This window comes from Lactobacillus sp. wkB8 (genome assembly GCF_000761135.1).
GTDB classification, from domain to species: Bacteria; Bacillota; Bacilli; order Lactobacillales; family Lactobacillaceae; genus Lactobacillus; species Lactobacillus helsingborgensis.
The window spans coordinates 1,544,899-1,775,584 of sequence record NZ_CP009531.1; the positions used below are offsets into that span (position 1 = coordinate 1,544,899).

At 36.4% G+C, this 230,686-nt stretch carries 195 protein-coding genes, 2 tRNA genes, 1 pseudogene and 1 riboswitch (2 of these 199 running past the window's edge); of the genes and pseudogenes, 63 read left to right on the top strand and 135 right to left on the bottom strand.

Annotated features, from left to right (window positions below; genetic code table 11):
- Nucleotides 1-8,059: the 3' portion of an SLAP domain-containing protein gene (locus LACWKB8_RS07285; RefSeq protein WP_166484952.1), read on the top strand. It extends 2,831 nt beyond the left edge of the window; 8,059 of the gene's 10,890 nt are visible here — the last part of the coding sequence; its start codon lies off the left edge, out of view; its stop codon occupies nucleotides 8,057-8,059.
- 159 nt (nucleotides 8,060-8,218) lie between these two features.
- Here the strand turns inward: LACWKB8_RS07285 and glmU are convergent, their stop codons facing one another.
- The 11 genes from glmU to trpS all read right to left on the bottom strand — a co-directional run bounded on the left by glmU (nucleotide 8,219) and on the right by trpS (nucleotide 20,341).
- Entirely contained in the window at nucleotides 8,219-9,604 is a 1,386-nt protein-coding gene (glmU, locus tag LACWKB8_RS07290; RefSeq protein ID WP_038524007.1) for a bifunctional UDP-N-acetylglucosamine diphosphorylase/glucosamine-1-phosphate N-acetyltransferase GlmU, read from the bottom strand.
- Between the two features lie 61 nt (nucleotides 9,605-9,665).
- Nucleotides 9,666-10,496, bottom strand: a complete 831-nt coding sequence (purR, locus tag LACWKB8_RS07295) for a pur operon repressor (RefSeq protein WP_038524010.1) — start codon at nucleotides 10,494-10,496, stop codon at nucleotides 9,666-9,668.
- 130 nt (nucleotides 10,497-10,626) lie between these two features.
- Complete coding sequence (locus tag LACWKB8_RS07300) at nucleotides 10,627-10,860, bottom strand: Veg family protein (RefSeq protein ID WP_038524013.1); 234 nt, start codon at nucleotides 10,858-10,860, stop codon at nucleotides 10,627-10,629.
- 84 nt (nucleotides 10,861-10,944) lie between these two features.
- Entirely contained in the window at nucleotides 10,945-11,838 is an 894-nt protein-coding gene (gene rsmA, locus LACWKB8_RS07305) for a 16S rRNA (adenine(1518)-N(6)/adenine(1519)-N(6))-dimethyltransferase RsmA (protein WP_038524016.1), read from the bottom strand.
- Nucleotides 11,828-12,397, bottom strand: a complete 570-nt coding sequence (rnmV, locus tag LACWKB8_RS07310) for a ribonuclease M5 (RefSeq protein WP_038524019.1) — start codon at nucleotides 12,395-12,397, stop codon at nucleotides 11,828-11,830. Before rnmV ends, rsmA begins: the two co-directional genes overlap by 11 nt.
- Complete coding sequence (locus LACWKB8_RS07315) at nucleotides 12,384-13,151, bottom strand: TatD family hydrolase (RefSeq protein WP_038524022.1); 768 nt, start codon at nucleotides 13,149-13,151, stop codon at nucleotides 12,384-12,386. The genes rnmV and LACWKB8_RS07315 overlap by 14 nt, the downstream gene beginning before the upstream one ends.
- Complete coding sequence (metG, locus tag LACWKB8_RS07320) at nucleotides 13,151-15,127, bottom strand: methionine--tRNA ligase (RefSeq protein ID WP_038524024.1); 1,977 nt, start codon at nucleotides 15,125-15,127, stop codon at nucleotides 13,151-13,153. Before metG ends, LACWKB8_RS07315 begins: the two co-directional genes overlap by 1 nt.
- A gap of 116 nt (nucleotides 15,128-15,243) precedes the next feature.
- Entirely contained in the window at nucleotides 15,244-17,934 is a 2,691-nt protein-coding gene (mgtA, locus tag LACWKB8_RS07325) for a magnesium-translocating P-type ATPase (protein WP_038524027.1), read from the bottom strand.
- 92 nt (nucleotides 17,935-18,026) lie between these two features.
- Nucleotides 18,027-18,192: riboswitch (M-box (ykoK) riboswitch) on the bottom strand.
- 58 nt (nucleotides 18,193-18,250) lie between these two features.
- Complete coding sequence (locus tag LACWKB8_RS07330; protein WP_038524030.1) at nucleotides 18,251-18,850, bottom strand: hypothetical protein; 600 nt, start codon at nucleotides 18,848-18,850, stop codon at nucleotides 18,251-18,253.
- A complete protein-coding gene (locus LACWKB8_RS07335) occupies nucleotides 18,837-19,316 on the bottom strand; it encodes a deaminase (protein WP_038524032.1) in 480 nt (159 codons plus the stop codon). The genes LACWKB8_RS07330 and LACWKB8_RS07335 overlap by 14 nt, the downstream gene beginning before the upstream one ends.
- 5 nt (nucleotides 19,317-19,321) lie before the next feature.
- Entirely contained in the window at nucleotides 19,322-20,341 is a 1,020-nt protein-coding gene (gene trpS / locus LACWKB8_RS07340; RefSeq protein ID WP_038525044.1) for a tryptophan--tRNA ligase, read from the bottom strand.
- Nucleotides 20,342-20,437: 96 nt separating this feature from the next.
- Between trpS and LACWKB8_RS07345 the strand changes: the two genes are divergently transcribed.
- From LACWKB8_RS07345 to LACWKB8_RS07360, 4 genes are all read left to right on the top strand, one after another.
- Nucleotides 20,438-21,043, top strand: coding sequence for an SOS response-associated peptidase family protein (locus LACWKB8_RS07345; RefSeq protein ID WP_038524035.1), 606 nt, complete (start codon nucleotides 20,438-20,440; stop codon nucleotides 21,041-21,043).
- A gap of 185 nt (nucleotides 21,044-21,228) precedes the next feature.
- A tRNA-Gly gene (locus LACWKB8_RS07350) sits at nucleotides 21,229-21,299 on the top strand.
- 233 nt (nucleotides 21,300-21,532) lie between these two features.
- Nucleotides 21,533-23,608, top strand: a complete 2,076-nt coding sequence (locus tag LACWKB8_RS07355) for a BspA family leucine-rich repeat surface protein (RefSeq protein ID WP_038524038.1) — start codon at nucleotides 21,533-21,535, stop codon at nucleotides 23,606-23,608.
- Nucleotides 23,609-23,830: 222 nt separating this feature from the next.
- Nucleotides 23,831-26,689: a MucBP domain-containing protein gene (locus LACWKB8_RS07360; RefSeq protein WP_038524041.1), complete on the top strand. Its 2,859-nt coding sequence runs from the start codon at nucleotides 23,831-23,833 to the stop codon at nucleotides 26,687-26,689.
- 61 nt (nucleotides 26,690-26,750) lie between these two features.
- On the opposite strand, the gene LACWKB8_RS07365 is transcribed toward LACWKB8_RS07360, so the two are convergent.
- The 4 genes from LACWKB8_RS07365 to greA all read right to left on the bottom strand — a co-directional run bounded on the left by LACWKB8_RS07365 (nucleotide 26,751) and on the right by greA (nucleotide 29,703).
- Entirely contained in the window at nucleotides 26,751-27,413 is a 663-nt protein-coding gene (locus LACWKB8_RS07365; protein ID WP_038524044.1) for a CPBP family intramembrane glutamic endopeptidase, read from the bottom strand.
- An 87-nt stretch (nucleotides 27,414-27,500) separates the two neighbouring features.
- Nucleotides 27,501-27,857 carry a hypothetical protein gene (locus LACWKB8_RS07370; RefSeq protein ID WP_038524047.1) on the bottom strand — a complete coding sequence of 119 codons (357 nt, stop codon included), beginning with the start codon at nucleotides 27,855-27,857 and terminating at the stop codon, nucleotides 27,501-27,503.
- Nucleotides 27,850-29,163: a Y-family DNA polymerase gene (locus LACWKB8_RS07375; protein ID WP_038524050.1), complete on the bottom strand. Its 1,314-nt coding sequence runs from the start codon at nucleotides 29,161-29,163 to the stop codon at nucleotides 27,850-27,852. Before LACWKB8_RS07375 ends, LACWKB8_RS07370 begins: the two co-directional genes overlap by 8 nt.
- 78 nt (nucleotides 29,164-29,241) lie before the next feature.
- Nucleotides 29,242-29,703, bottom strand: coding sequence for a transcription elongation factor GreA (greA, locus tag LACWKB8_RS07380; protein WP_038524052.1), 462 nt, complete (start codon nucleotides 29,701-29,703; stop codon nucleotides 29,242-29,244).
- 208 nt (nucleotides 29,704-29,911) lie between these two features.
- Between greA and LACWKB8_RS07385 the strand changes: the two genes are divergently transcribed.
- The 3 genes from LACWKB8_RS07385 to LACWKB8_RS07390 all read left to right on the top strand — a co-directional run bounded on the left by LACWKB8_RS07385 (nucleotide 29,912) and on the right by LACWKB8_RS07390 (nucleotide 32,293).
- Complete coding sequence (locus LACWKB8_RS07385; protein ID WP_038524055.1) at nucleotides 29,912-30,334, top strand: Hsp20/alpha crystallin family protein; 423 nt, start codon at nucleotides 29,912-29,914, stop codon at nucleotides 30,332-30,334.
- 451 nt (nucleotides 30,335-30,785) lie between these two features.
- On the top strand, nucleotides 30,786-30,884 hold the full coding sequence (locus LACWKB8_RS09175) for an SHOCT domain-containing protein (protein ID WP_082229357.1): 99 nt from the start codon (nucleotides 30,786-30,788) through the stop codon (nucleotides 30,882-30,884).
- 92 nt (nucleotides 30,885-30,976) lie between these two features.
- Nucleotides 30,977-32,293: a C1 family peptidase gene (locus LACWKB8_RS07390; protein ID WP_038524058.1), complete on the top strand. Its 1,317-nt coding sequence runs from the start codon at nucleotides 30,977-30,979 to the stop codon at nucleotides 32,291-32,293.
- A gap of 68 nt (nucleotides 32,294-32,361) precedes the next feature.
- Here LACWKB8_RS07390 and LACWKB8_RS07395 read toward each other — a convergent pair whose 3' ends face one another.
- The 7 genes from LACWKB8_RS07395 to LACWKB8_RS07425 all read right to left on the bottom strand — a co-directional run bounded on the left by LACWKB8_RS07395 (nucleotide 32,362) and on the right by LACWKB8_RS07425 (nucleotide 40,172).
- A complete protein-coding gene (locus LACWKB8_RS07395; protein ID WP_038524061.1) occupies nucleotides 32,362-33,300 on the bottom strand; it encodes a nucleoside hydrolase in 939 nt (312 codons plus the stop codon).
- Nucleotides 33,301-33,308: 8 nt separating this feature from the next.
- Nucleotides 33,309-34,265 carry an ABC transporter permease gene (locus tag LACWKB8_RS07400; protein WP_038524064.1) on the bottom strand — a complete coding sequence of 319 codons (957 nt, stop codon included), beginning with the start codon at nucleotides 34,263-34,265 and terminating at the stop codon, nucleotides 33,309-33,311.
- Nucleotides 34,265-35,410: an ABC transporter permease gene (locus LACWKB8_RS07405; protein WP_052059678.1), complete on the bottom strand. Its 1,146-nt coding sequence runs from the start codon at nucleotides 35,408-35,410 to the stop codon at nucleotides 34,265-34,267. Before LACWKB8_RS07405 ends, LACWKB8_RS07400 begins: the two co-directional genes overlap by 1 nt.
- Nucleotides 35,403-36,938 carry an ABC transporter ATP-binding protein gene (locus LACWKB8_RS07410; protein WP_038524067.1) on the bottom strand — a complete coding sequence of 512 codons (1,536 nt, stop codon included), beginning with the start codon at nucleotides 36,936-36,938 and terminating at the stop codon, nucleotides 35,403-35,405. The genes LACWKB8_RS07405 and LACWKB8_RS07410 overlap by 8 nt, the downstream gene beginning before the upstream one ends.
- 74 nt (nucleotides 36,939-37,012) lie before the next feature.
- Nucleotides 37,013-38,083 carry a BMP family protein gene (locus tag LACWKB8_RS07415; protein WP_038524069.1) on the bottom strand — a complete coding sequence of 357 codons (1,071 nt, stop codon included), beginning with the start codon at nucleotides 38,081-38,083 and terminating at the stop codon, nucleotides 37,013-37,015.
- 118 nt (nucleotides 38,084-38,201) lie between these two features.
- Entirely contained in the window at nucleotides 38,202-39,293 is a 1,092-nt protein-coding gene (locus LACWKB8_RS07420; protein ID WP_038524072.1) for a BMP family protein, read from the bottom strand.
- A 198-nt stretch (nucleotides 39,294-39,491) separates the two neighbouring features.
- A complete protein-coding gene (locus tag LACWKB8_RS07425; RefSeq protein WP_038524075.1) occupies nucleotides 39,492-40,172 on the bottom strand; it encodes a TIR domain-containing protein in 681 nt (226 codons plus the stop codon).
- A 184-nt stretch (nucleotides 40,173-40,356) separates the two neighbouring features.
- Here LACWKB8_RS07425 and LACWKB8_RS07430 point away from each other — a divergent pair, with 184 nt between their 5' ends.
- Nucleotides 40,357-40,890, top strand: a complete 534-nt coding sequence (locus LACWKB8_RS07430) for a methylated-DNA--[protein]-cysteine S-methyltransferase (RefSeq protein WP_038524078.1) — start codon at nucleotides 40,357-40,359, stop codon at nucleotides 40,888-40,890.
- A gap of 34 nt (nucleotides 40,891-40,924) precedes the next feature.
- Here LACWKB8_RS07430 and LACWKB8_RS07435 read toward each other — a convergent pair whose 3' ends face one another.
- The 12 genes from LACWKB8_RS07435 to LACWKB8_RS07490 form a co-directional block, all read right to left on the bottom strand.
- Complete coding sequence (locus LACWKB8_RS07435) at nucleotides 40,925-41,578, bottom strand: HD domain-containing protein (protein ID WP_038524081.1); 654 nt, start codon at nucleotides 41,576-41,578, stop codon at nucleotides 40,925-40,927.
- 335 nt (nucleotides 41,579-41,913) lie between these two features.
- Nucleotides 41,914-42,759: a hypothetical protein gene (locus LACWKB8_RS07440; RefSeq protein ID WP_038524084.1), complete on the bottom strand. Its 846-nt coding sequence runs from the start codon at nucleotides 42,757-42,759 to the stop codon at nucleotides 41,914-41,916.
- Nucleotides 42,760-43,061: 302 nt separating this feature from the next.
- Nucleotides 43,062-43,134, bottom strand: a tRNA-Thr gene (locus LACWKB8_RS07445).
- 63 nt (nucleotides 43,135-43,197) lie between these two features.
- Nucleotides 43,198-43,536, bottom strand: a complete 339-nt coding sequence (locus LACWKB8_RS07450) for a heavy metal-binding domain-containing protein (RefSeq protein WP_038524086.1) — start codon at nucleotides 43,534-43,536, stop codon at nucleotides 43,198-43,200.
- A 72-nt stretch (nucleotides 43,537-43,608) separates the two neighbouring features.
- On the bottom strand, nucleotides 43,609-43,998 hold the full coding sequence (locus tag LACWKB8_RS07455; RefSeq protein WP_038524089.1) for an NUDIX domain-containing protein: 390 nt from the start codon (nucleotides 43,996-43,998) through the stop codon (nucleotides 43,609-43,611).
- A 99-nt stretch (nucleotides 43,999-44,097) separates the two neighbouring features.
- Complete coding sequence (tyrS, locus tag LACWKB8_RS07460; RefSeq protein WP_038524092.1) at nucleotides 44,098-45,363, bottom strand: tyrosine--tRNA ligase; 1,266 nt, start codon at nucleotides 45,361-45,363, stop codon at nucleotides 44,098-44,100.
- Nucleotides 45,364-45,630: 267 nt separating this feature from the next.
- Entirely contained in the window at nucleotides 45,631-48,603 is a 2,973-nt protein-coding gene (locus LACWKB8_RS07465; protein ID WP_038524095.1) for an LTA synthase family protein, read from the bottom strand.
- 35 nt (nucleotides 48,604-48,638) lie between these two features.
- A complete protein-coding gene (locus tag LACWKB8_RS07470) occupies nucleotides 48,639-49,259 on the bottom strand; it encodes a glycerol-3-phosphate acyltransferase (protein ID WP_166484968.1) in 621 nt (206 codons plus the stop codon).
- Nucleotides 49,259-50,380, bottom strand: coding sequence for an LCP family protein (locus LACWKB8_RS07475; protein ID WP_038524101.1), 1,122 nt, complete (start codon nucleotides 50,378-50,380; stop codon nucleotides 49,259-49,261). Before LACWKB8_RS07475 ends, LACWKB8_RS07470 begins: the two co-directional genes overlap by 1 nt.
- A 101-nt stretch (nucleotides 50,381-50,481) precedes the next feature.
- Complete coding sequence (locus LACWKB8_RS07480) at nucleotides 50,482-51,048, bottom strand: hypothetical protein (protein ID WP_038524104.1); 567 nt, start codon at nucleotides 51,046-51,048, stop codon at nucleotides 50,482-50,484.
- A gap of 336 nt (nucleotides 51,049-51,384) precedes the next feature.
- Nucleotides 51,385-51,672, bottom strand: a complete 288-nt coding sequence (locus LACWKB8_RS07485; RefSeq protein ID WP_038524108.1) for a type II toxin-antitoxin system HicB family antitoxin — start codon at nucleotides 51,670-51,672, stop codon at nucleotides 51,385-51,387.
- 133 nt (nucleotides 51,673-51,805) lie between these two features.
- Nucleotides 51,806-53,242: an MFS transporter gene (locus LACWKB8_RS07490; RefSeq protein ID WP_038524111.1), complete on the bottom strand. Its 1,437-nt coding sequence runs from the start codon at nucleotides 53,240-53,242 to the stop codon at nucleotides 51,806-51,808.
- A 467-nt stretch (nucleotides 53,243-53,709) separates the two neighbouring features.
- On the opposite strand from LACWKB8_RS07490, the gene LACWKB8_RS07495 reads away from it, so the two are divergent.
- The 4 genes from LACWKB8_RS07495 (at nucleotide 53,710) to hflX (ending at nucleotide 59,267) form a co-directional block, all read left to right on the top strand.
- Nucleotides 53,710-55,059 (top strand): cytosine permease, encoded by a 1,350-nt coding sequence (locus LACWKB8_RS07495; RefSeq protein ID WP_038524113.1) that lies wholly within the window; start codon nucleotides 53,710-53,712, stop codon nucleotides 55,057-55,059.
- A gap of 3 nt (nucleotides 55,060-55,062) precedes the next feature.
- On the top strand, nucleotides 55,063-56,163 hold the full coding sequence (locus tag LACWKB8_RS07500) for a DUF917 domain-containing protein (RefSeq protein WP_038524116.1): 1,101 nt from the start codon (nucleotides 55,063-55,065) through the stop codon (nucleotides 56,161-56,163).
- Between the two features lie 15 nt (nucleotides 56,164-56,178).
- Nucleotides 56,179-57,747 (top strand): hydantoinase/oxoprolinase family protein, encoded by a 1,569-nt coding sequence (locus LACWKB8_RS07505; RefSeq protein WP_038524119.1) that lies wholly within the window; start codon nucleotides 56,179-56,181, stop codon nucleotides 57,745-57,747.
- A 239-nt stretch (nucleotides 57,748-57,986) separates the two neighbouring features.
- Nucleotides 57,987-59,267, top strand: coding sequence for a GTPase HflX (gene hflX / locus LACWKB8_RS07510; protein ID WP_038524122.1), 1,281 nt, complete (start codon nucleotides 57,987-57,989; stop codon nucleotides 59,265-59,267).
- 78 nt (nucleotides 59,268-59,345) lie between these two features.
- Here hflX and LACWKB8_RS07515 read toward each other — a convergent pair whose 3' ends face one another.
- The 4 genes from LACWKB8_RS07515 to LACWKB8_RS07530 form a co-directional block, all read right to left on the bottom strand.
- On the bottom strand, nucleotides 59,346-60,266 hold the full coding sequence (locus tag LACWKB8_RS07515) for a C40 family peptidase (protein WP_038524125.1): 921 nt from the start codon (nucleotides 60,264-60,266) through the stop codon (nucleotides 59,346-59,348).
- 153 nt (nucleotides 60,267-60,419) lie between these two features.
- Nucleotides 60,420-61,142: a C40 family peptidase gene (locus tag LACWKB8_RS07520; RefSeq protein ID WP_038524127.1), complete on the bottom strand. Its 723-nt coding sequence runs from the start codon at nucleotides 61,140-61,142 to the stop codon at nucleotides 60,420-60,422.
- A 231-nt stretch (nucleotides 61,143-61,373) separates the two neighbouring features.
- A complete protein-coding gene (locus LACWKB8_RS07525) occupies nucleotides 61,374-61,865 on the bottom strand; it encodes a C40 family peptidase (protein ID WP_038524130.1) in 492 nt (163 codons plus the stop codon).
- A gap of 192 nt (nucleotides 61,866-62,057) precedes the next feature.
- The gene (locus LACWKB8_RS07530; protein ID WP_038524133.1) at nucleotides 62,058-62,603 is read right to left on the bottom strand and encodes a guanylate kinase; all 546 of its coding nucleotides are present in this window, start codon (nucleotides 62,601-62,603) and stop codon (nucleotides 62,058-62,060) included.
- Between the two features lie 94 nt (nucleotides 62,604-62,697).
- Here LACWKB8_RS07530 and LACWKB8_RS07535 point away from each other — a divergent pair, with 94 nt between their 5' ends.
- Both LACWKB8_RS07535 and LACWKB8_RS07540 read left to right on the top strand, forming a co-directional pair.
- Nucleotides 62,698-63,012 carry a hypothetical protein gene (locus LACWKB8_RS07535; protein ID WP_038524137.1) on the top strand — a complete coding sequence of 105 codons (315 nt, stop codon included), beginning with the start codon at nucleotides 62,698-62,700 and terminating at the stop codon, nucleotides 63,010-63,012.
- A 107-nt stretch (nucleotides 63,013-63,119) separates the two neighbouring features.
- Nucleotides 63,120-64,625, top strand: a complete 1,506-nt coding sequence (locus tag LACWKB8_RS07540) for an O-antigen ligase family protein (RefSeq protein WP_038524139.1) — start codon at nucleotides 63,120-63,122, stop codon at nucleotides 64,623-64,625.
- A gap of 99 nt (nucleotides 64,626-64,724) precedes the next feature.
- Here the strand turns inward: LACWKB8_RS07540 and LACWKB8_RS07545 are convergent, their stop codons facing one another.
- Nucleotides 64,725-65,345, bottom strand: coding sequence for an LVIS_2131 family protein (locus tag LACWKB8_RS07545; RefSeq protein WP_038524142.1), 621 nt, complete (start codon nucleotides 65,343-65,345; stop codon nucleotides 64,725-64,727).
- A 130-nt stretch (nucleotides 65,346-65,475) separates the two neighbouring features.
- The gene (locus tag LACWKB8_RS07550) at nucleotides 65,476-66,042 is read right to left on the bottom strand and encodes a hypothetical protein (protein WP_038524145.1); all 567 of its coding nucleotides are present in this window, start codon (nucleotides 66,040-66,042) and stop codon (nucleotides 65,476-65,478) included.
- Nucleotides 66,043-66,402: 360 nt separating this feature from the next.
- Here LACWKB8_RS07550 and LACWKB8_RS07555 point away from each other — a divergent pair, with 360 nt between their 5' ends.
- Both LACWKB8_RS07555 and LACWKB8_RS07560 read left to right on the top strand, forming a co-directional pair.
- On the top strand, nucleotides 66,403-67,980 hold the full coding sequence (locus tag LACWKB8_RS07555) for a multicopper oxidase family protein (RefSeq protein ID WP_038524148.1): 1,578 nt from the start codon (nucleotides 66,403-66,405) through the stop codon (nucleotides 67,978-67,980).
- Nucleotides 67,981-68,079: 99 nt separating this feature from the next.
- Complete coding sequence (locus tag LACWKB8_RS07560) at nucleotides 68,080-68,790, top strand: C39 family peptidase (protein WP_038524150.1); 711 nt, start codon at nucleotides 68,080-68,082, stop codon at nucleotides 68,788-68,790.
- 173 nt (nucleotides 68,791-68,963) lie between these two features.
- Here LACWKB8_RS07560 and LACWKB8_RS07565 read toward each other — a convergent pair whose 3' ends face one another.
- From LACWKB8_RS07565 to LACWKB8_RS07585, 5 genes are all read right to left on the bottom strand, one after another.
- Nucleotides 68,964-69,440, bottom strand: a complete 477-nt coding sequence (locus LACWKB8_RS07565; RefSeq protein ID WP_038524153.1) for a threonine/serine exporter family protein — start codon at nucleotides 69,438-69,440, stop codon at nucleotides 68,964-68,966.
- Between the two features lie 2 nt (nucleotides 69,441-69,442).
- Nucleotides 69,443-70,222, bottom strand: coding sequence for a threonine/serine exporter family protein (locus LACWKB8_RS07570; protein WP_038524156.1), 780 nt, complete (start codon nucleotides 70,220-70,222; stop codon nucleotides 69,443-69,445).
- Nucleotides 70,223-70,231: 9 nt separating this feature from the next.
- A complete protein-coding gene (locus LACWKB8_RS07575; RefSeq protein ID WP_038524159.1) occupies nucleotides 70,232-71,779 on the bottom strand; it encodes an ABC-F family ATP-binding cassette domain-containing protein in 1,548 nt (515 codons plus the stop codon).
- 106 nt (nucleotides 71,780-71,885) lie between these two features.
- Nucleotides 71,886-72,245 (bottom strand): hypothetical protein, encoded by a 360-nt coding sequence (locus LACWKB8_RS07580; protein ID WP_038524162.1) that lies wholly within the window; start codon nucleotides 72,243-72,245, stop codon nucleotides 71,886-71,888.
- A 32-nt stretch (nucleotides 72,246-72,277) separates the two neighbouring features.
- The gene (locus LACWKB8_RS07585) at nucleotides 72,278-73,456 is read right to left on the bottom strand and encodes an LCP family protein (protein ID WP_038524165.1); all 1,179 of its coding nucleotides are present in this window, start codon (nucleotides 73,454-73,456) and stop codon (nucleotides 72,278-72,280) included.
- 149 nt (nucleotides 73,457-73,605) lie between these two features.
- Here LACWKB8_RS07585 and pepF point away from each other — a divergent pair, with 149 nt between their 5' ends.
- Nucleotides 73,606-75,411, top strand: a complete 1,806-nt coding sequence (gene pepF, locus LACWKB8_RS07590) for an oligoendopeptidase F (protein ID WP_038524168.1) — start codon at nucleotides 73,606-73,608, stop codon at nucleotides 75,409-75,411.
- A gap of 108 nt (nucleotides 75,412-75,519) precedes the next feature.
- Here the strand turns inward: pepF and LACWKB8_RS07595 are convergent, their stop codons facing one another.
- From LACWKB8_RS07595 to LACWKB8_RS07665, 15 genes are all read right to left on the bottom strand, one after another.
- On the bottom strand, nucleotides 75,520-76,662 hold the full coding sequence (locus LACWKB8_RS07595) for an ArgE/DapE family deacylase (protein WP_038524171.1): 1,143 nt from the start codon (nucleotides 76,660-76,662) through the stop codon (nucleotides 75,520-75,522).
- A gap of 13 nt (nucleotides 76,663-76,675) precedes the next feature.
- Nucleotides 76,676-77,425 carry an amino acid ABC transporter ATP-binding protein gene (locus LACWKB8_RS07600; RefSeq protein WP_038524174.1) on the bottom strand — a complete coding sequence of 250 codons (750 nt, stop codon included), beginning with the start codon at nucleotides 77,423-77,425 and terminating at the stop codon, nucleotides 76,676-76,678.
- Complete coding sequence (locus LACWKB8_RS07605) at nucleotides 77,418-78,908, bottom strand: ABC transporter substrate-binding protein/permease (protein WP_038524177.1); 1,491 nt, start codon at nucleotides 78,906-78,908, stop codon at nucleotides 77,418-77,420. The genes LACWKB8_RS07600 and LACWKB8_RS07605 overlap by 8 nt, the downstream gene beginning before the upstream one ends.
- A 161-nt stretch (nucleotides 78,909-79,069) precedes the next feature.
- Nucleotides 79,070-80,299, bottom strand: coding sequence for a lactate oxidase (locus LACWKB8_RS07610; RefSeq protein WP_038524180.1), 1,230 nt, complete (start codon nucleotides 80,297-80,299; stop codon nucleotides 79,070-79,072).
- A 167-nt stretch (nucleotides 80,300-80,466) separates the two neighbouring features.
- Nucleotides 80,467-81,264, bottom strand: coding sequence for a metal ABC transporter permease (locus LACWKB8_RS07615; protein ID WP_038524182.1), 798 nt, complete (start codon nucleotides 81,262-81,264; stop codon nucleotides 80,467-80,469).
- On the bottom strand, nucleotides 81,264-81,884 hold the full coding sequence (locus tag LACWKB8_RS07620) for a metal ABC transporter ATP-binding protein (protein WP_038525048.1): 621 nt from the start codon (nucleotides 81,882-81,884) through the stop codon (nucleotides 81,264-81,266). Before LACWKB8_RS07620 ends, LACWKB8_RS07615 begins: the two co-directional genes overlap by 1 nt.
- A 58-nt stretch (nucleotides 81,885-81,942) precedes the next feature.
- Nucleotides 81,943-83,085 (bottom strand): SLAP domain-containing protein, encoded by a 1,143-nt coding sequence (locus LACWKB8_RS07625; protein ID WP_038524185.1) that lies wholly within the window; start codon nucleotides 83,083-83,085, stop codon nucleotides 81,943-81,945.
- Nucleotides 83,086-83,105: 20 nt separating this feature from the next.
- The gene (locus tag LACWKB8_RS07630) at nucleotides 83,106-83,993 is read right to left on the bottom strand and encodes a metal ABC transporter solute-binding protein, Zn/Mn family (protein ID WP_038524188.1); all 888 of its coding nucleotides are present in this window, start codon (nucleotides 83,991-83,993) and stop codon (nucleotides 83,106-83,108) included.
- Between the two features lie 298 nt (nucleotides 83,994-84,291).
- The gene (locus tag LACWKB8_RS07635; RefSeq protein WP_038524191.1) at nucleotides 84,292-85,017 is read right to left on the bottom strand and encodes an LrgB family protein; all 726 of its coding nucleotides are present in this window, start codon (nucleotides 85,015-85,017) and stop codon (nucleotides 84,292-84,294) included.
- The gene (locus LACWKB8_RS07640; protein ID WP_038525050.1) at nucleotides 85,017-85,451 is read right to left on the bottom strand and encodes a CidA/LrgA family protein; all 435 of its coding nucleotides are present in this window, start codon (nucleotides 85,449-85,451) and stop codon (nucleotides 85,017-85,019) included. Before LACWKB8_RS07640 ends, LACWKB8_RS07635 begins: the two co-directional genes overlap by 1 nt.
- Nucleotides 85,452-85,600: 149 nt before the next feature.
- The gene (locus LACWKB8_RS07645) at nucleotides 85,601-86,338 is read right to left on the bottom strand and encodes a LytTR family transcriptional regulator DNA-binding domain-containing protein (RefSeq protein WP_038524193.1); all 738 of its coding nucleotides are present in this window, start codon (nucleotides 86,336-86,338) and stop codon (nucleotides 85,601-85,603) included.
- A gap of 11 nt (nucleotides 86,339-86,349) precedes the next feature.
- Nucleotides 86,350-88,050, bottom strand: coding sequence for a LytS/YhcK type 5TM receptor domain-containing protein (locus LACWKB8_RS07650; RefSeq protein WP_052059713.1), 1,701 nt, complete (start codon nucleotides 88,048-88,050; stop codon nucleotides 86,350-86,352).
- Between the two features lie 280 nt (nucleotides 88,051-88,330).
- Nucleotides 88,331-90,301 carry a fructose-specific PTS transporter subunit EIIC gene (locus LACWKB8_RS07655; RefSeq protein WP_038524199.1) on the bottom strand — a complete coding sequence of 657 codons (1,971 nt, stop codon included), beginning with the start codon at nucleotides 90,299-90,301 and terminating at the stop codon, nucleotides 88,331-88,333.
- 17 nt (nucleotides 90,302-90,318) lie between these two features.
- Nucleotides 90,319-91,233 carry a 1-phosphofructokinase gene (gene pfkB, locus LACWKB8_RS07660; RefSeq protein ID WP_038524201.1) on the bottom strand — a complete coding sequence of 305 codons (915 nt, stop codon included), beginning with the start codon at nucleotides 91,231-91,233 and terminating at the stop codon, nucleotides 90,319-90,321.
- Nucleotides 91,233-91,988, bottom strand: a complete 756-nt coding sequence (locus LACWKB8_RS07665; RefSeq protein WP_038524204.1) for a DeoR/GlpR family DNA-binding transcription regulator — start codon at nucleotides 91,986-91,988, stop codon at nucleotides 91,233-91,235. The genes pfkB and LACWKB8_RS07665 overlap by 1 nt, the downstream gene beginning before the upstream one ends.
- Before the next feature lie 281 nt (nucleotides 91,989-92,269).
- Here LACWKB8_RS07665 and LACWKB8_RS07670 point away from each other — a divergent pair, with 281 nt between their 5' ends.
- Nucleotides 92,270-93,625, top strand: a complete 1,356-nt coding sequence (locus tag LACWKB8_RS07670) for a threonine/serine exporter ThrE family protein (protein WP_038524207.1) — start codon at nucleotides 92,270-92,272, stop codon at nucleotides 93,623-93,625.
- Nucleotides 93,626-93,814: 189 nt separating this feature from the next.
- Entirely contained in the window at nucleotides 93,815-94,834 is a 1,020-nt protein-coding gene (gene add, locus LACWKB8_RS07675; protein ID WP_038524210.1) for an adenosine deaminase, read from the top strand.
- A gap of 94 nt (nucleotides 94,835-94,928) precedes the next feature.
- Here add and LACWKB8_RS07680 read toward each other — a convergent pair whose 3' ends face one another.
- The 6 genes from LACWKB8_RS07680 to LACWKB8_RS07705 form a co-directional block, all read right to left on the bottom strand.
- Entirely contained in the window at nucleotides 94,929-96,374 is a 1,446-nt protein-coding gene (locus LACWKB8_RS07680; protein ID WP_038524213.1) for an FAD-dependent oxidoreductase, read from the bottom strand.
- Between the two features lie 55 nt (nucleotides 96,375-96,429).
- Nucleotides 96,430-98,295, bottom strand: coding sequence for an FAD-dependent oxidoreductase (locus tag LACWKB8_RS07685; RefSeq protein WP_038524216.1), 1,866 nt, complete (start codon nucleotides 98,293-98,295; stop codon nucleotides 96,430-96,432).
- Between the two features lie 30 nt (nucleotides 98,296-98,325).
- Complete coding sequence (locus LACWKB8_RS07690; protein ID WP_038524219.1) at nucleotides 98,326-99,552, bottom strand: nitrate/nitrite transporter; 1,227 nt, start codon at nucleotides 99,550-99,552, stop codon at nucleotides 98,326-98,328.
- Between the two features lie 29 nt (nucleotides 99,553-99,581).
- Nucleotides 99,582-101,066, bottom strand: a complete 1,485-nt coding sequence (locus LACWKB8_RS07695; protein ID WP_038524222.1) for an FAD-dependent oxidoreductase — start codon at nucleotides 101,064-101,066, stop codon at nucleotides 99,582-99,584.
- A 202-nt stretch (nucleotides 101,067-101,268) separates the two neighbouring features.
- Nucleotides 101,269-102,180: a LysR family transcriptional regulator gene (locus LACWKB8_RS07700; RefSeq protein WP_038524225.1), complete on the bottom strand. Its 912-nt coding sequence runs from the start codon at nucleotides 102,178-102,180 to the stop codon at nucleotides 101,269-101,271.
- 149 nt (nucleotides 102,181-102,329) lie between these two features.
- Nucleotides 102,330-104,135 (bottom strand): FAD-binding protein, encoded by a 1,806-nt coding sequence (locus LACWKB8_RS07705; protein ID WP_038524229.1) that lies wholly within the window; start codon nucleotides 104,133-104,135, stop codon nucleotides 102,330-102,332.
- A gap of 204 nt (nucleotides 104,136-104,339) precedes the next feature.
- On the opposite strand from LACWKB8_RS07705, the gene LACWKB8_RS07710 reads away from it, so the two are divergent.
- From LACWKB8_RS07710 to lepA, 5 genes are all read left to right on the top strand, one after another.
- A complete protein-coding gene (locus LACWKB8_RS07710) occupies nucleotides 104,340-104,753 on the top strand; it encodes a cupin domain-containing protein (RefSeq protein ID WP_038524231.1) in 414 nt (137 codons plus the stop codon).
- A 2-nt stretch (nucleotides 104,754-104,755) separates the two neighbouring features.
- Entirely contained in the window at nucleotides 104,756-105,073 is a 318-nt protein-coding gene (locus LACWKB8_RS07715; RefSeq protein ID WP_038524234.1) for a carboxymuconolactone decarboxylase family protein, read from the top strand.
- Between the two features lie 140 nt (nucleotides 105,074-105,213).
- Nucleotides 105,214-106,182, top strand: a complete 969-nt coding sequence (locus LACWKB8_RS07720; protein WP_038524237.1) for an asparaginase — start codon at nucleotides 105,214-105,216, stop codon at nucleotides 106,180-106,182.
- A 109-nt stretch (nucleotides 106,183-106,291) separates the two neighbouring features.
- Nucleotides 106,292-106,954, top strand: a complete 663-nt coding sequence (locus LACWKB8_RS07725; RefSeq protein WP_038524239.1) for a TetR/AcrR family transcriptional regulator — start codon at nucleotides 106,292-106,294, stop codon at nucleotides 106,952-106,954.
- Nucleotide 106,955: 1 nt separating this feature from the next.
- Entirely contained in the window at nucleotides 106,956-108,770 is a 1,815-nt protein-coding gene (gene lepA / locus LACWKB8_RS07730; protein WP_038524242.1) for a translation elongation factor 4, read from the top strand.
- A gap of 189 nt (nucleotides 108,771-108,959) precedes the next feature.
- On the opposite strand, the gene LACWKB8_RS07735 is transcribed toward lepA, so the two are convergent.
- A complete protein-coding gene (locus LACWKB8_RS07735; protein WP_038524245.1) occupies nucleotides 108,960-109,652 on the bottom strand; it encodes a 2,3-diphosphoglycerate-dependent phosphoglycerate mutase in 693 nt (230 codons plus the stop codon).
- A gap of 158 nt (nucleotides 109,653-109,810) precedes the next feature.
- On the opposite strand from LACWKB8_RS07735, the gene LACWKB8_RS07740 reads away from it, so the two are divergent.
- A complete protein-coding gene (locus LACWKB8_RS07740) occupies nucleotides 109,811-110,608 on the top strand; it encodes a DUF6612 family protein (protein ID WP_038524248.1) in 798 nt (265 codons plus the stop codon).
- A gap of 101 nt (nucleotides 110,609-110,709) precedes the next feature.
- Here LACWKB8_RS07740 and LACWKB8_RS09035 read toward each other — a convergent pair whose 3' ends face one another.
- Entirely contained in the window at nucleotides 110,710-113,658 is a 2,949-nt protein-coding gene (locus tag LACWKB8_RS09035) for a MucBP domain-containing protein (protein ID WP_052059679.1), read from the bottom strand.
- Between the two features lie 500 nt (nucleotides 113,659-114,158).
- On the opposite strand from LACWKB8_RS09035, the gene LACWKB8_RS07750 reads away from it, so the two are divergent.
- The 3 genes from LACWKB8_RS07750 to LACWKB8_RS07760 all read left to right on the top strand — a co-directional run bounded on the left by LACWKB8_RS07750 (nucleotide 114,159) and on the right by LACWKB8_RS07760 (nucleotide 116,910).
- Nucleotides 114,159-114,929: a hypothetical protein gene (locus LACWKB8_RS07750; protein ID WP_038524251.1), complete on the top strand. Its 771-nt coding sequence runs from the start codon at nucleotides 114,159-114,161 to the stop codon at nucleotides 114,927-114,929.
- Nucleotides 114,930-115,017: 88 nt separating this feature from the next.
- Nucleotides 115,018-115,797: a hypothetical protein gene (locus LACWKB8_RS07755; protein ID WP_038524254.1), complete on the top strand. Its 780-nt coding sequence runs from the start codon at nucleotides 115,018-115,020 to the stop codon at nucleotides 115,795-115,797.
- 141 nt (nucleotides 115,798-115,938) lie between these two features.
- Nucleotides 115,939-116,910, top strand: coding sequence for a Gfo/Idh/MocA family protein (locus LACWKB8_RS07760; RefSeq protein ID WP_038524257.1), 972 nt, complete (start codon nucleotides 115,939-115,941; stop codon nucleotides 116,908-116,910).
- 196 nt (nucleotides 116,911-117,106) lie between these two features.
- Here the strand turns inward: LACWKB8_RS07760 and LACWKB8_RS07765 are convergent, their stop codons facing one another.
- From LACWKB8_RS07765 to LACWKB8_RS07805, 9 genes are all read right to left on the bottom strand, one after another.
- Nucleotides 117,107-117,895 carry an SLAP domain-containing protein gene (locus tag LACWKB8_RS07765; RefSeq protein ID WP_038524260.1) on the bottom strand — a complete coding sequence of 263 codons (789 nt, stop codon included), beginning with the start codon at nucleotides 117,893-117,895 and terminating at the stop codon, nucleotides 117,107-117,109.
- A 296-nt stretch (nucleotides 117,896-118,191) separates the two neighbouring features.
- Nucleotides 118,192-120,021: a cation:proton antiporter family protein gene (locus LACWKB8_RS07770; protein WP_038524263.1), complete on the bottom strand. Its 1,830-nt coding sequence runs from the start codon at nucleotides 120,019-120,021 to the stop codon at nucleotides 118,192-118,194.
- 155 nt (nucleotides 120,022-120,176) lie between these two features.
- Nucleotides 120,177-121,328: an SLAP domain-containing protein gene (locus LACWKB8_RS07775; RefSeq protein WP_038524265.1), complete on the bottom strand. Its 1,152-nt coding sequence runs from the start codon at nucleotides 121,326-121,328 to the stop codon at nucleotides 120,177-120,179.
- Nucleotides 121,329-121,373: 45 nt separating this feature from the next.
- Nucleotides 121,374-122,591, bottom strand: coding sequence for an SLAP domain-containing protein (locus LACWKB8_RS07780; RefSeq protein WP_038524268.1), 1,218 nt, complete (start codon nucleotides 122,589-122,591; stop codon nucleotides 121,374-121,376).
- A gap of 121 nt (nucleotides 122,592-122,712) precedes the next feature.
- Nucleotides 122,713-123,204 carry a sigma-70 family RNA polymerase sigma factor gene (locus LACWKB8_RS07785; RefSeq protein WP_038524271.1) on the bottom strand — a complete coding sequence of 164 codons (492 nt, stop codon included), beginning with the start codon at nucleotides 123,202-123,204 and terminating at the stop codon, nucleotides 122,713-122,715.
- 235 nt (nucleotides 123,205-123,439) lie between these two features.
- Nucleotides 123,440-124,279 (bottom strand): hypothetical protein, encoded by an 840-nt coding sequence (locus LACWKB8_RS07790; protein ID WP_038524274.1) that lies wholly within the window; start codon nucleotides 124,277-124,279, stop codon nucleotides 123,440-123,442.
- A gap of 136 nt (nucleotides 124,280-124,415) precedes the next feature.
- The gene (locus LACWKB8_RS07795) at nucleotides 124,416-126,221 is read right to left on the bottom strand and encodes an SLAP domain-containing protein (protein ID WP_038524276.1); all 1,806 of its coding nucleotides are present in this window, start codon (nucleotides 126,219-126,221) and stop codon (nucleotides 124,416-124,418) included.
- 530 nt (nucleotides 126,222-126,751) lie between these two features.
- Nucleotides 126,752-127,000, bottom strand: a complete 249-nt coding sequence (locus LACWKB8_RS07800; protein WP_038524279.1) for a DUF2922 domain-containing protein — start codon at nucleotides 126,998-127,000, stop codon at nucleotides 126,752-126,754.
- Between the two features lie 39 nt (nucleotides 127,001-127,039).
- Complete coding sequence (locus LACWKB8_RS07805) at nucleotides 127,040-127,261, bottom strand: hypothetical protein (RefSeq protein ID WP_038524282.1); 222 nt, start codon at nucleotides 127,259-127,261, stop codon at nucleotides 127,040-127,042.
- A 207-nt stretch (nucleotides 127,262-127,468) separates the two neighbouring features.
- Between LACWKB8_RS07805 and LACWKB8_RS07810 the strand changes: the two genes are divergently transcribed.
- The 5 genes from LACWKB8_RS07810 (at nucleotide 127,469) to LACWKB8_RS07830 (ending at nucleotide 132,225) form a co-directional block, all read left to right on the top strand.
- Nucleotides 127,469-128,332 carry a hypothetical protein gene (locus LACWKB8_RS07810; protein ID WP_038524285.1) on the top strand — a complete coding sequence of 288 codons (864 nt, stop codon included), beginning with the start codon at nucleotides 127,469-127,471 and terminating at the stop codon, nucleotides 128,330-128,332.
- Between the two features lie 239 nt (nucleotides 128,333-128,571).
- Entirely contained in the window at nucleotides 128,572-129,015 is a 444-nt protein-coding gene (locus tag LACWKB8_RS07815) for a hypothetical protein (protein ID WP_038524288.1), read from the top strand.
- Between the two features lie 120 nt (nucleotides 129,016-129,135).
- Entirely contained in the window at nucleotides 129,136-131,166 is a 2,031-nt protein-coding gene (locus LACWKB8_RS07820; protein ID WP_038524291.1) for a KUP/HAK/KT family potassium transporter, read from the top strand.
- A 287-nt stretch (nucleotides 131,167-131,453) separates the two neighbouring features.
- On the top strand, nucleotides 131,454-132,032 hold the full coding sequence (locus tag LACWKB8_RS07825; RefSeq protein WP_038524293.1) for a DUF3990 domain-containing protein: 579 nt from the start codon (nucleotides 131,454-131,456) through the stop codon (nucleotides 132,030-132,032).
- A complete protein-coding gene (locus LACWKB8_RS07830) occupies nucleotides 132,025-132,225 on the top strand; it encodes a hypothetical protein (RefSeq protein WP_038524296.1) in 201 nt (66 codons plus the stop codon). The genes LACWKB8_RS07825 and LACWKB8_RS07830 overlap by 8 nt, the downstream gene beginning before the upstream one ends.
- An 82-nt stretch (nucleotides 132,226-132,307) precedes the next feature.
- Here LACWKB8_RS07830 and LACWKB8_RS07835 read toward each other — a convergent pair whose 3' ends face one another.
- The 3 genes from LACWKB8_RS07835 to LACWKB8_RS07845 form a co-directional block, all read right to left on the bottom strand.
- Nucleotides 132,308-134,257, bottom strand: a complete 1,950-nt coding sequence (locus LACWKB8_RS07835; RefSeq protein ID WP_038524299.1) for a M13 family metallopeptidase — start codon at nucleotides 134,255-134,257, stop codon at nucleotides 132,308-132,310.
- 93 nt (nucleotides 134,258-134,350) lie between these two features.
- Nucleotides 134,351-135,571 (bottom strand): MFS transporter, encoded by a 1,221-nt coding sequence (locus LACWKB8_RS07840; protein WP_038524302.1) that lies wholly within the window; start codon nucleotides 135,569-135,571, stop codon nucleotides 134,351-134,353.
- 245 nt (nucleotides 135,572-135,816) lie between these two features.
- Nucleotides 135,817-137,286 carry an FAD-dependent oxidoreductase gene (locus LACWKB8_RS07845; protein WP_038524305.1) on the bottom strand — a complete coding sequence of 490 codons (1,470 nt, stop codon included), beginning with the start codon at nucleotides 137,284-137,286 and terminating at the stop codon, nucleotides 135,817-135,819.
- Between the two features lie 115 nt (nucleotides 137,287-137,401).
- Here LACWKB8_RS07845 and LACWKB8_RS07850 point away from each other — a divergent pair, with 115 nt between their 5' ends.
- The gene (locus LACWKB8_RS07850) at nucleotides 137,402-138,238 is read left to right on the top strand and encodes a LysR family transcriptional regulator (RefSeq protein ID WP_038524308.1); all 837 of its coding nucleotides are present in this window, start codon (nucleotides 137,402-137,404) and stop codon (nucleotides 138,236-138,238) included.
- A gap of 49 nt (nucleotides 138,239-138,287) precedes the next feature.
- Here the strand turns inward: LACWKB8_RS07850 and LACWKB8_RS07855 are convergent, their stop codons facing one another.
- The 4 genes from LACWKB8_RS07855 to LACWKB8_RS07870 all read right to left on the bottom strand — a co-directional run bounded on the left by LACWKB8_RS07855 (nucleotide 138,288) and on the right by LACWKB8_RS07870 (nucleotide 143,566).
- Nucleotides 138,288-139,553 carry a carboxylate--amine ligase gene (locus LACWKB8_RS07855; RefSeq protein ID WP_038524311.1) on the bottom strand — a complete coding sequence of 422 codons (1,266 nt, stop codon included), beginning with the start codon at nucleotides 139,551-139,553 and terminating at the stop codon, nucleotides 138,288-138,290.
- Nucleotides 139,554-139,572: 19 nt separating this feature from the next.
- Nucleotides 139,573-141,522: an asparagine synthase (glutamine-hydrolyzing) gene (asnB, locus tag LACWKB8_RS07860; RefSeq protein WP_038524314.1), complete on the bottom strand. Its 1,950-nt coding sequence runs from the start codon at nucleotides 141,520-141,522 to the stop codon at nucleotides 139,573-139,575.
- Between the two features lie 107 nt (nucleotides 141,523-141,629).
- Nucleotides 141,630-143,027, bottom strand: a complete 1,398-nt coding sequence (locus LACWKB8_RS07865) for a metallophosphoesterase (protein WP_038525052.1) — start codon at nucleotides 143,025-143,027, stop codon at nucleotides 141,630-141,632.
- A gap of 53 nt (nucleotides 143,028-143,080) precedes the next feature.
- Nucleotides 143,081-143,566 carry a hypothetical protein gene (locus LACWKB8_RS07870; protein ID WP_038524317.1) on the bottom strand — a complete coding sequence of 162 codons (486 nt, stop codon included), beginning with the start codon at nucleotides 143,564-143,566 and terminating at the stop codon, nucleotides 143,081-143,083.
- Nucleotides 143,567-143,770: 204 nt separating this feature from the next.
- Here LACWKB8_RS07870 and LACWKB8_RS07875 point away from each other — a divergent pair, with 204 nt between their 5' ends.
- On the top strand, nucleotides 143,771-144,337 hold the full coding sequence (locus tag LACWKB8_RS07875) for a DNA-3-methyladenine glycosylase I (RefSeq protein WP_038524320.1): 567 nt from the start codon (nucleotides 143,771-143,773) through the stop codon (nucleotides 144,335-144,337).
- Between the two features lie 55 nt (nucleotides 144,338-144,392).
- Here the strand turns inward: LACWKB8_RS07875 and LACWKB8_RS07880 are convergent, their stop codons facing one another.
- From LACWKB8_RS07880 to LACWKB8_RS07955, 16 genes are all read right to left on the bottom strand, one after another.
- Nucleotides 144,393-145,070, bottom strand: coding sequence for a fructose-6-phosphate aldolase (locus LACWKB8_RS07880; protein ID WP_038524323.1), 678 nt, complete (start codon nucleotides 145,068-145,070; stop codon nucleotides 144,393-144,395).
- A 35-nt stretch (nucleotides 145,071-145,105) separates the two neighbouring features.
- Nucleotides 145,106-145,720, bottom strand: coding sequence for an SIS domain-containing protein (locus LACWKB8_RS07885; protein WP_052059680.1), 615 nt, complete (start codon nucleotides 145,718-145,720; stop codon nucleotides 145,106-145,108).
- Between the two features lie 2 nt (nucleotides 145,721-145,722).
- Entirely contained in the window at nucleotides 145,723-146,010 is a 288-nt protein-coding gene (locus LACWKB8_RS07890) for a PTS sugar transporter subunit IIB (protein WP_038524326.1), read from the bottom strand.
- A gap of 23 nt (nucleotides 146,011-146,033) precedes the next feature.
- The gene (locus LACWKB8_RS07895; RefSeq protein WP_038524330.1) at nucleotides 146,034-147,365 is read right to left on the bottom strand and encodes a PTS galactitol transporter subunit IIC; all 1,332 of its coding nucleotides are present in this window, start codon (nucleotides 147,363-147,365) and stop codon (nucleotides 146,034-146,036) included.
- Nucleotides 147,366-147,399: 34 nt separating this feature from the next.
- The gene (locus LACWKB8_RS07900; protein WP_038524333.1) at nucleotides 147,400-147,918 is read right to left on the bottom strand and encodes a YjbQ family protein; all 519 of its coding nucleotides are present in this window, start codon (nucleotides 147,916-147,918) and stop codon (nucleotides 147,400-147,402) included.
- Between the two features lies 1 nt (nucleotide 147,919).
- Nucleotides 147,920-148,606: a triose-phosphate isomerase gene (locus LACWKB8_RS07905; RefSeq protein ID WP_038524335.1), complete on the bottom strand. Its 687-nt coding sequence runs from the start codon at nucleotides 148,604-148,606 to the stop codon at nucleotides 147,920-147,922.
- A gap of 15 nt (nucleotides 148,607-148,621) precedes the next feature.
- On the bottom strand, nucleotides 148,622-149,449 hold the full coding sequence (locus tag LACWKB8_RS07910) for a class II fructose-bisphosphate aldolase (RefSeq protein ID WP_038524338.1): 828 nt from the start codon (nucleotides 149,447-149,449) through the stop codon (nucleotides 148,622-148,624).
- 18 nt (nucleotides 149,450-149,467) lie between these two features.
- The gene (locus LACWKB8_RS07915) at nucleotides 149,468-149,926 is read right to left on the bottom strand and encodes a PTS sugar transporter subunit IIA (RefSeq protein WP_038524341.1); all 459 of its coding nucleotides are present in this window, start codon (nucleotides 149,924-149,926) and stop codon (nucleotides 149,468-149,470) included.
- Between the two features lie 15 nt (nucleotides 149,927-149,941).
- A complete protein-coding gene (locus LACWKB8_RS07920) occupies nucleotides 149,942-150,361 on the bottom strand; it encodes a PTS sugar transporter subunit IIA (protein WP_038524344.1) in 420 nt (139 codons plus the stop codon).
- The gene (locus tag LACWKB8_RS07925) at nucleotides 150,345-151,805 is read right to left on the bottom strand and encodes a PRD domain-containing protein (RefSeq protein ID WP_038524347.1); all 1,461 of its coding nucleotides are present in this window, start codon (nucleotides 151,803-151,805) and stop codon (nucleotides 150,345-150,347) included. The genes LACWKB8_RS07920 and LACWKB8_RS07925 overlap by 17 nt, the downstream gene beginning before the upstream one ends.
- Before the next feature lie 213 nt (nucleotides 151,806-152,018).
- Nucleotides 152,019-152,831, bottom strand: a complete 813-nt coding sequence (gene phnE / locus LACWKB8_RS07930; protein ID WP_038524350.1) for a phosphonate ABC transporter, permease protein PhnE — start codon at nucleotides 152,829-152,831, stop codon at nucleotides 152,019-152,021.
- Complete coding sequence (gene phnE / locus LACWKB8_RS07935) at nucleotides 152,831-153,634, bottom strand: phosphonate ABC transporter, permease protein PhnE (protein ID WP_038524352.1); 804 nt, start codon at nucleotides 153,632-153,634, stop codon at nucleotides 152,831-152,833. The genes phnE (LACWKB8_RS07930) and phnE (LACWKB8_RS07935) overlap by 1 nt, the downstream gene beginning before the upstream one ends.
- The gene (gene phnC / locus LACWKB8_RS07940; RefSeq protein WP_038524355.1) at nucleotides 153,627-154,400 is read right to left on the bottom strand and encodes a phosphonate ABC transporter ATP-binding protein; all 774 of its coding nucleotides are present in this window, start codon (nucleotides 154,398-154,400) and stop codon (nucleotides 153,627-153,629) included. Before phnC ends, phnE (LACWKB8_RS07935) begins: the two co-directional genes overlap by 8 nt.
- A gap of 21 nt (nucleotides 154,401-154,421) precedes the next feature.
- The gene (phnD, locus tag LACWKB8_RS07945) at nucleotides 154,422-155,348 is read right to left on the bottom strand and encodes a phosphate/phosphite/phosphonate ABC transporter substrate-binding protein (RefSeq protein WP_038524358.1); all 927 of its coding nucleotides are present in this window, start codon (nucleotides 155,346-155,348) and stop codon (nucleotides 154,422-154,424) included.
- A 336-nt stretch (nucleotides 155,349-155,684) separates the two neighbouring features.
- Nucleotides 155,685-156,611 (bottom strand): phosphate/phosphite/phosphonate ABC transporter substrate-binding protein, encoded by a 927-nt coding sequence (locus LACWKB8_RS07950; RefSeq protein WP_038524361.1) that lies wholly within the window; start codon nucleotides 156,609-156,611, stop codon nucleotides 155,685-155,687.
- 508 nt (nucleotides 156,612-157,119) lie between these two features.
- Nucleotides 157,120-157,611, bottom strand: coding sequence for a universal stress protein (locus tag LACWKB8_RS07955; protein WP_038524364.1), 492 nt, complete (start codon nucleotides 157,609-157,611; stop codon nucleotides 157,120-157,122).
- Between the two features lie 142 nt (nucleotides 157,612-157,753).
- On the opposite strand from LACWKB8_RS07955, the gene LACWKB8_RS07960 reads away from it, so the two are divergent.
- Both LACWKB8_RS07960 and LACWKB8_RS07965 read left to right on the top strand, forming a co-directional pair.
- Nucleotides 157,754-158,554, top strand: coding sequence for a tyrosine-protein phosphatase (locus LACWKB8_RS07960; protein ID WP_038524367.1), 801 nt, complete (start codon nucleotides 157,754-157,756; stop codon nucleotides 158,552-158,554).
- Between the two features lie 24 nt (nucleotides 158,555-158,578).
- Nucleotides 158,579-159,055 carry a nucleoside 2-deoxyribosyltransferase gene (locus LACWKB8_RS07965; protein ID WP_038524370.1) on the top strand — a complete coding sequence of 159 codons (477 nt, stop codon included), beginning with the start codon at nucleotides 158,579-158,581 and terminating at the stop codon, nucleotides 159,053-159,055.
- 363 nt (nucleotides 159,056-159,418) lie between these two features.
- Here LACWKB8_RS07965 and LACWKB8_RS09180 read toward each other — a convergent pair whose 3' ends face one another.
- Both LACWKB8_RS09180 and LACWKB8_RS07970 read right to left on the bottom strand, forming a co-directional pair.
- A complete protein-coding gene (locus LACWKB8_RS09180; RefSeq protein WP_081945322.1) occupies nucleotides 159,419-159,511 on the bottom strand; it encodes a putative holin-like toxin in 93 nt (30 codons plus the stop codon).
- A 365-nt stretch (nucleotides 159,512-159,876) separates the two neighbouring features.
- Nucleotides 159,877-160,542 (bottom strand): type 1 glutamine amidotransferase, encoded by a 666-nt coding sequence (locus tag LACWKB8_RS07970; RefSeq protein WP_038524373.1) that lies wholly within the window; start codon nucleotides 160,540-160,542, stop codon nucleotides 159,877-159,879.
- A 144-nt stretch (nucleotides 160,543-160,686) separates the two neighbouring features.
- On the opposite strand from LACWKB8_RS07970, the gene LACWKB8_RS07975 reads away from it, so the two are divergent.
- Nucleotides 160,687-162,297: an ABC transporter ATP-binding protein gene (locus tag LACWKB8_RS07975; protein WP_038524376.1), complete on the top strand. Its 1,611-nt coding sequence runs from the start codon at nucleotides 160,687-160,689 to the stop codon at nucleotides 162,295-162,297.
- 2 nt (nucleotides 162,298-162,299) lie between these two features.
- Here LACWKB8_RS07975 and LACWKB8_RS07980 read toward each other — a convergent pair whose 3' ends face one another.
- Nucleotides 162,300-163,688: a DHA2 family efflux MFS transporter permease subunit gene (locus tag LACWKB8_RS07980; RefSeq protein ID WP_038524378.1), complete on the bottom strand. Its 1,389-nt coding sequence runs from the start codon at nucleotides 163,686-163,688 to the stop codon at nucleotides 162,300-162,302.
- 310 nt (nucleotides 163,689-163,998) lie between these two features.
- On the bottom strand, nucleotides 163,999-164,262 hold the full coding sequence (locus LACWKB8_RS07985) for a hypothetical protein (RefSeq protein WP_038524381.1): 264 nt from the start codon (nucleotides 164,260-164,262) through the stop codon (nucleotides 163,999-164,001).
- 150 nt (nucleotides 164,263-164,412) lie between these two features.
- On the opposite strand from LACWKB8_RS07985, the gene LACWKB8_RS09040 reads away from it, so the two are divergent.
- Entirely contained in the window at nucleotides 164,413-165,288 is an 876-nt protein-coding gene (locus tag LACWKB8_RS09040; protein WP_166484953.1) for a helix-turn-helix domain-containing protein, read from the top strand.
- Between the two features lie 119 nt (nucleotides 165,289-165,407).
- Here the strand turns inward: LACWKB8_RS09040 and dltX are convergent, their stop codons facing one another.
- Entirely contained in the window at nucleotides 165,408-165,554 is a 147-nt protein-coding gene (gene dltX, locus LACWKB8_RS07995; RefSeq protein WP_038524384.1) for a teichoic acid D-Ala incorporation-associated protein DltX, read from the bottom strand.
- A 232-nt stretch (nucleotides 165,555-165,786) separates the two neighbouring features.
- Between dltX and LACWKB8_RS08000 the strand changes: the two genes are divergently transcribed.
- Together LACWKB8_RS08000 and LACWKB8_RS08005 are read left to right on the top strand one after the other, a co-directional pair.
- Complete coding sequence (locus LACWKB8_RS08000) at nucleotides 165,787-166,638, top strand: GIN domain-containing protein (protein ID WP_038524387.1); 852 nt, start codon at nucleotides 165,787-165,789, stop codon at nucleotides 166,636-166,638.
- A 349-nt stretch (nucleotides 166,639-166,987) separates the two neighbouring features.
- On the top strand, nucleotides 166,988-167,299 hold the full coding sequence (locus tag LACWKB8_RS08005; protein ID WP_038524389.1) for a MazG nucleotide pyrophosphohydrolase domain-containing protein: 312 nt from the start codon (nucleotides 166,988-166,990) through the stop codon (nucleotides 167,297-167,299).
- An 822-nt stretch (nucleotides 167,300-168,121) separates the two neighbouring features.
- Here the strand turns inward: LACWKB8_RS08005 and LACWKB8_RS09045 are convergent.
- Nucleotides 168,122-170,389 carry a BspA family leucine-rich repeat surface protein gene (locus tag LACWKB8_RS09045; RefSeq protein ID WP_052059682.1) on the bottom strand — a complete coding sequence of 756 codons (2,268 nt, stop codon included), beginning with the start codon at nucleotides 170,387-170,389 and terminating at the stop codon, nucleotides 168,122-168,124.
- Nucleotides 170,390-170,691: 302 nt separating this feature from the next.
- On the opposite strand from LACWKB8_RS09045, the gene LACWKB8_RS08015 reads away from it, so the two are divergent.
- On the top strand, nucleotides 170,692-172,044 hold the full coding sequence (locus LACWKB8_RS08015) for an FAD-dependent oxidoreductase (RefSeq protein ID WP_038524392.1): 1,353 nt from the start codon (nucleotides 170,692-170,694) through the stop codon (nucleotides 172,042-172,044).
- 940 nt (nucleotides 172,045-172,984) lie between these two features.
- Nucleotides 172,985-174,445 carry an SLAP domain-containing protein gene (locus tag LACWKB8_RS08020; protein ID WP_038524395.1) on the top strand — a complete coding sequence of 487 codons (1,461 nt, stop codon included), beginning with the start codon at nucleotides 172,985-172,987 and terminating at the stop codon, nucleotides 174,443-174,445.
- Between the two features lie 57 nt (nucleotides 174,446-174,502).
- Here LACWKB8_RS08020 and LACWKB8_RS09185 read toward each other — a convergent pair.
- The 3 genes and pseudogenes from LACWKB8_RS09185 to LACWKB8_RS09410 all read right to left on the bottom strand — a co-directional run.
- Nucleotides 174,503-174,644: pseudogene (locus tag LACWKB8_RS09185) on the bottom strand (IS3 family transposase); the annotation flags it as partial.
- A gap of 158 nt (nucleotides 174,645-174,802) precedes the next feature.
- A complete protein-coding gene (locus tag LACWKB8_RS08025) occupies nucleotides 174,803-176,386 on the bottom strand; it encodes an ABC transporter ATP-binding protein (RefSeq protein ID WP_038524397.1) in 1,584 nt (527 codons plus the stop codon).
- Between the two features lie 515 nt (nucleotides 176,387-176,901).
- Entirely contained in the window at nucleotides 176,902-176,991 is a 90-nt protein-coding gene (locus LACWKB8_RS09410; protein WP_082229360.1) for a putative holin-like toxin, read from the bottom strand.
- 597 nt (nucleotides 176,992-177,588) lie between these two features.
- Between LACWKB8_RS09410 and lepB the strand changes: the two genes are divergently transcribed.
- Nucleotides 177,589-178,245 carry a signal peptidase I gene (lepB, locus tag LACWKB8_RS08030; protein ID WP_038524400.1) on the top strand — a complete coding sequence of 219 codons (657 nt, stop codon included), beginning with the start codon at nucleotides 177,589-177,591 and terminating at the stop codon, nucleotides 178,243-178,245.
- Between the two features lie 48 nt (nucleotides 178,246-178,293).
- Here lepB and LACWKB8_RS08035 read toward each other — a convergent pair whose 3' ends face one another.
- The 8 genes from LACWKB8_RS08035 to LACWKB8_RS08070 form a co-directional block, all read right to left on the bottom strand.
- Nucleotides 178,294-179,079: a membrane protein gene (locus tag LACWKB8_RS08035; RefSeq protein ID WP_038524403.1), complete on the bottom strand. Its 786-nt coding sequence runs from the start codon at nucleotides 179,077-179,079 to the stop codon at nucleotides 178,294-178,296.
- Nucleotides 179,080-179,089: 10 nt separating this feature from the next.
- On the bottom strand, nucleotides 179,090-179,614 hold the full coding sequence (locus tag LACWKB8_RS08040) for a hypothetical protein (RefSeq protein ID WP_038524406.1): 525 nt from the start codon (nucleotides 179,612-179,614) through the stop codon (nucleotides 179,090-179,092).
- Nucleotides 179,604-180,239 (bottom strand): ATP-binding cassette domain-containing protein, encoded by a 636-nt coding sequence (locus tag LACWKB8_RS08045; RefSeq protein WP_038524409.1) that lies wholly within the window; start codon nucleotides 180,237-180,239, stop codon nucleotides 179,604-179,606. The genes LACWKB8_RS08040 and LACWKB8_RS08045 overlap by 11 nt, the downstream gene beginning before the upstream one ends.
- A 10-nt stretch (nucleotides 180,240-180,249) precedes the next feature.
- Complete coding sequence (locus tag LACWKB8_RS08050; RefSeq protein ID WP_038524412.1) at nucleotides 180,250-180,954, bottom strand: hypothetical protein; 705 nt, start codon at nucleotides 180,952-180,954, stop codon at nucleotides 180,250-180,252.
- A gap of 160 nt (nucleotides 180,955-181,114) precedes the next feature.
- On the bottom strand, nucleotides 181,115-181,729 hold the full coding sequence (locus tag LACWKB8_RS08055; RefSeq protein ID WP_166484954.1) for a rhodopsin: 615 nt from the start codon (nucleotides 181,727-181,729) through the stop codon (nucleotides 181,115-181,117).
- Between the two features lie 462 nt (nucleotides 181,730-182,191).
- Nucleotides 182,192-183,778 (bottom strand): ABC transporter ATP-binding protein, encoded by a 1,587-nt coding sequence (locus LACWKB8_RS08060; RefSeq protein ID WP_038525058.1) that lies wholly within the window; start codon nucleotides 183,776-183,778, stop codon nucleotides 182,192-182,194.
- A gap of 819 nt (nucleotides 183,779-184,597) precedes the next feature.
- A complete protein-coding gene (locus LACWKB8_RS08065) occupies nucleotides 184,598-185,089 on the bottom strand; it encodes a hypothetical protein (protein WP_038524415.1) in 492 nt (163 codons plus the stop codon).
- Between the two features lie 298 nt (nucleotides 185,090-185,387).
- Complete coding sequence (locus LACWKB8_RS08070) at nucleotides 185,388-186,482, bottom strand: SLAP domain-containing protein (protein ID WP_038524418.1); 1,095 nt, start codon at nucleotides 186,480-186,482, stop codon at nucleotides 185,388-185,390.
- A 254-nt stretch (nucleotides 186,483-186,736) separates the two neighbouring features.
- Here LACWKB8_RS08070 and LACWKB8_RS08075 point away from each other — a divergent pair, with 254 nt between their 5' ends.
- Nucleotides 186,737-187,174 carry a GNAT family N-acetyltransferase gene (locus LACWKB8_RS08075; RefSeq protein WP_038524421.1) on the top strand — a complete coding sequence of 146 codons (438 nt, stop codon included), beginning with the start codon at nucleotides 186,737-186,739 and terminating at the stop codon, nucleotides 187,172-187,174.
- A gap of 100 nt (nucleotides 187,175-187,274) precedes the next feature.
- Here LACWKB8_RS08075 and LACWKB8_RS08080 read toward each other — a convergent pair whose 3' ends face one another.
- The 3 genes from LACWKB8_RS08080 to nagA form a co-directional block, all read right to left on the bottom strand.
- On the bottom strand, nucleotides 187,275-188,240 hold the full coding sequence (locus LACWKB8_RS08080; protein WP_038524424.1) for an AEC family transporter: 966 nt from the start codon (nucleotides 188,238-188,240) through the stop codon (nucleotides 187,275-187,277).
- A 6-nt stretch (nucleotides 188,241-188,246) separates the two neighbouring features.
- The gene (locus LACWKB8_RS08085) at nucleotides 188,247-189,890 is read right to left on the bottom strand and encodes a malolactic enzyme (protein ID WP_038524427.1); all 1,644 of its coding nucleotides are present in this window, start codon (nucleotides 189,888-189,890) and stop codon (nucleotides 188,247-188,249) included.
- Between the two features lie 213 nt (nucleotides 189,891-190,103).
- Nucleotides 190,104-191,258: an N-acetylglucosamine-6-phosphate deacetylase gene (nagA, locus tag LACWKB8_RS08090; RefSeq protein ID WP_038524430.1), complete on the bottom strand. Its 1,155-nt coding sequence runs from the start codon at nucleotides 191,256-191,258 to the stop codon at nucleotides 190,104-190,106.
- Between the two features lie 156 nt (nucleotides 191,259-191,414).
- Here nagA and LACWKB8_RS08095 point away from each other — a divergent pair, with 156 nt between their 5' ends.
- From LACWKB8_RS08095 to LACWKB8_RS08105, 3 genes are all read left to right on the top strand, one after another.
- Nucleotides 191,415-194,405 (top strand): TIM-barrel domain-containing protein, encoded by a 2,991-nt coding sequence (locus LACWKB8_RS08095; protein WP_038524433.1) that lies wholly within the window; start codon nucleotides 191,415-191,417, stop codon nucleotides 194,403-194,405.
- Nucleotides 194,406-194,510: 105 nt separating this feature from the next.
- The gene (locus tag LACWKB8_RS08100; protein ID WP_038524436.1) at nucleotides 194,511-195,035 is read left to right on the top strand and encodes a helix-turn-helix domain-containing protein; all 525 of its coding nucleotides are present in this window, start codon (nucleotides 194,511-194,513) and stop codon (nucleotides 195,033-195,035) included.
- Nucleotides 195,032-195,913: an IS3 family transposase gene (locus tag LACWKB8_RS08105; RefSeq protein ID WP_038524439.1), complete on the top strand. Its 882-nt coding sequence runs from the start codon at nucleotides 195,032-195,034 to the stop codon at nucleotides 195,911-195,913. The genes LACWKB8_RS08100 and LACWKB8_RS08105 overlap by 4 nt, the downstream gene beginning before the upstream one ends.
- A gap of 395 nt (nucleotides 195,914-196,308) precedes the next feature.
- Here LACWKB8_RS08105 and LACWKB8_RS08110 read toward each other — a convergent pair whose 3' ends face one another.
- The 8 genes from LACWKB8_RS08110 to LACWKB8_RS08140 all read right to left on the bottom strand — a co-directional run bounded on the left by LACWKB8_RS08110 (nucleotide 196,309) and on the right by LACWKB8_RS08140 (nucleotide 203,497).
- Complete coding sequence (locus tag LACWKB8_RS08110) at nucleotides 196,309-197,919, bottom strand: ABC transporter ATP-binding protein (RefSeq protein ID WP_082229362.1); 1,611 nt, start codon at nucleotides 197,917-197,919, stop codon at nucleotides 196,309-196,311.
- A 37-nt stretch (nucleotides 197,920-197,956) separates the two neighbouring features.
- Complete coding sequence (locus LACWKB8_RS08115; RefSeq protein ID WP_034981289.1) at nucleotides 197,957-198,862, bottom strand: hypothetical protein; 906 nt, start codon at nucleotides 198,860-198,862, stop codon at nucleotides 197,957-197,959.
- The gene (locus LACWKB8_RS09050; RefSeq protein WP_052059686.1) at nucleotides 198,859-199,902 is read right to left on the bottom strand and encodes a ThiF family adenylyltransferase; all 1,044 of its coding nucleotides are present in this window, start codon (nucleotides 199,900-199,902) and stop codon (nucleotides 198,859-198,861) included. Before LACWKB8_RS09050 ends, LACWKB8_RS08115 begins: the two co-directional genes overlap by 4 nt.
- Nucleotides 199,862-200,596: a beta-ketoacyl synthase N-terminal-like domain-containing protein gene (locus LACWKB8_RS08125; protein ID WP_052059687.1), complete on the bottom strand. Its 735-nt coding sequence runs from the start codon at nucleotides 200,594-200,596 to the stop codon at nucleotides 199,862-199,864. Before LACWKB8_RS08125 ends, LACWKB8_RS09050 begins: the two co-directional genes overlap by 41 nt.
- Complete coding sequence (locus LACWKB8_RS08130; RefSeq protein ID WP_038524445.1) at nucleotides 200,597-201,190, bottom strand: NAD(P)H-dependent oxidoreductase; 594 nt, start codon at nucleotides 201,188-201,190, stop codon at nucleotides 200,597-200,599.
- Nucleotides 201,190-202,287, bottom strand: coding sequence for an aminotransferase class I/II-fold pyridoxal phosphate-dependent enzyme (locus tag LACWKB8_RS08135; RefSeq protein ID WP_052059688.1), 1,098 nt, complete (start codon nucleotides 202,285-202,287; stop codon nucleotides 201,190-201,192). Before LACWKB8_RS08135 ends, LACWKB8_RS08130 begins: the two co-directional genes overlap by 1 nt.
- Nucleotides 202,269-202,652 (bottom strand): acyl carrier protein, encoded by a 384-nt coding sequence (locus tag LACWKB8_RS09055; RefSeq protein ID WP_052059689.1) that lies wholly within the window; start codon nucleotides 202,650-202,652, stop codon nucleotides 202,269-202,271. The genes LACWKB8_RS08135 and LACWKB8_RS09055 overlap by 19 nt, the downstream gene beginning before the upstream one ends.
- Before the next feature lie 638 nt (nucleotides 202,653-203,290).
- A complete protein-coding gene (locus tag LACWKB8_RS08140; protein WP_038524448.1) occupies nucleotides 203,291-203,497 on the bottom strand; it encodes a hypothetical protein in 207 nt (68 codons plus the stop codon).
- 100 nt (nucleotides 203,498-203,597) lie between these two features.
- On the opposite strand from LACWKB8_RS08140, the gene LACWKB8_RS08145 reads away from it, so the two are divergent.
- Together LACWKB8_RS08145 and LACWKB8_RS08150 are read left to right on the top strand one after the other, a co-directional pair.
- Nucleotides 203,598-204,284 carry an IS3 family transposase gene (locus LACWKB8_RS08145; RefSeq protein WP_122052583.1) on the top strand — a complete coding sequence of 229 codons (687 nt, stop codon included), beginning with the start codon at nucleotides 203,598-203,600 and terminating at the stop codon, nucleotides 204,282-204,284.
- Nucleotides 204,285-204,434: 150 nt separating this feature from the next.
- The gene (locus tag LACWKB8_RS08150; RefSeq protein WP_038524450.1) at nucleotides 204,435-205,688 is read left to right on the top strand and encodes a Fic family protein; all 1,254 of its coding nucleotides are present in this window, start codon (nucleotides 204,435-204,437) and stop codon (nucleotides 205,686-205,688) included.
- A gap of 317 nt (nucleotides 205,689-206,005) precedes the next feature.
- Here the strand turns inward: LACWKB8_RS08150 and LACWKB8_RS08155 are convergent, their stop codons facing one another.
- Nucleotides 206,006-206,935 (bottom strand): hypothetical protein, encoded by a 930-nt coding sequence (locus LACWKB8_RS08155; RefSeq protein ID WP_038524453.1) that lies wholly within the window; start codon nucleotides 206,933-206,935, stop codon nucleotides 206,006-206,008.
- 149 nt (nucleotides 206,936-207,084) lie between these two features.
- Here LACWKB8_RS08155 and LACWKB8_RS08160 point away from each other — a divergent pair, with 149 nt between their 5' ends.
- From LACWKB8_RS08160 to LACWKB8_RS08170, 3 genes are all read left to right on the top strand, one after another.
- On the top strand, nucleotides 207,085-208,323 hold the full coding sequence (locus LACWKB8_RS08160) for an MFS transporter (RefSeq protein WP_038524456.1): 1,239 nt from the start codon (nucleotides 207,085-207,087) through the stop codon (nucleotides 208,321-208,323).
- Nucleotides 208,324-208,480: 157 nt separating this feature from the next.
- On the top strand, nucleotides 208,481-208,732 hold the full coding sequence (locus LACWKB8_RS08165) for a hypothetical protein (protein ID WP_052059690.1): 252 nt from the start codon (nucleotides 208,481-208,483) through the stop codon (nucleotides 208,730-208,732).
- On the top strand, nucleotides 208,726-209,058 hold the full coding sequence (locus LACWKB8_RS08170) for a type II toxin-antitoxin system PemK/MazF family toxin (protein WP_038524459.1): 333 nt from the start codon (nucleotides 208,726-208,728) through the stop codon (nucleotides 209,056-209,058). Before LACWKB8_RS08165 ends, LACWKB8_RS08170 begins: the two co-directional genes overlap by 7 nt.
- A gap of 409 nt (nucleotides 209,059-209,467) precedes the next feature.
- On the opposite strand, the gene LACWKB8_RS08175 is transcribed toward LACWKB8_RS08170, so the two are convergent.
- Nucleotides 209,468-210,724 carry an MFS transporter gene (locus tag LACWKB8_RS08175; RefSeq protein WP_038524462.1) on the bottom strand — a complete coding sequence of 419 codons (1,257 nt, stop codon included), beginning with the start codon at nucleotides 210,722-210,724 and terminating at the stop codon, nucleotides 209,468-209,470.
- Between the two features lie 104 nt (nucleotides 210,725-210,828).
- Here LACWKB8_RS08175 and LACWKB8_RS08180 point away from each other — a divergent pair, with 104 nt between their 5' ends.
- Nucleotides 210,829-211,677, top strand: coding sequence for a helix-turn-helix domain-containing protein (locus tag LACWKB8_RS08180; protein WP_038524465.1), 849 nt, complete (start codon nucleotides 210,829-210,831; stop codon nucleotides 211,675-211,677).
- A 63-nt stretch (nucleotides 211,678-211,740) separates the two neighbouring features.
- Here the strand turns inward: LACWKB8_RS08180 and LACWKB8_RS09060 are convergent, their stop codons facing one another.
- Together LACWKB8_RS09060 and LACWKB8_RS08185 are read right to left on the bottom strand one after the other, a co-directional pair.
- Nucleotides 211,741-212,364, bottom strand: coding sequence for a substrate-binding domain-containing protein (locus LACWKB8_RS09060; RefSeq protein WP_371211460.1), 624 nt, complete (start codon nucleotides 212,362-212,364; stop codon nucleotides 211,741-211,743).
- Between the two features lie 30 nt (nucleotides 212,365-212,394).
- A complete protein-coding gene (locus tag LACWKB8_RS08185) occupies nucleotides 212,395-212,643 on the bottom strand; it encodes a LysR family transcriptional regulator (protein WP_052059692.1) in 249 nt (82 codons plus the stop codon).
- A gap of 105 nt (nucleotides 212,644-212,748) precedes the next feature.
- On the opposite strand from LACWKB8_RS08185, the gene LACWKB8_RS08190 reads away from it, so the two are divergent.
- Together LACWKB8_RS08190 and LACWKB8_RS08195 are read left to right on the top strand one after the other, a co-directional pair.
- Nucleotides 212,749-213,990 (top strand): MFS transporter, encoded by a 1,242-nt coding sequence (locus tag LACWKB8_RS08190; RefSeq protein WP_038524468.1) that lies wholly within the window; start codon nucleotides 212,749-212,751, stop codon nucleotides 213,988-213,990.
- Between the two features lie 4 nt (nucleotides 213,991-213,994).
- Complete coding sequence (locus LACWKB8_RS08195) at nucleotides 213,995-215,434, top strand: FAD-dependent oxidoreductase (RefSeq protein WP_038524471.1); 1,440 nt, start codon at nucleotides 213,995-213,997, stop codon at nucleotides 215,432-215,434.
- Between the two features lie 111 nt (nucleotides 215,435-215,545).
- Here LACWKB8_RS08195 and LACWKB8_RS08200 read toward each other — a convergent pair whose 3' ends face one another.
- From LACWKB8_RS08200 to LACWKB8_RS08210, 3 genes are all read right to left on the bottom strand, one after another.
- Nucleotides 215,546-216,991 (bottom strand): glycoside hydrolase family 1 protein, encoded by a 1,446-nt coding sequence (locus tag LACWKB8_RS08200; protein ID WP_038524474.1) that lies wholly within the window; start codon nucleotides 216,989-216,991, stop codon nucleotides 215,546-215,548.
- Between the two features lie 14 nt (nucleotides 216,992-217,005).
- Nucleotides 217,006-218,967 (bottom strand): beta-glucoside-specific PTS transporter subunit IIABC, encoded by a 1,962-nt coding sequence (locus LACWKB8_RS08205; protein ID WP_038524476.1) that lies wholly within the window; start codon nucleotides 218,965-218,967, stop codon nucleotides 217,006-217,008.
- Between the two features lie 144 nt (nucleotides 218,968-219,111).
- A complete protein-coding gene (locus LACWKB8_RS08210) occupies nucleotides 219,112-219,981 on the bottom strand; it encodes a PRD domain-containing protein (RefSeq protein ID WP_038524479.1) in 870 nt (289 codons plus the stop codon).
- Nucleotides 219,982-220,236: 255 nt separating this feature from the next.
- Between LACWKB8_RS08210 and LACWKB8_RS08215 the strand changes: the two genes are divergently transcribed.
- The 6 genes from LACWKB8_RS08215 to LACWKB8_RS08240 all read left to right on the top strand — a co-directional run.
- Nucleotides 220,237-221,190 carry a class A sortase gene (locus LACWKB8_RS08215; protein WP_038524481.1) on the top strand — a complete coding sequence of 318 codons (954 nt, stop codon included), beginning with the start codon at nucleotides 220,237-220,239 and terminating at the stop codon, nucleotides 221,188-221,190.
- A 247-nt stretch (nucleotides 221,191-221,437) separates the two neighbouring features.
- Entirely contained in the window at nucleotides 221,438-223,306 is a 1,869-nt protein-coding gene (locus LACWKB8_RS08220; RefSeq protein ID WP_038524484.1) for a MucBP domain-containing protein, read from the top strand.
- A 156-nt stretch (nucleotides 223,307-223,462) separates the two neighbouring features.
- The gene (locus LACWKB8_RS08225; protein ID WP_038524487.1) at nucleotides 223,463-224,560 is read left to right on the top strand and encodes a leucine-rich repeat domain-containing protein; all 1,098 of its coding nucleotides are present in this window, start codon (nucleotides 223,463-223,465) and stop codon (nucleotides 224,558-224,560) included.
- Nucleotides 224,561-224,926: 366 nt separating this feature from the next.
- The gene (locus LACWKB8_RS08230; RefSeq protein ID WP_038524490.1) at nucleotides 224,927-227,425 is read left to right on the top strand and encodes a BspA family leucine-rich repeat surface protein; all 2,499 of its coding nucleotides are present in this window, start codon (nucleotides 224,927-224,929) and stop codon (nucleotides 227,423-227,425) included.
- A gap of 143 nt (nucleotides 227,426-227,568) precedes the next feature.
- The gene (locus LACWKB8_RS09065; protein ID WP_052059693.1) at nucleotides 227,569-228,801 is read left to right on the top strand and encodes a BspA family leucine-rich repeat surface protein; all 1,233 of its coding nucleotides are present in this window, start codon (nucleotides 227,569-227,571) and stop codon (nucleotides 228,799-228,801) included.
- A gap of 154 nt (nucleotides 228,802-228,955) precedes the next feature.
- Nucleotides 228,956-230,686 carry the 5' portion of a MucBP domain-containing protein gene (locus LACWKB8_RS08240; protein ID WP_038524493.1) on the top strand. 1,410 nt of this gene lie beyond the right edge of the window, so 1,731 of the gene's 3,141 nt are visible here — the first part of the coding sequence; the start codon lies at nucleotides 228,956-228,958; its stop codon lies off the right edge, out of view.

Below are 230,686 nucleotides of genomic sequence, written 5' to 3' on the forward strand. Positions count from 1 at the left end.
ACAAACGGCTAAAGGTCAAGCAGAGTATGAAAATGCCAAAAAGGATGCAAAAGATAAGTTAGATAGCCAGGCTAAAGAGCAAATTTCTAAGTTTCCTTCACAGTCAGAAAAAATAAATGCTGCAAAAGATAAGGCAATAAGCAATGTTGATGCTCCCGAAACAAACGCCACCAACCTCGATCAGGTGGTTAGTGACGGGATTGATGCCATCAACCAAATTGGTAAAGATTATCGTGAAAATGCCAGAACAGATATCAAACAAGCAATTTCAAACGTGGAAAATGCTATTGCTGAAGCTGCTAAAGATGACAACGTCCAATCGCCCGTTGACGAATTGATTACTGGCTTAAAAGATAGGCTAAAGCGACCAAAAGAAATCGTTGCTACCGAAGGTGATCTTGATCAAGACGATAATGAAAAAGTCATCGATAACCATCAAAAAGAAGCAACAGAAGCAATTCAAGGTATTCAGGATACTATTGCTGCCGTCAAAGCTTTAGAAGATGCTGCTAAAGAACAAATTACGCAACATGCAGATGATAAAGAAGACATTCAAGATGCCCTAAATCAGGCGATTAAAGATATTATTAGCAGCAATAATCCGAAAGAAGACGTTAATAAGGGTCTTGATCATATTAAGGGTACCCATACCGGTAAGCAAAAAGACCAGGCGGCAAAAGATATTAATGAAGCAGCTGCCCAAGCTAAAGAGCGGATTAAAAACTCTGGTTTATCTGAGGATGAACAAAAACAATATCTTGATGAAATAGACCAAGTGATTGTCGATACGACAACTACAACTGGTGATACCAGTAAATCTATTTACGGCACTGATGATGACGAAATTATCAATAAGAGAAAAGCTGCTGCTGAAAGTTTAATCAATAAAGCTGCTGCTAAATCAGAAATTGTTGGTTATACCAGAGGCTATGAAAATGTCCTCGGCAAAGTAGACAATGCCGAGACAGCTATGGCGGATGCATTAAGTGCAATTGATAAAATTGAAGATAATGCTGCCAGTAGCCAAAATATTACCCAAATACTAAAATCGACAAAGGATAATATTTTAAACGCTTTTAAAGAAGATGCTAAAGCACAAGTTAATGCAGATGCAGATACTGCTAAGACCAACTTAGGAGTAACTAAAGAAACTAATATTGATGACGCAGTCACCAATGCCGGTAACACGATTGACAGTCACAATTCTGCCACTGATATTAAACAAGACATTATTAACGGTAAAAAGAATGTTTTAGACGCTTATAAGACGGATGCTAAAGCGCAAGTTAAACAAGACGCAGATGAAGCAAAAAGTAATTTAGGGGTTGACCAAGAAACTAATATTGATAACGCGGTCACTAATGCTGCCAACACGATTGATAGCCATGATTCACTTACCGATATTAAACAAGACATCATTGATGGTAAAAAGAATGTTTTAGACGCCTATAAAACTGCTGCTAAAAACCAACTAGAAGCAATCAAAAAAGATGTTATAGCTAAAATTCAAAATAACCCTAACTTAACGGCTAAAAATAAAGATGAAGCTGTAAATAAAGCCAATGATTTGCTTACTGGAGATCAGGGATATTACGACCGCATTGATAACGGAGAAACTCCAGCAGACATTGACAAAGCTACCAAAGAAGGTACTGCTGCATTAAACGATTTGCTTAACGAACAGAACATCAAGGGCCAACGCAATCAAGCTATTACGGATATTCAAACTGCTAGAGACAAAGCAATTGCTGAAATTAAGGGCAATAAGAACCTGAGTGACGCGGATAGTACTAAGTATCAAAATCTAATTAACGCTGCAGCAGATAAAGGGATTGCCAATGTTTCTCAGGACGAAGATGAAAATGCAATTGAAACAGATCGAGACAATGCTATTAAAAATATTACAGACTATCAGAATAATGCCGCGAATGCTGCTACGAATAATTTAGATCAACAACGTCAAACTGCAATTACAGAAATTGAAAATGCAGCTCAAGCAGCTAAAGACAAAATTGATGGCTTTGCTGACTCCGATTTAAGCCCAGAAGATAAACAACATTTTAAAGAACTGATTGCTAAAGACTTAGCTAATGCCAAACCCGAAATTAATGCAGCTAAAGACACTGATGGTATTAATTCTGCCAAGCAAGCTGCTAAAGATAGTATCAACAAGGACTTGGCAGCTGCTCAATTGGCGGTCGCTAAATCTCAAGCAAATAGAGCTTTGCAAGCCGAGAGAGAAAAGGACTTAGCCACTATTAATCAGGCTTTTGAAGATAATAAAATCAATAGCGAGCAAAAAGACGCCTTAACAAGTAAGATTAATGGCTTCTACGAAACAGCAACTAACAAGGTTTATAGTGACTTTACCAATGATCAAGTAGTTAAAGATAGAGATGACGGCGTTGCTGCTATGGCTAGTGTTGCTGGCAGTATTGCAAGCGAAGAAGCAAAATTCTTAGAGCAACAAAAAGATGACGCATTAACTAACCAAGATACTGGACTAAACGTTTTAGCTGAAAAAATTCGTGCGGATATCGAACAAAATCCTAACCTTTCCGGTCAAGAAAAGAATAACTATTATGGAGAAATTGCTACAGCATTAACGACAGCAAAAACTAATATTCAAAATGCCACTACTAAAGAAGAAATTGCTGCAGCAGCTAATGCTAGTCGCGAGGCCTTAAATAAAATTCGCAATAAAGTAGCCCTACAGTCAACTAGAAATGCTGCCCTGAAAGAATTATTGAGTGTTTACAACGATGTAAACGATAAAATTTCAGGTTTACAAAATGTCAATAGTAGTACAAAAGACGGGCTAATTAAGCAGTTAAACGATGATTACAATGATGCAGTTAACAAAGTTAAGAATGCTCCTATTGATCAAGTTGATACTGAAAAGCAAACAGGCAACGATAACATGCGTAAGGTAATCCGGGATGCTCAAAGCCTTGATACCAATATTAATAACGCCAAGAACGAAATTGATAAAATTGCTACACAAGCAATTGACAACATTAATCAGTCTTCAATGTCTGATGCTGATAAGAGCATGACTATCTCAAAAATAAATGACGAACGGGATAAGGCTAAGCAAAATATAGAGTTGCAAAAGACTAATGATGCAGTTGATCAAGCTAAAAGCGACGGCAAAAATGCTATTGACCAAGTAGTAGCAGATGCTACTGCTGCGGATTTGGCAGAGGCCAAAAATAACAGCAAAAAAACTATAGAAGACGCAGCTCGTGAAGCAATTAATAGGTTGAATTCCTCCTATAATTCGCTGAGCGAAGAAGAACAGGCTGACGCTAAACCCCGATATGATCAGGCAATCACAGCTATTAATCAGGCTGCTGCTGATGCCATCAGCAAATTACAAAACGTCAAAAGCAAAAATGACGTCAATAAAATAACTACCGATACTATTACTGCCATTAATAAAGCTGAAGCAAGTGGCAACTTGGCAATTACCAAAGCGCAAGCTAGAAAAGCTATTAAAGATGCCGCAAACGAAGTCAAGAATAGCCTGAAAGATAAGGCAGATCAAGATAGCGTTGATTCAATTATTGATACTGCTAATTCAGCCATTGATGCGGCCGAAGAAAGTAATTCAGTCTTGGACATTAAAGATACTGCTATTAAGCAAATAAAAGCTATTAAGTCTACTGCAGATGATAAATATGCTCAGGAAATTAAACAGGCTAAAGCCGCTGCCATTAAAAAGCTTACTGAAGAACTCAACGGTCAAACTAATAATCCTGATGTCCTGGGAATCTTATCTCAAATTGACCAAATTGCAGGTTTAAGCGACGAAGAAAAGGACAAATATAAGAGTCAGGCAACGGATGCTAAAAATTTAGCTGTTAACCAAGTTAATGGTCAACAAACTGAAACCGATATAGATTCTGCTAAGAATACTGGAATTATTAACATTGATAAAGCTTTAAGTGCTGCCCAATTACAAGCTGCTAAGAATAATGCCAATAAATATTTAGAAGATATTGCCGAAACAGCTAAGAATGATATCAATAGTATTGACCAGTCAGCCTTAAGTGATGATGAAAAAGCCAAATTGATTGAACAAATCAATTCAAATAAAGAAACGGCTATCCAAAATATTAATCAAGCGCAAACTCCGGCTGAAGTTGAAAAAGCTAAAGCAGCAGGCGAAGGTGCAATTAATGGTATGGTGCAAAATGCCAAGAATAATGCTGCTTTACTGGAAGAACAAAATGTCGCATACAATAAACTAGTTGAACAAGCGCAGAAATTAAACCAACGATTAAACGATGACTTGTTGCAAAATAAACTTGATCAAAGTCAGGTTGACGAATTAAGCAATGCTATTAGCGCAGCTTTAAGCACTGCTAAAACCAAGATTTCTGCTGCAACTGCTCAAGATAAAATCAATGATGCCAGAAGTAAAAGTGAGACTACTCTTAACAACATTGGCAGTGATATTGATAAAGAAGAAGCCTTAACTAAAGCTCTAAACGATCTACAAACTGCTGCCACTAGCGCTAAAGCTAAAGCTGATAAAACTGAAGACAGAGCTGTCGCTGACAAAATGAAAGCCCAAATAGACCAAGAGCAAAAGAAAGCTGCTGCTAATATTATTGCCGCTAGAAATAATAAGCAAAACACTATTACGCAAATTCAAACAGCTGCAAGTGAAGGCATTACCACAATTAGCAAATTAGGTGATGACTTTGATAATAAAAATCAAATAGTTAAGAGCCTGAAAGAATATGCTGCAAGTGCCAAAACTGATGTTGATGGTTTAGACTTAGCCGGTAATGATGTCGCTAGCGGATATAATGATATTGAAAGAGTTTTAAATAACTTTATTAGTTTAATTTATGCCGGTACAAGTGATAAGCTGTCGCAGTTAGAACAAGATGCCAAAACAAATATTGATCAGGCCAAGTTGCCTAGTCAACTGACTGCGGAAAAAAATAATCTGATTAACAAGTTTAAGGAATACCTTAAAAATAAAGGGGAAATTGCCAGTGTGGCAACTAATCTAGAGCAAGAGCAAATTGAAGAACTGCAAAAGCAACTTGATGAAGCCGTCAATAGAACCATAGATAAGATTGCGGGTGTTAAACTTGAGAATACTTACGAAAATGCACTAGCACAAGCTCAAAATGCCCAACAAGGTAAAGCTCAACAGGATGAAATTCCTAATTTCGGTAAAAAAGAAATTGACCGTATTTTCCAAGTTGCGCAAGAAAAAGCCGAAATAGTCAAAGCTAAACAAGAAGCAATCTCTCAGGTCGAACAAGCTCAAAAAGAAGCAAATGATGCAATAGAAAAATCAGGTTTGTCACCAGAGGATCAGCAAAAGCAGAAAGACCAAATAAAAACTATTGTTGAGCAAGCAAAAACTGACATTAATTCTGTTCAACAATCTGAAACAGAGGCTAAGGACCAAATAAATGGCAAACGAGATCAAGCAGTTGACAAGTTCAATGCTATTAAAGATCAAGCTGCCCTAGCTGGTCAAAAGACAAAAGCTGAAGATATTCTAAAGGATAAACAGACTAAGGCCCATAATATAATTGATCAATCTCAGTTAACTGCTGAGCAGAAGAAGGCAGCTAAAGCTGCAATTGATGAAGCTTATCAACAGAGTTTCCAGAATATAGAAAAGGCTACAGCAATTAGCGACATCCCAGATGAAGCAAACATTGGTCAAAATATTGATCGTTTGTTAACAAAACCTGAAACTGGCACGGAACCAGAATGGTTTAATGATGAACAAAAAAATGCTCTTGCAGGTGCTGATGGAGTAATTGGCATTAACGACGCCTACACTACACTAAAAGACAGATTAAAAGAAAAACTGGCTCAAGAAGTGCTAGATCGTATTGATGAACAAATAAAAGCTATTGACGAAGCTAAAAATATCCAGACTGCCAGTGCCGCTTATGATGAGGCAATGACTATCATCAACAAGGAAAATGCTAAAGCTGACATTGACGAAGAAGCTGATAAGGTTACTAAAGAAATTGACGGTAATGATAAATTATCAACTGAATCAAAAGACAGGCTAAAAGAGCAAATTAAAGATGATAGCCAAAAGGCCAAGGACAAAATTGATGCAGTTACTGCTCCTAAAGGTGATACATCAGGCAAAAAGGACCAGATTGATAAAATCACCGAAACCGCCAAAGATGATATTAACAGTGCCGGTAATGCTGCCAAAAATGAATCCATTAGTTTACTTAAAGTAGAGGCAAATAACGATTTGGCTGATAAACACCAAAAAGCAGTTGCTGAACTAAAAGACAAGTTTGGTGAAAATGCCGATACCACCAGCGTTGATCAAGCATACCAGGAGCATTCACGTGTCAATGGAGATTCACCTGCAGATATTGCAGCTGATAAGATTGCAGCTGAAAAAGAAATAGCTAAAGGTTCAGTAATTGACACTGCTACTAACGCTAAAAAGCAAGTTGATAAATTAAAACATCAGGATGGTAACGATTATACTGATACTGAAAAACAGGCAATAAAAGACCGCATTGACCAAGAAGCAGCTAAAGCCAACTCGGATCAAACGGGTACTATTGCTCAAGCTCAGGATTCTACTGGAATAGAAACTGCCAGAAAGGATGCAGTTGACAAGATAAGCAGTATTATTGTAAGTGATAGTAAAGAACTTGAAGATGTTTTAAACAACAATAGCAAAGTGCAAGAAGAAAGACTGAAAGCCGCCTATGATTCCGCTGTTAAGGGTCTTACAGACAGGTTTAAGGATAAAGCCAACACCACTAGTGTTGATCAAGCATACGAAAATGCTAAAGATGCGCTCAATGATCCTGCCAACGCGGATAAACTCGCTGCAACAGAATTAGCTGGTGAAAAGGCAATTGCTGCTGGGGCCCTTGCGGAGGCACAAAAAGCAGCTACAAGTGAAATTCAGACCACTGGCAAATACACTGAGCAAGAAAAGAAAGCTATTATTAACCAAATTAATACTGATCTGAATACTGCAAATAATGCGCTTAATCAGCCTGAGGTTAATGACAGTCAGACAATTACTAAACTGCGTGATGATGCTATTAACCAAATTTATCTTGATGCTACAGATTCTGCTACCATTGACCATATTCTTCATGATAATAGTCAGCACGAAAATAATCATAGCTCTACTACTCAATCTGTCCCTGCCCCAGTTGACAATAAACCTGTTGATAATACTGGCAAGGAAGAAAAAGAAAAACCAGAACTTGATTTAAGCCATAGCGAAGAATTGGCTTTAATGCACAATGCCTACCTATATGACGAAAAAGGTCAACGAGCCAATAAGGTTGTCCTTGGTGCCGGTTCAATCATTACTTCGTATGGTATAAAAGAAATTAACGGGAAACACTATTACATTCTGGTTGATCGAGGCAATAGGAACCAAGTCTACTATGTTGCTATTGGCAATGTAGTTTCAACCAGTCGAAAATTAAAACATAATGCTTATGTTTACAATAAACATGGCAAACGAATTAAGAAAGCGGGTGTATTAAGAAAAGGCAATAATATTAATACGTATGGCAGCGCAGTAACCATTCGAGGCAAGAAGTACTTCATTATTGCTCAAAACCGTTTTGTTAAGGCTGCAAATATTGTGATTCAAAAAACTGCAGTTACAGCTATTACAGCAGCTCTGGTCAATGAACCTGTGACTGAAAAGCAGCAACCGGTGGTCGAAAAGACTATTATGCATAATTCATATCTGTATGATCAAAACGGCAAACGTGCTAATAAACTGATTATTCTTGCAGGCTCAACTGTTAATACGGTTAATTTCCAAATGATTAATAATAAAGGCTACTACATGTTAGACGATGACTTATTCATTGCCGCTGCAAATATTGACGCTAAGAAACTTAAGCTGAAGCATAATGCTTACATTTACAGTCAACACGGTATTCGGATAAGTAAAAAAGTTTTGCATAAACATAAAGTTGTCAAAACATACGGCAGCGCAGTCAGAATCAACAATAAGAAATATTATATTATTGCTAAAAACAAATATGTTGAGCAAGCTAACTTTAAATAGTTAACTTAGTTTAAATAAAATAGCCCTTGAGTTATTGAAACTCTAGGGCTATTTATTTTCTTAACAAAATTAAAAAGAGTTGGCAGATTTCATTAGCGTGATTAATTTTTCAGATTAACACATTTATTCCAACTCTTTTTATTTAAAATTATAGCTAACCTATTTCCATTCAGGATCGTTTGCAAGCGGCAATTTATGCCAGTAATCTGGTTTATTTACCTGCCGGCCACGTGCAATTGCCATATCATATTTAGCTACGTTTTTAGTAATCGTTGAATCCGCGGCAACAAAAGCATGATCAGCGATATTAACCGGAGCAACCAAAGTAGCACCCGAACCAATAAAGGCGCGATCACCTACAGTGGTGTGTTCTTTTTTAACGCCATCATAATTAGCAAAAATAGTGCCGCAACCAACATTAACGTCACGACCTAAAGTTGCATCCCCAACATAAGTTAAATGGCCAACTTTAGAATTCTCACCAATTTCAGCATTTTTAATTTCTACAAAATTGCCGATATGTACGCCCTTGCGAATAATTGCTTTAGGCCTCAAATGGGAATTTGGACCAATATCGGAAAAATCAGCCATTTCTGCTTCTTCAATAGTAGATGAGGTGACAGTAACATGATTGCCTATTTTCGAATCAACTATGCGTGAGCCGGAAGCGATTATAGATCCTGAACCAATCTCTGTATTGCCCTTAATAACCACATTTCCTTCAATTTGAGTATCACAACCAATTTTAACATCTGCATCAATATAAGCTGTGGCAGGATCAATAAAGGTAACTCCATTTGCCATGTGCTTTTCGTTAATTCGTTTTTGCATCAGCTGATTAGCTTGAGCTAAAGCAGAGCGATCATTGACACCAATGCTCTCGGTATAGTCACGCATTTTGTAAGCACCAATTCTTTGTCCTTGGCGGCGTAAAATTTCCAAAACATCAGTTAAATAATATTCACCTTGGGCATTATGGTTATTGACCTGTTTTAGGGCTTTGAAAAGCTGTTTATTGTCAAAGCAAAAAACACCAGTATTAATTTCGTTGATTTTTAATTCATCGAATGTCCCGTCTTTTTGCTCTACAATTCTTAAGACATTATCCTGTTCATCCCGGATAATACGGCCATAGCCATAAGGATCAGGAGCCTGAGCAGTTAATACTGTAGCTGCATTGCCCTTACTTTGGTGATAGTCAAATAATTTTTGAAAAGTTTGGCTTGTAAATAATGGCGTATCACCAGTTATTACTAATGTCGCACCATCTTGATCTGCCAGTTTATCTGCAGCGGTTAAGACAGCATCTCCTGTTCCTAACTGTTTTTTTTGCAAAGCAAATTCAGACTTGCCCGCAAGAACTTTTTTTACTTCTTCTGCACCATTACCAACAATTGTAACTATTTTATCCGGTTTAATTGCCTTAGCTGCATCTACCACATATTCGACCATAGCCTTGCCGCACACTTGGTGTAAAACCTTATATAGTTTTGACTTCATGCGTGTTCCCTTGCCAGCCGCCAGAACAACTACGAATTTTTTCATTAACTTCAGCCTCTTTTATATTCTTGAATAATAATTATCATTTAGTATATCATTTCTTAAACTAAAAGCGGTCAAAATCCGTGTGTGCAACTAATGAACCAGGTTCTGCCATAATAACTTTTTTCTTGTCATCTACTCGTTTAATTTTAACTAAAGAAAGGTGCCCTTCAATTAATTTAACATCATCAAAATCTGCTTCGCATAATACACAAACTCCAGCAATGTTACTATTGAATTCTTTGACTAATTGTTGCATACCAGTCAAGGTACCACCTGCCATCATAAAGTCATCTACTAGCAGAACATTGGAATTTTCTTTTAATACCCTAGTCGGTAATTCCATTTTGGAAACACGATCAAGCGAAGAAGAAATATAATTTACAGATACGGTTGCCCCCTCAGTCACTTTTGAACGCTTGCGCGCAATTATAAAAGGAACATTTAAGTAACGTGCAACTGCTTGAGCTAGTGCAATTCCTTTAGTTTCGATAGTCATCACAATATCAATATTTGAATAAGCATAACGTGTTGCAATTAATTTGCCAATCTTATCCAAGTCTTCCGGATTACCTAAAATATCTGAAAGGTAAACGAACCCTCCAGCCAAAATACGATCTGGGTCTTCAATCCGTGTTGCCAATTCATTTAGATAGTTTTGAGCGTGCTTTTTACCCCAAAAAGGAATATAACGCACACCTCCAGCCGCTCCTGCTACAGTTTCTAATATGCCATCTTGATTATTTGCTAATGTATGTTTTAAAATTGCAAGATCCTCTGAAATTGATGATTTTGCTGCACCATACCTTTTTGCAAAAAATGGCAGCGGAATTAAGTCATGTGGTCGTTCCATTAAATATTTAGTCATATCTACTAATCTCTCTGAACGTTTCATAGAATCTCCTTTCTATTGTTTGTCTTTTGCCAGTTACTACTATACACTCAACCGCAAAAAAAGGCACTAACATTTTACCAAATGTTAATGCCAAAAGATATAAATTTTAGACGGTCAGCTTTTTAGCTGATTAATCGAACTTTAAAGTAATGTTTTTGGTTAACAAATCCGTGTAACTGTATGAAACATGTTTAAAATTATTTGAATCTTGATCTAGGTCAACCACAAAAACTGCGGGAAAAGTCTCCTTTAAAACTCCTCGTCTTTTGGTAACCTTCTTACGTCCTGCTCTTGCAACTACAGTTAACGAATCACCTAAATGTGAATCCAGCTTACTCTTAATGGTCATAATAGATGTTGGCAATGAAAACAACTCCTTTGAGTTGTATTTTACCACTTTATTATTATTTTTTCAATTCTTTTTAAAAACAACCCCAGAATATTTTCGTCATTTTTTAACCGGCACATTGCGGGCAATTTCCACAAACTGCTTCAGTGTCAACTGTTCTGGTCGAACCCGCTCATCAACTCCTAAAGAGCTAATTAGGCGCAACCGTTTTGTACTGTCAGGCAGAAGTGTTTTTAAATTATTATTTAATGTCTTGCGTCTTTGTGCAAAACACATTTTAACCACCCAGTTAAAATGTGCGGGATTATCAATTTTTATTTTACTTTCTTCTGGCAGAGGCTTTAATACCACTACACTTGAATCAACCTTAGGTCTAGGAATAAAGGAGCTGCTTTTAACCGTCAAAAATGACTTTACGCTCATTTCCGCTTGAACCGCAATTGTCAACGGACCATAGTCTTTTGTTCCAGCATGTGCGCTCAAGCGTTCTGCTACTTCTTTTTGCATCATTAAAGTTAAGTTTGAAAATTGCAACGAAGAATTATTAAGGAAGAAAATGATGGGTGTCGTAATGTAATACGGTAAATTTGCGACTACTTTAATAGGCTTAGCAAGGTCAAAAAATCCCGCTAAATCTTCTGTAAAGTCAGCTTTTAAAATGTCTTTCATTTTTAATTTAAAAAGCTGGTCAAGAGGCTGCCCGTTGACTTTAGCGGGTAATTCGTTATGCAAAATCTCTTTTAGATTCTCATCCACTTCATAGGCAAAAACTTTGGCCCCTGCAATTAGTAGTTGCTCAGTTAAAGAACCAATTCCTGGTCCTATTTCAATTACCTGATCACCAGGTTGAATTGCTGCTGCTTTTACTATGCCTTGCAGTGCAGCCAAATCTACTAAAAAATTTTGACCCAAATTCTTTTTAGCACGCATGAAATAGCGGTTAATAATTGCCTGCGTTCTAATTGGAGAGCCAATAGGAATTTCATTGCTCATTTTTAGCCTCCTCAACTGCTTGTTCTAATGTAGAAAGCGAAATACCGAACGTTTGTAATCGTTGGTAAAACTGCTTAGCATTGCCGTAACCAATTCGCAGTTTAATCCCCACTCGCTCACGCAATTTACGAGAATTAGCTCCACTAGTTAAACCAAGTTTTTGATATTTTTCTTTTGTCAAATCACTACTTGGCTGCTTGTTTTCGTGCAAATCCGATAAGGCTTTGGCAAGAGCTTCTTTAGAGGCATGTTCAACGCCTAAAGAGTTGCCCTTCTTCTGAGGCTCCCCTTCTTTGCGAGAAATAAATGCTTGTTTGGCAATTGGCACTGCGGCAGTCACCAATCGTCTTATCCGTTCACCATTTAAATCAGGATCAGTCAAAACAATTATTTCTCTTTTGGTTGCTAATTCCCGTAATTGCGTTAGTACTGTTTCTGGCACATCCGACCCGTTTGTCTCAATTGTTTCAATTCCCGGAAAAAATTGCTTAAGACGGATGGTATCATCTTTTCCTTCAACTACAACCACGGCGTTAAAATGTTTTTTAGTTAAGACCATAGACCCTCATCGTATTTTCGTATGTTGCCTGCGCAACTTCATTTAGTGAAATTCCCTTTAATTCTGCTATTGCTTTTGCCACGTAATAGACATTTCCCGGTTCATTTTGCTTGCCGCGATAGGGCTTTGGTGTTAAATATGGCGCATCAGTTTCAACCAGCAAACGATCTAAAGGAGTTTTACGCGCTGCTTCATGAACTTCTACTGCCTTCGTAAACGATACAACTCCAGAATATGAAAAGTAGACATTTAGAGCTAAAAATTTATTCAACCAGGAAACGTCCCCATTGAAACTGTGTAAAACGGCACCATATTCTAAGTTGCTGTTTTTTAAAATAGCATAACAGTCTCCAAAAGCATCTCTGGTATGAATATCTACCGGCTTTTTTAGTTCATGAGCCACTTCAACCTGTCTGGCAAAAACTTCTTTTTGAATAGCTCGAGGTGACTCGTCCCAGTAGTAATCTAAACCTACTTCACCCAGAGCCACTACACCGGGCATTTGCAGCTGTTCAATTAAAAGATCTTCTGCTTTTTGATCATAATTTTTAGCCACATCAGGGCAGTAGCCGACCATAGCATAGACCTGGTCAAAGCGCTGACTTAAATCAATTGCTCTGAGATTAAAATCAGGATCTTGTCCTGCACAAATTACCTTGGTCACACCAAGCTTTTGAGCACGATCTAAATAAAATTCTTCTTTGCCACGAAATGGTTCATCCTGTAAATGAGTATGGTTATCAATTAATTCCATTAACTTAGTTGGGCCCCAATTTCATGTTCGTCACCAACCAAAGCCAATTTTACTTCACCGTGTTTTTCACTAGAAAGCAGCATACCTTGGCTTAGATGACCTAACATTTTACGCGGCTTAAGATTAGTGACAGCCAGAACCTTTCTGCCCAGCAGCTCACTAGCATTCGGATAATATTGTCTGATACCACTTAAAATCTGTCTTTCATCGCCGTTGCCAAAATCAAGCTGGAACTGTAGCAACTTTTTAGAGCCTTGAACTGGTTCAACAGATAAGATCTTACCAACTTGGATCTTAACTTTATCAAAATCAGAAATGCTGATTTCTTTATCCTCACCTTGTTCACTGCGGCTTTGTTTCTTAGGCTTTGCCTTAGCCATTTCATCCTTAATGTATTTAATTTCTTCTTCTGGTTTTACTCGTGGGAAGATTGGTTTTGGATCAGCAACCACTTTTGTGTTCCATGCACAAGCGCCAAACTCAAGCTTTTTCAGTTCGTCATTATGCCAATCAAGTCCTAACTGACGGTACATTTCAACCGGTGTTCTCGTCATTATCGGAGCAATTAATAGGGCAATAATACGCAGACTTTCTGCCAAGTTTGACATTACCCGCGCTAATTCGGCAGTCTTGCCCTCTTTATTTAGTATCCACGGTGTTGTTTCATCAATATATTTATTTGCGCGGTTAATAAACTTCCAGATATCTTCAATCGCCTGGGTAAAGTGCAGGGTATCCATTTCTTTCTTGTAATTGGCAATCACTGTTTGGGCAGTCTGCATCAAGTCTTTACCAAAATCATCCTGATCTTGTGCTACAGGTTTTACTAAGCCATCTTGATATTGGTTAATCATTGAAACGGTTCTATTAAGTAAATTACCCAAGTCATTCGCCAAGTCATAATTTACTCGTTCTACAAAATCTTCTGGTGTAAAGACACCATCGGAGCCAAATGGTAAGGCACGCATTAAGTAATAGCGCAAAGCGTCAACACCATAGCGGCTGATTATTGATTCAGGGTAGACCGCGTTACCCTTGGACTTAGACATTTTACCGTCTTTCATTAATACCCAGCCGTGACCAATAACATGCTTAGGTAATGGTAGTCCCAAAGCCATCAACATAATAGGCCAATAAATAGTGTGGAAACGAACAATTTCCTTACCGACTAAATGAATATCAGCAGGCCAATACTTTTTAAATAAAGAGTCGTCATCTGATCCATAACCAAGCGCTGTAATATAGTTAGATAATGCGTCTATCCAAACATAAACAACGTGTTTAGGATCGCTAGGAACTGGAATACCCCAAGAAACTGTTGTTCTAGTAACAGACAAGTCTTCCAAACCAGGTTTAATAAAGTTATTAACCATTTCTTTCTCACGGGTGTGGGGCAAGATAAAGTCAGGGTGTTCTTGATAATATTGGTAAAGCCGGTCAGCGTACTTACTCATTTTGAAAAAGTATGATGGTTCTTTAACTAGTTGGACGTCGTGACCTGATGGTGCCTTACCGCCGATCACATTGCCATCATCATCTTTATAAACCTCAGCCAGTTGAGATTCAGTAAAATATTCCTCATCTTCTACTGAATACCAACCGGTATATTCGCCAAGATAGATATCACCTTGTTTTAAAAGTTGTTCGAATATTTTTTGTACGCCTTTGACGTGTTCTTGATCAGTGGTACGAATAAATTTGTCATAAGAAATGTCAAGGCTTTTCCACAGCTTTTTATAAATAACTACCATTTTATCTACAAATTCTTGCGGTTTAACTCCCTGCTTTTCAGCTTTCTGTTCAATTTTTAATCCGTGCTCATCAGTACCAGTTAAAAAGAAGGTATCGTAACCTTGGCTGCGCTTGTAGCGTGCCATCACATCAGCTGCGATTGTGGTATACGCATTACCGATAGTTAATCGGCCGGATGGATAGTAGATTGGTGTTGTGATATAAAAAGTTTTTTTATCAGCCATATTCATTTTCTCCTTAATTTTCGCTTAATTATACTATATTATACTACATCACTAAAAAAGGGAATTCCTCTCGGAGTCCTCTTTTTTGTAGTTATTTAGCAATCAAATTCAATTTTCTAAATTAAAAATCTTTCGCCCTTGAGGTAGAAATGCTTAACCAGCGTTGTCAATAAAATATACATTACGAGTATAGCAAAGACTACCCACATAAATGAGATTGGCATTTTGCCAAAGCCCAACTTTTGTGCCAAAAATGAAAATGGGATTAAGCTACCAATAACACCTGCGCCAAATGTCGCCAGCGTGACTCCCGGTGCAGCGTGTTGCTTAATAAACGGCAGACGCGGATCACGTAAAGCATGAATGACCATTTCTTGTGTCCACAGTGATTCAATAAACCAACCTGTGTGAAATAGAGCTACGAAAGCAACCTTTTGTGTTTCACTGATTGCATTGTAATTTCCACCTACAAGTTGCGGACAAATTACAAAGAAAAGCAAAGCAAAGGTTAAGATATCAAATACCGATGATGTCGGACCAAAATAAAACATAAATTTAGGTAATTTTTTAGTAGACCATGTTCTTGGCTCTTTCAAAAACCTATCAGACATATCGTCAAACGGTAGTGCCAAGCAGCTGGTTCCGTAAAGCAGGTCTAAGACTAAGAGCTGCAAAGGCAGCATCGGTAAAAACGGCAAGAAGGACGAAGCCACCATGATTGATAGGATATTACCAAAATTAGATGACAGGGTAATTTTAATATACTTCATGGTATTACCAAATACCTTACGGCCAATTCTTACGCCTTCTTCTAGTACATTCAAATCTTTATGAAGCAGAATAATATCAGCAGATTCTTTGGCAATATCGACAGCCGTGTCAACAGAAATTGAAACATCGGCTGCTTTCATCGCCGGAGCATCATTAATGCCATCTCCCATATAGCCTACAGTATGACCATTTTGCTTTAGCAAATTAATAATTTTAGTTTTATCTTCTGGCGATAATTTAACAAAAATATTGCATTCTTCAACCATTTTTGCTAGTTCTTCAGGCTTTTTACCTTCAAGGTCTGCGCCTGAATAGACTGTGTCAACATTTAGTCCGACTTGTAAGCCAACAGTTCTAGTAACAGCTTCGTTGTCTCCAGTTAAAATTTTAACGTTGATGCCATCATATTTAAGCCGTGCCAAAGCATCCTTCGCACTCTCTTTTGGCGGATCAAGAAAAGCAAGATAACCGCATAAGATCAGATCATTTTCATCTTTGACTGAAAATTCACCAACAGGAGCAGGGTTGCGCTTGTAACCCAGCATAATAACGCGCAAGCCGTCATCATTCATATCGTTGACTTTAGCCATTACCCTCTGTTTACGCTCAGGAGTCAGCGGTAAAATTTGTCCGTCAACTTCCAGTTTAGTAGCAACGGCCATCATTTCCTCTGAAGCACCCTTAGTTACCAACAAGTGTTTTCCGTGCTGCTCATCGGAATTTTCTACCACTACGCTCATTCGTCTTCTAGAAAAATCAAAGGGAATCTCGTCAATCTTATTGTAATCACGTTGGATCTCGCTGATGTCCAGTTCATCCCCCGCAGCCTCAATAATAGCTTTATCTATCAAGTTCTTCATCCCTGTTTGATAGTAAGAGTTAAGGTAGCCTAATTCCAAAATGCGCGGGTTTTCTTGTAAATTCAAATCATAATGACGCTCTAGAACTACTTTGTCTTGTGTTAACGTACCAGTTTTATCAGTACACAAGATGTCGGCAGACCCAAAATTTTGAATGGAATTCATCTTTTTAACAATGGTGCCCTTTTTCGACATCTCAATCGAACCTTTAACCAGATTAGTTGTTACAATCACAGGCAGCATTTCCGGCGTAAGTCCCACAGCAGTAGCAATTGAGAATATTAGCGCATTTATCCAATCGCCTTTAGTTATCCCGTTAATAATAAAAACTAAGGGAGCAATAATCGCGGTCATGATGATCAATAATTTCGAAACATTTTTGATACCGATATCAAATGTCGTATTTTTCACATCATTATGTGAAATATCATGGGCCAATTTACCAAACATTGTTCTTTCGCCGGTGGCAAAAACAATTCCGAGCCCAGAACCTGAAACGATAGTCGTCCCTTCGTATAAAATGTTGGGATAATCTAAATAATCTCTATCAGACCCTAACTTGGGTTTTCTGGTAGCAATTTTTTCTACCGGATTAGACTCACCATTTAAGGAACTTGACGAGCAGAAAAGGTCCTTACTCGTCAAAAGCCTCATGTCAGCCGGCACCATATCACCAGCGGCTAGGCGAATTACATCACCTACAACTACTTTACTGGTGTCAATTTCTTGATCTTTGCCATCACGAATAATATCCGTAGTTACAGAAACCATCTTAAGTAAAGAATCTACTGCATTTGACGATCTGACGTTTTGGACAAAACTGGTAATACCCGAAATAAGCACCATTGTCACCATAATAGCAACAGTAGTTAAATCCTTTTCTCCCGCTGGTACAAAAATATAATCAGTAAACAAAGAAAGAGTAGCTAAAACAAGTAACACTAAAGTGAAAGGAGTAATAAAAGCCTCCGCTAAAAAGCGTAACTTAGAATTATGTTTACTGGTGGCGATAGTATTTGAGCCATATTCTGCCCTATTTTTTTCAGCCTGCTCGCTAGACAAGCCGTTACTGCTTGCATGCAGCCGTGCTAAAGTTTCTGACCTGCTTTCTTTGGCAATTGCCTTGACTAGTGCCAGATCTTTGTTAGCAGCTGTACCATTTGGTTTTCTCAGCATTTCCCCCACTCCTTTTCCTCACAAAACAAAATCAAACAAACTAAAAAAGGACCGCCCATGCTAACCGCTTGGCGACCCTTTTTCAACAGGTATTATTGTACTCATCGTTCAGTTTTAACACTACGTGACGTAAGCCTTGCTGCTAGCCATCTGGTTTTCGCCTTATATCGACGATAACTATTTGACCCGTTGGCATCTCTGGATGTTTCCGGGCGATAGCATTTGTTCACGTAGGAGTCTCACCTAACAGTTTATTTTGTTCTTATTCAATTTGCATTGTGAGTTTAATACATTAATCAGTAGAAAGTCAACTATTTTACCTTTTTCGGTAAAGATTATTTTTAAAGAAATAAATTAAACCTCCAACTACTAGGCCTAGAGCTAATGCAATCGGCAATGCCACCTTGTGCGGATGGGTAAGCTGGGCTCTTTCATTGCTGGACAAATCATACTTGTCTAATGAATACTGGTAACGTTGGTCAATTGTAGTTGCACAAGCCCTAAAAACGAAACGCAAACCTTCATTAAATTCTTTTTTATTAGTACTGCGCAACTTGTCGGATTGAGAACGAATTATATTTCCTCTAACATCAGCACTAAAAGCGCTGTGTAAGTCTTTACTGGAATAAATCTGCACATTGCGTTTTTTATTTTTGGTTCCTACTACAATAAAAACGGTGCGTTTATACTTATTCAATTTAGCAGGCGTTAAATGATCGACACGATTTACCGTTTTAACTATTATTTGTGGCTGTTCACTGGTCTGAAAATAACGATCATTTTTTGCTAAAATTAACTTGCTGGTTTCACGTTCAAGCAAATTGCTATTATCTTTAATGTTGGGACTAGTAAAACCAGTCATTGTTAGAAAAACACCAATTAATGCTGTAAAAAAAGCTAGTTTAGTTTTCAGCATCTTCCAGCTTATGTGCCAATTGCTCCACATATTCGCGATCGATGTTAATTTGTTCATAAGGAACCCCACAGTCTTTAAAAAGTTTGATTGCAAGCGGATTGTCATTATAATCAAAATAATAATTGATTTTTTTAATTCCAGCTTGCACTAATGCCTTAGCACAATTATAACAGGGAAAGTGTGTGACATAAATTTCTGTGTCATCTGTTGAAACACCGTTACGCGCACATTGAATAAGTGAGTTCATTTCAGAATGAATGGTGCGCACGCAATGCCCGTCAACTAATTGATGACCCACATCATCACAATGCGGCTGACCCGTAACAGAACCATTATAACCGGTTCCGATTATGCGATTCTTTTTCACTAAAACACTGCCGACTAAAGCCCGATCACAAGTTGACCTTTGGGCAATTACCAAAGCCTGCATCATAAAGTACTGTTTCCAAGGAATTCGCTTACGCATTTTAGTTACCTCTTAAAATAATTCAAACCGATGGCGTCCCGCACCTCTTGTAAGGTTTGGTTGGCCACCTCGTTTGCCTTTTTAGAGCCCTCAATCAACATATCATAGACAACAGATGTATCCTGTTCATACTGAGCACGACGCTCACGTATCGGTGCCAATTCTTTTTCCAACACCGTATTTAAGTAACGCTTAATTTTGACGTCACCCAAACCGCCTTTTTGGTAATCTTCCTTTAATTGCGCTACCTTATCCTTGTCAGGATCAAAAATATCAAGGTAGGTAAAGACAGTATTGCCTTCCACTTTGCCTGGATCTTCAACATGAATGTGCTGCGGATCAGTATACATTGACATTACTTTTTGTTCAACGGTCTTGGCATCGTCAGAAAGATAAATAGCATTATTTAAGGATTTGGACATTTTGGCATTACCATCTAAGCCGGGTAAGCGTCCTTCGCCCTTTTCAGGGAAGTAGCCTTTAGGTTCTACTAAAACATTGCGGTTATAAACACGGTTAAAAGTTCGCACAATTTCACGTGCTTGTTCTAGCATTGGCTCCTGGTCGTCTCCAACTGGTACCAAAGTTGCTTTAAAGGCTGTGATATCGGCTGCTTGTGACACTGGATAATTTAAGAAACCAACGGGAATGGAATCATTAAAACCCTTTTGCTTGATCTCAGCCTTGACAGTCGGATTACGCTCTAAACGGCTCACTGTAACTAAGTCCATATAATAGGCTGTCAGTTCAAACAAAGCTGGTATTTGTGATTGAATAAAAACTGTAGAAATTTCAGGATCTATACCTACTGCCAAGTAGTCCAGTGCTACTTGGATTAAACTTTTGCGAATTTTTTCAGGATTACGCGCGTTATCAGTTAAAGCCTGCGTGTCGGCAATCATGATAAATGGGTGATATTCACCTGAGTTCTGCAATTTAACCCTATTTTTTAACGAGCCAATATAGTGTCCCACATGCAATTTTCCTGTTGGTCGGTCACCTGTAAGGATAACTTTCTTTTTCATCATAATTTACCTTCCTTAAATAATTAAAATCTTTTTAATGTAATAATTATATTAATTCTACCAAAAATCATGCAATGATTAAATACGGAGGAAAAAATGTGCAATCAATTTCAACTGCCAAATTTAGCAGAAATTAAAAAATACTTAGTAAATGACTTAAATTTGCCTTTAGTAGAACCGGCAAGCAATTTGCCTCAAAACCAGAACATTTTTCCTAAAGGTCTTGCTCCCGTTTTGGTTTATGCTGATAGCCAGTTGCAGCTACTGCCCAAATCATGGGGTTATCCTAGTCCGTATGATCAAAACAAAGTCATATTTAATGCGCGAATTGAACGCTTTTTTGAAGAAAAACGGTCAATGTGGGATTCTTCTTTTGCCAAATCTCGTTGTATTATTGTTGCCAGCCAATTTTTTGAATCAGGACATAATACTTATTCTGCCGAAAATGGTCATACATACCATGAACGCTTCAGTTTCAAGAATACAAAGGGTGCATTAACACTAATTGCCGGAATTTATCAAAAGGATCATTTTTCAATGGTTACTACTCAGCCAAATAAGACTTACGCTGAAATTCATAACCGGATGCCTTTAGTTCTCCAGGCTGCTGAACTGCGCCAATGGCTATTTCAGAACTTTTCATCCTTAGTTGATCGCAGCCAGCTAAGTCTTGATTCTGTTAAGTTACCACCTAAAAAATAACAACAATATCTCCAAATTAATTCAAACAGCTTCTCGCTCCTATTTATTATTACGCAAAGTTAGATTGGAATTCTTAAAAAATGACATTACTTTAGGACATTTTTCTTCTCTTAGCAGCTTACTTGTAAAATTTTAAAAACAAAACTTGGTTTCGAAAACGAAACATGGTAAACTGTTTGAGTAATGCGGGTATAGTTTAATGGTAAAATGTTAGCTTCCCAAGCTGAAGATGCGGGTTCGATTCACGCTATCCGCTTAAATAAAAAGCAATGGCTTTACTAGCCATTGCTTTTTTTGTTTATCAAATTATTAATGTAAGGCTATTATATTTATTTTATTCATATAATATTTAAATATACTATAAATATATATTAATTTATTTTGATATAATTATCAATCATTTAGTGTTAATATAAATTTAGGTATTATTTTTAAAATTAATGTCAGTTTGGTTCTGGTTTTAATTTTGTAAGGTCAAAAGGTATAATAATGAATTCAAAATTTAATTTACACGGCAGAGAAAAATTAATATTAACTAGTGTCGCTACAGCAGCTCTAGGTTTAATTGCTATGAATCCTGCTGTCATTAAAGCTGATACTGCAGTAGCTAAACCCTTGACTACAAAAAGAGAAGTAATTAATAAGCATAAAAGTAAGCACAAAGAGTTTTATCAAAATACTAACAGCTTAAAAAACAAGGATACAGGCACTAATACTAATAGTTATGTTGCTAATAATACAGAAGTTGACCCATTAGCAAGCAGTGCTACCATTAGCACCAATTCTAATTCTACTCTTAATGCTGCAAATCAACTTCAGCCATCAAATGTTCAAAGCATAAAAGATGCACAAAATTCCTCAGCAGGAACTATATCAGTGAAGGAAGATGACCCTGAATCAATAATGATTGGTGATTGGGACGGATTAAAAGTAACGCTTGATATTGATGCACGTGTATGCACTATTTCAGGTGGTACAATTACTGATCCTGATCAACTTATTCCCTATATTCCCAATACATTCGGACTCGCTGAAACATTAAAGTTTGATGGTCCGTTGAAAATTATTGGTAAAGCAAACGGGATATTTTCTGGGCTTGCTTACACGACTAAAATTGAAGGTTTAGAAAATATTGATACATCTCAAGTTACCAATATGAGTCAAATGTTTAGTGGATGTGAGAAGTTAAAACAACTTGATTTAAGCAGTTTTGACACCAGAAACGTTAGGAATATGTACGCAATGTTTCAAAATTGTAAAAGTCTTACCAGCTTATCCCTTAAAAACTTTGATACGACCTCAGTGAATGAAATGACTAACATGTTTAATAATTGTACCAACCTATCCAGTTTAGATCTTAGCAGCTTTAATACTTCCCAAGTCAAGAGTATGTTTAGCATGTTTGGCTATTGTACTAGTCTTTCCAGTCTAGATCTTAAAAATTTTGATACTGCTAAAGTGCTTGAAATGACAGCTATGTTTAGCAATTGTACTAACTTAAAGTCTTTGGATATCAGCAATTTCAATACGCTTTCTGCAAAGAAAAGTTACATGCTAGCCGGAGCGTCTAATTTGAATACTTTAATTTTAGGACCAAATTGTTCTCTTAAAAATACTGCACTAGATAGACCTGGTTTTTGGCTAAATGTTGGTAGTGGCACTATGGAACATCCTGAAGGCAGCAAACACTGGACATCCAAAGAATTAATGTCCAAATATACAGGTGAACAAGATCATGATACTTATGTTAGAACAAATTCTGCAGTCATAGAGCACTTTCTGGATGAATCAGGAAAAAACATTGCTCCGGATAATGCTTTAACTGGAAACAGTGGTGAACAATATTCCAGTAATTCCAAAGACATTAATGGCTATATTTTAAAAACTAGTCCGACAAACACCAAAGGAACTTTTTCTGACCAAATTCAAGAGGTTACTTATGTTTATGCTAAGAAACCGAAACAAACAGGTTCCCACCATATTGGAGAAGGTGTCGTTACAGTTCATTACCAAGATGAAAATGGCCAGCAGCTTGCTCCTGATCGTGTTCTAAACGGTAATGTCGGAGATGGTTATCTTACACAAGAAGTAAAATTGACTGGCTATAATTTGACTCAAAGACCAAATAATGCCACTGGTTTTTATACTGACAGGCCGCAAAGTGTCACCTATATTTATTCGCAAAACGTCACAAACCGGACTGCAGTGAAGAAAACAGTTCTTCATAATTCCTACCTGTACGACCAAAATGGCAGTCGTAAAACTGGCAAATACTTTATAGGTAAGACTATTTGGACTTATGGCACTAAAGTTATTCAGGGTAAGAAGTATTACGATTTAGGCCAGAACAACTATGTTAAAGCTACTAACGTCTCAGGTGTTAAGCGCAAGCTCAGGCGCAACAGCTATGTTTACAGTAAAGCAGCTAAAAAGCTGCAGCGCCGGCAGCGAAAAGCCTTAAAGAAAGGGCAAAAAGTTAGAACTTATGGCGCAGCCGTTAAGATCCGGCAGAAGTTATATTATATTGTGGGAAAAAATCAATACATCAAAAAGAGTAACTTTTAATAAACATTACAAGTAAAACGAGTCTGGGAAGAATCATCTCTTCCCAGACTCATTTTCATTGTCTAATTATTAATTTTTAAGGATAGCAATTACTTTTAACCATATACTATTGTTGTATAAAGTATCAATATAAACTGTTGTTTTTACTTTTAAAATGTTATTATTAGTATATCTTAATGTTTTGTTTCTTTAATTTGTGAAAGGTATAATTATGGTTCGACAATGAATTCTAAATCCAACTGCCACCATGGAGGCAAATTAATACTTACTAGTGTAGCTGCTGCTACTTTGGGCTTAATTATTATGTCTCCTGATGTGGCTAAAGCTGACACTTTAGTCAAGTCTGCTGTTACTAAAAAGCGAGTGACTAAAAGCAGATCTTTTCCGGAAAGTATTGATAGTAATCAGACTTCGGTTTCAACTGATAGTCCTGCTGCTAATAGCAATCCTGCAAGTACTACTTCTAAAGGTGCGGATAGTAATGTAACTCATACGCCAACTTCACCTAACAGTGAAACTAAAGACTCTAATGATCCGCCAACTGCGAGTGATAAAGCTAAAGGAATTACACCGCGGTCGGTTTTGACAGCTTCTTGGGGCGGACTTGATGTAACTTTGGATACTGCTACTGGTATAGCAACTATACCAGGCGGTACAATTAAAGATCCTCAATACTTTTATCAACTTTTTTACGATAAACAAGTGTATAAATCTATTAAAAAAATCAAGATTACAGGGCCATTGAAGCTCATTGGCGATGCCTCTTGGATGTTTATGTGGCTTAGTGACCTAACTGAAATTGAGGGCTTAAATCAAGTTGATACTTCTGAAGTCACTAATATGCACTCGATGTTTTATTTGTGTCAAAGTTTAGAGCATCTTGATCTGAGTAGCTTTAACACCAAGAAAGTAACTGATATGCACTCGATGTTTGCCCCTTGTTACAAGTTATCGAGCATAGACTTACACAGTTTTGATACCTCTAGTGTTACTAATATGAGCTTTATGTTTTCCAGTTGTCAAAGTTTAACCAGTCTAGACTTGCGCAATTTTGATACTGCTAAAGTTACTGATATGACAAATATGTTTTTTGATTGTCAAAACTTAAAAACTCTAAATATCAGTAGTTTCCAAATGGCGCAGGTAACTAGTAAAAGTGGAATGTTAAAAAAGCTAACTAATTTGTCAACCTTAGTTCTGGGTCCTAAGAACTATTTACAGGGAACTGACCCTGATGCATCCGGCGTTTGGTTGAACGTAGGCAATGGCACAGTAGATAAACCCCAGGGAAATAAGAGCTGGACTTCTAATCAATTAATGAATAACTATTCCGGGAGCAGAGACCAGGATACGTATGTCAGGTTAAGCGGTGCAGTTACAGTCCACTACCTCGATGAAGCTGGAAAAAAACTGGCAGAAGACAAAATTTTAAATGGAAAAATCGGTGACTCCTATAGCAGCGAACCCCAAGATATTGCTGGCTATGTGTTAAAAACCACTCCTGCAAATGCTAAGGGAACATTTACAGATAAGGTCCAGGAAGTCACTTATGTTTACACTAACCAGGTTAAAGTGCTGGTCCATTACGTTGACCAGGACGGCAAGCCGATTGCCGCTGATGAAACTCTAAGTGGCAAGATAGGCGATGACTATCCTGCAAAGGAAATTGCTGGCTACGTAATCCAAACAAAACCAAGCGGCAAGTTTTCTGGCACGGAAACAGAGGTAACTTATGTTTACACTAACCAGGTTAAAGTGCTGGCGCACTATGTTGACCAGGACGGTAAGCTGATTGCCGCTGATGAAACTCTAAGCGGCAAGATAGGCGATAATTATCCAGATAAAACGATTGCCGGCTATATAATCCAAACAAAACCAGCTGGCAAGTTTTCTAGTACCGAAACCGAAGTTACCTATGTTTACACCAACCAAGTTAAGGTGCTGGCCCACTACGTTGACCAAGATGGCAAGCCGATTGCCACTGATGAAACTTTAACTGGCAAGATAGGTAATGACTATCCAGATAAAACGATTGCCGGCTACGTAATTCAAACTAAACCGGCTGGCAAGTTTTCAGCGACAGTAACCGAAGTCACTTATGTTTACACCAATCAGGTTAAAGTGCTGGCGCACTACGTTGACCAGGACGGTAAGTCGGTTGCCGAAGATGAAACTTTGAATGGCAAGATTGGTGATGACTATCCAGATAAAACAATTGCTGGCTACATAATTCAAACAAAGCCAAGTGGCAAGTTTTCTAGCTCTGAAACCGAAGTCACTTATGTTTACACTAATCAGGTTAAAGTGCTGGCTCACTATATTGACCAGGACGGCAAAACAATTGCCAATGATGAAACATTGAATGGCAAAATTGGCGATGACTACCCTGAAAAGAGAATTGATGGCTACGTAATTCAAACTAAACCAAGTGGTAAATTCTCCGGCACAGAAACAGAAGTAACATTTGTTTATGCTAAGAAACCGAAACAAACAGGCTCCCACTATATTGGAGAAGGGGTCGTTACAGTTCATTACCAAGATGAAAATGGCCAGCAACTTGCTCCTGATCAGGTTCTAAACGGTAATGTCGGAGATGGTTATCTTACGCAAGAAGTAAAATTGACTGGCTATAATTTGACTCAAAGACCAAATAATGCCACTGGTTTTTATACTGACAGGCCGCAAAGTGTCACCTATATTTATTCGCAAAATGTCACAAACCGGACTGCAGTAAGGAGAACAGTTTTTCATAATTCCTACCTATACGACCAAAATGGTAGTCGTAAAACTGGCAAATATTTTACGGGTAAGACTATTTGGACTTATGGCGCTAAAGTTATTCAGGGCAAGAAATATTACGATTTAGGCCAGAATAACTATGTTAAAGCTACTAACGTCTCAGGTGTTAAGCGCAAGCTCAGGCGCAACAGCTATGTTTACAGTAAAACGGCTAAAAAACTGCAAAGTAAGGCCTTAAAGAAGGGGCAAAAAGTTAGAACTTATGGCGCAGCCGTTAAGATCCGGCAGAAGTTGTATTATATTGTAGGAAAAAATCAATACATCAAAAAGAGTAACTTTTAATAAACATTACAAGTAAAAAGAGCCAGGAAATTTTTCCTGACTCTTTTTTAATTTCATTTTTTTAAGTCATAATCATTAGGAGAACACCATTTAATACTGCTAAATAAATTGGCATCCATAAAGTTTGCGTATAAAGGTATGACCAAGCAAAAAGGGCTCCAAAAATCACATTAATAAGTAGTAAAGGTAATGAATGTTGCCAATTAAGAAGACTGAATAAGATACCTGAAGTTAGTATCCCTAAAATTGCAGTTGAAACAGTGTTGCTTCTAAAAGCATAGTTAAATAAAAAACCAGTAATTAAAAATTCCTGCAGTATCGGCAAAACTACACCAATGGCCACTACTAAAAACCAGTAAGTCGCTACTGCTTCATGGTGTAAATAGACAATTTGAAAATTATATAGTTTAAGTCTGCCATAAGATTGGAGCCATGAAACACTAATTCGTAATGCAGTTACCACAACAGTCAGGCCAATAATTAAGCCAAAGTTGCTAAGCCAGGAACCCGCAAAACTACGGTCAAAAAAACGTTGTTCCCTATTAAAGCGATAAATAAAAAACAATGAAACCATTAATGAGATAGTTGCAAATAAGATTAGATCCCAAATATGAATTGGTGAATTAGCAGTAACTAGCTTAATCACTCCGGCAACCATTAAATAACTAATAAAATAAATAAGATAGCGTATTAAGTTGCCTTGCCTTGATGCTGGTGTATTCACAAAAATTACCTCTATAATATTATGTACTCTACAAGTTCCATATTATAGCAAAAAAAGTAGCCTATATAAAATATCAAGGCAGATTTATTAATCCACACTAATATTATTTATATCCTCCAAAGCAATTTTTTGACCAGCAACAATAATGCCGTCTTCACCATAACCACTGACAAAGCCAACAATATCTGCCGGCAACTGATTATCGTCATTCATAACCTTAAGCTGCAGATGGACCATGCGGTGATTACCGTACGCCTTGAGCAGCTGCAAGCTTATATCTTCTATACTCATAGTATCTTTAGCAGGATGCTTTACGCTGCGCTCTTGCTTATCTTTATTAATTGCCATAGTATGATCGCTTAAAAAGAAGCCTTGCCACTTTTTCATTTTACGATCTTGGTAGTTTTTAAAAAAATCTTGGACAATTTTATCAAAATCATTCATAAGCATTTCCACCATTATGTCCGCCAACCAGACTGCTGCGCCTTATCGCAGTTGCTCCTTTAGACAGACTTGAGGCTTTGACTAAACTGGTAAAACCATATTTTTTCCTGATTTTGTCAACAGTTACATTTATTGTGTGCTTTTTAATTTGCTGCGTCGCGGGAACAAAAAAAGTTAATTGCTGACAATTATCTGGTGCCAAGCGGCTGCAATTAACCCCTAAAGCACGTACTGTTTCACCACGCCAGTTTTTACGAAAAAGTGCCAGTATTTCTTCAACCAACAAATCATTATCATTAGTGGGACAAATTTTTTGCTGCACGTTAAAGCCTTTGCGACTGCCATCTTGTTCATACTTAGAAAAGCCAACAAATAAGCTAATACAGCCAGCTTGTAAACGGTGAGCGCGTATTCTGGCACCAACCTGTTCGCCTATTTCACGCAAGACTATTTCAATTTCTCGTTGATCTGTATAATCACGGTTTAAGATCTGAGAATTGCCGTAATTCTTCATTATGGGAAAATATTTTTCGCTAATAATGCTGCGGTCAACACCCCAGCTAATCGCAAATAGCTGCTCACCGATTACACCAAATTCTTTTTTCAAAATCGCTGGATCAGTATGTGCCAGTTCATACATATTATTAATATGTAGATGATGCAAACGCCGAGCTATTCTTTTGCCAATTCCCCAAACTTCTTCCAAATCTTTGATTTGCCAAATAGTATCCGGCACATCAATATAATGCCAATAATCAATCATTGAGCAGCGATGCTTAGCAGAAATATCCATTGCCAGTTTAGCTAGCAGGGGATTTTCTCCAATCCCGCAAGTAGTATACAGCCCAATTTTTGATTTGATTTCTACTTGCATTTTACGTGCAACCAGGTACGGATCATCCCCAAACAAGCGCCACGACTTAGTCATATCAATCATACTCTCATCAATAGAATAGACATGAATATCTTCATCAGCAGCATACTTTTGAAAAATTTCCAATACCTGCATACTGCGCTTGATGTATAAATTCATATGTGGCTCTACCAGAATCAAATCCGGTGCTTCTTTTTTAGTGGGCAAATCCCGCACCCTCATCACGTTAGTCAACCCATACTTTTTCTTCGCTAAAGGTGAGGCCGCCATGATTAGCCCCGAGCCATATTTTGTATGTGGCTGATGCGAAACAACCGCTAATACAGCCTTCATCGGGTTTAGTCCTAATTGCAGGGCCTCACAGCTAGCAAAGAACGACTTGTTATCAATCATAAAAATTAAACGGTGCGGCTCATACCGATAATCATACATTGCTTTCACTTCCTATTGCAAACTCGTGTTCGCTAAAATAAATTATACAAACACAAGTTCGAATAATCAAGCGAAAAATTATTCGATTTTTTCAATAGTAACTTGATATTCCCCAGCCGGTGCAGCAACACTGACGGTTTTACCAACTTCTTTTTTCATGATTGCCTGCCCTAACGGTGAATCAAACGCAACTTTTCCAGCAGCTATATCAGCTTCCATACGACCGACAACTTGATATGTTTCAGTTTCTGGATCATCAGCAAACTTCAGTGTGACTGTCTTGCCCAAATCTACTTTACCATCAGCCTTTTTTTCAATGATTTCGGCATATTTCAATTGCTTTTCCAGATAACGCAGGCGACTTTGAAGGTGGCCTAAATCACGTTTTGCTTCCGTATACTCAGTATTTTCCGATAAGTCGCCTAGTGAGCGTGCTTCCTGCAAAATTTTAATTCTTCGAGGTCGGTCCTTTTTCAAATCAGCAATTTCATCTTTAATTTTTTGATAGCCCTGCGGCGTCATTTTTTGATAATAAACCAAAATATTTTCTCCTATATTTTTACTGCTAAAATTATCCACATGTTGAAAGCACTGTAATATTAGCATTTTCATTTAATTTTTAGCACTCAAAAAATAAGAGTGCTAATTATTTCCATTTTCAAAATCTGCATACTATAATAATAAGTGTAAGGAAGAAATGAAAGTCTTCTGATACAAATATATAAATTTTGAAAGGAAGTTTTTTACTATGGCAAATGATATGATGAATCGGCACAATGATTTATTCGATGCGATGAACGATTGGTTTGATCTTCCAAGAAAATTTTTTGACGATAACGAAGTAGCAAAATTAATGCAATCAGATGTTGTTGAAAACGACAAAGAATATGTAATCAAAGTTGACATGCCGGGAATGGATAAAGACAAGATCCACCTTAATTATAATAATGGTATTTTGAGTGTCTCGGGCTCAAGAAAGTCCTTCAAGGATATGTCTAAGGACAACAGCATAATTCACCGTGAAAGAAGTGAAGGTCACATTTCACGCAGCTTCAGATTGCCAAATGTGGTTGCAAGTGACATTCACGCCAAATACGATAACGGTGTATTGACTATTACCCTACCAAAGCAACAAGCTGGTGAAAGTGATAACTCAATTCAAATTGACTAATTGTCTTCAAATCATCAAAATATATTAACTCATTGATATAAGAAAAAGTCTATTTAAATTCATCTGAACTGTTTTTAAAATAAAACTTTTCAGAAACAATAAAATAAGCCAACCAGATTAAGTTCTGGTTGGCTTATTTTGTTTCCAACTGCTTTAAATAGTTTTAATCTAAGAATATCAATAATAATTTTAACATAGTTATTCTTGCAGTTCGGTTATTACTAATACGCAGTCTACTAAAGCAGAGACCACCTCACCTTTTAAACTTTTTCATTCTCAAGATTATTAACTGTTAAATTCAAATAACCAATGGCGCAACAAATATTTTTCTTAACGATTTAGATAAAACTGCTGCACCAATTTTAGCAGATGCTATTAAAAGCATGTCGCAGAATTACCAACAAAGTATTCAAAGTGCTCCAGTACAAAATACAACAGAAATACTCAAGATATGATTGCAGAGTTAAAGCAATTAAAAGAGTTAGTTGATGAAGGAATATTAACTGAAGAAGAATTTTCGGCTAAGAAGAAACAAGTTTTAGGATTATAAAGTCAAAGTGGGTTCAGCTATTGAACTCGCTTTTCTTTTAGCTTAAAATATAAAGTAATTTAAAAATAGATTAAAAAAGGAGAATATATTTTATGGCTCATAAACTAACTGTCCAAGAACTGGAAAAGTTTGCGGAAAACTTTAATAAAAATCCGCAAAATCAAGTTGTTGCTCGAGCTGCTCAAAAAAGTGGTGTTTTAACAGCTGCTTACAATGATTGCGTTCAAAGTGAATTGACCCGTGTATTTTCAACCGAACTTGACACAGAAAATGTTACTAATCAACGCCAATCAGGTCGTTGCTGGGAATTTGCTACTTTAAACATCTTACGCCACAATTTTGGCAAAAAATATCACTGCAAGAACTTTACCTTCTCTCAAAGTTATAACTTTTTCTGGGATAAAATTGAGCGTGCAAATATTTTTTATGACAATATTTTAGCTACTGCCGATGAACCACTTGATTCACGCACTGTTAAAGCTCATTTAGATGGTGCCGGTGAAGATGGTGGTCAATTCCACATGGGAGCCGCTTTGATTGAAAAATATGGCGTTGTGCCTTCTTATGCTATGCCTGAAAGCTTTAACGCCAATAATACTATGGGCTTTGCCAAGGCTTTGGGTGATAAGCTCAAAAAAGATGCGCTAGTCCTACGTAAATTAAAGCAAGACGGTAAAGACGATGAAGTCGAGAAAGCCCGTAAACAATTCCTAAGCGAAGTTTACCAAATGACGGCAATTTCAGTCGGTGAACCACCTAAGAAATTTGATTTGGAATACCGTGATGATGACAAGAAATATCATTTGGACAAAGATTTAACCCCTCTAGAATTTTTGCATAAATACATGGACGATGTTGACTTCAATGATTACGTTGTATTGTCTAATGCACCAGATCATGAATATGATAAGTTATATGGTCTGCCATTTGAAGACAACGTTGAAGGCTCTTATCGTATTAAATTCTTGAATGTGCCGATGGAATACTTGGAAACTGCAGCTGTTAACCAATTAAAAGATGGTGAGGCTGTTTGGTTTGGTAATGATGTTGGTGAACAAAGCGATCGTAAAAAGGGGTATCTTGACAGTGATCTCTACCAATTAAGCGACCTCTTTGGCGTAGACCTTAAGATGTCTAAGGCTGACCGCTTAAGAACTGGTGCCGGTGCCTCAACTCATGCTATGACTTTAGTCGGCGTGGATGAAGACGGCGGTCACGTTCGCCAATGGAAAGTTGAAAACTCTTGGGGTGAAAAGAACGGTGACAAAGGTTTCTTCGTCATGAACAACGACTGGTTTAAAGATTATGTTTACGAAGTTGTTGTCCACAAGAAGTACCTAACTCCAGAACAAGTAGCTATTGCCGAAGGTCCAATTACAGACTTACCAGCTTGGGACTCACTTGCTTAAGCTAAGCTATAACTAATAAAAAGACGAAATTCAAACACGAATTTCGTCTTTTTTGTTACAAATATTAATTACTTACTTCGTAGTAATAATTCATCAAATTTCTTAAAGAATAGCTTTTTATCAGCTTTAGTAACCAAAGTGATTTCCCGACCATTAGGATCATCTTCCATACGGCCAGCAGCTAATCCTTCCGTAATTACTTTTATTTGGTGCTTTTTACTTTCTAAAATCACTTCAGGATAAAGGACACTGATTATAGTTAAAACGTCCCAGAAGTATAATTGGACGCTCTTAGTTGGAGGATTGACTAAAAGGCAATAGCCTTGCGCAACTAAATCAGCAGCTGGATATTCACGTAAGCTGGCCCAATGCATTCTTATCTCATCTGTTAGTGGCAGTTCTTCACTGCTTTCAAGACCTACAATTTGTATTGGAATATTAGATTGCAATACTCTTTCAAGTGCAAATGGATCCCAAAAGGTATTCCAGTCTTGTGTACCATCAGCGTTAACTTGAATAACATTACCATGTCCATCAAGCGCTCCACCCATCCAATACAGTTTTTCAATGTTATCTGCAATTTTAGGATTGGTTTCTAAAGCACGCGCCAAATCTGTTAATGGGCCAGTCATAACTAAAGTTACAGGTTGACCTGCCGCCATAATTTTTTCGACCATATCTAAATGGGCAGGTTTTTCTGCCATTTTAGTAATCATTTTGCCAGATTGATTTAATAATGGTAAAAAATCAAATGAATAAGCAGCTTTACGCCATTCTTCTGGAAATTGGTTTACAGCCCGTGAATTTGACTTGGCAATTTCTATTTGGTCACCGCGTAAGTTAAATCTGTCCGTCATTTTACGGCATACTTCAACAGCAGGATCAACATAACCGTCAGCATCAATTGCACTGACCCCAATTAATTTAATGTCTGGAGCCAATAAAAGTAACAAATATGACACTAAATCATCAATATTACCGTCATGATTAAAATATATTTCTTTCATTTTTCTACCTATTTCGACTTAATATAATTTTGACCATCCGCTGCTGGAGCAACGGATTTTCCAAAGAACAGGACTAAAACTAAAATGGTAATTACGTATGGGGCAATTTGCATATAAACAGCAGGGATGTGGCTAAAGAATGGTAATTGATTGCCAATAATGCTGATACTTTGAGCAAAACCAAAGAATAGTGACGCTAGCATTGCACCTAATGGATTCCACTTACCAAAAATCATAGCGGCTAGCGCCATAAAACCTTGCCCCACGATAGTAGAAACTGAAAAGTTGCCTGAAATTGCTTCTGCAAATACTGCACCGCCTATTCCACCTAAAAAGCCGGATATTAACACGCCGGCATAGCGCATTCCATAAACATTGATTCCTAAAGTATCAGCGGCTTGCGGATTTTCACCACAAGAGCGCAGGCGTAACCCAAAGCGGGTTTTATATAAAATCCACCATAACAAAATTGACACAATTATTGCCAACCACGCAGGCGCTGAAGTATTTTGAAAGAAGATTGGACCAATGACAGGGATATTAGCCAAGCCAGGAAAGCTAAAGTAACCGAAACTTTGAGTAATATTTTCAGTTTGCCCCTTATCATAAATTGCTTTGATTAAAAACACTCCTAGTGGTGGTGCCATGAGGTTAAGCACGGTTCCGCTGATAATGTGATCAGCATGAAAATTAATGGTAGCAACCGCGTGCAGCAATGAAAAGAGCAAACCTACAATACCGCCGACAAAAAGACCAAGCCAAGGAGTTGCCTTACCAAAAGTAGAAGCAAAAGTCAGGTTAAACACAATAGCAGAAAAAGCACCCATTGTCATTATTCCTTCAAGACCAATGTTGGTAATCCCCGAGTTTTCGCTATAAACTCCGCCTAAAGCTGTAAAGATCAGTGGTGCTGAATACACAAAAGTTGATGACACAATTAGCGCTAAAATTGAAACTAAATTCATTAATTTTGTCCTCCTTGAGCCTTAGTGGAACTCACCACCACATTTTCCGACTTTTTTTCTGTGCCCTCAGTTTGTTCTTGAATTGCTTTAGCCTTTTTGGTTTTAAATAAGAGACCAATGACATACTGAATTGCAACGAAGAAAATAATAGCAGCAATTACTATTGAAACAATCTCATAAGGAATACCGGCAATGGTCTGCATCCCTAAGCCACCAATTTTTAAAATAGAAAATAGTAATGATGCTAGAAGAATACCAATAGCCGTGCCCCCACCAAGAAGAGCTACAGACAAACCGTCCCAACCAATATCCAGACTAGTTGTTTGGGTAAAGTAGTTTTGATAAGTACCAAGACCTTGCACAACACCACCTAGACCGGCAAAGCCGCCAGATAGTAACATAGACAGCATAATATTCTTTTTAGCAGACATACCAGCATAGCGACTGGCTGCAGCGTTCGTACCAACCGAACGAATTTCAAAACCAGTAGTAGTTTTCCTCATTAAATACCAGTATAAAAAGACGGCAACCAGAGCAATAAAAATTCCCGCATTAATCCGCGAATCACCAAACATTGAACTGAGCCAATCAATTTTTAAGCTGCCATTAGCAGCAATTGTTTTTGTAGTATCAGTGTCAACCCTTAATTGACCCGGCATAACTTGCTGCATTAAGTACTGGCAAGAATACAGCACAATATAGTTGATCATTATTGTTGTAATTACTTCGTTGGTACCAAACTGAGCGCGCAACCAGCCGGCTACACCGGCAACAAGCGCACCGGCAAGAATACCAGTAAGCACAGCTAGCGGAAGCAAAATCACTTTAGGCATGTGCGGGTTGGCAAGAACTACCCAAATGGATGATAGCCAACCAGCTTGAGCCTGACCGGGTAAACCAATATTGAAAAAACCGGCAGTTGAAGCAATAGCAAAGCCGATAGCGGTAAAAATCAGTGGCGTAGCTTCACGAATGGTTTCACCGATACCGTTCATGTTACCTAATGCACTAGAAAACATTGAAGCATAAGCTTGAAACGGATTATAGCTCCAAATCAGCATGATGACAGCACCAACAATAAAGCCTGCCAAAATGGAAACAATTGGGACTAGGATTTTCTTAGTTTTTAGTGTTACTTTAAGCAAGTGCGCTGCCTTCTTTCTTAACGCCAGTCATTAATAAACCTAACTCCTCATCACTGGTGTTTTCTGGCCTGACTTCGCCAGAAATACTGCCATCGTGAAGTACAATAATGCGATCGGACAACTGCATAATCTCATCAAGTTCATACGATATTAACAAAATTGCTTTACCCTGAGCTCGTTCATTTAGAAGCTGATTATGAATATATTCAATAGCACCAACATCAAGTCCGCGTGTCGGTTGAAAAGCAATAATTAAATTGCTGTTGCGGCTTAGTTCACGGGCAATGATCACTTTTTGTTGATTACCACCGGATAAATCACTGACGGGCACCCTTTCACTTGTAGTTCTAATATCAAATTGCTTAATTAATTTTTGAGCATGTTCATGAATGACATCATAATGCATGACATTGTGGCGTGAAAATGGTTCTTGATAGTAAGTTTGTAAAGCCAAGTTATCAGAAACAGAAAAAGGTAAAATTAAGCCATATTTTTGCCTGTCAGCAGGAATATATGACACGCCCTTTTCAGTAATTTGACGCACTTTACGGTTGGTCATATCTTCACCGTCGATGATAATTTTGCCAGAATGAACATGCTGCAAGCCCGTTAGCACCCTCGCCAGTTCATCTTGACCATTGCCATCAATACCGGCAACTCCCAAAATCTCACCAGCATGTAATTCAAAGGACATCCCTTTAATTACAGCAACGTTTTGCTTGTTTTTAACTTGTAAATTTTCAACTTGTAACATTGTTTTACCAACTTTTTCAGTTGGTTTATTAAGCTCCATGTTAACGTGGCGACCAACCATCAATTCTGCCAAGCGGTTATTATCAACGTTAGCGACATCAAAAGTCCCTACGCTGCGACCAGCCCGAATAACAGTCACACGGTCAGCTGAACGCTCAATTTCTTCCAATTTATGAGTAATTAAAATAATCGATTTACCCTCTTTAGCTAGCTCATGCAAAATTTGAATAAATTCAGTAATTTCCTGTGGAGTTAAAACCGCAGTGGGTTCATCAAAAATCATAATATCGGCACCGCGATACAGAACCTTAAGTATTTCCACTCTCTGTTGCTGTGCCACAGTAATCTCACTTATTTTTTTCTGAGGATCAACATTTAAGTTATAACGTTCAGATAAAGCTTTAATCTGCTGTTGTGCCTTTTTTAAGTCTAATTTGGGGCCCTTAGTTGTTTCGTGACCCAAAATAATATTTTCTAATACGGTAAAGGATCCCATCAACATAAAATGTTGGTGAACCATGCCTATACCCAAATCTTTTGCGACAGTTGGATTTTTAATGTTAACTTTTTGTCCGCGAACCAAAATGGAACCGGAAGTTGGGGTCATTAAGCCAGATAAAATACTCATTAAAGTTGACTTACCTGCACCATTTTCCCCTAATAAAGCCAAAATCTCACCCTTTTTCAAAGTCAGATTAATATCGTTATTGGCTTTAAAACCATTGAAATCCTTAACAATATGGCGCATTTCTATTACGTTCGTCATATTTTCCATTTTATGTTAATTTCCTTTTTTGTAAAAAACTCTTTGCATAAGAATACACAAAGAGTTTTAATCAATAATTTACTTTATTTCTGCGCTACTTTTATTTTCCCTGAAACTACTTGCTGCTTGGCTTTTTCTACTGCAAGCCAAGCTTTTGATGTAAGATTACCCTTCATAATCGAAACACCGTTGTCCTTTAATGAATAGACAAGATGTTTCCCTCCGGGGAATTTGCCATCAGCAGCATCATCAGCTAAAGATTTGGTCACTACGTTTAAACCCTTTAGAACAGAAGTTAAAGTAAAGTTAGCCTTTTTACCATCCTTGGATTTATAGTTGCCTAAGTTTGTCTGGTCTACGTCAGCTCCAATTACCCAAACTTTCTTACTTTCAGGTTTAGTTTGATTAAGTGCTTTAGCTTCTTGGAAAACACCGTTACCCGCATTTCCGGCAGCTTGGAATATTACATCACATTTGTCGGCATACATTGATTGCGCGATCGACTTTGCCTTATCAGTTGAAGTAAAGTTACCGATATATTGGATGCTGACAGTTATTTTTTTATGTTGAGCTTTAGCAGCATCTTTTACGCCTTGTTTGAAACCTGCTTCAAAAGTATCAATGACAGCTGATTTTGCTCCACCAATGAAACCAACTTTATTAGTTTTGGTTGAATAAGCAGCAGCTACACCACCTAGATAAGATGATTCATTGCTCTTGAAAGTAACAGATGCTACATTTTTTTGACCAGGTACTACATCGTCAACGATTACAAAATTTTTCTTAGGATTTTTCTTAGCAGCAGCCTTAACTGAATCTTTTAACATATAACCGATACCAAAAATAGTTTGGTAACCAGATTTGGCAGCTTGATTAAAGTTAGGCGTGTAGTCAGCTGCACTGCTTGATTGAAAATACTGATAGCCTTTGCCTTGCTTAAGGTTATGTTCCTTACCGTAATCCTTGAATCCAGCCCAAGCATTTTGGTTAAAAGATTGATCGTTAATACCATTACTATCTGTAATTAAAGCGATGCTATCCTTCTTATTTTGATTGCCTGTTCCCTGTTTTTTTCCCGAACAAGCATTCAAAAGCAAAGTGAACGAAGCCACCATTATTCCTAATGACAAAAATTTCGTAAATTTCTTACCCATGATATTACCCTCCACAAAATACGAACTTTTCAATACTAATGTTATAATAAAATACGTATTAATTCAAGATATATTTTTTTGTGGTTGATCATAGGTAAAAATGTTGGCATATTGCGAACTATTTATTTGGATGAAGCGGGACTTTGATATTACCCTTAATAATTTCAGTGCGTGCCTGACGCGAATATTGCCATGCTTTTTCACTAATTTGTCCGCGTTTGATCGAAACACCATTAGTTTTCAAACCGTAAACTAACTGTTGACCACCAGGGAATTTTCCGTTATATGCACGATTAGAAATGTCCCGTGTTGCTACATTTACACCAGTGATGACTGAAGTCAAAACAAAGTTATCTTTTTTACCGTCTTTAGCCTTGTAGTTACCTAAATGAGATTGGTCAGAATCAACCCCGATAGCCCAAACCTTTTTGGCAGCTGTTCTCGTCTGGTTAATTGACTTAGCCTCTTGAAACAGACCATTACCAGCTAAACCAGAAGCATGGAAGATAATATCCGCCTTTTTAGCATACATCGACTGCGCAATTGCCTTTTCTTTATCGGCACTCCTGAAATCACCTACATATTGATTTAACAGCGTAATCTTTTTATGCAATTTTTTAGCTTGGTCATGAACGCCTTTAGTAAAACCGGCATCAAACAAGTCAATAATGTTGCCGTGAGCGCCACCAATGAAACCAATGACGTTTGTCTTTGTTTCCGTTGCCGCAACTACACCTGCCAAATATGAAGCTTGCTCACTCTTGAAATTAGCTGAGGCCACATTTTTTTGCCCCTTAATTACTTCATCAACAATGACGTAGTTCTTTTTCGGATTCTTTTTAGCCGCTGCTTTAACAGCATCTTTTAAACTATAGCCAATGCCAAATATTGTCTGGTAACCGGCTTTACTTGCCTGATCAAAATTGGGCTCAAAATCTGCTGCGCTACCAGATTGAAAGTACTGATAACCATTACGCCCGCGATTAAGATGATGATCTTTGCCATATTCCTTAAAGCCTTCCCAAGCGGACTGATTAAAAGAATTATCGTTAACACCTGCGGTATCAGTAATTAAAGCAATTGAGTGCTTGGCACTACTACTTGAATTATTGCTGCCACCTTGTTTTTTTCCTGCACATGCTGTCAGCGCCAGACCAGCTGCAACTGCCGCTAGACTAATGGAAAAGATTTTTTTGATTTTTGACTTCATATTTTGACCTCCTGTAAATATCAACAGTAATAACATACCATATTTAGTGGTTATGTCAAAGATAGGCTACAATATGGAGTATTGATCTATCAACGTTCTCATTTTTCATGAAAATGAATGTAAACTACATGTTATTCTTTTTTGTATACAACAAAGAAAAGATCCAAAATTTTCGTATAGAAATGTTTTAATCCATTATTAATCTAATTTTTCTGAGAGATTATAATCTGCAATGCTATTTCTGATAGCAATTGCTTTTTTAAAATAATAATCCATATTTTTAATAAATTTATTCCACTCGACCACAGTTATATAGCTACTATTTCCGTGATAGACTTTTTTACCGGATACAAAGTCGACCATTGGTTCTTTGAGATTAAACATATTCCGAGCAATGATTTTGAAAGTCCGATTAACTGATATGTTGCGTACTAGGTGTTGCTGGTTATTTTGGTCAATATATTTCCAATAGTTAACAAAGTAATTATATTTACCGGAAACATTAGGTAGTACAACTGCGATAATGGCGTTAGGCAGAGTCCTTTTAGCTATTTTTGTCCGCGTTTTTAGTGACTGAGCAATCTCCCACGGTATCCACTGGGTTTTTTCTGCCTGCGCAAGATCAACCATATTGGGAGAAATCAAAACCAACGTAATTGACGAATCCCAAATCTTTTTTGCTAAACATTTTCTGATAGCTTCATCTGTGAGTCCACTATAATCTTCATTGGCAATTTCCGCTTTATTTACGTCATCCCCGCTGAAACTAATTTTTTTCAAATAATCAACATAATCTCTGGGGGTCTGATTTTTACCGCCTTCTAGTTTGGCAACATCATGATCCTGATATTTATAAGATACAAAAATTTTATAACCCAATTTTTATTTTTCCTTTTAAATTAATCATACAGACAATAATCGTTTAAACCTAAAATTATTATATAGTAATTGAGCGCAACTATCAGTACAATATGATATAGCTAATTTACGAAAATCGACTTTTGGTATATAACCATATTTAACAAGCGATCTCTTATATACTTAACAAAATACAGGATTAAGAATGACACTATATAAAACTCTTTATCCATCTCAATTAGGCAGCATTACGCTATTAAGCAACGAGCATAATTTATTAGGATTATGGTTTAACAGTCAAAAATATTTTGGCGCCAACTACCACTTAACCAGCGTTAAAAGTTCTGTTAATAAACCAATTAAACTAGCTTTAAATTGGCTTTCTGCATATTTTGCCGGTCAAAATCCTGACCCACAGACTGTTCCTATTAAGCCCAATGTGTCAGTGTTTTCCCAGCAAGTACTTAAAGAATTACAAAAAGTGCCTTACGGTGAACTGGTTACTTATAAAGAATTATCCGAGCGCGTGCAAAAAGGACAAAAAGATAAAGTAAATAAGGCACGAGCTATCGGTGCTGCGATCAAACATAACCCCATTAGTTTAATTATCCCCTGTCATCGGGTAATCGGCAGCAATGGCTCTTTAACCGGTTACGCTGGCGGTTTAGACCGTAAAAGAGCGCTGCTAAAAATGGAAAATCCTCAAATTAAATTTTCTCAGCAATTGGATTTTTTATAAAAACGCAAAAAAGCTGCATGAGGCTACACGCAGTTTAAACATTCCATTCAGCCATAAATTCTGTCACATAATTACGCATAAATTCTGTTCTTTTTTGTGCTTCTTTTTTTCCACTAGCAGTATTCATTAAGTCAGCCAAATGAAATAATTTTTCGTAGAAATGGTTAATTGTTGTTTCTGTGTGTTCACGGTACTGATCGTGACTTACAAGCTTCTGTGGTTTAATTTTCGGATCATAGATCACATTGCCATGAGCGCCGCCGTAAGTAAAAGCACGAGCAATACCAATTGCACCCAAACTCTCAATGCGGTCAGCATCTTGCACGTATTCTCCAGATACTGGTAACTGATAATGGTGTTCGATATTAGCGGAAAACGACATATGTTGCATAGTAAATAAAATATCTTTAGTTTCTAACGAGGTAAAGCCTACTTGGGGAAGCAATTCTTTAATATCAGCTAAAACTTGGTCAGGGTTCGCACAAATTTTTTCGTCAATAGTGTCATGCAAATATCCTGCAGCTTGAATAATAGCGACCATGCGGCTATCTGTATGTGCATCGGGATTGTCCTGCAAATACATCTTGCTGGCCAAATGTGCTACCCGTTGACCATGATAAAAATCATGACCGGTTTTTTCATCTTGCAGCTGCTTTTTGACAAATTCAGTAACTTTAGTTAAATCCAAATTAATTTCCTTCCCAATCAGTAAATTATTTTTATTAAAACTAGCAATAAAGAAGTTTATATTACAATTTTCTTATGCTCACTGCTTTTAAAAATATCTCACTAGTTTGAACTTTTTAGAATGCCACCATATTAATTCCTGCTTTAGAGTTGATTTAAAGCAACTATTTTTATTTTTTTTGACTACAAAAAAGATAGACCTAAAGTATAGTAATCAATAGTACTTGCTTAATAGTCTATCCCTTTTTGTTAATTTGACCAAACTTTCTTTCATATTGGTCAAAAATGTTTATAAGCATATAGCAGCTAATATAGGCGTAAATTCACTAAAATTAACTACATATCTAACTTTTTATGAGCCGGTTTAAATTTATGGCTCTTAGTAATTGTGCCCATGTGATCATATTTAACTGTTGCCCGTTTAAATTGACTCAAATCTTCGGTCTTAATATAACTCACAACTAATTCACCATTTGGCACGTAGTTGTATAGCGGATAATAATTTTCGTAGGTATCAGTGCCGTCAACTCTAAATTTTATTGGCGTAAGCCCAATCCAGAAGCCCTTATACTTACCACGTGTCTGCCCATCTTCCTTGAGGGTAACAGTAAAGGTGGCATCTTCTTTATTACTATAAATGACATTTTCTTCGGTAAATGCGCGACCATATTCATTATCTAATTCTGTGTAACCATTCCAGGCGTTTGCCAAAGAACCAAGATAATCATGGACTGTAGCATGACCTTTTTTAAACTTGTAGCCATAAGGCACATGACAATACTCTGCTGGAATCATGTACTTTGTTTTTCCATCTCTGTTTTCAATATTGCTAATGAAATAACGTTTACCAGCAATTGTTCCGGCACCTACAAAAATATCCCAGTCATCAACTCCTGGGTCAGACTTAGTTCCTGTCCTTTTATGTGATTTAAGATAGCGATATGCTTCAACATTATCGCCAGGAACAAAGCTTGCATACCACTTTCTTGCTTTAATATAATGAGCACCAGGTTTTTTAGAGAGCTTCTGTAACTTGTTAAAATCCTTTGTCGTTGCAACTGGTAAAGGCGGTAGCGGCTTGGCAGCAACTGGATGAGAATTCAAGCCAACTAGCGCAGCAGAGCCTACGAACAGCATCACTCCCACAATTAACAGTTTCTTGATTGATTTGATCTTCTTCATAGCAGATAAACTTCCTTACTTTAAGATATAACTTAATTTTTCCTATATTAGATTACATACCTAACACTATTAGTTATATAATTAACTAGCAATTTAAGCAATATAAAAAAGCAATTAATCATATTTATTTGCACTTTGTCTAACGTATTGTTCATCAAAAACATTGCTGGCTTTAATTCTACTAAAATTTTTTACAACTTAGTGAAGGATCTAAATAGTTTTGGATAAAGTAATTTTATTAATAAAAAATAACCTTCACTTATCTAAATCATAATTTGATAAATTAAGGTTATTAAAAATTAAGCCACTTCCCAGATTTGAACTGAGGACCTCCTCCTTACCACGGCGGTGCTCTACCTCCTGAGCTAAAGTGGCAAAATCAAACTCAACAAAAAAGTATTCACTCTCGTGAAGCGAATACTTCAAATAATACTATATCTAGTCATTATCTGCAATAAATCTCACAGCTGTACCATAAGCAACAACGGATTGCATGTCGCCGCCAATCGAGCCTGAGTCAAAACGCATCATTACGATTGCGTCTGCACCTACATCTGCAGCACTTTGCCGTAGCCTTTCCAATGCCTGACTGCGTGAATCTTCAAGCATTTTGGTATAACTCCGAATTTCACCACCAACCATTGACTTGAGACCTGCGCCAAAATCTTTAATTAAATTTTTAGACTGCGTAGTTAAACCAAATACCTCACCAATAATTTCATATTTTTTACCTGGTATATTTTCGGTAGTTGTTACTAAAATATCACTTCGAGCCATTTTTTACTCTCCTATCAAGATAATTTAAAGTGCTTTAATATCAGAAAAGTATGAAGTCTTAGCACTTTTTCGTCAAATTGCCGTTATTATTTTACCGGCAATTTCAGGTGGCATTAAATTAATTTGAGTTAAATCAGCACTTGCCACCCATTCTGGCTGATAAACGTTAGACTTACTTGAGCGTTCCTTTTCTTCACCGCTGATTGCAGGTGCGACTATGTACGGTATTTCAGTGTAAAAGAATTCTTCTTTTGCTTCACTTGTAAAAAAATGCGTTAGAGCAGCTGGCTTTAATTGAAGATCCAATTCCTCTCCTATTTCCCTGATTGCAGTAGTCACTGGAGTTTCATTTTCTTCTGCGCCACCACCTGGAACTACCCAGTAATCACGCTCATTTTTAAACCTATGAATCAATAAAAATGCTTTATGTTCTGGATTATAAAGTATTACCCGTGCACGCATTTTACCCTCCTAAATTAAAAAATGATGTGTTTCTTATTATACTCCTTTAATTGGAATCAAAAAAGGGCAGTTGCGAAAATAGCAACTGCCTCTTTTAGACTAATCTTTAATTGTAACTAAAGTGTATTTTCTTTTACCTTTTCTAATAATGACATATTTACCATCAAATGCCTTAGAAGGATCAACTTCAAAATCTACTGACTGCTCACGGTCTCCGTTCACATAAATTGCTCCATTAGTCACATCTTCACGAGCTTGACGCTTGGAAGATTCGATCTGGGTATCAACTAAAAAGTCCACAATATTTTGGCTCTGAGATGATGTCTCAGCCGTTGGCGCACTCTTTAGCCCTTCCTCAATTTGCTTGACCGACAAATTCTTAATATCACCGGAAAACAGTGCGTCGGTAATCATTTCTGCCTCTTTTAAGCCTTCTTCACCGTGAACAAATTTTGTTACTTCTCTGGCGAGTGTCTTTTGCGCTGTTCGTTTCCATGGTTCTGCTTTGACTTGCTCTGCCAGATCGTCTATTTCTTCATGGCTAAGGAAAGTAAAGTATTTCAAATATTTAACTACATCCCGATCATCTTGATTGATCCAGAATTGATAAAATTCATAAGGGCTGGTTTTTTCAGGATCAAGCCAAACAGCTCCACCAGCAGATTTACCAAACTTGGTGCCGTCAGCTTTCAACATTAATGGAATGGTTAAGCCAAATGCCTGTCTGTCTGAACCCATCAACTTGTGAATTAAGTCGATTCCTGCTGTAATATTGCCCCATTGGTCACTGCCACCAATTTGCATTTGAACACCATAGTTTTTATTCAATTGGTAAAAATCAATAGCCTGTAAAATTTGGTAAGAAAATTCGGTAAAGGAAATACCATTTTCCAGTCGGCTGGCAACTACATCCTTATTAATCATATTGTTCACTTGGAAGTGTTTACCATATTCACGTAAAAATTCGATTAGACTTAATTTATCAAGCCATTCTGCATTATTAACGATTTCAAAGTTTTCAGTACCAAACAATTTTTCCATTTGCTTGGTAAGAGCTACTTCGTTTTCATGCAATTTTTCAGCACTAAGAAGTACCCGCTCCGATTTGCGTCCTGAAGGATCACCAATTGTTCCTGTACCACCACCAATAACAATCACAGGGTGGTAACCTGCAAGTTGGAACCTTTTCAAAATCATGAAGGGAATAAGGTGACCAATATGAAGGGAATCACCTGTAGGATCGGTACCACAATATAGTGCCAAGTTATCATGTTCTTGCAAATATTTAGTTAGTCCAGCTTCATCAGTCTGCTGGTTAATAGCTCCACGCCACTTTAAATCTTCTAAAATATCAAAGTTTGCCATCTTTTTCCTCCAACAAAAAAGTCCCTAGATTCAATTGATGAATCTAGGGACGACTAGTTATTTTTAGCCGTGGTACCACCCACATTTACACTATTACTAAGTGCCTTAATTGTGGTCTATACGGGAACCACCCTACTCGTATTTCGCCATGCACGACCTGCCTAGCTCTCACCAACCGCTAGTTCTCTGAACACTGAATCGTGATACTACTTAAATTTGTTATAAACGATAATACTCATTTTTTCTTAATAAGTCAATATCGTTTTATTACTTGTAAAAGCCTTTAATCTTTAAGCCGTAAGCTTTGCCTGCAGTCATATCATATTGAATAGCCTCATAATCAGCTAAAATTTCTTGCTGCTTTTTAGTCAGATATTTTGGTTCAATTACCTGACCCTTGCGACCAATTAGTTCGAAGCCTTTATCACCTTTAAAGTTAATGGTAATTGCTGGCAGTCTCTTATGTACCTCAGTCAAAAGTGCTTGGTAAGGCGTCACTTTAGAATCAGTCTGTTCAAGCATCATAGCGATAAAGTCGCTGGAACTGACAAAATTATTTGCCTTACGCGGCAGTCTCTTTTTAGCACCATGTTGACGCGCATATTTGTTGGAATAGATAAAGTAGCGCGTTGAGTGCATTTGTACCGGATATTTAGCAGTATAACTTTGTGAAAGGATACTTGGATAGTGATCACCGTAAAAGACTAAAGTAATTGGTTTCTTAATTTGATCAATTTGCTGGATAAACTGCTTAACTGCCTTGTCAGTGTACTGCGTTCCCTTAACGTAAGTAGCCATTTGATCACGAACTGCTGGAGATTTGAATAACTCTCCTGAAATCTTGCCCATGTATTCGTTATTTGGATACCAATTGTTATATGGCATGTGATTTTGAATTGAAATCAGGTTGATAAACTGTCCGCCATCGCGGGAATTAATTTCTTTTAGACCGTTAGCATAGGTAGTAAAGTCAGAGTTATAACCACTCTTACCCAATTTCTTTTGGTCAATAACCTTATATTTTGAACCAACATAGATAAACTTATCAAATTTAAATCTATGATAATCTTCTTGCCTTGAGTAATACGTACCAATAAATGGGTGGACAGCAGATTTATAATCGAAATTCATCCCTATTGTTGGGTAGAAATCATAGTTCGGCACAATTTGAACATAAGGGGTCAAAGTAGACTTGAACATGCCCATATTCAAACCGGTTAGAGTCTCCCATTCCATGTTGGCAGTACCACCACCGTAACCGGCACTCAGCATATTGCCGTATGTGGAACGTGACTTCATCGACTCGATAAACTTAACTGGATTTGGTACGTCACGGTCAAACCTGATTGTTGGGAAAGTATTTGGATCAACAAAACTTTCACTCAAGTTAAAGACAATGGTTTGGTCCTTAAGATCGTTTTTACGTTTCTTATTAATCTTAGCCGCTACTTTTTCGTATTTGGTGTTGAGCTGCTTAATACTTGTTTCCGAATAACCCTCAGGCTGATCCATAATTTGCAAGTCAATATAATTCAAGAAATTAAGGACAGGCCCATTTACTTGAATATCTCGTTCAGGGTTACGGAATCTTTGTTTATTATCAAAACCACGGTTGATGTGATAAATAACTCCACCATCATGATTGAAGCGTAATGGCGTTACAAACAATAGTAAGCTGAGCAATGCCCAAATTCCACGTCTCTTCCAAGAGCCGCGCTTTTTAATAGGAACCTTGCATTCCAAGAAAATATCAAGGGCAATTACAACAACTATAGCTACTAAAATCACAATGACAGTAGTCTTGCCAATCATTGGAATTAGGGTTTTCCAGTTGACAATTTCACTAATTTCAGTCGGGTAAATAGGTTCTCCCCGAAGCAGCAACTTAATCTTATTTGCGACAGCCCAACCAATGGCAATCAAACTTACTAAAATGTTTGAAGTCCAGTAACGAGTTGTTACAAAGTAAAATACGGAAAACAACGCATCAAGAAAGATAGTTGTCAAAATCATGGCAAAGAATTTAGTGCCGAGAAGGTAAACTATCGCATTAATTGTTGAAGCTGTACTTATTTGAATTCGTAAATTATCTGATTCAATTAGAAAAGAGCCGAAACTTAAGATATAGAACCAAGCCCAAGTAAGTAAGTTGACCCGATTGGTAATAACAAACTTGGTAAAAATTGACCAGATTTTTTCACAAATTTTGGCTAAATTAGGTTCATTATCTAAATAATTAATGATCTTAGCAAATGGCGTAATTTGGAATAAATAGCGTTTTAACACCATATACCAGAGGACAACAATTACCAACATAACCACTATCATGATCAATTTATTAATAGTAGACGAGTCAGTAAAGCGGAATGCGTTCATAAATCTCGGAGAAATTGGCGCATCCATAATCATAATTACTGGAATAAAGTAGCGGGCTTGCGTTTTAGTAAAAGTTAAAATTACCTTTTTAAATAATAAAAACGCTGCCACAATCAGCAAGAACATAAAAGGCGAAGAAGGATTGTTGAGAAATTCTCGGTTCCAGTCGCCACCGCCATTACCTGAAATAATCTGCGACCAATAAACCGCATCAAATCCTGAAACGCCAATAACCACAATGAAGAAGGAGAGAAAGCCACTGATTAAAGATAGCGTTAATATCTTCTTACTAATGTGGATATGAGCTAAAAACATCCCCCAAGCAAAGAACAAAACAAGATATAGGCCGTAAAGTGAGTACTGGAAAGATAGATTACCAGCACTTAGGGCAAAGCCTAATAATGTCAATAAACTTAGTACCAGCAGGTTTTGTTTAATATTTAATTTATGCAGTAAATCAAAAAGATACGGTTGGATTAACAAACAAAAAAACAAACCGGAAAATAAAACTGAGGTACTGGTAATGATCGGGAATAACATGCCCCAAACGCGCCACATATTGAAGCGTGTAGGAACTATAAAGAAGAAAAAGATGTAATAAACAATCAAAGTTGCACTGGCTAACAGCCAATATTTGAAACTTTCACTAACACTTTCTTTTTTCTTGCTGTAAATAGCCCCAAAGACCATGGGTACCAACATTAACGTCGCATTATGCAACATATTAGGCATAAAACGGACAAATGAATAGTGTGCCCTAGCAGCAATACCTTTCAAACTGAACATTTGCACGAGCATGAATAGAGTTGCTACTAATATGCAAATTATCTGAATAGCTTTTAAAGATTTTTTGTTTTTACTCATATTTCTAGTTATATTCCTCACTAAAAATGTTGCTATTAATTATCGCGTTTAATACCCAATTTCTTTTTAATTGTGTATAAGACATCAACTTTTTTGCCGTTGCCAGTAAAAAAGTCACGTAGATCAGATCTAAATTTGAAAATCATGATCGACGTCATCAGCAATAATACTAATCCGGCTTCTTTGATCTTTATTAGTTCGTATAAACTGAACAATATTATAAAAATTATCGGAGGAACCGTCAAATTTTGTAATGTTATTAAAAGGAACAAGGCAACTAATAATGTAATTGCAGCTGCTCTTGTGTCATAAATGGCAGCTACTAAAACAGCTACTGTCACGCCCTTGCCGCCCTTAAAATGCTCCCAAAAAGGAAAGCAATGGCCCAGCATTAAGCCTAAGCCGGCGTACACAAGAGCAATTTTGCTTGAAAAAATATGATGCACAATTAAAAGGCAAATAAGTGTTTTTAGTAAATCACCTAGACAAGTGATTATGCCCCATTTTTTTCCAAACACAGCTCCCACATTTGCCGTTCCGGGATTGCCAGAACCTACTTTGGTAGGATCTTGGTTCAAAGCAAAACGACAAACTAGTACTGCAGCCAATAAGCAGCCAAACGCATAACCAATTATGATCGACCACAAACGCATTATTAATAGTCACCTTCTTCCTGAGAATTTTGGTTTTGATAATCATCATAAATCTGGTAATCTTGACTATCAGGATTTTTAAAATCAAAGCCCGCAATTTTATTACGCTTATTTTGATAAGTTTCATTATTGTTTACTGTGGTCAAAGGTAACCCTAATTCAGCACGTAAATAGTCAGAAACGCGTTGCAGCTCTTTAGTAGATTGTACTTGGTAAGAAGCACCATCTATCGTAGCATTGTGACCATGAAGGTAATCATTTTTGACGTTCTTAGTTGCATCTTGATAATTAAATACAATCTGTCTTAGTGCATCAAACGGCAAGTTGGTTTTAACGCTGCCAGAGATTGATTCTAGAACTGAATCTAGTTTAGTAAGAGTGTTCAGCGATACTGCTTTTTTAATAATAGTTGTAATTACCTGACGCTGACGTTTTTGGCGCCCATAATCGCCTTCTGGATCGTCATAGCGCATGCGCGCATAAGCTAAAGCGCCACCACCACCCATATGAGTCAACTGGTTTTTCTTAAAAATATAGCCACCATATTCAAAGCTAAGAGTTGGCCTGATATTGATACCACCAACATAACGGATCAGGCGCATAATACCTTTCATATTAACTAGAGCGTAATATTTAATAGGTACATTTACCAACTTTGAAACACTTGCCATTGACATTGCAGCTCCGCCTATAGGATAGGCTGCATTTATTTTTTTTACTTGAAATTCATCTGCGCCCACCATTTCTGCCATTGTATCACGCGGTACAGACATCAATGTATAACGCTTTTTTTGCGGATTAACTACTGCAATAATAATTGTGTCAGTGTTGCCATTTTTTTCTTTGCGGTCAAGAGCGCCTGTATCTGTGCCCATCAGCAATACCGCAAATTTTTTCTTACCGTCAAACTCACCATTTTTAACTTGAACACGATTACTGCTGTCATAGGCATCATCGACAGCATTTTTTGTTCGAAAATAAATATACGCTGAATATACACCAATCGCCGTAATTAAAAGAGCTGTGATACTTAACACCCAGGCTAGAATACGTCTCTTTTTATGGTAATCTCTCTCATGTAATTCAACCCGACTTTTACTCGGATGATTATCGTTGTGATCCATAACTTTTTATTACCCAAAATTTAATTACAATGAGTACATTATAGCAAAAAAAACAAGCCGCTGTCGGTTTGTTACACATCTTATTAAAAATATTACAATGTTTAACTCAAAGTTAAGGTTAACACTAAATTCTCATCGCTATCACTAGTGAGAATTGAATTGCTGCGTACTGCAGTCACTTCGCTATTCTCTTTAGTAATAATAAAATCCGTTGAAGACAAGGCCAATTTAGACTTATTTTTAACCACTTCAACTTCATTTGCATTAGCTTTAACAGACCAATCTTCAAAAAGAGGTACTGTAAATTTTACTGAAAATGGCATATCCTTATGTGAATTATTTTTCAAATAAAATTTAATATCTACCTTGTTCCCATCAATAGCATAAGTTAAAATCACTTCAAAATGAAAGGGAAATTTTTTATAACTGGCAGCATCGTCTATTAAGGCCAAACTTACACGTGAATCTCCCTTATCAACAATAGTCCACGGCAATAATTCAGCCCAATTTTCTTTTTGGTCCGCTCCTTCAAAGCTGACGTTCAAAGCTTTTTGCTTCTCAGCATCTTTAAAAAAATCATTTTGATCGTTCTGCGGAATCAGGCTAACTAGCTTTGCGCCCTTTTCAGAAACGGCAATCCGCAAAACTGAACTCTCAATTATTTGCATATTTTACTCCCAAACTTTTTCTTCTTCAAAAATAGCACTCAATTAATGCTGCTGTCAATTTGAGTTAAAATCTAAGGCGGTATAATTATGATAAATAAATATTTTATGGAGGAAGATTATACTGCCGCTGCCTTAAGAATGGTATATAAAAGGCACTTTTTTATGTACTTTTCATTTTAAGCTTATTTGAAAGCACTTTTTAATAAAAGAAGCTAAAATTATTAGCAAAATCAATTTAGATATATTATAATTAATTTGTTCCCGAAAATTATAAAAGTTTTTGGAACAAGTTAATAAAAAGGGCATCCCAAGGAATTGGGATGCTTTTTTTGTCTATTATATTTCGTAATTAATACGATCACGCGAGGCTTCAGTTAAGTCTGCAGAAACTGGTGCAACAAAGGAACCATCATCTGGTAATTCAATATCACTAATCTTGCTGACTTTAGGCAAAACCTGTTTGTTGTACAAGCGGCTGGCAAGGGTGTCAGCAGCCATCTTCATTGATTCACGTAAGCCTTGTCCTTCTGTTATTCCTCCTTTAACATCAGGAAATTTAATCACATATATATCATTTTCCAGTGGCTTAAAAATAGCCGGATACGTCACAACTTTATGGTTCATCCTAAACCTCCTCATTTGCACTTTCTTCTATCATAATATACCCAAAATAGCCAAAAGAAGAAATAATTATAAAAAAATTATTCTTTTGCACAAAAAAGCGCTGAAAATTGTTCTTTTCAACGTTTTTTATATTTTATTTATTATTCTTTTTAAATAGTCTCCAACCACTTAGAATGACCGTAATAAAGCAAATAATTATTGAAATATTAAAGACTACGTGCATACCATAAATGAAAATCTCTGGCTGCTTAGGCAAGTAAGTCGTGACCCGACTGCCTTTTGCCATACTCATTGCAGCAAATAATACCGTAGTAGCACTAGATATTCCGATAACCATACCTAAATTACGTGACAAGGAATTGATACTGCCGGCAACTCCTAAATCTTTCTGCTCAACTGACCCCATTACCAACGAGTTATTTGGTGAACTGAATATTCCACTACCTAGCCCCATAATTGCAATACTTATTATAAAGAGCCAGATGGAAGATTTTAAGTTGCACAGCATGTAACCAATTTGACTGATTAATAGCAATACTAATCCGATAAAGGTAATCAATTTGGGCCCAATTTTATCAGAAAGAGAGCCTGCTATTGGAGCCGCAAACAATTGTACTACAGGTAAAATCATTAAAATATAGCCTGTTTGACTCGGAGACAAGTGCCGAGCATTTTCTAAGTAAAAAGGTGTAACCACATTAAAGAAAAAGTTCGTAATAAAAATTAATAACGCACAAAGCAGGCTAACAGAAAAATCAGGATTTTTAAACAACTTAAATTGTAATAAAGGGTTGACTGCATGATTTTCGACATACACAAACCAGACAAAACTAACTAGTCCCACTAACAGCATTATAATTACGGGCAATGCGCCAAAACCCAGTTGCTGTCCTAAAAAGATGCCGCCAAACAGTGTAATCATGCCTAAAGCAAAACTGAAAGAACCAGTTTTATCCAGCGCGGTTTTGGTAAATGTAATGTCTTTGGGTAAAAAGATTGCACCAATAACTGCGGCAACCAATCCTACCGGAACATTTAGCCAGAAAATATAAGACCAAGACAAGCGGCTCAATATCAATCCTCCTAGACCAGGACCTGCAATTGAACCCAGCGCTACAAAGGAGCCAATAGTTCCCAAAGCCCTGCCTCTTTCAGTACTTGGAAAAATTTCAGTAATAATTCCGTTGTTGGTTGCCATAGTCATGGCAGCTCCAAATGCTTGAATAGCCCTTGCTAACAGCAAAAATAGCAAATTAATTCTGAAGCCTGATAATAAAGAGCCGGCAATAAAGAAAATTGCTCCTAGGCGAAAGATCTTAATCTTACCATATATGTCACCTAGCTTCCCAAAAAACAGGATAAAACTGCAAACCACAATTAAATATAAGGAAACAACCCATTCTGACTGACTCATTGGGATGTGCAGATCACTACTAATTACGGGTAAAGCAATATTCACAATTGTGCCGTCTAAAGTTGACATAAATGTAAAAAGTCCAACGGCAACTAGTATCCACCACCGATTTTTTTGTACCTTGATATCTGTTTGATAACTAATTTTTTGTGTCATTTATTTATCTCCATTTCAATTTAGTTAGGTACCTTAATAGTTTGAATTATACTCTTTTTTTCTCAGCTGCCAAGTAAAAAACAACTGCATATATTATGCAGTTGTTTTTGCAAGATAAAGAATGTCTCAACTTACAATCAGAATAAAGTTGGGACTAGATTTTGTAATATCTTATTTGGCTAAATAAATAGCTCAAATAAAATAATATTAGTTGAATTTTGTTCAAACACAGTCTCAAATTTTATTAATAGATTTTTAAAAAAGATTATTTGTGCAATTATTATTTTTTACTACAAATTAGCACTAAAAACATTTGAAAACTAAGCAAAAATTAGCATTGACTTTAATTAACTACTAATCTATACTCAAAAACATTAGATATTAATTAGCAAATAATAATTATTCTAATAATACGGTGACTATATTGTTCATCATAAACTTATTGTTATTTTAGAAAGAGGAAGTCTATGGCGGAAAAAAATCATAATTCCACAGTTGAAGATACATATGATGACTACTCTACACAACGTTTCCCTAAAGACAAACGTGATCCGATGTGGAAAGTGTTAATGGTACAAATTGGAGGATTTGTCGCCTTAAGTCAATTTATGCTTGGCGCAGAGCTGGGTTACGGAATGACATTTCATGACGCTGTTCTATCCACTATTTTGGGGAGTGTCATTTTGCAGTTCATTTCATTTGGTTTAGGCTTAGCCGGTCAAAGAGAGGGCCTGCCTACCAGTCTTTTGTCAAAATGGGCCGGATTTGGCACAGTTGGCTCAGCTATCGTTGGTTTAACCTTTGCAATTAGTTTAATTGGCTGGTTTGGCATTCAGAACTCTGTATTTGCTCAAGGCGTGGTACAGATAATGAACACAATTACTCACAGTAATATTAATTACCAGCTGGTTGCTACTATTACCGGGTTGCTAGTTACCTTTTCTGTTATTTTCGGCTTTAAGGGGCTAAGTTGGACAACCAACATTTCAATTCCAGCTTTTATCATTGTAATGGGCTTTGCCACTTACAATATGCTTAAAGGCAACAGCCTCAGTCATTTAGTAACTATGGCTGCTCCTGGTGCCGCAATGGGCATGGGTGCTGGGATCACAATGGTTACAGGTAATTTTATCGTTGGCGCCATCATCATGCCTGACATAACCAGACGTACTAAAAACGGTCGCGATGTTTTTTGGGTTTGTGTAATCGGTACGATTGTGGGTGAATTAGGCGTCAATGTCATTGGCGTGTTAATGGCTCACGCGATTGGCTCAAAAGAAATTATGCCTATTATTTACCAATTAACAGGAGCTTTGGGAATTGCTTTAATTGTGTTGTCATCAGTTAAAGTTAATGACATGAATCTTTATTCTGCCAGCTTAAATGTCGTTAACTTTTTTAGGCAAGTTTTTAAAGTGAGTTTGAACAGATCTGTCATGACTGTTATTACCGGTATATTAGGAACAATTCTTTCAGTTATTGGCTTAATTGATAAATTTCAAGGATTTTTGACTGTACTAGGCGTTGTTTTCCCACCAATAGCAGCCATTATGTTTGTTGACTACTGGCTTTTAAAAACCGACCGCAAAAATTTAGACGAAAGTCGGGCTAAAGGAGAGTTGCCCCAAACTTCTGCTAAGTTACCTGTAATGACTGTTATCGCTTGGATAATAGGAATTTTAGTCGGTCAATTCGTTACATGGGGGGTTCAATCTTTAAATGTTCTTATTAGTTCAGGGCTGGTCTACTACTTAGGTAGTCTTTTAGTTAGAAAAGTTGATCAGCGAATAGTTAAAAATAAAGGGATAGAGGAATAAATTTTGAGTAAAGAAATAGGAATTAAGGATGTAAAACAAATTGCTATTGGAGCTTCTTTGCTGGGCTCAGGTGGTGGAGGCAATCCGTTTATTGGCGAATTGATGGCAATTTCAGCCATTAAAAAACACGGTCCAGTGACTTTGCTTGCACCAGACGAATTTCCGGATGACGAATTATTTGTTTCAGCCTCAAATATTGGGGCTCCAGCAGTTTCAATGGAAAAATTTCCTAATGGAAATGAGTTCGTGAATGCTTTTAAAATTTTTGAGCAATATTATGGCAAAAAAATTTATGGTACCTTCCCGATTGAAGCAGGTGGTATCAATTCGATGATGCCAATCGTTGCAGCCGCCAATATGGACTTGCCGATTGCAGATGCTGACGGAATGGGACGGGCTTTCCCAGAATTACAGATGTCAACTTTTGTTTTAGCAGGACATTCAGTAACTCCTATGGTTTTGTCAGATGAGCGGGGTAATACCTCACTAATTAATACTCCCGATGCATTCTGGGCTGAGCGTATCGGTCGTAACTTCACAGTGCAAGTGGGTGCTACATCTTCAAGCGCCAGTGATTCATTAACTGGTAAACAAATACGTGAAGCTGGGGTTTTGAACATCGTTGATTTGAGTCAAAAAATTGGGCAGTTAATTCAACATGCCAATGATTACGACTCCGTTGACAGTGCGTTAAGTGAATTATTGCGTTTAACTCATGGGTATAAACTGATGACAGCTAAAATCACGGATATTTCACATGTCACTAAGGGTGGATTTAACTTTGGTGAAATTACTTTGGGCGGTCTTAATGAAAATGAGGGGCAAACTGGTAAAATTTCTTTCCAAAACGAAAATATTATTATGCAGCTTGACGGCAAAATTTTGGCAACCGTTCCCGATTTAATCACTATGGTTGATATTGACACTTTGCTTCCTATTACAAATGAAGAAGTCCGTTATGGTAAACGGATTATGGTTCTGGGCTTGCCAGCCAATGAAAAATGGCGCACCGAAGCCGGCATAAAACTCGTAGGACCGCGGTATTTCAAATACGATGTTGATTATGTTCCAATTGAAAAACGTTACGCAGAATACAATAATTAATAGGAGGAAAATTAGGTGTATAAATTAGGAATTGATGTCGGTGGTACAAATACTGATGCTGTAATATTAGATGATAAATTAAATGTACTTGTTTCAGCTAAGACCCATACTACTAAAGATATTGAAACTGGTATTAAAAACGCTATTCATAAAGTTGTCAACGGCAAAAATATTGATGTTCAGCAAATAAAACAGGCAATGCTGGGGACAACTCAAGCCACTAATGCAATTGTTGAACGTAAAAATCTCGGTAAAGTAGGTATTCTGCGAATTGGCTATCCCGCAACCGCGTCCGTTTTGCCTTATACAGAATGGCCTGAAGATATTACGCAAATTCTGTCAAACAAATATGCTTTAATACATGGCGGTTATGAGTTTAACGGCGATCCAATTGTGCCCTTTTCAGAAGAAGAAGTGCGTACTAAGCTTAATGAATGGCAAGGTCAAATAGATGGATTAGCCGTAGTTGGAGTTTTCTCATCAATTAATGATGATCAGGAAAAACGTGTCAGTGCAATAGCTCACGAAATCTTAGGCTCTGACTTTCCCGTTTCTATCTCATCTTCAATTGGCTCCATCGGCTTGATCGGACGAGAAAATGCTACTATTTTAAATGCTGCTTTAAACAAAGTTATCAAAAACGTTACCCACGGTTTTTCACACGCATTGGCAGATGAAAAAATTACTAATGCTACTGTTTATTTATGTCAAAATGATGGTACGTTGATGTCATTAGAATATGCTGCTAAGTATCCTATTTTAACAATCGGTAGCGGCCCAACGAACAGTATTCGCGGTGCAGCTTATTTGTCTAAAATTAAAAATGCTTTAACAGTTGATATTGGCGGGACTACTTCTGATATTGGCGTGTTAACAAACGGCTTTCCACGTGAATCTTCAAAGGCTGTAACTGTAGGTGGCGTTCGTACTAACTTTAGAATGCCTGACGTATTATCTGTTGGACTTGGTGGTGGTACAATTGTGCGGGTCAGTGATGATGGTTCAGTTACTGTCGGTCCTGATAGCGTAGGTTATGCTATTACCGAAAAGGCCCTCGTTTTTGGCGGAGACACGTTAACAACAACTGATATTGCTGTTCGTCTTGGACTATGTCAAATTGGTGATCCTAAGTTAGTAGAGTCAATCGATGAAGATACTGCACAAAAAGCAATGAGGAAGATCGCTGCTATCTTAGAAGATGGTATTGATCAGATGAAAACAAGTGCCGAAGATGTGGAAGTAGTTTTAGTTGGCGGAGGGGCAATTATTGCACCTGAAACTCTCAAAGGAGTTAAACACATTACAAAAAGTGATTTTGGCGGTGTTGCGAATGCTATTGGTGCTACAATTGCCAGCATTGGTGGTGAATATGAGAAAGTTTACCAATATGCTCATGTTAAGCGCTCAGATGCATTATCTGATGTAGAAAAGCAGGCAGGGCAGCAAGCAATAATGGCTGGTGCAAAAGCCGATACTATTAAAGTAGTTGAAGTGACAGAGGTGCCACTTGCCTACGCTCCAGGAGAAACAACTAGAGTTAAAGCTAAAGTCATAGGTGAAATTGATAATGAAAAAGAAGCTTAAACTTTATTCATAAAATTTTTTTATTTTAAGCTGAATGGTTTTTAAAAACTACTCAGCTTTCTTTTTAACCTATTTTTGTTATTTGTCTATCTTCAATCCCCACTAGAAAGTTTGGTTAAGCAGCTATTTTGTATTAAAATTAAACTAATAAATTAGCGAAAGAAGAATGAACTATGTGGATTTTTGAATTTTAAAATAAATTTTCCCGTAACTATCTATTAATATAGAAAGAGAATTAAATGATTGAAAACACTCCACGTAAAGCTAAAGCATTTATTGCCGGGGTTAACTTAAACGATTCTAATTTTGATTATTATATGACTGAACTTGCCAATTTGACTGAAGCTGCCAATATGGAAGTAGTGGGACAGGCACGACAAAATGCAGAGCATGTAGTAGCTGGAACGTATTTTGGTCTAGGTAAAATTAATGAAATTAAAGATATGGCACGCGGCTTAAAGGCAAAGGTACTTATCCTTAATGATGAATTGACGCCAGTTCAAATTCGCAATTTAGAAAAATTGACCAAACTACGTGTAATTGACCGCACCGAACTAATTTTAGAAATATTTTCAAAGCGAGCTCGCACTAAACAAGCAAAATTACAAGTGCAGCTGGCGCGGTTGCAATATGAACTGCCTCGGTTGCATCCGTCTGAAAACAATTTAGACCAGCAAAGAGGAAACGGCGGTTCCACTGGCGGTGGTTTTGCCAACCGTGGTGCGGGTGAATCAAAACTAGAGTTAAACCGAAGAACTATCGGTAAACAAATTGCCATCATCAAGAATGAATTAAAAGAAATCTCGCAGCAGGAAGAAATAAAAGCCAAAAGACGTAATCAAAATAATATTCCCAAAGTCGCTTTGGTTGGTTATACGAATGCTGGTAAATCAACCACGATGAATGGGCTTTTACAAGAGTTTTCTAAACATAGCGACAAGCAGGTTTTTGTTAAAAATATGCTATTTGCTACATTAGATACTAATGTCAGGCGCATAGAGTTAGATAACAATTTTAGCTTTATTCTCTCTGATACAGTAGGGTTTATTTCAAAGCTGCCTCATAACTTAGTTGAGTCTTTTAAGGCTACTTTGCAAGAAGTAAGGGATGCCGATTTACTGATAAATGTTGTAGATGCATCTGATCCAAATATGATTCAAATGATCCGCACTACACAAAATGTTCTGAATGAAATTGGCATCAAAAACACCCCTATGATTACTGCTTACAATAAAGCCGATAAGTCAGAAAGAAATTATCCGCAAATTGAGGGCAGTAATATTCTATATTCCGCAACTGATCCTAAGTCGATTACTACTTTAGCCAATCTAATTACTAAAAGAATATTCGTTAATTACAAAAGAACCAGATTGCTATTGCCACTGTCAGATGGTAAAACACTATCTTATCTACATGAAAATGCACAAATAATCAGTGAGAATTTTCAAAACGACGGCATTCATGTGACTGTTCGTTTAGCTCCAGAACAACAAAATAGATTTTCAAATTATATTGTCTAAACAAAAAACTTCTTACACACTGTAAGAAGCTTTTTTATTTTAACGATACGTACTGCCAAAGTTATGGCATCTTCTCTTCTAAGCAATTACCCTTTTAGCAACACAAGGATAAAAGTAAGAGCTTATTGTTTGCAAAACCACACCCTGCTCCGGTGTCGCAGCACAGACATATTGATTATTGCCGACATAAATACCAACATGGTAAGGCGCGTCGGCTGACCCCCAATATAGCAAATCACCAGGCTGCAATTGATCCATAGCCACCGTTACGCCTACTTTGACCTGATCAGTTGTCACCCGCGGCAATTTAACGCCTCCGACTTGGTTATAAACATACTGCACTAAACCTGAACAATCAAAATTGTCCGGCCCATTGCCGCCCCAAACATAGCCTTTGCCGACTTGGCTTTCTGCCAAGTTGACTACCGCTTGCGCCCTTTTAGAAACATTAGGAGAAACATTTTTATCGCTCACATGAGTAATGGTTGGAGCTGCAGTAGTTTTGTTACTTTTCTTTTTTACAACATTACTAAGCTGAGGTACTACTACTTTTTGTTTTTGTACTTTTTGCTTTGGTACCTTCTTCACTACCTTCTTAGCTTTAATCTTAAGCTTAGATTTTTTAATTTTCTTTTTGGTAGCAGCTTTTTTTACTTGTTCTTGAGCAGTTTTCGTATTAGATTGTTCTTCTAAATCTTTGGTATAGCGCGCTTCAATCCACTCACTATCACCAATCATGTACCATAATTTGCCTTTACGATCCACCGCCGTTTTAGCAACATTCCACTTACTTTTATTTTTAGCGCGAAAGTTAATTAACTGTCCACCCTCATAATTAGTCCAAATTTTGACGCTCTTACTTGGTAAGCAATTTATTTCTATTCTTTTAACTGGAGTTTTTAGCGTAGCAGCATCCACAATTTTCTGTGGTGAAGCCACACCAATTCCGGTGAGTGTCAATGCTGCTGCAAGACCCATTTTCCAAAAATTACGCTTCATCAAATTAATTCTCCTTCAGGTAGTATAATGTGATCAAAAATTAGTATTCAATTTTATTTTAACCGCTTCAGATATTTAATCAAGTTACACTAATCAAACTGCAATAAAAAAACACTTAGAAATTTTCTAAGTGTTTTTTCTTAAATCGTATTCTTAGTCAAGAACACGCTTAGCAACTGATGGATAGAAGTATGAACTCAAATTTTCTCTAACAACTCCTTGAGTTGGTGTTGCTGCATGGACATATTGGTTATTACCAACATAAATTCCCACGTGATAAGGGGCGGTCGATGAACCCCAGAATAAGAGGTCTCCCGGCTTCAAATTCTGCAATGAAACTTTTTTACCTTCCTTAACTTGAGAATAAGTAGTGCGACTCAAATTCATACCAGCAGCTTTACTATAAACATATTGAGCTAGACCTGAACAATCGAATCCTTGTGGACCATTGCCACCCCAAGCGTAAGCTTTACCCACTTCAGCGTTAGCCAAGTCAACAACTTTTTCAGCTTGTTTGACGGATTTTTTCTGAGGAGAAACTGCCTTGATTTTGGTGCCAGGTTTAACTGTATAACGCGCTTGAATCCATTGATTTTCGCCAATTTTATACCAAGTATTGCCTTTTTGGTCAATAGCGCTGCTCAAAACGGCAACAGTTTTCCCGTGTTTAATCCGCTCGCCAGTAAAGTTAGGATTTTCATAATTATCCCATATATTAATGCCATAACCAGGGACATAATTGATTTTTACTTTTTTCGTAGCCGCTTTAACAGTCGCAGCTGTTGCATTAGAATTAGCTAAGTTGGCAACGCCAAACCCAGTAACTGCTAAAGCTGCTGCAGTAGTAAATTTTACCCAATTACTTTTTACTTTCAAAATCAATATCCTCCCGTCATCACATTAAATGTTTAAGACAATTCAATTCTACTTCTATGTTACAAAATCAATTTTACTCGTAGATTATTACAAGAAGGTTACAATAATAATACTAGTAAGTAAAAAAGCCCTTCCATCTATTTAATATGATAAAGGACCTTATTTAAAATGTTCTTGTTATTTATAGAAGTAAATATGAATTATTGGTCAAACGGAAAAATTATTAAATTTCTACTCTAGAATTCTTTTAGCAGCCGATGGATAAAAGTAAGCACTTAGTGATTGCTTCAAAACACCTTGACTTGGTGTTGCCGCATGAACAAATTGATTATCGCCAACATAAATTCCGACATGATACGGAGAAACAGAAGAACCCCAGAAAAGTAAATCGCCCTTCTTTAACTTTTTAAGTGAAACTTTTTTGCCTTGAGTTACTTGCGAATAAGTGGTTCTTGGTAAAACTTTATTACCAGCCTTTTTGTAAACATATTGCACCAGACCAGAGCAATCAAATGAATATGGGCCGGTAGCACCATACACATAACCTTTGCCAACTTGCTTTTTGGCAAGTGTGGCCACAGCTGTCCTTTTTTTAGTTACTGCACAGGCACTGACGTCTTTAGCTGTAGTAGCAGTCACTACAGTAGCACCAGCAGCACTTGTAAAAAATAAAACTATAGCAGTTATAAGCTTGATTAAGCTCTTTTTGTGTCCGTGTTTCAAAATTAGGCTCTTTTCTAGACAAATTTCTCCGTACTGAGCAAGCCGTACATAAATTTACTTACTCTTTTTATTCGACATTTTCTATCTTAAACATTTAATGTTACACATTCGTGTCAAACGAGCTACAAAATGTTAAGAATTATATTTTGAAACACAAATATTTTTTACAAAGTGTAATTAAATTCTCCTTAGCTATTTTTTCAAGCTATGAACTATTGCTGCAAGTTCCTTTTTGGTTTCATTCCAATCATCATTAACCAGTATGTGCGCGCTTCCTTTTAAAGAATCAGGTAAGGTATTTAGTTCACTGCCACTTAAACGTTCTTTAATTTTATTCGGATCGTCGCCCCGCTTAAGCAAACGCTCTGCCAATATTCTTTGGGAACTGGTTGTAATGTATAAGAAGAAAACTTGTTCTCTAATTGCAGCTAAATATGATGCTGCTCCTTTAATATCAACTATAAGCGACACTATATCGTGATGTTCCCAGGCATTGGTCAATGCTTCTTGACTTGAACCATATTGATAAGAACCATATTGGACATGTTCAAAAAAATGTAACTGACTAAAACTCTCCTCGCTTTCAAAATGATATGACTTATTGGGAATTTCACCCGGTCTAATTGGTCTAGTAGTATGTGTCAGTACACGCGGAATAGCAAACTTTTGCGCTAAATATTCTGAAACAGTCGTTTTACCAGCGCCACTAGGACCGGCAATTAAAATTAATTTTTGCAAAACCCGAGCTTCCTTTACTTGAAAACAATTCACTTTTATAATAATATCTTTCTATTATAATGAAACATGGTTGAGAGAGGAAGTAAATAATATTATGAAAAAAGCAGACGTAAAAGCAGATGACATTCTCAGCGCCAAGTCTGAAGAAGAACTAACAAAGCCTTTTTTAGGTAAAGTCGAAAAAATTTACGAAAATTCTGCTCTCCTATCAATTATTGATTTTGATCCTACTGACAAAACTGCAGTTAGCGACCTTAATCATAAAATAGTAGTCAACTTCAAGAATTTAAAGAGTGTTCCTAAAAAGAAAATCAAGGAAATTCAAGCTTTAGCTAAAAGTGATGTTAAGGTAGAAAAAATTGCAAAATCTGATCAAGATGCTGCAGATGATGCCACTAAAAAGGATTAGCAACAAATTTTAATTAAGAAACAGTGAATATGGTTCACTGCTCTTTTTTTTTGTCTTATTTTTGCCTAAAATTAAATCATGAAAATATTTATGATATGGAGACAAAAGTGAAAGAAAAAGCAAGAACCGTTTTATTCTGGTTTATTCTAATCCAGCCATTTTTAGACTTATATTGGTTTTACCATGGAACTTTAGCCAATATTTTACCCTTTACTCTACCAACAATTATTCGTATTCTAGCCGTTTTTACATTAGTTTGTCTTTACTTTAGTGCTAAAAATTCTTGGCAAAGATTATCACGCCAAAAATGGTTGCTGATTTATATAGTGCTATTAATTCTATACTCGGCTTTGCATTTAGTACATGTGCAACACTTTAACAGTGTTAGTCCCAATGGTTATGGTTACACACCAACTGGTGAAATCTTTTACCTCATCAGAATGGTGCTACCATTAACAGTTCTTTATTTAACTAATGAATTAGGCTTTAAAGAAAAGCAGCTGCAACATGTTATCGAAGGCATTTCTGGACTTTTTTCCGGGACTATCGTCTTATCTAATTTATTCATAATTTCGCTTAAATCGTATGAAACTGGCACCATTAGCGCCAATATTTTTGAATGGTTTTTTAATCCCAATATTGGTTATTCCCATATGGCATCTAAGGGCTTCTTTAATTTTACCAATATGATTTCAGCAGTACTATTTATGTTGCTGCCGCTGATGCTTTATTACCTTTTTACTTCATTTAATTGGCTTACTGTCCTACTCAATATTGTACAGGCATTAGCAATGATTGAGATTGGTACCAAAGTAGCAGCGATTGGTTTAATTGGCGGAATAATCGTCAGCGTAATTGTTTTTGCCATCCATAAGTTTTTAATCAAGGACGTTAAAAACGGGGGCAAAGCTTTTCTGGTTGCCGTTATAATTGAAGCAGGCTCTTTAGTTATTTTGCCTTTTGGACCAGCAATTCAAAGATATAACTATGAAATTTACTTAGCAAAGCAATCTGATCATGACCTGACAGATAAAAAGCAGGAATTAGCTGCTGGTTTAAAAAAATATCCTACAGGAGAAAAAAGAGCGAAATTTCTACGCTGCTTTATTAAGCAAAATTATCAAGAATATGCACTTAATCCAAAATTTGTTTTAAAAAGCTATCCTTATCAATATGACCCTGAATTTTGGCTAAAAATTATTCGTGAACCCGGTCAATCCCGTATGGAAAACCGCCACATTGAAAAAGCCATGCTTAATCAGGTTGTGAAGACAAACAATAATCCTTTAGACAAGTTTTTTGGTATTTCCTATATAAGAGAAAACAATATTTTTAATTTAGAACGTGATTTTGCTGCACAAATATATTCGTTAGGCTGGTTGGGTATGCTGCTATTTGTCGGTCCTTACCTTGCGGTATTGCTATATAGTGCATATAGGTGGCTCAAATATAAAACTGCACGCACATACCTGGTAAGTTCTTTAACAGTTTCCAGCGGTTTTATCTTATTAGCTGCATTTTCATCTGGCAACGTAGTCGACTTTTTAACTGCCAGCTTTATTTTGGCATTTATCGAAGGCAATCTATTAGTACAAGTCAATAAAAAAGAATAACAAAAAAGCGTAAATGAAACTGGATTGCTGCACAATCGTTTGCTTAAACCAATAATTGTGCAAACATTCCCAAATTCCCAGCTATTTCATTTACGTTTTTTATTTTTCCTTAATAAAAGAAGCATCAGGTATCCTGATTAAGTAGTACCTTGTGGCATTGTGACCAGCATGCATCCCTATTCCATTTTGCCAAACTTTTTTATAAGTAGCCGTATAAATCGCAACATAAGCGCGCTGATATTTACGATCCATTTTAGTTAATTGCTTTTTGTCATAAGGAATTCTGGCAGCATTTAAATCTAGTGGGCTTTTGCCGTAAGCCACAGTGGCAAAGTCACTAGATACTTTGATTTTTTTGCCTGGTCGATAATATGTAAAGGTCTGTGTGCTAATTTTTTTCTTTTTAGAATTGATTGTTACATAACTTGAATTACCTTCACCAGTATTCATGACGATTGGCTGGTATGTGATATTCGAGGTAATCTTACTAGTATCATCAAGATCGGGGTTATCTAACATGGTTTTACCGAACAGCCAAACAATACCTACTAATAGAATTGCCACTTCTATTAAATCAATTAAAAAATTAGGCCAGCTAAACTGTCTGTGCTTTTTGATAATCATGGTAATACGGCGCTTGCGAATATTTTGTACAACGAAAACCAGGTACAAAATAATAACTACCCATAACAAAACCCCAAGTAGATTCCAGCTAATCATGACGGACCCCCTACACTTTTCTCCATTATATTGTAAAAAGCATTTTTTGAATAGTTGAGTTCTTATATAGTTTAACAAATTAAAGATATTGTAACCATCACGGCTATACTAACTAGAGCAAATTATCCTTTTAGTTAGTACTTTTAGTTTTAGCTGCCGTTTTGGTTTTATTTGAACTCGTTTTAGTCGTTGCTCTTTTTTTAGTTGCTGTTTTCTTTTTAGCGGCTGGTGCCGGCTTTTGGTATTCACGAACCTGTTTAATTTTTTCCTGCATAGCTGCTGTCAACTCAGCAATTACAGTATCTTCTTTTTGCTTAATTTCAGCTTCTGTTGCAATTTGATCAATTCTAAAACCTGACGCATTTAAATATTCTGATTGAGTTTCAAAATAGACGTTAACAGGGTATTCTTTCTGCTCTTCAAAAAAGTTGGCAATCTTTTTATAGTTTGCATAGGGCAAATTAATAATATTGCTTTCTAATGCAAAAGTAAGCGGCCTTTGCCCCGTCACTTCAACAGCTATATGACTTAAAGAGTTATGTTTAAGAGCGGCCGCAGTTTCTTTAACTAATTTTGCTGCCAATTCATGCACTTTAGCTTTAGACTTACTAATATCAGCATATTTTACAGTTTCTAAGTCTTCAATATAATCTTTTTGTTCTATCTTTGTAGTTAAATCTGTTAAGTTAATTTTCAAATTAAAAACCCTTATCTAAATTTATTAATTTTTATCAGTCTTATATACGATACTCAAATTTGCGTTTAAAAACAATTTATTTTATTTCTTTTAAAAATATTTTTTAAAAAACATTTTTACTAGTGAAATTTGCTTTAAAATACTAAAAACTCGTTTTTAATACTAAAAGCCTACTTCTTTCGCGCTCTTTTTACTATTATTAAATAACATTTTGTCCTTCACAAACTTAAAAAAGCTCTTTTTTATATTAATACTTTAAAAACATGGCTTTATCTACTTTACAAGCGTTTTCACATAGAGTAAATTTAACATGTAACTAAAAATTTTTCACTAAATTTTTTAACTGAAAGGTAGACGAATATGTCAGATAAAGTTTACACAGATTATTTCTATAATTCCGAAGATTTTGATAAAAATCACGAAATGGGATACAAGGATCTTCACATTCCTGAAGGTGTTGAAGCTCAACCTTTAATTGTTCCACCAGTATTAGAGCCTGATAAACAAGAAAACAATGATGTTTGGTTCACAATTGATTCTCAGGAAGGTGACTTCCAATTTTTGCCAGGTAAAAAGACTCATACTTGGGGCTACAACTTCCCAGTTCTTGGTAAAACTATGGTTTTGACCAGAGGACAACACGTTCACGTAACTTTGAAGAACAGCTTGCCAGAATTAACTACATACCACTGGCATGGTATGGAACTTCAAGGTCCTGGTAATGATGGTGCTTGCCACTCACCAGTTTATCCAGGTGAAGAAAAGCACATTGACTTTACTGTTAAGCAACCGGCAGCCTTAACATGGCTTCACGCCCACCCATGTCCATCAACAGCTATGCAAGTTTGGATGGGGCTAGCAATGGGTGTCGTTATTACCGACGCCAACGAAGCTAAGTTACCAATTCCTAAGACATACGGCAAGGACGAGTTCCCAATTATTTTGCAAGACCGTATTTTCCACGAAGATAACCAATTTGACTACAAAGCTGATTACAATGCAATGGGTATCTTTGGCGACACTCCAATCATCAATGGTGTTGTCCGTCCATACGTTGATGTCACTACTCAAAAAGTACGTTTGCTCTTCTTAGGTGGTTCTAACCGTCGTGAATGGCGTCTGCACTTTAGCGATGACTTAGTAATGACCCAAATCGCCGGCGATGACTCATTCTTGGAGCACCCAGTTAAATTAACTAAAGTCTTAATTGGACCAGGTGAGCGTCAACAAGTAGTTGTTGATTTCAGTAATTACAAAGAAGGAGATGTTGTCAACCTTTACACTGACGACTTCAAGTTGGTTGAGTTTAGAATTCACAGCTATGAAAAAGATGACAGCGTAATTCCTGACACATTGTTCAAACCATACGATCCAGTTGTTAACCCTAACTCACCAATTCCTCATGTTACTATGGATAACCACAACATGATTAACGGTAAGTTGTTCTCAATGGAGAGAATTGATATGAAGCAGGAATTGATGAATGCTGAATACTGGGATGTAACTAACACTAACGATAAAGTTAATGGCATGTTGCACCCATTCCACACTCACGGTGCCCACTTCCTGGTTGTATCACGTAACGGTAAAGAACCATATCCAAACGAAAGAGGCGTTTACAAGGACACTATTGAAGTAGCTCCTCAAGAAACAGTTCGCATAAAGGTTTACTTCCAAAACACTGGTGTCTTCATGTACCACTGCCACATTATCGAGCACGAAGATGCCGGTATGATGGCGCAAATTCAAATTGTTGATCCAAAAGAACCAGACAAGAAATATCATTTGATGGACATGGAAACTTTGACTAAGGCATTTGCTGAAGAAAGGGGAGTACCTGAAGACGAAGTCTTCTGCCCAGGAATGGACGTTGAAGGTATGGCAGTTAAAGGTGAAGATCATAGTCTTGATGCTTTATCAAGCGCAACTCACCATTAATCCCTACTTTTACTCAATAAAAAATAAGATTTAGCAAAGTCGCTCATTAATTTGAGCGATTTTTTGCTTTTATCAATCAACCTATGTTTAAATAGCTTTATGAAAAAGAACAGATTTTCCTTTAAAGCTATTTTGATTTTATTCTTTGGGGTCTTCTTACTCGGATTAGTTTTTGCCTTCTGTAACTCGTCTGGTTTTAAAGACCGCTATGATTGGTTAACACTAAAGTCTACTCAAAAATTAGACGTGCCATTAGAAAATCAATATCCTGACCTGCCTAATGGCTGTGAAGTAACCTCTTTATCAATGCTTTTGCGTTACTATGGTATTAAAGTTAATAAACTTGACCTCTCAGAAAATATTAAACATGTGTCTTCATACACTGATAATGGCAAGTACCGGGGTAACCCCCATGTGGGCTTTGTTGGTTATATGAGTCAGGCAAATGCCGGCTGGTGTGTTTATAACGAACCGTTAGAACAAGTTGGACTTAAATATACAAACCGCATTAGAAATTTCACTAACCATGACTTTATCCAAGTAATAAAATTAGTTTCTGATGGTCATCCAGTTCTAATCATTACAACGACCAATTTTAACCATGTAGGTGACATGCAAACTTGGCAAACAGCTCAAGGAGAAGTTCACGTCACTCCTTCTTCACATGCTTGTGTCATCACGGGCTTTGATAAAAAAACACGTATTGTTTACGTAAATGATCCTTTTGGTCATAAAAATAAAGCAATTCCGTGGAAAAATTTGGAAAGAAGCTTTAACCAACAAGGAAAGCAAGCCTTATATTTAGAGTAAAAAAGAGCAGATTCAATTAAGAATCTGCTCTTTTTAAATCGAGGCCCATTAATAAATAATAGGTGACTACTTCTGTTCACATCAGGTTGGTCAACCACCAGCACTTCCCGTGCCTGCCACTTAAGACGGGTGTCCTCATACAAATACGCATCTCGCGTTTTTGTCGACTCGCATTAATTATTATACTTATTTGATTTGTTTTTGTAAAATTTTTTTATCCTAAAAAAGATTTCAACACACATGTTGGATAAAAGCATACCCAAAGCTATTGAGCCGGTTACTATTATTACACGTAAAACCGCGTCATTAGCGCCTCTAAGATTGCCTGAAGTCAATTCACGTACTGCTTGATAAGCCGGAACTCCCGGTACAAGAGGAACAATCGCGGGAATATAAAAAACTGTGGCCGGGCATTTTTTCATTCGCGCAAAAACTATACCCAAAATGCCAATAGCAAATGAACCTAGAAGATTTGACAAAAGACGACCCATCGAAGCACGCATCGCCAGCCAGTAGATTATCCAACTGGTGACACCACTGATACCGGCAAGATTAATTACGCGCCGGGGTACATTGATTGTCAAAGCAAATCCCGCGGAAGCCAAATAGGCAAATGCAATATTAATTAATAATTCAATTCCAAATGACATTTTTATGCTCCCAAAAATTTTAAAACAATACCGACGCCGCCACCTAGTGCAAATGCAGTTAAAAGGGCTTCACAAATCTTGACCATCCCCGAAAGAATATCACCTTTAAATAAATCCCGTAGTGCATTCGTTAAGGCTAAGCCGGGAACTAGCGGCATTAGCGCTCCCGTTAAAATATGGTCGATGATCATTTGCGGAAAGATATGGACTAACCCTGCCGCTAACACTGTCATAATTACCGCTGCCACCAATTCAGACAAGAATTTAACATTTGTAAATCGTTTAAAATAATAAAAAGAAATAAAACCGGTTGCACCAACTATTGCGGCCGCCGGAAAGTCAATCCAGTCATAATTATTCATAAACATAACCATAAGAGTAGCACTCAAAATTGCTGCCCCAATAGTTTGCAACCAGACAGGAAAAGTAGGAAAACCACCACTGGCAATATTATTAACTTCGCGCTTAACTTCCTGCAAGGTAATTTTTTGTTCAGCAAATGCCCGTGATAAAGAATTAATCCGATCAACCAGCTCAAGATTGATATTGCGTTCATGAACTAATAGAGTTTGACAATAATTGCCGTGATCTAAGCTCATAAAAACACCGGTAGGTACGACAAACACACGTGGGTCAGGCTCACCCGCGCTCTTAGCAATTCGCATCATTGTATCTTCGACCCGGTACATTTCACTGCCGCCCTCAATCATTAATTCTCCAGCGGTTAGGCAGGTATCAAGCAAATCTTGATAAAAGGTCTCACCTCGTTTAGTAGCATTCATCTTATTACCTCAAATTTTATTCATAGTTTCAATATCAATAGTTTTATCAATCCAATTGCCCTGGAAAAAGTCGCGTTCATGGCTAACGATAATAACTCCTCCTGGGAATTTGACAATCGCTTGTCGCAAGGCATCTTTAGCATCACGGTCCAAATGATTGGTGGGCTCATCTAAAAATAATAAATTAGCAGGTTCAAACTGCATTTTAGCTAATTTTACCTTTTCCTGCTCTCCTCCAGATAATTTTTTTAAGGGACTCATAGCTTGCTGGGCGCTAACTCCCAACCTTGCTAAAGCACCTCTTAATTCCTTAGGCTTGATGCGGTTAAAATTTTCCTGTAAATATTGCAGCGGCGTCATATTATTGTTAGGCCAGGTCAAATCCTGTTTAAAATAAGCAATTTTAGCAGTTTCAGATAATTTAAATGTACCAAATATCGGATCAATTTGATCAAGTAGAGTTTTTAACAAAGTCGTCTTACCAATACCGTTAAAACCAGTAATAGCAACTTTTTCATTGCCGCCCACTGAAAAGTTAAACGCCTCTTTGACAAGAGCATGATCATAACCGATTACTAGATCCTGCGTCTGCAAAAGTAAATTAGCAGCTGTTGCAACATAAGGAAACGTAAAGTGGGGCTTATGGTTTCCTTTAGGCGGGGTTAACACTTCCATTTTAGCAAGCTGTCTTGCACGCGATTTTGCACTTTTAGAACGGGTACCTGCCTTATTTTTACGGATATATGCCTCGGTTTTAGCAATTTTGCGCTGCTGGTTGCTATAGGCTTTCATGTATGTCTCACGGTTAGCCTCTTTTTGGCGCATTGCTTGCTTAAGCGAGCCAGTATAACGAGTGATTGTCCCCAGATCGATATCAATAATACAATTCGCAATCCTACCTAAAAAATCATAATCATGACTTACAACAATAAAAGCACCAGTGAAGTCATTGAGATAATCAACTAGCCAATCTATATGAGAAACATCCAGATAATTGGTAGGTTCGTCTAAAAGTAAAACCTCCGGCTTTTGCAATAATAACTTAGCCAGAATGATTTTCGACCTTTGACCACCAGAAAGCTCACTGACATCATGGTCATATCCTAGTTCTGCTAACCCCAATCCAGAAGCAACACGCTCTATTTCAGTGTCTATGCCGTAAAAATCACTTTCTTCCAAAAAAGTCTGTACTTTGCCTGCCTTTTCAAGCAAAGAATCATCACCAGTTACCGCATATTTTTCATATAAAGCATTAAGCTCTTTCTCTTTATGATAAAGTTGTGCAAAAGCTGTGCGTAAAAATTGGCGGATAGTTACACCCTGCTTTAATTTAGCATATTGATCAAGATAGCCAACCGTTACCTTATTTTGCCATTTTACCTGTCCTTCGTCAGGAAGTATTTCGCCAGTTAAAATTTTAATCAAGGTAGATTTACCAACACCGTTTTGACCAGTAACTCCCATGTGATCTTCTTTATTGAGAACAAAACTGCTGTTTTCGTATAATGTCTTGTCTTCAAAGCCCTGTCCCAAATTTTTAACTGTGAGTAAACTCATCCTACATCTCCCTTGGTTTATTTAAAATATCTCACTTGTATTAGAGCTAACCTACCATTGCCCTATATGCGCGCAAATTAAAAAAGATGGGCGATTTACCCATCTTTTACTTTCTTTCTTGTTCATATTTCTGCAGAGCATCCAATATTTTAGGCCAATAACGCTTAGGCAAAATTAATTGCAGTTTATTATTGTAAATTGGAAAGTCGCTTGCTTTCATTCCAGTAATATTAGCTAAATCTTCATTAGTTAAATGAAATTCACGTGTAATCCGTTTGATTTCAGCAGAAGCATGTCCCCGAAACCAGGAAAGAATAAAGAAAAATAAGGCAAATACGCTTGCAACCAAAATTGAGATTGACAGATTCCAGTGCAACGTGCGTAAGCAAATGAATATTACGGCAATAAACGCAATAAGTGCTGATATTGTCCCATAAGCAATTAAAAACGTCGATTGCTTACGCATGTTTATTTTCCTCCTTCTTTAAGAAATAACTATTAACCAGTAGTATTATTGCCACCAGTATTTCCCGTAGAATTGTTATTTGTTTCATCAGTTACTACTGAATGATAAATTTGATAATTCGTAAACGGATTAGGGTCCTTCCATTTAATATGGTTATTTTGCTCGTTTAGCTTGTTGAGCTTCGTTTCATCATTATCCAATACTTTCTTTTCTAAGTCAAGATTGGCACGTATCTTGTCAGATGCCTTTTGTAATTGCTGAGTAGAGGCAACTTGAATGGAAGAACCATTGATCCAGGCATCGTGACCTTGAATATAACCGCTAGCAATGTTTTCAGAGCAGCCACGGTAAGTGAGCGCTAGAGCCAACATGTCATTGAAAGTCAGGTTTGTTTTGACATACTTAGAAAAAATATTAACTAGTTTACGGTAATTAGCAATTGAGTCAACAGAAATTGCCTTATGAACGACCGCTGTAATGACTTGCCTCTGGCGCATTTGTCTACCATAATCACCTCGAGGATCATCATGACGCATTCTGACATAAGCAACTGCGTGACGCCCGTTTAAATGTTGTTTTCCTTTATGAAAATCGCACCAATCATAAGAAAAACTAAATGGTACTTTAACGTCGACTCCCCCAACCGCATTAACCAAGCTCTTTAACGCCTTCATATTAACTTCAACATAATAATGAATTGGTACGCCAATTAAAGCAGAAACTGTTCTCATAGAAGCAGAGCTGCCGCCAACGCCATAAGCTGAATTAACCCGAAACATGTTGTACTTATTTCCCGGATCACCTAAAATGTTAGCAAGGGTATCACGAGGAATAGAAGTCATTGTCGCTTTATTCTTACTAGGATTGGCAGTAGCTAAAATAATAGTGTCCGAATTGCCTTTATCGTGGCGCCCCTCTAGTCCCTGATCGACACCAAGAATCAAAACGGAAATCGGCTGCTTGTTGGCAATTCTAGCAGAAGTGGCATAGTTGCCACCATTACCATCTATTGCGCTATGTAAAGCAAAATACATATGAGCTACCCAAGCTAAACCAAAGCTGACACATAGAACCAATAAAATACCAACTATTCGGGCACAAACACTACCTTTAAAAACCTTAGACGGTGCTGCTAAAGCAAGATTACGATGAAGATTCAGAGAAGAACGCTTTTTATGATAGTCCTCTCTGCGTTTTGAGTTTGAATTCATTACTCTATTTAATCCCTTTCGTAGTTTTCCATGTTATATTTTTATCACTTTCAAACTTGAATTAAAATAATATCACTTATAATTAATAATATCTTATTTTTTATTCTTTAGTATAATTTACTTAAATAGATCAAAAAAGGAGAATTTATATGACAATTCCTAAAAGAAAAGACGTCCCTGAAAATCTTAAATGGGACTTAACCAGAATATTCAAATCTGATGAAGACTGGGAAGATGAATATACACGTGTTAAAAAAGAAATACCAGCTTTAAGCACTATCAAAGATAATTTTACTACTTCGGGAACCTCTTTATATGACGGGATTACGCAAATATTTGCAGTTACTCGCCACTTGGAAAAAGTTTATACTTATGCCAGTTTGTCCAGTGATGTCGATACCAAAGATGCCCACTATTTAGGTTTAGTTTCTCAAGTACAAGGACTAGGTAATCAATTTGATGCCGCTACCGCTTTTATGGCTCCTGCAATTTTAAGCCTTTCCCCTGAGAAATTAGCCGCCTTTAAACGCGAAGAACCAAGACTAGCTGATTACAATCATTTATTGGATCAGATTACCAGAATGCGACCATATACTTTATCTGCTCAAGAAGAAAAATTAGTTGCCGATGCTGGAGATGCAATGTCTGCTTCTGAAAACACCTATAATGTGCTGACTAATTCGGATATGGAATTTGGTTATACGCAAAATGATGACGGCGAAATGGTGCAATTATCGGAAGGACTATATTCCCTACTAATCCAATCGCAAAACAGAACTATCCGCAAGGAAGCTTTTGACGCCATGTATGCCACATATGGTCAATACCAAAACTCATTGGCGGCCACTCTTTCTGGAGTAGTCAAGAAGCATAACTATTATGCGCGCGTTCATCATTATAAATCAGCCCGCGATTGCGCGATTAACGAAAACAATGTACCGGCAGCTGTTTACGATACCTTAATTGCAGAGGTAAACAAGCATATAGACTTACTACATGAATATGTGGCTCTGCGTAAACAAATTTTAGGTTTAAAAGACCTGCAAATGTGGGACATCTATGTGCCCCTGACAGGCAAACCATCTTTAAGCTATACATTTGACTCAGCCAAAGCGGAAGCGCAAAAAGCGTTGCAACCACTTGGAGCAGATTATTTAAAACAGGTAGACTATATTTTCAATAATCGGGTAATTGATGTCGTTGAATCAAAAAATAAAGTTACAGGGGCTTATTCTGGTGGCTGCTATGATACGGACGCTTACGAACTCCTTAACTGGGAGGATAATATTGATTCTCTGTATACTTTAGTACACGAAACGGGACATTCAGTTCACAGTATGTATACGAGACAAAATCAGCCTTACGTTTATGGTAATTATCCTATATTTGTTGCCGAAATTGCTTCAACTACTAACGAAAACATCTTAACCGAATACTTTTTAGCCCATGTAAAAGATCCTAAAACACGTGCCTTTGTTCTTAATTACTACTTGGACTCATTTAAAGGGACTTTATTCAGACAAGCTCAATTCGCCGAATTTGAACAAAAAATTCACGAAATGGATGCTCAGGGTGAGCCTTTAACTGCTGACCGGCTAAATAAATGCTATGGTGAACTTAACCAGCGCTACTATGGCGATTGCGTTGAACCGGGCGGAGAAATTGCCAAAGAGTGGACCAGAATCCCCCACTTTTACTACAATTTCTACGTCTACCAGTATGCTACAGGTTTTGCTGCAGCTACAGCTCTGGCTAATAACGTTGTTCATGGCACCGAAGAACAAACAACAGCTTACATTAACTTTTTAAAATCTGGTTCAAGTGACTATCCGGTTGAAATCATGAAAAAAGCAGGCGTTGACATGACTCAACCTGAATATTTGGAAGAAGCATTTGCCACTTTTGCCAAACGCTTAGCTGAATTTAAGGAAATTGTTCAAAATAATTTCAGTTAATACTTGCAACTTTTAACAACAAATAATATAACAAGTATGTAAAATTATAATTTCTTACATCAAAAAACCCACTTCTGACTCATTCAAGAAGCGGGTTTTATTTTTTATTTATATATTTGAATTCCAGAATCCCCATGCCAATTCTTGATAAAGACGGCACCCATCTAAATACGCTGCTATTTCAACAAATTCATTTGGTTCATGGTCCGTTGTTCCTGCTGCAGGTCCTAGAATAATAATAGGAAAATCTCCTGCTTGAATATATTCCGAAGCATCTGTCGCACCGGTTCCAGCTGTAAACTGGCTCGGCCGCCCGATTTTCTGCTCCACCACTTGCCGTGCCAGTTTAGCTAATTTACTTCCAGATTGGTCAGGAAGTGGCACTTCAGGAAAGCTGTAGCGGATATTAAGCTGCGCTCCTTGTTCATTGAGATCAGCAACAATACGTTCAAGTTCAGCGTAAATTTGCTGGTTAGGATATAAAGGTGTCGTTCTAATATTGCCTGATAACCAAGCTCTGTCAGGCACTGAATTAATTTGACTGCCACCATGAATTTGACTAATTACGTGTGTTAAAGATCCTAAAACGGGATCTTGCTTTTGGTGACTAGACATTAATTGCTGAGCCTCTTGAACAAAAGAAATAAGAGGCATAATGGCATTTTTACCCTTTTCAGGAGTTGAAGAATGAACGCACTCTCCTTGAGAGTAGACATAATAATCAATCACTCCCTTATGTGTAACGCGAACATCAAAGTTCGAGGGCTCGCCAATTACCAATCCGTCTAAATCAGAGGCGTAACCTTCCTTAACTAGTTGGGCTGCGCCATATTCTCCGGTTTCTTCACCTACAGAAGCTAACAGTCTAATACGTCCCGGCAAATCCTTACCACTTTCAAGTAAGTCCAGCATTGCTACTACCATCGCTGCCAGACCAGATTTCATATCACTTGCGCCTCGACCATAAATTTTGTCATCTTTAATAGTGGGTGTAAACGGCGGTGTTTGCCAGTTAGACAATTCTCCTGCAGAAACCACATCTTCATGTCCAGAAAAGCCCAGAAGCGGACCATGATCACCAATCGTAATAACCAGATTATCTCTACCAGCAGAATAAGGCACTCTAACAATCTGAACAGAATACTGTTCAAACAATGAAGTCAGATAGTCAGCAACCAAACTCTCATGGTCATTAGCTGAATTTATCGCCATTAAGTCCGTCAGAATTTTAAGTGCACGCACTTTTTCCATATCTATCTCCTTTTTATGCTTCTAGCACTCTTGCTAAAAAGTCCTGAGCGCGCTGAGTCTGTGGCTGAGTAAAAAATTGTTGGGGAGCAGCTTTTTCTTGAATATACCCATCCGCCATAAACCATACTTCATCTGCCACATTTTTAGCAAAACCCATTTCGTGAGTTACTACTACCATAGTCATCCCTTTTTGCGCCAAATCCTGCATGACTTTAAGTACTTCTCCTACCATTTCTGGATCAAGAGCAGATGTCGGCTCATCAAAAAGCATCACTTCTGGATCCATTGCTAGGGCACGTGCTATAGCAACACGCTGCTGCTGACCTCCTGACAGACTAGCTGGAAAAGCGTCGGCTTTATCTTCCAAGCCTACTTGCCGCAAAAGCTCAAGTCCCTTAGCTTCAGCATCTTTACTGGACATACCTTTTACTTTCATTGGTGCTAGCTTGATATTTTCAATAATACTCATATGCGGGAACAAGTTAAACTGCTGAAACACCATCCCCATTTTTTCACGTAATTGATCAAGTTGGTCTTCACTCAGTGCGGTCAATTCCTTATTTTCAAAAATGACTTTGCCGGATGACGGTTGATCTAACAAGTTCAAGCAGCGCAAAAAAGTACTTTTCCCAGCACCAGATGGACCAATTAAGCAGATAACCTGTCCCTCATTGACCTCTGCATTAATATCTTTGAGGACTTTATTATTGCCAAAGTTTTTTTGCAAATGTTCAACTTTTATTACCGGTGATTTATCAGTCATGATTCATTTTCCTTTCAAATACTTTCATTAAGCTGGACAGGCCAAAAGTAATGATGAAATATAAAATCATTGTAATTACCAATGGCATAACCCCGCGGTATGTATCGGCTTGAACTATCCGTGATTGATAAATTAAATCTTTAACACCAATTACCGAAACTATGGAGCTTTCCTTAATCAACGACACAAACTCATTTCCCAGAGCTGGCCAAATATTTTTCATTGCCTGGGGCATTATGACATAGCGCATAGTGGCAGTGCGAGAAAGTCCGAGAGAACGAGAAGCTTCTGTTTGACCAACAGCGATGGAGCTAATTCCCGAACGAATAACTTCTGCCACATAGGCAGCTGAATTAAGGGAAACCGCAATAATACCAGACAGTAAGGCTGGAATATTGATGATTAAGCCTAGTCCAAAATAAATAAATAATAGTTGTACCATCAAAGGCGTCCCGCGGACAAATTCAACGTATGCAGTGGCAACAGACCGTGCTATTTGGTTACGACCTAGGCGCATAAATGCCAATATTGCCCCTAGTAAAAAGCCGAAAAATACTGAAATAGCAGAAATAAACAAGGTATACCCTACACCAGCAATAAAGAAATCTTTATATGCCCACATGGAGTTAGAAGCCTTGGCCTCTTTTTTGCTTTTGCCTCCAGCTAAATACTTACCTGCCTTAGGTAAATATTTTTGGTTAATTAAATCTTTTTGCTTAATTTCAGCAATTGATTTATTAGCTTGTCTAACTAAACTCTTAGCTCCTTTATGAAAAGCAATTGAGGAGCCGGCAGAATTAACCTTAAAGCCAGACGGAATGACCATAATCCCCGAAGTATTTTTGGCAAAAGCTTCTGCCGTAGCCTTATCCACGGCGACCGCATCGAACTTGTGCGTTTTTAAACCAAGGACTAAATCATTATCTTTATCCATGGTTTTCAACTTGGATTTCTTAGCCTGCTGCTTAATTAAAGTAGCTTGCATACTGCCAGTTTGGGCACCTATAGCCTTACCAGCAAAAGATTTATAATCGTGATATTTATCCTGATCTTCAGTCCTGATCAACAGGTTTTGACCACTTTTATAATATGCACGGCTAAAATCTACACTTTGTGCTCTTTTTGGCGTTGCGTCCATTCCTGAAATAACCATGTCTATTTTACCAGTTTCAAGAGCGACTAATAGAGAGTCAAAATCCATTGTCCGTACGACAAGTTTCACACCCATATCGCGGGCAACCTTTTTGCCGACTTCAATATCCATGCCCACAACTTTAGATTTGCCATTAACGTTTTTGACAAATTCGTAAGGAGGAAAATCGGGACTTGTTCCCATCACCAATTCACCCTTGCGCTTGACATTTCGCAGATAATTATCAGTTCTTGCTTCCTGCTTGTCAGCTGCATTTGTTTTTTGAGGCACTAAAGTTAACATTAAAACTGTCACAAGCAGTGCTTCAATCAATCTCCACGCTTTCTTCATATTTTTCCTCCACATTTGTTTTTATGATAGCAATTATAAAGATATAAAAATAAAATTACAAATATTACTTAATGGTTATACTTTTTTAAGCAATAAAAAACCACTCCATATTCTAGTTTTAAAAGCTAAAATATGTAGAGTGGTTTTATTATTTATTTTAATTAAGCTTGTGAAGCACCAGTGACAACATCTGAACCATTTTCTTTTAATTGATTTTCAGCAGTTACTGGGTAAGGCTTAACTCTTGAAGGATCAGTATTTGACTTCAAGTTGTCAGCAGTGTAATTGATATGAGTAATCTTAGCGTGCTTGACATCTTCAATTGTCTTGCAGCCGGTTAATTGCATATCAATTAATAATTCTTGATTGAGTTGTTCAATAACTGATTGAACACCTTTAGCACCACCTAATGCTAAACCATAGAGATATGGACGACCAATACCGACCATATCGGCACCAAGAGCTAATGCCTTAAAGACATGAGAACCACGACGAACACCGGAATCAAAGACGATTGGTACACGGTGGTTAACAGCTTTAGCAATTTCAGGCAACATATCAATTGTTGCAGGACCACAGTCAACTTCACGGCCACCATGGTTAGTTACATAGATACCATCAGCACCGGCACCCATAGCCAAGTAGGCATCTTCAGCACAAACAACACCTTTAACAAATACTGGCAAACCAGACATTTCCTTAATGCGTTTAATGTCCTCTGGACCGATCTTTTGTGCAGAAGAAGCATACATTTGAGCAACAGTTTGACCTTCACCCTTTGCTCCTTGATAACGAGTAAAGAAGTCTAGTGGAACAGGGTAAGCAAACTTAGTTCTAAGGTTAGCTTCACGAAAGCCTGATACCAAAGCGTCTACAGTAAGGAAAATTCCCTTGTAGCCAGCTTTTTTAACTGCATCAAAAACCATCTTGTTAAAGCCCCAGTCTTTACTAAGGTAAAGCTGGAAGAAACGTGGAGCATCTGGTGCAGCAGCTGCTATATCCTCAACGCTCTTGTTAGCGTATGTACTAGATGAGAATAATGCACCTGCTGCAGCAGCACCCTTCTGAGTGGCAATCTCCGCATCCTTGTGAGCGATGCCGTGACAAGCAATTGGTGAAATCATCACTGGTGTTTTTAACTTCATACCCATAAACTCAGTATCAAGTTGTGGGTGATCCATATTAGTCAAAGCACGTGGGACAATTTGAAAATGATTAAAGGCAGAGATGTTATTACGCCATGTCCATTCATTTTCAGAACCAGAAGCAATGTAATAATATGCCCCTTCCGGCATGACCTTCTTTGCACGTTCCTCGAGTTCATCGAGATTAATCATATCGATTGCTTCATCACGATCGCTTTGGGGAAAACCGTTATAATATGATGTCATTTTAAAAACTCCTTTTTCTATAATATTTCCACTTCCTATTATACATGTAAATGCTTACAAAAGTTAGTGAAATTTAAAAAGAAATGTTCAAATAACGGCGTTATAACTGTATAATTTTTCACAAGATAGTGAAAAGCAAACTTTTAAATGAAAATTACTTAGATACCCTATAGTTTATGCTTGATAATATGTGTGAAATAGGTAACAAGGTATACTGCAACCTCGAAAACCGCTATAAAAAATGTAACGGGTAAATTAGTAATATAGCCTAAATATAGTCCCAGCCATACGCCAATCAACGCAAAAAAGACGGACCAAGCGATCATTGCTGGAATGGTTTTGCCAAGATAATTGGCAGTTGCCGGCGGTAGAGTTAACAAAATAAAAACTAACAGTGAGCCAACAATTTGGGCACCAATTGAAACAGACATTGCCAAAGCAATTAAAAAAATTACACTGATGAAATTAGTTTTTACCCCGTGCGCAAGAGCACCAATATGGTCAAAAGAATCAAAGTTTAATTGCCGCTGAATGCTAAAAATTAAGAGCAGCACAATAATTGATAAAATTACCAGTTGCATTACACCCTGATGATCTACTCCAATGATGCTGCCAAACAAAATATTGGTGGCGTAATTACTATTTGCGCCAGAAACTGCTAGAAAAAGCACACCTAAACCAGTAAATAATGCAGAAATTGCACTAATTGATGATTCTTTTTGCTCACTGTGAAGGGACAGCTCGCCAACACCAATTGAACCAAGCAAAGTAAATAAAAGCATTCCCCATAAAGGTCCAATTCCCAACCAAACGGCAAATGCTGCTCCGGCAAAACCAATTTCTGACAGCGTATGTGCCAGAAAACTAAAATTACGTGCAACAACATAGACACCGACAGTACCACAAGTTATTGCAATAAACGTACTTGCCAAAAAGGCATTTCTCATAAATCCGTATGCAAACATTATTCGTATGCCTCCTTAAATTGAGACATTTCACCTTGCTCAATTTGACCGTGATTTAAATACAAATAATTTTGCATATACTTACGCGCTAATGAAACATCATGAGTGACAAACAAAACAGTAATTTTATGTTTGCCATTTAAATGCTTGATTAATTTCATTAACTCATCCTTAGCCATAGGATCAAGACTTGCGGTGGCTTCATCCAAAATAATAACATTAGGATTATCAAGTAGAGCCTGGGCTAGATATGCACGCTGCTTTTGCCCGCCAGATGCTTCACCCATACGTGTATTCCTAATTTGATATAAATTAGTTTCCTCTAACTGCTTTTTAATTGCCTTTTTTGTAGCACTATTTTTGACAACCGGAGCATTCAAACCGATAAAAGCTTCAATTGATAACGGATATTCTGCGTCAATATTGCGAAATTGCGGCACATATCCTAAACGAACCGCATCAGCAAATTTAAATGTACCCGCACTTGGTGTGAGCATATTCATCAGAATATTGATTAAAGTTGTTTTCCCTGTTCCGTTAGGCCCTAAAAGCGCGGTCATTGAACCCTTTTTTAACTTAAAATTCAAGTCTTTAAAAACAGTATACTTGTCAAATCTCATAGTGAGATTTGTTACTTCTAAAACATCTGACAATTTATATTCCTTTATTCCTTACTTTTTACTTAAAATTGCCCACTTTGATAAATTGATTAACATCAATTGGGTAATACTTACGACCCTTAATTTTTACTCGTCCACCATAGGTGCGGACATAATTACCACGATATAATTTACCCGTGCCAATTCGTTGACCAGTACCATCATAAATAAACGCATTGTGACTCAAGCGCTGCAATTTGCCTTCTACGTTGCTGGCAACTACATATTGGTTAATGCCGATCTGCAGATATTTTCTCTTTTTAATGGTCTGATTGCCGTAAATAGTTAATTTGGTCCCTGCTTTTTTAGTTGGTAGTTTAGTTGCCACGCCATTTTCATCATATACCAATGCATTATGGATCAGAATTTTTGTACCAGTCGGATTTGGTAGAATATTTGAAACTGGCTTTTTAGCAGGCTTATTGGTTTCAACAGGCTTAGTAACCACTGGATCAGAAGCAGCAATACCAGTATCAGTAGTTGAAGACCCTTGACCATAATAGTATTTAACCAGATCGAAGAAATCATCCATTGAATAACCCCATTTAGCAAAATAGCCATCAGGGTCGGTATGATCTGTTCCTCCTAAGAATGTAGACACAGCATGGTGCGACCATATTGTTCCTTGACCATCATGAACAGCATTATCAGGGACTAAATTGTACTTGTGTAAAATTTGCGCAACATAAATGGCATCATTATTGACCCCTTTAGCAAAATCTGCCAGATTATTTTCTTCACATAATTCGACTTGAACAAAGCGGTTGTTTGCTACAGGACCAGCACCCCAAACACCATAGTCTGGACTAGTCATTTGAATAACGCCTGTTTTATCTACAAAGGCATGAACGTAAGCATAAATATTCATCCACTCTCTATTAAAGTAGATAGCTTCGTTATGCGCTGTAGCATTAGGCGTAGCAGTTTCATGAATAACTACGCCCTCAGGCTTACCATTACGATAATTAATAGGGTTGGCGGAAGAAAAATCATTATATTGCACGCCTTCTTGAGCCAGCATTTGGTCCAAATATGTCACGCCACCATAGGAATTTTGTTTTGCAGTATCATTGATTGTACTTGCTTGGACCACTAATGACTCTGGAGCTGCTACAGTTGCGATGCTTGCACCTAATGCCAAAGCAGCAATTAACTTTTTCATTTTGCTTCCCCCTTATAACTTTATTTTTGAGCGACCTTAATCAAATCTTGGTAGCTATCTTTCATCCAATCAAGATAATTAGTATTATCTGGGATGGTTTCTCTTACCTTTAAAATACGAATATTATTCTTTTCTGCTAATTTAATAAAATTATTAACCGTAGAACTTGAGGTCTGTTCATTAACTACAAAAAATGCAATTTGTTGTTTTTTAAGACCCTCAGACATTTTCTGAACAGCTGCTGGACTAGGATCAGTGTTATTTTGAATTGCCTTTTCGAAATCTTTATTTGCGACTTTAATATTGACGGAAGCCAAAGCATAATCAAACACGGGCTCACTAACGTAAACAGGCTTTTTAACGTGATGGTTTAATTTAGCAGAAGACCTTTGCACGCGGGCTATCTCAGCTAAATACTTCTTACCATTCCTACGGTAATAACGTGCATGTTTAGGATCCTTTTGACTGAGCCTCTTAACTAAGTAATTAACATACTTTGTAGGCATAGTCAAATCAAACCAAATATGAGGATTAGCGCCCTTTTCAAGACCCATCAAATCTTCGCCTACTCTAATTGGCTTTTTGTCAACTGAAGAAGCAAGTTTATCCATCCAGCCGTCATAGCCTAAACCATTTTCTACAACGATATCTGCATTAGATAATCTTTTGGCATCATTAGTTGTAGGCTCAAAGTCATGTGGGTCAGCTGCTGACTTTTTGATAATAGCCTCTGCTTTACCATATTTACCGACTATGTTTTGCGCAATATCAGAATAAACATTCGTCGTAGTCATAATTGAGATTTTGTTGCTTTTATGTGGTTTTGGTGAACATGCACTTAACGTTAAAAGAACTAAGCCTAATAAGGTTGTTACAGCAAATAATTTTTTCAATTTAACAAATTTCATTATTGTTGTCATTCCTTTTCATTTTAAAGTGTAGTTTCTTTGTATGACAGCACCCTCATCAATTGAGGTACAGCCGAAAGTTACTTACAATTAATAACCATTATACACTAAAAACAGATTGCTTTGAAAGCGACACCTTAAATACTTATATTACAGTTTTATTAATGAGATAAATAAAAAGACTATTTTGTTACTATGATTAATTCAAATTAAAGTCGAGATAATCTAAAAAGCGTGCGAATAATTCGCACGCTTTAGAGTAAGTAAACAGAATATCATAAAACTATTAATTATTAACTTATAACCCAATTACATGGGCAAAAACAGGAACTAACAAATTATCAACTAAAGCTGTTGCCACAACTGCTACAGCAGCAGTTGCTCCTTGAATGGAACCCATTTCCAAGGCAAAAGCTGAACCAATAGTGTGTCCAGCAGCACCAAGTCCCAGACCAGTTCCCAGTGGATCACTATTTAAATTAAACCACTTAACCAGCTGTTTACCTAAAGCGTAGATAACTACGGCATTAAGTATACATGCCATGGCAGTAACCGATGCGTTACCACCAATAGCTTTTGTCAGAGGCATTGCGACTGCAGTAGTAGCTGACTGGCTAAGCATTGATTTGATACCCACGGCGTCTAGACCAACTGCTTTAGCAACAAGTGTTATCAAGACCATTGAGAAAAGTGTACCGAAAACCAAACCTAGAAGAATAACCAACCAATTCTTCTTTACAACATCGTTACGCTTATACAATGGCACTGCGAAAGCAATTGTAGCTGGTGTGATAAACCAGAAAATGATGTCACCACCAGGTTTATAGGCTTTAGCATAAACGGTAGCCGTTGTTACGTCAAAGCACTTAGCTAAGATAATTAGAATTGCTATTCCTAAGACCATAGCCACAAATAATGGTTGAAAAAGGAAAAAACCTTTAGATTTTTTAAATAGCCATTGACCAATTAAAAATACAATCAGCGATAAAAATACGCCAAATAATGGATTAGTAATATATTGCATTACTTAACATCTCCTACTTTTTTATGATCGACTACATGCAATTGGCTATTAGTAACTTTGCTAATAACCCAACTAAAGAATCTTGTAGTGTAGGCAGTAACAACTAATAAAATTATTGTAGATGCAATTACTACTATGATTAGTTGTAATCCCTGCGTTTGCATAATCTTCAAATTTGCAGCTAATGAAATTCCAGATGGAACAAACATAAAACCAATCAGTGAGATTAATGCACTACCAAAAGAATCAACCCATTCAACTTTAATAACATGAAAGGTTAATAAAACATATAGCAAAACTAACCCAATTACTGGAGTTGGGACGGGAAAAGACTTTGGCATTAAGTCAGAAATTATTTGTGCTACAAACAAAATTGCAGCATAGATAAACATCTGAACTAAAATTGGAGCTGATTTTGTTTTTTCTTTCTTCATAAAATCAATTTCCTTTCTCATTTAAGCTTTCTTGCTTTCACATAATACGATACTGGTAAAAGTGATTTTTGTAAGCGATTTACTGGTGAATTGCAAAAAATGGCTGGTGAACTGCATTTAGGCATATTCACCAGCCATTTTAAATATTTTTACATTCCTAAGCGTTCGTTTAACTCTTTGCGGTATGACCGCCCCACTTGTATTTTGGCATCATTTACCATGATTAGCAACAAAGTATGATTAAACCAAGGCTGAATTTCCTTAATATCTTCAATATTGACGATCGCATTCCTATGAACTTGCATGAAACATGAATCTGTTAAACGCTCTTTTAGCCAAGCCAAAGTTTTTCGCGTTTCATATTTTTGCTTATTTGTTTCAATAGTCAAAATGCCATTGTTAACTGTTGCTGCCACTATTTCCAGCTTTTTAACAATCACATTACGATCTTCAAGTTCGATACTTAAAACATCGCTTTTCTTTTGTTCACGCTTCTTTAAGTTATTATCTTCAGTATTTAAAATCTTTACTGCCTTGGTTAACGCTTGATCAATCCGCTCTTGTTCAAAAGGCTTTAACACATAATCAAGCGCGCCAACATCAAACGCTTTAACAGCATAATCATCGTATGCCGTGGCAAAAACAATCATCGGAGAATAACTCAATTGTTTCAGCTCATCAGCTAATTCAAAACCATTTTCTTCATTAAGTGAGATATCTAAAAACAATAAATCAACCTTATACTTAAGTAAAATTCCTTGTGCTTCTTTGACATCCTCAGCTTGATAAAGTTTTATCTTCTGTTTTTTTAAAACAGGACTTTTTTTAATTAGATATGACAATTCAGTCCGCGCTAATGGTTCATCGTCAACCACTAAAATTTTCATTTACGTTTCCCCTAACTTTCAAAATTACTTTTTTCCGCTTGGTTTAATGGAATTTCAGTTATAAAAGTAGTTCCTTTGTCACTAGTTTGAATATGCAACTGGCTATTTGTACCATATAAGCCTATCAGTCGTTTATTCAAATTATACAGTGCCGTTCCGCTACCCGTTGTTTCGCTAATCGGCTTTTGACCGAGTCTTTTTAAAATAGCCGGCTTAATGCCCACGCCATTGTCACTAACTAAAATCCGTAAATAGTCCTCTTTTTTACTTAGTTTAATATTGATCTTATTACCGGTTTTTCTACCCTTAAAAGCATGTTTGATGGCATTTTCCACAAAAATTTGTAAGCAAAAAGAAGGCAGCAGAGTATCATCTGGAACATCAATTTCGTAGTTTATTTTAAATTTATGCGGAAAGCGCAATTCTTCAATCTCAGTATACGCACTAACATAGCGTTTTTCTTGTTCGACGGTAATCTCTTTTGCCTGACCATTTTTCAAACTCAATCTAAAAAATGTACTCAATTCCATCAAGGCTCTATGGGCCTCATCGACATTTACCCTCATCAACGCACCAATCGTATTAATAGCATTAAAGAAGAAGTGGGGATTAATTTGAACTTGCAGTGCCCGAATTTCAGCCTCGTTGACTAAACTTGTTTGCTGCTCCGCAATACCAATTGCGAGTTGACCTGAAAAAATCATGGCTAACCCGCGAACCAAGTTTTCTTCAACAACAGTCATTTCCTGTTCAGCACAAAAATATAATTTTAAAGCACCAATCGTTTTTTCATTCACTTGCAAAGGGCAAACAATTGCAGATGACAGCGGGCAGCCTTCATGAGGGCAGCCAATTTCTTTTTTAGAGTGTGCCAATTTTTCCTTACCGGTGGCGATCACAGTTTTAGACAAATCAGTTATGACCGGTTCCCCAGCAATATGGTGATCTTGTCCTGCACCCACATGAGCCAAGACGTTAACACGATCAGTTAACCCTACAGCATTGAAATTTGTGTATTTCTTAATGATTCTGCAGACATGGTCTGCAGAATTAAAGTCAAGCCCGTGGCGAAAGTAAGGCAAAGTTTTATTTGCTAATTCCAAAACATCTTTAGTTTGCACAGCGCGCAATTGTCGTTCGTTAGAAAGATAGGTTTTTAAAATTTCGATAAATAAAGATGAGCCAATCGTATTGAGCAAAATCATGGGAATAAAAATCAACTTGATTAAGCCAAAACCATGAAATGCAAAAATAAAGGCCATTTGTATTAGTTCTGCTAAGAAAGATAAAACTGCTACCCAAAAAGTTGAGGGGTATAGATTATTTTTCTTAACTTTATCACCTAAAACGCCGATTAAATAGCCAATTAAAACTGAACTGACAATATAAAAATAATCGGAAAAGCCACCGAAAATTACCCGGTGCAATCCGCCCACTAAACCAACTAAAAGTCCTACATACGGACCAGCAGTTAAACTGGCCGTAGTAATCACCAGCATACGCGTATTAGCAATTGAATCAGATTGAGGCAATTCTGTCAGAATAAGGGGGGTGACTATTTCTTTTGAACTCGATATCTCCACGCCTGTTAAATTAGCAATCACCACAAATAATGAAAAAATGATAAACAGCCAAATTTGTGATTTAAGAGTCCGTTTTTCAATTAAATCTCTGAAAAAGCGCATATTAACAAGGAGAAACGCCAAAATCATAATTATACCCAGGCGTTCTGACAATAATACGAATAAATTAAACACGTTATTCTCCAATTCTAAACTAAGTTGGAATGCACCACTTATACCATATAAGTATCGCAAATTTTTCAACATAAGCAATAGAAATCGTATTCAACTGCGCAAAATAATATTTTAAATGGTAAAAATAGGCTTTCAAATTCACGAACTGAAAAAATCTAAGTAAAAAAATAATATTAATAAAAAAGCACCGAGCTGGCGAACAGCTTAGTGCAATTTTTAAAAATAGTTGAATTGATTATTTATTCTCTTGTTGATCGATCGGCTTTTTCCACAGACCTAAAATTACGCCTGCAACAATGGAGCCGATAATTGTAGCAACAAAGTAAAGTAAAATGTGGTTAGCAAGTGGAGAAACCCATAGTCCACCGTGAGGTGCGGGAACACCAATGCGCCATAAGCCGACTAGAGCACCACCGACAGCCGAACCAATAATACATGAAGGAATAACGTGACCAGCATCTGCTGCAGCAAACGGAATAGCCCCTTCAGTAATGAATGAAAAGCCTAAAATCCAGTTAGTTAAACCGGCGCGGCGCTCATCCATAGTGTACTTGTTCTTAAAGAAAGTTGTGCCAATCGCGGTCGCAAATGGCGGTACCATACCACCTACCATTACAGCTGCCATCATCACAGCGGCAACAGTTGAGTGCGGGTCATTGGCAAAGGCGCCTGAAGCAAAGACATAAGCAGCCTTGTTGAAAGGTCCACCCATATCAATTGACATCATGGCAGCTAAAATAGTAGTCAAAACTACTAAGTTGCCTGTACCCATTTGGTTCAAGAAATTAGTAATTGCAAAGTTAATAGCACTAAAGATTGGGTTAACAATGTAATACATGATCAGGGCAATGAAGAACAGGCTCAAGATTGGATAAATGAGCATTGGCTTCATCCCTTCAAGTGATTTTGGCAACTTGGCAAACAATTTCTTTAAGCCGACTACTAAGTAACCAGCAATAAATCCAGAAGCCAGACCACCTAAGAACCCTGCAGGTGATTTTGCATTAGTTACTACATTGGCAACATAAGCACCACCGTAGGCACCACTATATACTGTGGCCATAAATCCACCGACAAAACCGGGCATTAAAGCAGGCAAGTCACCGATTGATTCAGCGATGTAACCTGACAAAATTGGCACCATGAACGCAAAAGCCATGTTACCGGCATTGTTCAAGAAAATAAATGCAGGAGATTTTGGTCCACCAGCATAGTTTTCTACAATAAAGGAAATTGCCATTAAGATACCGCCGCCGATAACAAAAGGCAACATGTGAGAAACGCCGTTCATAAGGTTCTTGTAAATTGAACCCCATACGCCCTCTTTAGAGTTGTTACTATCGTCACTGCTCTTTTCACCGTTTGAATGGTAAACGCTGGCTTTAGAATCCAAAATGTTGTCAATCAATTCATCAGGCTTGTTGATACCGTCAACAACTGGACGAGAAATTAGCGGCTTGCCATCAAAACGAGGCATATCAACCTTCTTGTCCGACGCAATAACAACACCTTGGGCACGGCTAATCTCATCGGCGGTCAATTTATCCTTGACACCTTCTGAACCATTGGTTTCAATGCGCACATCAACGCCACGCTTTTTACCGGCTTTAATCAAAGCTTCTTGAGCCATGTAAGTGTGGGCAATGCCGTTAATACATGCAGTAACGCCGACAATTAAAGGTTTTTCTTCCTTCTTACTGTCACTCGTACTTGCAGCTTGTTCCTTCTCAGCTTGTTTAGCGGCATCTTTTTGTTTTTCAGCGTCTTCAAAAAGCTGGATTACTTCTTCAGGGGTTTGCGCTTTCTTAAGAGCGTTAACCAGATCAGGATCAATTAATAACCCGGACAATTTAGCTAAAGCCTCAAGGTGAGTATTATCAGCACCGTCTGGCGCCGTAATCATAAAGAATAAATGAACCGGTTGACCATCAAGTGAATTGTAGTCAATTCCCTTTTTGCTTTTAGCAAAAAGTACACGTGCCTTATTGATAGTCTTGTTTCTGGCATGTGGCATCGCAATGCCTTCGCCAATTCCAGTAGTAGATTCATTTTCGCGAGCCCAAATTGACTTGATGAATTCATCTTCGTCATTGACGATACCGGTTTTGACTTCCAAGTCTGCCATTTCCTTAACAGCATCTTCCTTATTAGTCGCTTTAAGCGACATAATCATGGATTCAGGAGCCAAAATATCTTTAATTTTCATTTTAAATTCTCCTCAAATTACGAAATTTCTTCAACATTAATTTGCGGCAAAACCGCATCAATCTGACTTTTAACTGCAATATCCTTAGTAAAGGCTGTGGCAGCACCACAGGCCATACCAATACGGAAGCTTTGAGCTGGGTCCTTTGTTTTTACATAAGTACCAACAAAACCAGCTATCATTGAGTCACCAGCTCCAACCGAATTAACTGCAGTTCCAACAGCTGCTTTAGCATGATAAAAATGTTTTGGCGTAATCAGATAGCCACCTTTACCAGCCATGGAGACCATAACATTTTGTGCACCCATGTCAAGCAATTTGCGTGCGCACTCAAGCATCTCTTTATCTGAAGCAAAAGTGGTATTAAACAGATCGGCCAGTTCGTGATGATTGGGTTTAATTACCAGCGGTTTATAGCTCAAAGTATCAAGCAAAGCTTGACCAGTGGTGTCAATTACAAAGTCTGCTCCAGCTTCTTTAATAGTAGGCAAAAGTTCTTTATAAAAATCAACTGGCAAACTAGGAGCTAATGAACCACTTAAAACAACAATATCGCCTTTTTGTAAATCGCTAAGACGAGCTTTAAAAGCAGTTATTTCTTGAGCAGTAATATTCGGCCCAGCGGCATTAATTTCAGATTCTTCTTCAGCGTGAACTTTCACATTGACACGGGTCACATCAGAAATGGTCACAAAATCATTAACGATGTGTCGCTGATTAAGTTGACGTACCAGCTCTTTACCGGTAAAACCACCGACAAAGCCCCAGGCTGTATTGTCAATATCCAGCTGATTGAGAATTTGGGAAACATTAATTCCTTTACCACCAGCTAGAAATGAGCAGTTATCTGCGCGATTAACTTCACCACGGTTAACCTGCTTTAATTGAATTACGTAATCCAAAGCTGGATTAACTGTAACCGTATAAATCATTAGCAAATCTCCTTCAAATTAATTTTGGCTGGCAGTAGTTCTTTGTCTTTTGTGCTCAATGCGGTAGTAACGATGGTAACATCCCCAGCTTGGGCAAAAGTCGCGAAACTGCGCTCACCAATTTTAGAAGTATCGGTCAAAATGTATGCCTGATCAGCCCGTGCAATTTCAATTTTTTTAATAGCTGCTTCTTCAGTATCAGGCGTGGTCAAATTGCCATTAGAGTCAAGTCCGTTAGTCCCAACAAAACTGGCGGAAAAATTCATTTCCTGCAGTTGCTTTAGGGCTGTTTGACCCACTACAGCGTGCGTATTTTCCTTAATACGTCCACCTAAAAGAATAGCCTCAATCCCGTGATTAAGGGCACATAGTGCTGTTTCTAAACCATTAGTGACAATCGTTACTCCCGGAATTAGAGCAACAAAAGGAACCATTTCATAAGTTGTCGTACCTGCGTCAATAAAAATGTAATCATCTTTATGGACAAAGTTTTTAGCAGCATACTGAGCGATTGCCTTTTTATCACTATGGTTCATAGAAAAACGAATGTGTTGCGATACATCATGGGTAAAGCTTTTAACTGACTGCGCGCCACCATGCACTCTTTTGACCAAACCTTTTTGTGCCATTTGATTAAGGTCCCTTCTGATTGTTGACTCCGAAGTCGAAGTCATTGAGCAGAGATCACTAACTCGGCATAGTCCATGCTGGTTAACGTAGTCTTCAATTACTTTTTGTCTTTCTGGCGTTAGCATACATTTCACCTCCAGACAGTATTTTATGCGGTTTAATAATTAAAAGCAATCATTTTCAATCATAATTTGTCATTTTCTGGCAAAATCATTCATTAATAGCGAAAAAGAAAGATGATCGCGAATAAACTTTAATAATTTCAACGATAATTTACCTAAGAAAACATGAATAACAGTCAATCTGCTTACCTTAGCCTTTTGTCCCAATTAAGCCTGCAAAATTGTTTCAACCATGTGTATGGTAAAATTAAAATATTATAAAAAGAAAGGTGATAAATTCAATTATGAAAGACAGCCAGTCTCCAGCATCATATCCGAAGATATCTAATAAACACCACATGAGAATTCATTGGAAAGAGTTTTTCAAAAGTCCAGATGATACTTTAGTCAAAGATATCACCTTAGTAGAAAAAGGATCTTTAGTCGGCAGAATTGGCATAATGCTACTTCAATGTGGTACTGGGGCTTGGCGCGTACGTGATTCTATGAATACCATTGCCCGTGCACTTAAAATCACTTGTTCAGCAGACATTGGCCTAGTAAATATTAGTTATACCTGTTTCGACGTTGACAACAAGTCTTACTCACAAACTCTTTCCTTACCTGCTACGGAAGTTAATATGAACAAGCTCAATGAAATGGAAGATTTTGTCAGAAAGTTTGAAACTGAAAATGATTATTGGACAATTGGTGCAGTTCACCACAAGTTGAATCAAATTGAGCGCCATACTCAAAATTATCCTTTAATCATTTCTGCCTTGAGTGCCGGCTTAGCCTGCGCCAGTTTTATTTTTCTGCTTGGTGGAGGAATACCGGAGATGTTATGTACATTCTTTGGCGCGCTCATTGGTAACTATTTGCAGCAATTATTAGGACAGAAAAAAATTACTCTAGTAGCCAAAATAACTGTTGGTGTGGCTATTTCCTGCGCGGTCTACTTCATCTGCTTTAAAGTAGGGACAATACTTTTTGGTTGGGGAAATAATCATGCGTATGGCTATATTGGATCAATGCTTTATGTCATTCCCGGATTTCCCTTTATTACTTCTGGTCTTGATATGTCAAAACTTGATATGCGATCCGGTCTGGAAAGACTGGCCTACGCAATATTAGTTGTTATGATTGCATCAATGGTTGGTTGGGGTATGGCTACTATGCTCAACTTATCTCCGGGTACAATGCCCAAAATTGCTCTTAGTCCAGTGCTATTGACAATTTTAAGAATGATCGCCAGTTTCTGTGGTGTTTTTGGCTTTTCAATCTTGTTTAATGCTAAAGTATCAATGGCGACAGTAGCAGCAATTATTGGAGCGTTGGCAAATACATTACGCCTTAGCCTAGTTGAATTTAATCACGTTCCGGCCGCCTTAGCAGCATTTATCGGAGCATTGTTAGCAGGACTAATTGCCAGTTTTGTCCGTGATAAAGTTGGTTTCCCTCGCATTGCAATCACCGTGCCTGCAATCGTAATAATGGTTCCCGGTTTATACATGTATCGTGCTGTCTTTAATTTTGGCATTACTAACATTAATGTTGGTGCTTATTGGATTATGGATGCTTTAATGATTATTACTGCCCTGCCAATCGGTTTACTAACCGCTCGGATTTTAACAGATGCAAAATGGCGGCATGCAGATTAAGTTTATTCAAGGATGATTCTTTTTACCTAACTATATTTTTAGTTAGGTATTTTATTTGCGCTCATTTATTCTAGGAACGTATATTTTAATTTTCTTGAATTTGTTCGTATTTTACTATATTTTTATGATAAAAATTATGCTAAACTAAGATAATAGTTTAAAAACAAGAACATTATTAAGGAGGATTATATGAGTTCAGTCGTTACACCAGAATTTACCCGTGGCCTGCCTAAAGCCGAATTGCACTTGCATATTGAAGGCACTTTAGAGCCAGAACTGAAACTAAAATTAGCTAAACGCAATCATGTTGATATAGGTCAAACGACCATTGCCGATGTCCAAAAAACATATAATTATCATGACTTAGCATCATTTTTAGCCGTGTATTATCCAGCAATGAATGTTTTACAAACTGAAGAAGACTTTTACGACTTGGCTTGGGGCTACTTAACTAAGGCAGCTGCCAATAATGTACGGCACGTTGAACTCTTTTTTGATCCCCAAGCCCATACTAGCCGTGGCATCCCCTTTGAAGTCGTTCTAAATGGGCTTTATCAAGCTACGGTTGATGCCCGCGCTTTAAATGTCGACGCTCATCTGATCATGTGCTTTTTACGTGATTTTTCAAAGGAATCAGCTAGAAAAACACTGCAGGAAGGTTTGAAATACCGGGATAAAATTATTGGCATTGGACTTGATTCTGATGAACATAATAATCCTCCGCTAAAATTTGCCCGGCAATTTGAAGATGCAGCTGCTGCTGGACTTCATATCACTACCCACTGTGATATTGATCAAAAAGATTCAATCGAACATATCCGTCAAGCTCTAGAAATTATGGAAGTTGAACGTCTTGATCACGGTACCAACATTGTGGAAGATCCAGATTTGGTAAAATTAGCAGCCAAAAGACAGATAGGCTTAACATCTTGCCCTCTGTCTAATAGCTTTGTGTCACCAGAAATGAAAGGTCAAGAAGTAATTGATCTATTAAATGCGGGTGTCAAAGTATCAATTAACTCGGATGATCCTGCCTATTTTAAGGGTTATATTAGTGACAATTACTATGCTCTAGCACAAAAATATGATCTTGCCCAAGACCAAATAGTGCAGCTTGCTAAGAATTCTTTTGAAACTTCTTGGATAAGCCAACGCCAAAAACAATTATATTTAGATGAAATTGATCGTTTTGTAAAAGCAAAAGCATAATTTAAAATACACACAAAAAGGCTCACTCATATTATATGAGTGAGCTTTTTCGCTGGTATAATGTTTTATTTTTGAAATTATTTTTTTGACTATTTTACTTATGGGCTGCAATTGCTTTAATTGCGTTACGTCCTGAAAAGATACAATATCCTGCATGCGTGCCAGGAATATTAACGCCATAGGTATCACCATACAAAACGGCTGAACCATCGCCACCAATAGCATACAAGCCCTTAATTGGTCTACCTTTAGTATCCAATACTTCATTATTAGTGTTAACTCGCAGGCCGTCACCGGTAGTGTAGGCACCAACGCCCAATTCAATTGCATAAAATGGACCCTTGCCATCAACTGGCAGCATGTATTTAGCTGGCTTATGGAAATCAGTATCTTCACCATTGGCAGCCATTTCATTATAGTGTTTGACATACGCAACTAAGTTAGGGGTATCAATTTCTTGAGCAAGTTCTTCTAAAGTTGCTGCCTTGTGCAAGTATTCGCGACCATCTTTTTCAGCTTGCTCAATGTCGGCACGTAAAGTTGGATATCTGTCTTCTGGAACAAACGGTTTCATCGACCTTGGATATGACTTGTCAGTAAAGTCATCCAAAATCTTTTGACTAAAGATACAGAAAACCCGGTCCTGACGGTTCATTGAATTGCCTTCATTTGCCCAGTTAACTACAGCTGCGCTTTCATCGACAAAACGTTCACCGAGTTCATTGACCCACATTTGTGGTTGATCACAAACTGAACTCCAGATAGCTGTACCCCAGAGCTTGAATGAAGGGACAGTCTTATCTTTCAATTGACCGCCAAACATCATGGCCATTCCCGTAAAGTACTTTTTAGCACCTAACTTCCAGGCTAATCTCAAGCCATCTCCGGTATTTTTACCAGAGTTAACTGGAATAATGTTATCAGGATTTTGGTGTGGCGTACTTTCTAATAATTTTTGATCATTTAAGTATCCACCTGTTGCCAAAACAACGTTTTTAGCGTTAACCACTTTCGTCACTTTTTCAATGACATTAGTTAACGTAACATCATAAGTGCCGTCTGCATTTTTCTTTAAGTCAGTCACTCTCGTTAATGTAGCAATGGTTATGCCCTTCTTTTTAGCATACGGTTCTAAGCCATTATGAATGGCATCATGACCCTTGCCCTTAAACAAGTGCCAAGTTCTGGCACCAGAACCTAAATTAGCAACCATTCCGATTTCGGCGCCGTGGCCCTCGAGCCATGAAACATTTTTACCGGCATTCGCAATATACTTTTGCCACATTTTGCCGTCAGCCTTGTAATGCGAATAAGTTAATTCCTCTTTAAGTAATTCTTCCTTATCAAGAGTAGCATTATCCTTCTTTTGCAATTCAGAGTCAGCGGCAAACACACCTTCTACATAATTCCCGGTTCCGCCAGTTGTCTTGCCTTTTTCAACCAGCAAAGCCTTTAAGTCATTATCAGCAGCTTCATCTGCAGCGGCAAAGCCGGAAAGACCTGCTCCTACAATGACTACATCATATTTTTCTTGTGTCATACTCTACCTCAAATTAAAGTTATGCTGTAATTTTTCTTCATAGTCTTGAACGTATCTATTTTCCAGCTTTGGCAGTTTCAGCCGCATCAATTCCAGCCAGTCTACCTGAAATATAAGCAAAGCCTAAAGTACCACCTTCAAAATCGACGTATGCTTTGCCATACATGCCAGAAGCATCTGCACCTGCTACGTACAGGTTAGGCACAGGTTCACCATTTGGTGCTAATGCGTGCATTTTTTCATCAATTGTTGCTCCACCAAGAGTACCAAGGTTGCGGGCAATAAACTTAACTGCATAAAACGGACCGTGCTCTACAGGTATCATTCTCTTGGTATCTGAGAAGAAGAGATCATCTTCACCTTTCTTCTTAGCGTTATTGTATTGGTCAACTGATTTTTGCAGATTAGATTTGTCTACGCCCATTTTTTCAGCTAGTTCAGCAATTGTATCTGCAATAAATACCACATTGGTTGATGCAAGCTTATTCAAAAGCGCAGTAAAATCTGTCTTTTCGTGTTCATGCTTAATGTTTTCATCAGTATCAGTTGGGAAATTAAATTCCATGTAAAATTCACGGTGGTTCTTCCACTTGCCATAGTGATCTTCGATTGCGGCAGTTCCGCCTTCTTTGATCTTATCCAGCATTGCCTGATCTAAGATGACAAATTCTGTTTGTTGCGGTTGTTCTGATAATTCAGCACCGTGAACGGCAAAATCTAGGGCGTGCGTTTCACTAGCATAACGTTGACCGCGATTATTTACGCGCAAGTTAGGGAAGTTGGCCAAAGCGTTAACCGGCATCCAATTTGGACCGACAAGCTTAGCCATATCACCCACATCTTTGTTGCTGAAAGTTTGCCAGAAGTAGTGGGTTGAACCGTTGATATGGTGAGCAGTACCGGCATCCCAGGCCATGTTCAAACCGTCACCAGTGTTTTGTAAAACCTGTCCTTGTGTGCTGACATCTCCCAAATATTTTTTACGCATTTCAGGGTTGCCGCCAAAACCACCGGTAGCAATAACGACTTTTTTAGCATTAACATGTAGTGATTTATCATCACTTTCGGCAATTAAGCCGGTAACTTTGCCTGCGTCATCTTGCAGTAGTTTTTTACCAGCAAAACCGAAGTACATCTTGCCGCCGATTGACTTGAATTTTTCAATCAATTTAGTTACTGCCTTAGTACCGCCTTCTTGATAACCATGAAGTGTAGCCGGCATGCCAATGTGATCGTAACTGCCGCCAGTACCAGCGTCAACTAATTTCATAATAGCGCCGTTTTCATTTAGCCAGTCAACTGTCTTACCTGCCTCATCAATAATGCGACGAACAAGAATTGAATTCATGTATCCTTGAGAAGCATCCATGTATTCGTCATAAAGCCATTTCTTAGAAACAACCGCATTTTGATCTTTTTGTTGTTGACTATCACTGGCAAACATACCACCAGCAAAAGTACTTGCACCTAGGGGTGAAATGGTTTTTTCAAATAAAGCCACCTCTGCACCATATTGACGGGCAGCTAAAGCCGCTGCTACACCGGCACCACCAGCGCCAATTACAGCAACATCAACGTTGATTGTTTCTTCTTTCTTGCCAGCGGCTTGTCCACCGTTTTCTTTCAGAGCATTGAAATCAACTCCAGCTTTATTCAGAGCTTCCTTGACTCCTTCGATAATACCGCGTGAAGTTTCAGATGCACCAGAAACCACATCAACATCAACCGATTGTTGGTCAATAATCTTTTGCGCCATTTTCTTAAATGCGTTATCAGCTAAGCTTTCTGGCGCATATTTATCCAGTGGTTTAACGTTAACGATTTTATCAGTGTCAACCTCAACTTCAAGGTTAATCCGGCTCTCTTTACCTTGACCTGAGCCGGTATATTTACCTGGATTTGCAGTTATCTTTTTTGCCATATTTCATAATTCCTTTCAAAGTTAAATCAATTATTTACCACGACGAGCATTTTTAGCAGCATTAGCATCAGGTAAAATGCCAATGAAAATAGTTGTTAACATTAAAACAATGCCTTGAATAATAAACGTTAACATAAAGTCACGTCCTGCAATCATTGAGATAATAACTGGTACACAGTATGAGAATAATAATGACACTGTACCAATTAAACCACCTGCTGAACCGGCATATTTTGGCCCAATTTCTGGGAAAGTAATTGGCATTGCTTGCATTAACGGACCAGTCATTGCACCGAATAATCCACCAAGTACTAAAGAAATGGTTAGTGGCAAGCCAAGTGGAATAAACCAAGTAAGTGCAATCAGGAGCCCAGCAATCAGAGTTACTACAATCATAATTGGCTTAGCTTTTTTAGCTTTACCAATTATAGCTGGACCAAATAATGAACCACAAAGACTACCAATAGTAGCTATAGCCGCAACACTGTTACCTTGAATAACTGTCATTCCCCTTGCTGCAAGGGCAGTAGGCATAATATTGGAGAAAGCTTCGCTTGCGCCCATACCTACACCTACACTGACAGCTACAATCCAAGTCATCTTGCTATGAGCAGCCTTTTTAAAGAAATCAAGTGATGATTCGGATTTGCCCTGTTTTATTTGAGCTTGTGGAATTTGTTCGTCCTGAGGGGCGTCTTTTATAAACACCATCCAGCAAACTGCTAAAACAAGAAGTAAAATTGATGAAAATGTGTAAGCTGCTTTGACTGATGGGAATAATGGGCTAGTAATACGAGTTAAAATAATCCCTATACTAGCTGATGCAAAGAAAACGCCCATTGCCAAGTTAGTATCTTGCTTAAACCAAGCACCAAAAATTTTTAATGTGTTTGCATTTAAAAGTGCCATATATACTCCGAACAACAGTAACATAATCATTAATGTTACAAAGTTAGTTGCTATTAAGCGGCCAAAGGCACCAATTAAAGAAACTATTAATCCGAAAGTAACGATTTTTTTAGCACCAAATTTATCTGCAAGTGAACCTGCAGGTATACTAAGAAAGACGGCGATCAGCATTGGTGCCATACCTAAACTTTGTAATTGTGCTGGTGAAATATGCAAAGCTGGCATAATTTGAACAGCCAAGGCTGAAACCTGAAATTGAATGTAGTTGCTCGTTGCATCAAGCAACGCCACAATTGCTAAAATTACCCACCTATAACTTGAAAGTTTAGGTAACTGTTTTTGATCCATAATTTTATAAAGCTCCTTTTAAATAAAAACTAATTTTCAGCAGCGTTTTGTCCCGCCAAACGACCAAATGTTTGAGCGTGACTGCAAGTAAGACCTGGAATACGGTCTGGGTAACTACCCCAGAAGAAGCCACCACTGGCGTTACCAGCCGCATACAAATGAGGAATTGGCTGACCCTTTTTGTCAATGACTTCCATCTTAGGATTAATGCGTAACCCATCAAGCGTTGCCAGAAGTCGTCCACCCATAATGACACCGTAATATGGTGGCTTATCAACTGGGAACAATCTAAATTTTTCTTTACCAAAATCAGTATCGACGCCTTTGGCGCACATTTCGTTATAGCGTTTAACACTGTTAACTAAATTATCTTTTGGCAAATTCAGTTTTTCAGCTAATTCTTCAATGGTATCTGCTTTTTGCACCATACCATCATCAATTCTGCGTTGAATTTCAGCCTTGTTTTGTTCGGTATTGTAAATACCAGGCCAGCCTAAACGAGAGCAGCCTTGAGTCTTAAATTGTGCCAGGTGATCCATAGTATCTTCTGACCAAATCTGTGCTTCCAAATAGCCAGGCTGTTTAGCCATAGCGTTAATATCAAATTGATAAGGTACACTCTCGTTACCAAAACGTTCACCATTTAAGTTAACTTTAAGCATTGGGTATGCACCCATCCAGAAATAACCGGGGCCCTTAAAGTCAATTTGATAATGTTCTTCAGCATTGGTGCCAACCGGAACAGCACCACGGTCAAAAATGATTTCAGCTGGTTCTTCATCACGGGCAGCCCCCACTTTAAGTCCTGCCAGAATACCGGAACCATCATCACGAGGACCATCTGAATAAACATTCTTCTTGTAGCCAAGTGGATCCCATTTCTTCATTAATTCAACGTTGCCGCCATAGCCACCGGTACAAATAATGACACCCTTGTTAGCTTTGTATTCTGTTTTTTCACCGCTAGCACGATCACTAGCAATGATGCCGGTCACTGCACCACTATCATCTGTGACAAGTTCTTCAAGTTTAGTATTGTATTTCAGGGTAACTCCTAATTCTTTGACTTTATCAATTACCCAGTCACCGTAATGAGCCCAGCCATTATCAGGTGTAGCAATTGCAAGTTCAGTATTAAAAGCGGTATTAACAACCGTTTCATAGTGAGCATCCTTTTGTGGTTTTAAAATACCACCATTTGGTTTCAAGATATTGTCTTCCAGCCAGTTAGCTGTTTCATCTGCGTGGTTTGCCCAAGTCCAAAGCAGACGCTCATCGACATTATCTTGGAAAAATAAGGTCAAAAAGTTCATTAATTTAGCTTTATCAACCTTTATTCCAGCCCTTCTTTGAGCATTACTATCAAGAGCCGCAAAAAAGGAGCGATAAAGAAATTGTGAGCTGCCCTGCTTATCAATTAACAAGACTTTAGCTCCCTTTTCTGCCGCTGCACATGCTGCCATACCACCGGAGTTGCTGGCACCAGCGATAATTACATCATACGTATTTTCCATTTTTATCCCTCACTTTTAAATAAATCCTTTAACCGTTTTCATAATACTATGAATCTAGTGAATTTATGCACCATATTTAGAATTAAGAATTACTAAATGGAATGCAGAACATGTCAATTAAAAATGCAAAAAGAAAAATGCTTGTAAAATCAACGTTTTTACGTCAACTACAAACATTTTAAAAACAGCTTCTATTTGTGCATTACTTATTTTTATCTTCAGATAAATATTCGTTTATTGCCTTTTTCAATGTACTTGCTACTTTTTCAAGTACAGAATCGTTAGTAAAGCTCTCCATGTATGCAATTCCATAAGGTGAAATATCATGATAATCAATGGGAACATATTTAATTCCTTCTGACTGATAATCCGCAATGAAGTTGGGTAAAATACCATAGCCCCAACCACCTCTAACATATATATCCATAGCTAAAAAATCTTGTACGAACTTAATATGATCCATACCTAATTTATTTATTAAGGCAGTTTGAAAATTTAATTGCACATTTAAAGAACTGTTAGGATCAAGTAAAAACACATCCCGGTCAACTAAATCAGTGATGGAGATTTTAGACTTTTTAGCTAAAGGAGAACCTTTGGGACAAGCTACAACGACTTTACCCTGAATCATTGGCTCGAAGTGAATATCCTCAACAACATCAACATCTTCTCGCGCAATCGCACATAAATCAACGTGATGGTTAAGAAGTTCACCAATAGAATTATTAAGCACAAAAACAAACTGAATGTTTAAGTTACTTCCAGATTCACGCAACTTTCGCAAAAAAATTGGTAAAATCTTTTGTTCAAAAGGTGTATCACAGACTCCTATTCGCAAAAGAGTTTCAGGATCATTTTTTTTACTTTGCAAGTACGCTACTGTGTAATCCATATCGTCCACTACGTTACGAGCAACACGGTAAAAATACTTACCAGCACTTGTCAAGGAAATACGGTGATGTGCACGGTTAATTAAAGTGACACCAATAGTATTCTCGAGATCCTTAATGTTTTTAGAAACTGCAGACTGGGAGAAATTCAAGCGCTCAGCTGCAATAGTAAAACTGGAATTATCTATAGCCTTGATAAAACAGCGTAATTGAGTAAAATTCATTTTATTACCTCACCAAAAGTAGTAATTGTTACTATGTATATTATACTAAAAAACAGTTAATATAAAAATAGCATTTAAATCCTATATTTTTGTTTTGGCGTATACAAAAGAGCCATTTAACTAAAATGACCCTTTTTATTAACAATAATCTACTTAGCAATTTTACTTAAGGCATCTCTAACAGCGTCTTTGAGACCACGAGACGAGCTTGAAGCACCACTGACTGCATCAACGTCAACGGTATTTGCCTGTACCATTTTTGCAGGCAAAGCCTTGATAGCTTTCAAACCATAATCGTCTGATTCAGCTTGTTTCAAAACTTCAATATTCTTTAAATTCTTTTGCTCATCAACGGTTACCCGCACAACTATTTCATCGCCCATACCTTTAGTAGATTTACCAATGTACTGGTTTTTCCCTGCTTCATAAGTTTCATGCTTAAGGTCGGAGGTTAAATGCTTTTCATGCATAGTAGCACCACTTGCTGCATCGGTTGTTTCATCAACTTTGGGCTTAGCCGCATTTTCTCCGGCAATCTTGCCCCAAATCAAACATTCTGCCAAGTTATTGCCGCCTTGATATTGGTTAGCACAGATACCGCCAAGTTCACCAGCAGAATAAAGGTTAGGGATGGCTTTTCCTCTGGTATCCAAAATTTCTGCATTCTTATTTCTTCTTGGACCACCTTGAGTGTTAAGCATCGTTTGTTCCAGTTTGACGGCATAAATCGTGTTACCGGTAAATGCGCGCAAAGTTGCCGGATTCCTTCTAAATTCAGGATCATCTTGTTTTTGACATGCTTTATTGAAACGATTAAGAGTATCAGACAAAACTACCGGTTCAACCCCAATTTTTGCAGCTAATTCTGAAACAGAATCAGCCCGAATGACATTTTCTGTGTATGGCTTGTAATCACCAATAATTTTATCGTTATCCAACTCCTGCTTTTTGCTTTCGTCAAAAATTAAGTACGGGTGCTCTTGGTTTAGTGGCACTTTCCACTGACCATGGTTCTTGATGTGACCATGACGATTTTCTTCTGCCTCGTTGAAGTATCTGGTACCATCATCTCCTATTACAAAGACACTGCCGCTAGAAACAGCTTTATTTTGTGCTCCCAGCATTAACCGACCACGCTGTCCTTTCTCCACTGCAAAAGCCATACCATGAAGCAACCCCAAAGACTCAAAGTTGTGCAAATGCCAAAAGTCGGCGCCAACTTCCTGCGCCATTCTCAAACCGTCACCCTTGTTATAAAGAGTACCTAAAGGAGCCAATCTTTTTGCTCCGATAAAGTCTTCAATCATTCTTTGGTTGTTTTCAAAACCACCAGTCGTCATGACGACACCATTTTTAGCTTGAACCTTTAATAGTTTGCCGTCGCGTTTAATGACCACACCGTAGATCTTTTTGCTTTCCGGATCCTGAATTAGTTCTACAGCAGGTGTGCCATATAAAACATCAATTTGGTCTTGCCGCTTAACTACCTGCTCTTTCAAAATTTGCCATAAAGAAGCGTCAAACCAATGTTTAGTAACAGTGGTGAAATCATAAGATTCCGAACCTTCAAACTCAGGAAATTCCCTAAAAGCATAACTTTTATCTGGTGCATATTCTTTAGCACTATTTGGTTTGACACCTAAGTACTGGGAAACATATTGCGGAGTATTAACCATCCCTTGAACATAGGTATCAATCATATCTTCATCAAGTTCCATTGGGGCGGTTAACGCCTGATAATACTTTTTCAATTCATTAAAGTCATTTCCAGTACCAATTAATTGAGCGGAATAACGAGTATTACCGCCTTCATGTCCTTCTGGAGCAGAATCTACCAGCAGGACCTTAGCGTTATTATCTGCCGCAAACCGGGCGGCAGTGGCACCAGCACCACCAAATCCTAATACAACAACATCATAATTAGCATCCCATGCAAAATTTTTATGATAAATCATGATAATCTCCTTAATATAAATCGCTTTCATTTAATAAGTTGATTTTATCACATTGTTTTCCTATAAAATACGGCAGTCAAAAAACAATTCCTAATTATTAATAAAATGCATATATTGCTATTTTTAAACGGTAAAGCACTTGACTTAAACTGCACATTAAGGATTAAAGTAACAATAACAAATTATAAAAAAGGAGTGTAAAAAATGAACGACCATCAAAGTGATGTGCAAAATGGCATTTTTAACTTGGGTGACAAAAATACCGCTTATCAAAAATATTTTATTGGTCAGAGTTATCTGCAAAGCCTTGTCAGCGATCCCTCTATTAACGTGAGTGTCTCAAACGTTAGTTTTGAACCGGGGTGTCGCAACAATTGGCACCAGCATATTGGCGGCTTTCAGATTTTGTTAGCAACAGCTGGTACGGGCTGGTATCAAGAAGAAGGCAAAGCACCACGTAAATTGCGCCCTGGTGATGTAGTGGTAGTTCATGACAGTGTTAAACATTGGCATGGCGCAACCAAAGACAGCTGGTTTGCCCACATTGCCATTACTGCTGGAACTCCCAAGTGGCTTGAACCAGTGACAGATGAAGAATATCAGAAATTGGAGGATTAAAAATGAAGAAACAAACTGCCGGCAGAGATAATTTAGGTGATTTTGCTCCTAAATTTGCGGAATTAAATGACGATATTTTATTTGGTGAAGTTTGGTCAAGAGAAGACAAACTATCTGCACGTGACCGTAGTTTAATCACTTGCGCTGCCTTAATGGCACAAGGGGCTTTTCCCCAGCTCAAGTCACATATTGTTATCGGCAAGAAAAACGGCATTACTAAAGATGAAATGGTTGAATTAATTACCCACCTTGCTTTTTATTGCGGTTGGCCCAAAGCATGGTCTGCGTTTGGTTTAGCACAAGAAGTCTTTACGGATTAAAGTTTTTAAGTTAAGACAGCTGGTCTTTTTAACCAGCTGTTTTTTTGTTCCAAAATCAAAAGCCTTTAACGGTATCTGCACCCTGCAAATTATGCTAACCTTTAGAAGAACAATCAAATAAAAAACAGGAGTAAACTAATATGAGTAAAAAAATTTTAATTTTACACACAGGTGGCACCATCTCAATGTCAGAGGACGAAACAGGGAAAATTAAGCCTAACAGCCAAAACCCTCTGACTGATCTATCTTTAAACGTTAACGATGATGTCCAATTAGTTACTGAGGAAATTTTCAATCTACCTTCACCACACATCACTCCGGCGCGTATGTTGCAGATATCTTTACGGATACGCCAAGCTGAAGCAGAAGGCTTTTTCGGTGCTGTTGTTACACACGGCACTGATACTTTAGAAGAAACAGCGTTATTTTTAGATTTAACAATCTCCAGCAAAATGCCTGTGGTAGTTACGGGAGCTATGCGTTCTTCAAACGAAATTGGCAGTGACGGCCTGTACAATTTCAAAACTGCAATAATGGTTGCCAGTTCAGATGCTTCTATTGGTAAAGGTGTAGTGGTCGTCATGAACGATGAGATTCATCCTGCTCGCTATGTAACCAAGACCCATACTACAAATGTCGCTACATTTAGGACAGCTACATTTGGTCCGATCGGAATTGTTTCAGAAGGACACGTTAATTATGTCCAAACTATTAATCCACAGCAGCATTTGCCAATTGACCATGTAGTTTCAAATGTCTATTTGGTTAAAGCATACGCCGGCATGGGACCAGAAATTTTTCAAGCTTTAAATAAACCGACTACTAATGGAATTGTGATTGAAGCTTTAGGAGCCGGCAACATGCCCCCGCAAACACTGCCGGAATTACAAAAACTGCTTGATAACAATATCCCCCTAGTCCTAGTTTCACGCTGTTTTAATGGTATCGCAGAACCAGTTTATGATTATCAAGGCGGCGGCGTTAGTTTAGCTAAAATGGGCATCATTTTCTGCCGCGGTCTAAATGGGCAAAAAGCCAGAATTAAGCTTTTAGTAGGTCTAAGTGCTGGCTTTAAAGGACAACAATTAAAGAAATATATTAATAATTAAATTATATATAAAACTACCTTCTCTTTGGTGGTTTTTTTCTTGCAAAAATTTGCAATTATTTGTAAAATGACCGTTGGTCATTGTTGAATAAAAAGAGTATAAAATAATTATGTATGTCTTATCTCCCCAAGAAAAAGAAGCTAAAAAACAACTGATTGCGGCGGCTGCCAGCAAATTATTTCAAAAAAATGATTTTAACAAAATATCCATGGCCCGCATTGCGCGTGAATCCGGTGTAGCCAAAGGAACGCTGTTTAATTATTTCAAAACTAAAGAAAGCATCTTTATGTACCTGCTGCTTTCTGGATACCAAGACTATCTAAAAGACGTTCTGCTTCGTTTTCAAGCAGCCGAAAATATTACTACTTGGTCGGCATTTTCTTCTTTTTTACTAGAGCAAAATCATTTGTTAATTAGTAAAAGACCTGATCTCTTACGTCTTAACGCTTTGCGTGGTCCAATTTTAGAAACAGCCGCAGATAAAGAACAAACTTTGCTCGGTCGCAAAAAATTATATCAGGTAAATCATCAATTAGGGCAAGCCATTGCTAAGCGTATTACCATCTTAGACGATAAACAGGCCAGTCACCTTTTCATTATTCAAAGTGCCATTATTAGCGGCTTAATGAATATGATGAACTTAGATGAATTTCACCACGATCAATTGCCCGTCGACTTTAAGGGTTTTCAAATCGACCTCGAACAAGAAGCCAATCAATTAATGCTATTTTATTTACAAGGATTAGCACAAAAATTGGAAGGAGCTAAATAGAATGAAACTTGCTAATATTAGAAATTTTGCCATAATTGCCCATATTGATCACGGTAAGTCAACTTTAGCCGACAGAATTATGGAACAAACTGATACTGTCAGCAAAAGACAATTAAGCGACCAACTGCTCGACAGCATGGAAGTAGAACAAGCGCACGGAGTAACGGTTAAATCAAGATCAGTGCGTAACTTTTATCAAGCAGATAACGGTCAGGAATACGAATACAATTTAATTGATACTCCGGGACACGTTGATTTTTCTTACGAAGTTTCTAAAAGTCTGGCTGCCAGCGATGGTGCTATTTTATTAGTTGATGCAACCCAAGGCGTGCAAGCACAAACGGTAGCTAATTTACGTTTAGCTTTAAAGCATAATCTGACTATCATTCCGGCTATTAATAAGATTGATAATGCAGCTGCCGATGTAGCGACAACAGAAGCGCAAATACGTGCGCTGCGCCCCGAATTTGCTGATGTGGATATTTTAAAAATCTCTGCTAAAACCGGCGAAAATGTTCACCAAGTCTTAGAAGCAATTTACCAAAAAATCCCGGCTCCTCAAGGAAATCCAGATGCACCTCTTAAAGCGTTAATCTTTGATTCGCAGTATGATTCTTATCAGGGAATTATTGCAGATGTCAGACTAATTGACGGTCAGTTAAAAAACCAACAAAAACTCCAGTTAATGCAAGGCGGCAGTATATTTAACGCACAAGCAATAGGAATTTTCACACCAAACATGCAGCCAGTGAAAGCTCTGAACGCTGGAGAAGTTGGTTACGTAGTAACAGGAATTAAGGACGTCGCCAGCGTCCAGGTGGGCGATACCCTAACTGCTGCAGACAATCCGACTAAAAATGCAATTCCGCACTTCAAACCCGCACAATCAATGGTTTATGCTGGTCTTTATCCTAAAGGAAAAACCAGCTATGAGGCGTTAAAGCAGGCTATTAGTAAGTTGGCACTTAATGATTCAGCTTTTCATTACACGCCAGAGCAATCCGAAGCCCTTGATGCCGGTTTTCGTTGCGGCTTTTTAGGCATTTTTCACTTGCAAATTATTCAAGAACGTTTGCGTGATGAATACCACGTGGAAGTGCTGACAACTGCTCCCAACGCGACCTACCATGTTTATCCCAAGCAACCTGAGCCAAAGCAAGAATATGTCACAATTACCAATCCAGCTAAATTCCCTGATTTTTCCGAAATTGACTATGTCACAGAATCTTACGTTAAAGCGGTAATTACTACGCCCAATGACTATTTGGGAGCAGTCATGAAATTATGTGACCAGCATTTTGGGGAAATGGTTAATTTAGATAATCAACAAGATTTAGTCACATTAACATATAAACTGCCGGTTTCCGAAATTGCCTATGACTTTTTCAATAGTTTAAAATCAATTACTCATGGTTTTGCGACTCTTGATACTGAATTTCTGGATTATGAACTTGTGGATGTAGTCAAAATTCAAATTCAAATTAACTACGCCGCTGTTGATGCTCTAGATATTATTGTGCCCCGCCAAAAAGCAGATTTGATCGCGCACAAATTAGTTAAAAAACTGAAATATACTGTGCCGCGGCGCCTGTATCCGATGCCTGTGCAAGCAATGGTGGAAAACAAGTCAATTGCAAGAGTCGACGTGCCGCCTTTGCGCAAGAATGCGGCAGTTAATGGCGAAAAACGGAGTATTTCAAAGAAACAACAGCTTTTACGCAGACAAAGTCTAAATAAGAGACAGGCTGTTAAAAGTGATATCAAGTTGCCCCAAAGTGTCTTTGATGCTATTTTAAATATTAACGAACCAGATTAAAAACTAAAGCAAACTAAAAGCGTGAAAAACGAAATTTTTCACGCTTTTAATAATTTAAATTTTAATTACGAGAATATACTGAACAAGATGGTCGGCAACTTGACGCTTTAATCACAAGTAACAAATGAGTCGCAGATACTAAAAAATTCCTAACCATGATGGTTAGGAATTTTATTTTTAGATTCTAAATTAGTCGTCTAACTTTTCTTTGTTAGTGACATTCAACTTTTCATCAAAGGTGTACACTACTGGTTCACCAGTCTTCATTTCCAAGTTCATAATATCAGCGTCAGAAATGTTTTCGATGTATTTAGTCAAGGCACGAAGTGAGTTACCATGAGCGGCAATAATGACATTCTTACCAGCTAATAAGTCTGGAGCAATGTGGTCTTCCCAAAATGGCATAACTCTTTCTAAACAAACTTTTAAGTTCTCAGTCCGTGGAATAATGTGTGGGTCAAGATCGGCGTAACGACGATCTTGAACTTGGCTGTATTTTGAGTCATCCTCAATCTTTGGTGGCAAAACATCGTATGAACGACGCCAAATGTGAACTTGTTCATCACCGTACTTATCGGCAGTAGCCTTCTTATTTAAACCTTGTAAACCGCCGTAATGACGCTCGTTTAATCTCCAGCTCTTAGTTTCGGGAACCCAAAGTTGGTCGCTTTCTGCCAAAGCATAGTGTAAAGTCTTAATAGCACGAGTCAAAACTGAAGTATAGGCTTGGTCAAATTTAAGACCGTGTTCTTTAATTAACTTACCTGCATTCTTTGCTTCTTCAACGCCTTTTTCTGATAAATCTACATCAATCCAACCAGTAAATTTATTTTCAAGGTTCCATTCACTTTGTCCGTGACGGATCAAAACTAATTTTGACATGAAATATCTCCTTTGCAAATTAAATGTTTCACTTACTATTTTACACATTTACATTTTGTTTTCATAGAGTTTAGGACTAAAAATCATTTTTTAAATTTATATTTTACGATACAATAGTTATAATAATGATTATAAGAAAAGAGATAATCTAACTCACTATGAAATTTAAAAAACTAATTTTAGGATTGAGTATTGCTGCAGCGCTAGTTGTGGGTGGTTGCTCCAAGTCGAAAAAACAAAGCGAACCAATTCTAACTAAAAGCCAAGTAATCAAATGTTCACAGAAATCATTTAAGAGCGGACAAGCTAAGCAAACAGTGACTTTAGGCACTGATACATCTAAGCAGGTGGTTGCTACTACCGCCCTTTTCGGCGGCAACCCAACTGTTTTTCAGCTTAATTACGAAACACAATCTAAGGGTAAAACCAGGTCCTCACAAGAATGGGTGGATAGTGCCAATCACGTCTATATTAACGGGCAGAGCAAGTGGTACAAAGCCGATTTTAACAAACTGACAGGTCATTCTTATGCTGACCTACTTGACTCATTCACTAATAACACAATGTTGATGGATCCACCTGCCACTCTTACTAAAGCTTATAAAATGACTCGTAAAGGTCATACTTATACCTTAAATGCCAAAATCAAAGATCAACAAACTATGAAAGAAGCACTTGATCCAATTTTTACTACTAATACACAAAGTCCCAAGCAAAAAACAATTTACAATAAATTAGTTAAAATGGGTAAAATTCAAGGTATGACTGCAAAGTTAGTAGTCAAAAACAAAAAACTATACTCTTTTCAATACTTAGTAAAAATCAAAGTTAACAAACTAATGCGCTTTAGTGCAGGACAAAGTTACGGCAATATGGGTAAGCAAGACTTCTTAAAGATCCCTAACAATGCACTTAATGCCCATCCGCTACCTAAAACTGACAAAAAGAAAAAATAGTTAATACTATTTTTCAATATAAAAACTCTCTAGACAGATTTCACTCTAATCTAGAGAGTTTATTTCAACCTTTTTTATAGCTATTTTTAAAACTTACACGTCTAATAATCGTGATGCTTGTTTGTATCAAGTGTAATATAAACTATAAATAATAATAAAAGTGTACCAAAGACTAGTAAATATTTTTGCTCTTTAGCTCCAGTCTTAGGCAAACTTGCTTTTTTAGATTTTAATGCAGTTGACTTTTGACTTACTTCTTGCTTTTTAGCAGTTTTATTATTTGAAACAGTTTTGGCAAAATCATGATTCGTTCCATTTATATCATTTTGCTTATTAGAATCATTATTATCACCATAATTATTTTTATCTTGTTCTGTAGTAGGTGTATCATTCACTTGAGGTTTGTTCATGCTGTAAACATAAGTTACAATGATGTCCCCCTGAATAAATTTTCCATCTCTATTATTCGGTAATTTACTTTCATCTAATGTATAACCAGAAATTCCTAATTTTGCAGTAGTATAACTAGATCCTACCACACCAGTTTGCTCAACCGGTTTATGTATTTCTTTACCATCTTCGTCAACAAACTTGGTTATCACTTTACCTACAGTTAGCGCAGAAGAGTCCTTCTTGTATACATAGGTTACAACTATATCGTTTTCACTATATTTTCCTGTCGCATTAGCAGGTATTTTACTTTCATCTAATGTATAACCAGAAATTCCTAATTTTGCAGTAGTATAACTAGATCCTACCACACCAGTTTGCTCAACCGGTTTATGTATTTCTTTACCATCTTCGTCAACAAACTTGGTTATCACTTTACCTACAGTTAGCGCAGGAGAGTCCTTCTTGTATACATAGGTTACAACTATATCGTTTTCACTATATTTTCCTGTCGCATTAGCAGGTATTTTACTTTCATCTAATGTATAACCTTCAATAGCAAGCTTTTTTGCCACATATTCTGCGCCAACTTCACCAGTTTCAGTGACTGGATCATGTATTTCTTTACCTGTCTCATCAACGTATTTGGTTGTCACTTTACCCACAGTTGGCGCAGGAGGGTCTTTTTTGTATACATAGGTTACAACTATATCGTTTTCACTATATTTTCCTGTCGCATTAGCAGGTATTTTACTTTCATCTAAAGTATAACCTTCAATAGCAAGCTTTTTTGTCACATATGCTGTGCCAACTATAGCAGTTTCAGTGACTGGGTCATGTATTTCTTTACCTGTCTCATCAACATATTTGGTTATCACTTTACCCACAGTTGGCGCAGGAGGGTCTTTTTTGTATACATAGGTTACAACTATATCGTTTTCACTATATTTTCCTGTCGCATTAGCAGGTATTTTACTTTCATCTAATGTATAACCTTCAATAGCAAGCTTTTTTGCCACATATTCTGCGCCAACTTCACCAGTTTCAGTGACTGGATCATGTATTTCTTTACCTGTTTCATCAACGTATTTGGTTGTCACTTTACCTACAGTTGGCGCAGGAGGGTCTTTTTTGTATACATAGGTTACAACTATATCGTTTTCACTATATTTTCCTGTCGCATTAGCAGGTATTTTACTTTCATCTAAAGTATAACCTTCAATAGCAAGCTTTTTTGTCACATATTTTGTGCCAATTATACCAGTTTCAGTGACTGGATCATGTATTTCTTTACCTGTCTCATCAACGTATTTGGTTATTACAGCACAATTAGCCTTTTTCCATTGTGCATATAAAGTAATGACGCCATTAGCAGTATCTGTTAAATTAAAGACATTTTGACCATCTGTATACGTAACTCCAGAAGCATCCGGTGCAGTATTCCAGTTATTAAAAACAAAGTTATCTCTTACAAAAATGTTTTTATTTAAAAGTTGCGCCACATTATATGTAAAAAGTTGGTCTGGCATTGTGTTGATACCTTGATTGGGATCAAACTTTACGCGATAGTTATTAGCTTTGTATACGTAGATAATGCTTCCATTATTACCATTTTTCTTCAAAGTACCTGTAGCAGGCAGGCTTTTTTCTTCAGTAACAGTTCCATCATCCATATTCTGGAAAGTATATCCCTTGATTTCCATTTTTTCAGTATTATATGTGCCATTAACATAAGCACCTGAAGGATAATCTACTTTTCCCTGTGCCAAAGTTTTACCAAATGTATCTACATATTTTACATCAACAGTAGCAGCTTCTTGAAATGAAAAACTGGTTATCTTAAATTGTTGTTCATTAATAAGTGATCCGGTTGATCCGGTCACTGTGAGGGACATTGTAGAATAGCTATCATCTATCTGTTTAGTCCACCTTAGTACATTATCGTTTGTTTGAGTGAAACTAATAGTTAGAAGCCTGCTTCTACCATCATAATTAACATTTAATTTATGAAATTCACCATCAATGTCAGAACTGGAAAGAGATTGTGCACTATCAGGCACATCCTCAGCCCACCATCTATCTACAAGGACTCCATTCTTGGATTTCAACTGCTTTTTGCTCGTGGTAACAAACGCACCATATGGTGGGTTGCCTGAATCTGGATTTAAGCCAAAGCCAAAAGAATCAGCTTGATTAACCATTGACCCTTTCAGATCACTTTCTGGAGCCACAAATTTATTAAGGAAAGTATCTATCTTAAAGCCAATAGCATTTTGCAAGCCGGCAATTCCCAAATTGCCACCTGCATTACCAAGGTCAGATGAGTTACCGTCATGAAAAGCAAAACCCAAACCGTCTCCTCCATTAGGATTTTCCCCAAGGTTAATGTATCCTAACAATGAAAAACTGGTATTTAGATCAATTTTACTATTTAAAGTAAAGGATCCTACTTGATTTTTTGAGGCAGGTGTTAAAGTTACTACACCTGCATTTTGATCATAAGATGCAGATCCATTCAAATTAAAATAGTCATTAAAACTATCTTTATCAACTATAATATAAGGACTACTATTTGTATCTGCATATGTAGTATTTACATTACCATAGAATAAAAATAATAATATACCTAGAAAAAAAGCAACTATTCTTTTTTTATACATAAATGTTCCTTTCTCTTAAAAAATACTTAAATCTAGGATTATTTAAATATTTTATGTTTTTAAAAGTAATTTTATGTATTCACTAGTGTTTATTTTCCGCGGTATATTAAATGACACGGATTAACGTAATTGTAGCAGAAGCCCCTAGTAAAATCAACGTCTAAATTAGCTGAAAGTACTAAGATAAAATAACAAATTTATTATATTTTTTAATTTCGACAAATTATTAATAAAAAATAAAAGAAAAAGATACACATTTTATTTTTTTAATATACAATAAAGTTATTAAAGAAAAGGAGATTTTAAGAATTAGACTCAAGAAATTTATTTTGGTTTATTGATATCTGCTGCATTAGTTGGCGGTGGCTGAGATCATATCTGGACAAGGTTAAATGTACCCTAGAATCTACTGAAATAATTAAAAAACACAGAGTTAGACTTTTTCTCTTTATTCAAAACAATTTGTAAACCATTTTTTAATAATATAGGAGAAATTAATTATGAAATTGAAGAAATTTTTGACGGCTATGTTATTGTCTGCCACTTTAGTTGGCGGTGGCTTAGCTCATACTCAATCAGTTGATGCTGCCTTAAGCAAAAAGCAGGCTATTTCTATTATCAAAAAAGAAGAACAAACACCAACTAGTTCACAAACTGACCAAATATCAACAACTAAATACAGAAAACAAAAAACGACCATAAAAACAAAGTCAATTTTTAACAGTCAAACTGGTGTATTGCATAGTATCAGCACAGCTAAAAGTGGTAAAAAAACTCAGCAATTGGATGAATGGGTTGATTTAAACAGCAAGCGCATTTATTCAATTCAAGACGGCAAGTGGCAATACGATGAACTGCCTGACTATTTGGTTAAAGAGCTAAACAACTTAAAAAATGGCAAGTCTTTGCAGAAGTTTAACAAGAGTATTTACCAAGAAATGAGTAAAAAAGCCAAAATCACCAGTAAAAATGGCACTTATACTGTCAAAGGCACTTTGAAGGGTCAGAAAATGCTTGATGCAATGCTAAAATTAATGGGCTCAAATAAAGTAGATACTTCTTATTTACACAAGAACTTTAAATTCAGCAAGTGCACCTTCGTATACACTATTAAAGACCAGAAGATAATTGATTCTAAATATGCCCTTAAGGCAACCTTAGCAAAATCAACACAGGTAACTGTTAAAATGAGAAAAAGTCATTTCGGTCAGTTCGATACGTTAACGTTACCTGATGAAGTAAAAAACGCAACTGCCGCCTCACTTAAATAAAAAGTGAAAATTTTTATCATAATATTTAAAAACTATATCCAGCAACTTTGCAATTTATCATAAAAATATTTAAAAGGAGATGCACATAGTGAAATTTAAAAAAGCCATCTTTGCTGTATTATTCGCTACTGCCTTAGTTGGTGGCGGCTTAGTCTATGCCAAAACAGTTGATGCAGATCTTAGTAAGAATCAAGCCGTCTCAATTGTGCAAAATACTAAGACCAACCCAACAAGCGGCAAAGTTAAATTTGAGACTAAATTTAAAGTTGACCATCAGACAGTAATTGGCAAGACGCAAGGCGAATTCAACGTTAAGCCTGAATTATTCCACTCACTTAGTAGCGTCAAATCAGGCAAAAATCAAGCTAATATAGAGCAATGGGGTGACGTAACTTCCAAGCGTCTATATACCAAACAAGATGGCAAATGGCAGTATGAAGCTTTGCAGGATAACGAGGTCCCAGACAAAGAAATACAAAAATACAGCGGTACGATTAAAAAGCTGACCAAAAGCCTTAACGGCGACGCGAAGAAGAATGCTAAACTTAGCCATAAAAATGGTGTTTATACCCTTAAAACTAATGTGAAATTAAGTAAAGCAAGCAAGCTTTTAAATAAAATATGGCAGGACAACAAAGTAGATACCAAAGAGCTCAAAAAACGCTTAAAAATTAGTAAATGCTATCTCATTTTTACCATTGAAAAGAAAAAAGTCACTGGCATTAATTGTTCCTTTAAGACAAATTTTGATAAAAAATCACCAGCTTCTTTCAAGTTAAAAATATTTGATTTTAACAAATATGATGATCTCAAATTACCTGATGAAGTAAAAAATGCCACTCCCGCTCCTGCAAACAAATTTGAGTAATAAAGTAAAGGTTCTTATATGAAAACAACTATTTTCAGTAGATATTTAACTATCATAATTATGGTACTTTTAGGTTACTTAATGAGATAAAATGACTATAGAGTTGTTTAAATATTTTCATTAGTAATCGGAGGTCTAGATATGAAATTAGGAATTGTTGGTAGTGGTAAAATTGTCCATGATTTTTTAACAACTGCTGCTAAAATTGAACATCTGGAATTGACGGCAATCTCAACTACAAAGCGTAGCCAGCATATTGCGGCAGATTTGGCTAAGCAGTATGGTATCAAAGAGGTATTTGCTGATAACGATCAGTTATGCCATGACGAAAACGTAGACACTGTTTATGTCGCAGTACCCAACTCCTTGCACTATGAGGTGGTTAAAAAAGCTATTGTAGCAGGCAAAAATGTTATTTGTGAAAAGCCCTACGTTGAAACTGTTGCTCAGGCAAAAGAACTGAAGCAATTAGCTGACAAGAATAACGTCATTATTGTTGAAGCTATTACAAATATTCATTTGCCAAATTATAAAGCAATCAAGCGTCAATTAGCTGAAATCGCCCCTATTCATATTATTTCTCTTAATTACACGCAGTATTCCAGTCGCTATGATGATTTCTTGCAAGGTAAAATCGCACCTGTATTTGATCCGGCTAAAGACGGCGGAACTCTAATGGACTTAAATATTTATAATATTCATTTATGCGTTGGTCTATTTGGTGAACCTGAAAAAGTGCAGTATTATCCGGTAATGCAAAAACAAATTGACACTTCCGGCATACTCAATCTCGTATACCCGGACAAGCAAGCAGTATTAATTGCAGCTAAAGACAGTTACACCACCCCACGTTCGTTTATTGAAGGTGAAAAAGGTACTATCTATTTTGATGGTTCTACGGGAGTAATAGCAAGCTTTACGGTTGAACACAAAGACGGTGACAATAGCGAATTTAATTTTAACGAATTTGATCACAGAATGGCTAGCGAGTTTACAGACTTTGTGAAAATTATTGATAGTCATGACTTTCAAAAAGCAAACGAGCTTTACAATCATAGTGTTGCTGTCATGGCAGTTTTAGCAAAAGCAAAAGAATCTGTTTCAAACCAGTAAAAGAACTATTTAAAAAGCGCAGCTTTATCTCACACGATGAGAGAGCCGCGTTTTTTATTTACAAAAAAGACCAGGAACTTCTTATTCAGACTTCAAAAAATTTCTTGAAGTTATTTACTAAGAAGATAAACCTGATCTTTTTTCAGTTATATTTAGTTACTTAATTGTAGAAAACAAAACTTTATTTTACTCTGTACTAGTTCTTTGATGGAGCAGTTGAGCTAGCTGAACTGGATGAATTGGTTGAACCGTTAGAGCTGCCTGAACCAGCAGAACCATTTGAACTATCTGATCCTGTTGAACCATTAGAACTACCTGAGCCGTTTGAACCGTTAGAACTGGTTGAACCATTTGAACTGGTTGAGCCGTTTGAGCCAGTTGAACCGTTAGAACCGTTTGAGCCAGTTGAGCTGGTTGAACCAGCTGAACCGTTTGAACCAGTTGAACTAGTTGAACCATTAGAAATTGGATCTACTGGAGTCTCCTTCTTAGCTAAAGCACTAACTTTAACGTATCCAGCTAAAGTTGAGTAATACTTCTTGCCCTTGATAGTAACAGTACCACCATAGACTTTAAGTTTTAGGCCCGTTTTAACTTTGCCGTTCTTCAAAGCTTTGCCGCTTCTAGTAACCAAAACAGTGTTCTTAGCTACTGTAACGACTTTACCATCAAGATTGACAGCCTTAACAAATTGGTTCTTACCAATCTTGTAATATACCTTGCCTTTAACAGTCTTTTTGCCAAGAACGTTAACTTTTTGACCTACTTTTACTGTCTTCTTGGTTTTAACTAACTTCTTGCCCTTTTGCTTGTAAACAGCAGAATTGGCGCCGACTTTTTTGGTCTTGGTAGCCTTTTTAGCTGCACTGACCTCAGTTGCAGCACTGCTTAAAGCACTGGTTGGTAATTGATTAACACCAACAGCTAATAAAGTTGCACCTGCAACTGAAACAATCATTTTCCTATAAAAACTATTTTTACTCATTTTGAGCCTTCCTTTTTCGATTGACAATTTCCGACGTCCTTAGTTAAAAACCAGAGCGCTATAACTCATATAGAGTTACATAGAAGTTATTTTAGCACTATAAGAAAGCAAAAAAAAGAGTATAAGTTTAATAAATTACGTTTTTATATTGCAGCAAATTTCAGTAATAATCATGAACTGATAAAAGTTTTTAGCCTTATTTTTTGTATATTGCAATATGATATTTTATATTTTACTAATATTACGTATTAAATTTAAAAAAATTAATTTTAACACATATTTATTTATTGCAAAAACTATTTTTCCTCTAAAACTCTCCGAACTCGATTGGCAGTCTTATATTTAGCTGTAAAAATTATTTCATCCCCAGACTCAATCACAGTATGTCCGTGAGGAACAAGCCATTCGTGACCACGCCTAATCCGGCTGACTGTGATATCAGCAGCTAAATCCCAATCCATCAGTTGCAATCCAGCATATTGCGAATTACGGACCACGACCGAGTAAACTGCATTCTTGGTGTCTGTCAATACGCTATATACTGCTGGCGATTCAATCAGTGCCCGCATTAACGATGATGTTACATTGCTTAGATCAAAAACTTCCATGCCTTCCTCACGCAATTGGTCAACCCTGCTAATATCAGCTCGTTTTTGACAAATAATAATGCGCTTAAAATTACCCTTTTCTTTAGCAAGTTGACCTAGGCGCAAATTGGTTTCATCTGAACGCAATGCCGCAACAAAAATATTACCGTTGAAAACCCCAGCCTGCTCAAGCTCCTCATCAGTAAGTTCAGGCAATAATTTCAGATCAGGTACCCGACTTTTATAAGTATTGTAATGTTCACTGCTAGTAGTGAACATCCTAACCGCATACCAGTTTTCGTTAAGATCGTGCATTACGGGAACGGTTAAAGCACTGGTCCCCATAATTACCACTTTTTCTTTAATACGATCTTCCGGTTTTAATTGGAAAATGGCGTTAAACAATATTGGGCACATTATACAAACAATTACAGCAGCTAGGATAAAAACATCAGATTGCAAACTGGTAATTACCCTTAATTTACGCGCAACAGCTAATGTTGGTAAAACAATGGTGATGGTTGTAGCTGTTAGAAAACCACCGGCAAAACCATTTCTAGCGCCGAATTTTTTAGCATAAATCACCGCAACTGGTAATTTTGCCAAAAACAGAAATAACACTAAGACCGGTAGCAAAATTAATGAACTAGGATGCGCTAAAAGTGATCTTAAGTTGAGGTTGACTCCCGTCATGATGAAGAAAATGGGGATAAAAAAGCCGTAGCCAATTGAGGTTAACTTATCAGCCGTTTGCTGACTGGGTTCTAGTAGTTTCATAACGATACCTGCTAAAAACGCCCCTAGTATATTTTCAACCCCCACCTTTTCGGCAACTGTCACCAAGGCAAAGATTAAGAAGAAGGCTAAACGCACATCCAATTGTGTAGTTGACTTTGTAACTTGAACAAACCATAAATAAGGCTGTTTAAAACGCCAAAGCAGTATGATTGCAGCACCAAAAAGCAAAATAATCAGCCATAGCTGCTTGGTATTGCCCCCATTGATAGCGGCATAAACCGTGAGCAGCATTAAGGGAATTACCTCTCCCAGCACCGCAGTTAATAGGATAGTTTGACCTACTGGTCTATCCAAAATATCCTTTTCTTTGAGTGTGGCAATAACCACGCCTAAGGCAATTGTCATAAAAATGATTGTTGCCAGCATTGTATCGCCAAACAGTCCCAGAGATTTTAAGACTAATGCCAAGCAAACCGATAAGAGCGCTACACCAAAAAAAGCTTCAAGAGCAATTTTAAATGGGGTTATTTGACCCGGTTCTTTTTTCTGCTTTCGTCTTGGCTTCAGTAATTCAAAATTAATTTCCATCCCTGACAAAAACAGCAAAAGAATGACACCCAAATTTGATAAAAATGACAAATCATGTGTGGGACGCACAATATTAAAACCACTTGCGCCCAGAATAATGCCAATAATAATCTCAGCCACTGCAGTGGGTACGGCATTAACCTGCAATCGTGCCATTAAAATAGGAACGATTAGCGCAAATAAAACTACTAAGAATAAAGACAACTGTGCCACTAGGATTACCTCCTCATTTATTCTTAGTCGATTATACAAAATATTGACTGTCAGCGAAAACAAAAAGGATAGTACGCATTCTTAGCTTGCCGAAACCTGAGACGCAAAAAAACAGGTCATGACCATTGTCATAACCTGCTGTTCTTGCTGTCATATTAATTAAAATTTGCCACTTTGACGAAACGGTTAGTGTCGATAGGATAGTACATCCTACCACCGATATTAATGCGCCCGCCATAAGTGCGCACGGTTTTGCCCTTTAATAACTTTGTAGTACCTATACGAATGCCGGTAGTATTATAAATATAAGCATTGTGGGTTAAGACACGCTTGGAACCAACGATATTGCTGGCTACAACATATTCATTTTCCCCAATTTGCAAGTACTTTTTACCGTTAATAACTTTTTCCTGAGCAACCGTTACTACAGTTCCAGCAGTTTTTAAAGCAGCCGCGGTACGTTGACCTTGAGCATTATAAGTGTATGCGTCATGCATCAAAGTTCTTTTGCCGGTTGGCGCTTGTGACACTGGATCGGTATTAGTAGTTTCATCATTACTAGTATCATCCGTAGTCGTATTATCATCAGGGATATTAGAATTGGTTGTCTCTCCTGCCTGCAAATCATAGTAATACTTCAAAAGGTCGAAGAAGTCATTCATCGAATAACCCCACTTGCTAAAGTAACCATCTGGGTCTGTATGATTGGTACCACCTAAAAAGCGCGATACAGCGTGATGCGACCAGATAGTGCCTTTACCAGTGTTGGAGGCGTGCACCGGCGTAATACCATAACGGTGTAACAACTTCGCAGCGTATATTGCATCATTATTAACACTCTTAGCAAACTTATTTCTGGTAGTTTCCTGACAAAGTTCAATTTGGATAAAACGGTTGTTGGCAATCGCGCCCGCACCCCAGACACCATAATTAGGCGTCATCATTTGAATAACCTGCTTGCTATCAACAAAAGCGTGAACATAAGAGTACATGTTCTGCCACTCACGGTTAAAGTAAATGGCTTCATTGTATGCGGAAGCTCCCGGAGTTGCAGTTTCATGAATTACAATTCCTTCCGGCTTGCCCTGTCTGTACTTAATTTTGTTACCGTTGGCATAAAATTTATTATATTTAATATTTTGCGTTTGCAACATTTTATATAAAAACGTAACGCCGACATAACTATTTTGTTTAGCAATTGAGTTAATTGAGGCGGCTTCAACCACCTGAGTACGATTTCCATTAAAAATAGGTGCAACTAAACCTACTCCGATAGCAATAGTAGTTATTAGTTTCTTTATCTTCATCTAACTTTTCATTCCTTATTTCTGTTTGCGCGAATCTAACTTTGTCTAAAAATTACCTTTCTTAATATATTGGTGAATCCCAATACGATAATATTTTTGGGCGTAGATGGTAATTGCACCGCCAAACGTGGCAACGGATTGTCCTTTTTTCATCACCTTCAAGTTGTCACGATTGCCGTAATCGTTGTAAATGAAGGCATTATGTTTCAGAACTCTCATTGTTCCGTCAATATTACCACTGGCAATATATTGGTCTTCGCCAATGCGGTAATATTTCTTACCGTTAATGGTTTTGGTGCCGTAAGTGGCAATTACCTTGCCGCCGTTTCCCACCTTAATCGCCTTAGTCTTCTTGACGCGCTTGCCCTTGGAATTATAAACATAAGAGTTGTGCATCAAGGTCTTATTGACTTTTTTATCACCTTTTGGTGCTTGAGAAGCTGGTGGTAAGGCACTGCCCATGTTTAAAATGGTGTCGTTGACCCAGCCTTTACCAGCGATATACAAACGCTTCTTACCGTTATAAAAAGTAATAGTCTTAGTAACAGTTACAGCATCGCCTTTAGCTACAGAATCCGTCTTTGCGGATACTGAGTGATCGGTTGGCCAGGCGTAGGTAGCGCCTGCTTTTTTGACAATATAAGTTTTGCTGGTAGTGGAAACGCTAGGATCATATTGGGTTAAGTTACAATTTGTTATTCTAGTATTTAAAATGGTGTTGTAATTATTAGCGGTAGCGTATGTCCCAGTCAAAGCCTTGGTGGCATCCATATAAGAGGCAGCATTTTCAAGCCATGCTCCCTGATAGCGATCAGGTTGCCAAGTCACGCCCAAGCGCAGCTTTTTACCGTTATCATCAAACGAGTCTTGGTAGGTATCGTATTTTCTGAATTTGGCAGTAACATAATAGCTCTTGCCGTTCTTGTCTTCTTCCCGAGTTTTAGAAGAATATGTGGCACCCAGCCAACTATCATCAGCCTTCATACCGAAGAGATTGTTGGCATTGACAGCTAAACCTGATTGCCCCCAGTTAGATTCAACAATTGCTTGTGCAATCATAACTGACGGATATAAACCATATTTCTTAGAAACTTTTTGTGCTTGTTTAACGGCAGTGTTTAAAAATGTGGTTTCTTCTGCGGTAGCTGCAGAAACTTCCTCAGCGCGTGCTGGAGAACTGGCAATTAGGTTGTTGGTAACCGGCACTATTGCTGCTGCGCCAAGCATAGCAGCCGTAATACCAGTGATTAGTCTTTTGTTCATAAATAATAGTTCCTCCTTAACCGACATCTTTATTGTATCGGGCAATTAAAGTATTAACAATAGGTTCTCCTTATTTGTAGTCAAAAAGTAATATTAATAGTTTTATATTACAAATAGTAATTTACCTTTCTAAGACTTCGCGCAAATGGGCTAATAGATTATGTTTCAATCTTTGCAGCTGCACGCGACTTATTCCAGTTTGCTGGGCTAAAGCGCTAATTGTCTGCCCTTCGATAAGATGATTAAAAAATAACATCCGCTCTAATTGCGACATTTCCGTGAGTTCTTGGGCAAGAATTAACTGATTATCCCAGTTATTTAATAGTTCAATTTGCCCAGAAATTTCTGCTGGTACTTCCAACTCAGCTACTTGTTTATCCTTACGCAATAAATCAATGGTATGCCAGATAATTTTGCGAAAACTCAAGCGATCAACTTCCATTTGGTTCATGCCAGTTAATTTAGTTAACATTTCGGCGTAAACAATAATACCCTCAAGTAAAAAGTCTTCATAATTAGTATAGTCCAATCTGACATGCGCGGACTTCAATGCGCCTCTTACTAATTTTTGATTTTGCCATGCTCTTAAAAAAGCTTCCTTACTAATCTTCATTTGTGACTATCCTTTTTTTCTTATGTGTCACAAGCGCTTGTGCCCCTTTAGATTAGCAAGATAAGGCAAATATTAAAAAGCAAGAGTTTAACTGAATTTTAATTATAATAGTTTTAATCTAATACTTATTATAATTTTTAATATACTAGCTACTGATAGCTTATTTAAAGAGAAATCATGGGTGAAAAAAAGATTAAAAAAATACACGAATTGTGAACTAATTCGTGTACTGCTTTTAAAACAAAGTGTCAGGTCTTGTACTATTCGCATAGGCACTGTGATGCGCGTCTAATAATTGCGGTAGTTCATAGTAGTCTGCTAGATAATTACCATAGCGAATGTGCTTCTTAACCAGTAATTCAGACATTACTGTTTTAAGAGATAACTCTTTAAGAGATTGATGTGGGTGAAAGTAAGATGTTTGATCAATAAGGGACTTACCTTGAAAGCTTTTGACCTGCCAACCCAGATTTTGCTCTAAGTGGGAAGTACTTAGAAGATAAAGGGCATGATTGAAAAATAAGCTGTCGCTGACTTTATGGGGAATATGACGGCTGCAATCCTCATAGGTAAAGATATAACTAAACTGATTATGCTTAAGCGTTTCAAAAGCGATGACATTATTCCGCAAGGTCTTGAAGCCAACCATATTATGTAACGCTACCCAATCAATATTACCCGTATTATAGCTGCGTAAGGAAAAATAAGCTAAACGACCGGTCGCAATCACATTGTGTCCCGCTAAGTTAATATGACGGGCAAATTCTCTTTGAAATTCCAGGCCCGCAAATAAACATCTTTGACTGAATGAAGTCAGGTGGGCTTTTGTACTGCGACAACTTAGAATAATACCCTGCTGACAATCAAAAATCACACTTTTATATTTGCCTAAGAGCGGTTGCTTTTGAAATTGATATAAAGCAATAGTAGCAGGATTAACACAGTAACAATCATCGTTAACCACATACTTGACTACTTCTTTATCTTCTATTCTTTCTTGCAACAATTTTTGCGACCAAATACGATACTTCTTATTTGCCGGTAAATTCCAAACATCACTTTCTTTAGTAATCACTGTTTACTTCTCCTTCAATTAAAGTTAAGTAATACAATTATACTAGAATTGTTACCGCTTGCATAGAAGGAAAAGAGCAAACAAAAAACGGGAACGAATTATTCGTTTCCGTTTTTGTAATTAATTAAACAATTAATTAAAAGTTAGCAACCTTAACGTATTGCTTCTTAGGACCACCGATACGGTAGTAAGCCTTGCCATTCTTGAATGTGTAAGGTGAACCGTAAGTAGTAACCTTAGTACCAGCCTTCAATACGCGGCCATCAGCACGCTTCTTGCTGGTCTTGTATACGTAAGCATTGTGAGTCAATGTACGTGAAGTACCGTCAATGTTGTCAGCCATTACGAACTTGTTGTCACCGATTTGGTAAACCAAGCTGCCGTCAGCAAGCTTAGTAGCTGCACCGATTACTTCAACAGTGGAGTAAGCACGTAACATGTCAGTACCAACACGCTTGTGATCCTTGTCGTAGATGTATGAGTTGTGCATAACAGTCTTCTTAACCTTGTCTGCAGGTTTGAATGAACCGTCAACATACTTGCTTTCTACGTAAAGGTCTGAGTCAGCACTGTTAATACGAGTGTATGACTTCTCGCCAACCTTGATTGGGTCACCAAAGACAGCAATTTGATCACCATTCTTAACAGTAGTCTTTGAGTCAGTTACAGTGTTACCGTCAATCTTGTAAACTGGAACATCGCCATCTGATTGAACAGTCTTGTAAGTAGCACCCTTAACACCAACAGTTAGTAAGAAAGTAACTTTAGTAGTCTTACCATCAGCATTAGTAGCACTTACAGTAACTGGGTATTTACCAGCAACTTTAGTGTTAACTTTGCTTGCATCAACAGTAGGAATCATAACTGTTGTATCTGTAGCACTTACTTGAGTCTTAAAGGCATCTTGAATAGCTTTAGTATCAACTACACCATTAACTGGAACATAGTTGAACTTAACATCACCAATAGAATCAATGGTAGCTGTACCCTTGTATGCTTTAGTTAAATCTGTTTCACCGTTGAACAACATTTGAGGGAATGAACCATCACCATTAGTTGCTGTTGGGTTAACACGTACATTAAATGTAGCAGTCTTACCATTAGTTGCATACAAGTGTGTAGTAACTGTAAATGGTGCTGCTGGTTTATCAAAACTACCATCAGCCTTTACAGTAACGCCAGCAGCCTTAAGTCCATCCTTAACATCTTGTTCAAGATTTAAGAAGCTTGGCGTAGCAGCTGAAGTGTCACTACCAGCAGTTGTTCTAGGGGTATACTTACCATCCTTACCTCTTGAAGCGTCAATCTTGTCTGCTACAGCAGAAACACTGTAACTATTTGTGTCAAGATCTACTGAACCAGAGTCAGCAATGACATCTTTATTAGTAGTTTTATCAAGGTATGTAACGTATGGTGCACCCTTCAAATCTGAGTTAGCAATATCAAAAACTTTACTTTGAACTAAAACATTACTTATAACACCAGAATGATCTGACTTTGTATCTGCCTTACCATTGACAGTATAACTTGTATCTGCCTTTAAGCCAGTGATAGTAACTGGAACTACAGCTACATAAGATCCACCTTTTTCAAACTTATCGATAGCTTTTACAGAATTAGGATCAACAGCGTCAGCAGTACCATCAGCATTCTTAGTAACTTTATAAATAGAAGCTTTGCCAGTTGCTACACTTGCACCTGTTGGCAAAGTTGGGGTGGTAAGAGAAGCAGTTGCTTTAGATGCTACATCACCAGCAACTAAGCTTGTTGCATTTGTAACATTTAATTCTACTTTAACTGTAGTAACACCATCGGTTGTTGTTCCACCAACAACAGTAACATTAGTATCAGCAAATACTGTTGATACACCGGTTGCAGCAACTGGAGCAACAGCTAATAAAGCAGCTGCAGCAGCACTAACAATTCTTAAATTTTTCTTCATGTGGTCTTTCCTCCTTGTGTATATACAAAATAGTAATAGGCTATAGGTTCAGTCGTGATGAGCCTACATTGTTACAACACCCTTCAAGCCGAATTCATAAGTTTATAACTCTTATGAGGTAGCTTTCGAGCTGAAGAACGCGCATGCGTACAGGCTTCGAACCTGAAGCATAGCTATTACTTACCACATTTCTTATTGTACCTACCTTTTGCCTAAATTGCAAGACAAGCAGTTATTTAACATAGTTTTGTAACAAACGCTTACAGATTGCTAACAAAATCTAGGTTTTGTCAGTAGTAAAAAACCCGCTTTACAGCAATACATTCAATGTTCTTTTATCTTAATCAAGTTAAAAAAGATATTTTATTTTACATAAAATTTTACAAAATAATAACAAAAAAATTTGAAATAAAGTAAAAATCACGCCTAACTATTCTTAGACGTGATTTCTTCATTTAATTACTGGCATTTAACGAAAAATCTGCTTAATCTTAGCAATTATTCTGCTAACTAGCTCCAACAGCTGGAGATTACATTGGCTGAGCCGGAGTATCATCAAACAAACTAGTGACAGTTCGTTCAACGTATGAAGCAGATTGTGGAGTTTGATAGAGATCCACCCCTTCTTGTGCAAACACATTGGCATTTGCTATCGCCGCCATTGCGGCTTTGACTTCTGTTGCCGCAAGGTTATCAACGGCATTGGGCAAAGACAGACTAACCTTTTTGTTTGCACCATTTAAGAATACTAATCGTAAAGTTTTGCTTTTTGTTACCATATTATTTTCTCCCATCTTGAATATTACTTAGCCAATTTTTTATTCTTCATCATCTAAGGGAATGCCCTGCTTTTGCACCAGAGTGGCTGCTGCCAGTTCATCGCGTTGCAGTTTGGCTAGTGCCGACCCGACTTCTGCTAATCCACCAGCTGCTGCACCCTTTTTAACGTTCTTCAAAACTCGCGTCTTAATTCCTTCACTACCATATTTAGAGTTTAAAAATGTATATTGGACTGATTGTTCTAGTAATTGAAAATTCATCTTAATTTGCCTTTCATTGCTGCTTTTTTGTAATCAACCCGCGCGCTAGCTGTCTTACACTATTACTAACGAATTAAAATGGTAAAATGTAACATTTTTTATGGAGAAAATTTTCTACCCTTATGTGAAAAGCACCATTAAGTAGTCAAATCTACTTAAACAATCTATAATTAAACTAAGTATTAGTAAGGAGGATAATTTCCTATTATGAAAAAAACGACAATTGGTACGATTGTGGCAGTAGTAATTATCGCTATCGCTGGTGGCGTTTTTTACGCAACCCAGAAATCAAATAGTGATAAAGTTAATGCTTCCTATAATAGTGCAATGACCACCGGTAAAAACGCTGTTGCAGACAAGGACTACTCAGAAGCAAGCTCTGCTTTTGCTAAAGCTTTTAAGATCAAAAATACTGACCAAGCTAAAGCCTACAAAAATCAATCTGACAATATGCTTTCTGCAATTAGTGCAACTAAAAAGGGTAAATATGATAACGCATTGAGCAAAACAACCAGCGTAATCAACAAAACTAATGGTTATGCGGTCTTAGTTAAACAAGGTAAAAAACTAAAAACTACTATTGAAGATGTCCAAGACAATTATGAACATGAAATTCAACCTATCTTTTTAGCGGCAACTGAAGCAGAAGTTGCTAAGCAATATCTTAAAGCGGCTGATCAATACCAAAAAGTACTGGACTTGCCTTATATTGACGGCAAGTATTACACCCAATACAAGCAGAAAGCCGAAAAAGGACTTGCAGCCAACCAGAAGGCAGCTAAACAAAATAATAATGGCACATCCAGCCAAGGCTACAATTCTATTTCCGGCAGTGGTCAGGACACCGGTAACGCCGGCAAGACTGGCGCAGGTGCAATGGGTAACCATAAAGTACACGGCAAGACTGTTACCAACAAGCAGATTGCTCAATTGCGTAAACGCGTAGGCAAATTCGGCTATGATTCAATGTCATGGAGTCCGCAAGACTTAATCGACCTCTATAGAAAATCTGGTCGCACTAAGCCAAGCAAAATCACCAGAAAAGACGTTGAGAATTATCTTAAGCCATAGTTAGTCCTTTTCTTTAAAAGTGATGATTAAAAAGCGCCGTAAATTGATGTTATGGTGCTTTTTTCATTCCCCCAGCGCAATTTTTACAAATAGACTAAATGCTCTAATTTGCTAATTTTTTACAAAAACTACTATTATGTAGATAGTAAATTGGTTCAATAGTTGCTTTTATAGGTTAAACTCTGTAAAATGACTATTGACTTTCACGTTTCCTATTTTTATTAAAGGAGTGTCTTGCTTTGACTGAAAAAGAAAATAATAGCACAGATAAAGATAACGAAAAAGAACAAGAAAAAGACGAAAAAGAAGAAATCAAGGTTGTGATGCCCGACGCTGAATGGACTACTATGCCACAGGAAGAATTTGCTGAGCAACCTGAACATTTAACAGTCTTTGCTGATTTTTATATTTCCAAGTTTAATCAACGCGATTTAGAAATCATGAACTTGTACGATGATAACTCCAACATGGTTGACATTAACCACTATCTTCTGGACAACATTCACTTTAGCCGCAAGGAATTAGTTAAGCATGTATTGCAATATCATGCACAAAACTTCCAAAGTATAATTGATCAAATTGCAGACAAAGATAATGTTGATGCCACCAAGATGACATCATACGATGATTGGGACAACTGGTACGAAGATCGTCGCAATAATATTCCTACTTCTTTATCATAATTTACTTGTGTAATAGCAAAAAAAAGAACAAAATAGATACTTAAAAGAGAATGCCAAGATGACATTCTTTTTTACTTAAAGCAAACTTTAAAATATTGTCTATGGGAGTACATAATTACTATGGATAAAAATAAGAAGCGGATTTCAGCTGCCGGTTTATTAATTACCATCGGAATTGTATATGGTGATATCGGAACTAGTCCGCTCTATGTAATGAAGTCAATCGTTACGGGAAATGGTGGTATTGCCAACGTTAATCGGGAATTGATTTTAGGGTCAATTTCTTTGATTTTTTGGACGGTAACATTATTAACCACCGTGAAGTACGTCCTGATTGCACTTAGAGCTACTAACCGTGGTGAAGGCGGAATATTTGCGTTATACGCATTAGTACGTAAACGTGCCAAGTGGCTGGTCATGCCGGCTCTAATCGGGGGAGCAGCACTCCTAGCTGATGGTACATTGACGCCAGCGGTAACGGTCACCACTTCGATTGAGGGACTTAAGAATATGCACTTTGGTTCTAGCGTTCCAGTACCTAACCAAAATGCTGTCATCATCATCACGATTGCAATTTTGCTGGTGCTGTTTTCAATTCAAATGCTTGGCACCAGCAGTATTGGCAAAGCTTTCGGTCCAATCATGTTTGTCTGGTTTACATTTTTGGGAATAATCGGCGTCTACAATATGACGAATGACTGGTCGATCTTAGAAGCACTTAATCCTGTATGGGCAATTAAAGTTCTGTTTAGTCCCTCCAACAAGGCAGGTATTTTTATTCTAGGTTCTATCTTCCTTGCCACTACTGGTGCGGAAGCTCTCTATTCCGACGTAGGTCATGTCGGTAAAGGCAATATTCGAGGATCATGGCCCTATGTTTTTCTCTGCTTAACCTTAAATTATCTGGGTCAAGGTGTCTGGATACTGCAAAATCCTAATTATCAGCCTCATGGCGGTGAACTTAACCCGTTCTTTGAAGCTGTGCCCGATGATTTGCGTTTATTTGCGATTATCTTAGCCACCATTGCCGCAATCATTGCTTCTCAGGCATTGATTACGGGGTCATTTACACTGGTTTCAGAAGCCAGTGGTTTAAAGTTTTTACCACGAATGAATATTAATTACCCTACGACCAAGCATGGTCAAATTTATATTCCATCGGTAAACAAGATGATCTGTATAGCTACTATTGCTATAGTAATTTTCTTCCGGACATCAGAACACATGGAAGCAGCCTACGGTCTGTCAATTACGGTCACAATGTTGATGACTACCCTGCTCTTATTTGAATACTTGGGTTCAAAACACCACCCGCTAATATTGCGTCTCTGCTTCCTACTTGCCTTTGGCTTTATTGAGGGCATGTTCTTGATTTCCAGTCTGACCAAATTTATGCACGGAGGCTACGTCACCGTCTTAATTGCTGGTTTCATTGGTGTCATTATGTTCATCTGGTACTTCGGTAACAAAGTCCGCGATAAACACGAAGGTGCTCATACTTATGTGCGTTTAGACGAATATACTGATATGCTGACGGATTTAAGCCACGATGATGATTACCCAACTTACGCTACTAACTTGGTTTACATGGCCAAAGTTAAATACAATAAATTTATTAAGCGTGAGATTATGTATTCTATTTTGGATAAAAGACCTAAACGGGCAAAGGCTTATTGGTTTGTAACAGTTAACATCACTAACGAGCCGTTCACTGCCAGATATGCCGTTAATACTTATGGCACAAAAAACGTCATTAACGTGCAGCTCTATCTCGGGTTTAAAAAGCAAACCAGCGTTAACGTTTACTTGCGTCAAATAGTTCACGACTTGATCAAAGACGGCACAATTGAAGCACAACCTCAAGATTACACCACTACCCCAGGACGTAAAGTAGGTGACTTCTCGTTTGTAATCGTCAATGAAGCTGTCAGTCCCCTTACAAGATTGAAGGGCTTTGAAAAAGTGATGTTGAAAGCAAGAGTCTGGTTACAGAACCTCTCATCTAATCCAGCATCTTGGTTCGGCTTGGAATACACCGATACTGTTGTCGAACAGGTACCTCTTATCTTGGGCAAACCAAGACATAACTTACACATCAAGAGGGTTGCGCCGCGCGACTATTCTAATCTAAAGAATAAAGAATTTGATTAATATAAAATCGCACCTGTAGAACAAATTTACAGGTGCGATTTTTATTTCTAAGTAATTGATTATTTTCTCTAGTATTAAGACGGCTTTATTTTAAAAAACAAGGATTAAACACATAAATAATGACAAAATAAAAAAGAGTTTTTAGCTTATTAATCATACTTATTATTAGAATAGCAAGGTAAGTTAATAAAGTTTTATTTCAATTCAAAGAAGCAGAAGTAAATTTAAATCGTTTGACAATAAATTTAAACTATAGCTTTAGAAGATACAATAGCGCTGGAGGTATAATGCTATCTTGTAAATCAAAATCAAACAATTTTTATAAGAATAATAAATATTGGTATCATGGTACTACGTTAAATGCTGCAAAATCAATTTTAAAAAATGGAATAGACCCTCTATTTGCAAAAAAGCATCTTCCCTCTAATACGTATGATTTTGGACCAGCTTTTTATTTAACTTCAAATAAAAGTCAGGCTATTAAATGGGCTGTTAGAAAGTCATCTTTAGGTTTATATAATTTAGATCCTGCTATAGTAATTATTAATATGAAAAATATACTAACAGGACTTGGAAAAGAATTTCCGGAAATGGACGAAAATTGGGCACGATTTGTATTAAATAACCGTTTGGGCTACAAACAACTTGATAGCTTAGAATATGTTTATGGTTGCATAGCCGATGGTAGTTTGACAAGCGCTGTAACTAAATATAAAGAAAATAAAGACTTTGCCTCTTTTAAAAAGAGTGTCTATAATAAATATTATGAAACAAGTTATGATCAACTAGCTTTAATTAGTGAAAGCTTATGCAAACAGATAACAGTTGATCGAATTAAGATAGTGAGGTGTGAGTACAATGGATAGAGATATTTTCCTTAAGCAAATGATCGCCTTTGCTGTGAATAAAGGTATAAGTGAAGACCAAGCCCAGCGAATTATGAATAAATATATTGACAAGCTTGATACAAGCGACTCCATTGTGCAACACATTGGGCCTGAATATTATGCTTATCAAATATTAATTAACGAAAAGTTGGTAGATTTTGTAGCTCTTTAGTTTTTAAGTAATAGAGTTTAAAATTAAGCTAACAAAAAAGAAACATTGTCGAACAATGTTTCTTTTTTGTTTTTAAGACTAATTACCAGATGTGTACACGTTTTTCAGGGTCTAGCCACATACCATCTTCCGGCTTAACGTCAAAAGTCTTATAGAAGTCATCTTGACATTGACTTTGAACGTTAGCACGCAGAGGACCGGGTGCGTGAACATCAACTGCAGTCTGGCTCTTAATTGCCTCAGTCAGTTGCTTATTAGCCCAAATCCGCGCGAAGTTTTCAAATAATTTCTTTAAATCATCATTTTCATTCTTAGCGGCTTCAACTGCAGCAGTCAAACCACCTTGATCAGCGATGTTTTCAGAAACGATCTGCTTACCGTTAAGCTTAACTGGACCGTATTCAATACCATCAAACAAGTCAATTTCAGCTTGCGTCCGTTTCTTAAATTCAGCGTAGTCTTCGTCAGTCCACCAATTCTCCATGTTGCCTAATTCATCGAATTGAGCACCATTGTTATCAAAGGCGTGGGAAACTTCGTGGGCGATAACAGAACCGATACCACCAAAGTTGGCTGCTCTATCTTGTTTCAAATCGTAAAATGGTTTTTGCAAAATAGCTGCAGGGAATGTCAAGTCATTTCTTTGTGGATCATAGCAGGCATTTACCAAGTTACCCGGCATTGCCCAAACAGTTCTGTCTACTTCTTTATGTAATTGCTCAAAACTATACTTTTGAGCTTCAATTGCAAAGCCGCGCTCGTTTGAATAAAGGCTGCCGCCTTGACTGGCGGGAACCACCTTTAAGCGATTATAAATTTCTTCAATTTTACTTGGATAACCGATCTTCAAAACCAGTGCGTCTAGTTTAATGATTGCACGTTTCTTAGTTTGTTCGGAAAGCCAATCATTATTTTGCAGGCGCTCCTTATATACCTCAAGCATCCGGTGAATCATATCTTCAACGTCTTTTTTGGCATTTTCACCAAAATAGGTTTGTCCGTAATAGACACCAACTACTTCACTAAAGGTTTCATTTGCAATATGATAAGCCTGCTTTTCACCACTGGATAATTTAGGCTGACCATATAAAGCTTGACTAAATGGAAATGCTGCATCACGGAAATCTTGTGACAAAACAGCAGCTGAATTGTTGATAAAGTTAATCAGCATCCAACCTTTAATTTCTTCAAAGTTATCTTTATTAAGTAGTTCGTTAATGTGATCTAAGTAACGTGGTTCTTGGACGATTACTCTGTCTGGTTCTTCACCAATCACTTCTTTAAGATAATAAGAAATCTTAAATTCCTTGAACTTAGCTTCAAAGTCAGCAATCTTGGTTGGGTTATAAGTAGCAGGATAATCTGCCCATTCCTCAGTTGATTTAACAACTTTTGCCAACTTGGCGTCAAATTTAATTCCGTCGTCAGTGTATTTTTGCGCCTTATCTTCAGCAATACCAGCCATCGTTAACAGCTTAACAGTTTGCTTTTTCAAAGTGTCCAGCAATTTTGGTGCATCTGGTGTTTCATAAGTTGTAGTGTCAGGTAAGAAAGTGCCGGGACCCGAGAAGCACAAAACATTGACCTTGGTATTTTTCATATCTGGTTCAACATCAAAGCTAAATGGAACTGCAGTAATAGTATTGAGATCAGGCGCATTCAAATTAAAATCTGAGAAGTCCTTTAATCCGGCAAGCATTTCCAAATCAGCTTGAATTGGTTCAGCCCCGTCTTTATTTCTCTTATCAAAGTCTTTGGCAATTTGATACAACTTAACGGCTTCCGCCAAATTAGGTACATTCGGAATTTCTTTTTTACCAGAAGCAAAATCTGCAAAGTCTTGCATCAAGTTCTTTTCAACTTCAACGTCAATACCGTCAAAAGAAGCCATCCGTGAACGGTCTTCAGGAATTTTGGTTTTTTCAATCCACTCAGAGTTAATTGCTAAATACAAGTTATCTTGCGGACGCGCCCCAACATTGGGTTCGATAATATTACCACTACCGCCGCGAACTGCGAAGTTTTTATTCATTAAAAGAGTCCTCCCTTTTCATTTAAATTAAAAATAGACTAAATTAATATTATCATTTTAATCATGCTGTTAATATTAAAAAGTCTTTACAAATTACTTGTAAAGAGTAATGTGCTTACGCAATTTAGCATGGAGTGGCAGTAGAAGCACAATCATCATAAAAATACCGCAAGCAGCAATTATGAAAAAGGGAATATAGCCTGCCCGGTCAATCACTAAACCACCAAACAGTGGTCCAAAAGCTTGTCCTATTCCCCGCGCAACATTAATTTCGCCCTGATATTTACCCTTACTGCTAAGAGGTGACAGGTCGTTAATGTAAGCTGGAACAGCTGGAAAAGCAGTCGCCTCACCCAAAGTCAAAACTACCATTGAGAGTGCGAAATGCGCAAAATCTTTGGCAAAAATCAACGTTGCAAATGAAATAGCAAACATAAGCGTCCCAAAAATTATCTGGTGGAAAAGATTTTTAAAAAGATGCGGAAAGCGTGCCAAAATCACTTGCACAGTAACGATAATTGCACCATTTAACGTCCATAACAAGCTATATAAATGAAATGGTATCCCGAGTGAAACCATATAAACGGATAAATTAGACTCCCAGTTCATGTACATGAGCCAAGTCACGGCAAGTGAAATCAAAAATCCGATCATGAGCATAAAGTTATACTTAGGCATTGATTCACTTTTAGGTTTCTCGCCCTTTTCAGCAACATTCTTTTGCCGCTTTTTGTGATAAGTACTAATAGGGCGATAGTGAATTGCGGCGTTAATGCAGGCAATCGCAAATAATGACGCTGCCAAAAGGAACAGAAATTCGATTGAAAAATCATATAGGTACCCTACTAACAGCGTACCAGTAACCGTTCCTACATTCTGGGCAAAATAGACCAAATTAAACACATAGCGACCCGAGTAATTATGCAAACTGGTTGCGATTGAATTGATTAAAGTCCCATTCCAGCCGCTAATACAACCAGTAAGAATAAGCCAAAACCAGTATTCCGGCCAACCATGGAAAAACGCCATACAGAATAAGACCAGTGCATCAAGCCCCAGTCCAGTAACGATTAGCGGATACGGATTAACTCGGTCGTATAGCCGACCTGCTATTAGGGAACCCAAAACGTTACTGGCGCAATTGCAAAATAAAACAACCCCTATTACAGAAAGGCTGATGTGTAATTGTTTGTTTAAATAAACGGAAGTTAAGGGCCAAACAAAACTCGACCCAATCCACGTTGCTAACTCCCCCAGTAAAAGCCAGCGCAACTTAATTTCTGTTTCCTCATTAGAATCATGTTTAAGTTTCATTTATTCAGTCCTTTCTATTTTTAGATTCCATTTACCAGTTTAGCAAGAAGTATTAAAAATGAACACCCTTTTAAATACAAAAAAGACGAGAGATTTTCATTAGTATTCATAACCATGTTGGGGAAAAAGTGGGATTATAGCATCCCTGCCAAGCGTAATTAAAAAGACTGCTAAACCCGCTAAACATAACGGCTTATCAGTCTTCTTTATTCATATCTATTAAAGCTGACTTAAGTAGTCTTTTATTATTCCCTTACAAACTCACTTGCTTTTTCACCGGCAATCCGACCTGAATTCCACGCAAACGCATTGCTCAAGCCTTCAATTGTTGGATAAGACGAATCAAACATTCCAGAGGCATTGTTACCAACCGCATAAACTCCAGGAATAACCTTGCGGCTAGCATTCAGCGCTTCAAAGTTTTCATTCACGAGTCCGCCGCCAACAGTACCCAGTGTAGTCGAATTTGCCCGTACAGCATAGAACGGTGCTTTGGCTACCGGAATTGACATAAATGAACTATCTTTATAAAAATCAGTATCATCATGCTTTGCGACTAGTTCGTTGTAGCGAGCAACGTTTTGCTGCAGCACTTTAGCATCAACATTCATCTTATCAGCCAATTCTAAAATATTATCAGCCTTATAAGCTGCTTTTTCCTGCACAGCTTCTTGCAAGTCACTTTCTATCTCGGCAAATGGTCCTACCTTATGTGTCATAGGCTGACCGTCTAATAATCTAAAAGTCCTTTCAAAAGAGCTGGTCCAATTAAGACTTGCAGTTTTCAAATAATCAACTAATGCTTGGTCTAACAAGAAATAATAGTAGCCACCATTGGCATAAACCGTGTCGCCCCAAAGAGCAAAATCGTATACTAAATCTTCATTGGTAAACCTCTTGCCTTCTTTATCTATCCATAAAAAAGGCAAACACGTTAACGTAAATATTGTGTCATTATACCATTTAGGATTAGAGGCTGAAAAAACCGTAGCGGCATGATTTTCAAATATTCGCTTATAATTATTAATTCCGCTAACTTCTTGCAGCATTCTTAAGCCGTCGCCAGTGGCCTTTCTTTCGCCCATTGAATATAAATCATCCGGATCAATTGCCAGACTTTGGGCAATTTCCTGTCTATTACCAACAAAACCACCATCAGCCAAAATAACTGCCTTAGTTGCTAAAATGCTGGTTTGATTATTTTGGACAACTTCAACTCCAGTGACCCGACCATTTTCCTGAATTATTTTATTACCGGTTGTTTCAGTCAGTAAGACGCCACCAGCTTTTTTAAAGTTGTTCATTACTCTGTCAAAACCATTAAATTTATCTATAAACTGGTGATAAGTCCGGGGGTGATTTTGGTGTACTTCTTGGGTATTGGTTACAAGCTCTGTATCTAAACCATTTTCTTTGAGCCAGTCAATTGTAGAAGCCGATTTAGTGACAATAGTTTTAGTCATTCTGGCATTGGAAGAATGGTGGGTATAATTTATTATTTCTTCATAAGCGTCTTTGACAGTATAGTTGACGTTTGCTACCTTTTGCTTTGCACTTTCAGCCGCAAACAGCCCTTGGGCACCGAACTTACCGGCACCGCCAAACTTAGCGCCCTTTTCCAAAAGCGCAACTTTAGCGCCGTTCTGTGCAGCAGCTAAGCCTGCGCCAATTCCTGAAGCGCCAGCACCAATAACGACAATATCAAATTTAGTCATAACGATTCACTCCTTTTTATATCTAACTAAATTATATTATTTTCATTAAAAAGCGCTTTCTTGATTGTGCACATGCAGAGTTAAGGTTAGACTTAACACTAGATGAGGTATAAAAATGTATGACCATGAAATTGACACTTTTTTCACAGTAGCAGAAGCCGGCAGCTTTTCCGCTGCCTCCAGGACATTATATATATCGCCATCAGCCGTAGTGCAACAGATTAATTTATTAGAAAATAAAATGGACTGTGAATTATTTAAGCGTGATTCACACGGTGTTACTTTAACCGAAGCTGGCAAATTATTTTTAAAGCAATGCCGTAAAATTAAGCGGGTATACTTAGAAACCGAAGAAATAATGAAAAAATACCAGCGCACGCTAGTAGTAGGCACTGGCTACCTAAGCACGACCAACTTACTTGATAAGTTTTGGCTGGATTTTTTACGCGCAAATAATGTCCAACTAAAATTTCAAGAGATTAAAGACTATGAAAAAATCCCGCAAAACATTGACCTTATAGAAAGCCTGTATTCACAAGAGCCCATTCCTAAACAAGGCTTTTTATTCAAAAAGGTAACCACTACCCCATTGCTAATAGCTGTTCCGCCACAAAACAAGCTGGCGCAAAAAGAAAAATTGACGATTTCCGACTTGGATAAGCAAAAAATACTCATTATTAAAAGCTCTGTTTTAAAACAATCGGGACAAATCAGGCATTTTATTAAAAGTAATTGCCAAAAGACCCACTTGATTAGCTACTCTGTCTTTAACAAGGCACTAGTAAACGAAGCTATCATCAAAAACTACCTTATTCTAGTCCATGAAACTTTAGCCAGTTCTTGTTCTCCACTTATAAGCAAAAAAGTCAATTGGCATTTTAACGCAGACGTTGGCTTCTTTTACCGGAGCGACGCTAATATGATTACCAAAAAGCTAATTGCAAAAATCTAACTAACAAAAAAGATGATTACAGCCATCTGCTGCAATCATCCTTTTTCTTTTAATTAGTTTTAAAAAATTGACCTTTATTTTCTTGATAATACTTTTGATAGCGCCCCTTATAGTTATGGAACATGTATTTCAAAAGCAACCAGCGTTTAAAATTACGGTCCTGATCATAAAAGACCGTCGTACCGTAGCGACCCTCGTGGATCAGTTCTTCTGCCAAGTGCTTGGCTTCATTATCAACCGCATATTCCTTAAATACCTTGACAGGTAACCCCAGCCATAACACGTGCTTTGATTTTAATTTATTGCCATAAACTGCTTCTTTATCGTGCAGGCTATCATAAACATAGTCATCCACATACCACTTGGCCAAGTTATAGCCGTTAAGGGTAACATAAAAGCTTGAACGCCCTTGGCGCAGGTTAATTTCAAAGAATTTATACTTTCCATCCCGCGTATCATATTTAATATCAAAATTAGCCATACCGGTATAATTGATTTTTTCCAAAAATGACTCCACTTGTTCGTAAAGCTTTTCGTCATATTCGGGTAAAATCGCCATATAATTGCCGATTGACTGAGGTGTTGGGTCTTCCAGCAAAGGGTGCCCCATACACATCATCTTGATATGATGATCCTTATCAACATAAGCATTTAGCACACGCATGTATGAATCATCACCGGGAATAAAGTCCTGCAGAATTAGGTCCTCTTGATAACCATTCTCATAAATCTTGCCGACAATATCGCGCAATTCAGTTTCATTATGAATGGTAAAAGCTTTTTTGCGACCTTCAAAATGTACGTCAAGCCAAGAAACAGGATCTTCCGGTTTAAGCTCTAACGGGTAACCAAAGGGTAATTCCAAATAGTTTTCCGCCTGATAGTCAGCCATCGTTACAATTTTAGTTTTAGGGTATGGCAGACCATATTTTTCGGCAATTTGGTAAAAGCTCTCTTTGGAAATTAACTTTTGTAACAGGTCATACTCAATATATGGAACAATAAAAACTTTTTCCAGTTCACTTTTATGTTTGGATAAAAGCTCTGAATAACCGTCACCACAAGAAATTAAGATTACTGGTTCCTGATGATCCTGATATATTTTCATTTGCTCGCGCATAACCTCTATAAAGGTCGGATCTTCGCTAAAGCCATGGTGCAATTCAACATTGACGACTTTGGAGTAACGAGTCGCTGCCAGTTGACTATCAGCCAGCGCTTTTACTTTAATGCCATAAGCCTCGTTAAACGATCGGGCCATGCCATATACGTTAATGTCACTACCAAGTAAAATTGGGGTAAAATCTTGTTTCATTGATAAATTATGCTCCTCATTAAACCAGCTTGCCCTGCTCAATTAAGCTGGCAACTTCTGGTTGAACATGCTGATATTTGGCAACCGTTTTTTCATAATCAACAAAGAACAATTTGTACCATACCAAAAATGTATAAATAGTCCATATTTGTCGACGATGCGAACCGTCACCCTTGTAGTTTTCATCTAGTAAGCGCAAGATTTTGTCCTGCTCAAAAATATCCTGAACAAAGTCTTCACTGAAAAGTTCACGCACCTGCTTATAAAAGCGTGGCTCCTGCAACCATTCTTTGATTGGGGTCGGGAAACCTAGTTTTGGTCGTTTAGCCCATTCATCAGGAAGGACCTTTTCCGAAGCTTTGCGCAAAGCATACTTAGTATCATACTTATTAACCAGATAATCGGTTGGAATTGAATTAGCTCTTTCTGCAACCTTTTTATCTAAGTAAGGTACACGCAATTCAAGCGAGTGTGCCATTGATATTTTATCCGCTTTTTGCTCAATATCATTAAGCATAAAGTGGTGCAGGTCAATATATTGCATTTGCCTGACATTATCAAGATCTTTTACTTTTTTAAAGTCGCTTTGATAAATACCATTAACAGTTAATTTATTACGATACGATGGTTTTAAAATTTTATTGGCGTCTTCTGAAGAAAAGATTGTGGGATAGTCCATATCATAAATCACTGATTGACCAACGTAAAACTCACTTGGTTCAGCCAAATTGGTGTACAGATGAACTTTCCCCGGGAAATTCGGCATCTTTTTAATTTTATGTGCTAACTTAACCTTGGTCTTCTTCGGCAGCTTTTTGCATTGTGAAGTGAACACTTTAATAATGCTGTTATGAGTGTGCATCCCGTAATTAACATAACCGGCAAATAGTTCATCCGCACCTTCACCAGATAGGGCTACAGTAACATGCTTCCGAGCCATTTTACACAAATACCATAATGGAATTATTGACGGGTTGGCATCCGGTTCATCCATGTGGTATTGCATTTCTGGAAAATCGTGCATTGCCTCATCAGCTTTTACCTTATCAGAAAAGAAATTCCAGCCCTTGATATCAGCTAAAGCTTTTGCCTTAGATGCTTCATCATAAGTGGCATCGTCAAAAGAAATTGAAAAGACATCATCTGGGTTTAAAATGCTGGTGATATAACTTGAATCTACGCCTTCTGACAAGAATGCACCAACGGGAACATCGGCAATATGATGCAATTTAACTGATTCATGTAAATCTTCGTCAATTTTATTAACTGTTTCCTCAAAACTTAAAGTATTAGCCTTGTATTCTGCATCCCAGTATTGGTGTATTTTCATTGCGCCATCTTTATATTCAAACCAGTGACCAGCAGGAAAACGGTAAATACCTTTGAAGAATGTTTCGTGCAAATCATTGTACTGGTTCATCAAATATGGTTTGACTGCTTCAATGTTTAAGCGACGCTTAAAGCCGGGTAACGCCAAAAAGCTTTTAATTTCTGACCCAATAGTTAGATGACCGTTCTCATCACTGTAGTAGAGCGGCTTAATGCCAAAGAAATCGCGGGCACCATACAATGTCTGAGTATTGTCATCCCAAATCGCAAAAGCAAACATGCCACGGACTCTCTTAAGCAGACCATCCATGCCCCATTCTTCGTAGCCGTGTAAAAGGACTTCTGTATCGGACTTAGTGGTAAATGTGTGCCCAGCAGCAATTAATTCTTTTCTCAATGGTTCAAAGTTATATATTTCACCATTAAAAATAATTGCCCGCGTTTGATCTTCGTTATAAATCGGCTGACTGCCGCCACGTAAATCAATTATTGACAATCTTCTAAAACCCAGAGCGACCTTATCATTGGTGTAAAAACCGTCTGAATCAGGACCACGGTGCTTAATTGTTGCCATCATTTTACCAATGGCAGCTTGCTTATCATTTATTTCCGGATTATAAAATGCAACAATCCCGCACATTACTTATCTTCCCTTAATTTATTTTTTTGTATAGTTTTGCTTCTATTTTAACTTTTCCATTATATGCTAAAAGCCGGGCAATTTCCAAATTGCCCGTCGCGATTTTACTAAATATAAAAGATTCTGCGTTTGCTGGCTGCACCATAACCAAAGGCCTGAATATAGTGCCGTTGTAAATCAATATTGACAATGTAACCCGCAAATTCAGTTTGATGGTCTATTTGCCGCTTCCAATTTTTATTATATTTGGTAGTCAAAGCATGATTTGGACCCATCAATGCTGAACAATTAAACAAAATATATTGAATACCATTAATACGATATTGATCTTCCCTGTGTCTATGACCGCAAAAGTAGGCGATAATGCGGGCATTTTTCACATTAGTAAAATCAAAATCATTAGCCAAGCGAAATTCTGGTGGTATGCCATGGCTGGAATGCATCTGGCCCTTTTCACCCTGATTAAACGCAACGAGTAATTCGTGCAAAGAACGACCATTATATTTTAAGGCGTTTGATCCCTTACGATTAATCGGATTAGCATGGCTCATAAAGATGATATGCTTATTCGAAGATTGCTCTAGAATCTCAATAATTTCTTCGATTTGATCTTCTCTTACTGCCAATGTGAGCTTAACATCATATTTTTTTCTGCCTTGGGCGTCCAAGTAGTAAGGTATGTCTGAAGTGTTAACGGAAATAAACCGTAAATCATCAACGTCATAATAACAGACCCCATGCTGACGGGTAATATAATGAATGCCATTTTGTTTATATAAAGCAGGCCACATAATTCCCTCAAATTCATTTTCGGGGAAAGATGCCCTTAGGTCATGATGTTCATCAAACTTATCGTTTTCATCATGATTGCCTTTAATTAGCATATAAGGTACTTTGTCAGAAATAAATGAATCACGTAATTTAGTTAATTCACTTTCACCTAAAAAGCCGGTATCCGAACCATCAATCCAGTCACCCAAATGGATCTTTAGATTAAGAAGACCAGAATCATCAAGATAAGAAAATTCATTAACATGAGTCAGGCCGTTCCAACCATAAAAGTCCATACTGTTACGGTCTTTATAATGGGTATCGGTAATGACGCTCACATTAACCGAATTTTTACCAGTACGAATATGACCTTTGACCCTTGCCACGAACCGATCTAAATACTCCTCTACAACGTAGCGGCGCCCATTTTTACGGCTCACAAATGCGCGATAGCGCTGCAGTTCGGGACTAAAACGACGGACATATTCAGGTTCTAACTTATCAGTACTTTCCAAACTAAGGGCTTGGTGTAAAATTTTATTTTCATCTTGATAGACGGTCAGAGTATAAGGTTGTTCATTGGGCGTACCTTGTTCCCCATCAACATGGTATTCTCCTACCGTTAAATATTCCTGCATCGGATCCAGCTGTTCGTCTTTTCTCTTGAACACAGCATGTAATTTAGCTCCGTTAATTTTATCTGCTAGTCCTTTAGCATACTTAAAAACACCCATTTTTTTGCCCCAACCAGAAACAAAAAGAACTGAGCACACTGCTCAGCCCTTAACTATAAACTTTTTTCTAAAGCGTGTGCTGCCAAACCAATTGCTAAAAGAGCATCTTTAGATAATACTCCTTGTAATGTTTTGGGCGCTACTTCTTGAACTGCCCCAATTACCTTAAAGCCGTAAGAAACAACGTGAAAATCAACCACTGCATTGTAAAACCCATCTTCATAAGGATTTTCATGATTATAAGTTAGATTAATTTCATTTTTATCAACGAAACCATCAACATGGTTGGTTAAAATCCGATCATGTAAATCGGTCAATTGTTCTGACAACTTGATTAAAGTTAATTTATGATCACTTTCAGTATCATAATACTGTTCTTGCGTCATTTTGAAGTATTCTTTAATCGGCTTATGCAAAACGTGCAAACTGTCAATTACACGATAAACTGCCTCGGCATCAAAATCCGTTTCTTTATTTAAAATACTCTCTTGATTTGCGGCCAAGTCATCGGCCAAAGTTACTATCTCTAACTTCTCCATGGTTTCCTCCTAAAGTTCATTATATATTATACCAAAAAAACTACTATTGCACTTCTTGAAGGAAAAGTTTCTCTAACTTTTCCAAATACTGATACAGTCAAAGTCAATTATTTTATTAATTCTAAGTAATATATTTTTAAAAAAGAAAAAAATATTTTTTACGTATTTATCTTTAAGCGCTACGATAAAGCAAAGGAGAAAAAGATGAACAATATTACTCGCTGCCCGTGGAGTGATCATGGCGACCCCCTAATTAAAGAGTATCACGATCATGAGTGGGGCAAACTTAATTTAGATGAACATTACTTGTATGAGATGCTGCTGCTAGAATCATTTCAGTCAGGCCTAAGTTGGTCGACCATTTTGCATAAGCGGACCCATTTCCGGACTGCTTTTAAAAACTTTGTGCCAGAAGAAGTTGCGCAAATGTCGGCAAGCGATATTGAACAATTAATGCAGGATAAAGGGATTATCCGCAACAAGCGCAAAATCACGGCGACAATTAATAATGCCCGCGCTCTTTTAATTATTGACGCACAGTATGGCAGTTTTGCCCATTATCTACAACAATTTATTAAGACGCCAATTATGCACCATCCACAAACAAGTTCAGAAGTGCCAACGACAAATAAAGTAGCACAAAAATTAGCTGGGCAAATGAAAAAAGACGGGTTTACGTTTGTGGGTCCGGTGATTATTTATTCTTTTTTAGAAGGAGTTGGCTTAATCAATGATCACTTGGAAAATTGTCCGTTTAAATATCACGGATAAAAAAAGATTGAATTAAATCAATCTTTTATCTTACTATTTAATTTGCTTGCAAATTTTATAATGTCGAAATAGTTGTTTTGCCAAATATTGATTCCCAGTCAGAAGTAAAGTCTGAAATGGCATCTGTAATAAGGTGTGACTCCAGCCCTTCAGCAATAAAGCTGGGAGCTACAGTAACAGCTTGCGCGCCGTTTGCAATTGCGCTGGTTATTTGACTGACAGTGTGAAAACTAGCAGCTAGAATTTTAGTATTTCGCTGTTCGTGATTAATTACTTGGTTAAGGTCGCTGATAACTTTATTTGCATCAATATTATTATTTTCCATTCTATTATAATAAGGTGCTAAATAATCGGCGCCAGCAGCTATTGCAAGAAAGCCTTGAAGTTCAGTATAAATTGAGGTTGCCGTAATTCGCACATTTTCTTTTTTTAAAATTTTGATTGCTGCCAAACCAGCTTGGTTAACTGGAATCTTGATATAAACATCTTTTCCTAATATATCTAAAATTACATGGGCATCAGCCACTATCCCTTCAGTAGTAGTGGCTACTACCTGAACGTGCAATGAACGTTTATCCCCAATTAACTTTTTTATTTGTGCTAAATGATTAAAAAAATCGACTTTGCCTTCTTTTTTAATTATTGAAGGATTAGTAGTAACCCCAGATAAAGGAATAATTTTTTGGTATTTTTTGATGTCATCAATATTTGCTGTATCTAATAAAAATTCCATTGTAGTTTTCTCCCCATAAACTAAAGTAAATTATATTATTTACCTACATTATACTTTAGTTTTTGTCCAACTTCTCCACTGGGGTGAATTTTTAAGAACTCTTTTTGAGAATAGTGCTTGCTCCGCGCTATCATGACTGAAATAGCGTCAAATACGGAAATAACGGCTAAAGTACTGGAAGTAGCCATCATATGAAAATCATCTGCTTCCTGATCGACGATGACCTGTAAAATGCACTCTGAGTTCTGGGCTAAAAAGGAATCAGCTTTTTCAGTTACACCAATAATTTTAGCTTGACGACTCTTACTAATCTCAAGCACTTTATTAATTTCTTCTGTTTGACCACCTTTAGATATTAAGATAACCAAATCATTTTGACTGACCACTCCGCCACCACCATGTGGTGTATCAGCTGGCGAAAGGTAGAGTGCAGGCTGTTCAATCACGTTTAAAGTATGGGCAATTTTTTTAGCAGCCATTCCAGAAGTGCCACAACCAGAAATAATCACTTTTCCCTGACAACTTTTTATTAAGTCAAATACTTGTAAAACCTGATTATAGTCAATATTGGCAGCAACATATTTGAGAGTATTTCCTTCTTTAGTAATAATGTCTTCGAAATCTGCACTTTTAATCTGTTTTTCTGCCATAATTATTGTTCCTTAACCCTTTTTGCAATTTCCTGATATACTTGTTCAGCATTGACACCGGTCAAAAGTGGCACGGCTGAGATTACCTTATCTTTGATGCCTGCCGGAACTACTGTAGTCGATAAAATAATATCGTAATCATCCAAACTGCTCATCTTTTCGCTAATGCTGGCATGTGAAATGCTGACATTGTTTCCCAGACCCTGTTTGTTCAAATATTCTTTAATGCGGTTGGCAACAACAGTTGATGTGGCTATTCCAGTACCGCACATTACTAAAATCTTTTTCATTAGTTTAATTCTCCAATTTGTATTTAGCTTTCCTTAACAGCTTTTCTTTTATTAAGGAAATATAGTCCTATTAACGAAACAATTAAAATTGCGCCAGTTATGATCCACGGCAGATATTTTGCTCCCCAAACAAAGAGGAAGGTTGACCACAAACCACCTTCTATTAGTGAAGTGATACTGGTTGCGTGCCCAATATTAAAGCTGGCAGCTTCCGCCATCTTGGTAACTAATGGTGCCATCCATGAAGTGACGTATAAAATACTGGTCATATAAATCACGCCACCTACAACGGAGCGAACAATGTTGCCGCCAAATACTGGTACCATAAGACAAACGGCAAATGGGATAGTGGAAAAGTCGCCGAAAGGAATAGTTTTATTTCCTGGAAGAATCACAGCCAGTAAAAGAGTTAACGGAATCATCAAAAGTGAAACAGCCAGAACAGCTTGATCGCCTACGGCTAAAGCTGAGTCCATACCGATATAAAGTTCACGTCCCGGAAAGCGTTTCTTGATAAAGTCATTTGCGGCATCAGAAACAGGTGTCAAACCTTCCATTAAAACCGAAACCATCTTTGGTAACAACACCATAATGGCAGCTGTTTGTACTCCCAAATTTAAGACTTTACCTATATCATAACCAGCAAGAATGCCAACTACTAAGCCGATAATTAAACCCATAACAGAGGTTTCACCTAAAATACCAAACTTTTTCTGGATAGTTTCTGGATTAGCCTTTAATTTGTTAAAGCCGGGAATGCGGTCAAATACCCAGTTTAATGGTAGTGCCACCAGATAACCCGGTGCAGAAGTCCCGTGCGGGAAAGTGATATTCGGAAAGCCGTAGTATTTGTTCAAAACTGGCGCGCTTAAGTCGCCTAAGAAGTACAACATTACTTGGTACGCTACCATTGAAAAAACTGCTAACGGAAAACTGTTAGACATACCATAGACTAGTCCACCAACAAAAGCAGCGTGCCAAAAGTTCCAAATGTCAATATTCAATGTTTTGGTTAAGCCAAACAAAAGTAAAAAGATGTCGATTGCAATGCCAATAGGGATTGCTGAAATACCCAAGATCGTACCATAAGAAATAGCCGATGCGGCGGGCCAACCAATATCAAGTGTCACTAATGATAAGCCAAAGCGTTTAACCATTACCTGAGCTGCTTTGCCCAAAGTATCTCCCAGCAAACCGGTTACTAAATTTAAGCCAATAAAGCCGATACCTACAGTTAAACCTGCTACAAATGATTTTTTAAATCCTGCACCCAAAATCATTGCAAAAATAGCAATAATAATAGGCAATATAACTGGAGCACCCCAGTTAACTATAGTTTGTAATGCCTGTAACATTTTTCTTTCTCCTTAAATTTCACTGCGGTCAATGTTATTCACCCAAAATGACTACGTTGCATTTACGTGATCTGGCGCGGTTTTGATCCCAGTCGACAAAATAAACATAGCCCACAGAACCAATCAGCAGCTCATTTTCTTTTACCGCAAATGTTTGGTTAGAACCAAAAAGTGAGCCTTTGATATGTGCATCCCCATTGAGAATCGTATTTTTTTCATTGGGATAATTTTTATCTTTTTGAGATAATTCTTCCAAAAAGCGCACATGCTCTGGACCGGGATAGCGGTAATTAGAGTTTTCACTCTTTTCTGGTGGAATTATTTTATCCAAAATATTATTCAAATCTACCTGTAAAAATTCGTCGCCGTTAAAATCATGGTCATGCACATACTCTTCAAATAAAACTGAGCATGTCGTATGTGGAGTTTGAACTAAGCAAATGCCATTGTTGATAGCACTATTTTTGACAATTTGCTTTAACTGCTCAGTGATATTCTGATAAGTGACTCTAGCGGCAGTTTCGATTTTAATTTCATCTTGATAAACTTTCATATTATTCACCCCTTTGGAATTGCTTCATTGGTTCCAGCATTTCACTTATTTTTTTCTCCCAATCAGCAGCACAAACAATTCCGCTGGTGCCACCTGTACCATCAGCACCCAATTGCAAAACTTTGTGCACGTCAGCACCTGTACTTACACCTGCTGCTTCTAAAACCATAATGTTTGAATTAATCGCCTTAATTGCCTGAACTGTACTTGTAATGTATTCGTCATCACTTGTTTGGTGAGTACCAATTAAGCTGGTGGGCTCACAGATCATCATATTCGGCTCAAGCTCAGCTATTGCTTGGCATTCTGCAACGCTATCAGCACAAACAATACTATATAAACCGAGTTCTTTAGCTCTTTTAATAGTGCGTGCTAAGACATTCACCGTCAGCGGATTTTCCGCATGATTTAAAACAACTGCTTTTACACCTGCTGCTTTAAGCCCTTCTGGAAGAACATGCCCCATTCCTCTGCCAGCAACTACGGGATCCATGTGTTGGGCTGTTAAAAGCAAGTGATTGGTAGCAGCTTTAATTGCGGGCAAATCTATAAGCGGTGCAGTGAAAAGGATGTCAATCTGGTACTTTTGCGCTAAGTTATCAGCAATTTTGGCCAATTTAACCAATTCTTCACCATATAAATAAACTTTAGGATTGACCATCAGGAACGGCTTTTGTACTAATTTCATTTCTGCTTTTTCCTCCTAAAAAGAATAGTGGGCGGTGTCAAAGACGTCATAATAGTGTTCTGCCAATGAACACACGGCTTTTTCTTGTGCCGCAAGGAGATCAAATAATGACGGATAATCATTTTCCTTTGCGACGTTTAATGCCGCATTAGCCAAATCGGTGAAAATATTAATCTTAGTAATACCGCTTGCCGCTGCCTTCTTCAGATTGGCGTCACCTGATGATGAGCCGCCATGACAAACAAGTGGCACTGCAACTGCGTCCCTTAATTCTTTTATTCTGGCAAAATTGAGTTTTGGCGTGCCTTGTTGATAAACACCGTGAGAAGTGCCGATAGAAACAGCCAAAGAATCAACGTTTGTCTCGCTCACAAATTTAGTAGCTGCCGCAACCTCCGTATAAATGGTATTGTCGTCAGAAGCATTGGTACCAACGTGACCAATTTCAGCTTCCACTACCACACCTAAACTGTGACAGTAATCAACTACATCTTTGGTAATCTGCACATTTTTACTAAATTCTTCATTTGAAGCATCAATCATCACCGAAGTAAAGCCATGTGCGGCGCCCCATTTGACCAGTTCGGGATCTGTACCGTGGTCTAAATGCAAGACGACGGGTACATGTGCTCTTTCTGCATAAAATTCACCTAAAGAGAGTGCTTCATTAATATCTAAGCGTGATTCATGCTTTTCTGCCCAAGCCAAAATAATTGGCAATTTTTTATTCTCTGCTGCTGCCAATTCGGCCCTAATAGATAGTTCGTCCCAATAATTAAAGTGGGGAAAAGCGTAGCCGCCTTTTTTTGCTGAATTTAAAATTTCGTTTGCTGAAATTAACATTTTTTACTCCTCTATCTCTTAATTTACAATTGCCAAAAATTCAGCCCTCGTGGTTGAATTCTGAATTTTCTTCATCGTCACCGTGTCGGTAAACATAGTCATTAGGCTCTTGAGCATATTGAGCTGCTTATCTGGGCTTTTTAGACATAAGATGAATACCATTGAAACATTCACATAACTGTCTATATCACCCATTTGCCTGAATTTGACTGGCTCCTTTAGTGAAATGAATCCTAGCTGCTCTTTTTCCACCTTATCAGGATCAGTATGCGGAATGGCCACGCCTAAACCCCCTTCAAGTGCCAGACCTGTAGGATATTTTTCTTCACGCTTTAAAATAGCAGGCAAAAATTCTGCATTGACAACATTTTTCCTTTGCAATTCATTTGCCAGAATAGTTAATGCTGCTTGTTTGTTTTTCATTTCTTGCTGCTGCAAAATTACTTGTTCACTAAACAATTTCTTATCTATATACAAATTAATTTCCTTTTTCTACTTTATTTGGTAAATTTTGTTCTTCTCAAGACCAAAATCATGCTCAACTTGTTCTGGTCGACAATTAAAAAATTTAAGCAAAAACTTAAACTCGGGACTTGTAAGTCTGGGGTTAACACACATCACCATGACCTTATTGATGGGATATATTTTTTTACTGTATAAAGATTCCCAGTGGGTGATATTTAACAAAAACAGGTACAGCCCGAAATCAGCAGTTATTTGTGTACTGATTACATGCAAGATGATGGTTTTATGACCAACATAGGTTTCCCCTAATCTTTCGCGCTCAATTATTTTGCGTTTGATATAGCTTGAGCTTAAATACGGCGCTTTTTTTCTGATATATATTTCAGCAAGTTGCAAAATATCTGTTGTTTGCGTAACTACCGCATAAAATTCAGCCGTAGATGGCATTTTTTATCTTCTCCTTGTCTTGTTTATTCAACATGGCACTGACCAAGACATATTTATTCGATATATATGAAGGCAGTTCTACAGTAGAAATAATGAGATCTGTTTTAGAGCCGTTGTTCAGCCGGTAAAGCTGTTCATCAAGCGAGGAAATCACTTTGTCGACAACAATATTGCTAAACTCTTTTTGAATTTTTAGCTTCAATAATTCAGAAGTTCCCACTCCGCTAGCGCAAACCACCCAAACATGATATTTTTTAGTAATCTCCTCGATATTTTTTTCAAAATATAAAGTAATAAACCCCACTTCATTTTTGGAAATTAAGGGTATTTTCATTTGCAGGCATAACTGTTTAGATTCTTGCTCAATCGCCGCAAACAAATCTTTATATTCAACTTGAATATCCGGTAAAAGCTCATTTTCTACCGAAATATTGTTTTTAATCCGGTTCATCATTGGCCCAATATGGCTGATCAGTTCCTTCTTTAATACCGGCTCATCGATTTGAGGTTTTATTTTCTGAGCCACACGTTGAATCAACTGGGAGGTAAAGGTTTCAACGCTTTTAGAGTAGAGGGATTTTTGATCCGGTTGACTTGGCTTGCCAATAAAGCGGGAGGAAAGCAAATACTTAAACAAATAATTGATTTCAAACTTCGAAATCTTTTTGACAATGAATTTCTCTACATTTTCAATCACTATTTCTGCAATTCTGTATAAATCATGATTTTGTTTGATTTCATTTGCGGAAACAAAAATTTTATTACTGTAATTTTTATCAATCTGCTTTCTTGCTCTCTGAATTAAAATATATAAATGCGAACAAATATTAATGTCATAGGGATAAGGAATCTTGGTCGCACTTAATTGTTCGATGATATTGATTTGTTCTTGAATGAAAGTTAAATCAATTTCACTGATCCCATCAATTGGCACCCTATTATTTTTTCCCTTATGCCAATGTAATAAGGAATTGATTTTTTCACGAATATCATCTTCTTTGCCCAGCACCGCAACCTTCTTGCTTTTCTGAATTAACGTTAAATTTGACTTGCTGAGAATATTCTTGATTTTGAGCAAATCAGCGTTGATCGTTGACTCGCTGACATACTCATCTTTATACAAACTGTAAATTGCTATTGGTTGAGGTGAATTAAACAAGATTTTCAAAATCACTTTTTTCCTGCGAAGCTCGGGACTTTCCTTATCAGAAAAAGAAGCATCTTGCTGATATTTCTTAAGTGCCGTGTTTTTGCTTAAAGTGTAGCCCTTGCTTTTTTCGGAGTTGATAATTTTAACTTTTTTATTCCCGTTAACGCTGTTAACATGGCGATAAACAGTTTTAACAGATACGTCAAAAGCCGCAGCAATCTTGGCAGCACTCGTATATCCAGTTTGTTTTTCTAAAAAATTTAACAGCTCCTTATCATTCATCTTGTTTTTCAACCAAGTACCTCCTTTTCATACCTACATTTTATTTCTGAAATTATTCATAAAAATTATTTGAGTGTCCCCTTTAGCGGACATTCAAATAAACCGCTTACATATAGAAAGTATAATTGCTGAAAAAGGGTGCTATTAAGAGCTAGTTGAAAACAAAAAAGCGTAATAGCAACTATAAAAAGTTGCTATTACGCTAATAAATTTATTTTTTAATTTTTATACTAATTTTTTACGAATCCAGCCGGAAATCCAATCAATCACAATAACCATAATAATGATGCCAAGTAAGATTATTCCTACCCGGTTCCATTGCCGGTACTGCAATGCGATGATTAACGGGTAACCGATACCGCCGGCGCCAACCAGGCCCAAGATTGAAGCAGACCTGATAGAAACATCAAAGCGGTATAACGTATTTGAAATTAGAGCAGGCATCAAGTTAGGCAAAGTAGAAAACATAATAATATTAGTTTTGGAACCGCCGACCGCAGTTACTGCTTCGTTAGGACCATCATCCAAGTTTTCTATTGCTTCAGAAAACAGTTTGGCAAGCATCCCCACTGAGTGAAAGCCAAGAGCCATCACTCCGGCGGCAGAACCTGGTCCCACAGCCTTAATAAACATCAATGCCAAAACAATTTCTGGAAACGATCTAATTATTGCCAGTACGATTTTACCAGTCCGTGACACATACCAATGCTTGTGTTTAGTATTTGCTGCCCAGAAGGCAAAGGGCAGTGAAATAATAGCAGAAATAAAAGTTCCTAAAAACGCGATGCAGACAGTTTCCCACAACTGTGAAACCAAATCTTCGCCACTACCGTTATAAACATAAGACCAGTCTGGGTGAAAAATGCCGGAGAAAATCGCACCAGCAATTTGACCAGCTGTTTCTTTAATCCCGCCAAAGTCAATTCCAGTGCAGGACCATATTACTAATCCAATAGTCACAATTGTGATCAGCCAGTGCAAGATACGTTTTTTAACATCAATTGGCCTAGGAGGCAGCTTTTTCATAATTGTATCCATTATTGCATCAACGCCTCCCGTGATTTAGAAGAAACATAATCAATCAGTACCACTACAATGATAATCACAATGATAATTGTGCCCGTCTTAGGGTAATCAAAGACTTGCAGCGTTTGTTGCAGGTATAAACCGATACCACCGGCACCGATATAACCCAAAACGGTTGATGCTCTGACATTTATTTCAAATGCATACAAACAATAAGAAATAAAATATGTAATTACTTGTGGCAGAACTGCAAAAACTATAATTTGCAATTTGTTGGCGCCAACAGCTGTTAATGCTTCAATCGGACCGGGATCAATAGTTTCAATAGCCTCATAAAACAGCTTGACTACAATTCCGAAAGTACAGATAGCTAGTGCCAAGACACCAGCTACGGGTCCAATCCCGACAATAGCAACGAAAATGGCACCTAATAATAGATCAGGGATAGTTCTGATGATATTCATAATTACCCTGAGAATGCCTGTAATTGCCTTATTTTTAACAATATTGCGGGCAATTAATAAAGAATAGATAAAGGCTACAGCAGAGCCAATTACGGTTCCTAAAATTGCCATTTTAATTGTTTCAAGTAAAAGTGGAATTACTGTTGCCAGATATGACCAATCGGGATGCAGCATTTGCAGAAAAATATCAGCAAATTGACCGAAATTGGCAAATAACGCACCTAAATCTGTTTTAGTTTCATTAGTAGAGATAAATAAACCCGCAATGAAAATTATGACCCACAGTAAATTTAAAATCTTAAACTTTTTCTTAGGCAAAGCCAGCAGCTTTTCCTGTTCCGTGCTACTCATCTTGGTCACCACCGGAATAAATCTGATCAAACCTTGATGCTGGCGTATCTGACATCTTGCCGTCATAAATAATTTCACCAGCACGAACGCCGATTACCCTTTTACCAAATTCCTGTGCGAGTTGAACGCTGTGCAAGTTAATAACAACAGTCATACCATGCTTTTCATTCAGCATTTGTAAGTCTTTCATTACACGGCGAGAGGTTTGCGGATCAAGTGAAGCTGTCGGCTCGTCCGCCAAAATGATATCAGGGTTCTGTGTCAATACCCGGGCAATAGCAACACGTTGCTGCTGCCCCCCAGATAGTTCATCAGCACGAGAATAAACTTTATCTGCCAAATCAACTTGCTGTAAAGCATCATAGGCACGCTGTTTATCTTCCTTTGTAAAAAGGTTTAGCGAGGATTTCCAAGTTGGGTAATACCCTACTCTACCCGTTAGAACATTACGCAAAACACTTGAGCGTTTAACCAAATTAAAGCTTTGGAAAATCATGCCGATATGCCTACGCAACGTTCTTAATTTTTTACCCTTGGCCTTAGTAATAGATTCGCCGTTAATTAAGATATCACCCTCGGTAATATCAATTAAACGGTTAATCGACCTTAAAAGCGTTGATTTGCCGGCGCCGGATAAACCTACAATAACAACAAATTCACCCTTATTAATAGTTAAATTGACGTCTTTTAAACCAACAACATCTTTGCCATAAACTTTCTTTACGTTTTTTAATTCAATTATTGGCTTAACTACAGAATCTGCCATTATAAACTTCCTTTGTATCCCTTATTTTCTGGTTGATTCGATAATATCTTCATACTTGCGTACAACGTTAAAGTCACTGTCCTTAGTGTGGACATATCCTTCATGAGTATAGATACTCTCGATAATCTTTTTACCCTTTTTAGACTTACCAATATCAATAAATGCGTTAGCCAATTTCTTTCTAAATGACTTAGACATACTTGGAACTACAGAAATAGTATCGTTCGGAATTGGTTTAGTAAAGTAAATTGGCACCACTTGACTCATAATCTTAGGGTTGTCGTCTTTAACAATTGTCCGCGCATCTTCAAACACGAAAGCAGCATCAGTATCACCGTTAAGCACATTTAAAACTGCTTGATCTTGACCGGTGACAGTTACTAACTTGCAGCTCTTGCGCACATCAAGGCCTTTTTCCTTTAATTCAGCAATTGGGAAAACGTAGCCCGCTGAGGATGTGGGACTTTGAATAGAGATTGACTTGCCCTTTAAATCTTTCCAGCTCTTAATTTTAGAATTCTTCTTAGCTACAATTTCGGCACGATAGAAGTTAACTAAATCTTTAGTTGGACGTCCGTTTGGTTGCTTAACACCATATCTTTGTGCTTGCAGTAAAACATCTGCAGCACCTTGCTTATGAGCTAAAATGTAACCATTTGGCGGTAAGAAACCCACATCAACTTTTTTGGACTTCATGGCCTCAACCACTGTATTGTAATCAGTTGACATAGACACATGTACTGGAATGCCCAGCCGATCGGATAACATTTTTTCCAAAGGCTTTGCCCGTGATTCCAGCTTAGTGGCAGCCTGGCTAGGAACGAATTGCACGTTCAGAGACTTAGGCGTACCGCTATCCTTGCTCTTTTCCTTATTAGAGCAAGCTGCCGTCATGAATGCCACCAAAAAAACAGCAGCAAAAGCTAATATTTTTCTAAATTTTTTCATCATGCCCTCCCAGACATAAAAAAAGACTTTAGCCAAAAACACAAACGTGAATTAAACTAAGTCTTTTAATAACACTTTTACTAAAAAAGCGAACAATACCTTCTTTTTGAAGAAAGTGAAAAGGCTTTTTTGCAAAAAAGTCAATGAACGCTAGGCGCCGTTGATATTTTTGCATTACCTTCACACTCCTTTCAACATACTGTATTTATTCTATCAAATAATAGCAGAAATATTTTATTTAGAAAAGAGAATAGGTTGGAAAAATTATTTTTGCTGATGAAAAATTTTCAAGTTTGTTTTATTGACGCTTTTTTAGGAGTGTTATTTGTCTGGAATTTATTTTTTGGTAGAAGCGATTAACTTATCATACTTTCTGATGATGTTATAGTCACTATCTTTGGCATAAGTGTAGCCTTCGTGACTGTAAATACTTTCAATCAATTTTCTACCGTCTTTGGATTTGGCAATTGAAATAAATGCTTTAGCTAATTTCTTTCTAAATGACTTAGGCATACTTGGAAGAACTGAAATGGTATCGTTAGGTATTCTCTTAGTAAAGTAAATTGGCACTACTTCACTCATAATTTTTGGTTCGTCCTTTAAGACATCATTTCTAGCATCTTCATAAACAAAAGCTGCATCAGTATCACCGTTTAAAACATCAATCACTGCTTGATCTGCACCAGTAACAGTGACTAACTTACATTTTTTAGTTACATCTAAACCTTTTTGCTTTAACTCGGCAATTGGGAAAATATAGCCGGAGTCAGAGGTAACATCGGTGACAGAAATTGATTTGCCCTTTAAGTCCTTCCAACTCTTAATTTTTGAACCTTTCTTGACCAGGATTTCACCACGGTATGAATTAACTAATTCCTTAGTTCTCTTACCATTTGGTTGTGTAACGCGGTAGCGCTCAGCTTGCAATAATAAGTCTGCTGCTCCTTGTTTATGCGCCATGATATAGCCGTCTGAAGGTAAAAAGCCCACATCAACTTTTTTAGACTTCATGGCTTCAACTAGACCATTATAGTTAGTTGACATTGAAACATGTACCGGAATGCCAAGACGTTTAGAAAGCATCTTTTCCATTGGCTTAGCTCTTGCTTCTAGTTTATTGGCAGCAACGCTAGGTACGAACTGAACGTTGATTGATTTGGGTGTATTGCTGCTTGAAGACGACTTTTTATTTGAACAAGCCGTAGCTCCGACTGCTAATAATAGTAAAAAACAGGTTATCAGAAATTTTTTGATTTTGGTCATTTGTTCTTTTACTCCTTAAAAATGATATTCACAATGACTTTGTTTTCAGGTTAAATATCAAAAGTATTGCTAAATTTAAAGTAGCCTGCTTTTCCCTGAAAATATTAAATTACAAACTAACGACCTTCATTAACACCCGTTTTTGTTATTCATTATTTCCTCCAAAATTAACAACTAAAAAAGGGCAGAATATGACCTAAATCATATAAAGCCCTTGAATTTCTATTTTATAAAAAATGAACAGCTTAGACTGTAAATAATAAACTTATTCTCTATTACTACTAGCCTTTAATTAACACAACCGCGTTCATTCAGTTAATAATATACCAAAAGGTTCGTAAAAATTCAACTATTTAATTTAAGTTAGTCATTTTATTGCCCAGTATAAATAATAATCACGAACATTTTTGAGAGCAAAAAGCTATTGTTAAAAGTAATCCAGCCAACAAAAAAAGCACACAAAGAGTTGTATGCCATTAGCAACTTTTAAAAATATCAAATTTCTAAATTATTTATTTTTCCGTTCTAATTTAAGTGGTTTATTGTCAATGTCCGTTCTGACGATCAAAACATCTGCTAATGCATGCTGGTTAACATACTCAGTTACTGAACCCATTAACATTCTTTCAACTGCATTTAATCCAGTTGCACCCATAATAATTAAATCATTGTGGTGATCTTTAATAAAGTCATAGGAAATAATTGCTTTAGGACTGCCATAACGGATGTGATAATCAATATCATCAAAACCCAAATTATCATGAGCCCATTCAGTTAGGCTCTTAAGGTACTTTTCTGTATCCTGCGTCATCTGATAAACCGTGTCCCCAGTAATTAAGGTATCCTGCATTTGTCCCAGAAATTGTCTGGTATCAATTACGCTTAAAACATCAATATGGGCGTTTTCAGTCATTGCAATTTTAACTGCTTTATCAAAGGATCTTTCTGCCGATTCTGAACCGTCGACTGGAACTAAAATATTAGCTTTTTTTGTTTCCATGTTCTCACCCTTTTGAAATATATTATTCTTTTATCTATTTTACCATATTTTAGATAACAACTATGTTTTTTTATAATTGTTTATATACTAGTTTATTGCTAAAATTAGGTGTAATTGTCAAACGCAAAGGTGGAGGTATTTAATGACCCAAAAACTTAAAAATCAACTAATTGGCGTAAAAAGTGGCCGCAATTTTCGCGAATTGGGTGGCTATCAAACCAGTAGCGGTAAAACAGTCAAAATGCATAAATTACTGAGAACTGCTAACTTGGCAACGCTTGATCAAACTGATCTGAAGTTTTTACAAGACTATGGCGTAAAATATGTCGTTGACTTTAGAAGTAAAGACGAAGCTGAAAAAGAACCTGATCGCATTCCTGAAGGTGCTATCTATAACTTCGATCCCGTCTTCAGCGAGGACTTGACGGAATCTTCAAAAGGCATTGACGAAATTCTCAGTCAAAAACAACAAGATCCTAAAGCTGGTTTTGACCACATGTTTTTGGCATACGACGATATGATCAAGAGTGAATCGGCGCAAAAAGCATACCGGCACTTTTTTGATGTACTGCTAGCTAATGATCAGGAAAATCAAAGTGTAATATTCCACTGTACTGCTGGTAAAGATAGAACTGGTTTTGCGGCATTGTTGATTTTATCAGCACTTGAAGTGCCTTTTGAAACTATCAAAAAAGATTATCTTTTGACAAACGTTGCTACCAAAGACTTTGTACAGAAATTTTTACAAAAAGCAAAAGATGAAGGTGCTAACGATGCCACTTTAAACATCTTAAAAGATTTACAAACCGTTCATTCTGAGTATATTGACTTTGTCATTTCAACTATAAATAAAAATTATGGTAGCGTTGAAAACTACTTACATGATATTATGAGATTAACTGATGATGAAATCAGTAAGTTGCGTGAAATATATTTAAAATAGTTTTAAATGGTAAGGAGAAATTTTATGACTAAGACAAAAACTGTTTATTTTGGTGCTGGTTGGTTTAACGATAAGCAAAATGACGCTTATAAGAAGACAATGAAAGCTTTAGAAGAAAACCCAACCATTGACCTAGAAAACAGTTATGTTCCTCTAGATCATCAATATAAAGGCATTAATGTCGAGGAGCATCCCGAATATTTGCGTGATCGTGAATGGGAAACAGCAACATACCGCGGTGATTTAACTGGTATTAAAACCAGCGACATTATGATCGGTGTCTATTTACCAGATGAAGAAGATGTAGGTCTTGGTATGGAATTAGGTTATGCGTTGTCTCAAGGAAAATACATTGTGCTGATTATTCCTGATGAAGACTACGGTAAACCAATCAATCTAATGAGCTGGGGCGTTTGCGATATTGCTCTTAAACTAAGTGAAGTAAAAGACTTTGACTTTAATAAGCCTCGCTTTGACTTTTACGACGGTGCTGCTTATTAAAAGCTGTGTTTAAACAAAATTAAATAAGACATATAAAAACCGTTTCTATTGAAACGGTTTTTGTTGTATATTTTCAAGTGCTTAGGAAGTTTATAGTTTAATGCGTAAAATTAACTGCAAATGCAAAATTAGCGTCAGCTTTGCAATTTAAAAAGCCTTGTATTCTTTAACATTATAAAATCTACTATATAATACTTAATTGCACCGTAAAGACATTCATGCTAAAATACAGGTGTAAGAAAAAGGAAGACTTACCTCAATAAGTCTTCCTCACGTAGAGCCGCCACAAAGGACGGTAGCTGCGCTTATATTAGTTTTACATTAAAACCGCCCAGCTAGTCTCTAGGACGGTTTTTGATTTGCTCATTTATCATGATGCTTGTCAATAAACATTAACAAGGTCAAGATAAACATACCAAAGTTAAGCATTAAACTTAACGCTTCGGCAGTGCTCATCAACTGCTGCTCCTTTCTTTTGGGAGACTGAAGTATGAATCAAGATAGTTCATAGGCCTCACTTCCTTCATGAAAGCGGCAGCTACCGTCCTTTTAACTTTTCTACGCTGATTAAATTATAACAAACCAATCTCAAATATTAACCAGATTTTAGAAAATTATCTATAATCATATAGGCCAAGCCATTAAAATGGCTTGGCTTTTATTTTGAACATTATTTCAGTAGTTACAATACTTAAAATTTGGAGGCACTTCATTGCTAGACTTCGTCTATTTTCTACTATTACAATCAATTAATCTGATTCTAAAATTCTCAGCAAAGAGTACAAGTAAATAATAATATTTTAAAGCGAATTATATATTTTTTATTCTGTCAAATAATCTAAAATGCGGAACATCGCCCTTTTATTTTCTTTAGGGACAGGATGATCAATAACCTGCTTAACCGTTTGCTTAAATACAGAACCGGATAAATATTGCGCATCGTTGACCACAATCTCTTTAATATTATCTTTTGCTGGTTCTAAGTGAAACTGCAAACCAACGGCTTGCTTGCCTAAGACAAAACCTTGATTTTGTAAATTAGCATTAGCAAATAAAACTTCAGCTTCATCTGGTATTTCAAACATTTCCTCGTGCCAATGCAATACTTGCAATTTTTCAGGTAAGTCGTTTATTAATTGAGATTGCAATTTGACTGGACCCCAGCCTACTTCTTTAACCGGCGCCTTTTTAACCTGATAGCCTAAAGTTTTAACAATTTGTTGAGCGCCAAAGCATACTCCTAAAACGGGCTTTTTCTCCCGGAATAGCTGCTTAATTAACTGCCGTTCCTGCTTAATCCATGACAGATCATCATTTGGACTCATAGGACCACCCAAAATAACTAGTAAATCTGTTGTGGCAGCTTCAGGCAAAATGCCAAACTGATAGGGATGATATACATAAAAGTCATGCTGATGCAGGTCGGCCCATTCCTGAATCGAACCGGGGCCTTCGTTTGGCGTGTGTTGTAAAACATTAACTCTCATCACTTTGCTCCTTTAAAATAAATTAGTACCACAGTGTTTTTACTAAAATATTCAAATAATAATTTAATATCATTATAATTTAATGATAAAATTAAGTTTAATTTAATTAAAGCTTTTTATATTCCAATGTTCCAGGAGAATGCAATGTCTTTCAAAACTTTTTTTAAAACACTACCTAAGTCATTATTATTGGGAATTCTAATCGCAACTATAATTTATTCTTTTGATGGCGTGGTTTTATCTTCAGTAGTTTCAAATGTGACGCTTTTCAACCGCCATACACCCGCTATAAAAGCAGTGTTGTATATCATTAGCAGTTTGCTGGCTCTGGGATTAGTTTATTTCGCCATGACCCTAAAACAAATCTGGATCAATCAGGCAATCAAATTAATGAATATCAAAATAAAAGACAGTTTTGTTTACGGTCAGATAGTTAACCCTGACTTTGCAGCAGTTGCTTCAGATAATGTTTCAAAAATTTTTAATGACTTCAAGTTGATTGAAACTAATTATTTTAAAAATTTTTTTGAATTGTGTGGTGCCATTTTGATGGCTGTAATATCCAGCGTTTATATTCTTTGGCTTAATTTTGCAATTGGAATTTTATTCATTTTGTTTTCACTGCTGCCAATGCTTTCATCCAAAATTTTTGGCAAAGTATTAAGTGGTTCCTCTGAAACTTGGCAAAAAAATAGCAGCACTTATTTAGGTAAAGTAACCGACTTGTTTAATGGTATTCGCACAATTAAAACTTATTTAGCTGAAAAAACAATGTTTGCAGATACAGAAAACTATTTGCAGCAAACAGAAAATTCGTACAAAAAGATGAATGACTATCAAGCTTGGGCCATTTTTCTCAGCGCCGTTCTTTCTGCATTGAGTTTTATTCTTCCTCTCGGTGCAGGTTTGTTTTTTGTTATCAATGGTCAGGCTGAACCAGCAGCTATTATCGCCATTTTCTTAGCCAGTGACCGTGTCGTTGGGCCCCTGAGAAATGCCGCACAATGCCTAAATGAGATGAAGACAACAGAAAATATTCGTAAAAGTCTCAAACTGTATTCGCTTGAATTTGCAGAAAACAAGAATAGTCAACTTAATTCTCCCAGCATCAAGATAGATGATGTCAGTTTTGCTTATAATGACAAAAAGGTGATTTTGACAAATTTAAGTTTAACAATTCCATTCAAAACCAAAATTTTAATTACTGGTAAATCCGGTGCAGGCAAATCAACAATCTTCAACTTAATAGAAGGCTTCATCAAACCTACAAGCGGACAAATTTTTCTTCAAGATGGTTCTCAAGTAGTTAAAAATATCGCTGGTTCTGGTGAAATTGCTTATATTGCTCAGAGTCCATTCATGTTCAATGACACTTTGCGTCTTAATCTGACTCTAGGTAAAGGGTTTTCGGATGAAGAATGCTTGAAAGCACTAAAAGTAGTCGGTTTATTAGCAGAACTAGGTGATAATTGTTTAGACAAAAAGTATGGTGAAAATGGTGCAAATCTTTCAGGTGGACAAAAGCAAAGAATTGAAATTGCTCGTGCACTGATTTACCGTAAAAAGATTATTTTAGTAGATGAGGCCACTTCGGCTTTAGATAATGAAACAGGTAAAAAAGTGCAACAAGTAATAAACAGGTTGAACTGCACTGTGTTGGAAATTGCACACCATTACGATGAGCAAATATTTAAAGATAATAACTTTAAACATTACGAGTTAAAAGATAACACTCTTTTGGAACAGAATAACTAAACTCAATTTGGTATAGATTTACTTTTCGATTTAGTAAAAATAAAGCAAACTAAAATGCAAACCAGTACGATCAAAGATAGGAATACTAACATATTATAATTTAGTTTTAGACCTGCCAATGCCGCTAACTTTTTGTTTTTAAAACCTGTTTGCGCCAAAGTTATTAACGAAGCTGCTAGTGCTGTGCCTATCGCCCCAGAATATGATTGGGCGGTCATAAAAATGACATTCCCATCATTTTTTACATCAGTCGGAATATGGGATAAACAAAAAGTCATGATATTACCGTAGCTAAATCCTAAGCCAAACATAAAGCTGATATAAATAAAGGCCATGTTGGTAGTATTTGGGTTTAAAAAATTAGCAATTATAAAAGTGAGAAGAATTATTACTACTCCAAATATTATTGGTAATTTTTGATTAATCTTATCATAAATTATTCCAGCAAACGCTGAAACAACTGCATCTGTGATAGCAGCAGGTAAAACCAGCAACCCAGCTGTGGCTGTTGTTTGTGCAAAAGCTGTCTGTAACACGTTGGGTATCAAAAATGACATGCTCAGTGACATTAATTGCAACAGAAAAAATGCCAGCAAAAAGAAAGTAAACTGCCAGTTTTTAAATAGACTAACTTTTAAAACTGCATGATCGCTATGCTTTTCAACCAAAATAAAGAAAAATCCAGTAATAATAGTGATTAATGCCAATATTAATTGCAGATAAATATTATTGCCACTGGTAAAACCTAAAAGTACAAATAAAGCGGACAGGAGAAACGCAATTAAAAGTAAACCGCCCTGAAAATCGAATGGAATTTTTTCAGTTTTAGTAGTTTGAGTGATACTAAACTCGCCTAATACCCAGATCAATATAATTACTGGGATAATAAACAAAAATAAATTCTGCCACTGAAATAGTTTTAGAACTATTCCACCGTATACTGGACCAACTGCAGGAGCAAAAGCAATAACAAGAGTGCCAAGTCCCATAAACATGCCTACTTGCTTTTGAGGTGATTCTCTTAAGATTATTGAAAACATTAGTGGCAAACCAATGCCGGCAGCAACTCCTTGTAAAAGACGCCCAGATAGTAATAAGGCGAAGCTTGATGAAATTCCTGCTAAAAAAGTACCTAGTAAAAAGCATAAAACAGCTATTCTAAATAAAGAAACAACTTTGAATCTCTTTTGTAAATACGAACCAAAAGGAATAATAATCGTAGATACTAACATATAGCCTGTTGTTAACCACTGAACCGTTCTGGCAGAAATATTAAATTCAGTCATTAATTGGGGAAAAGCAATATTGAGTGCTGTTTCTATCACAATTCCCAAAAAGCTAAGTATTCCCACTGAGAGTATTGAGCCAATTAGCTTACTATTTTTTACCATTAAAATTCTCAATTCCTTTTGTCATTATTTTTTAGATACTATATCTAGTTAAATAAGTATATTACAGTAATATGTAGTACCAGTTAAGAAAAAGCGATTGAGTAGAATATTGTTTTATAATACAAAATTTAAATTGACAACTAAAAAAGCAACATAATAAATTTCTGTTAACTTTGACAAAGTCATCTATACTTCTGTTAGAGCAATTGTTTTTGTACTTAAAAAAGCTCCAAGCTATATCTAGCTTGGAGCCAAAACTTTAGCGAAAAGATTTGTTAAAATCCGTCAGCAAAATTTGATTAGCAAACGTTTATTTTATTGCCCGACGATCTTTTAAAATATAAAAGAAGCCTAATAGAACAAGCAAAACCATTACAGAATAAAAAGACGGCAAAATTTGACCAAATTGAAAATCATATATTACCAATTTATAGGCTAATAAGGAAACGGAGGCTAATATCAACACCATTCCGCGATTAGTTCTAAGAAATTTGATTATTGGATTATCTTTATAAGTTTTACCCAAAAGCCAACATGCATTGATCAAGGCTAGCAATGCAACTATTTCAGTCATGTATTTATCCTCCTTTCCAAATTAACATATAAAAGACAAACTGTTATGTCTTTATAAATAAGTTAACGACCTTTTGATCGACGAAATAAATCTGAGGTAATTATTGATTTATCTCTAAAATAAGAATAACATTAAATTATTATTTTTAGTGTGAAAAATCGGCACATTTTTGAGCACAATAAACAAAGAAAGAATACGATCATGAATAATTTTGGCAAAACAATTCATAATCTTAGAACTAGACGTAAAATGACCCAGCAAGAGTTAGCGCAAGATTTATTTGATCGCAGTACAATTTCTAAAATTGAAAATAATGAATTATCAACTACTTATGAAAATGAAATTAAATTAATAACGCGGTTGGGCTTAACTCCAAATGAGTTTGAGTATATTAGCAATAGTTATCAAGTTGGAACTAAAGATCAACTTCTGTATCGCTTTTTAAACCTCGATGACAATGTTGATCAAGAAGAAATAAATGGTCTGCTACAAGATTGTCTTTTTGTTAAAAATGATGAAGATATTAAAAGGATTGCTATTATCCTAAAATCTCTCTTGCTGGTTAATAACGCAGCAGCTCCTGCTCATGCTCGCGAACTTGTTCAACCTATCTGGTTTAACTATCTTCGTAATATTGAAGTTTTTACCATTACAGATATAACAATTCTTAATTCAATTCTATTTGCTTTTGATTATCAAACGGCAAATGAAATTATTACTAAGATTATTACAAATTTAGATAATCGCTATCCCTTTATGAAAGAATTAAAAGCTAATACTTTAATTAACCAAGCAATAATACAAATGAAGGAGCATCAATTTAAGTCAGCTGTTAGCATTCTCAATAGCTTGCAGCCTTTACTAAAGAGCCTAAGGCAATATGATAAATTGCTGGTTGTTAATGCTCGCATAGCAATTTGTCAAAATGACAAACAAAAGGCTCTGGAGCAAGTCGATTTATTACAAAAAATTGGTGCCGCAAATCTAGCAAAAAGTTTAGAACAGGAAGTTAAACAGTTTTTATGATTAAAGCTCTTCTTTAAAATTAACTGTACTTACTACAGAACTAAAGCCCTTGAAACTAAGAATTTCAAGGGCTTTAGCTTTTTTAGCAACTGCATCATTAATGTAGCACGTATCATTTTCTAGAATTCATTATAAATAAAATGAATAGAACTGATACCTAAATATTGATATAAATAAATCAAAAAAAAGATAATGGCAGCATAAATAATTATTTTTAAAGTAAAACCTATTATATTTTTCCAAGAAGTTTGGTGTTTTTTGGTCATTTACCCTTTCACATCCTATTAATCTATCTAATACTTCAAGTAATATAATATATTGTATAATATAGCTCAAGATAGTATAATACGTTTATTAATAAGTAATGGTAATTTTTATAATTAATAAATAGTTGTCTTACTGACATTCCTATAAACATTACAACTTTTTACGCAATTAAAAAGTCTGGCACATTACCAGGCTATTCCTACGTTAAAAGCTTTATAACGGAGGCATAAAATGAAAAAAATTTATAAAATAGGGATATTTTGTGGAATAATCGGTGTGCTCTTATTTGCGTGTGTGAAAATAAATGGTGCTTTGCAAAAGCCTCAAGTAACAGAAGCCGATATCAAACAAACTACCAAAAGAGTTTACACAGTTAAAAAATTTAATAAAATCAAATTTTCTTCCTATAGACCTAATACTATTGTTACTTTAGGTAATAAATACCAAGTCACAATTAAAGCAAAACGTGGCGGAAATGCACAAAAAATTAAAACTAAAGTTAAAGATGAACAATTGACTATTTATGATAAGCCGGAAAAACATTTTAATGATGGCTATTATGAAGTCACTGTCACTGTACCAAGTAAGAATGCTTTGAAAAAAGTGTCAGGTTATTTGCGGGGTGGCTGCGCACTATTAGAGAAATTGGATATTCCTGTTATCAACCTTAAGTCAAACATTGCTTATTTAGCCCTTGATCATATTTCTTCTCAAAACGTTAAGTTAAAGATCAAACATCAAGTTTTAGACATATTGGATTCAAATTTACAAAATTGTTCCATTAATATCGGTAAAGGCAATATGACTTTTGACGATAGCAAGATCAAAACTAAAGTATTCATTGCCAAAGGCGGCATGCTTATTAATGATTGTACTTTCTCAGGTAATAGCTCGTTTACTCTTAATAAGGGCGTATTTTCAATGACGGGTGCACCAAAAATTAGTTATGATTTACGCGTTGATCCTAAGCATAAAATTGTAACTGATAATAAGGATCATCGTAATCGGCTTCTTATATCCGTACCAAACAAGCCAACCGTTAAAGTAACTAGCAAGAATGCGAATATAGAATTTTACAAATAAATTTAGTGGCTTTTTAGCTGTAGTAAAGCTATTGGTCAAAGCATAATCGATCTAAATACCAGTAATTATGGTATGTTCGATATGTTTGATTTGCCGAAAATCAATTGTGACCTTACAACTGATTCCACACAAAAAATACTATTCTCATCATTTTTCTACCCCCTTCTCAAGCAAACCCATTGCTTAAAGTTACCAGTAAAACTGGCAAAATTTCAATATCTAAGGATTAAGCTATATAGTCTAGCGTCAAAACTCACACAGTAAAATTAGTCAACCTAATTTGATATTCTTTGCACCTATTTACAAATTAAATATAAAATAGAATAAAATCATTATTTAGGAGTCCAAATTGATCATAGACACTAAGAAATTGCAAAAAGCAGTCATGGAAAATAAGAAAAAACACGGTTTCAATACCACAGATATTGAGTTTGAATTATTGCGCTTACATGGAGAAGCTAATGAGTTATTTGAAGCTTGGCGCAAGAATAATAAGGAAAATATCAATGAAGAATTAGCGGATGTGGGAATATTCTTACTGGGTATTGCGGAAATGCTTGACAGTGATTTAGGCGAAGACATTGTTAATAAAATGAAAATAAACGAAAAAAGGATATACAAAAACGGTGTTAAACGCAGTCCATATGATAACGATAAATAAAATAATAGCTTTGGCTTAATAACAGCATGGTCAAACTATCAGCTACTCATTCAATTCTTACAAAAGTTGATGACCAATCTTTTTCTAGCTATTTACGTTAAATCTTGTACCTTTTGGCAACTCTAATTATTAATGAAAAATAGAGTTGCTTTTTTAATTATTAGGATTTAATATATCCAAATATAATATAAATACCATCTTTGATATCAAATCTTACACAAGATTATTTGATAATAGAGAAAGTGTCATACTATTATGGTGTAAAAAAAATTATCTTTCACAACCAAAAGTATAATATGCGGTTTCATACAAATTCTACTAGGTTTCTTTGCAATTTTTATTCTAAAAAAAGACTTTAGCTTCCTAATTGTTTTTTCTATTTTTGCACTCATGTGTTTTGCATCAGCTTTTTTTGGAAAAAATCCAAGTACAAAACCAAAGAAATATTCTGAAAGAGTCTATAGAAATAGGAGAATAACTTCTTATGCTATAGGTTTATTTATGATTTTCATGAGTATAATGGGATTTTTATTTGATCCGAAGCATTCTCTAAATTTAATTTATTTAGATTCTGGTCTGGCATGCTTATTATTTCCCGATTGAAATGTACAGAAACGGCTATTTTTAAAAAAGTACAATCTTAACTTGACAAGGGTTTCGAAATTTTCTCAATTTCGGGACCTTTTTATAATACAAAAATGCACCTAATAGCTGATTTTTACTATTAGGTGCATTTAAATTGTGAATTTTTCTCTTGATCGTTTTTACTCAGTAATTATAAACATATTTATGTTGTACTACTGAGCATCTTAACCAAAAATTCTAAAAGTTAACTTTCTTTACATATCGCTTCAATCCGGTGATGTAATAATAACGACCTTTCCGTTTTACTGCACCACCAAATGTTCTAACTTTGCGTCCACGCTTCAGACTGGCATGCCTTATTTTCTTTACTTTTTGATTATAGATCAGAGCCTTGTGCTTTAACTTACGCTTTTGGCCTGTAATATTAGTAGCCTTCACAAACGTATTATTACCTAAAAGATAATACTTCTTACCTTTTATGTTTTCGGTACCATAAGTAATAATTATCTGGCCTGACATAAATTCGCCTGGTTTCCGCTTACCATTAATATTATAAAGATAAGAATTATGCATTACCGTTCTTTCAGTCCCGTTAAAGTTAGCTTTCTTCACATAGCGGTTCAATCCGATGATATAGTAATAGCGACCTTTTCGCTTTACTGCACCGCCATATGTTGTAACTTTGCGTCCACGTTTCAGAATGGCATGTCTTATTTTCTTTACTTTTTGATTATAGATCTGAGCCTTGTGCTTTAACTTACGCTTTTGGCCTGTAATATTATTAGTCTTCACAAACGTATTATTACCTAAAAAATAATACTTCTTACCGTTTATGTTTTCGGTATCATAGGTAGTTATTATCTGGCCTGACATAAATTCGCCTGGTAATCGCTTACCATCAATATCATAGAGATACGAATTATGCATTACCATTCTTTCAGTCCCTTTAAGGTAAGTAAAAGTTACAGTCTGAGGCCGATAGCTGAAGAAACCTGCCGCATTATAAGGCCTTGCCTTTAATAAATAACCAGCAAATTTCAGTTCTTGGGCAATGTACCCATCACCAACATTACCACTCAAGATTTTATCAGGTGTCAATTTAAGGCCATTTTTATCTTTATAATGAACTCTGACCTCAGCTCCTGCAATCGGCCCTATAGTACCAGATGAATGACTTGGTGGTGTTGGAGTAACCGGATTGACTGGTGGCTTAGGCTCATCAAAGTGTGTACCCTCGCGAACATAAGTATCGGCATCTTTAGCTGGATCATAATTTGCCATTAACTCTTTCGAACTCCACCTATTCTTGCCCTGAGGGTCATTAAGTGTACCATTAGCAACATTGCGCCAAGTACCATCAGTATTTAATCCAGTACCATTGACAATATTATCTTTACCTAGCTTTAACAAGTTTAGACTCTGCAAATCAATTAGCATTTCGGAAATATATGTAATTTTACTCATATCAAAACCGCTAATGTCAAGTTTCTTCAAGTCATAATCAAACTTAAACATCTCGCTCATATTAAAAACATTCGCAGTTTTAAAGTTGCTGAGATCAAGCTCCGTAATATGCTTGCAGCCCATAAACATTCTATTCATTGCAGTTACTTTATCAGTATTAAATTTGCTAACATCAATTTTTGTTAAGCTTTCGCAGGCCCCAAACATACTTGACATAGTTGTAACGTTAGCAGTTGAAAAGCCGCTAACATCTAAGTCAGTTAGGGAAACGCAATTGTTAAACATCCCGCTCATATCAGTAACATTATCAGTTTTGAAATCTTCACCAAACTTAATGCTTTTTAGTAAATAGCAATTCTGGAACATGGTACTGGTATCGGTCACCTTACTAGTTTTAAAGTTGCTTAAATCGATTGCACTTAGTCTCCAACATTCTTCAAACATGCCAGCTAATAATGAAACATTTTCGGTATTAAAGGTACTAACATCAATATTTTTAAGATTTTCGCAACCATAAAACATGCTTGTCATTCTGGTAACATTGGCAGTATTAAAGTTTTTTAGATTAACATCGCTTAGATTAATACATGTTGAAAACATGCTTGTCATATCAGTAACTTTACTAGTATCAAGCTTGTCCAAGCCGTCTATATTAGTTATATTACTAAAGCCTTTAAATAGATACCTGACTGACCCGCTAAGTGACAAGGAACCCTGAATAACAATATGGTTAACATTTACAGGATCAAGCCCTACATTATATAAAGCATTTGCCAGCGGTTTCGGGTCATTAACAGCTGTGGAGCTACCAGGAATTGTTAATGTTTTACTGGTCGAATCATAGCTAAGTGACACATCACTATCGCCCCATGGAACTGTCCGAATATCTCTTGTTGCAATTTTCGTTTCTTTTGCTGAATTTGTAGGAGGTGAAGCCGACGCAAATGTTGTTTGCGGTTTAATAATACTTAAACCTACCACAGTCATAGCAATAGTAGCTAAGTACGTTGTAAGTTTAATGCTAAAATGGTGTTTATTCATTATTTGCCTCCTTTAAGCAATATACTTCTACTTAACCCAAGTGTAGCATAAATAACCTTTAATATAAAATATATTTTTAGAAATATATATGTAATTTATTGTTTTTAGTGGATTTATGTACTAAGTTAAATTTCAAGGACTAATTTATACTGGAACATTTAATCTGTTTTAAAAAATTAATATATAAATGCGTTAGCTATACCGGTGCATCTTTGTATAACTAACGTATTTCTTGTGTTACCATAGAAGACAGTAAAGTGCTATAAGCGCTTTCAGATATTGATAAAAAGGGGATTTTTTCTATGAATCAAAAAGTAGTTATCATTGGTGCTTCTCATCCGGGTCATGAAGCAGCTATCGAGTTATTAGACAGATATCAAGATCTTGATGTCACTATTTATGAAGCAAGTGACTTTGTTTCATTTATGTCTTGCGGAATGAAACTCTTTTTAGAAGAAAAAACTACCGGACAAGACAATGTACGCAATTTTTCACCTGCTGATTTGGAAAAATTAGGTGGTAAGATTGTTAATAATTCGCAAGCAGTTGCTTTAAATCCGGCAAACAAGCAAGTTAAAATTAAAAATACCCAAACTGGTCAGACTGAAGAAGTTAATTATGACAAATTAATCTTGTCTCCGGGAGTTGACCCACTCCAATTACCAATTCCAGGGGCAGATTTAGATTACGTTTATTTAATGAGGGGCTACAGTTGGGCTAAAAAGATCAATGAAGCTCTTCATAATGATGAAATTAAAAATATCGTTGTTGTGGGTGCTGGTAACGGAATTGCTGCCGTTGAAGCTGGTGTTTTAGCTGGTAAAAACATGACCTTGGTTGATGCCAGCAACCATATTTTGGCTAATTATTTTTCAAAAGACTTTACCGATGTTTTTGAACAAGAAATGCGAGACAAGGGAGTCGATTTAAAGCTTGATACAAAAGTTACTGGCTTTACCAATGATCACCTAGTCCAAACTGATCATGGTGACATTAAAGCCGATTTAGTCATCGTTGCTGCAGGCATTGTTGCTAATACAGACTGGCTTAAAGATACTATTAATTTAAACCAACGTGGTTATATTGAAACCGACGAGTACTTAAGGACTAATCAAAAAGATGTTTATGCTTTGGGTGATGCTATTTGGCCACTGTCAATCCCGGCTAATAAACGGATGCCAATTCCATCAGCAGTCGCTGCTCGCCATGAAGCAAATTACTTAGTACAACATTTGTTTGAAGAAAAACCAAGCCGTCCATTCCCAGGTTTAGTGGGCGGACAATTACTAGAATTTGGTGATGTACATGCGGTAGTTAGCGGCCTCCCACAAAAATCTGCTGAATTTGCCGGCATTAATGCTGCAACTAGCATCTACATCGATCATTTGCGTCCAGACTTTATTCCTGCAGATGATAATCCGTTAGGATATATTTCCTTAACTTATAATAAGGATACTCATCAAATTCTTGGAGGTGCAGTTATGTCCAAACATGATATTACCGCTCAAGGCAATGTCTTAAGTTTAGCAATTGGTCATAAATTAACATTAGAAGATTTAGCTGAGCAAGACTTCTTCTTCTCACCAAGTTTTGATCGGCAATGGAATATTTTAAACTTAGCCGCACAACATGCGCTAGGTTTACACAAGTTTTAATTAATTTTGGATATTACTGAGCCTTGCTGCGTTCAGTAAATTTAAAAAAGAAGTTTTGTAGCTCTTTAAAAATAATTAGCCGCTTGATAAGCGGTAAGTTGATTAAGAAATAAAAGACTGTCCCTAACCTGCTAAAGTGTTATTGGGACAGTCTTTTTTATTCTTAGAGTTACTACTGCTTGAAAATGACCAAAAGAGAGACCACTAAATAAGTTTTCATGAGTTGATAAACTTTCACTTAATTGGTAAACGCCTTTACTTTATGTTGCCTTGCTTCAATTTGAAGCGATAAACCAATTTGACATCTTTTGCCTTGACATAGGCATCGCCTACATCTATCTGATTAACATTACCAGTCTTATAAAATTTATGAATAGGTATACACTAAAATGATATATACATGATATAATTGTTAAGAGGTGGTGAAAATAAAAAAACATTTATAAACTTATTTGGGAATTCTTTTCTTTTCTGATATTAATCCTCTTTATAGGGTGGCTAATGGATCCCCAAAATACTTTTACAATGAGAAATATTGCTGGGCGTGTAATCAGTTCAATTTTTTGGACGTTTATTATGTATTTTTTCGAAGTTAAACCCAAAAATAAGGAAAAAGTTTAAAAAATAAAACAGTGTATTAATTAGAATTCATACAATAGCATGACATCGTACTAAGCCCCAAAAGTTGGATAACTTTTGGGACTAATTTTATGACAAAATTATCTAGAAAGTCATAAGGCACTACAGTTAAATCAAATTTCTATCTTGATTAACTTCACTATTCTTGGGAAGTTAATTTTTTATCTGCTTTCCAATTTAAATAGCTTTAGCTTATTTTCAATTCATTAATTAGTATTAATCTCTTTGAAAGCCTATTCAAAGACAGCTATACTGCTCTATAATGAATAGTAGATATTTAATCAGTTTTTGAGGTGATTACATGAAATTAAATAAAAAGTTTGTTTATGGTTCCATAGCAAGCATTCTTGCTATTAGTCCTATGCTACCCGCAGTAATGCCAAGCAATACAGAAGTGTTAGCTGCTAAGACTGATACTCTCACGTTGAATCATAATTCTTATGTTTATACGGCTCAGGGCAAGCGCACCTATTATAACGGTAAAGGGACATTGCGTATGGGCACCACCGTAAACGGTAATGCCAAAACAACTTCGATTAATGGTAAAAGCTACTATCCTTTAACCGGTGGTGCCTACGTTAAGGCGGCTAATGTTGGTGTTGTTAACAAGCAGGTACAAGATGGCAACTTGGAGCTCAATTACCATTCTTATGTTTACGATAAGAATGGTAAACGGCTATACAAATTCCGTGGCAGTAAAAAGAATACGCATTTGCGCAAAGGAACCCCTTTGAAATACTCTGGCTCTGTAGAAAAAATTGACCGGAATAGCAAACAGTATTTCTTAGTCAATGATGACAACTATAATCAGTCATGGCTCCCCTATGAAAAAATTGGCGGCAAATACTACTACAATATTGGTTCTGGCGGCTATGTTAATGCGGCCAATGTTGGCAACATTGATAACAAGCCCCTTTATGTCTCAGAAGCAACTGTAACAATTAGTCCAAAAGTCATTGACTCCAAAGGAGTTCAGATTGGCTTGGGCAAAGAGCAAATCACGGTTAAGCCTTTACAAAAAATAAAAGTTAACCGTGAAACGCTATTTAGGTATGATCCAACCAGTTCACCAAGTTACATTATTAGTGGGACAAAAACTGGCTGGTTTCCTAAATCATACGTACAAAAAGAGCCAAGACAAAGGCTGCTGACTTTTACCGCTGACACCTATGTTCTAATTACTTCTGGAACTGATATTTTTGATGCTAATGGAGACTTACGACCAAATCAGGTTGATAAAGCCGGTCTAACGACCTTTATTGAGGGCGAAAAAATTCCGGTTGATGAATTGTTATACATTTGGTCGAATAAGGACAACAAAGCTGAGCTCTACTATCATTTAGGTGACGTAAATGGCTTTACGCACACCAACTTTGAAGAAAACAATGAAGAACATATGTCATTCATCAAAGCTGCTGACAGTAAATATATTTCTGGTCCATTTTTGAAACCTCTTAATACGGTTGATGAAGCTAAAGCAGATGCGAAAATAGCAACTGCAGCAGATAAAAAAGACCTCCAAAAGGAAATTGATCAGGAAAATGCAGTTCACAATACTGATGGATATAAAGCTTCTGGTTTCAAACTTTATGATGATGCACTAAAAAAGGCCAAAGAAATTAATAGCTCAGATAAGGCAACAATTTCCGAGGTCAAAGAAGCCACGAGACGTTTACAAATGCAAGGAAAACTAGCATACCTAACTAATTATGAATATTCTGTGTATGGTATTTCAAGAAAAACAATGCCAGAAGAATATTAGAAACTTAAAAAGTTAATTAAAAAAGCAAGAAACTGTTAAATGATGTGAACCCTAAAATTAGGACACTTTATTAGCTTTATTGAGGACTAACTGCCGATATTCGATCGGAGTTAGTCCTTTTAGTTTGATTTTAATTCTTTTCTGATTGTAATACTCAATAGTTTCTTACTGCATCTCCCAGCTCGGTGAGATTCTTATACAGCTTTTCAAAGCAATGGAACATTTATTCATGAAAAAAAGTGTTCCTTATAGTCGGATTAATGTCTAACTATTATGGAACACTTCAATTTCGAAGGTCATATTACTTTTTACTTATTTTTCTCTCTTACTTTACTATGCTTTATTGATAGCTAAAGATTAAGATTGCTTTGATAAATCAATTATTTGATCAAACATTTCTTGCTCTTTTTCTGATATATGGTGTGCAACTTCGATAACAGTTCCATTAAACTCACTTAAAATTGTTTGATGTATTTGCAAAGACAAGTTCTGATCAAGAGATGAAGTTGCTTCATCAGCTAATAATATCGGTCTTTTTGATACTAATGCTCGTGCAATTTCAACTCGTTGATTTTGACCACCAGATAAATTACTGCCACTCTTTCCAAGCTGATAGTCTAAGCCCTTTTCGTTTACGAGATCAGTTAAGCCCGCTTGTTCAACAGCATAATTTAAGTCTTCTTCAGATACATGCCGACCTAAAGTAATATTGTATTTTAATGTATCATCTAGAATAAAAGGCTTTTGCTGAATAAAGGAGAAGTACTCGTGTAATTTTGCCCAATCACCATTTACTTCAGAATGATTAACTTCATAAGATCCAGAATCAAGTTGTTGAATACCAATTAATACATTCAGTAAAGTTGATTTCCCCCAACCTGATGGAGCTTGCAGGAGAACTTTTTCTCCGGAATCAATTTTTAGATTAACATTGGCAAAAATTTTCTGTTTACCCTGGCTAACTCCAGCATCAGTCAATTGTAATGATTGAAAAGTATCTGAAGCAGTTGCAGTTTTACTGCCCTGCGGCTTTATCAACAAATCGATTTTTTTGATTTTTTGCAAAATCGGTTTTGCTGTTTTAATATCGTTAACTGAGCCAAAAATACCAACTACAGGATTAATAAAATTATTAGCCAGTTGTGCGATCATCATAAATGTGCCTAAAGTCAGCCGACCGCTAACAATGAAACTAATACCAATGGCAAAAGGAAGGAACATACTGAAAATATATGCTACTATCATAGTCATCTCATTAGACATACCTTTAGTCCAATTGGTTTTGAAAAGAGCCGTTTCCATTAGCTTCGCTGCTTTAATCAGCCTGTTAACCATTGAAAATTGAACATCATAGATGTTAGCCATTTCTGCTCCGGAATGAGTTTCAATAACGGTGTTGGTGTAGTTGCTATTGGATTTTTCCCACTTTTCAGAATTTTTTTCGATCTTAGGGCCAAAAACAGACTGAATAACGGCAGGAGTAAATGAAGCTATTAAAAATACCAGCGCAATAATCCAAGAACTAACAAATGCAGAGATTACAGCTGCCAAAAATTGAATTAAATCAGAAATAATTGAAAGCTCTGCCTCAATACTATTAGTTTCAATTTGCTTGAGGTCATTGGTCATAAATGAACTGTCAATTTCGTTATGGCCAGCATAGTTATTCACTAAATAATTAGCAGACGCACTTTTTAGGTTAAGATTAATTTCTTCTATAATTTTATAATAGAAATACTGATATATAACGCCGACTATTCCAAATATTAGCAGACCACAAACAGCAAAGACAGTCAGCTTGATTAAGCTGCCTTGAGGCTTTTGGGCGAAATCAATAAATTTTTGAAAAATGAAGGCAACAAAAACAACCTGAAGCGATTTCAAAAAAGCAAAAAAAACGTATAAGGCTATTTTCCATGGGTGTGAGTATTTTATAATCATAGTTTTCCCGTCCAATATTTTTTAAATAGCATTTTGTTAGTCTAGTTCTTCACTTATAGTATGTATACTCATTTTTAAATTCAATATTGCTCTTAAGCTTGTACAATAAGCCATGTGAAGAAATTTTTAGCTTAATTATTAAAACTCAGGCTTTTAAATTAATAAAAAATAAATATTAGATAACAAAAATAATAAGGTTTTAATCTTTAAAAGTCAATAAGATAATTTTATTTTCTTTTAATATTTATACTGAGCAATTTCCCGTTAGTACTAATTTTTTACTTAATCTTATTTGTAACTGTTAAAAAGAAGATTATAAATGGCAACTTTGCAATACCTGACTCAACCCGTTGTGCAAAATTAATTCAGTCATGATATATTGTAATTGTAAAGAAAAGAGGCCTTGCCACTAACAAGACCTCTTTGAAAACAAGCAGCCGCTCTAAAGGCGGTTAGCTGTCTAGGTAATAGAAGACTATCCCTAACTAGCTAAAGTATGATTGGGACGGTCTTTTTTATTTCTTGTGATTATTGATATAATCTAACAGCACAATAATAAACATGGCGAATGCCAACATTATTTGTAATGCCTGGTAAACGCTCATTAACTGCTTCTCTTTCTAAAAGATTTCGTGCCATATCCTTTCCAGATCAACAGCCAACCGCCATCAAAACAATTTGCTTGAATTCTAAATTAATTATAACAAATACTGTTTGCATATTGAATAAAAGAAGAGCCAGATAATTAACTAAACGGCTTGGTGTAAATAACTTTCACTCACCTTAAAGAATCAACAGAATAGTTGGTTTCTTCCAGCCGATGAATTAAAAGTTAATAGTGAGTTAGTACTAACGAAACCATTGTAAATGCTTTTTACTCTGTTTAATAGATTTCACTTAAGGATTAACTTCCGATATTTAACGAAGTTAGTCCTTTTTGTTTTGTCCTGGTTCTTTTTGACTGCAATTTTTTATAACTATCACTTGCTATTTACAATAAAAACAGAAATTAGCTTTATGTTCTGATATAGATTGTGAGCTCCAAAATTAGGAGAAGTTTGTATCATCTAAATAGGTTATTTGTTTAATTTTATGTTGGTTTTTAGATTATTTTGACTTTTAATTATTTATCTGCCTATAATTTATCTATTAACCACAGGCTAGTTATATTAATATGTAATTTTATTTGTAAGGACTTACTTATGGCGAATAATCAGAATAACGAAAAAAATGAGAAAACAAAACAATTTTATGATTTTTTAAAATATACGATAGTCTTATTTGCGATTTTTATTTTAATTAATTTTTTACTGACAAAATATTTAATAGTCAAATGTTCCGTGTCTGGTATCTCGATGCAACCAACTTTTGAAAACCAAGAAAGGGTTATAGCTAATCGCAATAGCAAATTGAAACGAAATGAAATTGTCATTTTAAAGGCTCCGGATGAACGTAATTCTTTTTATATAAAAAGGATTATAGGATTACCAGGTGAAACTATTACTGGAAAAAATAATAAGATTTATGTTAATGGCAAAAAAATAAATCAAGACTATTTAAAACCAGGATTTAAGCTGACAGATAATGAAGATGGCTTCTATGGTACAAAATATTCGTATACCGCTGACTTTTCGATTCGATCTTTAGCAGAAACAAAAGAATATAAAAGTATTTATTCCCCTTCTCAATTAAAAGAAATGAAAAATACTAACAAAGTTCCCAAAGGCTCGTATTTTGTAATGGGAGATCATAGAAGTGTTTCAAAAGATAGTCGTTATATAGGAGCAATTCCTAGAAGTAAAATTGAAGGTGTTGTTAAGTATCGCTACTGGCCACTTAACAGAATCAAAGCATATTAAAAAGGATTAAGTACTGCATTTGGACTTAATCCTTTTTACTTTCACCTTTTATAACTCTGCTAATCGTTTTTCATCTAAATGAAACATAATTATGCAATAAAGTAATAATATTGCAGTCATAAACACCACCACATAAATGTTAGTAGTTCCCGGGAGTTCACGTAAGAAATCAGCAGGTGAATAACTTATGAAAAATGGTAAATGGATAGTTGCATTCATTAATAATAAAATTATTTGCAAAACTAAACCTGCACACATGTCGGCAAACTTATTTTTAATCCACAAAGAAGTAACCATTACGAATACAGCGAACAATCCACCCCAAAGAGAAGAAAATATAATTGATAAAATAGCGTGGACAAATGGATGGGAATAATAAAGGGAGACAAACAGCATAGTAAAATTTCTAGCACCAATATTAATATTAAGTAAGTTATCGGGCTTAATATTAGGTAATATCATAAACCAAGATAAGAAGTTAAACAGTAAAGGAACAGCGATCACAATAAAACCTGTCATAAATGCGATTTCTAGGTATCCTAACAAGATTTGTTTAATGGACTTCTCCATCTTTAATTTATAAAAATAGCCGTTGGTAAAATCTTCTTTTAACAATGTACTGGCAGGTAAACTCGCAATTAACGGTAACAAGATAAAAAATATAGTAGGAACAAAAGTAAATCCATCTATTGACATCCACATAGTATAAGGTGAGTTCGTCGCAGGAATATTTTTAGACGCAGAAACAATGCATTGTAAAACGCTGATACTTAACCCTATTACCAATGCTAAAAACAACCATAATTTATTCAAACGTGACCACAAAAATTTCATTTTATTCTCCCTATTCTAGCAGAAGCGAATATTTAACATAGTGCTTTTTAGCTGGTACCAAGAAACTGAAACGTAATTTTTGATTGTGCATGTCATACGAATAGCGCGGAATAGTAAAGTCCATTGTAAAAGGCTGCTTGCCATGCTCCAATGCTTTATAAGGATTAATACTGTGGTGACTTTTGTCATACAATTTTACCGAGGGATTGCTTGTACCATAAGGATTATTTAGATACATATTTTCTATAAAATTAGGATTGTTTTTTCTCTCGCCATAGAATGGCCGGCCAGTTTGACGTATATGAAATTTGACTTTGGCTTGTACAACAGCCTTACTTTTCTTAACTGCAGCTTCATGAACAATAAAGTTAACATGATAGGCTTTTACCAATTCATTTTTGTGAAAAAGCTGTTCTTTAGTCACACCATACTGCTGAGGATGGGCGTTTACCTGGCGGTAGCGATAAAAGCCCACGCAGCCAGCTAAAATTATTATTACCACGAAGAAACTCCATAATAATTTTTTATTTTTCATGATTAATTGTTCCTTCTTGTACATATAGCTTTTGCGTGGCGACTTTGTTCACAAACTCATGATCATGCGAAGCAATAACAAAGGTTGAACCTTTATGGTTATACCCATCAATCAATCTGATTAATTTACCAATGCTTTCATGATCCAGCGCATTGGTGGGTTCATCCAGAACAATTAACGGATAAGCTCCAAGAAAAGCCTGTGCAATTCCCAATTTCTGCTTCATCCCCAGAGAAAATTTCTTAACTTTTTGTTTAGGGAACCTGTTCAAATCAAAGTATGCCAATAAATCATTAATCTGCTTTTCTTGAATATCTGGATCTAATTTCGCTAGTAGTTCTAAATTTTTATGAGCAGTAAATTCTTCTATTAAACTGGGATTTTCAATTAAAATTCCCGCTTTAATAGGATAAGGCTCTTGGACCTTCATCTTCTTACCATTAACTATGACTTCCCCAGTGGTATTTATTAAACCTAAAATCGTTTTTAAGATTAATGTTTTACCGGAACCATTTATTCCTTCTAAAACAGTAATACTGCCTTCCGTAATATCTGCACTAACATCATGCAATAGTGGCCGTCTTTTCACTATTTTTCCTACTTGCTTTAATTCAATAAAACTCATTTTTTGCTCCCTACCTTACACTAAAGAAATGGTCAATAATCCCATAAACAATCACCATAATCAAAGTTGCCAGCAATAATAATAAAAAACCAGAGAAATTAAATCTCATAATTATCAAGTAATTCAAAGGATTTAATTGCCACTTTAAAAGAGATGTCATTATCAAAAGTGAAGCTGGAATAATCAGACCCAATGCCGAATTAAACTTTCCAATTGTACCTTGCAAAAGAAGCGTCAGATATATTCCCAAAAAATTGTTCATGAAAAGTAGTGGGATTGCCTGCCAGTCAGCTAAATCAAAAAAAGACAAAGAGGGTAATTTAAATAAAGCCGTAACAAGCAGCATAATTAAAAGTGTAATAAACACATAGGCAAAAGCTATTACTACCATTAATAACATAGTGACAACAGTAAAATTTTTCGGTGGAATTTGTAATCCTCTTAGGTGCATAATGGTAGTTTGCCAAAGCAGTTTAAAGCTATTTAGCACAATCAGCAGCGGTATTAAGAAATAAACCAGCCACAAAATAAAGTTAAAAGATGCGCCTTGACTAGTATCGGCAAAGAAGGGATTAAATATAGAAGTATGTGGACTGTTAATTAGCTGCCTACTGAGAAAGATAATTGAACAGCAAATCAAACTTAGCCAACAAATAAAACGGAAGCGAATTATTTGCCACAAATATAGTAATTGATTCCAAAACAAACGTTTCATAAAGACCTTCTTTTTAAGAGTGAGGATAGCCGCATAATAAGTACAATTTAATTTGACTTTTATAGATAGCCAATTTTTATTTCTTATTTTTTAATTATCGTTTAATTCTATACGTTCATAGTACCATTTTAGTATTATTAAAAATAGTAGAATTAGACTTTTAATAATCTAGCTCACTATAACCGTCAGTAATTAGATAAACGATCATCATTAATAGCGTTGTAGCTAATAACAGCAGAAAATTGTTCTTATTGACCCGCAGCAACATTAAACTATTGAGCGGATTATATTTCCAAGTGGTATAAATGGTGATAATACACAGGCTAAAAGGAATAATTATACCCAATGGAGCATTGAAGCGACCGATAGTGGTTTGAATTATCAACAACAGAAATATTCCTAAAAAATTGATAATAAACAATACTAATAAAGCTGGTAATCCGTGAAATTGTAATAGCTTAAAATTTCTTAGCCAAGAAAAATCAGTCACTAAAGCCATAATTCCTTCTGTTAGTAGCAGATAAATGAGGGTGATCAACCCCATTAAACCAACGTTAACTGCAGCGAAACTAAAGGGAGAGTATCTGAGCCCTCGCAATTGCATTCCTCTTACTTGCCACAATTGTTTAAAACTGCTTAAGACTATCAATAGTGGCACTACAAAATAAACAAACCAAAAAACAGGCAAAACTACTTGTCCTGATTTGACAGCTCTAAAATCAACACCCATGAAAAAAAGAGGAACTATAGCAGAATTAGGCATCAATTTTAGCATCAGTATTACAAAGCTGATTAAGCCTAGCCAAAAAAGGAAGCGCGATTTTATTAGTTGCCACAAAAATAAAAATTGGTCCCAAAATAAATTTACAAGAGATGCTTTTGAGTTTACTGCTTTATAGTGCAATTTTTTCTCCTTACTTATTTAGACACGCACTTCTTAAAAATGAAATAGCTTACATCAAGCGTACCACTTGTATAGAATTTAAAAAACATAATCAATAAGTAAGCCATGACATTCCACTAAAAATGAAAATGGATTAGTTTATACAGTTAAACATAAACGATTAACTATTTTAGTCCGCAAAACTTACTATAAATAAGACCCAAACAATTTTTTCTAGTTGAAACAAAAATGCTCTAGATGTTAATCAAATGATTAACTATCTAAAGCATTTTCCCCGTAACTAAATTATCAGCATTAGCAATCAAAATCCGGTATCATTTTATTCCTGTACTTTTAACTAATTGGTATTAGCTGCTTATTTTCCAACTTGTAGGAATGAGTAAACTTACTTTGCAAATCCTCTGGAATATGGTGATCAATCTCAACCACTGTCAAGTCGGAAGATAAAATCATTTCATGAATTTCATGAGCAGTTTGTGGGTCTAATGATGCGGTGCCTTCATCAATTAATAAAAAGTTGCGATTATATAAAAAGGCACGAGCAATTTCTATACGTTTCTTTTCCCCACCTGACAAGTTAGTTCCGTCTTCTTGAATTACAGCGTCAAGGCCAATCTTTTGCATTAATGGCGTTAAACCCGCTTCTTGAATGGCATGATCAATCTCTTGGTCTGAAAAGTCACGCCCTAAAGTCAGGTTAAAGCGCAGGGTATCATGAAAAATATTGGAATCCTGGTTGACCTCGCCAAAGTAATCAGGCTGAGGAGAAACAGCCTTACCATTCGGTTCAACTAATTCCACTGTTCCCTTATTTGGTTGGATAATATTTGCCATTAATTTGAGCAAGGTGCTTTTACCCTGTCCGCTACGACCAGTCAGCAGAATTTTATCACTACGATTAACCGTTAAGCTGGCATTTTGAATAATAGTCTTATCCTGATAGCCAAAAGTCACATCTTTAAGTTGCAAGTCTTTAAAATTTATTGTCGTCATCTTGTCACTCAGAGTAGACTGTGGTAATTCCTTGATATTAGCCAGTTTTGTTAACAAGGGTTTAGCCGAGTTAATCGTCGTCATTGACCGGTTGATTGCCAAGATAGAATTCACGATCCAAGAACTGGAATACTGAACCATGATAAAGGAAGAAAGAGGCAAGCGTTTGTCTAAAACAAATAAAATACCAATTCCAATGGGCAGAAATGATAAGGTATAAGCCAGAATGCCAGCCAGTAAATTGCTCACGGCAATCGTATTTTCCCGTTTCTGTTTTGCTGCAGCGGTTTCGGTAATTGCCTTCTTACCTTTCAGTAAGAAGAAGGGCATCGCATTATAATGCAAGATTAGGTCAATGTGCTTGAGGTAATCCGACATAAATCCCGTGTACTTACCAACACTAGCACTCCAAGCTTTAGAGCTTTCCATAACCCGTTTGGCCATAATTTTTGGAGCAATTGCTGAAATAACTGAGAAAAGCATAAAAATAAGAGTCAAGATAAAGTTTGCATTGATAGCCATAGCTAAACATAGCAGCAGGTTAACAATACAAGTAATTAAATTAAATACTTCTTTGACGTAATTATTTTCTACCAGCTCTAAATCGTTGGTGACAAATGACAACTTATCAGAAACTGGTCCTTGTTGTTTAACAAAATCAGAAGATAGCAGATCACTGCGAACGTTCTTATTGAAGAGGTAAATGTTCCGATTTAGCGTCCTCTCATAACAGTAGCGGGCAACGGTTAATAAGAAAACAACCAGTACAATCAAACAGACTTCTAAAACTACTCGTCTTTTATCACCAGCTTCAACCATGGCAAAGATTTGCGAATAAGACCACGTATTAAAAGGAGTATCAAGACCCACGATCAGGGTTAGCAAGAAACATAGTATTATACTTTTGCCATCAAAATATTTTTTCATAATTGTTGTTCCCTTCATTTATATTTAACTTTTTCCTGCTAAATTAAGCTTGTTGCAAAGATAAAATAAGATTTTTTTGTTCTAAACATTTTCATTATTATTTATTATTTAATTAAATCATAATTTTATTTTAAAGTATATAGTTTATCTAAGCAGCCACCGAATTCTTTTACCTAGTTCATTAAATAAAATTTAAAAAGAAGCCTTGTAAAAACAAGACTTCCTTGAAAACAACACACAATACCTAGTCAGAAGACTAAAGAAATAAAATTACTCTCCTAATTTGCCAAACATTATTAGGAGCGTTTTTCTATAGATTTTAGTAATCACTAATTTGAAAAATTTTGAATGTCTCCTAACAACACTTCATCAGCTAATACATGTCATCTTTAGCCACTCTCTATTTTCCAATAAGGTCCCGCCTTATCTAATAAATTTTTTGCTTAATTACCTGTTTCAGACTTAATTGAAGTACTCGATCACGAATTGTAAGCCAAAAAATATATATCAACTTCATTAGTAGATTTATTTATTATTTTATTAATCTACTCATAGTTCAAATTTTTATTATGTTTTTTAACTGCTTGGGAGTAACCATTATTTATTTTAGATCGTAGTGAAAAAATATATAATACGTTATTTCGTACTGCTGTATAACAATTTGATTTTATTAACTTTATTATTTTTGTTTGCATAATCAGTACAATTAGCAATACAGTTAGAGTGTAATCATCACTATCAATGCCGTAATTTTGTAACCAGATGAAAAGATTAGGACTTGTAAATTAAGTTTAAGAGTTTCACAATCAATTTATACTATCAACCATACACTGAATAAATCAAAAAAGTACACGCAACAGCGACAATCATATAAGAAATACGACAAATAATATATAATCTCCTTACTAATTTTGCCCGTTTTGCATTATAAATATAGGGAATACTTGTATAATGCTCTCTTTCTTTTTTAGTTAAATCTGCGTTCATATATATTTCTGCTAACACGGCAACAATGAAAATCAAATTTCCTATAAATAGAATAACAACTTCTGATGTAAAAAAAGCCCAACTTAATAACAGAACAATAGCCGCAATAAACCGGCTGGCTTTAATCATTACCACTTCTCTCTCAATTCCAGGCTTTGCTACAAATTCTACTGTAGAAGCTGCGACTTCTTTTCGTGATTCCAAATTAAGCTTATGCCAAGCTTTTGACTTGAGATAAATCATATATAGCGATGTTATAAATGCAATAGTAAAGAATATTAAAATAATAATTTCGTAAATCAAATCGTAATTCGTAGTATCCATAAAAAGCTCTCCTAGTTTATCATGTTATTCAAATATTTCCAGGTTCCAGATAATTTGATCAATTTTACTGCTAAAGCATTGTAAACTTTTTCTTTAGTTTCATATACTATACACAATATTAAGATTTAGCATATCATTTTTTGTCGAGATGCCAAACTTAAACATTGACATGAAATAAAAGCTATGCCCTTATTAGACATTAATTTTTTACAACTTTATTAATTAATCTAAAAAAATAAAAGTCCAAATAAGTAGTCTACCAAACTACTTTTTCTCAGACTTTTAAATTCATATATTTTTACTCATTAGTAGCTGATTCTTCTTGAGCTTGGGCTTCGACTTCGGCTTTTGTGTTGCTTGGCTTTAATTTGATACCATAACCATATTTAACATCACTAGCTCTAACATAAGCATCTCCCAGCTCCATTTTTTCGCTCTTATTGGAATAAATCTGATGAATGGTCAGATTGTAAAACAACTCTGCCTTTTGATCAGCTGGCACCCAAAGATATAGTAATTTTTCAACTCTTAAGTAATTGACTTTTTTAGAAATCTTTTGCCCATCATGGTCTTGCATGCTGCCATCTGCATTATAAACATCAATATCTTTATAGAGACTAACATAACTGAAATTTTCTTCATTATAATCATGGACTGGCAATTTCTTTTTAGCTTTAACATTTGAAAACCATAACCAATGATCTGTTCCCTTAATCCGGTAAATTTTAGGCTCAGGCACGAACTGCCCTCTTTGATTCATAATATATGCAGCGGGTGATCCGGTTTCTAAACGATCCACTTTAAATTTAGTACCAGCTTTCGCAATTTTTACTTTTTTAGTACCATAAATCGCTGTACCTAACTGTGCAATTGCCGTCACAGTAGTTTCTTCAGTTGGTGAACCAATTACTGCTCCAACATTACCAGCCTTTAGGTATTGCTTTATCGGGCCCCCTATTCGGTAGTAGCGTTTACCGTTTTTAAAACGTAACACACTACCGTAGGTAATTATTGTTCGGCCCTTTCTGATTAAATTTAAACTGGCTTTACGAGTACTAGTGGCATAAACATAAGAGTTATGTTTAACTTTGCGCTTAACCCCATCTATATTGGAAGCTTTGAGGTAGCGATTCTTACCTTTTAGCTTGTAGTACGGCTGTTTTTTAATTATTACTGGCTCATCTTCAACTTTGATAGTTGTAAAGGCATGGTATTTATTTTTAGTACGCTTGCCAGCTTCAGTATAAGCTACCGAATTATGCATAATAGTTTTGGTAAGAGTGTGACTGGCTGCTTGAACAGTTGGTACTGCTTGACTAGATATTGTAAGAATTGTTGCTGTACTAAACAAGCCAGCGGCTAGGAGAGCAGCTATTTTCTTCTTTACTTTCATTTATAAACTCCTTTCTGACTTACTTTTAATATTATTATATCTTCTTTTGCCTTTAAGTTTTAATCACTCTAAAAGTGATAAAGATTGTAAATAGCAACATTGCGCCCTTTTACCGAGGTCGTAATAAGCCATGCAGAAGTTACTTTAATTAAGTTTCTTGTGAATTCAAATACATAATACGCCTTCCTAATTATCAGTGAGAGCGCTAAAATATTTTTAACTCGTAAAATAACAAATATAAGAAGGAAATAATTATGATTAGAAAATGCCAAGTCGCTGACAGTCCAGCAATTCAAAAAATCAATCAAATTGAACTAGGTTATGATTATCCTGTCGAAAAAACGGCCGCTAACATTAAAAGGCTGCTAAATGATCCCAAGCATCACTATCTCTGGGTCTTTGAAGATGAAGATAGCAAAAAGGTTGAGGGATATTTGCATGCAGAAATTTTTGAAGAAACCTACTTTGATCCCATGTTCAATGTTTTAGCCTTAGCCGTAGATTCTTCTGTGCAGAAAAAAGGCATTGGCAGTCAGCTTATGCAAGCTTTGGAGAAACAAGCTCGAGCTTTAGGAATGAAAGAAATCAGATTAAATTCCGGAGAATCACGTTTAGGTGCTCATAAATTTTACGAAAAACTAGGCTATACCAGCAATAAAATGCAGAAAAGATTTGGGAAAAAACTAAATTAGCGGCTTAGCAACATAGGAGAATTATTTAAATTTTCACAGTAAAAACCCGCCTTATCTACATGATCAAAGACGGGTTTTTATAATATAAAATTCTCATTAATTATATTAGTATTTGGGTAATTTCCAAAACCAGTGGTACGACAATTACAAATAAAACTGTGGAGGTGGTCACAACATTGGTGGCATATTGCACATCCCCATGTGATTCACCCACTAAGATTGGCAAAACTGCTAAGGCTGGAGTAGCTGACTGCACTACTAAAGTTTGTTTAGCCAAACTTGTCAAAGTCGGCAGCCAATTTGCACCAACAAAAATCAAAATCATCATCAAAGCAGGTACTAAGACAAAACGACCAAGTAATGCCCAGATAGTATCGCGGTCGAGGTGGATTGATTTCAAACCGGCATCTGCCAATATAATACCGATATAGATCAGTGACATTGGGGTAACGATGCCGCCGATCATACTTAACACAGCCGTAATCCAGCTGGGAATTGGTACTTCAACTAATAAGCAAATTAAGGCAATTAGAAAACCAACTAATGGCGCTGGCAACAACTTTTTCCAGTTGAATTTTTGCTGCTTGTTCTTTTGCGCGGTCGGATCATCACTCGAAATGAAGAAGACGCCAATTGCCCAAGTAGAAACCGTATTTAACACATAATAAATTAAAAAGTAGGGCATACTTTTTTGCCCAAACAGGGCAATATTTAACGGTAAACCAATAAAAATGGTATTGGCATTCGTAATGGCGTTAATGAAAGTACCACGGCGGCCTTTGCGAATCCGCAGAACCTTACATAATATCCATGCGAACAAATAGCTGAGGGCAAAACAGATAATGGCGTAAATCAATCCGCCTGTTAAGCCAAACAATTTTTGCCGGTTTAAGTATTTTAAGACCGAAACAAAAATTGAAGCTGGCAGAGCAATATTCATAATTAAATAGGAGATATTGCCTTTAAACTGATCGCCCAGCTTGCCACTGGTGCGCAGCCAATACCCTAAAGCAATTACAAGTAACAGCTCAACGACGCTAGTTAATGAAGTAATAAAGGCTTGCATTTATTCTCACTCCTGCTCATCTGTATATTCGGGTGCCCAGCGAAGTGCAGCTACTGCCTTATCACCGTCTTGATAATCATTTTGGTTAAGATGATCAGCAATTGCCTTGTTAGCCACAGCTTTTGCTACAGTTTGGGAAAAGACATTTAGTTTTTCCACAGGTGGTAACACGGCTGCACCGGGTTTACTGGAATCAACAATGCCGCCAAGTGAATGGGCTGCTACACTAATCATTTCATCACTTAAAATCTTAGCATTAACTGCTAAAGCACCTAGACCAAGTCCTGGATAAACCAAAGCATTGTTGGCTTGACCAATTTCGTACTTAGTTCCTTCATATTCAACTGGATCAGCAGGAATACCAGTTGCTACCAAGGCTTTGCCCTTAGTCCAATGAATTAAATCTTCTGCTTTTGCTTCTGCTAATTGAGTTGGGTTTGACAATGGGAAAATGATTGGCCGCTCGGTATGGGTTGCCATTTCCGTCACAATATCTTGAGTAAAAGCACCTGAACGGGTTGAAGTTCCCACTAAAATATCAGGATGAACTGCTTGCACAACGCTCTTTAAGTCTTTAAGTTGATCAGCATTACTGAATTCTGAGCGTTTTCTAACAAAAGGCTTCTGCGCTGGCGTTAGGTCAGGAGTGTCTTCAAAGAGCAGACCTTGTTTATCTACCAAGTAGAAATGCTTACGTGCTTCTTCAGGTTGCAAACCTGCTTGCAGCATCTCAGAATATACCTGCTCAACTATTCCCGTACCAGCAGTACCAGCACCGAAGCAGACATACTTTTGATCAGTTAGTTTTTGTCCACTAATCTTTAATGCTCCGAGAATCCCCGCCAAAACAATGACTCCAGTGCCTTGAATATCATCATTAAATGTTAAGATATGATCACGGTAATGTTTTAAGATATTATCAGCATTATCCCTACCAAAATCTTCAAAATGTAAATATAGTCCCGGAAATAGCTTTTCTACAGTTTGCACAAAGCGATCAACAAATTGATAATAAGGATCTCCATTCACCCGACGCTGGTGGTTGCCTAAGTAGAGCGAATCATTAAGTAATTTGTCGTTGTTAGTGCCAACATCAAGAACCACCGGCAATACACACGCAGGATCAACACCAGCTGCTGCGGTGTAAACCATTAGCTTACCTACAGAAATGTCGACGCCTTGTGTGCCCCAGTCACCAATTCCTAAAATTTCTTCGCCGTCAGTAACTACAATCAACTTAATGTCACGTCCATCTGCCGCGTTTTTTAAACTTTCTTCAATTTTATCTGGTTCATTAATTGACAGAAATGCGGCGTTTTGGGGGTTAACAAACAAATGACTGTAATTTTCAATAGTTTCAGCTATTGTCGGATCATACACAATTGGCATAAATTCAGTAACATGTTCACTAAAAATTTTAAAAAACAGTACACGATTAGTATTAAAAATTGTCATCAGGAAAATACGTTTTTCAAGGTTTGAAGACTTTTCCTGATATTGCAAATAAACTTCACGAGCCTGTTCTTCCAATGTTTGTATCTTTGGTGGCAGCATCCCCACCAAATGATACTTTTCCCGCTGTTCTTCTGTATAAGCAGTACCTCTGTTCAAAAACGGATCATTCAACCTGTCTTGTCCTGTTTTAGTCATTTTTTCCACTCTCCGTCTAGTTAATTATTATTAGCACGTACTATATGATTAGACTATAACCAGCAAGTTAAAAGTGCAAAGAATTTAGCTTATAGTAATAGTGTATAGTATATATAAAATATTAAAATATATTTTTGTTGAATAATTATGAAAATAAAAAACCAGTTTAACTTAATAAACTGGTTTTTCTGTAAAATTTAATTACAGAGTATTTTAAGCTTGATAACGTGATTCGCCATTTAAGTAGGTTTCACTTAAAGTCATGTCTGGATTTAACACCAAAAAGTCAGCATCCTTATCAGGTGCAATTGTACCACACTTATCCAAAACGTGTGCGCTTTTAGCCGGAACATAAGAAGCCATCATGATTGCTTCTTCCGGTGTAGCAATATTCCAGTCAACCAGATTTTTAACAGCGGTCTTTAACTGCAATATGCTGCCAGCTAAATTGTTACCATCTTTAAGGCGCGCCATACCGTCTTTAACATAAACCGGTAATTCACCTAACATATAATCACCGTCGGGCATCATGCCGGCTTCCATACAATCAGTGATTAGGCAAATATGTTCTGCACCCTTGACTTGAATTAAAGCTTGTACCATTTCTTTTTTGACATGGTGGCCATCACAAATTAATTCAGCCGTAACATTGTGTAAAGCTAGTGCAGCATTAGAAATTGATGAATCATGGTGAGATGGATCCGGCATCCCGTTAAAAGTATGGGTAAACATGGTCGCACCCGCCTCAACTCCAGCTTTGGCTTCTGCAAAATTAGCACTTGAATGACCTAAAGAAACAACTACCCCTTCATTAACGGCAGCTCGAATAAATTCTTTAGCACCTTTTCTCTCGGGCGCAAGTGAAATCTTATTTAACAAGCCCTGAGATTGTTCACGCCACTCATTAAATTGATTAATGTCTGGGTCGAGCAAATATTTCGGATTTTCTGCTCCAGCGTGTTCCGCAGTAAAGTAAGGTCCCTCAAAATGAAGACCTTGAATTTTGGCACCAGTTTCCTCACCCTTGTGGTTACCAAACATCTGACAAATGCGGGACAAAGTATCAGCACCGGCAGTATAAGTAGTTGGTAGCCAGCTGGTAACACCAGAACGTAGAAAGCCTTCTGACAAGCGGTTAATACCCGTCCAATCGCTTTTCATTACATCTTCTTTTAGCGAGCCGTGAACATGCGTATCAACAAGCCCTGGAGCTATCCATTTGCCGCTATAATCAACAATTTTACCTGCTGGTTTCTCGTCTTCTGTATAATAAAAACCGAACTTACCATTATCTTGAACTTCCAGATAACCCCCTTCTTCTGTCACATTTTTAAGAAAGAATTTATCAGCATGAATATAATAAGTCATAGTTTTTTGCCTTCCTTTTAAAAGAAAAATTGGATATTGCCAGTTTAATTCTAGCTTAATCTACCAATCATTTCCAGTTCAATCTTAATTAGTACAGAAAGTTTTAATTTTTTAGTTATAATAGTGGTATAGGTAACTAATTAGGAAGCAAATATCATGATCCAAAATACGCAAACAAACAAACATCAATTAGGGGCACTTACAGGTGCCAGCAAATGTGAAAACTATTATGAATTACACTTTGCAACTGGCGAAATTGCGCACTTTTACATCTTGGCTAACGGCATTTTTCGTCTCTTGCTTGACCCGACACAAGAATTCAATGAAAATCGGACTGAACTTATTCAGTTAGCGCAATTTGACCATTCGGCGTTTGAACGTTCGCAGGTTAGAGCTACCAATGATTCATTAATCATTCATTCAGGTAAATATCAGATTATTTGGGCACAAAACCCGGCAGTAATTAGCATTTTTGATGAAACGCTCCACCATAACAGAATGCACCAATCACTGCCTTTAGAATTAAGTAATGATGGCACCACAGAATTTCTGGCAGAAAATAAAAATGAATTTTTCTATGGTGGCGGTTTGCAGAACGGCTATTTTAGTCACAAAGGTCACAGAATAGTAATCAAACATGATCAGATAACCGGAAAAGGCGGCGTCATTATGCCCGTGTCATTTTTCTGGTCAAACGCCGGCTATGGAGAGTTGAGAAACACAAACCAACCAGGAATTTATGACTTTGGTAAAAGTACTCCCGGAACAACTATCCTCACTCATCAGGACAAGATTTTTGATTGCTTTTATTTACTTGGTAGTAACCCACAGGAGATCTTGCAGCATTACTACACTTTAACTGGTAAACCTGTAATGTTACCAGAATATGCCTTTGGCTTAGGTCACATTGGTGATTTCTGTACAACTCTATGGCAACCAAGCAAGGCGCAGGAACGCAATGCTTGTAAAATTGGCAACAATTATTATATTCGGACAAAAGATCAAGATGCCGCTTCGGGTAAAGCCTCACTAAATGGAGAAGAAAATTATCAGTTTTCTGCGCGCGCAATGATTGACCAGTATCATGCGCAGCATTTTCCTTTAAGCTGGTTCATTCCCAACTATGCTGTACAAACTAACAATGTCCATGCCTTAGAGTTCTTTAATGACTATGCGCTCAATCAGGACGTTCAACCCGGCTTTTGGCATCAAGGTGAAACCGAACTGCCAGCCAAAACGGCTTTCACTTTTACTGATGCTCAATCTGCCAGCCACGATGCTAAACAGCTGCAAGGTGAGTCTCACTTAACACGACCTATGGTGCTGGCTGGAAGCGGCTCAACAGGAATGCAAAAATCAGCGGCGCTTATCTTTGGTGATATAGGTGGCAATTGGAATAATATTACTACCCAAATTGCCGGGATGCTTGGAGCAAATCTATCTGGTCAACCCTTAGTCGGCGCAGCAATTGATGGTCTTCAGGGCGGCGGCAATGCCCAAATCAATGTCCGCGATTTTGAATGGAAGAGTTTTACTCCGCTGCTATTTTACTTTGATGATCAAGGCGATTTTTGCAAAAATCCGTTTGCCTATAACAAGAAAATTACGGAAATCAATTTAGCTTATCTTAAATTACGTCAACATTTGACCAACTACTTGTGTACACTAAATAAACAAGCCCGAGATGGCGAGCCCATTATGCGTCCTTTATTTAGCGATTTCCCCGATGAAAAAGCCAATTATACTTCCCAATTTGGTAACGAATTCATGCTGGGACACAATATACTGGTAGCGCCAATTACCAATGGGCGTGAAGATGAGCAAGGAAATTCACGCAAGGATAACTTATATTTACCGGGCAAAAAGTCGATGTGGATTGATCTTTTTACCGGGAAGAAATACGCTGGTGGCAAAGTTTACAATAATTTATTATTTCCACTTTGGCATTTACCAGTATTTGTTAAAAGCGGCAGTATTTTTGACTGGGGCAAACGCAATTTTCTCCTTTATCCCCAAGAACAAAGTGAAACTGTTATTTATAATAATACCGCTTCAGCTAATTCTGAAAATGGTGCTTCTTTTACTAGAATCTCCAGCCAAGTTAAAAACGAGCAGCTACGCGTAACTATTGAACCAGTTGCAGAAGGAGTGCCTGATGCATTTAAAGAGCAGCCCACTGAACTGACTATTATGTGTGATTCTTACCCTGACCGCGTGACCATTAAAATTAATGATCAAATTGTCCCTGTGCAGGAATACGGATCAATTGATGCTTTTAACCATGCTCACGAAGGTATTTTTTATAATGTCAATTACGGCTTAGATGAATTTAGACAGTATCAAAAGAATAAGCAGTCTGCTTTGCAAATTAAACTGGCCAAACGTGATATTACAACTACTAAAATAGAAATTAGTGTTCATAATATGCAGTATGGCAAAAATGTTTTAGTTCATGAAATTACCAGTGGCGTATTGCCGTCGCCTAAATTGCCAGCTGTAGATTCAAGTAAAATTTCCGCACACTCTTTCGAACTTGCTTGGCCGCACAACAGCGCCGTTCAAATTGAAATTAATAACCTGCTCTATGTGGGTATTACCGGCAAAAATTTTGCTTTTCATGAATTAACGCCTAATACCCGCTACATCATTAGAATGCGGTACGTAATTGGAAACAAGGTTTCTGAATGGTCTGATCTTTTCGGAGTTATTACTAAGCATGCTGCTAAAGATTATGCCATTGAAAACATTAAAGTTGACTGTAACTATGCCAGCAAAGAAAACCATCCTCTTTCCTACTTAACCGATCTTAAGCTGGCAAGCGAATGGCAAACTGAACAAAGCCCCTCACCTGAACAGCCACTGGAACTAACTTTTACTTTTGAAAAAGTAGAAAAATTAAGCAGGATGGTTTATGTGCCCCGGAATATTGACCATAAAGGAGCACCATTGGCTCTCGCAATTGCTGTTTCAACTGATGGCGTTAACTTTACCACTTACGCAGATAATTTACACTGGAAACCTGATACTAAAAACAAAGTAGTGGGAATGCGGGATGTACGCGCCCAAAAAGTTCGTCTCACTATTTACCAGTCCTCCCAAGAGATGCTTGCGGCTCGAGAAGTTATCTTTTTTAGAGCAAAAAGGTAAATAAATATTGAAAAACCCCGAAGAAAGTTTGAAGTTAACCCTCTAGATTGGTGAAGTGCTCCATAATAGTTAGACATTAATCTGACTATTAGGAGCACCTTTTTTATGACTAAATATTTACTAAAAACAAAATTAGAAGCAGTAGATTTGTATCAAAGAGGATTTAGTACAAAAGAAATTCAAGAGAAATTACATATCCCATCACGTAGATCTATTGATGGTTGGATCAATAATTATCAACAGTATGGTAACAGAGGCCTGGAAAAAAGCTTTTCTAAGACAAGATATAGTGGTCAATTTAAATTAGAAGTCTTAAACTGGAGAAAAGAACATAGTGCCAGCTATCAAATTACTGCCAATCATTTTAATATTAAACAACATTCCACTATTGCGAATTGGCAAAGAAAATTAAATGAAGGCGGTGTTGATGCTTTATTTATTAAGCAAGGACGACCATTAATGCATAAAAAGAAAATTAAAGTAAAGAAGCATAAATATACTTCTCAAGAGTTAACTGAACTTGAACGTCTACGTTTAGAGAATCGTGCATTACATGTAGAAAATGAATATCTAAAAAAACTAGATGCCTTAGTTCAGAAACGCGGACATCGGACGAAGAAAGATCTATAGTTAATGAACTAAGGCAAGAATTTGGCTTTAAATTAAAAGAAATATTACCCTACACAAGTTTGTCTAAAAGTACATTCGGGTACCATCCTCATCCAAAAAAGAAGCTGATCAGTGATAAAGCACTTGTTTCAATTATCAAAATGATAAAGAAGCATCATGCCAGTTATGGATACTGGCCTGTAACTGATACTCTGAGGATGACTTATCACCTAATGGTTAATCATAAACGTGTTCAACGCTTAATGCGTGAGAACAATTTAGGAGCTAATAAATATAATCTGAGAGCCGGTAAATATGATTCTTCAAAGGGTCCACAAAATAAGAAAGCTAAGAATCGGTTCCATCAAAAGTTTAAGACTGATAGACCATATCAAAAGGTCGTAACTGATATTAGTGAATTTAGATATGGGAACATGACTATCCGTGATCGTGTATATTTATCGCCATTTAAGGACTTATTCAGCGGTGAAATTATTAGTTATACGATCACCGATCGTCCATTAACAAGATATGTTCTAGAAGGATTAGAGGGAGTGTTTACTGCAAGACCAAAGCTATTAAATTATCGAATGACAATCCATAGTGATCAAGGAATTCAATATCAATCTAATCCATATCGACATGCTTTACGAAAACATAAAGTATTTCAAAGCATGTCACGAAGAGCTACATGTCATGATAATGCAGCTATGGAAAGTTTCTTTCACATTATGAAAGTTGAAATGAATTATTTTACACATCACTTTGATACTAAGAAACAATTGGTTAAGGCGATGAAAGAATGGATAAGTTATTACAATGAAGATAGAATTCGGCACAAACTAAAAGGCTTAACTCCGATTCAATATCGGAATCAAGCCTTAAGTAAAACGATATAAAACTAACGTCCAGTTTTAGGGGTTAGCTTCAGTCCAATACTTTTCAAACAGATTTAAGCAAGGAAATAACGAAGCTGCCAATTTTTATAACGACGTTAATTACTATTAGGATAAAGCGTAAAAAATGCTTACAACTCAAACCCACTTTAGCACAAAACAAAAGTGGTAAAGGCAAAATTGAGCTAGCCTCATCTCCATCACTAACGTTAGAATGTTTATATATAAAAAATCATAATGAGACTAGTGTGCAAGAGAACCGTTTAACTGGTAAAGACCACACTGCTATCAAAACCTAATCAATAACCTAAGTGTGAAACTTGTGTTAACTATCATCAAAAAAATTTATACTTAATTCTTGACATACTTCATATTTTTACTTTTGATTTTCACTGTACTTAACAATTTAATCTTAAAGTTTTATTTTCAAGTACATAGTGTGTAAAATGTGCATGTTTAAATTCAATATCGTCATAATAATGAGCAACCTCAATCACTGTACAATCTAAATTTTGAATAATTTTATTTATTTTGTCCGACATTTTTGGATCTAAACTAGAAGTTGCTTCATCAATTAAAATAATTTTTTTATTAAAAAGAAGAGCTCTAGCAATTTCGATTCGCTGCCGTTGTCCACCAGATAAGTTTTTCCCACTTTCACCATAATATCTATTTAAAGCATCGTTACCTAGTTCATTAATCAATCCTACTTTTTCAAGAACAAATAAACAATCTTTAGTTGAGAAATCCTCGCCTAAAGTTAGATTAAAACGCAAAGTATCATTAAATAAGTTGGGATTTTGTCTTATATAAGCAATCCTACCAGATTCGAGAATATTGTTTATTTTACTATTCTTTTCCCTCAAATAAATTTTTCCGCTACTTGGTTTAATAGAACCCTGAATCAAATTAAGTATTGTCGATTTACCAACACCAGAAGCTCCTGTAATCAAAATTTTTTCTCCAAAAGTAATATTTAAACTCAAATTATTGATAATCTGTTTACCATTTGAGTACGTAAAATAAACATTTTCAAAACAAATTTTTGGCTTAATATCTTTCGATATTTTTTTAGGAGCTTTAAATTCAATCATATGTTCACTATAAGATTTTCGAATTTCTTGAGTAGTTTTTATCTTACTAAGATACTCTGAAACTGTTCCTAATGGACCTACGACTCTGTCACTAGCCATAAAAATACCAATCAAAGCTGCAGAAGATATCTTTCTTTGAATAACTAAAAGCAAGCCAATACCAATAGGTAAAATATAACTAACAACTGAAAGAATTGAAGCGACAAAAAAAGTAACAGCTTGCCAGTTATTCATAAGTAAATAAGAATTTTCGGATTCATTTAAATACTTATCTGTATCATTGTACATATACTTTTCAGCTAAATAAGTTTTGATAGTATTGGCTCCATTAAATAAATCAGTTACCTTACTTAAAAATCTACTACTATCTTCCTGCCACTTTGAAGAAGTGGCAGTTAATTTTTTACCAAAAATCTTTGGAGTTATCATAGGTAATAAAGAAAATAAAATAAACAAAATTCCAATAGGTATGCTTAAACTTAAAATATAAATTCCAGAGATTAATGCCATTAACAAAGACGCAAATACTTCAAACATCAGACTAAAGTAATCTGTTTCAACCAATTTAAAATCATTAAATATTTTTGAGACATTATCCGCAGTATCACTACTAAAAGTTGAAGTATTAATTTGCCCATAAATAAAATTACTTTTGAGCTTTACATTAAGCTTTTTTATTGCTAAATTTATTAACATTTTTCTTAAAGTCATTGAAAAATACACAATAGCCATTGCTGAAAAGCTTTTGACAGCATAAAACATTACTTCTAAAAATGTTGAGTTATGATTAAAATTTACTATAGAAGAAAGTACCTGTGCCAAAACTACTCCATCAAATGATGAAATAATTGTTGTTATTATTATTGAAAATACGAGCCAATTAGGTAACCATCTAATTATGTTTTTTATTTTCATTTTTATCACCGTTGTATATTAAATTAATATATAATACTTAATTGATTGATATTCTATTTTTGGAAAACAAATACCAATACCACCACTTTTCAGGAGTCTTAACTATTATACTGTTTATCAGTCTGTGAATATTATTATTAATCTGTCCTACTGTCATATCTTTTATATTTATCTTGGAATAAAATCTTAATTCATAATGAGGAAAATCATCTATTCTTGTAAAAGTAACTGGTTGTATATTTGAATTATTTCGTTTAGCTAAGGCTGCTAATCCGTACGCTACGGGAAAGAAATTATCTAAATACTTAGTACGATACTTGGGTTTAGGACCTAATGTATATTCTGGAAATTCAAGTATATTTTTTGAATTTTTTAATAAATTATCCAACTTAAAAAGAGCATTAACTGGGTTAGATGTGTCTAAAACTTCTGTTATGTACTTTTTTAAGCTCGATAACATTACATCTAAAATGGACCGCATATGCTCCCCTTCATCACCATTAGCTAATGGAACATTTTGAATTCTTAAACTCGCCAATATTATTGGTATAGAATAAAAATCTCCCCAATGTGGACTAAAAATTATCGTATTTCCTCTCTTAATATCATTTAATTTTTCTTCATTTATAATAATTAAATTATTTTTTAGAAAACACTTTGTCTGAGAAAATAAATAAACAAATATAGCATCAGTTTCTTGAAACAAAATATAGTTAGCCCATTTTTTGCTCAGTGACTCTTGGTTTTTTAAATTAGTAAACTTCATGGCTTTACTTGCAATTGTCACAAGGTCTTGAATATTTTCTTTTTTTTCGTTTATTTCAATTTGTCTAATTAAAGAAATTTCTTTCCAAATCAAATCAAGTTGATTACTTTTTTTTAATACTTGGAAAAGACGTTGATCATCTAGATCACTCAAATACATAGAAAAATCATAAATCATTCTGTTGACTCTTTTCTTATCATAGTCTTTCTTATTTGATACAAGTTCATATCAAACTCATTAAAAGAGTTTATCAATAACAAGTTATCATTATTATTAAACAATTTAAAAAACTCATTTATCTGAATAGCAGCAATAATTTTTATTATTGGCAAAAACGACATGTTCACCACAGGAGGTATAATTTCCTGATTTTTGTTTCGTCCTAGTTTTGATGTTTCAAGATAATCTTTCCACGTAAATGTTTTTTTAGGAATTACCATAGTTCCTAAAGAGGCCTCATGTCCTGAATAACCTCCACCAACAATATGTGGTACTCCCTTTTTTAAGCATTCATTTGAAACCAACAGTGATACATTTTTTATACTTGGATAATCAGCACACGAAAAAACAAAATCTGTCCCTGCAATTACTTGGTTAATATTAGTCTGATCAACTTTTAAGCTAATGTTATTTATATTTATTGCAGGATTAACAGTTTTACCAAATTTTTTAATAACATCAACCTTTGATTTATTAATATCTTTAGATGTAAAAATTGCTTGATTGGCTAGGTTTTCTGGTTCTACTTTGTCAAAATCAACTATAGTATAATTTTGAACACCTATTCTAAATAATTGCTCAAGTAAATTTGATCCTAATCCTCCACAGCCAATAACAGTTATATGCTTATTCATTAGCTTTTTTAAAAACTCATCAGTAAATTTGTTTTTATTAGGATACATATTCAAATAATTATTTTCCCTATCTAATAGTTCATAATTATTTTTCAAGGACTTATATACTATTAATCCATCGCAAAATAATTGATTACAAAAATCTTTTAGAAAATGTTTATTGATTTTTTTTGAGGACAGTTTCTGATTTACCATGTGTAATATTTCAGAGTCAGTAAATTCACCCGTTAAATAAGATATAATATTAATGGCCAATTCATCTGCAGTATATGATATTTGCTTATGCTCGTTATAAATTTCAAATTCTATTTTATTTTTATTTCTATATACACCTATTCCGGGCCTTATCATTGGAATAAACATTATTCACCTTAATAATAGTAGAAGCACCTTCAGACATAACAAAGCCTGACCTATTGTTCATAAACGGCACAGAAGCTTTATCTAAATCTTGATTATCTGATAACACGCCTAATTTTTTAAATGCTTCTATTGCTTCATCATTTAAGCAAGATTCTGCTCCTATAACAATACCAACATCGGCATCACCATTTTGTAGTTTTCTAAATGTTTCCCCTATACTCACACTACCGGAAGCACATGCTGCACTATATGTTGTAATACTTCCATGAATTCCCAATTTAATTGATAGATTTGACGCTATCATATTAGGTAACATTTTAATTATAGTCCTAATACCTATTGCTTTAATAGACTTTTGAGTGGCTTTCTTGGTTTCTTCAACTGTGGTGTTAACCCCACCAATTGAAGTTCCAACTCCTATAATTGCTCTATCTAAATCTTTTTGTAAAAGTGCACTATCATTAACAGCTTCCATAGTCGAAACCATTGCTAATTGTGAAACACGATCCTGATATCTTTGTTCTCTTTTTGACAAAAAATCAGACAGTTCTGCTCTTACTCGACTAATAGTAACATTTAATTTTTCATAGTATTCAAAATTATTATTACCTTTTTGAGCTGCTTCCCAAGTTGAAATAACATTATTACCTAAGGGATTAATTGTTCCTAAACCAGTTACAACTACTCGATTCAATTAGTTTTCACCAACCCATTCAATCACATAATTAGCTATCTTTTCTAAATATTTATTTCTTCTACTTATACTACTATGATCAATACTTCCAAAATTTTTCCATACTCGCTTTTGGAAATTAAGCTGTTTAAGTGTACTGTTAATAAAAACTCCTTTAATAGCATTGCCACAAAACATTTTCAAATAAAATGTCGGAGAAGTCGAAGTCGTAAGAATCAAAGTCTTTTTTATATTTTTAAGGTTTCCTATTACTCCCGTACTGCCTACATTGTAAGCAAAGTCCTTTTTCATTATTTTATCAATAAACCCCTTTATAATGGCTGGAGTATCATTCCACCATACTGGGAAAATAAATATAACTTTATCTGTACTTTTGATGATCTTCTGATACTTACTAACTAAAGGATCAATTGTCTTTCCAACACTAAATAAAGATAGTTCTTCAGTGGAATATGTTGGATCAAATTTATCATTATACAAATCTATAACTTCATAATCTTCTTTATTATTTATCAATGCTTCTGTAACCTTATTAAGTATTGCATGGTTAAAGCTTCTTATATAAGGATGTGCGTATATTATGGTAGTTTTCATTACATAGCCTCTTTTGCCTTAAATTCTCGGAGAATATGTAAAGTATCTTTTATATTTTTATCAGTATGCATACTAGAGACAAAAAATCTAATTCTTGCCTCACTTTCTTTTACTGCTGGATAGATTATTGGTAAAGCATTTATACCATTAAATCGAAGAAATTTTGAAAGCTTCATAGCTTTTTCAGATTCTCCTAAAATTATTGGTATTATAGGTGTGTCCTTACTATTTCCTGTATCATAACCTAAATTTTTAATTTCATTTAATAAAATTTTTGAATTTCGCTTAAGCGATTTCAATCTACTTTGATCGCTTTTAAATATATTAATAGCAGCTAAAGCACTTGCAGTATTAGCTGGCGTAATACCTGCGCTAAAAACAAAGCCAGGTGAATTATACTTTAAATAATTTATAAGAGTTTTGCTACCAGCTATATAGCTTCCACAGCTAGCACAAGTTTTACTTAAAGTTCCCATTAAAATATCAATATTTTTCGGATCAATATCAAAATAATCACAGATGCCAGCTCCTCTTTTTCCAACTGTTCCAAATGAATGAGCTTCATCTATCATTAAAATACAACCATATTTCTCTTTTAATTCAAGTAATTTAGGCAGATTACAAATGTCACCATCCATGGAATAAGCACCCTCAACAATTAACAAGGTACGCCTATAATTATCTCTTAATCTCTTTAATACTTTTTCTAAAGATACCATATCATTGTGCTTAAATGAGCGTCTCATTGCATGCGAAAGCTTCGCTCCTTCAACTATACTATTATGAGCAAGTTCATCATGAACAATCAAATCTTTTTCATTAACAATATTACCAATCATGTTTACATTTGTACTATGTCCACCTACTTGTACAATGGAATCTTCCGTACCTAAAAATTGTGCAATCGCATGTTCTAAATCTTCATGAATTTTTAGCTCTCCTCCTAATAGCCTACTACCAGACACAGATGTTCCATACTTGTCTATAGCAACTTTAGCAGCTTCTTTTACATTACTATCACCATTTAATCCCAAGTAGTTATATGTAGAATAATTTATATATGTTTTGCCTCCTTCATTTATATAATTAGTAGGCACTCCTTCATCCTAATAAAATATGGCACCTTATCTCCATACTTCTTTTGTATTTCGTCAAATTTAATTATTTCAGGAAATGAATTTATACTTGATACGTTTTTTTCATATTTTGATACATTAATACCTAATTCTTTCTGAATTATACTCCAAACCTCGCCTACGGTAATTTCCTCACTAAGTTCTTTATAATCAATGGATTTTTCAGATAATCCATATTCAAACTCAATTGTCTGAATTAAATCAATCATCATTAATGAGTCAAAATCCATATCAACAATTAACTTATCACTCTTTTTTATTGTTTCTTTATTTTCTCCAGATATCTCAGAAATTATATTGAGCAACTTACTGAATTCTTTTTCCATAGTTAAATCCCTTCTAAATAAATTTTATTTAACACAATGATTATAACATTTTTATTATTTATATTAATAACAGTTAATGTTAATTGTTAGCGTCAACTTTTTGTGTGTAATAAACTTTTAGCCCTTACCTGCTGCTAGTTGCAGGTTTCACTTTTTAAATTATTTGCTCAGATAGTTCTAATATTTTACCGCCATTAATAATTCTTTGATGCCAGTAATGTGTCTTAACTGCTTCGTCAAAGTTTGCTTGAAAATGCTCATAATACTACATTTTTTACCTTAAAGTGCTGATCTTCACGCTTAATTTGCTACTCTTTAATAATTTTTATTTACTTTTCAAGCAAATACTTAGTTATATTACCACTTATATGACCTTCACCGCTGATAAGTAGTAGTCTGCGTATTTAAAATAGCTTGCCAGTTGCCTAAGATATAAGTTTTGACCTTCTTTAACATCTCGATTTGGGTAATGTTAAAGCTCGATCACTATAACGCGTTTTAAAATATAATTCTACTTTGTCGCGTTGACTGTTTAAAGCCCCAAGTGATATAAACAATAAGTGGCGGCTATTTTAGTATTAACAGCAGCCTTACGACAATATTTCAATAAGTGAAAGCAATTTAAAACAAGCTTACAATTAGGTAATATTTAACCCTTTCTCTAATCCAAGGTGCATCATCACTAGAAAGATAAAATTGCTTTGCTTGTGGCACAGTACTTGATCTGGTTGGTTAGGCAGCCGTCGAGCTTTGAGGTGCACAATATTGGCGTAGCTGCTACATAAATAAATCATCAAATAATGCAATAAGCCTTTTTGCTTGTCTTCTTTCCCTTCTTTCGTCATCTTAGTAACTATCCTTATTTTAAAATTGAATTGTTTTTATTGTCCTATGCTATTAATTTAAGAAATAAGCTGTTTTCTGCTATTCAAAGTATCGAAAATTATGATGATGACTTATCACCTAATGATTAATCATAAACGTGTCCAACGCTTAATGCGTGAGAACAATTTAGGAGCTAATAAATATAATCTGAGAGCCGGTAAATATGATTCTTCAAAGGGTCCACAAAATAAGAAAGCTAAGAATCGGTTCCATCAAAAGTTTAAGACTGATAGACCATATCAAAAGGTCGTAACTGATATTAGTGAATTTAGATATGGGAACATGACTATCCGTGATCGTGTATATTTATCGCCATTTAAGGACTTATTCAGCGGTGAAATTATTAGTTATACGATCACCGATCGTCCATTAACAAGATATGTTCTAGAAGGATTAGAGGGAGTGTTTACTGCAAGACCAAAGCTATTAAATTATCGAATGACAATCCATAGTGATCAAGGAATTCAATATCAATCTAATCCATATCGACATGCTTTACGAAAACATAAAGTATTTCAAAGCATGTCACGAAGAGCTACATGTCATGATAATGCAGCTATGGAAAGTTTCTTTCACATTATGAAAGTTGAAATGAATTATTTTACACATCACTTTGATACTAAGAAACAATTGGTTAAGGCGATGAAAGAATGGATAAGTTATTACAATGAAGATAGAATTCGGCACAAACTAAAAGGCTTAACTCCGATTCAATATCGGAATCAAGCCTTAAGTAAAATGATATAAAACTAACGTCCAGTTTTATTTCGTGTTTTTTGTTACCTTTTTATTTTTATTGCTAAAAACACTATATTTTTAATAAATATAGTGTATAATCAAAAATAAATTCAAAAAGTGGCGTTTTTTGAATTTATAGTTAGAAAGGTAAATCAAATTATGTCAAAATATCACTTATTGAGAATTTATTCTTACCAACATCCAGGCAAACCAGTTACTAGCGAATTTAACAAAAGATTTAATGGCTATGGCACGATTAAGTTTCCGTTAGCAATAAACCCCATAGATGTGCGAGAACAAATTAGAATACCTACACAATTGCCACTTTTTTTGGTACAAATTGAAAACTATAATTCACTGCTAACTATCATTAGAGAGAACTCCGCTCAAATCAAAGCACTCATTGACAAGCTTCCCGGTGTTGCCAGAGAGCAATTTTTCATTGATTTGTTAATTAAAGAAATTAAAGGTACAAATGATATTGAAAATGTTGCTTCTACTACAAAGGAAATTAACAGAGCCGTAGAAAATATTAATAATCACAATAAAACTGTGCGTTTCCAATCTTTTGCTAAAATGTATTTTGATATTGAAAATGGCAAAACATATCAACTTAATGAGCTAAAAGACATCAGAGCATTGTATGACTCTTTATTAAAAGGTGAAATAGCAAAAAGCGAATTACCTGACGGCAAGCTATTTCGGGATGGCTTTGTCAGAATTGGCAACTCTACCCAAACTGTTCATCTTCCCAAAAACAGCGAAGATGAGATAAATCAGCAATTAGAAAATTGGCTAAAATTTATTAATTTGGATAAATATGATCCTATTTTAAAGGCCTGTGTTGCCCATTATTATTTTGAATATATTCATCCTTTTTATGACGGCAATGGTAGATTAGGAAGGTATCTCTTTTGTAGTTATATTGGAAAAAAAGTTGATCCTTATACTGCTGTCAGCTTTTCTTATCAGATCACTCAAAAAAAGGCAAGGTATTATAAAGAATTTCAAGAAGTTGAAAATGAAAAAAATTACGGTGAAATCACACTATTCGTTATCAGTTTGCTAAAATACTTAGTTTCTGGACAAAAATATGTCCTGGGTAATTTAAAAGATGACTATAACATTTTAAATTTTGTCAAAAAGAAATTAGAAGATTTTGATTATCCCAACTTTGAATTCAATATCTTATATGTATATGCACAGTCATTTTTATTCAACAGTTTTGATGGCAGCGTTCAAGACACAAGTTTAATCAGTTTTATCAAAAGTACAGAAAAAATATCAACCAAAAAAGTAAAAACTGCTATAGAAGATTTAGAAAAAGAGGGTTTAATTAAAACTGTTAAAGGAAGGCCAAAAAAAAGAAAGTTAACTGGTAAATTTTTAGATAAAATTGGTTTGAATATCTAAGATAGTCCAGTTAACTATCTCAAAATATAGCAATGTACCCTAAAAGAAATCATTCTAGAATAAAATTTCCACAATATGACTTGATTTATAATTATATTAAAAAAGTTTTTTACGATTGCATTAGACGGGAGTGTCAATAATTATGTGTAAATGGAATTATTGACACTCCCTATACTTTTTACAATATTAAGTAAAAGCAAAAGCAAATTTTGTATACAAATATAATAAACTGCTTTGAAAAAGCAGCTTTGAAAATCATAAAAAACCAGCTTATAGCACAAAAAGCTGGTTTTTAATTTAAAACTTTTTTCTGATTTTTAAACGAAGATGTCCTTTTTAATGACCCGGTAAACAGAAATAACCAAAACTAAAAGCGCGCAAAGCATCGCAACGTAAGCCATTGGTCCCACACTGATAGCAGCTTGGGCTTGGCTGCTGGCCATGCGATTTTCTACCGCATATTCTACAATCCACTTACTTAGTAAACGCGGGGTTAACACAAAACTCACAGTCGCTATGATTGAAGCTACTAAAGCCGTGTTACGTGAATATGGTTCACGGAAAAATTGTGCTAAAACACAAAATGCTGGGGCAATCATCAAAAGCAATACCCACATAATAATTAGTCGTCCTGCACCACTGCTCATCATTTGGGCACTATTAGTGGCATAACGGTATTTACCCCACAATTGTCCGCCGGTTAAGGTATTCAATAAACTCAGAAAATACGACCCCTGTTGTCCATATACACCGCCACGATTAGACAAAATTCCCTGAATCACCTGCAAGCCGTCAGTCGAGCCAGCTGTAGTGAAATTAACGGTAACTACTTTTTTCATATAAGTAGCTAAAAACATCACAATTGAGCCGCCAAATTGCAATGCCCGCAGCATGCTTAGTTTTCTGGACGACTTCATCTTAAATTCTAAACTTAGTACACGGTCAGGGTGGTGGCTGCGACCAATTACAAAGATACCGATTGCAACAACGATCGCAAGTACAACCAGCAGCCACCACAACTTAGCCATGATCAAAAATATGGCGAGTACCACAATTGCCACCGCAACGTATGGTCGGTCTGCAAATATATCCCAGAAGTTTAGCTTCAAATGTCGGTAATCACCGCGAGTCTGAAGGTTATTATGCTCTTTGAGCGTTACCTTAGAAGTCGCTTTTGCATTAGACCGAGATTTTTGGCTGTGTTTTTGGCGATATTCCTGCCTTGTTATGTGTGAATCTCTTTCCATACCGGCATCTCTTCCTTTCAGAAATAATATCCTATCATGTTTAAGATGAAAATATCATCTATTTAGCAAATTCTTAGCAAATTTATTGTGCTAAAATATAAAAGATATCGTATTTTTTAGGAAAATATTAAAAAGAAAGCGAGGACGTTTTGACAGTTTCCGACAAATTTCCAGCTGGCTGGCACAAGGCATTTGTTACTTTGTGGCTAGGCTGCTTTATCACAGGCATGGGCTACTCCATGACAATGCCCTTCATTTCATTATTTATCGCTGACCTGGGAAACTACAGCAAATTACAGATTAGTATGTATTCCGGCCTTGCGTTTGCTATGACTTTTATTGCCCAAGCAATAGTTTCACCTTATTGGGGCAATCTGGCCGACAGAAAAGGGCGTAAATTAATGTGTATGCGTGCCTCCGGTGTGATGGCCTTAACCATCACTGCTACCGGTTTTGCACCTAATGCTCTTTATATTATCGTCATGCGCTTTATTCAAGGTGCCTTTTCTGGATACATTAATAATGCCACTGCTTTAATTGCGGGAGAAACCCCTCATAGAAAAAGTGGTTGGGTCATGAGCCAAATGATGACTGCCGGTACGGCAGGAAACTTGGTAGGTCCACTTTTAGGTGGGGTATTGTCAAACTTCTTTGGCAATTGGCTCGGCGGAGTCTGGGGTTACCGCATTCCGTTCTTTATCACCGGCTTTTTAATGGTACTTGTTTTCTTAGGTTCAACTTTTTTAGTTCACGAAAACTTCACTCCAATTTCTCGAGCAGAAATGAAGCCGATGAAGGAAATTATGCGTTCTCTACCTAACGTTAAATTGATTGTGGTGATGTTCTTTACCACACTCTTAGTTCAGGCTGCCAACATGTCAATTGATCCGATTGTTTCTTTATACGTTAAATCAATGATGCCTAATAGCAAAAACATCGCATTTGTGGCGGGCGTCGTAGCTGCTACACCGGGACTGGGAACATTGCTAGCTGCTTCCAAAATTGGTCATAAAATGGATGAAATTGGTCCTCTGAAGATATTACGCCTAGGTTTGATTGTAGGAGCTGTTCTCTTTATTCCTATGGCTTTGACACACTCACCTTGGGTGCTGGCAGGATTGCGTTTTCTGCTCGGAATTGCCAGTGCTGCCATGTTACCGGCAGCACAGACCGTTTTGACTCTGAACACTCCAGCCGAAAGCTTTGGTCGTATCTTTAGCTACAATCAGTCTTTTCAAGCAGTTGGTTCTGTGTTTGGGTCACTTATGGGCTCCACTATCTCGGGACTGTTCAACTACGCTACAGTTTTCTGGACTACAGGCTTTACCCTACTGATTAACTTTATTCTGATTATCTTTTTCAGTTTAAGAAAAAGTCCTAATAAATAAGAACTAACTTACAACTAATAAAGTATCCTAATTTTGGTGGTCACATCATATTTCGTTCAGGATGCTTTTTTGTTTTGCTTGATCTCCGTAGATAAACATTGTATAATTTTATTACATTTTAGGATATACATTGTTTATTTTTTTACAGGGGGCAATTATGATTCGTGCTACTATATCTAAATGGGGTAATTCTAAAGGCATCCGATTAAACCAAGCAGTCTTGCAAGCATTAAACGCTACTATAGGAGATCAGTTAAACTTTAAAATTGAGGACAACAAAGTAATAATGTCAAAGCAAGATGATACACCTGATTTAACTTTTGAAGAACTTTTTAAAGATTATTCAGGTGAAGAATTTGATACTGAAATTAAGTTACCAGATGAGAGAAAAGGAAATGAAAAATGGTAATTAAGCAAGGATCTATTCTATTAATGGATTTAAGTCCTAAACAGGGGCATGAACAATCTGGCAAACGACCTTATTTATATTTAAGCTATAAAGGGGTTGAAAAATACGCTCATATTGCTGTGTTTGCTCCTATATCAACTACTAAAAGACTCTACCCCTTATATCAAGAATTACCTGCTGCATCTCAAACAAAAGGCGTAGTCATGCTAGATCAGCTAGTTACAATCGATTATCATAATCAATCATTTCAATATTTAGAGCAACTACCTGATGACTATATGGAAAAGATACTCAAAATTGTAAAAGTAGTTTTTCAGAAAGATTAGCCAAGCAGTCTTTCTGTAGATAACTACATGCTGCAGCATGTTAGGGCAATAGATCCAGCTTTCAGATTGAAAGGCAATATCAAAGTAAGATTAGACGAAGCTAAAATAAAAAAATTAGAACAAATTTAGTTTCATTTTTTAAAAAACAAAAACTGTACTGAGCTCCAAAAATTATCCAACTTTTGGAGCTTTTTTATATCTAAATTATCTAAACAAGATAAAATTATAATTTATTATCTCTAACATGATTATCAAATTAGTTCTACTTAATTAAGACCAAACTAAAAGAACTAATTCCGATCGAATAGCGGCAATTAGTTCTCAGTTTATAACCAATAAAGTGTTCTAATTTTGGGATGCACTTCATTATCTTGGTGGTTTTTTATATCTGCATAGAAAGAAATACCAGCTAAATAGTTGTTAGTTCCCCTTTTTTGGCGGATTTTTTCATTACTACAACTGTAATAACAAGAAGCAGAATACTAATAAACAATAATCCTAGAAGAGAATATTGCACGTTGGTCACAGCTGATAGAGTAGTAAAGGCAGTGGTCATTAGAGGACTAACAACTAGTAGAATTGTATTGATCAGACCAACAGAAGACGCCAAAATTGTGTGGTCAACTGCTCCTACCATCCACTGCGTTAATTTCGGACTGGCGGCTCCCAAAAAGAAGCCCAAAAAGCAACAAGTTACTAAACAAGCCCAAATATTTTTGTTTAAGATTGCAATTATGACACTGGCACCAGCAACATTCGCAAACAAAATAACAGCATAGAGACTAATTTTTTTAAATAGATTGGTACCGATAATACTGCCTAAAGCAGTGCCTATTCCCACCATAGCACCTACCAACGCAATCGTAAAACTATAGGTACCGATAACCATTACTTGCCGATTGCCAGCTACCACAATGGAAACAAGTGGTTCAATAGTGCTTAAAACGCCATTTAAGACCGCAATTACCAACACGGTCGTCATTAAACCTGCAGCTTTTTTGACTTGTTTTAATGCTAAGGCTAAGGTAGCCCAAAAGCCGCGATCATCAACTTCCTGCGTAATAGTTGCAATACCATTTTTACGTTTACTTCTGGCAATATTGTAATAGATCAAGCCGGCCAAGATAAAGGTCAGGCCGTTAATTACAGCCAGCGTAGAATATGACATGAATAACAAAAGTCCTGATCCAACAAACTGACTTATCAAAGTGATTACCTGTGACATACCACCAGTGAAACCTTCAGCTTCTCCCACTTCATCTTTTTTTACCAGACTGATAACTAAAGGTGTTGTTAAACCACTGGAATAAGTTCCAGCCGTGTCAGAAATGAAGTTGATAATAATAACCATTATTACTAAATTCCAACCCGCAATATTCTGGCTAAAAAGAAAACCAACCAGTAAATAAAGCGCTCCTCTGATCAGGGCCATCCAGACTATTTTTTGAAATTTGTTCTGCGTCCTGTCAGCTAGATAGCCACCAACACTAGAAAACAGCCGGGGAACTGACTCCGAAATAGCAATTAATGACAAGGCCAGCGAATAATTTTTGAGCCGACTGGCATAAGTCATCAGCGCTAAATAGAATAAAATATCCCCCGCACTGGATAAAATACTGGCAATTGAAAACTTGCGATATTCTTTATTTTTAAAAAAGATAGTCATAATTTTTTCTCCTTTTTAGCTTTCTTTATTTTCAATTGTACTTAAGCTAAAATTGAGAATAGAAAAGTGTCATATATGAAACAAAAAATTGATGAGGTCAAATTATGACTATAGGTGCTTTACTTAGACAATACCGTTTAGAAGCTGGGAAAACTCAACGTGCATGGATTGGCGATGTTATTAGTCCCTCTTTTTACTCTAAAGTAGAAAAAGACCTGACGCGTATTTCGGCGGCAGACCTAATTGAATTATTACGGCAAAATCATGTTGAAATTGCCGCTTTTTTTAAACAGCTTGATTACCAAGCTGAAAGTGAAGATAATCTCAAAAAGAAGATTAATGCCCAAATGACAGACGCTTATTATAATTTTGATATTAAGCGCCTAAAAGAAATCAAGCAGGCTATCGCAGGTAGTGGGCTTGCAAGTAAAAATGAGTTAATGCTAAGTGTAAACTCAATCCTAGCTATTATCGATGGTAATAAAGAAAAATTAAGTGCTGCAGAAATCCAGCAACTAAAAAATAAATTCTTTAATGAAGAGAATTTCGACTGGAAAACTATCAAAATTTTCCTGAATTGCATGGTTTTTTATGATTTTGCCAGTGACATGATTATTACTAACAAAATTTTTCAACAATTTAAAGATAGCACTAATGACGATATACAATTTATAGTGTTGGGAATATTAATCAATATGATTAGTATGTGTCTGGAAAAAAACAAGTATAAGGAAGCCAAGCAGTTGGTGGAAAAATCCCTTGAGATTCACACCCGGCCACTAACCTGCTTTAGTAAGATGACTTTATTATTTTTGGAGAACATGATTAACTATCATTTTGATCCCCAACAGCTTTATCTGGATAATAGCGCAAGGCAAATAGAAGAATTTTCTTTAATCGGCATGACAGAGTTTAGTAAACAGTTGCAAAAAATTGTGCAGGAAAACACCTGAAAAAATTAAACTTATAACAGCAAAACTGGTATTCAATCTTTATCTGAAACCAGTTTTTTATTGTTAGTTAATAATGTTTTGCTTAATTACCTGTTCCAGTGCAGTGCTAATCCAGCCAATATTATGCGGCTTACCGTCTTTAAGATAGGTCAAGCCGTAAGAACAATTACTCTTATATTTTAAAGGACGGTAGGAAACAAAATTGATATTTTTGTTAATGCAAAAATTAGGGATTATCCCAATACCCTGTCTTGCTTTAATAAAATCATACATTAAAAAGTATTCATCCACCCATTTGACCTGATCGGGACCGAGCTTAGTTAAAAAAGTTTGATTTAAGCGGAATATATCAGGCAAAGAGCGGTCTGTATATGGCAGAAGAATTTTTTGCTGATAAAGCTGGCTAAAGGTAATAGCTTCGTGCCTTTCTAGAGGATGACCGGAAGGCAATGCTACCCAATATTTGACTGGAACGTAGGGTCTGAAAATGACATCATCTGAGTCTTTAATGACGTCACTAGTTAAAAGTGCCATATCTATCTTGCGCTCTTGCAGCTGGGATAAATAATCTACTAAAAAATTAATAATAAAAGTAAAATCATAGTTTTTATATTGCAAGTTAAATTTTTGCAAGAACAAAGGAATGATGTAGTGCTCCAAGGGATTAGCTGACATCCCTATCCTTATGTGAGTGAGATCAGAAGCAACCGACTTATGCTACATGTAATCTACTGCACTATCTCTTTTTTTCAAAATATCTAAGGCAATTTGATAAAAATATTTGCCGGCAGCAGTCACCATTAATTTATGCGGTGAACGATCTAATAATTTCACATTAACTTCTTTTTCCAGTTCCTTAATGCTTTTAGAAACAGCAGATTGAGAAAAGTCTAATTTACGGGCTGCCACAGTAAAACTTAAATTATCAACAACATAGATAAAGCAACGCAATTGTGAGAAATTCATAATTTATTATTCCTTTTGGTACTACCTTATTCCATTATGCGTTAAGAAAGCGCCTTTAGCAATGATACTATGTGATTAAATTCATTAAGGAGGTAATTTTAATAAATGAAACAGAAAATTTATCCGTGGTTAATCGTCTTATTTTCTGGACTGATGTGCGCGGTTATAGCTAATACCTATACTGTCATGATGAGTCTGTTTTTGGATCCTTTAGTACACGCATTACATGCACCATTATCGGCAGTCTCGTACTTTATGACCATTACTATCATTTCCATGTCATTTGGGTTTGTTTTAGTAGGGCACTTTATTAAAAAAGTTCAATTCAATTGGGCATTGGCACTGGCTGTAATTATGACGGCAGCAGCGGTAGCAATTTTATCACAAGCCCGTAATCTGGCTGTTTTATATTTAACCGCCGTAGTCATTGGGCTAGGCTGTGCCTTCACGGGATACATTGTCCAAGGCATTTTAGTCAATAATTGGTTTATCGCTAAGAAAAATTTCGCTTTTTCATTATGCGCTGTTGTTGTTTCCATTTACCTAATGTTTTCCAGTTCTTTTACTTCAATTTTAATCACTAAATTAGGTTGGCGCTCAGCACTTTTAACACTGGGCGGTATTAGCCTGGTTATCGGTTTACTTGGTGCCTGCATCATGAAATTAAGACCTGAAGACATAGGACTTAAAGCATACGGAGCTGATCAGGTTCAAAATAATTCCACTGCTGCGCCTGAGCAAGCAGCGCCACAAATTAAAACTAAGACTGTCGTTTTTTCAGCGGCTTTTGTTTTAGTTCTACTATTCTATGCTTTGGTCGAATTTGGAGGCAATATTCAAAGTTTAATTCCGGTTTTCACAACTCGTAGTGGTTTTGGACCTACTGCTGGGGGTTTTATTATTACCTTAGTTAGTGCAACCCAAATCTTCATTACCCCACTTTTTGGTATTACTACAGATAAATGGGGCAGTAGAGCTGTAGCCGTGTGGTTAATGTGCCCAATAGCAGCAATGGTGTTATTCATACTCGCAGCTAAAACTAAGTCCTTTGTTTTACTATATTCCGCTGCCCTTCTCTCTACTGCTTGTGCTACGGTCATGGGAACTGGTGAACAAGTTTTTGGAGCCGAAATGTTTGGGCCGGCTTTTGATATTGGTTACTCCAATGTTAGTGCCATCACAGGTGTGATAGGCGCATTTGCCACTCCGGTCTTTAGTTACATTTATGAAGGCAGCAATTCATTCATAGTAGTTTTCATTGTAGTAGCAATAATTTATTTCATTGCTTTAATCATCCCTATAATTGGGCCAAAATTCCGCTTAAGATTTGAAAATAAAGGAGAATAATATTATGACTAAAAAATATGACGTGATTATTATCGGTGGCGGTCTTGCAGGTTTCGCTGCAGCCACAGAAGCTGCAGACAGAAATTTAACTGCCCTAGTACTAGAAAAAGGCAGAACAACTGGCGGAACTGGTAATTATGTTGAAGGTGTTTTTGCGGCAGAATCGAAATTGCAAAAAGAAGCAGGAATTGATATTAACCGTGAGCAAATTCTCCAGTTGGAAATGGATTATTCACACTATAAGGCTGACCATGAAATGTGGCGCCATTATATTGACCACTCTGCAGAAAATGTTGACTGGCTCCAAAAGCACGGCGTTCAGTTTGACAAAGTTACAGAAATGGGCACTGATTTGCCAACTTGGCACTTATTCACAGGTCATGGGAACAAAGCAATCCATGAAGCTTTACAGCCGTATGTTGAAAAAAATAATATTGCGATTAAAACCTCTACTCAAGCAGTTGACTTAAAGCATAACGCTGACGGCAGTTGGATTGTGATTGCCCAAGACTTAGCTGCAGACAAGGAAATTACTTTACAAACCAAAAACGTAATTTTAGCTACTGGTGGATATTTAAACAATCCAGAAATAATGGAAAATGCCAACAAGTTTAATCCTGAACGGATCGTTCCCGTTAATTCCGGCAAGTCAACCGGTGACGGTCTCAAAATGGCATGGAAACAGGGGGCGAAACACTTCTTTACTGGCATGACAATGAACTTTGGTGGTCAGATTCACGACTCGCAAACTCCGACTTACGAATTTGCATCATGGGATCTGGGTAGTGCTGTTTGTGATGAGCCTATTCTCTGGGTAAATGAAAGTGGCAATCGTTTTACCAATGAATATGATTGCGTAAGTAACTGGGCTAACGAGGGTAACGCTATGATTCGGCAAGACCGCGTTTTTGCCATTCTAGACCAAAAGACTATTGATGATTTTACTGATAAAGGTTTCCCGCTAGATTTACACCCATTTTATGAACTGCCAAATTATCCGCACTTACGTGAAAATGTAAAAGAGGCTATCGCTAAGAACTATGACTTTATGAATTCTGCTTCAACGCTGGCAGAACTGGCAGAGAAGATCGCTGCTCCTAATCTGGAAGAAACGGTTCATCATTATAATGATCTTGCTGAAAAAGGCGTTGACACTGATTTTGGTAAGGATAAAAAGTTTCTCCTACCGGTTGTACAAGGACCATTTTACGCAATAGAATTGGGCGTTGGTGCTTTTACAACCGGAGATGGTCTAAAAGTCAACTTGCATAATGAAGTCTTAGACAACAAGAGTCAGCCTATTGAGCATTTATATGCAATCGGCAGTGATGGCTCAGGCGTAATTTATGGCGATACCTATGGAGTTAAAGTTCCTGGTAGTCATGCCGGCTACTGCGTTTACTCAGCCAGAAACGCTGTTAAAAATTTGACAGCTGATTTATAAAATAAGCACTAATTAAGATAATTAGAAAACAAAAAAGCGTGCTCAAAAGCACGCTTTTTTCTGTCTTACGTGGGTTTATTCACATAAGCTGAGAGGTATCTCCGCTAGCATTTACGCTAAATCAGCGCCGTTAGTAGTAATTACCTTCTTGTACCAGTCAAATGACTTTTTCTTGTAACGGTTAAAGCTGCCGTTGCCTTCATCGTCTTCATCAACATAAATGAAGCCGTAACGCTTGGACATTTCACCCGTTGAAGCACTGACTAAGTCAATACAGCCCCAAGGAGTGTAACCCATAACATCAACACCATCGTCTATAGCTTGAGAAATAGCCTCGATGTGTTCACGTAAGTAATCAATCCGGTAGTCATCTGCAACATAGTGGTTTTCGTCTGGCTTATCCACAGCTCCCAAACCATTTTCAACAACGAAAACAGGTTTTTGATAGCGATCTGATAGTTGGTTCAGGGCAATTCTTAATCCTGTTGGGTCAATTTGCCAGCCCCAATCGCTGCTCTTTAAGAATGGGTTCTTAACGCCGCCCATCAAGTTGCCGTTAGTAGTTTCTTGGTTTTCATGGGTAACATCAACTACAGATGACATGTAATAACTAAAACCAATATAATCAACTGGATATTGGGCTAATAATGCCAATTCCTCATCATTGTAGTCAATATCTGCCAACTGTACTCCTTGACGAGCCAATAAACTCTTAGTGTAAGCTGGGTAATGTCCTCTAACTTGAACATCGGCACAGAAGAAGTTATTAGCCTGATTGTCTTGCAATGAAGCCAATTGGTTCTTAGGATTAGAATCGTAGCTGTATGTTGTAGCATATAAAATCATGCAGCCAATTTTCATATCAGGATTAAGTTCATGACCAATCTTAACAGCCTTCGCACTAGCAACAAATTGGTTATGCCAAGCCTGGTAAACATTCTTCTTGTCGCCAGCACCATTACTGATAGTGAGACCTTGACCCATAATTGGGAAGTGAGCGGCACTGTTGATTTCGTTGAAAGTCATCCAGTATTTAACCTTATCTTGGTAGCGGGTTAAAACAGTGCGGGCAAAACGCTCGTAAAAGTCAATCAGCTTCTTGTTCTTCCAGCTGCCGTATTCAGTAATTAAATGCAGCGGCATTTCGTAATGTGAAATAGTAATTACAGGCTCAATGTCATGCTTTAAACACTCGTCAATTAGAGCGTCATAGAACTTCAAGCCTTCCTCATTAGGAGTTTCTTCATCCCCATTAGGAAAAATTCTAGACCAGGCAATTGAAAAGCGGTAGCACTTAAAGCCCATTTCAGCAAAAAGCTCAATGTCTTCTTTGTAATGATGATAGTGATCAATACCAATATGATTAGGATAAACGTAGTCTGGGTTTATCTTAAAATCAAAATCAGGTGAGGCAATGATTTTCATTCTGTCTTTGCCACCAGGTAAAACGTCAGGCAAAGATAAACCCTTGCCTCCTTCTTGGTATGCACCTTCTAATTGGTTAGCAGCGGTAGCACCGCCCCATAAAAAGCCTTTAGGAAAATTATTTGTAACCATGATTTACTCCTCCATTATTTTAAATCTAATAAAGCAGTGCCTATAGTTATTGTACCATCGGCAATTGCAGTAATTTCCTGATATTCATTTGAATTAGTAACGACAATTGGAGTTGTCAGCTTAAAGCCGGCTTTTTTAATAGCTTCCATGTCAAATTTGATTAGTGGGTCACCCTTTTTCACAGCTTGACCCTTTTTAACTAAGGTTGTAAAGCCTTTGCCCTCAAGTTCAACGGTATCCATACCAATATGAATCATTACTTCTGCACCATTGGTCGATTTAAGACCAATTGCATGTCCTGTTGGGAAAACCATTACTACTTCTCCGTCAAGAGGTGAGCAAACCTTGCCTTCTTGAGGTTCAATTGCAATACCCTTACCCATTGAGCCGCTGGAAAAGACTTCATCTTTAACATCGCTTAAAGGAACAACTTGACCGTTGATAGGCGCAACTAATTCTTCTTCCTTATTATACGAAACTTCTGCCTTAACTGTGTCAGAATTAGCAGAATCATTTGTTGCGGCTGACGTAGCAGTCGCACTCACAGCAGCTTGTTCTGCCAAATTACCATCAACGCTCTTTTTACCAAAAATCATTTGTAGGGCAAAACCTAAGATGATTGCTACAGCCATACCAATCATTAAGCCATAGACACCCATGTCAATGCCGTTTTTACCCATAGCACAAGGAATTGCAAAGATACCCATTCCAGCCATCAAATAAGTTTTTGTGCCAAAGAGTCCAATTAAGCCGCCACCAACAGCAGAAGCAATACAACTGAGAATGAATGGCTTCTTACGTGGCAATGTTAAACCATAAATAGCTGGTTCGGTAACACCGAAGATACCTGATACGAATGCTGGAATAGCAATACTGCGAGTCTTTTCGTCTTTAGTTTGGAAAATCATAGCTAAAACTACACCAGTTTGTGCAAATGATGCAGCAAATGATAAACCAATAATCGGGTCAAAGCCCATAGCAGCAATGTTAGTCATCATAACTGCCACAAAGCCCCAATGAACGCCAAAGATGACAAATACTTGCCAGAAAGCACCCATTAAGATACCAGCGATCACTGGGCTAAAGTTATAAATTGCACTGACAATTTCCGCAACTCCGTTACCTAGCCAAGTTGCAACTGGTCCGATAACAAGGAATGTAATTGGAACAGTAACTAATAAAACGATAAATGGTACTAAGAAAGTTTTAACAACATCTGGAATGATCTTACGGGCAACCTTTTGCACTTTGGAAGCAAACCATACCGCAATGATAATCGGAATAACTGAGGTGGTATAGTTCATTGAAATTACCGGAATGCCCAAAAAAGTCATATGAACAGGTGCTTCTAAGAATGTGCCCTTAAATACAGTAAATAATGCAGTTTTACTGCTTGCCATCGACACAATTGAAGGATAACAAAGAGCAGCACCAATAGTGGCACCTAAATACGTGTTGATACCAAATTTTTTCGCTGAAGAAATTCCTAAAATAATAGGCAGGAAGTAGAACAAGCTGTCACCGATAGCATTCAAGATGACATAAGTTCCCGAACTTGCTGATAGCCAACCAAAAGCCAAAAACATTGCATTAAAGCCTTTAATCATACCACCAGCACACATTGCACCCAGAAGTGGATTAAAAATACCGGAAATCAAGTCAATAAATTTATCAGCTAAGCTCATATTGCTGTTGTCAACGTCATCATCAGAAACGCTGCCGCCATTTGCGAAGCCACCTACTTTAACCAAAGTATCATAGACATCAGCGACATTATTACCAATAACGACTTGGTATTGTCCACCGGACTTGACAACAGATATTACGCCATCAGTGGCTTTTAATTTGTCATCATTTGCCTTCTTCATGTCCTTTAATTTAAAACGTAAACGTGTAGTACAGTGAACTACACTGACTACGTTGTCTTTACCACCGATATCGGCAATAATTTCACGACTTAGATCTTCGTAAGCCATTTTTCCTCCTAAAAATCAAAACCCGAGAACTTCAAGAAACACCTTAACAAGATAAATTGTCAGGTTGCCAGTTAAAGTTCTCGGGTTAATGCCTGTAAACAGTAACACACCGTTTAAACTAAATATTATTAAAATAAGGTAGAATTAATCCTTTTCTGAATGGTTGTCATTTTGCCTATGCGTGACCCGCCATACATGCAGGGTTAAATATACCTGATCATCAGGCTGCAACTGCCAGCCTGCCTGATTGTATAAGTACGTGTCGATTTTTTGGACAGTATCGTATGCCTTTCGGTATTTGACCTTCATTAGTTCAATTAAAGAATTATCAAGCTCACTACCAGAGTCCTTGTCACATTCACCACACATATGCCGCACCATAAAAGCACGTAAATGTGTCATAAAACGGTTAAAGTTGAATGATTCATTATCAAGCTGCATACCATATTGGTACTGGATAATATCAATTACGCCGCGAATTAACTTAGTAATTTTAATTGTATCCTGCAGTTTGGTTTGACCAGAACCAGCGTTAATAAAGTGATATGTCAGATAAGCTACTTCACTTTTGGGAAATTCCAGCTTGGTTTTTTTCTTTATTAACTCAAGAGCATCTTGTGCTGTATTATATTCCTTGGGAAATAATTTTTGCATTTCCCAGCCTAATGTATCTTGGCCTAATTCAATATTTTCATCAGCTCGGGTTAACATAAAATCAATATGATCGGCTAACACCAAAAATTGATAATCGGAAAAAGTTATTTGTAATTTTTGGCTCGCTAAATTAATCACAGCAGTAGTTAACGCCAATGTTCGCTGATCAATATCTCTCACACTGTCAACCATTTTAATGTTCTTTTCGACAGCGATAAAGCGACGCGAAATTTTGTCCTCATCAATGGAATCGCCTGTTTTTTTGCCAAAGCCAATCCCGTTGCCAATCACCACCCAATCTACTCCGGATTCATCTGACACTAAAGCAGCGTTGTTGTTAAAATTCTTAATAAATTTCACTCAACTTACTCCTTTTTTCAATAAAAAAACCTACAAACAATACCAATAATAAGTATTGTTCATAGGTTAATGCCTGATCGAATCAGTAACACGACTACTTACGCTTACATTATAAATCAGTATTAAAGCGATCTCAATACTTATTTGATTATTTTTTATAAGTGTTTCATTTCAAGATAAATAATTGTGCTTTAAACCGATTTATACTTAAATAGTATCTGAAAGCACTACATAAGTTTAAAGGAAAACAATTCAATGGCAAGTAAAAAGCAAAAACTTTCATTAAAAGGCCGAATATGGTCTACAATACGCGTCTTACTTTTAAGTGCCCTTTTTTATATTGGAGTTACCTTGATTTTTTTCGGTTCAGGATTTGGTAATTCCTACGTTGTAGAGCAAAATGCGGAAAAAGCAAATACCACTTTAACACAGAAAAAAGCAGATATAAATAAAAAACGCAAAACAAGTTATGATGCCAGCAAAACCAAATCAGTCAGTGCAGCCAGCGTTCTGAGAGCAAAGCAAATTAAGGCCTATGCTATAGGTCGCATTGCTATTCCTGCTGTTAATATTCACAATCCTCTCTTTGCCGGTTACGGTGATCAAAACCAAAATTTAGAATACGGTGTCGTTACCTGCCTGCCCGATCGCGTTATGGGCGGTGCCAATAATTATGTACTTGCAGGACACTATATGGGTTCATACGGCCCTGCAGTTTTAGATAATTTGCATCTGGCACATCCCGGTGACCTCATTTATGTGACAAATTTACACCATATTTATACTTATAAAATTAAAAGAATTTCTTTTGCCATTAAACCTACACAAGTTGAAGTTGAAAACAACATGCAGGATAAGAGCATGATTACCCTTATTACCTGTTCTGATTTCAATACTTCTAAGTATGGGTATGGACAGCACCGCACTGTTGCACAAGGTGATTTAATCGGCAAAATGAAGGCTACTAAGCATAATCTGGCGGCTAGCGAATTAATTGCTAAACCAAAGCAAATTAATAAAAAGAAACACGTGACCCTTACGACTGGCAATGGGCGCAAAACAGTTCAAAAGACTACTAAAGTACGTGCAGAAGCACAGCCTAAATTTTTCCAAAACATGACTTTAATCAGAACAGTAATCATTACCTTTAATATTATTTTTATATTATTTATTTTCTGGCGGTTAGCTCGTATCTGGCTTTTTAAATAGGCTCTTTAGCATCAGTTATATAAGGTAATAAAATTACTTATTTCAAATAGTCAGCTTTTTAAATACATGCTATACTGGGGTTAAGATGGTATTATTAGGATAGTATATGGTTGCGGTTACTTTAATACTTAATATTAATATTTGATTTTCACATAAATAATTTTATTTAATCATTATTACGTAAAAGTAAACGCTATTAAAAATGTTAAATTACTGCTAATTGAATCAGTAAAGAAGATGATGACTAATGACGACCAAAAATCAAAATTCTGCCAGCCCAGAAAAGGCATCTGAACCTGAACTAAAAACTAAAAATTATGATTTTGATATTGACCCCAACGCAATTTCCAATTGGATGCCTGATAGAGTCTTACAAAAAATCGTGGCTGCTAATTTAGGGCGGAAATTAGATCAAGTTACTAAAGAAGACCTTGCCAACTTAACAGAAATTAATCTTATTGCAGCAAGTGAAACTACTATAGTTCAAGGCAGGAAACAATACGTTATTTCCCCTAGTGAATATCAGTCACGTTTAAAGCTTAAATCACTGGCTGGGTTAGAATACGCAACTAATCTAGTTAAACTTAACCTTGCTCCTGACCGGCAGCTTAATCATGAGTGGCTCCACCGTACTTTTAGCAGGTCAAGCTTAATAGATATTTCGGCACTGCAAAACCTGACTAAACTAGCCCGTGTTAATTTAGAAATGTGCAGCATTGCTGATATTTCTGCGTTAGCAAATAAGCCGCAGTTAATGCAACTCAATCTGTCATATAACGCAATAAGTGATTTTTCACCCTTAAAAGCAAATAAGCAACTGCTTGCAAGCGGCAGTATTGAACTGAAAAAGCAGATTATAATGGCTGAACCGGTCCATATCACAAGCGGAACATTTTCTTACACCTCTGGACCTTATCAGTTGCTAGATCTTAATGGTGCAAGTATGCCGATCAAGATCGAAGCTGGGAAGCATATCGGCGCCAGATGCAACATCAAGCAGTATTGCAGCAATTGGGACGAACATGTGGGGCAAGTTAATGGTAAGCAAACTGTGACGTGGGATCTTACAAACTTAAAGCCGGATAGCAATGCTGCAATGACCATTAAGTTTCATAGTAATAGTGCTACACAAAAGCCATTGATTTCCGGCTGGTACATCATCCCCTTCAGAATTGTTAGCGGACAACCCATTACCTTCCATTTTAAAGATGATGCTGATAATACAATTGCTTGTGAACAAAAGTTGTATGGTGATATTAATAACAGCTGTACTGCTCCAGTTCCTACATTTAACGGTTATTCGATTGAAGCTAAGCTGGTCAATGGGGTTAAAACGCCATTAAATCAAGGTTCACTAACCACTACTATTACCGCCCAACCGCAAGACATTTTTTTGCTTTATAACCGTAATACAGCAGCAGATATTACCGTTCATTACCAAGACGAAAATGGTAAGACCATTGCTCCCGCAACTACGATTAGCGGCGTTTTTAGTGAGCAAAAAATCGTTAAACCACAGGAAATCTCAGGTTATACTCCTAGTCGTTATCAGATTGATCATAATGGTATTTCTCATCATCCTGGCAGCGTTGCTATTTTACTAAATAATCAGCCACAGGAAATTACCTTCTATTATAATAGGCAAAAGGTTTCGAATGTGATTGTTCATTATCAAGACATTGAGGGCAAAAAAGTGGCTCCGGATGAAATACTGAGTGGCTTTGTTAACGACCAGCAAGTGGTTCATACATTAAAGTTACCAGGATACACTATTCAGTCCAAAAATTTAAACGGATTAAGTACTAAAAGCGAGCTAAATGCCACAGAAATTACCCTTAAGGAAAAGCCACAGAAATTGACCTATATTTATACTAAGGATATTATCGGCGATAAAAAAGTGGCTAATAACAAGCCTTTACCAAAATATAAAAACAGGTCATACCATCATCTAACTAATAAGATAAAAACACTTAATAATAGGAAGAAAAAAGCCCAGCAGTCGCATACAAAAACAAAAAATAAGTGGCAGTTTTTGCTGTTAATATTAGGTTTAGCATCGTTATTTAGCATTTTAGGATTAACGCTAATATACTATAACAGGAAGAATAGAAAATAAAAATTACACTCAATCAAAGTATAAATGCACTCTATTGAGTGTATTTTTATATACTATTTTAGAAAAGTATAGTTGTTACATCTTGAAATTATTATATTATGGATATACAATGATAGTGTAAATTGTTATTGGTTAATAATTTAAGAGGTAAAAATTATGAATAAACACATAGAACTAAGTAAACAAAGCAAGAAATTGCTATTTAGTGGAATTACTGCTGCTGCACTGGCACTAGTTGTTGGTGGCCCACATGCAGTTAAGGCTGACAGCGTATCTGGAAGCACACTGGCTGCAAGTAGTTTAACGAAAACTGCTACTAAACAGCCTGTAACTGCTTTTGATGCAAAAGGAAAAACTCTCACCCCTTCATTAGCACCAAGTAAGAAAGCTAGACCTTTTAAAGCGCCAAATGGAGTTAAAGGTAAAGTTACAACAAAAGCTTCAAACGATGTTGATGCTTGGATGCCTGATAAAAACTTGCAAGAAGTAGTTGCCTATAACTTATATGGTGATGCAAAAAGTGTAGATAAAATTACTAAAGATGACTTAGCTAACCTCAAATATCTTCAAATATTTGAGGGTGGTAGTGAAAGTAAAGAATTTTATGAAGCTGCTTTAAGTATTAAATCTTTGAAGGGATTAGAGTTCGCCACCAATCTAGAAACTATTGATTTAGGTCCAGATACAAACCTCAATATCAAATACTTTGGCATGCAAAATATATTATTACACAGTGCACTATCTGATATTAGTGCATTGGCAAAATTGACTAATTTAGAGAGTGTTAATTTCCAACAAAGTAGTATCTACGACATTTCTGCATTAGCTAACAAGCCAAAATTAACTGCAGTATATCTTTCATATAACAATATTACAGACTTCTCACCATTAGGTAAAGATCCTAATTTAGACAGTTCTAATGTTAAAGGTTACTTCCAAACTGTAGAAGCCAATGGATATTATGTATCGAAATCAAGTACACCTACACTTACTCTTGCTTACAATAATATTACTGGTATCGACGGTAAACCTATGCAACTTCGGATTGCAAATGATCCTAAAGGTCAAGACAGTTATGTTCGTTATTATGTAAGTGACTGGGACAATCCAGGCGTAGTAAATGGTCAACAAGTAGCTTGGAATATAAGCGGACTTACACCTAATACTGGTGAAATGCTTTACATGACAGTTAAATACACAGGTTCAGCTGGCGAAGGTGGTTGGTTTATAGTTCCATTCATGGTGGTTGACTAGTTTAGACCAATTATTTAGACTATTATAAAATTAACGCTAAAGAACTACTTACTTTATTTTAAGGAAAGTAGTTCTTTTTATTTTAGCTAAAAACTAGTTAAGCAAAGCGCCTGCTTTCATTTTATCTAGTAAAGAACAAGTAATTTAAGACTCATAAAATATTACTAAAGCTTTCGTTAACCAGAGTTATGTATAAAACTAATGCAAAAGTATTTGACTAAGCTATTTGAGCCCTAAAAATAATAGGGAAATGTTTGTATTATCAGATATAGAGCGTTTTTTGGTCTAGCTTGGCTTAGTTTGACTTTTAATAAGCTCAGCCATATACTAAACTTATATTAATATGCAGTTTAGAAGAGGAATTATATGAATACACATAAGAATGCTAACAAGCAAGGAGAAAAAATATTGCTCGGCGGCATAGCCGCAGCTGCTTTGGGCTTAATTAATGCCAAACCCCAGACGGTGAAGGCAGCTAATCAAAATGGCAACCGTGCCACGAAGAAGACTGCGAGCAGAGCAGTCAAGACCAAGTTGAACTACCAAACAGAGACCACCGAAACAAATTCAAGAACTGTGGGTGAAGCTGCCGCTAACGATGACACTGGTCATCTCAGCGACAATCAAAATACCGTCAGTGATACCAGTGCAGGCAAGTCAGATAACAATATAGACAGTAATACTAATTCCAGTAAAGTTATTTCTAAGGGAAATTATCCAAATAACACTCAAGAACCGAAAACAGGTAAACACGTAATAGCAACAAAAAGTACTGATATTCAGTATGGAAAATGGTATGGAGCTGATGCTACCTTCAGTCAAAATACATTGACCATTAAGGGTAATCAATCTGCTAATATTCCTCAGACTTCTTCCAATGAATCTGCCAATGTTGCCTCAGGGTTCACTGATGAACTTCATAACACCTTAGTGACAACCGATCAAATTCAAAAAGTAGTTATTGAAGGCCCTGTTACAGTTACAGGTACATTACGTAGTATGTTCTTTAAATTACCAAGGTTAACCACGATTGAAGGATTAGGCAATTTAGACACTTCCAATGTAACTGATATGTCTAGCATGTTTGCTGATTGCCCTATGTTAACCACGATTGAGGGACTAGACCAATTAGATGCCTCCAATGTAACTAATATGTCCCAAATGTTTGAAAACTGCCCAGGTTTAGAGACCATAGATTTAAGCAAAATGAAAATTGGAAAGGGAAAACTAACCAATTTATCGCAGATGTTTATGGGGTGCTATAACCTCAAACAACTAGTTCTACCTGATTCTATTGATACTTCTGCTGTAATTGATATGCAAAACATGTTTTATGCTTGTTCAAGTTTAACAGAACTAAATTTAAAAAATGTTACAGCTGATAGTTTACAAAATATGAATCACATGTTTGCCAAGTGCTCAAGCCTCAAAAAATTAGACCTTTCTAGTTTTTATACTAAATCTGTTATTAATATGAAAGAAATATTTAGTAACAGTGAGGACAATGTCACTAAATTTCCTGACTGTGTAAAATTAGAAGAATTAAATATTGAAAACTTTGATATGTCGCAAGCTATACAGTCTAATGGGATTAAAAATGCTCTAAGTAAGTTACCTGCTCTGAGAAAATTAGTACTGGGTAAGAATTGCAAATTTTACAGCAATGATACTAATACCAATGTTAATCTTGATACACCAGGAACATGGGTTAATGTTGGTAATGGTACTGAAGAGAACCCACAAATGAGTAAAAAATGGTCTTCCACCGATTTAATGAATAATTATAATGGTAACACGGATCACGATACTTATATCAGGTTCTATGATGGCTACCCTGTAAAAATTCATTACGTATACCTTGATAAAGAAGGAAAACGACAACCAATTTTAGATAAAGACGGAAAATCTTATGACTATGTGGTTGCAGGTGATAACGGTAAAACCAGCGATCCTATTAATACTAGAAATATATATGGTTATACTATCAATTCCATTTTTGTCAATAATGATAAACAATCTAGTAATGACAAAGTCACAGTCACATTTACTGATCACGAACAAGATGTTTACTTCGTTTATGACAGGGCAACAGGTAAACCTATTACGGTTAATTATTTATACTTTGTGGACGAAAAAGGTGATACAAAGCCCATTCTTGATAAAGATAATAAGCCTATGACGGAAAAAGTTGATGGTGTACTTTATGGTGATCAAAAAGATATTATTCCAAAACCAATACCTGGTTACACCATTAAGCAAATTAACATTGATGGCGCTAAACAGCCTGGAACTGATAAAGCAACAGTTGGCTACTCCGATAAGGATCAAACCGTCGACTTTATTTATACTAAAAACCCTGTTAATAACGAAAATAAAGTTAAAGCAGCAGATGTAACTGTTCACTATAAAGACGAATTTGGTAATACTATTGCTCCCGATGAGATACTGAGCGGCTATGTTGGCGATGGCTATACTACTGGGGCTAAAAATATTTCCGGCTATACATTAAAGACGAGACCAGATAATGCTACAGGATTCTTTAGCACCTTCCCGCAAGATGTAACTTATATTTATACTAAGATAGGTACAAACAATACACCAAATATTAATGAGCCTAATACCCCTACTAAAATACCTAAGCAGAACAAAAAGAGAAAGGAAAAGAAAAATCCTACTAAGCAAACAGCAAGTCGCAATTTGTCTAAAAAGCAAGGCATTTCAAGCGTTGCTAAAAGTAAAAAAGCTGCTGCTTTACCACAGACAGGTACTAATAAGCATTCCAGTCTAGCTCTGCTTGCGCTAGGAAGCTTAACTTTAGTTGGCGCATTAGGTGCAGCATGGTTTAGTCGTAAGAAAATTAAATAAATTAGAGAACTCATCAGCAAGATACTGGTGAGTTTTTTACTATAAATAACAACAAATATATATTTATTTAGTCTTGATTTAACTCATATATGGTCATATACTAATATTGAATTGTGTATGTTATTAAAGAAAGAATGAGGAAAATGAATAAACACAAAATTATCAAACAAGGTAAAAAGCTGCTATTTAGTAGCATAGCAGCTGCAGTTTTAGGCATGATTTGTGTAACCACAAAGCCAGTTCAAGCTGCTACCGTTAATGGTGACTATCCTTCAACCAATGGTGTTAATACAAAAGAAGCTGAATTAAATTATCAGGCTAAAAATAATACACCTACGGTTAAAAATGATAGTGCCAAATTCGATTCTGCCAAAGCTGCTAAGAGTGATACTATCAAAACAGGTGAATGGATGGGTATTAAAGTTTCATTTAATACAGATACCCATACACTCTCTATAGGTGGAGGCACTATTACTAATTACCCAGTAAATATCGGCGGTATGGTTACTGACTTACATCTTTTAAGAGTAGATTGGGATGATCTTACCTACGTTTTCAACGCCAACGATGTACAAACAGTTAACTTTACAGACCATTTAACTATCAAGGGTAGTGCTTCACAGTGGTTTGCACAATACAGAAACTTGAAAACTATTAATGGATTTGAAAATGTCGACCTAACTCAAGTTACTGATATGAGTTCAATGTTTATGTATTGTCAATCTTTGGAAAACTTAGATTTAAATAAGATATTCCAACCAGGTAAAACATACAGCGTCACTGACACTTCACACATGTTCGATGGCTGTGCAAGTTTAACAAACTTAGATCTTTCTAATTTAGACACTTCTAACGTTACTGATATGTCGTATATGTTCAATGGTTGTTCTAAACTGACTCAACTGGATGTAAGTAATTTCAATACTGCTAACGTTAACAATATGGAAAGCATGTTCTCTTTTGATTCTCAGGTAACTGCAATCAAAGGCTTAGACAAATTTGATACTTCTAAAGTACAGAATATGGCGAGAATGTTTTTTAATTGTATAAACTTAAAAGAATTAAATTTATCTCATTTTAATACTTCAAATGTTAGACTGTTCGCCTGGATGTTCAAGAGTTGCAAGAACTTAAATACATTGAACATTAGCAATTTTGATATGTCTAATGCGATGTTAAAAATGAATATGTTTACTGGACTAAGTAACTTACACAATCTTGTACTTGGTAAGAAATGTATGATGGCCAATACTGGTCTTGACACACCAGGAAAATGGATAAGTGATAATGGAGATTTGTGGACATCAGACGAGCTAATGGCTAATTATAATGGTAGTATCGATTATGGTAATTACATTAATAAAGGTATAAAATAAATTTTATTTAAATACAATATTTATATAAGTCTCTAAAAATACTCATTAGTATTCTACTAATGAGTATTTTTTGTCTATCAATGATCATTTGACATGTATATATGTCAGTCATATACTAAACTTATATTAATATGCAGTTTAGAAGAGGAATTATATGAATACACATAAGAATGCTAACAAGCAAAGAGAAAAAATATTGCTCGGCGGCGTGGCCGCAGCTGCTTTAGGCTTAATTAATGCCAAACCCCAGACGGTGAAGGCAGCTAATCAAAATGGCAACCGTGCCACCAAGAAGACTGCGAGCAGAGCAGTCAAGACTAAATTGACCTACCAAAGTGAAACTGGTTCAGAAACGGAAGGCGAAACAGCTACTAATGATGACCCCACTGGCCAAAACAGCGGCAGTCAAACTGCTGGCAGTGAGACTAATGCAAGCACAATAAACAGCAATCCTGAAAGTGAACAGGGCCAAGCTGGTGCTAATAGCAATCCAGCAAGTGGAAGTAATCAAAGTAAAACTATAGATAACGCAAAAGCTGACAAGCAAGAAGCGGGCTCTTCACAATTTGATCCTGCTAACGAAATTCGTGACAGCAATACCACCATCTCAAGTACTTGGGAAAATATACCTGTCACGCTTAATAATGGCGTACTATCAATTGGTGAAAAAGGCAAAACCTATACAATAAATAATTCAGACAATAATGATATTAGCATTATTAGCAACATCGACAATGTTTCTGGAACTGACATTACAGAAATTGATATTAATGCTCCCATTGCCATCATTGGATCAGCTGAGATGCTTTTTTCTCAACTTACGAACCTTAACAAAATTAATGGCTTAGATAAACTAGATACTTCTAAAGTAACGAGCATGCTACGAATGTTTTTTGACTGTGAAAAAATAGTTTCTTTAGATCTATCCAGTTTTAATACTACCAATGTGACCAGCTTTAATGTAATGTTTGCTAGCGACCCCAGCTTAACTAGCGTAGATCTATCTAGTTTTACTGTTAGAGATGACGCTACAACGATGGGAATGTTCGTAATAAGCGATGATGATACTCCCAGTTTGTCCAAGTTAATTTTAGGTAAAGGGTTTAAATTCACTACAAGAAATGGTAGACCCAACAATTCTCTCAGTTTGCCAGGAACTTGGGTAAACATGGGTGAAGGCGATGGTTCTCTGGCCAAGGGTACTAATCAATGGTCTTCAGCTGATTTAATGACCAATTACCAAGGTGATAGAGACCACGACACTTACGTTAGATATACTGGTGGTATCGTTACTGTTCATCGCCAAGACGAAGAAGGCAAGCAGCTAGTTGATCAAGATGGTAAGCAAATCCCTGATGAAAAACTTTTCGGCAACATTTCAGACTCGGTAACTGTTGACACCAGCAAAGAATTTGCTGGCTACAAGTTCAAAGAAAACAAAAATTCTGATGTAAAAGCATTTATCTCTGACCCACAAACTATCACCCTAGTCTATTCTACGAGTAAAACCGATAACACTTGGGAAGGCGTTCCTTTTACCTTTAATAATGGCGTCTTATCGCTAGGTGAAAAAGGTGAAAGTTATACAATAAATAATTCTGATAATAAAGATATTAGTTTTAACAATAATATCAGTAATATTTCTGGAACTGATATTACAGAAATTGATATTAATGCTCCCATTGCCATCATTGGTTCAGCTCAATCGCTTTTCTCATATCTTAACGTTACTAAAATTAATGGCTTAGATAAATTAGATACATCAAAAGTAACAAACATGTCAAACATGTTCTTCGATTCTACAAAAATAGTTTCTTTAGATCTATCCAGTTTTGATACTACCAATGTTACCAATTTTAATATGATGTTTGTTGCCGATAAAAGT

Excerpts from the sequence above, each read along its gene's own strand:
- glmU (WP_038524007.1), bottom strand. The coding sequence starts at position 9,604 with ATGAAAAAATTCGTAGTTGTTCTGGCGGCTGGCAAGGGAACACGCATG.
- purR (WP_038524010.1), bottom strand. The coding sequence starts at position 10,496 with ATGAAACGTTCAGAGAGATTAGTAGATATGACTAAATATTTAATGGAA.
- rsmA (WP_038524016.1), bottom strand. The coding sequence starts at position 11,838 with ATGAGCAATGAAATTCCTATTGGCTCTCCAATTAGAACGCAGGCAATT.
- rnmV (WP_038524019.1), bottom strand. The coding sequence starts at position 12,397 with ATGGTCTTAACTAAAAAACATTTTAACGCCGTGGTTGTAGTTGAAGGA.
- LACWKB8_RS07315 (WP_038524022.1), bottom strand. The coding sequence starts at position 13,151 with ATGGAATTAATTGATAACCATACTCATTTACAGGATGAACCATTTCGT.
- metG (WP_038524024.1), bottom strand. The coding sequence starts at position 15,127 with ATGGCTGATAAAAAAACTTTTTATATCACAACACCAATCTACTATCCA.
- mgtA (WP_038524027.1), bottom strand. The coding sequence starts at position 17,934 with ATGCTGAGAAAACCAAATGGTACAGCTGCTAACAAAGATCTGGCACTA.
- LACWKB8_RS07330 (WP_038524030.1), bottom strand. The coding sequence starts at position 18,850 with ATGCTGAAAACTAAACTAGCTTTTTTTACAGCATTAATTGGTGTTTTT.
- LACWKB8_RS07335 (WP_038524032.1), bottom strand. The coding sequence starts at position 19,316 with ATGCGTAAGCGAATTCCTTGGAAACAGTACTTTATGATGCAGGCTTTG.
- trpS (WP_038525044.1), bottom strand. The coding sequence starts at position 20,341 with ATGAAAAAGAAAGTTATCCTTACAGGTGACCGACCAACAGGAAAATTG.
- LACWKB8_RS07345 (WP_038524035.1), top strand. The coding sequence starts at position 20,438 with ATGTGCAATCAATTTCAACTGCCAAATTTAGCAGAAATTAAAAAATAC.
- LACWKB8_RS07355 (WP_038524038.1), top strand. The coding sequence starts at position 21,533 with ATGAATTCAAAATTTAATTTACACGGCAGAGAAAAATTAATATTAACT.
- LACWKB8_RS07360 (WP_038524041.1), top strand. The coding sequence starts at position 23,831 with ATGAATTCTAAATCCAACTGCCACCATGGAGGCAAATTAATACTTACT.
- LACWKB8_RS07370 (WP_038524047.1), bottom strand. The coding sequence starts at position 27,857 with ATGAATGATTTTGATAAAATTGTCCAAGATTTTTTTAAAAACTACCAA.
- LACWKB8_RS07375 (WP_038524050.1), bottom strand. The coding sequence starts at position 29,163 with ATGTATGATTATCGGTATGAGCCGCACCGTTTAATTTTTATGATTGAT.
- LACWKB8_RS07385 (WP_038524055.1), top strand. The coding sequence starts at position 29,912 with ATGGCAAATGATATGATGAATCGGCACAATGATTTATTCGATGCGATG.
- LACWKB8_RS09175 (WP_082229357.1), top strand. The coding sequence starts at position 30,786 with ATGATTGCAGAGTTAAAGCAATTAAAAGAGTTAGTTGATGAAGGAATA.
- LACWKB8_RS07390 (WP_038524058.1), top strand. The coding sequence starts at position 30,977 with ATGGCTCATAAACTAACTGTCCAAGAACTGGAAAAGTTTGCGGAAAAC.
- LACWKB8_RS07395 (WP_038524061.1), bottom strand. The coding sequence starts at position 33,300 with ATGAAAGAAATATATTTTAATCATGACGGTAATATTGATGATTTAGTG.
- LACWKB8_RS07400 (WP_038524064.1), bottom strand. The coding sequence starts at position 34,265 with ATGAATTTAGTTTCAATTTTAGCGCTAATTGTGTCATCAACTTTTGTG.
- LACWKB8_RS07410 (WP_038524067.1), bottom strand. The coding sequence starts at position 36,938 with ATGGAAAATATGACGAACGTAATAGAAATGCGCCATATTGTTAAGGAT.
- LACWKB8_RS07415 (WP_038524069.1), bottom strand. The coding sequence starts at position 38,083 with ATGGGTAAGAAATTTACGAAATTTTTGTCATTAGGAATAATGGTGGCT.
- LACWKB8_RS07420 (WP_038524072.1), bottom strand. The coding sequence starts at position 39,293 with ATGAAGTCAAAAATCAAAAAAATCTTTTCCATTAGTCTAGCGGCAGTT.
- LACWKB8_RS07430 (WP_038524078.1), top strand. The coding sequence starts at position 40,357 with ATGACACTATATAAAACTCTTTATCCATCTCAATTAGGCAGCATTACG.
- LACWKB8_RS07440 (WP_038524084.1), bottom strand. The coding sequence starts at position 42,759 with ATGAAGAAGATCAAATCAATCAAGAAACTGTTAATTGTGGGAGTGATG.
- LACWKB8_RS07450 (WP_038524086.1), bottom strand. The coding sequence starts at position 43,536 with ATGGCTCGAAGTGATATTTTAGTAACAACTACCGAAAATATACCAGGT.
- LACWKB8_RS07455 (WP_038524089.1), bottom strand. The coding sequence starts at position 43,998 with ATGCGTGCACGGGTAATACTTTATAATCCAGAACATAAAGCATTTTTA.
- tyrS (WP_038524092.1), bottom strand. The coding sequence starts at position 45,363 with ATGGCAAACTTTGATATTTTAGAAGATTTAAAGTGGCGTGGAGCTATT.
- LACWKB8_RS07465 (WP_038524095.1), bottom strand. The coding sequence starts at position 48,603 with ATGAGTAAAAACAAAAAATCTTTAAAAGCTATTCAGATAATTTGCATA.
- LACWKB8_RS07475 (WP_038524101.1), bottom strand. The coding sequence starts at position 50,380 with ATGGATCACAACGATAATCATCCGAGTAAAAGTCGGGTTGAATTACAT.
- LACWKB8_RS07480 (WP_038524104.1), bottom strand. The coding sequence starts at position 51,048 with ATGCAAATAATTGAGAGTTCAGTTTTGCGGATTGCCGTTTCTGAAAAG.
- LACWKB8_RS07485 (WP_038524108.1), bottom strand. The coding sequence starts at position 51,672 with ATGAACCATAAAGTTGTGACGTATCCGGCTATTTTTAAGCCACTGGAA.
- LACWKB8_RS07490 (WP_038524111.1), bottom strand. The coding sequence starts at position 53,242 with ATGACACAAAAAATTAGTTATCAAACAGATATCAAGGTACAAAAAAAT.
- LACWKB8_RS07495 (WP_038524113.1), top strand. The coding sequence starts at position 53,710 with ATGGCGGAAAAAAATCATAATTCCACAGTTGAAGATACATATGATGAC.
- hflX (WP_038524122.1), top strand. The coding sequence starts at position 57,987 with ATGATTGAAAACACTCCACGTAAAGCTAAAGCATTTATTGCCGGGGTT.
- LACWKB8_RS07515 (WP_038524125.1), bottom strand. The coding sequence starts at position 60,266 with ATGAAGCGTAATTTTTGGAAAATGGGTCTTGCAGCAGCATTGACACTC.
- LACWKB8_RS07535 (WP_038524137.1), top strand. The coding sequence starts at position 62,698 with ATGAAAAAAGCAGACGTAAAAGCAGATGACATTCTCAGCGCCAAGTCT.
- LACWKB8_RS07545 (WP_038524142.1), bottom strand. The coding sequence starts at position 65,345 with ATGATTAGCTGGAATCTACTTGGGGTTTTGTTATGGGTAGTTATTATT.
- LACWKB8_RS07555 (WP_038524148.1), top strand. The coding sequence starts at position 66,403 with ATGTCAGATAAAGTTTACACAGATTATTTCTATAATTCCGAAGATTTT.
- LACWKB8_RS07560 (WP_038524150.1), top strand. The coding sequence starts at position 68,080 with ATGAAAAAGAACAGATTTTCCTTTAAAGCTATTTTGATTTTATTCTTT.
- LACWKB8_RS07565 (WP_038524153.1), bottom strand. The coding sequence starts at position 69,440 with ATGTCATTTGGAATTGAATTATTAATTAATATTGCATTTGCCTATTTG.
- LACWKB8_RS07570 (WP_038524156.1), bottom strand. The coding sequence starts at position 70,222 with ATGAATGCTACTAAACGAGGTGAGACCTTTTATCAAGATTTGCTTGAT.
- LACWKB8_RS07575 (WP_038524159.1), bottom strand. The coding sequence starts at position 71,779 with ATGAGTTTACTCACAGTTAAAAATTTGGGACAGGGCTTTGAAGACAAG.
- LACWKB8_RS07580 (WP_038524162.1), bottom strand. The coding sequence starts at position 72,245 with ATGCGTAAGCAATCGACGTTTTTAATTGCTTATGGGACAATATCAGCA.
- LACWKB8_RS07585 (WP_038524165.1), bottom strand. The coding sequence starts at position 73,456 with ATGAATTCAAACTCAAAACGCAGAGAGGACTATCATAAAAAGCGTTCT.
- pepF (WP_038524168.1), top strand. The coding sequence starts at position 73,606 with ATGACAATTCCTAAAAGAAAAGACGTCCCTGAAAATCTTAAATGGGAC.
- LACWKB8_RS07595 (WP_038524171.1), bottom strand. The coding sequence starts at position 76,662 with ATGGAAAAAGTGCGTGCACTTAAAATTCTGACGGACTTAATGGCGATA.
- LACWKB8_RS07600 (WP_038524174.1), bottom strand. The coding sequence starts at position 77,425 with ATGACTGATAAATCACCGGTAATAAAAGTTGAACATTTGCAAAAAAAC.
- LACWKB8_RS07605 (WP_038524177.1), bottom strand. The coding sequence starts at position 78,908 with ATGAAGAAAGCGTGGAGATTGATTGAAGCACTGCTTGTGACAGTTTTA.
- LACWKB8_RS07610 (WP_038524180.1), bottom strand. The coding sequence starts at position 80,299 with ATGACATCATATTATAACGGTTTTCCCCAAAGCGATCGTGATGAAGCA.
- LACWKB8_RS07615 (WP_038524182.1), bottom strand. The coding sequence starts at position 81,264 with ATGTTTGCATACGGATTTATGAGAAATGCCTTTTTGGCAAGTACGTTT.
- LACWKB8_RS07620 (WP_038525048.1), bottom strand. The coding sequence starts at position 81,884 with ATGAGATTTGACAAGTATACTGTTTTTAAAGACTTGAATTTTAAGTTA.
- LACWKB8_RS07625 (WP_038524185.1), bottom strand. The coding sequence starts at position 83,085 with ATGAAAAAGTTAATTGCTGCTTTGGCATTAGGTGCAAGCATCGCAACT.
- LACWKB8_RS07630 (WP_038524188.1), bottom strand. The coding sequence starts at position 83,993 with ATGAAATTTGTTAAATTGAAAAAATTATTTGCTGTAACAACCTTATTA.
- LACWKB8_RS07635 (WP_038524191.1), bottom strand. The coding sequence starts at position 85,017 with ATGCAATATATTACTAATCCATTATTTGGCGTATTTTTATCGCTGATT.
- LACWKB8_RS07640 (WP_038525050.1), bottom strand. The coding sequence starts at position 85,451 with ATGAAGAAAGAAAAAACAAAATCAGCTCCAATTTTAGTTCAGATGTTT.
- LACWKB8_RS07645 (WP_038524193.1), bottom strand. The coding sequence starts at position 86,338 with ATGAAAATTTTAGTGGTTGACGATGAACCATTAGCGCGGACTGAATTG.
- LACWKB8_RS07650 (WP_052059713.1), bottom strand. The coding sequence starts at position 88,050 with ATGATTTTGGCGTTTCTCCTTGTTAATATGCGCTTTTTCAGAGATTTA.
- LACWKB8_RS07655 (WP_038524199.1), bottom strand. The coding sequence starts at position 90,301 with ATGAAAATTAAAGATATTTTGGCTCCTGAATCCATGATTATGTCGCTT.
- pfkB (WP_038524201.1), bottom strand. The coding sequence starts at position 91,233 with ATGATTTATACGGTTACAGTTAATCCAGCTTTGGATTACGTAATTCAA.
- LACWKB8_RS07665 (WP_038524204.1), bottom strand. The coding sequence starts at position 91,988 with ATGCTAACGCCAGAAAGACAAAAAGTAATTGAAGACTACGTTAACCAG.
- LACWKB8_RS07670 (WP_038524207.1), top strand. The coding sequence starts at position 92,270 with ATGAAAGACAGCCAGTCTCCAGCATCATATCCGAAGATATCTAATAAA.
- add (WP_038524210.1), top strand. The coding sequence starts at position 93,815 with ATGAGTTCAGTCGTTACACCAGAATTTACCCGTGGCCTGCCTAAAGCC.
- LACWKB8_RS07680 (WP_038524213.1), bottom strand. The coding sequence starts at position 96,374 with ATGACACAAGAAAAATATGATGTAGTCATTGTAGGAGCAGGTCTTTCC.
- LACWKB8_RS07685 (WP_038524216.1), bottom strand. The coding sequence starts at position 98,295 with ATGGCAAAAAAGATAACTGCAAATCCAGGTAAATATACCGGCTCAGGT.
- LACWKB8_RS07690 (WP_038524219.1), bottom strand. The coding sequence starts at position 99,552 with ATGGATCAAAAACAGTTACCTAAACTTTCAAGTTATAGGTGGGTAATT.
- LACWKB8_RS07695 (WP_038524222.1), bottom strand. The coding sequence starts at position 101,066 with ATGGAAAATACGTATGATGTAATTATCGCTGGTGCCAGCAACTCCGGT.
- LACWKB8_RS07700 (WP_038524225.1), bottom strand. The coding sequence starts at position 102,180 with ATGAATTTTACTCAATTACGCTGTTTTATCAAGGCTATAGATAATTCC.
- LACWKB8_RS07705 (WP_038524229.1), bottom strand. The coding sequence starts at position 104,135 with ATGATTTATCATAAAAATTTTGCATGGGATGCTAATTATGATGTTGTT.
- LACWKB8_RS07710 (WP_038524231.1), top strand. The coding sequence starts at position 104,340 with ATGAACGACCATCAAAGTGATGTGCAAAATGGCATTTTTAACTTGGGT.
- LACWKB8_RS07715 (WP_038524234.1), top strand. The coding sequence starts at position 104,756 with ATGAAGAAACAAACTGCCGGCAGAGATAATTTAGGTGATTTTGCTCCT.
- LACWKB8_RS07720 (WP_038524237.1), top strand. The coding sequence starts at position 105,214 with ATGAGTAAAAAAATTTTAATTTTACACACAGGTGGCACCATCTCAATG.
- LACWKB8_RS07725 (WP_038524239.1), top strand. The coding sequence starts at position 106,292 with ATGTATGTCTTATCTCCCCAAGAAAAAGAAGCTAAAAAACAACTGATT.
- lepA (WP_038524242.1), top strand. The coding sequence starts at position 106,956 with ATGAAACTTGCTAATATTAGAAATTTTGCCATAATTGCCCATATTGAT.
- LACWKB8_RS07735 (WP_038524245.1), bottom strand. The coding sequence starts at position 109,652 with ATGTCAAAATTAGTTTTGATCCGTCACGGACAAAGTGAATGGAACCTT.
- LACWKB8_RS07740 (WP_038524248.1), top strand. The coding sequence starts at position 109,811 with ATGAAATTTAAAAAACTAATTTTAGGATTGAGTATTGCTGCAGCGCTA.
- LACWKB8_RS09035 (WP_052059679.1), bottom strand. The coding sequence starts at position 113,658 with ATGTATAAAAAAAGAATAGTTGCTTTTTTTCTAGGTATATTATTATTT.
- LACWKB8_RS07750 (WP_038524251.1), top strand. The coding sequence starts at position 114,159 with ATGAAATTGAAGAAATTTTTGACGGCTATGTTATTGTCTGCCACTTTA.
- LACWKB8_RS07760 (WP_038524257.1), top strand. The coding sequence starts at position 115,939 with ATGAAATTAGGAATTGTTGGTAGTGGTAAAATTGTCCATGATTTTTTA.
- LACWKB8_RS07765 (WP_038524260.1), bottom strand. The coding sequence starts at position 117,895 with ATGAGTAAAAATAGTTTTTATAGGAAAATGATTGTTTCAGTTGCAGGT.
- LACWKB8_RS07775 (WP_038524265.1), bottom strand. The coding sequence starts at position 121,328 with ATGAAGATAAAGAAACTAATAACTACTATTGCTATCGGAGTAGGTTTA.
- LACWKB8_RS07780 (WP_038524268.1), bottom strand. The coding sequence starts at position 122,591 with ATGAACAAAAGACTAATCACTGGTATTACGGCTGCTATGCTTGGCGCA.
- LACWKB8_RS07785 (WP_038524271.1), bottom strand. The coding sequence starts at position 123,204 with ATGAAGATTAGTAAGGAAGCTTTTTTAAGAGCATGGCAAAATCAAAAA.
- LACWKB8_RS07795 (WP_038524276.1), bottom strand. The coding sequence starts at position 126,221 with ATGAAGAAAAATTTAAGAATTGTTAGTGCTGCTGCAGCTGCTTTATTA.
- LACWKB8_RS07800 (WP_038524279.1), bottom strand. The coding sequence starts at position 127,000 with ATGGTAACAAAAAGCAAAACTTTACGATTAGTATTCTTAAATGGTGCA.
- LACWKB8_RS07805 (WP_038524282.1), bottom strand. The coding sequence starts at position 127,261 with ATGAATTTTCAATTACTAGAACAATCAGTCCAATATACATTTTTAAAC.
- LACWKB8_RS07810 (WP_038524285.1), top strand. The coding sequence starts at position 127,469 with ATGAAAAAAACGACAATTGGTACGATTGTGGCAGTAGTAATTATCGCT.
- LACWKB8_RS07820 (WP_038524291.1), top strand. The coding sequence starts at position 129,136 with ATGGATAAAAATAAGAAGCGGATTTCAGCTGCCGGTTTATTAATTACC.
- LACWKB8_RS07825 (WP_038524293.1), top strand. The coding sequence starts at position 131,454 with ATGCTATCTTGTAAATCAAAATCAAACAATTTTTATAAGAATAATAAA.
- LACWKB8_RS07830 (WP_038524296.1), top strand. The coding sequence starts at position 132,025 with ATGGATAGAGATATTTTCCTTAAGCAAATGATCGCCTTTGCTGTGAAT.
- LACWKB8_RS07835 (WP_038524299.1), bottom strand. The coding sequence starts at position 134,257 with ATGAATAAAAACTTCGCAGTTCGCGGCGGTAGTGGTAATATTATCGAA.
- LACWKB8_RS07840 (WP_038524302.1), bottom strand. The coding sequence starts at position 135,571 with ATGAAACTTAAACATGATTCTAATGAGGAAACAGAAATTAAGTTGCGC.
- LACWKB8_RS07845 (WP_038524305.1), bottom strand. The coding sequence starts at position 137,286 with ATGACTAAATTTGATATTGTCGTTATTGGTGCTGGCGCTTCAGGAATT.
- LACWKB8_RS07850 (WP_038524308.1), top strand. The coding sequence starts at position 137,402 with ATGTATGACCATGAAATTGACACTTTTTTCACAGTAGCAGAAGCCGGC.
- LACWKB8_RS07855 (WP_038524311.1), bottom strand. The coding sequence starts at position 139,553 with ATGAAACAAGATTTTACCCCAATTTTACTTGGTAGTGACATTAACGTA.
- asnB (WP_038524314.1), bottom strand. The coding sequence starts at position 141,522 with ATGTGCGGGATTGTTGCATTTTATAATCCGGAAATAAATGATAAGCAA.
- LACWKB8_RS07865 (WP_038525052.1), bottom strand. The coding sequence starts at position 143,027 with ATGGGTGTTTTTAAGTATGCTAAAGGACTAGCAGATAAAATTAACGGA.
- LACWKB8_RS07870 (WP_038524317.1), bottom strand. The coding sequence starts at position 143,566 with ATGGAGAAGTTAGAGATAGTAACTTTGGCCGATGACTTGGCCGCAAAT.
- LACWKB8_RS07875 (WP_038524320.1), top strand. The coding sequence starts at position 143,771 with ATGAACAATATTACTCGCTGCCCGTGGAGTGATCATGGCGACCCCCTA.
- LACWKB8_RS07880 (WP_038524323.1), bottom strand. The coding sequence starts at position 145,070 with ATGGAATTTTTATTAGATACAGCAAATATTGATGACATCAAAAAATAC.
- LACWKB8_RS07885 (WP_052059680.1), bottom strand. The coding sequence starts at position 145,720 with ATGGCAGAAAAACAGATTAAAAGTGCAGATTTCGAAGACATTATTACT.
- LACWKB8_RS07890 (WP_038524326.1), bottom strand. The coding sequence starts at position 146,010 with ATGAAAAAGATTTTAGTAATGTGCGGTACTGGAATAGCCACATCAACT.
- LACWKB8_RS07895 (WP_038524330.1), bottom strand. The coding sequence starts at position 147,365 with ATGTTACAGGCATTACAAACTATAGTTAACTGGGGTGCTCCAGTTATA.
- LACWKB8_RS07900 (WP_038524333.1), bottom strand. The coding sequence starts at position 147,918 with ATGAAAGTTTATCAAGATGAAATTAAAATCGAAACTGCCGCTAGAGTC.
- LACWKB8_RS07905 (WP_038524335.1), bottom strand. The coding sequence starts at position 148,606 with ATGAAATTAGTACAAAAGCCGTTCCTGATGGTCAATCCTAAAGTTTAT.
- LACWKB8_RS07910 (WP_038524338.1), bottom strand. The coding sequence starts at position 149,449 with ATGTTAATTTCAGCAAACGAAATTTTAAATTCAGCAAAAAAAGGCGGC.
- LACWKB8_RS07920 (WP_038524344.1), bottom strand. The coding sequence starts at position 150,361 with ATGCCATCTACGGCTGAATTTTATGCGGTAGTTACGCAAACAACAGAT.
- phnE (WP_038524350.1), bottom strand. The coding sequence starts at position 152,831 with ATGGATACAATTATGAAAAAGCTGCCTCCTAGGCCAATTGATGTTAAA.
- phnE (WP_038524352.1), bottom strand. The coding sequence starts at position 153,634 with ATGAGTAGCACGGAACAGGAAAAGCTGCTGGCTTTGCCTAAGAAAAAG.
- phnC (WP_038524355.1), bottom strand. The coding sequence starts at position 154,400 with ATGGCAGATTCTGTAGTTAAGCCAATAATTGAATTAAAAAACGTAAAG.
- phnD (WP_038524358.1), bottom strand. The coding sequence starts at position 155,348 with ATGAAAAAATTTAGAAAAATATTAGCTTTTGCTGCTGTTTTTTTGGTG.
- LACWKB8_RS07950 (WP_038524361.1), bottom strand. The coding sequence starts at position 156,611 with ATGACCAAAATCAAAAAATTTCTGATAACCTGTTTTTTACTATTATTA.
- LACWKB8_RS07955 (WP_038524364.1), bottom strand. The coding sequence starts at position 157,611 with ATGGAAACAAAAAAAGCTAATATTTTAGTTCCAGTCGACGGTTCAGAA.
- LACWKB8_RS07960 (WP_038524367.1), top strand. The coding sequence starts at position 157,754 with ATGACCCAAAAACTTAAAAATCAACTAATTGGCGTAAAAAGTGGCCGC.
- LACWKB8_RS07965 (WP_038524370.1), top strand. The coding sequence starts at position 158,579 with ATGACTAAGACAAAAACTGTTTATTTTGGTGCTGGTTGGTTTAACGAT.
- LACWKB8_RS09180 (WP_081945322.1), bottom strand. The coding sequence starts at position 159,511 with ATGAGCACTGCCGAAGCGTTAAGTTTAATGCTTAACTTTGGTATGTTT.
- LACWKB8_RS07970 (WP_038524373.1), bottom strand. The coding sequence starts at position 160,542 with ATGAGAGTTAATGTTTTACAACACACGCCAAACGAAGGCCCCGGTTCG.
- LACWKB8_RS07975 (WP_038524376.1), top strand. The coding sequence starts at position 160,687 with ATGTCTTTCAAAACTTTTTTTAAAACACTACCTAAGTCATTATTATTG.
- LACWKB8_RS07980 (WP_038524378.1), bottom strand. The coding sequence starts at position 163,688 with ATGGTAAAAAATAGTAAGCTAATTGGCTCAATACTCTCAGTGGGAATA.
- LACWKB8_RS07985 (WP_038524381.1), bottom strand. The coding sequence starts at position 164,262 with ATGACTGAAATAGTTGCATTGCTAGCCTTGATCAATGCATGTTGGCTT.
- dltX (WP_038524384.1), bottom strand. The coding sequence starts at position 165,554 with ATGACCAAAAAACACCAAACTTCTTGGAAAAATATAATAGGTTTTACT.
- LACWKB8_RS08000 (WP_038524387.1), top strand. The coding sequence starts at position 165,787 with ATGAAAAAAATTTATAAAATAGGGATATTTTGTGGAATAATCGGTGTG.
- LACWKB8_RS09045 (WP_052059682.1), bottom strand. The coding sequence starts at position 170,389 with ATGAATAAACACCATTTTAGCATTAAACTTACAACGTACTTAGCTACT.
- LACWKB8_RS08015 (WP_038524392.1), top strand. The coding sequence starts at position 170,692 with ATGAATCAAAAAGTAGTTATCATTGGTGCTTCTCATCCGGGTCATGAA.
- LACWKB8_RS08020 (WP_038524395.1), top strand. The coding sequence starts at position 172,985 with ATGAAATTAAATAAAAAGTTTGTTTATGGTTCCATAGCAAGCATTCTT.
- LACWKB8_RS08025 (WP_038524397.1), bottom strand. The coding sequence starts at position 176,386 with ATGATTATAAAATACTCACACCCATGGAAAATAGCCTTATACGTTTTT.
- LACWKB8_RS09410 (WP_082229360.1), bottom strand. The coding sequence starts at position 176,991 with ATGAGCGTTTACCAGGCATTACAAATAATGTTGGCATTCGCCATGTTT.
- lepB (WP_038524400.1), top strand. The coding sequence starts at position 177,589 with ATGGCGAATAATCAGAATAACGAAAAAAATGAGAAAACAAAACAATTT.
- LACWKB8_RS08035 (WP_038524403.1), bottom strand. The coding sequence starts at position 179,079 with ATGAAATTTTTGTGGTCACGTTTGAATAAATTATGGTTGTTTTTAGCA.
- LACWKB8_RS08040 (WP_038524406.1), bottom strand. The coding sequence starts at position 179,614 with ATGAAAAATAAAAAATTATTATGGAGTTTCTTCGTGGTAATAATAATT.
- LACWKB8_RS08045 (WP_038524409.1), bottom strand. The coding sequence starts at position 180,239 with ATGAGTTTTATTGAATTAAAGCAAGTAGGAAAAATAGTGAAAAGACGG.
- LACWKB8_RS08050 (WP_038524412.1), bottom strand. The coding sequence starts at position 180,954 with ATGAAACGTTTGTTTTGGAATCAATTACTATATTTGTGGCAAATAATT.
- LACWKB8_RS08055 (WP_166484954.1), bottom strand. The coding sequence starts at position 181,729 with ATGCTAAAATTGATGCCTAATTCTGCTATAGTTCCTCTTTTTTTCATG.
- LACWKB8_RS08060 (WP_038525058.1), bottom strand. The coding sequence starts at position 183,778 with ATGAAAAAATATTTTGATGGCAAAAGTATAATACTATGTTTCTTGCTA.
- LACWKB8_RS08065 (WP_038524415.1), bottom strand. The coding sequence starts at position 185,089 with ATGGATACTACGAATTACGATTTGATTTACGAAATTATTATTTTAATA.
- LACWKB8_RS08070 (WP_038524418.1), bottom strand. The coding sequence starts at position 186,482 with ATGAAAGTAAAGAAGAAAATAGCTGCTCTCCTAGCCGCTGGCTTGTTT.
- LACWKB8_RS08075 (WP_038524421.1), top strand. The coding sequence starts at position 186,737 with ATGATTAGAAAATGCCAAGTCGCTGACAGTCCAGCAATTCAAAAAATC.
- LACWKB8_RS08080 (WP_038524424.1), bottom strand. The coding sequence starts at position 188,240 with ATGCAAGCCTTTATTACTTCATTAACTAGCGTCGTTGAGCTGTTACTT.
- LACWKB8_RS08085 (WP_038524427.1), bottom strand. The coding sequence starts at position 189,890 with ATGACTAAAACAGGACAAGACAGGTTGAATGATCCGTTTTTGAACAGA.
- nagA (WP_038524430.1), bottom strand. The coding sequence starts at position 191,258 with ATGACTTATTATATTCATGCTGATAAATTCTTTCTTAAAAATGTGACA.
- LACWKB8_RS08095 (WP_038524433.1), top strand. The coding sequence starts at position 191,415 with ATGATCCAAAATACGCAAACAAACAAACATCAATTAGGGGCACTTACA.
- LACWKB8_RS08100 (WP_038524436.1), top strand. The coding sequence starts at position 194,511 with ATGACTAAATATTTACTAAAAACAAAATTAGAAGCAGTAGATTTGTAT.
- LACWKB8_RS08110 (WP_082229362.1), bottom strand. The coding sequence starts at position 197,919 with ATGAAAATAAAAAACATAATTAGATGGTTACCTAATTGGCTCGTATTT.
- LACWKB8_RS08115 (WP_034981289.1), bottom strand. The coding sequence starts at position 198,862 with ATGATTTATGATTTTTCTATGTATTTGAGTGATCTAGATGATCAACGT.
- LACWKB8_RS09050 (WP_052059686.1), bottom strand. The coding sequence starts at position 199,902 with ATGTTTATTCCAATGATAAGGCCCGGAATAGGTGTATATAGAAATAAA.
- LACWKB8_RS08130 (WP_038524445.1), bottom strand. The coding sequence starts at position 201,190 with ATGAAAACTACCATAATATACGCACATCCTTATATAAGAAGCTTTAAC.
- LACWKB8_RS09055 (WP_052059689.1), bottom strand. The coding sequence starts at position 202,652 with ATGGAAAAAGAATTCAGTAAGTTGCTCAATATAATTTCTGAGATATCT.
- LACWKB8_RS08140 (WP_038524448.1), bottom strand. The coding sequence starts at position 203,497 with ATGACGAAAGAAGGGAAAGAAGACAAGCAAAAAGGCTTATTGCATTAT.
- LACWKB8_RS08145 (WP_122052583.1), top strand. The coding sequence starts at position 203,598 with ATGATGATGACTTATCACCTAATGATTAATCATAAACGTGTCCAACGC.
- LACWKB8_RS08150 (WP_038524450.1), top strand. The coding sequence starts at position 204,435 with ATGTCAAAATATCACTTATTGAGAATTTATTCTTACCAACATCCAGGC.
- LACWKB8_RS08155 (WP_038524453.1), bottom strand. The coding sequence starts at position 206,935 with ATGGAAAGAGATTCACACATAACAAGGCAGGAATATCGCCAAAAACAC.
- LACWKB8_RS08165 (WP_052059690.1), top strand. The coding sequence starts at position 208,481 with ATGATTCGTGCTACTATATCTAAATGGGGTAATTCTAAAGGCATCCGA.
- LACWKB8_RS08170 (WP_038524459.1), top strand. The coding sequence starts at position 208,726 with ATGGTAATTAAGCAAGGATCTATTCTATTAATGGATTTAAGTCCTAAA.
- LACWKB8_RS08175 (WP_038524462.1), bottom strand. The coding sequence starts at position 210,724 with ATGACTATCTTTTTTAAAAATAAAGAATATCGCAAGTTTTCAATTGCC.
- LACWKB8_RS08180 (WP_038524465.1), top strand. The coding sequence starts at position 210,829 with ATGACTATAGGTGCTTTACTTAGACAATACCGTTTAGAAGCTGGGAAA.
- LACWKB8_RS08185 (WP_052059692.1), bottom strand. The coding sequence starts at position 212,643 with ATGAATTTCTCACAATTGCGTTGCTTTATCTATGTTGTTGATAATTTA.
- LACWKB8_RS08190 (WP_038524468.1), top strand. The coding sequence starts at position 212,749 with ATGAAACAGAAAATTTATCCGTGGTTAATCGTCTTATTTTCTGGACTG.
- LACWKB8_RS08195 (WP_038524471.1), top strand. The coding sequence starts at position 213,995 with ATGACTAAAAAATATGACGTGATTATTATCGGTGGCGGTCTTGCAGGT.
- LACWKB8_RS08200 (WP_038524474.1), bottom strand. The coding sequence starts at position 216,991 with ATGGTTACAAATAATTTTCCTAAAGGCTTTTTATGGGGCGGTGCTACC.
- LACWKB8_RS08205 (WP_038524476.1), bottom strand. The coding sequence starts at position 218,967 with ATGGCTTACGAAGATCTAAGTCGTGAAATTATTGCCGATATCGGTGGT.
- LACWKB8_RS08215 (WP_038524481.1), top strand. The coding sequence starts at position 220,237 with ATGGCAAGTAAAAAGCAAAAACTTTCATTAAAAGGCCGAATATGGTCT.
- LACWKB8_RS08220 (WP_038524484.1), top strand. The coding sequence starts at position 221,438 with ATGACGACCAAAAATCAAAATTCTGCCAGCCCAGAAAAGGCATCTGAA.
- LACWKB8_RS08225 (WP_038524487.1), top strand. The coding sequence starts at position 223,463 with ATGAATAAACACATAGAACTAAGTAAACAAAGCAAGAAATTGCTATTT.
- LACWKB8_RS08230 (WP_038524490.1), top strand. The coding sequence starts at position 224,927 with ATGAATACACATAAGAATGCTAACAAGCAAGGAGAAAAAATATTGCTC.
- LACWKB8_RS09065 (WP_052059693.1), top strand. The coding sequence starts at position 227,569 with ATGAATAAACACAAAATTATCAAACAAGGTAAAAAGCTGCTATTTAGT.